The following is a 203,407-nucleotide window of genomic DNA, read 5'->3' as shown; positions in this document are numbered from 1 at the left end:
GAGCTACAAGCCTTTACCTTCAAAATCCATTTCATATGCGACATCTATTAGTCAATCTGTGTGGACACACCATATACTTATCATTTTTATTTTAAGGAGGTGATCCAACCGCAGGTTCCCCTACGGTTACCTTGTTACGACTTCACCCCAGTCATGAATCACAAAGTGGTAAATACCCTCCTTTTGACAGGTTAAGTAACCTACTTCTTTTGCAATTCACTCCCATGGTGTGACGGGCGGTGTGTACAAGGCCCGGGAACGTATTCACCGTGACATTCTGATCCACGATTACTAGCGATTCCGACTTCATAGAGTCGAGTTGCAGACTCCAATCCGGACTACGACGCACTTTATAAGATTTGCTAATTCTTGCGAAGTTGCATCTTTTTGTATACGCCATTGTAGCACGTGTGTAGCCCTACTCGTAAGGGCCATGATGACTTGACGTCATCCTCACCTTCCTCCGGTTTATCGCCGGCAGTTTCCTTTGAGTTCCCGACCGAATCGTTGGCAACAAAGGATAAGGGTTGCGCTCGTTGCGGGACTTAACCCAACATTTCACAACACGAGCTGACGACAGCCATGCAGCACCTGTCTCAGAGTTCCCGAAGGCACCAAAGTATCTCTACTAAGTTCTCTGGATGTCAAGAGTAGGTAAGGTTCTTCGCGTTGCATCGAATTAAACCACATGCTCCACCGCTTGTGCGGGCCCCCGTCAATTCATTTGAGTTTTAACCTTGCGGTCGTACTTCCCAGGCGGTCGATTTAACGCGTTAGCTACGAAAGCCACAGCTCAAGGCTACAACCTTCAAATCGACATCGTTTACGGCGTGGACTACCAGGGTATCTAATCCTGTTTGCTCCCCACGCTTTCGTGCTTGAGCGTCAGTTTTCGTCCAAGGGGTCGCCTTCGCTACTGGTATTCCTCCAGATCTCTACGCATTTCACCGCTACACCTGGAATTCTTCCCCTCCCTACGAAACTCTAGCCTATCAGTTTCAAATGCAGTTCCCAGGTTGAGCCAGGGTATTTCACATCTGACTTAATAAGCCGCCTACGCACGCTTTACGCCCAGTAATTCCGATTAACGCTCGCACCCTCCGTATTACCGCGGCTGCTGGCACGGAGTTAGCCGGTGCTTCTTCTTTGGGTAACGTCAATCAATAGTGTTATTAGCACTTTTGCCTTCTTCCCCACTGAAAGTGCTTTACAACCCGAAGGCCTTCTTCACACACGCGGTATGGCTGCATCAGGGTTCCCCCCATTGTGCAATATTCCCCACTGCTGCCTCCCGTAGGAGTCTGGACCGTGTCTCAGTTCCAGTGTGGCTGGCCGTCCTCTCAGACCAGCTAGAGATCGTTGCCTAGGTGAGCCGTTACCTCACCTACTAGCTAATCTCATCTGGGTTCATCCAATGGCATGAGGCCGAAAAGGTCCCCCACTTTGGTCGATTTTAACGACATTATGCGGTATTAGCTATCGTTTCCAATAGTTGTCCCCCTCCATTAGGCAGATCCCCAGACATTACTCACCCGTCCGCCACTCGCCGGCAAAGAAGCGAACTTCTTCCCGTTGCCGTTCGACTTGCATGTGTTAGGCCTACCGCTAGCGTTCAATCTGAGCCATGATCAAACTCTTCAATTTTAAAACCTGTTCTTCAAAGAAGCGAATTCTTACTATTCTTTCATACTGAAAGATGAAAATACTTTCGCTTTGTTCTTTAAAGATTTTAGTATTTTTAAAAATATGATATTGTTCTATGGGTGTCCACACAGATCTATAACTAAGTTGTTAAAGAGCAAGATTTAGTTTCTTCCAAGGAAGGTAATGCTTTCTTACCGTGTTGTCAAGTGTTTATTTTTACATGTATCATTATGATCAATGAGAGTTAGTTAAAATAAATAAATTTTTTATTTAAAGCGCTCATATTTAAAATCTACTAGAATTTTAAAAAAATTAAGCAAGAAAATTTTCTTGTAAGAAGAAGATATTTTGATTTTTTTTAACTAAATTGAATGTCACGTATTTTTGTATTGTTTCCTTGTTAAAAGGAATGTTGGCTTTTATTAATTTTGTACAAATCTATATTTATCTATGTCTAACCAAGACGATTTACTGAGTATATAAATATAATGATGATATCTTTACAGCTTTAGTTTTTTGTTAGGATTAGCGCATATCATTCTTAACCTGCATTTTGATATAAAAAATACAACTACAATCTTTAATATCAAAAATCATGAATTTATCTTTTACAATAGATTTTGGAAGAGTCATTGCTATACTTTTGATTGTAAAAAGGTTCTTTGATATTTATGATGAATTTTAATTATCTATTGATTTCTCATGTAATTGAGTAATTAAAAAACTTTTAATTAATCTTAAATCTCATTAAGACTGTAAATCTGAATTGTTAAAGAATTAGACTATCCGGATAAAACTAACATTAAATATATAAATCTATTTATAGATAGATCTGGTTTTTAAGAAATTAACTTCTAAAATAATAAATTTTTATAAACCAAAAAAATTTTAGAATTTAATACGTTAAGAAAAACTTTTTAACTAAAATCAAACAATGGGGTTTAATTAATTAATTAAGCTATAATTACTATGCTACTTGTATTTTTAATTTTAAAAAAGCTCTTCTTTAAAAGAAATGAAATAAAATTTTTTGACATCGAATTACTATAATTTCAGTTATTATTTTTCAATAATCTATAAGTTGGATTAATTAAGGAACATCTTTAGTATCATCCAAATTTTTATTTCTGAAAATATATAAGAGAATTATACCATATTCTGAATCAGTTATTTATGGACGCATATATATGGTTGGTTCGAATTAATTATTATTATTTTCAATTACGAAATAAATACTATCAGTGTGTTACTTTTCTTTAATTTTAAAATTTTTATATCTGTAATGGCATTATTTTAATGAATATTCATATGTTTCTTTCAAAAAGGCTTAATCAAGCATTAATGATGGCAGGTGTAAGTTCTGTTTATAAAATACAAGTACATCAATCATCAAAAGTTCAGTTTGGAGATTACCAAGTTAATGGAATAATTGCAATTGCCAAACGAATTGGTATTCCGTCCTATCAGCTAGCAGAAAATATTGCAAAATTAATAAATTTAAAAGGTATTGCTAGAAAAATTGATATTGCAGAGCCTGGTTTTATTAATATTTTTCTTGAACCAAGTTGGTTAGAGAGCTGCCTCACTTTAGCTCTTTTTTCTCCAAGGTTAGATATTGCAAAAATGACTCCGAAAACTATTGTAATAGATTACTCTTCTCCAAATATTGCTAAGGAAATGCATGTCGGTCATATGCGTTCGACAATTATAGGCGATGCTACTGCACGAGTATTATCATTTTTGGGGCACAATGTTATTCGTGCTAACCATATTGGAGATTGGGGGATGCAATTTGGTATGTTAATTGCTTATTTGGAAAAAGCCAAAATTAACTACAATAATAACGATAAAAAGAGTAATGATATAGAAATACAATTATCAAATTTAGAAAGCTTTTATTGTGCTGCTAAACGTTATTACGATGAAAATCCAAATTTTGCCAAACGTGTTCGTGACTGTGTAGTAAAATTACAACAAGGAGATAAATACTGCCGACGCATATGGCAAAAGTTAGTGAATATTACTATATCGCAAAACCAAAAGATTTATGATCGGCTTAACGTGAAACTAACTAATAATGATATCATGGGAGAAAGTTTGTACAATAAAATGTTACCAAGCGTTGTAGCGGATTTAAAATCAAAAGGTTTAGCAATAGAAAGCGAGGGTGCAACGGTAGTATATCTGGATGAATTTAAAAGTAAAGAAGGAAAACCTAAAAAAATAATTATCCAAAAAAAAGATGGCGCTTATCTGTATACTACCATTGACATTGCTTGTGTAAAATACCGATGTGAAACATTAAAAGCGGATCGAATCATTTATTGTATTGATTCACGTCAACATCAGCACTTAATGCAGGTTTGGACTATTGCTCGAAAAGCTGGATACATCCATAAATCATTGTCGCTTGAACATCATTCATTAGGCATGATTCTAGGAAAAGATAAGAAACCTTTTAAAACACGTGATGGCGATACAACAAAATTAAATGAACTACTAAATGAGGCTTATGCTCGTGCATATCACTTAATAATTGCTAAGAATCCTTCTATGAAGAAGGACAAGTTAGAGAAACTAACCAGAGCAGTCAGTGTAGGGGCAGTAAAATACGCTGATTTGTCAAAAAATCGATCCACTGATTATGTATTTAACTGGGATAAGATGTTATGTTTTGAGGGAAACGCTTCACCATATTTGCAATATGCTTATGCTCGTATCATGTCGGTTATAAAACGAAACGGTCAGGATAAACAATTTATTACTGGTAATATTCGATTAAAATCAAAGCAAGAAACGCGGTTAGCTGTTTGTTTATTACAATTAGAAGAAGCCATCATAGATATGGCGAAAAATGGAACTCCGCATGTTCTTTGTACCTATCTTTATAACCTAACTGTTCTATTTTCATTATTTTATAAAAGTTGTCGTATTTTGGATGCAAGCAGCATGGAGTTACGTCAAAGTCGATTACAATTAGCTTTACTGACTGCGCGCACCATAAAACAAGGATTAGATCTACTAGGCATCGAAACAGTTGAACAAATGTAATTAACTATTTTGATTAAATAATGAAACTTTAACAAATGCTTTGTTTTTTTATGTTTTTAGATAAAATTACCAATTTTAAATCTCTGACAAAGGATACTAAGAAAGCTTATACTGGAAATAAAAATGATGTAATCGAAATCCAACCAATCGAAGCATGATCAAATAAACTATTCCTCCTGCTATAGTCAATGTCGTTAAGCGCGAAAGACGTAATAACATACTGCCTTGTTCCCAGTCAGGAAAAATGATTAGCGTTCCCGCGAGAAACAAAGCCATTACAGCAACAGATAGTAATAAACGAAAAAAAAAACTAAACCATCCAGGTTGTGGGAAAAAAAATTGTTGACGTCGCAATTGCCAGTACAAAAGTGCAGCATTAAGATATGCAGCTAGACTGATAGATAGCGATAGTCCAGCATGTTTTAACGGACCAACAAATATTAAATTCATTAGTTGAGTAGCAATGAGCGTAACAACCGCTATAATCGTTGGTGTTTTAATATTTTGACGAGAATAAAATCCAGATGCAAGAACTTTAATTAAAACTAAACCAACTAAACCTATCAAATAGGCGATTAAAGCTTGTTGCGTCATTAAAGCGTCGAAGGTAGAAAAATTTCCGTGTTGAAACAGTACTATCGTTAAAGGGTGTGCTAAGATTCCCAACCCTACAGCGCTAGGAAACGATAATATAAAACAAAGCCGTAACCCACAATCTAGTAAACGAGAATATTCTTCGTAATTACTGTAAGTGAAACTTCTTGATAGTAAAGGCAATAAAACTGTTCCCAAAGTTACTCCAAGCATTCCAGATGGAAGCTCCATTAAACGATCAGCATAGTACATCCAAGACACTGAACCAGAAGTCAGAAAGGAAGAAAAAGCTGTATTGATAAAGAGGGAAATTTGACTAACAGACGCCACGAAAATAACTGGTCCCATTTTTTGTAAAAAAAACCAAACATCAGCATCTCGAAACCCTATTTTAGGTAATACTAGCATATTAATTTTTTTTAAAAAGGGTAATTGATACCCTAATTGTAAGAGTCCACCAGCCCATACAGCCCATGCTAATGCCATAATAGGTGGATCGAATAATGTATTTATCACTAACAAAAAACTTATTATACTACAATTAAGAAAAATAGGTGAAAACGCTGGAACTAAGAAACAATTCCAAGTATTAAGAATAGCTCCAGCTAGCGAAGCTAAGGAAATAAATAAAATATAAGGAAATGTAACTCGTAATAGTGTCGTAGTAAGAAGAAGTTTATCAGGAATTTTAGAAAAACCAGGAGCAACAATCATAATAATCCAAGGAGCAAATAGTATGCCAGCACTTGTAATTAATGTTAGTATCAATGCAAGTAACCCAGCAGTATGAGCGACAAATGTACGTGTGCTTTTGCAGTTCTGCTGACTTTTTTTTTCTCCAACATAGGAACAAACATTTGCGAAAATACTCCTTCACCAAAAACTCGTCGAAGAAGATTAGGAATTTTAAAGGCAACAAAAAACGCATCAGTTGCCATATCTACACCAAAGATTCGTGCAATAGTAATATCTCTAACAAAACCTAAAATACGAGAAAGAAATGTTACGGAGCTAACTATAATTAAAGATTTTAGTAATTTCATATCATTTTTCTCTAGCGCTTCAGTTTCTTGCCTATCATTCAATATTTAAATTTCTTCAAAAATTAAAAATAAAAATGACGTCTTTTTTTAGAAAGTTAGTTCTTTTCCAAGTTTTTATAAATTAAAAATATAATATAAGGTATTCATATTGTATACTTATCCTATTGTAATGTTGGTAAGAGATCTTTTTGATTCTATGAATAGTTTTATTAAATTTAAATAAACATATTCTAGCAGTTTAGTTCCAAAAACATGAAAACCGTGCCTATTCTTATAAAGAATATATAAATTTATAGCTTAATATTTTTGTAAAATTGTTAAAGTATATTACGAGTATCTAATTCTAATATTAATAGTAAAAATCTAATCAAAGATAGCTTCAATTAGATTGGTTAATCAACAAAAATGAATAAGTTTGTTTAAAACTTATGATGTTAAGTATCATATTGTTCATTGCATAAATAAGTGTTGATAAAAACTGCGTGTTACTAAACATATGGTAAGTAGAAAAATTCTAATGAAAAAATTTTATTGATGCTTGTTTTTGATAAGTTAGCTATCATGGTTTTTATCATATTTACTGTAAAATTTACGTAAATCAGTATTTTGTTTTTCAATTAAACATTTTAAAAAAAATATTTTTTCTGTTAATAAATTTTCTGGAGAATTCCTCATGTTATAATTTTTAATCATAAATTTAGAATAAATAATTTTTTAACGCTCAATTTTCAAATTGCTAAAAAGTTTGCTTTGAACTAAATAAACAAGTTAAGTAAATTAACTTTCAAAATTATTAGGTTAAATGATATACTAAATTTTTCTTTCGTGTCTTATCTTAATTCAAATATTTTTGACTTTGTACTGATTTTCGTTGAGACAGTCTTCTACTGTAGCAGTAGCATAATAGTGAAATTATTAATTTCATACCATTCACAATCGTCCTCAAGCATACTATCGCTAAACAAGTATTCAAGTCAGAATAGACTGTTCTAATAATTTTTTATTTGCATCCTAAGGTGTAACATGTCGTCGGTCTCGCAAGTTCGTAGCTTGGGTAAATGTTTTTTATTGATAGATAATGTATTAGTAGTAATGGGTTTTTATGTTGTCTTTCCGCTTATTTCAATTCATTTTGTTGATCAGCTTGGTTGGGCCGCATTATTGGTAGGTATCGCATTAGGTTTGCGACAATTTATACAACAAGGATTTGGAGTTTTTGGCGGTGCCGTTGCTGATAGACTAGGCGCAAAACCGATGATTATCATTGGTTTATTAATGCGCGCCTTAGGATTTTTATCAATGGGAGTTGCAGACGAACCTTGGTTATTATGGTTGTCTTGCGCTCTTTCTGCTCTTGGAGGCACATTATTTGAACCACCTAGGACTGCTTTGTTAATTAAATTGACGCGCCCATGGGAACGCGGTCGATTTTATTCTTTACTCATGATGCAAGATAGTGCTTGCGCTGTTATTGGAGCGTTACTTGGAAGTTGGCTGTTATGTTACTACGATTTTAGACTGGTTTGTCTTGCTGGAGCGATGTTATTTATTTTTGCTACCATATTTAACGCTTGTCTATTACCATGCTATCGTACCTCTACCATTAGAGCTCCTATCTTGGAAGGAATACGCAGAGTAACACACGATCATCGTTTTGTTACTTATGTGCTAACATTAACTGGATATTATATGCTATCAGTACAAGTAATGTTAATGTTACCAATTCGAGTGAATGAAATTTCAGGACAACCGACACCAGTAAAGTGGATGTATGCCATTGAAGCGGTTCTATCGTTATCACTACTATATCCTATTGCTCGTTGGAGTGAAAAACGTTTCAGACTAGAAACTCGATTAATGATTGGATTAACTATCATGTTTTTAAGCTTATTTCCTATTGGATTAATTCAAGACTTACACGCACTTCTTATACTAATTGCTCTATTTTATATTGGCTCAATTGTTGCAGAACCAGCACGTGAAACATTAGATGCTACGTTGGCAGATAATCGTGCACGTGGTAGTTATATGGGTTTCAGTCGACTTGGTTTGGCATTGGGAGGTGCTATTGGATATAGTGGAGGTGGGTGGTTGTATGATGCCGGTAACAGGCTAGAAATGCCACAATTACCTTGGTTTATACTTGGATTGATAGGATTTATTACATTGATTGGTCTACATCATCAATTTCAAAAAAATCCTATTGAGCCTGCAATGCTTAATAATGAACAAAGAGGAGATTAAGATTTTTAAGGATAAAATAAGTTAAGATTCTTCAAAAGCGCCTGTTTATTCATTTCTAAACTTAAAGAATTGAAAAAATAATATAGTTTGTTCAGTTTGATAAATCTATTTTATAGAAAAATGTTTATTTAAATTAGCCAATAAAGATTAAGAAAACTTTTAATCAACATTAGCATAATTTCTTAAAATAAGAAGAATCGATATTGAAAGGTTTTAAATAAGTCAGATGTTTAAGATTCTCTTAAAATAATAAAGTAAGTGAATAAGTAACATTCATTGCTTAATGCTTGGTTTACATAATAGGCTAACAAACTTCTTACTTTCTTGTAAATTCTAATTATTTGATTATCTGATGGTGAATAAGTTCTCTACTTTTAGGAAATCAGATACTGGATAAATATTTTAATTTTACCCATTTTTATTTTTCATCATTAGTGAATATATCTGAATTTCAGGAATTATAGCTATAATAGCTTTCCTTTAAGTCGGAGATTAATATAATTTCTTTTTAAGAATTCATGTTAGTACCCCACTTTAATTATGGACCATGATTGATGTTTGAAAATTATTCCCTGAGCTTTTTTAATCAAAAAGAAGATTACTTTTTATCTTTAATACTTAGTTGGTATAAGATGATAATTTACTAAGAGTAGATTTTAAAAATAGTTTTTTTACTTCAGATCGTCTAATTAATTTTTGAAACACTTCAAGTTGAAAGCAATTTTTATTAAATTGAACAAATCGTTCAGTATGATATAAATAGTTTTTGTAATTATTTTGTAATAATAAGTTATTCATAACTATTACGGTGAGGTGTCCGAGCGGATGAAGGAGCATATCTGGAAAGTATGTATACGAAAAACGTATCAAGGGTTCGAATCCCTTCCTCACCGTAATAATTTTATCGAAAGTTGTTATGTGAGAGTTTTTTGTAAGACTTTTTGTTCTAATCATGGAAAAAGGAGCTGCAACGATTTTCATATATAAAGAAGTTCTTCTTATTAGAAGAAGCAATCTTCTTTAAACTAAGAGAAGTTTAAATTGCAGAAAATCAAAAATTTAATTAATAAAGTTTCTTTTTCTTCTTGAAACGAGGATTTTAATTAACATAAAAAGAAACCTTAAAAACTAAAAAATGATGAGTAATTTTATTAAATAGATAAAGTGAGTTCATTTTATGAAAATTGATTTTTTATCAACTTATTTCTAATGAACAACCTGCAAATACATAGAACATAAAATATATAAAATTTGTCAAAATCTAGGATTCTAAAAAACAGTAATCGTAGCAAAACTTCAACTCTCCTTGCGAAGGCTACTACTGAAAGATAATAAGATCAATAGATAAACATTTATAAGCTATGTTACATTCTTAATCAAACTTCTATTTTAATTGTTACGATGTTTCATTCATTGTAGAGGGTAGAATACCGCGATAGCTTATTTCAGCTTGATATAAATCGTGGGTGTTGATAACTCCGACTAACTTGCCTTTGGGATCTACTACTGGTGCAGTAGTTATTCTTTGCTTATGCATAATTTCAAGTGCGGAGGCAATGCACCAATCAGAAGAAAATAGATGACACGGATTGGTCATAACTGCGGTAATTGGTGCCGATAATTTTCTGCCATTTAGCAGCCAGCGACGCAGATCTCTATCTGTAAAGACTCCTGCTATTTGATTTTCAGATTCACAAATGATAGTTAATCCAAGTCCAGTTCTACTAAGTTCAAATATTGCATCCATCACTGTTTCCTGGTCGGTAATACGAGGGATCTGGTTTCCACGTCTCATTACGTGATGTACGCGATTAAGTAGTTTAGCACCAAGATATCCTCCTGGATGAGATCGAGCAAATTGTTCTAGGCTAAAACCACGATGACGCATTAATGCCATTGTTAAAGCATCTCCCATCATAAGCGTATTTACTGCACTAGAGGTTGGTGCCACACCCATTGGGCAAGCTTCTCGTTCAACATGAACGTTAAGTACGCAAGTAGCAGCTCGAGCCAGCGAAGAAGAAAGATTACCAGTTAAGGCAATTATTGGAATTTGGCTTTCCTCAAGAAGTGGTAGTAAAACATCTAACTCACGTGTTTTGCCGGAATAAGAAATAAGCATTATAACGTCACGAGTCTCAATTACCCCGAAATCCCCATGTAATGCTTCGCTAGGATGAAGAAAAAAAGCCGGTGTACCAGTGCTTGTTAGTGACGCGGCAATTTTTTTACCAATGTGGCCTGATTTTCCCATTCCAGCAACAATAACCTTTCCCTTGCAAGCTAATAATAGTTGACAAGCAGTAACAATGCTATTGTCTAATCGATCGTGCATCCTTTGCGCTTCAATGATCTCAATATTTAATGTTTCACGGGCAAAGGATAGTAGTTTTTCTGTTATCATTTTTAATTATTTTCATTTACAACGAATTAAATATAATACATAGTGTTTTTTCTATTTTTAGAACACAACTCTAGATAGATTTATAATTGTATTATGTTTAATTTTCTTACTATGTTTTATATTATTTGTACGATATTTGATTGGCTATGATTTTTTTATTTTTAATTAATTTTAATTATTAGTGGTTAATATTTTGACATTCAATCCCATTATCGGCTAATTTTTTTATTTTCTTTATGTAAATTGTATTTTGAAGTTATAGAAGAAATTGCCATAAGCAGGAAAGCATGTTCTGAAATTATTTTTGCATGTTTAAAGAATTTTTAAATTTTTGAAAACTTATAAAAATAAAATGAATCACTGAAATTAATCGATCCATAAAAAGCACCATTATGCATAAGCTTACCTTAATTAATCCTAAGTTTTAGGTTTAGGCGTTCTTAATCTCAGATTAGTCAGAGCAATTTTTTATATAGCTTAATCAATTATTCAGTATTGAAAACGGTTGATTTAGAAGGTCACTTATTCGATTTATTCAAGATGATTAAAAGTTTCAATTAAACTAATTATCTGAATAAGTCAAAACAGCTTTTTTGAAAACAAAACTATTTTAATTATGTTTATTTTGACAAGTGGATTAAAGGTCTACTTGCGATTATGATCGTTTAATCTTTTTCTTAAAAATCTGATATTCAGGTTAATTAACTGACTTTATTTTAAAATTTTCTAATTACGAGAACTCGTAAAAAATTAAAATACAGCTGCAATCAATATTGTTACAGAGCAATTAAAAATTGCACTGGATAGTTTGTTCTAATATGGGCGCTTCTAATGTTTAATCATATTTAGGATTAATTTAATATAATTTGCTTGATCTATGGATAACTGATTATTAAAGGATTCAAAAATGACTTAGCATAGTTATTATTCGTACAGTGATATCTTACGATTGTTGCGATCAATAATAATCCAGACTTAGAAACAAAATGCTCACTATTTCATAAAAACACATTCCATACACGTTTCTTCTGTTCATGTAGAATATAATACAATGCTTATGCATCATTTTCAAATTTTAAAAAGTAAACTTCTTATCACTCTGATTTTTATAATTTTTGAACAAACAGTTGTTATTGCTTAACAATAAGTTACTAAATTTTAAAGAAAAATTAGCATTCATAATTTTTTGTAACTCTATAATTAAATACTAAACACTAATCTATTAGAATTAGCTTTTAGTAAGCAAAATATCCTAAATAAGTTACGAATAACTAAATAGTATTTTTATAAAATTCGTTTAACATTATTAATCTAATTTAGCAAAATATTAATATAGTGAAAATAATTCGAAATACTGATAATGATGTTATCGTCTAATTTTTTAAGATCAATCAAGTTTCCTCTTAAGGAAAATTTCAATAAATTATTTTAAAATTTCACAAATTATAGAATTTTTTATACAGGTATTATTGTTTATGACTTTTAATACAATATTTGACATTAAAATAAAAATGTAAGTACAGCACAATTATCCTGTGAATTTATTCTAACCATTTTGTATGAAATGTTCCTTTTTTATCTGTACGTTTATAAGTATGAGCGCCAAAACAATCGCGTTGAGCTTGAATTAAATTAGCTGGTAAAACAGCGGAACGATAACTATCATAATAAGTAATAGCGGAAGAAAAAGCTGGTATTGGAGTGCCATATTGAACTGCGTAAGATACTATATCTCGTAATGCCTGTTGATAATTGGAAGCTATATTTCTAAAATATGGTGCTAACAATAAATTATTAATTGTTGGATGTATGTGATAAACATTAGAGATTTCTTGCAAAAATTTGGCACGAATAATACAACCAGCACGAAATATTTTAGCTATTTTATAAAAATTCAAATTCCATTTATTCTCTCTAGAAGCGGCTTTTAATTGGGAAAAGCCTTGTGCATAAGAAATAATCTTTCCTAAATAAAGAGCTTGTCGAATTTTTTCAATAAAGAGCAATTTGTTGTTTCCAACAATAAAATCTTTATTCCTTGGTCCAGAAAGTATCTTAGATGCTTCTATTCGTTGTTGTTTCAATAAAGATAGCGATCTAGCAAACACGGACTCAGTAGTTAAATTTAATGATTCATCAAGATCCAAAGCACTTTGACTAGCCCATTTTCCAGTTCCTTTACTAACTATCTCGTCTAAAATAAAATCAATAATATACTTTCCTTCTTGATCTTTTTTAATAAGAATATTTTTAGTTATATTAATCAAATAACTATTTAATTCTCCTTCATTCCACTTACCAAATATATCAGCCAGTTGTTCATTACTCATGCCTAAGCTTGTCTTTAATAATAAGTAAACTTCTGCAATCAACTGCATGTTGCTATATTCGATTCCATTATGAATCATTTTAACATAATGGCCAGCGCCATCTGATCCAACATAACTTGCACATACTTCATCGTTAGCTTTTGCAGCAATCTTCTCCAAAATAGGGGCTATAAATTTATAAGCATGTTCTTGTCCGCCAGCCATAATTGATGGACCATACAATGCCCCCTCTTCACCACCGGATATGCCTACTCCGATAAAGTTAAAACCGTTTTTAGAGAGTTCATAATTACGACGAATAGTATCTTTATAGAAGCTATTTCCACCATCTATAAGAATGTCACCTTTATCTAAAAAAGGTTTTATTAAATCAATGACTCTATCAGTAGACTTACCGGCTTCAATCATCAATAAAATTCGCCTTGGCTTCTCAAGAGAGTGAACAAATTTACTTATACTATAGTAAGGTACTAATTTTTTATTTGGATTCGCCGCAATCACCTTCTTAACTTTTTCAGCTGAACGATTAAAGATAGAAACACTAAAACCATGACTTTCAATGTTAAGTGCCAAATTGCGTCCCATGGTTGCCATACCAAAGACACCTATATGTTGCATTGTAGACATTTAAAAACTCCTTAGGAATGATCAAATTTATCATCGTCTGCAAGTATCATCTACGCTAATTGAAAACTTTTTCTTGTATGTAAGAATATTAATGTATGTACAATCTTCCGCTTTATTATTGTCTTGATTCAATCATTTTTATTTACTTGAAGTTTCATGCAAATTTAATAATTATTATTTAAAATAAACTGTTTTTAATTTTTTAAAAAAATGAATGTAGTTTAAATTTTTTTAAATTTTTAATGACGAACAGTATCAGTTTCTTAAATGAATAAAAATATCCTAATATCGGTTATTAAGAGTAACGCTTTTAATAAAATCCATTAACTTTGACTTAAGAATTAATTATTTGAAATTAAATTCAGTTTGATTATTAGGTTGTTTTAGCAAAACTATATGAAACACAAATTAAATGATGTTAGTTGACGCTGATAATTTAAAACAAGAAATGATCAAAATATTGTTTTAACATAATGTTATTATCAAAAAATAGAAATCAAAATATTGCGATGCTTATTTAAAACAGGTAACTCAAATGCATATTTAAGGTTGAAAAATTATTTCTTTTTTTAAAGAAGTATAGATAACTACACCGCCTTTTTATAGATCCGTCTTAAACTAGTTGCTATAATAATAATTATATAGATAGAAACTAATAATTGATTAAAACTTTTAAAAAAAATATTATATAAGCGATTTGATATTTCTATAAAATTTGTAAAAGCTCTAACCTAAGAGTGAATAAAAATACAAATGTTCTTTTTTGATAAAAATTTGTTTTTATAATAAAACAAGTAACAGTATTAAATTAGATCACATCGAGCATTTATAAAATAAATTTATATTTCTTCATTGTTACTTATTTTTTAATAATCTTGCAACAATAAGACACAACGAAACTTTTCATAAAAATCTCAAAATACATTTTTTTAAAGTTTAAATTTTCCTTCTAAGAAGAGGAATGGAGGCAAACTAACAATAAGATAAGTAATCAATATATCCTGCGTAATCAGAAATTTGCTTAATTTTAAGTATTGTCTTTAATAATTTGTAGCCTGGTAGCCATTATAAAAAATTTTTAAATTTTCAACAATTAATCTTAACTGTATCACAGTAAGAAGTTGAGTTAATCTGTCCGTATTTTAATACAGACAGAAATATTCCAAAAACTGAATTAAAAATAATTAACCATTATAAAATTATTTGTTCCTTACTAAACAGTGTTTTGAATTAAGATTCACCAACTACCGAAAAGGGTTTTTTTTATTTTATTTTTACTTTAAAAACAATTGATGACAGTTATTATTATTAATAATTCATTAAATTGGTGATTACCAATCAATAAAGCTTATTAATAGTATTATTATACTCACCAATTGTATTATATATCAATCAAGTTTCTTAGTAAGAAAGTTCTTTTTTTTATTTCTTAAAAAAAAAGAAACTCACAAGAATAATTATATTAGTTCTTTAAAAGATAAAAGTTTAGATTTTATGAAGGAGAGGCATAGGTACTTTTTTCAATTCTTGAGAGTTTGCTCACTGATTCCATTTAAGAAATATGTTACAATTTTCAGTTTGTTTTTTTAATTAATTTATCTATCAAATTAGTAATATTATTTTGCTTGCTACTTTTACTTGCAATTTTACGTTATTGACATAATTAAGAATTTACTATAGGTAAAATAGGTGGATCTTTCTTATTGAAGAGAAGAGAACATACTGCATAAGAAGAATTTGTCTAGTAATTATTCGCGGCTGTTTTCTCTTGAAATAGAAAACAGCCGCGAATAGTACCGTTTACCTATCAACCTTTTGCTTGTTAGCCATGATCTTTAAAAAAAACTACAAGGATTTCCAAAAAAAATGCGTACCATATATTGCGGACATTTGAATTTATCACATGTTGGACAGGAAGTAATATTATGTGGTTGGGTTGATCGTCGTCGAGATCTTGGAAATCTGATTTTTGTCGATGTTCGAGACCGAGAAGGTCTTGTGCAAGTATTTTTTGATCCCAATTTTGAGGATCTTTTTGCTCGTGCAGAAGAGCTTCGTAATGAATTCTGCTTGCAACTAACCGGAATCGTGCAATCTAGACCAAATAATCAAATTAATAGTAACTTGAAAACAGGTTTTGTTGAAGTAATGGCTACTAATTTAATTATTATTAACCGCTCTGATCCTCTTCCGCTAGATAGTAATCAAAATAATACAGAAGAACAAAAACTTAAATTTCGTTATCTTGATCTACGTCGTCCAGTTGCAATTAAACGCTTGAAAACGAGAGCTCATATTATCAGTTTCACGCGTCAATTTATGGAATCTGAGAATTTTATTGACATTGAAACACCTATACTAAGCAAAGTTTCCCAAGAAGGAGCCAGACCTTATCTTGTTCCTAGCCGAGTACACAAAGGAAAATTTTATTCTTTATCGCAGTCGCCACAGTTATTTAAACAACTACTAATGATATCAGGATTGGATCGCTGTTATCAGATTGTAAAATGTTTTCGTGATGAAGATCTACGATCTGATCGTCAACCAGAGTTCACTCAAATTGATGCAGAAACCTCATTCATGACTAAAAATCAAATTATGGAAATAATGGAAAGGTTTATAAAATCGTTGTGGTATGAAATTATTGGTGTTGACATTGGAACTTTTTCAAAAATAACTTACACTGATGCTATGCATCGCTTCGGATCAGATAAGCCAGATTTACGTAACCCAATAGAACTAGTGGATGTAACAGATTTAGTAAAAAATACAGGTTTCGAGAAATTTTCTTTGCCAGTTAATGATAACCAAAATCAAGTTACAGCACTTTGCGTGCCTAATGGTGCACAACTGCTAAGCCGTAAAAAAATTATTGAATACGATAAATATATCAAAATTTATGGTGCTAAAGAGCTAACATGGATAAAAGTAAATCAATGTAATTTTGATGCAAAAAGAAGTGTACAAGGACCAATAGTTAAGTTTTTAGAAAATCAAGTCATTGAAGAAATTTTGGCACGTACTAAAAGTATTAGTAATGATATTATTTTTTTTAGTTCTGGAAATAAGAATATCATTATGAATGCTATGGGATCTCTTCGATTAAAAATAGGTTTAGATTTATGTTTAACGACTTCTAAAAGTTGGGCTCCACTTTGGATAATTGATTTTCCAATGTTTCAAAAAAGTGGAAAAAAAATAACAGCCGTACATCATCCTTTTACTAGAGCAAAAAGCATTGATACTCAAACACTCATCGCATCACCTATGTTGGCCATATCTGATGCTTACGAAATGGTAATTAATGGTTATGAAGTAGGAAGTGGCTCAATGCGTATTCATCATAGTAACACACAAAAAGCGGTGTTCAGCATATTAGGAATTAGTGAACAAGAACAACAAGAAAAATTTGGGTTTTTACTAAATGCATTGCAGTATGGAGCTCCTCCACATGGAGGATTTGCTTTTGGTCTTGATAGATTAGTAATGTTATTAACTGGTACTGATAATATTCGCGATGTCATTGCGTTTCCAAAAACTAACTCAGCGATGGATTTAATGATGCAGGCACCTAACTATTGTGAAGCTACTATATTAGCAGATTTATCGATTTTACCTTCAAAAAAATGAAAGTTAAGTAAAAAAGGGATGGTGGATATATATTTCTTTAGTAAAATTAGAATGGTAATCATTTAAAATTGAACTACATTAATCCTATCCCAGGATATTCTGTTTATAGAATAAAGTCCTTTCATTTAAAAAATTAAAATCTAAAGAAATTTGCCAAAGTTGCCAAACTTATTTATTACTAATATATATAGACAATTTTGCTCTCAATAATTTATTGACATAGTAATATTAAGCTATTTAAAGATTTTTTGTCTGAAAAACCTTTTTAAAAGGCTCCGATTAGATTCCTTAAAAGGAAAATTATCTAAATGATGATGAGTTAATCAGTAATAATTAAATTTTTGAAAGAAGCATTTTACAAACAAAGAATTCGTTTAAATATTTAGAATAATATTCGTTCGAGTGATTTTTTTAGGAAAAATATAATTAGAAATAATTTGAGAAAATACAAAAAATCACGACATAGCGCATTTATATCAAATACCCATTTAGATGGAATTAGATATAAACAATTTATATTGAAATTCTAATTAAAAAGATTAAATTTACTATGTAAATAGTAGTATTTACTAGCAAATTTATTTAAATAAATAATAAAAAGTCATAATCAATCCTAGAATATTAGGGTCAGAAATCTTAGAATAAACAGACCACATAAGCTGATAAAGCTTAATTCTTTCAAAAAAAGAAAATTACATCTTCTACTAAGATAAATCATATTTCTTTTATCAAGAAAAGAAAACTTAATTAAGTAAAATGTTTTAAAAACATTTTTTCTTCACAAAAAAAAGAACGTTTTTAGTTTAAATAACAATTTATTAGATTCTTTTGCTTGTTTAAGATATCTTTTAATTTTTCGTAAAAATTTTTCTAAAATTTTTAGTAAAAACATTAATTTTTAATTGGTCATCTTGACTTATCGTTTTTTCTGTTTTGGGTAGAAATATAACATGTCAATAATTCTTGGAATTGATCCTGGTTTACACATCATTGGTTACGGTATTCTTCGTCAAGATCAACATAAATTGGTTCATGTGAACAGTGGATCCATTCGTATTAAGATTGGTAACCTACCAACACGACTTAAGTCAATTTACACTAATATTAATAAAATTATTAAAGAATTTCGACCTAATTGTTTAGCAATAGAGCAGGTTTTTATGGCTAAATATTCAGGTGCGGTATTAAAATTAGGTCAAGCAAGAGGTGCAATTATTACAGCTGGAACAAATTTGGATTTGCCAATTTTTGAATATGCAGCAAGACAAATTAAAAAAACTGTAGTCGGTAATGGTGCAGCAAAAAAAAACCAGATACAAAATATGGTACGTATCCTTTTAACATTATCGGAAAATCCACAGGAAGATGCCGCTGATGCATTAGCTATTGCTATTACCCATTGCTATATTAGAAGAAACAATCTATTCCAGAAAGAAGCGCAAAATTTTTGGCTTAGACGAAGAAGAATATGGTATTAGTTTACTGTTTCTTTTTTTCTTCTTTTAGAAAAGAAATCTCTAGGTTTTTCAAAAAAATTATTTTAAATGGTTACAATTAAGGCCAGAGGAGAATTCATTGAGATGATTGGACGTCTCAAGGGTGTTATTTTAGAAAAACAGCCGAAGCAGATATTACTAGAAACTTGTGGAGTAGGATATGAGATTCTTATTCCAATGAGTTGTTTCTACGCTCTTCCAAAAGAAGGAGAAGAGGTAGTAATATTCACTCATTTTATAGCACGTCAAGATTCCCAATTACTTTTTGGTTTCGTTGATAAGCAAGAACAAGTTTTTTTTCGTGAACTTATTAAGATTAATGGAATTGGACCGCAATTAGCGCTTTCAATTTTATCAAAAATATCCATGAAGCAACTGTTCAGTATCATCGTACAACAAGAAATTAGTACACTAATAAAATTGCCAGGCGTTGGTAAAAAGATAGCAAAACGATTAATAACGGAAATGAAAGATAAATATCAAAATCTAAATAATAAAAACCTATTCCTACCGTTTCCTTTAGAAACAAATAAAACACATTCAACCTCTAAACAAAAAATAACTGCACTTTCTGATAAAACTTTATCTGTTAGTCCAGAAGGCGAAGCTATCTCCGTATTAGTAGCATTAGGGTACAAATTGCAAGAAGCAATTCAAATGGTAAATAGAGTTTCTTCTATCGAAGATAGTTGCGAATCGATTATTCGAAACGCATTACGTAACCAACATTTTTATGTAAAAACATGATACATTCCAATCGACTGACGAGCAATTTTCCTATACAAGGGGATGAAACTATTGATCGATCTCTTCGACCAAAAAAATTATCTGATTACATTGGACAACCACATATATGTGAACAAATGAAAATCTTTATTCAGGCAGCAAAAACACGTGGTGAAGCAATGGATCATTTATTAGTTTCAGGTCATGCTGGTCTTGGGAAGACCACGTTGGCTCATATTGTCGCTAATGAGATCGGCAGTAATTTTCGATCTACTTCAGGTCCAATTTTAGAAAAAGCTGGAGATTTAGCAGCTATTTTGGCTAATCTTGAACCTTATGATGTTCTTTTTATTGATGAAATTCACCGTATACCGACAACAGTAGAAGAAATACTATATCCAGCTATGGAAGATTATAAGCTAGATATTATGATCGGGGAAGGTCCAACTGCCCGTTCCATTAAAATTGGATTACCTCCATTTACTCTAATTGGAGCTACTACTCGACTTGGTTTATTAACGTCGTCACTACGAGATCGTTTTGGAATTGTACAAAGATTGGATTTTTACCATACAAAAGATTTGCAACACATTATTAATCGTAATGCCTTTTACTTAAAAATGAATATTACTGAAGTTGCTACATATGAGATTGCACAACGATCGCGAGGTACACCACGTATTGCTAATCGATTACTGCGTCGAATACGCGACTTTGCTGAAGTAAAATCTGTAAGTGATATCACGGAAAATATAGCAATAGATGCTTTGAATATGTTGGATGTCGATACTAAAGGATTTGACTTCATGGATCGTAAATTATTAACAACGATTATCAATAAATTTGTTGGAGGTCCAGTGGGATTAGATAATTTAGCGGCAGCTATTGGTGAAGAACGCAGGACAATTGAAGACGTACTAGAACCGTTTTTAATTCAACAAGGATTCATACAACGAACTCCACGAGGACGGATTGCTAGTGTACATGCTTATAATCACTTTGGGATTAAATTGAATAATGATCGTAAAAACTTTAAAAAAGAAAGAAAAAACTAAAAACAGCAACGTTAATTAATAGAAATATTATATTATGTTTAATAACAATACGCTCATCCAAATTAAATTTGGCGTTTGTCTTTAATTACAATAAACAAAATCGATTGTCTTAAAAAGATATAATACAGTAATTACATATAAACTTTTCCTTTATTAAGAAAAAGAAATTTTACTCCAACAGTTAATTCATATACTAACTAGGTTAGCTTAAAAAGACAGTACTAAGTAATTTAGCCAACTATAATGGTTTTAATCAATATTTAGTTTTGATTTTATAAGGAATTTTTTTAAAAACAATGTAACGCATAAAAAAATACGCTACGTAAGGAATAATCTTTCCAACTTAAAGATAGTTATTATTTGAAGCTGATAATTTGTTTTCTATTTTAAAAAAAATTTATTTAGTGTATAAAATCCTAGTGTTTAATCGTTTATCGTATTTTCGCTCTTTCATATATGGAAGTATAATTATATTAATTATCTCTGTTCTTCTATTCTATTTTTCTAGAATGCAGCCCATAGGTCAGACAAAAAAAATAAGGCCCTGCATTCATTTAATTCAAGATAGTATCAACATAGATAAGTTAATATTTAAAATCGATGGACCTTCTAATAGAGTTGTCCCAGATAACTACAAAGCAATGTTGAAGAATTTCCTATGTGAACATAAAAATGGTATTTTGCATAAATATAATATTTCCGCTAAACATGATCAAACAACTTTCTTTAAAATGCACAATAACACCAATATTGTTGTTACTCATGCTCTTTCGATTCAAGAAAAAAAAACAGTATTATTCCGTCATGTGGAAATAATCAAATCTATAAAAAAATGGAGTATAGCGGCTTTAAATAATTTAAAGCGTTTAATATATGGACGTTTTGCTAAACAAAATAATACAGTATGCACCAATAATAGTTTCTTAATTGATAACTATAGAGAAAACATTGTTAATGTTCGAGGCCAATGGTGTAATTCAACTTTAAATAATTGTCGACGATTCGATGATAACTTTATTACTGCTGCTTATGTTGCTGGTCTAACTGGCAGCGACATTAATTCGATAATTGAAGCATTACAATGGCAATTAGATCTTCATAAACTACATAGGAACGCTCAATTTTCAATTCTTATATTGCGAGACATGATGACTAAAAGTAAGTTGCTTGTTGGAGTACGACTTCACAGCAGTGGCAAAGATTATTACGCTTTTCGTGCAAATAATGGCAATTTTTATAACTTACAGGCTGTTAGTCTTACTCGGAACTTTATGCGATTTCCGACTTTAAAACGATTTCGTGCTTCTTCTAATTTCAATCTATATCGCTTTAATCCGATCACTAGACGCATTACTCCACATCAAGGAGTTGATTTTGCAGTGCCGATTGGAACTCCGGTTTTAGCTGTAGGTGATGGTGAAGTTATAGTAAGTAAACGTGGAGGTGCTGCTGGAAATTATGTTTCTATTCGTCATGATCGTCAGTATACAACACGTTATATGCACCTAAAGAAAATGTTTGTAAAACCTGGACAAAAAGTAAGGCGCGGTGACCGTATCGCTTTGTCTGGAAATACTGGACGATCAACTGCTCCTCATTTACACTACGAAATGTGGATTAATCAAAGAGCAGTAAACCCACTAACAGCCATTTTACCTCGTACAAAAGACCTTACCGGCCTTGATCGAGTTCAATATTTGGCTCAAGTAAACAAAATGCTTCCTCATTTACAACTTGATTTAAATAATTCAACGTCTTAAGAATCGAATAACAATAGTTTTTTTGAATTAAATGTATATGAACTTTAAATAATATTCTTCCTATTCTCAACAGAAGAAAAGTGCAGCTTCCTTCTTAAGAAAGGAAAATGATCGATTCTTGGCTTCTAAAGAAGAAAAAATCGGTAAGTATTTACTATTATTTTTTTAACTAAAAAAGTCTATTTTTAATGATAATTAAGAAACGTGATCAAAGTAATGTCTATGCTTTTTTATATTTAGTTAAAAACATTTCCATATGGGAATTCAATGCATTTTCGTTTTATGATAATTAGACATTCAAATTGAAGGTCGTTATCCTGGAATAGTTCCATTCATAAATAGAATTAATTATTCTTGTTACTCATTAAGAAATTGAAATTAGGTATTCAGTTCTTTTAAGAATTTCTAATTATAGAACAAAAAATAATTATTAAAAATGGTCTTTTTTTAGTAGCTTTAAGTCTTATTATTTACCGGTAATCTTTTTTTTACATGTCATGTTCAAAAATATTTATCAGGCCACACATAAAAATCCTTTTAATCAGAAAGAGGTGATGTTAAGCAAATGTGAATATCTTAATTTTTATTATAAAATTTATAATGACGTTATCCTTAATTAAAATTTTCTCTATAAAAAGATGGAGCAGCCCTTTTAAAGAAAAATCAACTCGTTATTGTTCTTAATTAAATAACATCTGTATAGTTTCACTAATTAGTTGGATATTTAATATTACTAGTATTGTGATAGCTAACCAACCTAAAATAATAGATGGAACACAATTGACAAATTTTCCCATTCGTTTTTTAGAAGAAGTCAAATATAAAAGCGGAACCATTGAAATAGGCAAAGCAATGCTTAAGAAGACCTGAGTATAAATTAACAATTTCTCAACCATATCTCCTTTGTCGCCTAACAAATAAATGCAGCCTATAACAGGCATAATAGCAATTAATCGAGTAATTATTCTTCTTTGCCACAAAGGCAATCGAAAGTTAATAAACCCCTCCATGACAATTTGGCCCGTCAAAGTTCCTGTAATTGCGGCATTTTGACCTGATGCAAGTAATGCAACTGTAAATAATGTAGATAAAGTAGAACTAGCAATAGCACCAACCATAGTATGATCTTGTAGAGCTGTATATAACTGAGCAAAACGACCAATATCGTCTGGATTCTTTCCAAAAAATAAAGAAGCACCGAGAATAAGGAGCAGACAATTAATAATAAACGAAAATCCTAATTGCAGATTAGAGTCAATTGTTGCGTAGCGAATCGCTTCCTTTAAAGCTGTCTCATCACTACGATCATACTTTCTTGACTGAACAATGGAAGAATGTAAATATAAGTTGTGCGGCATTACGGTAGCACCAACGATCCCAAGTCCTATAAAAAAAGCAGAATCGCCTCCTTCTACCTGTGCTGTAAGTATATCATACTGTGGAATGAACGAACGAAAAATCTTGCCTAAATCTGGATTAGCTAATGCCACCTCGTAAGCAAAAATAACAAAAATAGTAGTAATTAAAGTAAAGACTAATGCCTCAATCTTTCTAATATTAAACTTCATTAAAACTAAAAGTAAAAAAACGTCCAATACTGTAACTACTACTCCAAGCAGTACTGGGATTTTAAAAAGTAAATTCATAGCAATAGCGCTACCAATAACCTCGGCAATTTCTGTAGCAATAATTGCTAATTCAGCAGCAACCCACAACACAAAGGCAGCTTTTTTTCCAACCAAACATTTTGTAGCTTGCGCTAAATCCATTCCTGTAACAATACCTAATTTTGCACACATAACTTGCAACAACATACCAATAAGACTGGAAATTAAAATTACGGATAAAAGTAGATAGCTGTAAAGAGAACCTCCTTGAATAGAAGTAATCCAATTTCCAGGATCCATGTAGCCTACCGCAACTAATGCACCAGGTCCCGAAAAAGCAAATAATTTTTTAAAAATTCCACCTGTCCCTTTCGGAACTGGAATAGTAGCATTTATTTCTTCCAAACTATTTTTTCTCACTATTTCCATTTTTTTTTCCAATTTTTGACCAAGAAATCGCAATAAATGATATTATCATGAAATGTAAGCTTATTAAGTTTGTGTTCTCTAACTAAATATACATAAACATTTATTATGTACTAGTTATTAATTCAGTCAGCACAAAGAGTATTTATGAAGATAAACTTTCTTTCTCAAAAAGAGCAATAAATAGAAGATTTATAATGTACAATTTTTGAATTAATGAGTAGCGACTTCCATTTAAAGAAATCATCCAAAAGTGGATTTATTCGTTATTGAACATAAACTTCACTACTAGTTCTTACAGAAATTAAACTTTGGATCTATTGCTCAAGCAATAGCTGACAGGAATTATAGACACTACTAATATTGAATTCATAACACTAAACGTACTTTTGATATGCTTTTAGCATTAAATTAATAATTTTATTTAATTTATGCAACTAAATTTAAAAAGAATGAAATTTTCTATGTTCTTCTTTTTATAAGGGGGAGAAGAAGTTAGTAAGTGATTCTTATTTGCAATGAAAAAGAAAAGAAAAAGATTGTTGCAGTAAACTTGCAATAATATCCGAAATCATTAATTTAGTAGATAAATTTAAAAACGAAAATGAACTAGCCAGCAACTAATTTCTTTTATTAGCAACAGTGCTATTAAAATTCTTGACTAAAGAAATGCTTCTTTCTTAAGAAGAACAAACCTTTAAATAAAATTATCAATGCATTAATGATGTCTAATCAAAATCGATTTTTCCAACAAAATCAACAAAAACCGAACAACTAACAATAAAAAATAAAGAAAAAAAGAACACAAATGGATTCAATTTTATTGAGGAGTGTTTTAATCTTTTAAGTTATTTAGAGTTTTTGTTAAAATTTCATTGTATAATTACTTTATTTAATTAATGGACAAATCGTTATTTGTTTTTATATAAACTTTGTTAACTTAATTGGTGATTACAAGCGTTTTGAACATTTTTAATAGGGGTACCGAGTACTAAATAAAAAAATATTTAATTTGATTAATTTTCCGGTCATGTTTAATTATGTGATGTTTTACATAACTGGAATTAACTAATGTTCATTGTTTACACGGTTGAAGTTGATAACTGACATCTTTTATCGTACGTAGTATTATACGACAATTATCGATTCTTTATTATACAAATACTATATATAAATATATTGAAAATTTGAGATAGACGTTCTAATAGAACGTAAACTAAACTAACTATACTTTCTTAAATAATTTTTTTATTTTAAATAAATTTTGCGTCTGTCTTTGTGCCCTAAAAAGTTACAATAGATCTATATATTGTAACTATTGATATTTTTTTTCTTCTCTATTTTTATTTTTATTCAAAGATACAACTATTCTACACGTAAGATGCGACTAGTATTAGTATTACCTGCTTTACCTATATCTCCGTACGTGATGATAACAAGATCCCCTGAAACAAAGAAACCCTTATCACGCAAAAAACTAACGATATTAGTTGCTAATAATGCTTGCTCGCTATTTTCATTGAAATAGACCGGTATAACTCCGCGATAAAGAGTAGTTAAATTTAAGGTGTTTTTGTGACGAGAAAGAGCAAAAATTGGTAAATCAGAACTAATGCGAGACATCATAAGAGCAGTATGACCAGATTCTGTCATTGATACAATAGCGGTAATTCCTTTCAGGTGATTAGCAACATACATTGCCGACATAGCAGTAGCTTCTTCAATATTATCGAATTGTTTGTCTAAACGATATTCAGATGAAGCATTAATACTTTGCGGAACTTTTTCTGCTCCGAGACAAACATTAGCTACTACAGAGACAGTTTCAACAGGAAACTGACCTGTGGCGGTTTCGGCTGATAACATAACCGCATCAGTGCCATCAAGAATCGCATTAGCAACATCCATAACCTCAGCACGAGTAGGTGTTGGATTAGTGATCATTGACTCCATCATTTGTGTAGCAGTAATCACGGGACGATTTAATGTGCAAGCGCGTTTAATCAATTTTTTTTGAATACCTATCAATTCGGAGTCTCCAACTTCAACACCTAAATCGCCTCGCGCAACCATTACTACATCTGAAGCAAGAATAATATCATCTATCGTTTCTTCCGTTGCTACAGCTTCAGCTCGTTCTACTTTCGAAATAATTTTTGCATGACTGCCTGCATCGTTAGCCAAACGACGCGCATAGTGTAAGTCTTTCCCTGCTCTAGGAAAAGACACTGCTAAATAATCAACACCAATTCTGGCAGCAATAGCAATATCAGCCTTATCTTTTTCAGTTAGTGTCTTAACAGATAAACCTCCCCCAAGTTTATTGATACCTTTATTATTGGATAAAAAACCGTCTACCATCGCCTCAGTGTAAACTCGAATGCCTTCAACTTTAATTACCTTAAGTTGCATACGCCCATCATCAACTAAAAGAATATCACCAGGAGCTACATCACTTGATAACTCCTTGTAATCAATTCCTACTTGTTTACAGTTTCCTTGTCCATGACTAAGTGAAGCATCCAATAAGAATTTATCGCCAATTTTTAAAAAAATTTTTCCTTCACTAAACGTTGAGATACGAATTTTTGGTCCTTGTAAATCACCTAGTATTGCCACATACTGATTTAGTCTAGATGAAATTTCACGTACTCTCTTGGCGCGTATAAGGTGATCTTCTAAATTTCCATGTGAAAAATTCAGACGTACAACATTAGCACCTGCAATAATAATTTTCTCAAGATTATTGCCACGATCAGTAGCAGGACCAAGAGTTGCAACAATTTTTGTTCTTCTCAACCATCTACGCATAGGTAATTCTCCGTTAACTTAACAATACGCTAGTAGGTATAGTCCATATGAGGAAGCTTTAATAAAGAAGTAAAAACACAATCTATTTTCAATTTCTATTTTAAATAATGATATTCATGAAAAACTTGATACTAAAAATAAAGTTAGTTACTATTTTTAATAGAATCTAAACTTTACTTAATTTGATTAAAATGTAATGTAACTAGTCTTAAAACTACTGAAAAATTTTTTCATTTATTATGTACATTTATAGATATATGATTCCGTATCTAAGGACAGATAGAATTCTATAAGTCGTTTTTCAGTTCACTAATGCATTTAATAAATCTTAAACTAATTATTTTCTTACTAAAGAAAGGTACAAAAAACCTATTAATATATCCGCAAAAGAAATCTGAAAGTTATTTACTTAACATGCTTACTTTCAATTTTTCTTTTTCGTAGGCAAGCAATTTTTTTTAAAAAATGCTTCTAGAAAATCAAAAAATATTTTTTTTTGTTATAGTTATCTCACATAAAAACATTTTAGAACCTAACTAATAAATTAATTACTTCTCTAAGATAGAAGTAAAACTTTGATTGTTAAAATAATTTAGATCAATTCTAATTCACTATTGGATTATTTGATTCACTACTGTAAGCTTGTTGATAACAATTGAGAATGTATTGTATTATTAATTTAGTAGCTAAGAGCGCGTGATATATTTACAAATTTTCTTAGAAAATGATAAAATCCACTTTTAGTCTATTGTTCAATTGTAAATTGATTCATTGGTAATTTGGTAGAGGAATCTCAATTTGAGAATTGATAAATGTTAACTTGCAAAAATAAAATAAAATTTTCTCCTTATAAAAGGAGAAAGAGTTTCCCACTAAATTAAAATATCAAAATTTACCAACCTATAGATGATAGGTTGATAAAGCATCTCTTTCGAGTCAAATAGTCGCTTTAAACAAAAAGATTATTAAAATCATCTGGTTTTGTAACTAAAAAAAGATTCAGGATCGTTTTTTTAATTAGCCTATCCTTTTTGACAGATACATTTATAAGGTAAAGAAAAAAACAGAAAGAATAATCGCTATCTTACTAGAATAAGGACTTTCTCTTTTCTATTTTTAATAGAAAAATATAGCAAATTAATCATAATTGTAGTGCCTAAGAATTAAACAAATTTAATGAAAAACAAGCAAAAACAAATAAAAAAAATTGTTAATGAATATCAATCTCAATGAATTAATATCAATGATTAGTCATCTAAAGATTCTTTCTTTAAAGAAAGACCAATGAAAATATTTAGTTTCTTCTCTTCCAGAGGAGGAAGATATGGCAGTTGCTTCAACGCAAGCTTGCGATTTAGTTATTTTTGGTGCCAAAGGCGATTTATCACGGCGAAAATTATTACCTTCATTGTATCAGTTGGAAAAAACTGGCTCGATTCATCCAAAGACGAGAATTATCGGTGTTGGTCGCGCAGATTGGGATGCTAAATCTTATACTAAGGTTGTACGCAAAGCATTAGAGGTCTTTTTGAAAGAACCAATTAATGATAAATTATGGAAAATATTAAGCTCTCGGTTAGATTTTTGTAATTTAGATGTAAGAGAGACAAAACATTTTGATCAGCTAGCTAAAAAATTAGATCAACAAAACAGAATAACAATAAGTTATTTAGCTATGCCGCCTACGACATTTAGCAATATTTGTAAAGGACTTGGTGAAGCAAAGTTAAACAATGAACCTAGCCGTGTTGTTATGGAAAAACCACTTGGTAATGACTTAGCTTCTTCACAAATAATAAATGACCAAGTCTCGCGGTATTTTAATGAAAATCAGATTTATCGTGTCGATCATTATTTAGGAAAAGAGACAATATTAAACTTATTATCACTTCGTTTTGCTAATTCGCTTTTCGTCTCTAATTGGGACAATCGTATCGTTGATCATGTTCAAATTACAGTAGCTGAAGAGGTCGGAATCGAAGGTCGTTGGGCCTATTTTGATAGGGTTGGTCAAACGCGCGATATGATTCAAAGTCATTTATTGCAAATATTAGCAATGATTGCTATGTCCCCTCCTTCTGATCTAAGCACTGATCGTATTCGCGATGAAAAAGTTAAAGTTTTACGTTCATTACGTCCTATTGATCATAGGAATATACGTGATACTACAGTGCGCGGACAATATATTAGTGGTTTTGTTCGAGGAAGAAAGGTACCCGGTTATTTAGAGGAAGAAGGCGCTAATAAAAATAGTCGCACAGAAACTTTTGTTTCTATTCGTGTTGATATTGATAATTGGCGTTGGGCTGGGGTACCATTTTACCTACGAACTGGCAAACGATTACCAACAAAATGTTCAGAAGTAGTGATTTATTTTAAAAATCCAACACTAAATCTTTTCAAGGACTCTTATCAAAAGTTGCCTCAAAATAAATTGACTATCCGCTTGCAACCAGATGAAGGAATGGATATTCAAATTTTGAATAAAATGCCAGGCTTAGATCATAAGCATCGTGTACAAACTACTAAATTAGATTTGAGTTTTGCAGAAACTTTTAATCAAAAACATTTAGCTGATGCATATGAACGATTATTACTAGAAACTATGCGGGGAATTCAAGCATTATTTGTTCGACGTGATGAAGTTGAAGAAGCATGGAAGTGGATCGATTCAATTTTAAAAGCTTGGAAAGTAGATAACGACATCCCAAAACCATATCAAGCAGGAACATGGGGTCCAATTGCCTCTGTTGCAATGATTGCCCGTAATGGAGGCGTATGGAGTGAACTTAGATAAACGCTATTATAATAAAAAACTATAAATAAATAAAAATACTTACTTTCCAGTTTTACTAAAGGCTTTAGTATTTTTTCTTTTTTTATCCGTAGATGAGTTTTTTAATTGTTGTCAATTTCTTTTTGATTCTTTTAATAAGGAACAAAATTTTAAATATGTTTCACTTTACGATAAAATTTTTAGATTTGAATAATTAAAAAATTAAATTTGAACTATCTTATTAATTTCGCGTTTCTTAGTAAGAAAAAACCTCTTTATAGAAAAACTATTCTTCTGAAAGTGGTGGAATAAATCCTATCCCCATATCCCAAGGTTGTTCAATCCAAGTATTTTGCGGAACATCGATAACATAATCATCCACTAATTGTCGACCAGCGGGTTTAGCAAAAATAGTTACAAAGTATGCTTTTGGATATATCTCACGAATAACTTTAGCCGTATTACCGGTATCTACTAAGTCATCAATTACGATTAATTTTTTACTATCCCCTTTTGCTTGTTTTAAAATATTCAAATCATGTTGACGATCATGATCATAGCTAGCAATACATACGGTATCTACATGACGAATCCCAAGTTCACGAGCTAGTAAGGCGCCAGGAACTAAACCACCACGACTAACCGCAATAATGCTTTTCCATCGTGTTGCAGGTAATAAACGACTAGCCATAGTGCGCGTGTAAATCTGCAGAGTATCCCATGTAACGAGGTATTTTGCGTTCATAAATGTATGAATTAAAGTTGATTGGATTATACCAGGTTAAAGAAAGGAAATTTCTTTAAAAATTTAGAGATCTAATCAATTTAGATATTATATCGTTACAACCTGTTTCATTGAATTTTTAGTATTATGATCTAATGTTTATTTAGATATTGTTAATAACCTTAAATCGTTTTGAATATAAGAGCTTTTATAAAAAATTCAGACAAACCTGGTATTTAAAGTAGATTTTAGGTAGACTTTTATTAAAAAACGATAATTACTCATTATTTATAAATAGTATTTTTGTTGAGTAAACGGTCAATCATTTATGCTTATTGAAATGCGTAGCCTGTTTCATACGGGAAATATCCAAAATTTATTTCAAGTTTTTATTTGAAGCAGTTTCTAAAAAAAAGCTTGAAATTATACACTGTCTTTAATGAAGATTAACTTGATAACAGAAAATTACAAATATTTATTTTCATAAATAAGTTAGTTTAGCCGGTCTACAATAATTTCTATTTTTAAATAGAAAACGTACTTTGCGTATTATATGAAATTTAGCATCTTAACTAATTATTCAGTTAAAAAAATTAAATTCATTTAAATGAAAATTTAGAATAACTAATTATTTTCTATTTTTCTAATTTTAGAAATTAAAATGTTTTTGATTTGTAGATGATAAAAATAAACTCACTTAAGTTTTTAATATCAAACATATATTCTTAATAAAAAATACTAAAAAAATAGTTAATCATTAATCTTGTAATAGCGCTATATAAAAAGTAGCCTTATCAGTTTAGATGCACTTTAATAACTAGATTAAAGTTAATTTTATTAAAAAATTGTTTGAGTTTATTGTTTTTAATTTACACCAGCTACATAAATGATTCTAAAAAACTTAATTCACATTTTTATAAATTTTAATATATTGATTTGTCTTAATTAAAAAACAATGCATCTTATTACCAATATAAGATTAGTTTTGAAACAAATATGAACAATCATTATTGAAACGATAAAAAACGCTGGCAGCCAGTTAAATTTTTATCTATTCAAATCTATTTTTTATTTTAATCCTTTATTAAGAGAAGTTAGAAAAAGCTTTTTAAACTTAAAAAGTTAGTAAAAAATCTATTTATTCTTCAAACTTAAAGAACAACTTAATTTTCTTCTAAAAAAAGAAGCAGGTGTTTTTTACTGTTTTTTCCTTATTAAACAAATTCAGAGTCATATTTTGCCATTTTCTATCAAAATCAGTGAATCATCTTCTGTGTTATGTCTGATTAAATTATTCTTTAGACACAACTTCTCTCTATGAGAAGAACTAAGATATGAATAACTTTTATATGAATTTCCTGAATGCGATCACTATATCCAAAATATGGGACACAAATTTCTACATTTACGCGATTGGATATTTTTCCTCCTTCTCTACCAGTAAATGCGATAATTTGCATTCCTTTATTATTTGCAGCGTCAATAGCACGGATGATATTCTCCGAATTTCCTGAAGTAGAAATTCCTACTAATATATCCCCTTTTCTTCCTACAGCTTCGATGTATCTTGAAAATACATATTCATAACCAAAGTCATTGCTAACACAAGATAAATAACTAGGATCAGAGATAGCTATAACAGGAAAACCTGGTCGGTTATCTCGATAGCGGCCAGTCAACTCTTCAGCAAAATGCATTGCGTCACAATGTGATCCACCATTACCGCAAGATAAAATTTTTCCACCTATTTTAAAAGTATTAGCAATAAGCTTAGCCGCTTTTTCAATAGATTGCATCTGACGTTCATTTTTAAGAAATTTTTGCAGTACTTGTAATGCCTCATTAAGTTCATTTCGAATTAAATCGCGATAACACATAGATCTTTATTTTATTTAATTAAAAAAGAAAAATTATTAATGTTAATTAATGCTCAAGTTAACTTCATAAATTAAAGTACAATTAATTTTATCACTGAAATAAATATCTAAGATATATTGTATACCATTTCGCGATAGTATAGTGAATAACTTCATAATTAGGTTTTTAAAAAAAAACAAAAAAGGCAGGTGTTAAAAAATTTTTTAGAAAAACTGAGCGTACTATGGCTGATAGAAATAAATCTAATATTTATTGAACACAGTCTATTCTATAATGAAAAATAAATATGTGTTTAAATTATACATATAAGATCGGAATCATATCTTATACAAAAAAATGCTTAAATTTATATAATTAACTACTGATTTTATTCAGGAATATTTTATGTACATAAATTTTTAAAAAATTTCAAAAAAATTATAAATAGTCGAGATTTTTAATCTAAACAGTTTTAACGAGTTTAAAAATCACCAAAAATTTTTTTCAAAAAACTAGAAATATCAATGTGATTGATATTCTAGTCAGCAATTAATTTAAACCTTTTAAGCAAAATATTTAAAACAACTAACAATAACATCGGTTATCTTATTTTAATTTTTAATAAACTTTATAGTAAATTTTGAATGTTAAATTAGAATAATTAAAGCAAATAAATTTTTTACGTTAATATCTATAAAATAGAATTAAGTCTTTCTCAGAAAAGAGAATTAAAGACGTTGTTTATAAAAACAAATAAGTATATTCAGCGTTATCCGAATAGTTGGCGGTGCGGACGGGGCTCGAACCCGCGACCCCCGGCGTGACAGGCCGGTATTCTTACCTACTGAACTACCGCACCTTTATTTTATTACTTTAAAATAAGTAAAAAGAAATAATAATATTACATCTACTCAAACGTCAATAATTTTCATAATGGATATTTATTTCTTAGTAATGTCATTTGAAAATTAGATTCACTTTTTTGAATTTACTAAACTACTCTTTTTCTTCAGGAAAATTTTTGCGCCACATGCAATTGCGGTTTCTTTGGTATATTAAATCCAAATACTTTTCATGGGACGAAGCCTCTTCATTCTTTGCATGAATCACCTTCAGTAATAAATTTTTATTAGCATCTTTTTGAAGAGGATAAGTTTGGAAGAGATTTACAATCTTTTTATTATATTGTTTTTCTTTTTCTTCTTCGGAAAAGTTCATCACAGACTGGTTACTAGTCATCAATAAAAAAATATCTGCTAGAATTTCTGCGTCAATTAGAGCACTATGAAAAGTTCGTCTACGACTATCAATCAAATATCGATCACATAACGCATCTAAGCTATTCCGTTTTCCTGGAAAAAGTTTACGTGCCAGAAGTAAACTATCGATTACTTTGCAAAAAGTAGTAATTTTACCAATACCAAGATTTAACATTTCAAATTCATAATTTATAAAGCCAACATCGAATGAAGCGTTATGAATAATTAATTCACTACCATAAATAAAGTGCAGGAATGCGTTTGCGATATCAACAAATTTTGGTTTATCTTCAAGAAACTTATTATCAATACCATGCAAGCTGAATGCTTCTGGATCAACAGGTCGATTAGGATTTATATAGACATGAAAACGCCGTCCAGAAAGACGTCGATTAATAATTTCTATAGCACCTATTTCAATAATTCGATGTCCTGTATAATGAACACCTAATTTGTTCATACCTGTAGTTTCAGTATCCAAAACAATCTGTCTTGTAACATTAATATTCATAAAATTTTTATGTCAAATTTAACGTTTATAAAGTAAAACTAATTATATCAAAAAATGCAAAAACAAATTGCAATTTTTACTGATGGTTCATGTTTAGAAAATCCTGGTCGTGGAGGATATGGCGCTATACTTCGTTATAAACAATATGAGAAGATTTTCAGCGCAGGTTATTATTTAACTACTAATAACCGAATGGAATTAATGGCAGTTATTGTAGCACTAGAAGCGTTAACGGATTCTTGTAAAGTAATTCTTAGCTCTGATAGTCAATATGTTCGCCTTGGTATCACCAATTGGATAAGTAGGTGGAAAGTATGTGGTTGGAAAACTACTAATAAAAATCCTGTAAAAAATATTGATTTGTGGCAAAGACTGGATGCAACCATACAACCACATATTTTATTTTGGAATTGGATAAAGGGACACTCTGGTCATCCAGAGAATGAATATTGCGATGAATTAGCCCGTTTGGCAGCTAATAATCCAAGTTTGGAAGATAATGGTTATCAAATGCAAAAATTAAGTCAAGATAATAAATATATAATATCTGAATAAGAACATTATTCACTAGAAATAATGTCTATTATTATAGATTTCTAGTTATAGTTAGTAATGCTATTAGTTTTCGCGTTCCTAAGTGAAGCTTTAATTTTTTCAGTTGCATCAGATTAGCCGAGACAGTAAGCTTTCGTGCAATGATTATACTTAAATAACCAACGGTTGAGAAATTAACACCGAAAAGTTTCCATATAAGAAATTTCAAAGGAACCTTATTTTTTAATAAGCGTGGTATAAAACTTCGAAATTAAGAATTTTTAACCAAACTAATAAACAACTCTTTTTATACATAGAATTTTTGTAAAAGCAGACAATGAAAAAATTCGAAAATATTGACGTAATCTAGATATGTTAATTGATTTAAACATTGTAATAATTACCCAATCATCTTCAACGAGAACACAATCAACTTCCTTTAATAACCGATAAGGGATCACTTATGTAAGAAAAGATATGAATGAGCAAACAAGCATCAGTTGATTTATTAGCAAAAGGTAGTTGGTATGGGTCACCGATCACTTGTAAACATTCACCGTTAAGATCGAAATTAATTTAATGAGAAATAGAGCAGTTGTCGGTATTTAAGTGTATACTTAGTGACCCAATCTTAAGAAAATGGGTTCCGAATAATTTTGGCTACCAAGATTTTAAATTTTTTTCTAACATTTGACGATGATAGGTTCCAAAAGAAATATTTTCCCATGAAGTTGGTTCCTCCTCCTATCTTTTGCTTTTCAGTAATTTCATAGTGGTTCTTTTTTTCATAATCATGAAAAGTATGAGGTTGGTAATGAATCTCGTTTGTATTCCTACATTAACAAACAACTACACTTGGATATTAAAAAATGATAATAAGCAATGTTTAATAATAGATCCTGGTGAAGCACCTCCTGTACTAAAAATATTATCCCATCAAAAGTTGAAGCCTATTGCTTTTTTATTGACCCATCATCATTGGGATCACATTAATGGTGTTAATGAACTTTTACAATATTTTTCATCAGTACCCGTTTACGGTCCAGAGGAAACTCGACATAAAGGAGCAACACAAATAGTTAATGAAAATGATTGTTTAATATTACTTGGTCATACGTTTATTGTAATAGCATTGCCTGGACATACGCTTGGACATATTGGGTTTTATTGTAATCCTTGGTTTTTTTGTGGCGATACAATTTTTTCTGCTGGATGCGGAAGAATTTATGAAGGTACATCAAGTCAAATGTATGAGTCACTGCAAAAAATTAATCGATTGCCATCCACTACTATAATTTGTCCAGCACATGAGAATACATTAGAAAATTTGAATTTTGCTGTTTCTATACTACCAAAAGATAAAAATATTGTTGCTTACCAAAGCAAAGTTAAAAGTTTACAAATAAAAAATCAGCCTAGTTTACCAACTAACCTAAGTTTAGAAAGAAAAGTTAATCTTTTTTTGCGCTGTAATGATCTATCTGTTCAAAAAGGGTTAGACGTTCAACCCTCTTTTAGAGAAGAGAAACTCATTTTTTCTATGTTACGTAATAAAAAAGATTACTTTTAAGTTTTAATGAAATGCTTGTTCAAGCCAAATAAAGAAAAGATTCAAAAAAAAGAAATAAAATAAAAAATCCTAACAGAAACATCCGTATTAAATTTTTCTTCTTGTAAAGAAAAATTTTTAGATTCATACTCTTATTTCTTTTTTAATTTTTTATTTGCTTTACTTGGCAAGTAAAAATTTGTTTTACTTCGACATTAATATAAAGTTCTAATAAAGAAGTTGATTTTTAATCAACCTTAAATATTATAATTGCGATCATGATATCTAATGATTTTAGAAAATTATTTTTTTTTACTATTTAAATTTAAAACTTCTAATGAAGAAAATCCATAACGTTTTAATGTAGGAGCAAGTGTTATCGTCTTTGATGTAATGGCTGAACAGTAAACCTTGTTTGGTCCTTCTGCTATTATTTTACTCCTCATATTGAGATTAATATCTTGTTTTACTGTCCATAACACACGCTGAGCAACAGCTAATCCAGAATCAATAAAGTTTGTTCTTCTTGGAAGAATTTTTCGAAGTTCAAAATTTAGTAATGGAAAATGAGTACAGCCTAAAACGATGGTATCGGGTGAATCTATTGTTCCTAACCATGGACTCAGAATATTAAATAACGCTGACATTGATACTAATTTACCGTGTAATTTAGCCTCTGTTATACTTACGAGATTAGCTGCTTTTAAATGCAAAATACGACAGTTTCTAGCGAATTGATTAATCAAATTATGAGTATAGTTACTTTCTAGAGTACCACGTGTTGCGAGTAGTCCAACGACTTTGTTACGAGTAGATTTAGCTGCTAGTTTAATCGCGGGCACTACACCAATAATTGGAAAAGGAAAGAGAGCTCGAAGCATTGACATAGAAACAGTAGTGCTAACTGTATTACAAGCAATAATAATTAGATCAAATTGATGTAATCTCGACATTATAGAAATAATAGTAATGACTCTATCAGTAATGAATTGCTTTGATTTTTCTCCGTAAGGAAAAGCCTGATTATCAAACATATATAAATAACGAGCATTTGGTAATATTTGTTTTACTTTACTAAAAATCGATAAGCCTCCAACTCCAGAATCAAAGATGAGAATAGTAAGTTGCTTGGTATTTTTATGGGAAAATGTTTGCTGTAAAGTGAGATTGAAATTACTTAACGTAAAAATCAATTTTTTTTTCATGGTCTTTATAAAAAGACAGTCATCATCATTGGTTAATGATTTAGTCTTTAAATGTTAGGAAGTTCAGTTTTTTGAATTAAGAAAGAAATCAATTATACTATATTTGCTTAAATAACATTAATCTATATCAGAATATGCAATATCAAAATATAGTCAATTTTAAAAAAGTCAGACAACCTTTATCTGCAGTTTTTCTAGATAGAGATGGAACAATTAATATTGATTACGGTTATGTTCACGAAGTTAGTAATTTTCACTTTATTGACGGTTCCATTAATGCAATGCAGGAATTGCAAAACATGAAATTTATTCTAGTAATTATCACCAATCAGTCTGGTTTAGCTCGCGGTTTCTTCAGAAAGGATCAATTTTTTTATTTGACAAAATGGATAAATCGATCGTTAAAAAATTATGGAATTAATTTAAAGGGTACTTATTTTTGCCCTCATTATCCACCAATAAATGTTGGAACATTCCATCAAGGGTGTAGTTGTCGTAAACCAAAACCAAAAATGTTGCTTGAAGCGCAACGCCATCTATGTATTGACATGTCATCTTCTTATATGGTTGGGGATAAAGAGGAAGATATGTTAGCAGCTAAAGCAGCAGGAGTTGGCACACGAGTGCTGGTACGTAGTGGAAAAAATATAACTGAAAAAGCTAATAAAATAGCAGATTTAGTTATCGATAGTTTGGCTTTACTACCTTTTGAAATTAAACAATATCATAGAGTTTCATGGTGACAAAATTTCATAACGGCAGCTTTTAATAACAAGCTCTAGTAAGAAACTAAAACGCTTATCTTTAGCTAAATTCTTATCCTTAAGAAGGAATAAGATTATTACTTAGTAGTGTAGAACTCTTCTTTTTATAAAAAGAGGATCTATTTATCATTGGTTAAACTTTGAGTTTTTATAAAAATCTAAACTCTAATACCTTCACCAAGGCGCTATCGATAATGTTTTTTACTTTAAAAAAGTTCCAGATGATTCCCCCCTTCTAAAGGAAAAAGGATAAATTGAGATGATAAAAAACGGAACATTAAAGTTTTTGAACAGTTTTGCAATTGATGTCTGTGCGCAATGTATTGTTGCTGCGAATACAAAAATTGAGTTATTCAAATTTTGGCAAAAGGCTAAAGAGTATTCTATGCCAGTAATAGTGCTAGGGAGCGGAAGCAATGTTTTATTTTTAGAGAATTACGATGGAACCGTGCTACTTAATCGAATAACAGGTATAACGATCGAAGAACGATCTAATGCTTGGTACCTACATGTAGGGGCAGGTGAAATTTGGCACAACTTGGTAAATATCTGTCTTAAAAAACGTATTCCAGGTTTAGAAAATTTAGCTTTGATACCTGGTCGTGTTGGTTCTGCTCCAATTCAAAATATTGGCGCTTATGGAGTCGAACTGCAACGGTTTTGTAATTATGTTGATGTACTTCAATTAACAACTGGCAAAACATTTCGTTTAAGTGTAGATGAATGCCAATTCGATTATCGTGATAGTATCTTTAAACATTCACTTCGTGAAGAATATGCAATTATTTCGATTGGATTGCAACTTTCCAAGTTTTGGGAGCCAGTACTAACACACAGTGATTTATCACATCTTAAAAAACAAAAAATTACCCAAAAAACAGTTTATGATATAGTTTGCATGTTGCGACGTAAAAAATTACCAGACCCTACATTTTATGGTAATGCAGGAAGTTTTTTTAAGAATCCAACTATAAATATTTCAAATGCAGCAACATTACTTAATTGCTATCCTGATACCCCTTACTATCCACAGCTAGATAAGGGGAAAGTAAAACTATCAGCAGGTTGGCTCATCGATGCCTGTGGATTAAAAGGTTATCAATTAGGTGGTGCGGCAATTCATAAAAGACAAGCATTAATTTTAATCAATATTAATTGTGCGACAGGCAAAGACGTTGCTAAATTGGCCCATCATGTACGTCAAAAAGTGGCAGAAAAGTTTTCTGTTTGCTTGGAGCCAGAGGTGCGTTTTATTGGTGCACGTGGTGAAATAGACGCATTAAGAGCAATAACATGAAAAATGTGACCATTCCGATTAAGCTGATTAGTTTGTTATCCGATGGGAATTTTCATTCTGAAGAGAAATTCAGTAGATTATTAAGATTAAGTGCCGCTACTATTAAAAAGGAATATATTCCAATAGTACGTGACTGGGGTGTAAACGTATTGACGGTTCATAATAAAAAAGGTTATCGACTGTGCTCCCCTTTACATTTACTAAACAAAAGTATAATTCAAGCATATTTATCGTCTGGTCGATTGTCGGTTGTATCAGTAATTGACTCTACCAATCAATACTTAATTGACCGCATTGGGATAATACAATCTGGCGATGCTTGTATAGCAGAGTATCAAATACAAGGTAGAGGTAGACGTGGTCGGAAATGGATATCATCATTTGGAAATGATTTGTATTTGTCCCTTTACTGGCGTTTTCAAGCGGGTTTAATTGCTACAGAAGGTCTTAGCTTAATGGTTGGCATTGTTATGGCAAAAGAACTCCAACGTTTAGGTGTAAAAGATATTCGTATTAAATGGCCGAATGATCTTTATTTAAATAATCGTAAATTAGCTGGAATTCTAGTAGAAATTTTTGGCACAATTGGGGATGTTGCACACATTGTAATTGGCATAGGGATTAATCTCGAAATGCGTAGCAAAATCTCCTTAGAAAAAATTAATCAAAAATGTGTTAGTTTGATAGAAATAGGGATTGTTATCAATCGCAATACTTTAGCTGCAAAATTAATTAATATACTACGAAAAGCATTAAAGCAGTTCGAACACGACGGATTTGCACCGTTTGTCTCTGCTTGGTGCAATATGGACAATTTTTTTGAAAAACCGGTAAAGTTATTTATTGGTAAAAAGGAAATTAGAGGTGTAGCTCGTGGAGTCGATAACCGAGGTAACCTATTGCTGGAACAGGATGGTCAAATTTATTCTTATTTTAGTGAAGAAACATCGCTTCGCGGTTTGTGAATATAGAACTGTTACTTTAAAATGTCCTAGAAAAATAAAGAACATCAAATATAAACTATAAAGAAGAAAAAATCTTACTCGAACGCACTTTCCTTTGAGTAGTGCGTCTCTAGGAAAATAGCCTAATTAGTTTCTACTAATTTTATCTCTATTTAATGGTCTGTTACCAATACCTAAATTTGTATGTTTGCTTCTAAAAAGCACCTAAACACTCCTTAGTTACAACTTATTTAAATTTTTGGAAAGAAATCTTGAAATTCCTTCCTTAGAAGGAAAAATTCCCTCTTGCCCCTTTTTCCACTGAGCTGGGCAAACATCGCCGTGTGCTTCGTAAAACTGTAATGCGTTAACCATTCGTATTATTTCATCAATATTGCGACCAAATGGGAGATCATTAACAACTTGATGACGAACAATTCCATTTTTATCTGTTAAAAATGAACCGCGTAAAGCAACACCAAACTCTGGATGCTCGATACCATAAGCTTTAATAATTTCCCGTTTGACATCTGCTACTATAGGATATTGAATTGACCCAATACCTCCTTGCTCAATTGGAATTTGTCTCCAAGCACTATGCACAAACTCAGAATCAAAGGACACACCGACAACTTCTACGCCGAGTTTTTTGAACTCTATATAACGTTTGTCAAAAGCAATCAGCTCAGATGGACATACAAATGTAAAGTCCATTGGCCAGAAAAAAATCACTGCCATTTTGTCTTGAATAAACGATTTTAAGTTGAAATTATTAATAATTTCACCATCGCTAAGCACAGCAGCAGCCGTAAAATCAGGGGCTGGACGAGAAACTAGCATCACAATAATTCTCCAATCTATATTTTATATTCATTACTTTAAATAATAAATTTAACTAAATCAAATAAAGCACACCATTCTATTATATATTCTCTCATTTTTAAAATAATTTCTTTAAATTTTAAAAATTGCATTTTTTGATTATGTTTCATTTAAAACTGATTTATAGTATAATCTGCTTAAAAAACAAATTGTTGATATCGTTCAGATTATTAGAAACCTTTACGAAAAAGCAAACATGCAAAATTTTTTCACCAAACCACTTGTACTATTATACTAATTTTTGGGTCAAAAAAAAACGGCAAAATCTTTTCACTTACATCTCATGATTGTTTAAATTTCTTAAACTAGATAAGAAGTAAAAGATAACTGCCAATACAAGATGATATTGCATGTCACAAATACTACATATATAAAAAAGTTTTTCAAGAAGAATTTAATTTATAAACTAAAACAGTAGAAATAATCTCTGATAGTATATCTATCTGTAAGATAGAATTGGTTTTAATAGATTTCTATAAATATCTACTATTATTTATTTTATTTCTTTGCTTAGAAAGCAGAATCTCTTTGCCGATTAGCGAGAAGAGGATGTTAATCGTTTTGCTAGAATAATTTTGGAAAAATGTATCTAATTTATTAGAGAAAATAGAAATGTGTACATGGTACGCAAGTTATTTTTTTTATTTATAAAGTTAAAGATAACCTCTCTAAATTTAGGAGTAAAATTAATAATGAAGTTTCAACTACTAAAGACCAATGGTCAGGCACGTCACGGAAAAATGATCTTTGACCGAGGCATAGTCGAAACTCCAGCGTTTATGCCAGTAGGCACGTATGGTGCTGTCAGGGGAATGACACCAGAAGAAATTAAAGAAACCGGAACACAGATATTAATTAGTAATGCTTTCCATTTATGTTTGCACCCAGGAAAAGCGATAGTGAAATTACATGGTGACTTACATAATTTTATGCGCTGGAATGGTCCAATAATAACTGATTCTGGTGGTTTTCAAACGTTTAGCTTAGGCAATTTTCGAAAATTAACAGAAGAAGGCGCTTATTTCCATAATCCAGTTGATAGAAATTTGATGTTTCTGAGTCCTGAACGATCAATGGAAATTCAATATGACTTTGGTACAGACGTTGTTATGGTTTTTGATGAATGTATAGCTTATCCATCTGATTGGACTCAAACAAAAAAATCAATGGAAATGTCACTACGCTGGGCGCAACGTAGTCGAAAAAGATTTAATGAACTAAAAAATCCAAATTCGATATTCGGTATCATTCATGGTGGCATTTACGAAGATTTACGCGATTTATCAATAAAAAAACTTATAGAAATTGGTTTTGATGGCTATGCTATAGGTGGACTGGCAGTAGGAGAGCCAAAAGAAGACATGCATCGCATACTGGCACATACCTGTCCAAAAATTCCAATTGATAAGCCTCGTTATTTAATGGGAGTCGGCAAACCAGAAGATTTAGTGGAAAGTGTTCGCTTGGGAGTTGATTTGTTTGATTGCATTATTCCGACACGCAATGCTCGTCATAGTCATATTTTTTTTACCAATGGAACTTTAAAAATTCGTAATTCTTGCTATAAAGATGATCTATTACCGATAGATACGAAATGTGATTGCTATGCTTGTCTTAATTATAGCCGTTCATACTTGCACCATCTTGACCGATGTAATGAAATATTGGGTATTCGCTTAAATACTATTCATAATCTACGTTATTATCAGCGCTTAATGGAAGGTTTACGACAAGCTATTGATAGAGGTAATTTAGATGAATTTGTAAATTGGTTTTATCAAAAAATAAAGAAATAGCCTCCTGTTCATATTATTTATAATGACAGAACTTATCATCACTACAAAGGAAATTAAAAATGAGCTTTTTCGTTTCTAACGCTGTTGCCGCTACTGACTCTCCTTCTCAATCTAGTCCTTATTCTTTAGCAATAATATTACTTATTTTTGGATTAATTTTTTATTTCATGATACTACGTCCACAACAGAAACGTGCTAAAGCGCATAAGAAATTAATGAATTCTATTTCCAAAGGAGATGAAATTTTAACCACCGGAGGTTTAGTTGGTCGTGTTACAAAAGTGACGAGTCCTGACTATATTTCTATCGCACTTAATGAAACCAATGAAGTGGTAATTAAACGCGACTTTGTCGCTGCTATCCTACCAAAGGGTACAATAAAAGCATTATAGTAACTTAATTTCATGTCATTGTTTTTCAAAAATCTTCTTAAATTTAAGCAATCTTGTGTTAAATCATTATCCTTTATGGAAAAATATAGCACTGGTATTATCACTTGTTGTTAGTACATTGTATGCACTTCCTAATCTATATGGTGAAGACTTGTCTATACAAGTTATTAATCTACAAGGTAATAGCGCTAATGAGTCAGTATTAACTCAAGTTCGTAAAGTGTTAGAGCAAGAATCTATTCCTAGTAAATCTATTGCTATAGAAAATAAAACTATTATAGCTCGTTTTACTAACTCTAATGCACAATTTCACGCTCAAGAGGTTTTAATAAAAGTCTTAGGTGAAAACTATGTTGCAGCTCTTAATTTAACTCCAGCAGTGCCAAATTGGTTAACTAAATTTGGAGCTTCACCAATGAAGTTAGGATTAGACTTACGGGGAGGTATTTACTTTTTAATAGAAGTAGATACTAACCCTGCAGTTGAAAAGTTACAGGAACAAATAATTGAAACTTTGCGTCTTGAATTGCATGATAATGCGATTTCCTATGAAGCGATACTTAAAAAGGCGAATTACGAAAATGAAATTCAATTCAATAATACTAAGAATCGAAACCAAGCAGCTCTATGGCTCGTTTCACGATATAATGATATAACGGTTAATAATTATGGAAAATATACTGTACGAATAGCACCCACGAGTGATCGTCAACGTCAAGCACGTGAATCTGCAGTGTTACAGAATATAAATATATTACGTAATCGCATTAATCAATTGGGTATTTCAGAACCCTTAGTACAACGACATGGCTTCAATCATATCGCAATAGAACTACCAGGTATCCAAGACATTGCTCTTGCTAAGAAAATTCTTGGAGCAACCGCTACTCTAGAATTTCGTTTGGTGAATAATGATTTGAATCTAGATACCATTTTTTCTAGAAATCTTCCAGAAAATTTAGAGATTAAGATGACTAGTGATGGAAAACCAATTGTTTTATATAAAAAAGTTATTTTAACGGGAGAACATATTATAGACGCTGTATCTAGCACAGATGCATATAATCGTCCTCAAGTAAACATATTGCTTGACGATATCGGTGGATTAACTATGTTTCATTTCACTAAAGATAATATTGGAAAATTAATGGCTACTTTATTTGTAGAGTACAAAGATGGAGGAAGAAAAAACCCTAATGGGCGTCCAATTTTGATAAAAAAAGAAGAAATTATTAACATTGCAACAATTCAATCTAGATTTGGTAATAATTTTCGAGTAACTGGTATCAATAGTCTTAGCGAAGCTCGACTTCTTTCTCTGTTATTAAAAGCAGGAACATTAACCACACCGATTCAAATTGTAGAGGAACGTACTATTGGTCCAACTCTTGGATCAAAAAATATTACTAGAGGATTAAAGGCTTGCTTTTCAGGATTGATAACATCTATTTTATTTATGGTGATTTGGTACAAAAAATCTGGCTTGATTGCTGCTGCAGCACTTATAGTCAATTTAATTTTAATTATTGCCATCATGTCTTTGTTACCAGGTGCCACCTTAACCATGCCAGGTATTGCGGGTATTATATTAGCATTAGCGGTATCAGTCGATGCCAATGTGCTTATCAATGAACGAATTAAAGAAGAACTGTGTAGCGGACGTCAAGTTCAGCAAGCTATTCATGAAGGTTATCGATGTGCACTTCCAAGCATTATTGACGCCAACCTTACCACGTTAATTACTACTATTATTCTATACTGTTTAGGAACAGGACCAATTAAAGGGTTTGCAATCACCACTTCTATTGGAACTATTACCTCAATGCTTACAGTAATTATAGGAACGCGAGCTATCACTAATCTGCTTTACGGCGGAAAGAATATCGATAATTTTTCTATCTAACAGAGGAGTTTATTATTGAAAATTTCTTTAATCAGCAAAAAGCGAGATTATTCAAAAGAAATAAATTCTAATCAAACAATCTATGATTTTATGCGCTGGAGTTTCATATCATTCAGTTTTTCTTTATTCTTTCTCGTTATTTCTATTGGTATTATAGCAATACAAGGTTTTAATTGGGGTATAGATTTTACCGGTGGAATAATGATAGAGCTTAATTTAACAGAAGCTGCCAATCTCGAAAAGATTCGCGATGGACTTAGAAATGCAGGTTTCATCGATTCATTTGTACAAAATTTTGGAAGCTGTCATGATATCATACTTCGTCTTCCGCTTTTAGAAGATAAATGTTTTGATCAAGAATTTAAGAAAAAAATTCTTGATGTGATTGCTTATTCTACAGGCTGTAAAGTCACTCTGAATAGAGCAGAATTTATTGGACCAAATATTGGGAGTAATCTATTACAAGATGGTGGAATAGCATTATTTATTGCGTTAATTGCTATTTTTATATATGTTTGGTGTCGATTTGAATGGCGAATAGCAATTGGCGCAGTTATATCTCTATTACACGATATAATTGTTACGCTTGGTGTTCTATCTTTATTAAAAATAGAAATTGATCTTACAATTATTGCGTCTTTAATGTCAGTAATTGGATATTCATTAAATGACAGCATCGTAGTATCAGATCGTATTCGTGAAAATTTCCAAGTAATTAACTTCTACAGTGCTTATGATATAATCAATATTTCGTTAACACAGATTTTTAATCGAACAATAATAACATCAACTACTATACTGGTAGCTATGGTGATTTTATTGATTTTCGGAGGGACGGCATTACGTGGTTTTTCTATCGTATTATTTACTGGCGTACTTATTGGTACTATCAGCTCCATTTATGTGTCTTCGGCTCTTTCACTTAAGCTTGGTATAAAACGACAATTCTTTTTAAAAGAAGAAATAGAGAAAGAATGTGCCGATCGGAAATGGCTCATTCCTTAAATTTAGTTTTTTTGAGGCAACTTTATCGAGATTAATATAAAAAAGCTATTAATATTTTTTACTTTTGTTTTTTTTTATTAATTTAACTAAAAGTTAAATCAAAGATCAGAACTGATATAATATTACTCTAATTTATTTATCGATCAATAAACTATTTAGTGTAATGATGTGGCATGAGTAATGCTATCCTATAAAAAGGAACATCTTTATGTTTTAAATTTTTAGAAAAGCAAGTTTATCTAATAAAAGGTTTTTATTTTTCTGTACAACAGGACTCATTTAAAAAATATAACTCACACATGCATTTTTTTCTTACTTAAGAGCTTGCATGAGTAAGCAACTTTAAAAAACTATAGACGCCAATACTAATTAATTTTCTTTTTGTTAAGAAAAAAAGATGATGGATGATGATGAATTTTTTCTTAAACGTGCATTCAAACTAGCAAATCGAGGTCGTTTTACAGCTGCACCGAACCCCAATGTTGGGTGTGTTATTGTTCAAAAAGGACGTATTGTCGGCGAAGGAAATCATCAATATTTCGGTGAACAACATGCTGAGATATGTGCATTGCATAACGCAGGTAGCAAGGCATACGGCGCTACCGCATATGTTACACTTGAGCCATGTAGCCACCATGGAAAAACACCTCCTTGTACTGAAGCGCTGATACAGGCTGGTATAGCACGAGTAGTGTCTACTATTTCTGATCCAAACCCTCAGATAGCAGGGCGTGGATTTTTCCGATTGCAACAAGCTGGAATTAAGGTACGTTATGGCTTGATGATTTCTGATGCAGAAACCATAAATAGAGGCTTCCTTAAGCGTATGCGAACTGGTTTTCCATGGGTTAGACTTAAGCTCGCTTCATCATTGGATGGTCGTACGGCTATGGCGTCTGGAGAAAGTCAATGGATCACTTCTCTCCAATCAAGACAAGATGTACAATGCTGGAGGGCTGAAAGTGACGCTATTTTATCTACCGCTACTACGGTACTAGCAGATAATCCTACTTTAACAGTACGCTGGTCATCTTTACCAAAAGATGTACAGGCAATTTATCCGTTGGAACGATTTCGTCAACCAATACGAGTTATTATTGATAGCAATAATTGTGTCAGACCATTGCATCGAATTATAATGAGCGAAGGTTTAACTTGGTTAGCCCGTAAATTTCCTGATGATTTAGTATGGCCTAGTTCTGTTGAGCAGATTCAAATACCAATGAATGAAGGAAATAAATCAAAACACCTTGACCTAATAGAACTAATGATTCGTTTAGGATGCCGCCAGATTAATAATTTATGGGTTGAAGCAGGTGCAAGGTTAGCTGGAGCACTATTAAGTAGTAATCTAGTAGATGAATTAATACTCTATCAAGCGCCGAAATTACTTGGTTCTGATGCCCGTCCATTGTGTTTTTTAAAAGGATTAGAAAAGCTTAGTACAGTACCTAGTTTTGTTCTACTTGATGTTCAGCAAGTTGGTCCTGATGTTCGGCTACGTTTAACGCCTGATCGATAGAATTTCATTTAATTTATGTTATTGATGAAAATTTTGTTAGGATTGTAATGTTAGATCAAAATGATCTGTTTAACGTAAATAATAAAAAAGAGGATATATTAATTGAATATTATTGAAGGTGCTTTTTTAACTTCTAATGCATATATCGCCATTGTTGTGTCACGTTTTAATTATTTTATAAATGAGAAACTTCTTAGTGGCGCGATCGAAACTTTAAAACGTGTTGGTCAAGTTAAGGATAAAAATATTACTGTAATTTGGGTCCCTGGAGCTTATGAACTACCATTAGTAGCTAATATGCTAGCAAACAGCAAAAATTATAATGCAATTGTAGCGTTAGGGACAATTATTCGCGGAAGTACTTCCCATTTCGATCTTATTTCAAGTGAATGTATCTCTAGTCTATCTGCAGTTTCTATTCGAACTATGATACCAGTAACATGTGGAGTATTAACTACTGAAAATGTTGAACAAGCTATTGAGCGCGCTGGAACAAAAGCCGGAAATAAAGGTACAGAAGCTGCGCTAGCTGCTCTTGAGATGATTAACGTACTCAAGCTATTAAATGAATAAGCTTTTTATGATAAATTCAATCAGCAATAATGAGAAATTTTATAAAAATAACTTTGCTTCCCGTCGAAGTCGGGCTCGACAGTGTGCAGTTCAAGCACTTTATTCTTGGCAATTATCGAATAACAGAGCTACCGACGTTGAAATTCAATTTTTATTGAATCAAAGCGTAGCAGATATAGATATCAATTATTTCTATGAACTGTATACTGGAGTCATAAATAATAGCAAAGAGTTAGATGGATTAATGGAACCTTATCTTTCACGTCGTTTGAAAAGAGTGGATCAGGTTGAACGTGCAGTGTTGCGCATTGCTTTGTTTGAATTGAACAATTGTCGGGATATACCCTATAAGGTTGCTATTAATGAAGCTATTGAATTAACTAAACTATTTGGTGCAGAAAAAAGTCATAAATTTATTAATGGTGTTTTAAATAGAATTGCTTTTCAAATGCGCTCTGAATAAAAGTATCATACCGATTGTTCCCATTGTGAGTCACTAACCGCTGATTGTTGAAATAAGCATAAATGATAAACTAGAGTGACGGAAAAAGCATGTCATGCAAAGAAATTGATCTTATTGATCGTTTTTTTAATAAAATGCAAAAAACACGGCAAGACGTAATCATGGGAGTTGGTGATGACTGCGCGCTGCTATCAACAAATAAAGAAGAGTTGATTGCAGTCAGTACGGATACATTGATAGCTGGAAAACATTTTATGCCGGATATTCATCCAACAGACTTGGGATATAAATCACTTGCGGTTAATTTAAGTGACTTGGCTTCTATGGGAGCTGATCCAGCTTGGCTCTCTCTCGCAATAACTCTTCCTTCGATAAATGAAGATTGGCTGGCCTCTTTTAGCAAGAGTCTTTTTCGAGAGTTAAATTATCATAATATGCAACTTATTGGTGGAGATATCACTTGTGGTCCGTTAAGCTTAACCATGACCATTCAAGGAAAAGTACCCTTTGGGTGTGCCTTAACACGACATGGAGCTTGCGTTGGTGATCGGATTTATGTTACTGGCACTCTTGGAGATAGCGCGGCTGGCTTAGCAATATTGCAAAAACGTTTGCGAATTTTTAATTTACAAGATAGACAATATTTGTTATCGCGCCATTTGCGTCCACAACCACGTATTTTACAAGGAAAAGCACTTCGAAATATTGCAAGCGCTGCGATTGATATTTCAGATGGTGCAATAATGGATTTGAATCATATTCTTGTTCGTAGCAATTGTGGAGCTTGCATTAATTTGGACAGTATTCCCTATTCACTAGCACTTCTTCGACACAGTAATCAAGATCAAGCGTTACATTGGGCGCTCAGTGGGGGTGAAGATTACGAGTTATGCTTTACAGTTTCTCCTATCAATGATCGCCTCTTAGGAAATATAGTAGCAGATCTAAATTGTACCAACACATCTTTTACTTGCATCGGTTACATCATACCAAAAAATGAAGGAATTCAGTTTATGCGAAATAATAAAAAAGTAGAATATAGCTGGAGTGGATATACTCACTTCAAATAAAGATTATCTAAATAATAAGAACACCTCTTCTTCAAAGAAGAGAAGAACTTTCTTTTATCAAGAAAAACTAACAAAAAAGATTTTATGATAAAAATAAACAAGATCGATTTACTATAAAATGTCTAGTAAATTTTGTTAGTCTAGATGAAAATAACAGATTAAAAAATTAATCTAGTAATTATTTTAGAGTCAAAAATTACTTTAAAGTAACCAATTTTCAATTTGACGTTGAATTCCTTCACCATCGAGACCTAAATCTGAACGAATTTCCTCTTGACTTCCATGTGGAATAAAATAATCCGGTAAGCCAATATTTAATACCGGTATTTGCAATCGATGATATAGTACATAATTATTTACACCGCTACCAGCTCCACCTATAATAGTATTTTCTTCGATTGTTACTAATGCTCGATGAGTGTCAGCCAATTGGTTTATTAAAAATTCGTCAAGAGGCTTAACAAATCGCATGTCCACAAGAGTTGCGCCTATTGATTCTGCAGCTTCTTTAGCAAAAGGTAATAAAGCTCCAAAATTAAGAATCGCTACAGTGATTCCGTGTCGATGGATAATTCCTTTCCCTATAGATAATTTATATAAATTACTAAATGCTGCACCAGTACCCATACCTCGTGGATAGCGAACCACGCTAGGTCCTTTCTGATAAGAATAACCAGTATACAACATTAATCGGCACTCATTTTCATCGCTTGGTGTCATAATAACCATATTGGGAATACATCGCAGATATGATAGATCAAAAGCTCCTTGATGGGTTGCTCCATCAGTACCAACAATACCGCCACGATCAATAGCAAATAATATCGGCAAATTTTGAAGCGCTATATCATGAATAATCTGATCATAAGCTCTTTGTAAAAAAGTAGAATAAATAGCAACTACAGGTCGATAACCGCTAATAGCTAGTCCAGCAGAAAAAGTAACCGCATGTTGTTCAGCGATAGCTACATCAAAGTATTGACGTGGATAACGCTGAGAGAATGCAAACATGCCAGATCCTTCTCCCATAGCTGGAGTAATTGCCATTAACTTATTATCTTGCGCAGCAGTAGCGCATAGCCATTCACCAAACACTTCTGAGTAAGAAGGGATATTTTTATTTTTACTATTTGGAATTGATCCATTGTTAAGATTAAATTTTGGTACTGCATGCCAACGAATAGGATCTTGTTCAGCTGGCACATAACCATAACCTTTTTTAGTTATAGCATGAAGAATCTGTGGCCCTTTTTTAACCTGTATATTCTTTAGTGTTTTTATTAATCCTTGAACATCATGTCCATTTACTGGACCAGTGTAATTAAATCCAAGTTCTTCAAACCATGAACTAGGTGTTATCATATTTTTGATGTACTTTTCTATACGCTTCATAAATGTTTGAGGCATACCAGAAAGTACCTTTTTACTGCCATTACGAATAGTATAAAAAATCTTTCCAGAGAACATACGTGCTAAGTGAGTATTTAATGCCCCAACATTTCTAGAGATAGACATTTCATTATCATTTAATATGATTAATAAATCAGATTTAATATCTCCAGCATGATTTATTGCTTCAAATGCCATGCCAGCAGTAATGGCACCATCACCAATAACGCAAACTATACGACGATCTGACCCTTCATAAGCTGCTGCAATTGCCATTCCAAGCCCAGCGCTAATAGAAGTAGAAGAATGCCCTACTGAGAGATGATCATATTCACTCTCTTCTCGCCAAGGGAATGGATGTAGTCCGTTACGCTGACGTATAGTAGCAATGCGGTTTCGTCGTCCAGTTAAAATTTTGTGTGGATAAGCTTGATGACCAACATCCCAAATTAATCGATCAAACGGTGTATTATACACATAGTGCAAAGCTACTGTCAGTTCTATTGTTCCTAATCCTGAGGCAAGGTGACCACTTGAACGACTTACGGTATCTAGCAAAAATTGTCGTAATTCATTGCATAATATTGTTAAAGCTTTTTTAGGCAGTTGACGTAACTTTATAGGATTATCAGCCAAGGCTAACGTTGGATATTTACTTGCATCAAAACTCATACAGCTCTCACATTTTGACATGCAACAATTAATTGTTTGTTGCGTTTAGTAACGTACATAGTTTGCTAAAAATATTTAAGATAGCAATATCGTATCTAAATGTAGTAACATATTTCAAATGTATTAAGCGGAATTCTCGAAATAATTCTACGTCATTGGATTGCGTTACACTCATTACAATATCACTGGCAAATTTTTTTAGGAAAAAATTATTTCTTTTGAGATTTGCTCTCTTTGATTAGAGTAAATTACTTTCACTTACGTCAATTAAAACATCAAGAAAATTGTCTTGTTTTTAACAGCTCATCTGATAATAGCATTAGCAAAGCTCTATCAAACGATCAAGACTTTAATTAAAAAAATTTTTCTTTGTTTGCTGTTTATCCAGCTAAAAGGACAGGTATTACTGAATGACTTTGCAAGAAAAACAAGCGCATCAACAATACTATCCAAAAAGCAAGTTTCGTTTCTTGCATTTCTGACAAAAAATCAATATCAACTTTATACCAATATCTTTGTTATCTCTGCTTGGTTAATTCATGCATGAAGCATGTTCCTCTAGTGGGAAAGTTTAATCAAGTTTAAAAAAATAATTTAACGTATTCTTGTGCTTGTCTGAATTGAATCAACGTTTCATTTACTTCCAGTAAATTTACAGAAAATTTTCAAAGACGTTGATATAGTTAGCTATAAAGGCTCTTTTCATTGGAAACAATCAAGAAATCGATTATAGATTCTAATTTTAGAAATGAATAAAAGATTGTTGGAAAGGTTTATTTTTAATATAACCTATATATTTTTTTATTTAACGGTTCGCCGTATTGTAGATTCTTATCAGAAAGTAGTTTTAATAATTTAAAGTTAAATGGCACAAAAAGTTGTCTTTTCGGTTAACTCGATTTTTAATCTCTATTAAATTCTTAATAACCTTTAGAAGTAGAGTTTGATTTTTTTATTTATTCCATTGGGTTAAAAAGCTTCTTATATTTTAAGCGTTAATTTTTCATAAAAATTTGGTTCTTGATGAAAGAGATGTTAGTTTCATTTCAGTAATTTTAAAAAACGACACCAAGCATTAAGGAATTAATTTGTTCATTAAATTTCTTTATTATCTGTTGAGCAAACATCAAAGTTCAGGACGTCCTTTGGAAGGACTAATTGCGACGCTACCTCGGTTGCTTTAAGCTTTCCACAAAGCAATGAAATAATATTCAAAGAAAAATCTATAGCTGTTCCAGGACCTTGACTAGTAAGTAAATGGTAATGTGCATCATATACAACACGCTGATCTATCCAACGATGTTTAGGAATACAGTTTTTAAATGCCGGAAAACTAGTCATATAAGCTTCTTTAAATATTTGATAGTTTTGTAATACTAAAACTGGAGCAGCACATATAGCCGCTACTAGCTTACCAAGGAGGTGCATTTGATTAATATACTCCATCAACAGTGAACTTCGCTGAAAACATTCTGAACCTCTCTGTCCTCCAGGTAGGATGATGACATCAAAAAACTGTTCTTTTAAATCAACCAGCCGGGCATCAGAAAATAGTCGTAGTCCATATGAACAAATGACCATCAATGTATGATCATCACCGTTAACATTGGCCATTTTTACCTGGATATTGGCTCTTTTTAATAGATCAAATATAGTAACAACTTCAATTTCCTCAGTGCCATTAGCGACGCAAAGAAGAGCTGATTTATACATAATTAAATCTCTCCTTTTTTTTTATTTGATCAAATATCCGTTGATTTTTTGGTAAACTTATTCCATGTAAATGTGCGCGACGAAGAGCATAACCTGTAATATAATCTATTTCTGATTTTCGATTAGCCCGGATATCTTGCAACATGGAAGAGAAATTATTTTCGGTGCAATGAATAATTTGTTTAATGTAAATAAGAAGACTTTCATGATGGAAATGAAACCCTTCTCTATTCATTAATAGAGTTATTTCGCGACAAACAGTTTCAACTTCTTTTGAATAACGCTCTAATAAACCATTTCGACAATTATAAATTGCGGTAAGAGGATTTATTATGCAGTTAGCAGCAAATTTAATCCAACTTATCGCGGTAATATTATCATGCCAAATTACTTCTGGCAAAGATGAGTTTAATAGTTGTGTTGTTATTATTCTTAATGATTTCGCTTTGACGTTTCCAGGTCCAATAAAAGTTATACCGTTATTAACATGATAAATTTTATTGTCTTCACGATAAACAGCATGAGTAGTAATGCCGATAACTAATGGCTGAACTAAAATAGGTAATAGTTCTTCATATGCGCCAAGTCCATTATGCAATAACAAGATAATACAATCAGTACGTAGTTTCGGCAATAACTTCTTTACTGATTTAGATATTTGCCAGGCCTTTAATGCTACTAATAACAAGTTGCTTTCAGATAAATGTTTTTCATTATTAGCTAAAAATTGTAAACGATCTTCTTTCTTTTCTTTTACATTAATAACTTTTACATCACAAGTTGATCGAGGCACTTTTAGCCATCCTTGGATGTAATGACCTTGACGATTTAACGCTACTAGCCAAAGCATTCCTAATGCCCCGCAACCTAAAATAGTAATTTTCATTATTTAATTATCTTATTAGCTTTTGATTAAAAATTTATTTTTAAAATATCTTGCAATATATATATTCCTTATCATTTATTGCACTTATTTACAATTTTTATTTAAAACAAATCACCATTCAACTTACCTTCACTTGAATAAGTTATTTCTTTTTTTTGCTTTTTTTAAGGTTTAACTTTAAGTTTGAGAAGAAATAATTATTTTTTTTAAATCTTCATATGCAATTCTTCGAATATCTCCCTTAATATACGCGCTTTGTTCATCAGGAATTACTATTACTTCAATTATTCCTGGATACACTTTGAGATTTTGAATTAACAATTTTTCATTAATTTTTTTATAATCAGATAAGGCAATACGTAAGCTGTTCATATGTGACGGTTCACATAATACTATACTTACCAACAAGCAAATCAGTACTACTAGTAACCCCACTAAAAATACTAACTGAGTTCCTTTAAGTTGAAATAAAAGGCCACCGCATGCTCCTCCAAATGCACCACCAAGAAATTGACTAGTAAAGTAGACACCCATTGCTGTGCCTTTATAGCCAATTGGCGAATCTTGACTTATAAACGATGGAAGCAGAATTTCCATAATATTAAATGCTAGAAAAAAAAGTTGAATACCCGCGATTACCATCCAGGGATGATTGCTTGCTATAAGCAGCATCATCTCTGATATTAATAATAATGTTGTGTAACAGAAAAATGTGCGCTTCATGCATCGCTTAGCTTCAGTATAAATAAAGGTCGGCCAACCTATAGCGAATGAGATTAACATAATGATGGAATATACCTTCCATTGACAATTTTCCAAAAATCCAGCATGAACCATTGTGGATGGAATTACAATAAAGTTAGATATCAGTATAAAATGTAGACAGAAGATGCCAATGTTTAACTTAAGTAATTGTGAATTAGTTAAAATCTTATATATACCATCGCGTACAATGCCAGATTCTCGATTAAGTACATGATAATTTGCTGTGGGCACTATCAGTATCATTAGAGTACCTATTATCGTAAGTACACTAATACTAAAAAATAAGCCACTAAGACCAATGGCATGAGCTACAATTGGACCGACTACTACAGCTGTCATAAAAGTTAAACCGAAGCTAACACCAATAAGGGTTATTGCCTTAATTCGATTTTGTTCACGAACCAGATCTGATAGTAAAGCCATAACAGGTGCTGTAATTGTTCCTATCCCTTGAATAGCGCGGCCAAGGATAACACCCCATATATTATTAATTAATGCAGCAACGATGCTTCCAAAAACAAAGATCAACGAACTAAAAATAATAAGAAATTTGCGATTTAAATGATCAGAAGCCAATCCAAAAGGAATATGAAATATTGCTTGTGTTATTCCATAAACGCTGATAGCAAAACCTATAAATAATTCATTAGCACCTTGCAAAGACAAGCCATAAGTAGCTAGTGCTGGCAACATCATAAACATACCGAGCATCCGTAAAGAAAATATCACCCCTAAACCCCAAATAGCTCGTAGCTCTATATTAGTCATTTCTTGTCGTCCATTTTCCTACATATCTTAATTCCACTTAAGATATTGGATTTCTATAACAATTTTTATATTTATTATTCAACTAATCAATGGAGATAAAAAGTGGGTACATTTTAAGTTTGTTTTTATGAGTTATTTTGAATTTTTTAAAGGTCAGTGTAACAAATAACATAAAATTCATTTTTAAGTAATTAATAGTTATTAGCGCTTAGTAAAGAAGTAGCGAAGTTATATTTACAAAATAAAAAACTGTCTTGAAACGTTTTCAGCATCCAAATATAATGTTAGAGATGGATTTTTAACAAAATCTATTGACATCATTATGCTTAATGAAGAAACAACAACAATTGAAAACATAAATACTTTTCGCGCCCAATCTTTATCATTATTAATTGGTTCATAACCACGCAATGCTATTCCTAGCCACCATAAGCTAACTAAAACAGTAACAATCAAATATTTATGTCCAGTATATCCATTAAATGTTAGCATTAACGCGGCTAACATAAATCCAATTATATACAAAGTTATATGAAATTTTGTAACTAAAATGCTATGTTTTGCAGGAAATACTGGGATAGATGCTGCCAAATAATCATTGAGCCGAAAAATAGCAATGGCATATGAGTGTGGTATTTGCCATAAGCTAAAGATTAAAAGAAGAATTAATGCACAAGTATCAAATTGATTACTAATGGAACAATAACCAATAACTGGTGGAGTGGCACCAGATACGCTTCCGATTAGAGTACTATAGATAGATCTTCTCTTCATATATAAGCTATAGATGCCAACATAAATAATGAACCCTGCGATTGCTAGCCACATAACTAAAAAATTTTTCATAAAATACAATAGTGAAAAACCGGTAATGCCTAAAGACATAGCATAAGCTATGCAGATTTTTGGAGAGATAAATCCATTTGGAATAGCTCGATGTTTTGTTCTTTCCATTTTTAGATCTATGTCACGATCAATATAGTTATTAAAAACACAACCTGAAGCAATTATTAATGACATTCCTGTCAATGTAATTAGAAGCCGATTGCAATTAATCTGACCCTGCGATGCCAAGAAAAACCCGCCCATGGCAGAAATTAAATTACTAAGAACTATTCCTAATTTTATTACTTGAATATATGGCTTAATAAACATCAGTAACAGCCATTAGATTATGATCAAGGTGTCCCATGATCCACAAGGAACCAGTTACTAATATAGATATCACTAACACTGCGAATATAAATGCTATCAAATTCCATCTTTGTTCTGGCATCGAACTCAGATGGAGAAAATATTTTAGGTGAATTAGAACTTGAAAAATTGCACATATAATTAACACTGCAACAAGAATGCGTTCGTCGATAGATATTCTTTGGAGCACCACTGCAAACGAAATTATAGTTAAAAGAACAGAAGTTAAAAAACCAATTAAGTAGGACTTACAATAATTCTTAAAAAGATCAGAATCACGTAATATATTACTAGCCATAAATCACCATTATAAAACTTCGTATTAAAGTTAAATACATTTAATCAAATAAACTAATGTAAAGACACAAATCCACACTATATCTAAAAAATGCCAGAATAAACCCAAGCATTCTAGACGAACTTGATTGACTAAAGTTAAATTACGAATAGAAATTTGCGCTATCATAACTAAAATCCAAACAAGTCCAGATACAACGTGCAAACCGTGAGTTCCCACTAATGCAAAAAAACTAGAAAGAAAAGCGCTGCGATCTGGACCGTATCCCTTTGCAATAAGATAATGGAATTCATGAAGTTCCATGCAAACAAAAATAAGGCCAAGTAAAAAAGTCACGATTAGCCAAGTGTTAACTAAACCTTTTTTTCTTTGAAGCATAGCCAATATTACTGCACCGTAGGAAAGGCTACTTAATAATAAAAAAAAAGTTTCTAATAATATAAAAGGTAACTTGAATATTTCTTTACCAATTGGTCCATCCGCTACGTTATTGCTTAATACCGAATATGTAGAAAATAAAGTAGCAAATATGATACAGTCACTCATTAAGTAAATCCAAAATCCAAATAGTTTAATACTTCTCTTTTCATAGAGCTCGTACTCAGAATGAATGACATTACAATTAGATGTAGTTTTACTTAACATTTTCTTATGCCTTTATCGTTTCTGATAAAGCGAATATTCTCAATATGCGCGATTTCTTCTACCGGAACATAATAATCGGTATTTTCGTTAAAACTATGAACTATCCAGGTAACAATTACACCAATAAACCCAACAATTGCTAACCACCAAATATACCATACGATAGAAAATCCAAATATCAAGCTAAAACAAGCAATAACAACACCAGTTCCAGTATTTTTAGGCATATGAATTGGCTCATACTGTTTTGGTTGCTTATAATGAACGAATCCATTTTTTTTCCATTGCCAAAATATATCACGTTGATCGTCCACTATTGGAACAGTAGCAAAATTATAAAATGGAGGAGGAGAAGAAGTAGCCCATTCCAAAGTCCGTCCATTCCATGGATCACCAGTTAAATCAAGATTTTTTTCTCGATCTCGTATACTTACTATAATTTGAATGATTTGGCATAAAATACCTAATGCAATAAGTAGAACACCAAAAGCAGCTATCGTTAATAATGAATGGAAACTTGGATCAATACCTTGACTAAGTCGACGTGTCATTCCCATCAAACCAAGTGCATATAAGGGGATAAAAGCAATATAAAAACCGATCATCCAAAACCAGAAAGCTCGTTTTCCCCAAATCTCGTTTAGAGTATAACCAAATGCTTTCGGAAACCAATAAGTTAATCCAGCAAAACAACCAAATACTACTCCTCCTATAATAACATTGTGAAAATGGGCAATTAAAAATAAACTATTATGTAATACAAAATCAGCACCTGGTATTGCCATTAATACACCGGTCATACCACCGATAGAAAAAGTAACGATAAATCCTATTGTCCATAACATAGCTGAATTGAACGTAACACGGCCTTGATAAATAGTGAATAACCAATTAAAAATCTTCACCCCAGTTGGGATAGCAATAATCATCGTCGTAATTCCAAAAAATGCGTTAACATTAGCACCGGATCCCATAGTAAAGAAATGATGTAACCAGACACAAAAGGAAAGTAAGGTGATAGCAATAGTGGCCCACACTAGTGAATTATAACCAAATAACGATTTTTTTGAAAAAGTAGCAACCACTTCTGAAAAAACGCCAAATGCTGGTAACACTAATATATACACTTCTGGATGACCCCAAGCCCAAAAAAGATTGATGTACATCATCATATTGCCCCCCATATCGTTAGTAAAAAAGTGAGTATCCATGTAACGATCTAAGGTTAATAGCATTATAGTCACTGTCAAAATTGGGAACGCAGCAATAATAAGAATGTTAGTACATAAAGCAGTCCATGTAAAAACTGGCATACGCATCATTGACATACCTAATGTACGCATTTTCAAAATTGTGGTAAAAAAGTTAACCCCGGTTAGTGTTGTTCCAATACCAGATATCTGGATACTCCATATCCAGTAGTCAACGCCTACACTTGGGCTGTATTCTTTGCTCGACAATGGCGGATAAGCAGCCCAACCAGTTTGAGCGAACTCACCAATGCTTAGAGAAATATTCATTAAAACAACACCAACAATAAAAAGCCAGAAACTTACTGAATTCAAAAGAGGAAAAGCAACATCACGGGCACCAATTTGTAATGGAACAATTAGATTCATTAAACCAATAATGAACGGCATTGCCATGAAGATAATCATAATTACACCGTGTGCTGTTACTATCTGATCGTAGTGATGCGCTGGAAGGAAACCAATTCCATCTTCAGAAGAAGAAGCCAAAGCTTGCTGTAAACGCATCATGACGGCATCAGCAAAACCGCGCAGCCACATTATTAGCGAAGTAATTATGTACATAATTCCAATTCTTTTATGATCTACCGAAGTGAACCAACTATACCAAAGGTATTTCCACTTACCAAGATAAGTGACAAGAGTTACTATCCCTAAACCTATCAAGCTAATAGTGAAAACAGTGACCATAATAATCGGTTCATGATATGGAATTGAATTAATCGTCAATTTTCCGAGCATTTATTCCGCCTCTTTGGAGATTTTTTTTGGAAGCTTTTTCTAATAAAAAGAACAATTGATGATGATTGTTATTATCGCGATTTGATAGATTTTTTTTGATACATGATTTATTAATCACTTCTTGAAATAAGCATGGTTTTACATTGGAGAAATATTGCACCGAATCGAATTCGCTTGGAGCGGCCAATTGTGCATAAGATTCTGTAGTACAGAGTACCGCTGGCGATGCTTGAACCTTTCTCACCCAGTTATTAAAACCAACTTGGTCCAGTGTAGCAATAACAGTAAATTTCATTCCAGAAAACCCCAATCCACTGAAATTAGCTGAAATACCCTTATAATAACCTGGTTCATTAGCAATGAGATGAAGAGTAGAATTCATACCAGCCATAGCATAAATTTGACCGCCAAGTTGAGGAATAAAAAATGAGTTCATGACGGAATTTGAGGTAATTTCAAATTTTATGGGTACATTAACAGGAAACGCAATTTCATTAACTGTGGCAATTTTTTGTTCTGGATAAATAAATAACCATTTCCAATCTAAGGCAACGACTTGAATATTGATGGACTTGACATCTGAAGAAAGAGGCTTGCTTGGATCTAGCATATGTGTTGATCTCCAGGTCAGGATAGCCAAAAATATAATAATAAGAATAGGCACTGTCCATACCGCTAATTCTATTTTATGAGAATTAATCCAATTTGGATTGTATATTGCTTTAGCATTAGTGGCACGATATTTAAAAATAAACAAAAAAGTCATAACAATTACAGGTATTACAATAGTTAGCATTAATCCAAGTGCTGTTAAGATTAGTGAACGTTGCTCTAATCCAATCTGTCCTTTAGGATGCATCAGTACCATCTCACTACAACCGCTTGTCAGGGTAACTATGTTAATAAGCAATACAATTTCTAAAATTTTAGTGATGGTATATTTTAGTTTCATCTAACATTGAACAATCTCTGTAGAGTTGATATAAGCGTCATTCATAATTACGATAATAACTGGATATATTTTTTGCAATTGAGTAAATAATCAGTAAGGGTATTCTAAAAGTAGATCAAGGCGCTGTAAATACTCTTTCTTGTTAGATCTAACATTTTTTAGAGAAATATTGACCACACTTAAATTCATTTTTGCGTTTTTTAGATTTTAGTCAAACTGACATTTGATTTTAAATAATCTCTTTTTTTTGAGAAAGATTGAAAATACTTATAGCGCTTTACACTAAAAAAATTGCGTTAATAAGAACTCCGAATATTATTTACTTCGCAAGTAAATTGGAACCATACATTAATTTTATTAATAATGAATTCCTTAGTGAGTGAATATTTTTCCGTAAAATTTTTATTTTTTGGTGAATTTTTATTTATTTGTTGTTAACAACGCTCTTGCTGAAGCAAAGTAAACATAGATAAGCTTCTATTTATAAATTTCTAGACAATTAAGTTCGATATTAAACACGGCTTTAGGTATATAAAGTTAAATCCAACAGTAGAGATAAATTCAAAAAAACGTTTACATAGAGTAACCAATTCTAATATACTAGGCCTTTAAGCAGTTTTATAAAAATTTTTATTCAACTTATCTGTGAAATAATACATCGTCATGTGCAGATTTAAAGTTAAACTATAAAGAAATCCATCATAAAGATAAACTTCATTTGCAGTGAACTTGCGCTAAAGGTCGTACCTACCAGTTATTTAGAATAAAATCTGATAATTGCTAAATAAATTCTCCGAATTAGCTTTGAAACCTTTCAATTATTAATATTTTTTAACTTAAAAAACAAATCACTTTTTCAAAGTCAAGGAAACTCTAAATAAATAGAAGACACAAAAGTTTTCTAAACGTTTGTCTGGAAAGAAAAATTGTTTTAATTTCTTCTACTTGTGCCGCTTAAATTACCAACCTAAAAAACTTAAAAAGAATGAAATTGTCAGTTAAGGATAATCAAACTTGTTGCTGAATTCTTAGAATTCTTTGTAGAAAAAAACTTAGGATTAAACTATTTTTTTATTAGCGCTGTTTTTCCGGAAATTGTCTAAAAAAATTATATATCTATCAATGTTGTTATGATAATAATAACAAAAATATTATAATTCTTCTTTATTAAGGACTGACTTGGAAAGCGCAAAGGCCAATCTCTAAGAAAAACTAGAGAATGCCAATCTAAACTAGAAAGACTATGACACTATATCTTAATAACATACATCTTTGTGCTAGTTGTCTAAATGATCTTAAATAATAGTAGATGAACTTCAAGTAGTAACACTTGCTAGTTTCATCATTGAATGATTTTCTTTCAATTCAGTTTCGAAAACTGAATTTTGCAAAATATTGCAATTATTCTTTTTTACTTTCCGCACACTATATTCGTTGGAGAATTAAAAAAAACCATGGAGATCAATGGCAATTCAGATTCAAAATGAAAAGAAACAACTTCAATGCAACGATTTAGCTATATTTTTAGTGAATCATAATTCATCTGATGATAGATGGTTAGGCAATATCATCAATGAACAACCAAAAATTGGAAGGATTTATACTCTGGACATATGAAGAGATTTTTTCATTAAAAAGACAAGCACTACGATAATTCGATTACCTGGACTAGAAACAATTATGAAAATTTGTAAAAAACAATTGATCAAGAAATAAACATTTAGTTTTAAAAAGCTTGCATAAAGGTTTCTTTGTATAAACTTCTTTTGCAGTTGTTCTTTTTCTGTCAAACTTTAAGACGCTAATTACTAGTAACTAAAAACAACAAGAAAGTAAATACTACTATTAATCAACTTAAACGGATTACATACTAGTAACTAACTCTATAATGTAGATTTCATAATGCCACAAAAATATTGCTTTCAAATTTCAGGTATATGTAATACAAATCACACTCTTATTTTCCATGAAATCCTGCAAAAAAAATGAAGAGCAATCTGCAGCTAATTAAGAAATAATAGACCTAAGTTAAGTTAGCATAAAGCATAGTGCGGGCGCTGTGAGTCTTGAAAGTTTACTTAAATTCATCAAAAAAATTTGGAAGCAGTTTACAATTAGGAATTTATTTCTGCATTTAATATAGAAAGATTATTCGTGTATGATAAACCTTTTGAAACTCTTCTGCTCTCCGTAGAAAAAGTTTATAATCAGATAAATAATCATACGTATAATATTTAGATAAATGACATATCTTTTTCATAATCAATGTTAATAAATAACGAAAAAACACATGTATACACGAAGCGTCAAGGATAATTTTAGCATTCGACTAGACTCTTATTGCTACGGACAATTTTAGAGAATTGAAATGCCTAACTAACAAACAAGATGGTTTTTCAATCTCAATTGGCCTAAAAAAATTGTAACAGAATAAAACGGTACTAAGTTCAGACATCAAAAAATCAAAAAAAGAAAAGAAAAAAACAAACACGCAACCCCAATAGTAATATAACTAGAATAGGATAGCCATAAAGCACCGAAAAAACTGAGAAATAGTAAAGAAATTACTATGTTTTTCTAATTTTTACTATTTTCATATAATCGAATATATTTCACTCACGTCGCTTCTAGAATGTCTGTTCTGAACAAATTTTAGATCCTTTTATACTATTAAATGCCTTCCATTGCAAAATAGAAATATAGAGCTAAGAATGAAAAACAAGGTGCGATCCTGTAAATCCCTTCAAAGTTAATCAGATGACTCTAATCTTTAGAACTGTTTTCTTACTTGCATACAATTATGATTTTGCTATAAAAAGTAACTTCCTTTAAAGAAGGCGTTAAAGTGCGTTAAAAACAATGAAAAAATCTTGTGATCTTTCCAAATCTATATTGATAGATTATTGTGGCACCATGATTTTCCTCTTTTGAGGAAGGTTAAAATAATTTTGTTAAGCTATACCGATCACTTAAAATTCTCAATGAATGTACCTCTATATTTTCTATAGATAGATTATTTTAGGAGAATGAATAATGTTACAAAATATTAATAATAATTTTAATTGTTTGCAAAACATTGCATTTTTAATACCAATGGTCATAGAGAAGGCTACGCATGGAGAACGCTCGTATGATATTTTTTCACGTTTGCTAAAAGAACGTATCATTTTTATGACTGGACAAATTGAAGATCATATGGCAAATCTGATAGTAGCACAGATGATGTTTTTAGAAGCCGAAAATCCAGAGAGAGATATCCATTTATATATTAACTCACCAGGGGGAACATTTACAGCTGGAATGTCAATTTACGATACTATGCAGTTTGTTAAACCTGAAATCAGTACGTTTTGTATTGGGCAAGCTTCCTCAATGGCAGCATTTCTATTAGCCGCTGGAACTAAGAAAAAACGTTTTTGCTTACCCAATGCGCGAGTGATGATTCATCAACCTTTAGGTAGTTGCCAAGGACAAGCGACTGATATCGAAATTCATGCTCGTGAAATCTTAAAAACCAAAACACGAATGAACGAATTAATGGCAAAACATACAGGAAAAACTATTGAGGAAATAAAAAGAGATACCGAGCGTGACTGCTTTCTTTCTGCTTTTGAGGCTGTAGGTTATGGATTAGCAGATTTCATATTGAGTCAACGCACTTAAAATTTTCTAAAAATAAACTTGAGTAAAAATTATAGCTTTGCCAACAGAATACTATCGTGTAAGAATGTTTCTTTTCGTGTTCGAAAATCAATATTTATTTTTACAAATACTGTATATCCTGAGGTTCACATGAAAGATAAACGCAAGGATGACGATTTAAAAAAATGGTTACAATGTTCTTTCTGTGGTAAAAGCCAGAACGAGATAAAAAAATTAATTGCTGGACCGTCTGTATATATTTGCGATGAATGTGTTGATTTATGCAATAATATCATTCGCGAAGAAATGAGAGAAATTTCTTCGCATTATCAGAATAATATAATTCCAACGCCCCACAAGATCAGACAACACTTAGATGATTATGTTATTGGTCAAGAAAGGGCAAAAAAAGTGCTCTCTGTAGCAGTTTACAACCACTATAAGTGCTTAAAAAGCAATCACGTTAATAACGGTGTTGAATTAGGAAAAAGCAACATATTACTAATTGGACCTACAGGAAGTGGAAAAACTTTGCTAGCAGAAACAATGGCTCGTTTTTTAGAGGTACCGTTTGCTATGACGGATGCTACTACCTTGACTGAAGCTGGATATGTAGGTGAGGATGTAGAAAACATTATTCAAAAACTACTGCAAAAATGCGATTTTAATGTAAAGAAAGCTCAGTGCGGAATCATATACATCGATGAAATTGATAAAATTTCCCGTAAATCAGATAATCCATCTATTACTCGAGATGTTTCTGGAGAAGGGGTGCAGCAAGCTCTTCTGAAACTCATTGAAGGAACTGTGGCTGCAGTACCACCTCAAGGAGGTCGTAAGCATCCTCAACAAGAATTTTTACAAGTAGACTCTACAAGAATTCTTTTTATTTGCGGTGGGGCTTTTGATGGTCTTGATAAAGTAATTGAACAACGTATTGAAAAAAACAAAAGTATTGGTTTTGGCGCTAATTTAGAAAAAATTTCTGAAAAAATAAATAGTAATGAGCTTTTCGCACGAGTCGAACCAGAAGACTTAATTAAGTTTGGTTTGATTCCTGAGTTCGTTGGAAGATTACCAATTGTCATCACTTTAGATAAATTAAGCGAGAAGGAGCTTATTCAAATTTTACGAGAACCAAGAAACGCATTAACAAAGCAATATCAGGCACTATTTAATCTTGAAGGTGTAGAATTAGAATTTCACAACGAAGCTTTGCAAGCTATCGCTAAAAAAGCTATAGCTCGGGAAACAGGTGCGCGTGGCCTTCGTTCAATTATAGAAAACGCGTTACTAGAAACCATGTATGAACTTCCTTCCAAGGATAAAGTAGAAAAAGTAGTAATTGATGAAGCAGTTATTTCTAATCAATCGACACCATTACTTATTTACGGTAAATGCCGTAAAACACAACAAGCAACCAAAGAGTAAAAACAATAAACAATTAAAAATATCTATTTCCTATCGTTGTAATCTAAGGTCTCCAAAGATGGAGTTCTATTAATAAACACTGTTGAATGTGAACAAATTAGCCCCATATTTCTAGTCTGAGATGATGCAAAATCTTGCATAAGTTATGTTTCATATTTTTATGAAATTTGTCTGGCTAAATTGAGTTTTACAGATTCTACAAATCTATTGACTAAGAGAGAACTCTATGAACCCGGAGTCTTCCGAACGCGTTGAAATTCCTGTATTGCCTTTACGTGATGTGGTGGTTTATCCACACATGGTTATTCCCCTATTTGTTGGACGAGGAAGATCAATTCGATGTCTTGAAGCAGCCATGGATAATGATAAAAAAATTATGTTAGTAGCTCAAAAGGAGGCGTCGACTGATGAACCCAGCGTTAATGATCTCTTTTCAGTTGGAACTGTATCATCTATTTTACAAATGCTTAAACTACCTGACGGAACAGTAAAAGTATTAGTGGAAGGATTGGCTCGAGCTCGAATTAAACAGCTATCGGACAGTGGTGATTATTTTAGCGCTGAAACGGATTATTTTGATACTCCAGCCCTCGATGAACGTGAGCAGGAAGTTTTAGTACGCACTGCTATTAGTCAATTTGAAAGTTATATTAAATTAAACAAAAAAATTCCTCCCGAGGTACTTACCTCATTAAACAGCATTGATGATGCGGCTAGCTTGGCCGATACTATCGCTGCCCACATGCCTTTAAAATTAGCTGATAAACAGTCAGTACTAGAGATGGCTAATGTAATGGATCGACTTGAATATCTAATGGCAGTGATGGAATCAGAGATTGATCTTTTACAAGTAGAGAAACGAATTCGCAATCGCGTGAAAAAACAGATGGAAAAAAGTCAGCGCGAATATTATTTAAACGAACAAATGAAAGCAATCCAAAAAGAACTAGGTGAAATGGATGATGTACCAGATGAAAATGAAGCGTTAAAACAAAAAATGGATGCAGCAAGATTACCGAAAGAAGCTAGAGGAAAGGTTGAGGCGGAGTTGCAAAAACTGAGAATGATGTCCCCAATGTCAGCTGAAGCAACTGTAGTAAGAAGCTATATTGATTGGATGTTATCAGTACCTTGGCGCTCACGTAGCAAGGTAAAGAAAGATTTGATTCAAGCAAAAAACACTTTAGATAAAGATCACTATGGACTTGATCGGGTTAAAGATCGAATTCTAGAGTATTTAGCAGTACAAAGTCGAATTAAAAAAATTAAAGGACCTATTTTGTGCTTAGTGGGGCCGCCTGGTGTAGGAAAAACTTCTCTTGGGCAGTCCATCGCTAAAGCTACCGGTCGGCGATATGTACGTATGGCACTTGGTGGTATGCGTGACGAAGCAGAAATTCGTGGACATCGTCGTACTTATATTGGTTCGATGCCGGGTAAGTTAATACAAAAAATGTCCAAGATTGGAGTAAAAAATCCTCTTTTTCTTCTTGATGAAATTGATAAAATATCTTCTGATATGCGTGGCGATCCAGCTTCAGCTTTATTAGAAGTGTTAGATCCAGAACAAAATTCTGCTTTCAATGATCATTATTTGGAAGTGGACTATGATCTTTCTGAAGTAATGTTCGTTGCTACTTCAAATTCAATAAATATCCCAGCTCCATTGCTCGATCGTATGGAGATAATTCGCTTATCAGGTTACACAGAAGATGAAAAAATTAATATTGCAAAGCAACATCTGTTGCCAAAGCAATTTAAGCAAAATGCTCTAAAAAAGAACGAGTTAACCATAGACGACAGCGCACTAGAAGGAATAATTCGGTATTATACTCGCGAAGCTGGGGTTCGCGGTTTGGAACGCGAAATTTCTAAAATATGTCGAAAGGTAGTTAAAATTTTGCTCATGTATGGCAATAAAAGTATTAAAGAACACACGTTTATTAACGTGGATAACTTAAAGGAATTCTTAGGGGTTCAACTTTTCGATTATGGACGCGCGGAGAAAAAAAATCGTATTGGACAAGTTGTTGGTTTAGCATGGACTGAAGTTGGAGGAGATTTACTAACTATCGAAACCGCATGCGTTCCTGGAAAGGGAAAGTTGACCTATACAGGTTCACTAGGAGAAATAATGCAGGAATCCATTCAAGCAGCATTAACTGTGGTTCGAGCTTGTGCTGGAAAATTAGGTATCAATCCTGACTTTTATGAAAAAAGCGATATTCATGTTCATGTTCCTGAAGGGGCGACGCCCAAAGATGGTCCAAGTGCCGGAATCGCAATGTGTACTGCATTGGTTTCTTGTTTGACAAAAAATCCAGTCAAAGCTAATTTGGCAATGACCGGTGAAATTACACTATGCGGTCAGGTATTGCCTATCGGTGGTTTAAAAGAAAAACTGCTAGCAGCTCGTCGTGGTGGCATAAAAACAGTGCTGATTCCATTCGAAAATAAACGAAATTTAGAAGAACTGCCAGTAAATTTAATCAACGATCTGGATATTCATCCAGTACAGCATATTGATGAAGTGCTGCGTCTTTCTCTACAAAGTTTTCCTTTAATCTCAAAGGGAATATCTCAATCTAACTTTTGACACAATCAACTGAAAGAGGCGTACGAAATAAATATTTACGTACCGCAATAAAATTTTTTAACTAAACTATCAACTAATATATTGATATCAAGCAGATTAATATTTATCTGGAAGACTATCTAATTAAAGAAAATAATCGAAATAAGTGTTTTACCTCCATAAAAAAATTGCTTTTACCGAACTACACTCAATTAGAATCTTTCATGAAGAAGAATTCACAAAACAAACTTAGAACATTTAATTTCAAGGGAAGCCAATAATTTTTAATAAGGATAAACATTACACTAATTAATGCATGATAAAAATGCAATCGTAAGCAACCTTCGGTGGAGAAAAATCAAAGCTGTAAATGTGAATATTTAAAATTAATTCTCCAATCAATAATTGTGTAACATTGTAATAAATGACAGTAAAAATTCCAATAATTATTGAAAACGAATACAGCCGATTCTGATTTTTAACACCAAAAAAATTTTAATTTTTTCTTACTCTTTCAGAGAGAAAAGTTAACATTGGTTAATTTAGTGAAACTCTTTAAAGAAATTAAATAAGCCGATTGGATAGAGTGTAATTGAGTAGAAATCATCTTCTTCTCAAAGAGAAAGATGAAGCTTTGATTTTTATAAGAACTATTTTGATTATTTTTTTCTTTTTCAAGGAAAACTAATGTATCTAAAACGATAATGTATACTTTTTCGATAAAGTGCTTTACCAAAAGAAACAAACTAAAAAATTAGTTCAGTTGAAAATACAGTCTTAAATAACCAAATGAGAATGTGATTGGATAATCTTCAGCGATAGTATATTTATTAGATAATAATGAAATGCAGGAACTACTCTTTATACTATCAAAATAACAACTTTTTTGCTCTGGTAGATTTTTTGATTATGCATTCAAATGGATAGCTACTACTTTTTTTTAATTCTTATTAAGGCGCTATGCTGATTATTATCAATAATACTATCCATGCGCGACTAGCAATAAAATAAAAACAACTTATAGATTAATTAAACTAAAGTATGATCGATGGTGCTTTTGATCTATTAGTAGGCGCCTTGTTCGCACATTTTTTAAAAAACCTAAGTTTAAACTTAACACTGAAAGAAAACTTGCATTCAAAATTTCATCATAAAGTATTATCTTATAAAGATTCTCTTGAAAAAGAAAATAAAAATAAAACGTTATGAAATTCCGGTTATCTTTTTATCGAAAAAAAATTGTCCTTGTTAATTTGTAAAATTATTTTGCAGCTTTGATCAGACAAAACAAAGATCCAGAAGGAGTTTTAGATAGATGAAGAAAGAAAAAATAGAAGGTTTGGTAAGATGCGAAAAACTACTTTCCCTATTTAAGGGATAAGGATTCATAATCTAATCTTGTTTTTTTAGAAAAAACTATGGGATTAAAAAATTAAATCGAATACTATTGATTTTCGTGATTAATTTAGCTTCTCTCTTTTGAGAGAGAGTTTTTAAAATTGAATTTTTTTAAATGTTGATACCAATTTTTTATTCAAAAATTCATTTGAAATATTTCAATAAATAATAACCTAATAAAAGTTATCTACTCGATAAAAGAAACATAAAAGAATTAATCTCTTTGTAAAGATTGAAAATCCTTTTTAGAGAACCAAAAACAAACACTAATAAAAAATATAAATTAAATTGATAAAATCTTTCTTCGACGGAAATTTAGAAAGTTAAAAAGAAAAAAGTGAAAATAATTTTTTTTAAGTAGAAATTTTCCTTTTAAAGGTTTTGCAGTTTATATAATTACTTAAATAGTATTTATTGTTCAAATAATGGTTTTTAATTTAAAAATACCTCTAATAGAGAGAGTGTGGATTATTTATTTTTAGTGAAATGTATTTTTTTCGAAAAAGTTTTGATCGCTTAAACGAAAATATGATACCTAATATTATTAAATTTTAATTGTTCTATTTTGAACTAATTAAAACTATGGTGCTTTTTAAAAAATTTACTTAACAGATCAAGAAGTTAACGCGTTTAAAACGTTTCAATTTGATTGAAAATTAATTCTTTATGAAAGGTATAAAAAATCATGCAAAACATTATTACTCAGTGTAACTGATCTCACTTGTATGCCATGGAATAACATTTCGTGAGATTATTTGCACAGTTAAGTTGGTTTTTTCGTCGCGAATGGCAACAGTATCTAGGCGCCATAACACTATTAATAATTATCGCGTTATTACAGCTAGTACCTCCCTATCTAGTCGGCATCATTATTGATAATGTAGTGACTGGCCAAGCTACTAGACGTCAATTAGCACTCTGGCTTGGAATTATGGCCGCAACAGCAACATTAGTATATATATTACGTTACATCTGGCGTATCTTGTTGTTTGGCGCTGCTTATAGATTAGCAGTAGAATTGCGAGACCGATTATATCACCTGTTATGCAGACAATTGTCTAGCTTTTATCTCCGCTACCGAACCGGAGATTTGATAGCACGTGCTACTAATGACGTTGATCGTGTAGTTTTTGCAGCTGGAGAAGGTGTACTAACGCTAGTTGATTCATTAGTAATGGGATGTTCAGTTTTACTTATTATGGCTCTTCAAATCAATTATCAATTAACTTTATTTGCTTTGCTTCCAATGCCTATTATGGCTTTAATTATTAAACGTGATGGGCAACTGTTGCATCAACGCTTTCGCGTAGCACAGGAAGCTTTTTCTTCGCTGAACAACCAGACTCAAGAAAATTTATCTAGTATCCGTATGATTAAATCTTTTGGGCTAGAACAATATCAGTCAATTCGTTTTACTACTACTGCTTTAAAAGCTAGTGAAAAAAATATGTATGTAGCTAGAATTGATGCACGTTTTGATCCTACTATTTATCTATCGATTGGACTATCCAATTTATTAGCAGTCGGAGGAGGAAGTTGGATGGTAATCCGTGGCGTTATGACACTTGGTCAGTTAACTAGTTTTATTATGTATCTTGGTTTAATGATCTGGCCAATGCTTGCTTTGGCTTGGATGTTTAACATTGTTGAACGTGGTAGTGCCGCTTATAGCCGTATCCGTCAAACCTTAGAAGAAAAATCAGAAGTCGTGGATGGTACCTTATCTCCTCCAAAAGGGCAAGGATCTCTAAATATAGCAATAGAAGAATTCTACTATCCACATACTTATAATAATCCTGCATTACAGAACATTTATCTCACTTTAGCTCCAGGTAATATGCTTGGAATTTGTGGTCCTACTGGCGCCGGCAAAAGCACACTGCTTGCGCTTATCCTGCGACAATTTAATATTAGCAAGGGGGAGATACGTTTTCATAATTTACCATTGACTACTTTAACTCTTGATAAATGGCGAGATAGACTTGCAGTGGTGAGTCAAACTCCTTTTTTATTTTCTGATACTGTTGCCAGTAATATTGCTCTCGGCCGTCCGACCGCAACAATTCAACAAATCGAAAAAGCGGCTCAATTGGCGTGTGTTCATGAAGATATTTTGCTTCTTCCAAAAGGATACCAAACAAAAGTTGGTGAACGTGGTATCACTCTTTCTGGTGGTCAGAAACAAAGATTAGCTATTGCTCGAGCGCTATTATTAGAAGCAGAAATTCTTGTCTTGGATGATGCTCTTTCAGCTGTTGATAGTCGCACAGAACACTGTATATTAAAAAATCTACGAAGTTTCATCAATCATCGTACAGTAATTATTACCGCTCATAGGTTATCTGCCCTACAAGGAGCAAACGAGATTCTTGTACTTAAACAAGGCCGAATTAGACAGCGAGGTGATCATTTCTCTCTGCTACAACAACCAGGATGGTACCAGGATATGTACCATTATCAACAACTAGAAACTGTATTAGAAGAAACTTTTTACCATAAAAATGGAGCTATATAATGCAGAATTGGATTAGCTTATGGCCAACTCTAAAGCGATTATTAACTTATCTTCAGCCACATCAAAAATCTTTAATATTAGCAATCCTACTTTTATGGATTGCTTCGGTTGCAGAAGTCACTGGTCCGATAGTGATTAGTTATTTTATTGATTACATTTTGCCAGAAAAAAAAATTTCACTCAAGATAATAACAGAATTAGTTGTCGTTTTTGTTATGCTTCAAATACTTTCAGCCGCTTTATGTTATAACCATGCATTATTATTTAATCGCACCGCGCTACGTGTTATTCAACAATTACGAATTGAAGCCATGGACGCTGCCCTACGCCAACCACTCAGCGTATTTGATGAACAACCTGTTGGACAACTTATTTCTAGAGTTACTAATGATACAGAAGTAGTAAAAGATTTATACATTATGGTAATTACTTCAATTCTTCGTAGTATGGTATTAATAGGCACAATGTTAATCTCAATGTTTTTGTTAGAATGGCGACTTGCATGTATTTCATTAGCTTTATTTCCTATTGTCATTATAGTAATGTGGCTTTATCAACACTATAGCACTCCTATTGTACGACAACAAAGATCTTACATTGCTGACATCAACGATAGTTTCGTAGAAGCTATCAATGGTATGGAAGTTATTCAACAATTTCGTCAGCAGCGTCGTTTTGGCGATAAACTTCAACTTGCAAGTTACGCTCATCTTCAGGCTCGTATGGCAACTCTTCGATTAGAAGGTTATTTATTACGTCCAATGCTCAGCTTGCTCTTTTCGCTTATTTTATGCGGAATATTATTGTTATTTAGCCTTAGTTCTGTAGGATCAATTGGTGTTGGTATTCTCTATGCGTTTATCAACTACCTTGGTCGATTAAATGAACCCCTTATTGAGCTTACGTCTAGACAGACTATTATGCAACAAGCTGCGGCAGCTGGTGAACGTATTTTTGAGTTAATAGATAGACCTGAACAACATTATGGATCAGATGACCGACTGCTTAGAAGAGGGTCTATTACATTAAATAATCTTAAATTTTCTTATAGTTATAATGGAACACCTGTTCTGCGTCAAGTTTCTCTGACAATACCTTCAAAAAGCTTTTTCGCTTTAGTAGGGCACACTGGTAGTGGAAAAAGTACTTTAGCTAGTCTTATAATGGGGCATTATCCAGTAGAAAAAGGAATGTTGTTTTTAGATGAAAGACCAATTGAAACGCTTACCCATCGGGTATTACGACAAGGAATAGCAATGGTTCAACAAGATCCAATCGTAATAGCTGATACCGTTTATGCTAATATAACACTTGGAAGAAAAATTAGTGAAAGTCAAGTATGGAATGCGCTTGAGCAAGTAAAATTAGCAAAGTTAGTGCATACATTGCCTGGAGGTCTTTATGCTGAGCTTGGTGAACAAGGCAACACACTGTCGGTCGGTCAAAAACAACTTTTATCCTTAGCACGAGTTCTCGTATTTACGCCAGTAATACTAATTTTAGATGAAGCTACCGCTAATATTGATTCTGGCACTGAAAAGGCAATCGCTAGTACCTTACAAGCGGTAAGACAACATACGACACTTTTAGTGATCGCCCACCGATTATCCACAATAGTCGATGCAGATCAGATTCTTGTTTTACATCGAGGAGAAGCAGTAGAACAAGGTACTCATGCATCCTTATTAGAATCCAGAGGACATTATTATCAAATGTACCAATTACAGCAAGTTGGGCAAACATTACATATTTAATAGTTAAACTTTATATTCTTTCTTTTCAAAGAAATAATTATAAAACATGTAAATTTTCTTCACGTTCTTATTTTTCTTTTCAAGATTTTTTGTTTCTAAATTGCTTTGTTTAAGAAAAAAGAGAAATTTTTTCGGGAAGCTTAATTTTGATTTAGAGAAGAAACAACTTATAAAAAAGAGGAAATAGTCTATTAATTGCCGTTTAAATTTGGTTAAAAGGTTAATCAATTTTAAATTAAAATTAAAAAGAAATTATATTCAGATCATCGCTTCATCATACATACTTCCAATTCTAGAAAAGAATTTTGCAATTTTTGCAAACTATCATTTTTAATGAGAACAACTAAAAAATTACCTATTTTAATTTTTTTGCTTAGTATCACTGACTGAATAATAGATTTTACTTACCAGATGATACTTACAGTTATCTATTTAAGATTCTTAACTTCTAAGTTAGATTCACTTGTCATAATGAAATTTTTAAATAAAAATTTCAATTATTAGCCTGCTAAAATAGCGATTTACTCTAAATTCTAAAAAAAGATAGAGATTTCTTTCAATAAAAAAAGAATATAAATATTAAGGCTCAAAATAATTTTATATATTTTTTCAATTAATGAAATTTTTCAAAAAAAATAAACCGACTGTTGTTAATTTAGAGTACATATAAACCAAGTTTAATAAAAATCAATAATCCACATACAGAGATGATAAGGTGTAGTTAAAATACATCTAATAATATTAGAATTTTTTAAAAAAAAATTGTATGTAATCTTATTGAGTAATAAAATTTCAAAGTATTTTTATCGAAAAAATTAATTCTAAATTGACATCTAGATTGCTCATTGTTATCTAACATAACAAAAAACTTATTAAGCAATTAAATTGTATTTTTATACTGTTAGCTTTGACAAGATTATTAACCCCTGTTATTATACGCCTAGAGTTCCTCTGTAGTTCAGTTGGTAGAACGGCGGACTGTTAATCCGTATGTCACTGGTTCGAATCCAGTCAGAGGAGCCACCTTAAAAGTTCTTTCTTTTATAAAGACGGAATTTTTTCTAAAAATTTATTTTAATAGAGTTTCTTATCTTCATACTTATGAAGTATCCATTGAATTTTAAAATTCAAGTTACTCTGGCTTAAAATATTTTAAGTGCTAACAAAATTTGTTTTGCTTTTATCTTTTTGAAAGACAATCAACTCCTATAAAAGGATAATAAACAAATAGTTAATTGAGTAAAAACCCAGTAAAATAATACAATTAAGGATGAATTAAATCTTGAAATATGTAAAAAATACTTTTTAACATCTAATTAAATCAAATAGATTGATAGTTAATCAGTGATATTGATCTCAACTAAATCAGTAATTACACAATAATTTTTTTAAAAAGTTTTTTCTTATAGTTATCTAGAAAACCAGGTTCCAGTTTGAATTCAAATAAGTCATGGCTGTTAGCAGATAAGTATAATGTCATCTTCGCTTGGAGTGATAGTGCAAAATTTAGCACTACGATGGAAAAATCAAGTTATCTTTGATAATTTAAGTTTTTCTTTATCAACTGGTAGATGTACTGTTGTACTAGGAGCTAGTGGGGTAGGAAAAACCAGTTTGCTAAAAATTATTGCAGGCTTGATAAAACCTGATTCAGGAATTATAAGCGGAACTGATGGTTTGCCACTTCTCGGTCGATGTTCCTACATGAGTCAAAACGACTTACTTTATCCTTGGTTGACAGTAAAACAAAATATTACAATTGGAGCACGCCTTCGTAGGGAAAAATGTGAAGATGATTGGGCTGGTTATCTACTCAATAAAGTAGGTCTAGATAAATTTGGAAAAAGTTTTCCTTCCACACTATCTGGAGGAATGCGTCAACGAGCAGCACTCGCTAGAACAATTTACGAACGTCGTCCAGTGGTTTTAATGGATGAGCCATTTTCATCTCTTGATGCACTAACTCGTTTAAAAATTCAAATACTCTCTGCAAAGCTTCTTTCTAAAAGAACTGTTTTTCTTATCACTCATGATCCTCAAGAAGCTTATATTTTAGGACATTGTTTAAGGTTCTTAGTTGGAAATCCTGCAAGATTTAATTCTGATCTTTTTCTCGATGGAGAACCGCCACGAATTTCAGACGATCTTTTGATGTATGATAAAAAAAGAATAATTATGCATTGGTTAATAGAGAAATTGAATGATGGTGAAGAATAATGTTTATTACGGTATTATCCGCTTTGGATATCAAAATATAGTAGTAGCTATTGTTTTATTGTTCTTATGGTGGCTTATTACTTTGAGCGATATCCCTTCATTTCTTTTACCTACTCCAAAATCAGTACTGCTGGCACTGTGGCACGAACGTTATACGCTGGCTCATCATGGCCTTATTACAGTATTGGAAATGATAGCAGGGCTATTAATTGGTATCTTACTAGGAAGCTTACTAGCAATAGGAATGATCTTTTTTCCTGTTTTAGAACATTGGTTAGTTCCAGTTGTGTTAATCAGCCAAATAATTCCAGCTCTTTCTTTAGCTCCTTTGCTAGTGTTGTGGTTTGGGTACGGCATGAGCGCTAAAATAGCGATGACGTCCCTTATTATTTTTTTTCCGGTAACATCTTCTTTCTTTGATGGATTACGTCGTGTGAACAGTGATTACTTAGACTTAGCGATTACTCTAGGAGCATCGTCTTATACGCAGTTTCGTCACGTTCGCCTCATGGCTGCACTTCCAGCTTTTAGTTCTGGAATTCGTATGGCTGTTGCTTCCGCACCTACTGGGGCTATTATTGGAGAATGGGTCGGGTCGGCAAAAGGGCTTGGCTATATTATGCTTAACGCTAATGCGCGCATGCAAACCGATTTATGTTTTGCTGCTATTTTTATTCTTATTTTAATAACACTGTTTTTATGGAATCTATTTAATAGATTAATAAAACATTTCATTTTTTGGGAAAAAACATAAATAAACAATTTTATATGCACTATAATCCCGAAAAAATCAACAATGATTACAATAATCAAAAACACAATAATAATTTTATTTTTTACAGTTTTTGATGTACGTGCTATAGATCGAATTACATTAGTTTTAGACTGGCATATTAATCCAAATCATGCGCCAATAGTAATTGCACAACAAATTGGTGCTTTTAAAGCGGTAAATCTTGATATTGAGATCATTTCTCCATCTGATCCATCCTTGTCAATGAAATTAGTAGCTGCCGAAAAAGCTGATCTAGCTATCACCTATCAACCGCAATTACATTTCTATATTGATCAAGGATTTCCCTTGATACACGTAGGAACTCTCATAGATACCCCGCTCAATACAATAATAACTTTAGATAAAAAAATTCGCTCCCTGTCTGATTTAAAAGGGAAAAAAATTGGATTTTCAGTTAGTGGTTTAGAAGAAACGATATTAGACACCATGTTGCGCCACAATCGTTTGAGTATAAAAGATGTTAAAATGGTCAATGTCAATTTTCAATTAATTCATGCGCTAATAGCAAAAAAAGTGGATGCAATAATTGGCGGATATCGTAACATTGAGGTTTTAGCCCTAAAACAATGTGGTGAAAATCCAATATTATTCAACGTTGAAGATTACGGTGTACCAGTTTATGATGAACTGATTATTGTTGCAAACAAAAGAACATTAAAAAAACAAAACATTGACCGTTTTTTTATTGCTCTTGAAAATGGCATTAATTATCTATTATCTAATCCAAATGATAGTTGGCAGCTCTTTGCAAAAAAGTACCCTAGTTTAGATAGTACGTTTTTTCGACTTGCATGGAATGAGACAATTCCACTTTTTAGACGCGATCCAATGCGCTTTGATTTAAAGCGATATCAAGCTTATCATGAGTTTCTTGCTAAGAATCACTTGATCTCTAAAAGACAAACTATTGCAAACTATATCTACAAACAAAATAAATAAGACCTTAAAAGGAAAGGAGGAAAAACTTTTTCTGAATATTTGACTGTAAAGATTTAGGAAACTTATTTGAATTGAAAAATAATAAGGATGAATTGTTTAAATTAACTATTATCTATAGAGTAATAAAAAGAAAGAAATCGATATAAAATGAACGACATGTCCCGATGATTTAATTTAGAAAAAACTAAATCAGTTAAGCAAAAGATCATTTAAAAATTAAATTTCTACATTCAGAGTACTGAATTTCTGAAAGAATTCATTAATTTTAATAATTAATACTTACTTAAGTTCACCTTAATTTTCAGTTTAATTGAAATTAATTTAAGATACGTATGATGCTTGTTTGATTTAGTTAAGTGCCGACAATAGGGATTGAACCTATAACCTTCGCGTTACGAATGCGCTGCTCTACCAACTGAGCTATGTCGGCCGTGATAAAATCATATCAGCAGTAGCAGTGAATAAACTACACATCAATCTTATAAAAAACCAAATAACTAATCAACTAAAAAATCTTCGCAAGCGTCTAATAAATCAAAAAGAATCTTAATGATCTACTACTAATGCTGACATTGTACTACAATCTATTCTTGTGTCAAAATTAAGAAACTTTTTGAAATTTTGAAAGAGAAGAAAATAAAAAGAATAACAAAATATTGATAGATGTTTTTAAATTTTAATTATGTGTCTCTTTTAACTCTATACATCATAATTAATATATTTCCAGATCTTATTAGATTTTCTTTGAATTAATTCTTTAGCTAGAGAAATTCTAAAAAACTTAGATGAATTGCTAAAAAGTGTTTAGCTAAGCCTTAAGTTAAGGAAAAAGCTATGAGAATTAACATGTTTTATAAAACAATAGACACAATAGAGAAAAATTCATATATTGATTTAAGGATCAGAACTTTATATTAAAAAATGCTAATGTACAATTGTTTTTTTTGATAACTTAAGACACAAAATCTCAATGGTGGCAACTACTGTTTTTAATTAGTTTTATCAAAACTATAACATAATAGTACTTCTTTCTTAAGAAATCCTTAGCAATTCGGTAAAATTTTCATATTTTACTGATCTGAAGTTATTCATTTGACTAGAGAAACCTTCTAAAAGTGAATACTAATTTATAAACTATAAATAGTGCCATAAACTTCTTTTATTCATTTTATTCAAAAAATTTTTTAAACACATTCCAATAGAAAATTATCAGCAATGCATAAACACTCATGCATCTAAAACTAAATATATTTAGTGATATAAACTAACTAATTTACTGATAATTTATTTTTCTATCATAGAACATTATAATATGTTCTTATGTTATCACGGTAGTCAAAATCAATTATTATATATTTACTATAAATAGATCTTTTTATCTTTCTTTGTTATTATCAACTTAACATAACGTAAAACGACAGAATTCCTGACAAGGAGACAACTAATGATTCAAAAAGAAATGACCGATAAACTTAACAAACAACTAAATATTGAGTTATTTTCTTCCAATCTCTATCTTCAAATAAGCGCTTGGTGCAAAGGGAAAGGACTAAATGGTGTCAGTCAATTTTTTAAAACACACTCTAATGAAGAAATGAATCATATGCGACGATTTTTCGATTATTTGAGTGATTCTGGAAGTATGCCAGAATTAGAAGCGGTCGCAAAGCCATTGATTTTAGCTTCTTCTTTAACTGAACTAGTTAAATTTTCTTATGAACACGAAAAAATGATTTCTGAAAAAATTAACAGATTGGTTCATATGGCAATATCTCTTCAAGATTATTCAACATTTCATTTTCTTCAATGGTTTGTTTCTGAACAACACGAAGAAGAAAAAGTATTTAAGTCTATTCTTGATAAGATTTCTTTGGTCAATATTGAAGCAAATGGTTTGTTTTTCATTGATCGAGATCTAAAAAACGTAACAAAATAATAATTGCATTAATTTTATAGAAAAAATTCGATTTTTTAAATCAACTTAAAAAAACAACCTCAATTTTGGTAAAATTTTTAATCAACGAATAGTCAATCCTTATTTTAATAAGGACTTATCTAAAAATAAGGTATAATTCTTCAATCTTTCAAAGATTTTGGATTTAATTGCTTACTCAAAATAAAGTTATTACCAATAAATTTTTCTTTTGTATTTGAACTATATATTGAATGATCAACTAAAAATTTCTCTATAAAACTAACTGATATTGGTTGCTGTGAATTTGTTGACAAATATTATTTATAATAACGTAAACTATCTTGAAATTTGAATATATGCCTTAGGTTAATTTTTCTGGACATCTTAGAATAAATTTTTAGAGGACTTGAAATCTATGATGCGCATGGCTTTATTTTTGCTTACTAACTTGGCTGTTATGACAGTATTTGGTATTATATTGAGTTTCACTCAGTTTCAACCTTCTAGTATAATTGGAATGATGATTATAGCTGGATTGTTTGGCTTTGGTGGATCCTTTTTTTCATTGTTAATTTCAAAATCTACAGCTTTGCGTTTAGTTAATGGAAAAATAATTAAGAAACCTCAAAATGAAATTGAAAGCTGGATAATTAGTACTGTAAATCAAAATGCTAAAAAAGCACATATCTCTACACCAAAGGTCGCTTTATATCAAGCAGATGATATTAATGCATTTGCTACAGGTCCATGTCGTAATGCTTCCTTAGTAGCTATCAGCACCGGTCTTATAAAAAATATGCATCATGATGAAATTGAAGCAGTAATTGCACACGAAATTAGTCACATTGCTAATGGTGATATGGTTACAATGACTCTAATTCAAGGAATAGTAAATACGTTTGTTATTTTTTTGTCTCGCGCACTAGCGCAACTTGCATCAGGATTTGCATCTTCGAGTCGTAATGAAAAAGAGAATAATAATGGAAGTCAAATGGTGTATTTTTTCGTTTCTACAGTTTTGGAAATAACATTTGGTATATTAGCGAATATTATTACATTATGGTTTTCACGTTATCGAGAATTCTATGCTGATTCTGGTTCAGCTAAACTAGTTGGCCGTAAAAAGATGATCGCAGCTCTAGAACGATTAAAAACTAGTCTTGAACCACAAGAAGCTGAAAGTTTAATGGCCCTATGCATTAATGGAAAAAGAAATAAAACGTTTATTGGTGAATTGTTCATGTCCCACCCACCGCTAGATAAACGCATTGAAGCACTTCGCTCTGGGATTTATTTAAAATAATTCTCAAAAATTTTTTAGTTTTTGAAAAAATTTTCAATATGAGCAAATCCCTACCAATCTTTCTTTTTTTATCTGTACGACTAACTGGCAGGGATTTAGCGATTAACGGTTTAAGTAAAAAACCGCATTTGTTTTACTAAGTTTTCTTTCTTTTAAGAAAAGAACGAATAATACGGTCGTCTTATAAAGTTATTACATTAACTGCTGAAGGCCCTTTTTGCCCATCTTGAACTTCAAACTCAACCTCTTGGCCTTCAGTTAGAGTTTTAAATCCATTTCCTTGAATAGCAGAAAAATGAACGAATACATCTTTACTTCCATCAATAGGAGTAATAAAACCAAAACCCTTAGATTCGTTGAACCACTTTACCTGACCTTTGATCTTTGTCATCTTTTTAGTTTCCTTTGAAATGTTTAATTGATGATATAGAGCCAAATGGAGTTGTCACTGTTTGAGACGCTAAGATAGTGATCGGCAAAGAAGTGGTCTGCAACGTAATTTCTTACATGCGAAACTTCCTTTACTAAAAAGGCTACTCATAACTAAAAATGCCACTCATATTACAGAACTCTATTTCGTTTTTCTTAGCTTTTTACTGCTGTTACATACTCTATAAATAATGGCAAATCATTTTTATAGAGTCAATCTTAATCAAATCAAAATTTAATTTGTTTTCTAAATAAAATTTTATTAAATACAAATATCGTAAATTTCTTATTCAAGAGGTCAATATGTGAGCAGTTTCTTGAATAAACATTCTCGATAAATAGCTTAACAAATAGTTTTTTATTTTCTTTTTTTAAAGAAAGAAAAAACTATAATTTTTCGAAATTAGTATGCAATTTTATAATAAATTATTTGTATGATATGAACGTTTTTATAAAAAGTCATTTTTACGTGCAATAATTAACTTCATTGGCTATTTTCATCATATCTATTTGAAATATAGAAAAAAGAGCGACTAAGGCAATTTAGTTAAGGATCTTTTTCTTTATAAAAGAAAGTTAAATATTTTTAATTACTTGTTTTATAAACTCAAAAATCCCGTCCAATAACCAAAAATTCCTACTATAAAAAAACCTGTAATAATCCATAAAGCGTTAATTTTACGTCGTAATATCCACATGCATCCAAAGGTAAGAAGTAATGGCACTATACCTGGCATCAGTTGATCAAGAATAGACTGGATAGTTGTAATGTTAATTTGTCCATTTGCATCAGTAGTACGAGATACTGTAATCGGAATGTTGATATGAGTCCACTTATTGACTAATGCTCCCATTACGAATAAACCTAGAATAGACGCTCCTTCTGTTAGTTTTCGAAGAAAACCACTACCCATATCTTTTATTATATTGATACCTTTATAATATCCGTATGTTAAACCATAATAACGAACAATAAGACGAACCGTATTGAAGGAAATAAAAAATAATATTGGACCTAATAAACTACCACTGCTCATTGCAATTCCTGCACCAAGAGCAGCAAAAACTGGCCGCATTGTTCCCCAAAATATTGGATCGCCAACACCTGCTAATGGACCCATTAAGCCAACTTTCAAACTATTAATAGCAGCATTATCAATATCATCACCATTAGCACGCTTTTCTTCCATAGCTATGGTAACACCTAAAATTGGCGCTGCCACATAAGGATGTGTATTAAAAAACTCTAAATGGCGTTTAATTGCCTGTTTTCGTTCTTTGTTATTTTCTGGATACAAACGACGAATCGCTGGAAGTATAGAAAAACAAAAACCAAGCGCTTGCATACGTTCGAAATTCCAAGAGCCTTGAAAAAGATTAGAACGAATAAAAACATTTCTTATGTCACTGGATGTTATTTTTTTTCTATTTAAAGTTGTTGTAAAACTAGTTTTTTTTTTCACGTTCTTGTCCAGATTAATCCAATTCATTATCAATATTATTATTTAGATTGTTTTTAACACTTATTTTTGAATTTTTACTCTCGTTTAATTGAAAATAATACGGATTAAGTTGAATGTAAAGAATAGCCATAATCACACCAACGATTCCTAACGCTACCAGATTCAAGCTACTAAAAGCAGCTACAACGAAACCAAGATAAAAAAATGGCATCAAGTAACCTGCACGCATCATGTTAATTACCATGGCATACCCAACAACTACAATTATTCCTCCAGCTATATTTAATCCATTAGCAATAACTGGTGGAATTGAATTGAGAGCGTTATGAACCGTTTCTGTACCAATTGATACACCAACAATCGATGCTGGAATAGCAATACGCATAGCCTGGAGTAATAGCGCTAAAATATGAATCCAACTTAGTGCTGTCAAGTTTCCACGTTCAGCTATACTATCTGCAATATGCTGAAAGGCAACAGTTATAGTACGAACGATAATAGTCAAAACTTGACCGGCAGCAGCTAATGGTATTGCAAGAGCAATGCCGGCTCCAATACTTTGATTACCTATAATAACAAGGATCGTGGAAATGATAGATGCTAGAGCAGCGTCTGGTGCTACTGCAGCACCAATGTTCATCCAACCTAACGCAATCATTTCCAATGTTCCGCCTACAATGATACCAGTTTTTATATCCCCAAGCACTAAGCCAACCAAGGTACAAGCTACAAGTGGACGGTGAAATTGAAATTCATCAAGAATTGATTCTATACCAATGATGCATGCAATAAAAAATATTAGCGTAATCTGAAGTGTAGTAATCTCCATATACTTCCTCTTTAAATATGCAATTCCTCTAAGCGCTTCTAAAGCTATCTATGGGACTGTGAAAAAATTTGAGAAACTATACTAGTTATCTAATTTTTTTAATTAAATCCATCAATTTTAATGGAGAATCGCTAGGAACTTTGCGAACTTCCAGTTCAATTCCCAAAGCGTCAAGTTTTTTGAATGCTTCAATGTCTTTTTCGTTTACAGAAATAGCATTATTAATTTGAATTTTACCTTGATAAAAGGCCATACCACCAATATTAATTGAATTAATAGTAACACCTCCTTCTATAAAATGTAAAACATCTTCCGGTTTAGTGAACAAAAACATAATACGTTCATTGGCATATTTTGGATTTTCGTAAACACGAATCGCTTTTTCTATGGAAACCACATGGGCTTTAATATCAAGAGGTGATGCCTGTTTAATCAAATTACTACGTAACAAGTCTAGAGCAATTTCATTATTAACAACAATAATACGTTTAACATTGCTTTCTTTTGCCCAACGAGTAACTACTTGACCGTGAATCAAACGATCGTCAATGCGAACTAAAACAATATTCATATGACCTTCATGATTGTTTTCAGTCAAATCTTTAATCTGTTTATCTGACGTTAATGTTGTGGAAACAACAGAAGATTCATTTTTAAACTGAGAAGTTGTTTCTAGCGCTTTGATTTCAGAACGTCCAGCTGCTACTGCAATTTTCATAAGCTCATGAAAAGTTGAATGATCGTCACGAGTTATAAAAATTTCTATTAACATAGGAATATTTACACCAGTAATAATTCCGTAATTCTTTTTATTAAAGATGACTTGACTTGCAGCATTAAACGGAGTTCCACCCCAAATATCTACAAGAAATAATACTCCTTCTTTAGTATCAAGATTTTCTAGCTCAGCAAAATATTTTTTAGCTAAAATTTCGGTATTTTCTTCTGAAAAGAAGTCAACACAAGAAAAATTATTTTGTACTCCCAAAATCATTTCGGTTGTTTTTAGCAGTTGTGTAGCTACTGATCCGTGAGTACTAACAACAATAGCAATACTCACCTAAACACCTCCTTTAAAAAATGCATCCAAATATCTAAGAAATTGGATTAAGTAACCAAAATGAAGCTAACTTTTCTTATGAAAACGAATAAAAAATATCTAAAAATGATATTTATTTTTTATTCCAAGTGCTTTTTGGGTCGTTAATTTCAACCATAAACAGAAACAAAAATTATTCTTTAATAAGAAGAGAAAACTTCTTTATTCAACAAAGAAAGAACTTTAAAAAAATTTTTTTAAAAGTGACAAATAAAACAATCTTCTTCTTAAGAAGAAGTTAATTTCATGCTATATAACAACAAAAATGAGGTTACGTGGGTACCTCCTTATGCAGTAAATTTTTTGACAAAATGTATTGTTTGTTTACTAAATGATACTGTTTATATGATTGTTTCTTAACAACCATTATCAGTAATTATATATATTAAAAATCCTTCTCCTTAAGAAGGAAGACATGATTTTTAACTTTATAAAAAATAATTTATGATACACATATTTATATAGATATGTGGAGCACATTAAAAAATAAATTATTATTGCGTTTGTGATCCTATTTGATAGGTCCAAATGGACAGAAATTACAATATCAAATCAATTAAAAAACAACATGAGCACTTAAATATCTTTAGTACATTAAGTGTATTGTATAAGCTAGACATGATTCAACCTCTTTAAGAGAGGTAGCAATGACGCAGCTTTTGCTAATATCTCCTGATACTCTTTTTTTTCGTTACTGTCAGCAACAAGACCGCTTCCAACAGAACAGTAAACATGTTGATCTAAAACTAATAGTGTTCTGATAGCAATATTAGTATCCATTGTTCCGCAATAACTAATATAACCAATACTTCCGCTCCAGACACTTCTTCTTTGTGGTTCTAATCTTTCGATGGTTTTCATTGCTTCTATCTTAGGTACACCTGTAATAGATCCACCAGGAAAACAAGCGCGTAGAAGATCGCAAGGAGTACGATTTTTAGGTAAGACAGCACTAATAGTGCTAACCATATGGTGTACTGTTGCATACGTTTCTATTTTAAATAAAGATGGTACATGTACACTTCCTGGCTTAGCTACACGACCAATATCATTTCTTAATAGATCTACTATCATAAGATTTTCTGCTTGATCTTTAGCAGAATTAACTAAATGAAAAACTTGCTGATGATCCTCATCAATGTCTTTAAGACGGGGTAGTGTTCCTTTGATCGGACAAGTCTGAATCTTTCCATGCTGAACATGCAAGAAACGCTCCGGCGAGAAACTAATAACTATATGTTCCTTTAAACGAATAAACGCTGAAAAAGGCGCTTGATTGTAAGTTAACAAATGAAGAAATGCTGTCCATTCATCTCCACTATAAGGAGCACTAAAACGTTGAGACAAACACACTTGGTAACAATCTCCCGCTAGCAAATGTCTTTGTACTTGAAAAAATTTATCGCTATACTCACTGCGGCTCATATTGAGCTTCCAATTATCAAGAATATTAAATGGCATTGGCGATAGAAATATTTCAGCAGTTAATTGAGTTAATAAAGAAGATGTTATCCTTTTATCGTAGCTAACTAAAGTTACTAAACGACGGAAGTGATCAACTATTACTGCCCATTTATAAATTCCAATCGCCATTTCCGGTAGAGAAAGATCGTTTTTTGCAAGCGCAGGTAAAATTTCAATACTACGGATAAGATCGTAACTAAAAAATCCAAGCGCTCCTCCTTGAAACGGTAACTCATTGTTAACAGGTACTATCCCGTGCATTTTTTCTAATTGCTTTTGTACTAATAAGAAAGGGTCATCTTTACTCCACTTACATTCGTTTCCAGAACAAATCCTAGTAACTCCATTATATGTTATAAGAGTAACTTCTGGTAAAGCCACAAAAATATCGTAGCGGCTACTGGAATGACCGCTATAACCGGAATGCAATAACATTGACCAGGGTTTATTAGCGAAAGATGCAAAATAGCGTAAAGCGGCATCTTGTTGATATGGTAATGTTGTTAATTGAGGATACATGATACGATTATAAAATTATTTATTTTGAATACCAAGTTGTATTTTCTTTCATTGTTAGATTGTAATTTTCCTTTGCTGCAAAAGCAACCTTGCCTTTTGTAAAGATTTGATAAATTTAATTAAAAATTAGATGTAACACCATTTAAGTAAAAAATGTGTATTCTTAAACTTCATTTATTACGATGGTTAGATGAAATGAAGAACTATTTATACTTATGCTACCGTCTATAAAAATGCGACTTGTGATAGAAAGCTAATAATAAATGGGTTAAAAGCGTAAGATAATAAAACAATGCAAAAATGAGAAATGAATGTTTTTTTATTTAGAACTGATATAGAAAGATGATAATGTATGTTTTATATAGTAAATAAATAGATTCTCTCTCCTTAACAAGGAATGGCTAATTTTTAGTATTCTGTTGAGATTCATGTCTTTGCATGTTTAAGTTAAAATAATTTAATTTTTTAAAGTGAGTGATTATCCGAGTTAGTTATTTTCGATAAATATATTTTTTTAATTTTTATTAAACTGTTAAGCAAAGTCAATTTGAACTACGGTAAATTTAAATGTCGATCCGAATTTTATCTTTTGACACAGCAACTGATGCTTGTTCTGCTGCATTAAAGATCAATAAGGATATTTTAATAAAACGATTTACTCTTTCACCACGTCAACATACAAAACACATTCTTTCTATGGTAAATAGCTTATTAACAGAAGCTGGTATCAAACTTAACAATCTTAACGCATTAGCATTTAGTCGTGGTCCAGGAAACTTTACCGGTATGCGCATAGGTATCAGTGTTGCAAAGGGACTTGCTATGGGAGCCGATCTTCCACTAATTGGTATATCTACGCTTGCTACTTTAGCAGAAGGCGCTTGGCGTCAAACTGGTGCTTGTCAAGTACTTGTTGCAATGAATACTTACATCAACGATAAGGTTTATTGGGCTTCATATCAGCGACAAGAAAATACTTGGATTGAGAAAGAAAACGAATCAATAGTACCATGGAAGAAAACTGTAGAATCTCTTAGAGAGAGATTAACTGGTTGTTGGGCAACTGCTGGAACAGCTTGGCAATCTTATTCGAATCTTTTTTATTGTAAAAAATTAAATCAATCATTTAATAAGTGTACTTTAATTTCAGGAAAATCGTTATTTCCAAACGCAATAGACATGCTACCTTTAGCAATTAGTGATTATCGTCATGGTAAAATTAAAACAGCATGGTGTGCGGAATTGTCTTATTTGTTTCAACAAGAAATAACATAAAAAATTGAGCAAGAGCATTAATGCAAAAAGAATAATCCACTTAGTAGATTTTTTATTTTTTTTTGAATGTTGCAACGGAAAAATTTATTTTTTTTATGATAAAGTCTAACTACTTAAAAATAAGGGAAAAATGAAACTTCATACGATATTGAAGTATTGTTTCCTTCATATTTTTCGTTTCACAAAGTGTTCTTATCATTAAGATAATCAAAAATTTGAATTATAACTTTATAGATTCGATTTTTATATAATTGTTATTTAACAGAAAAACTTCTTTATTTGCGTTTCTATCTTGAAAAAAATCCATAATATACATATGCATTTATTGATTTTGAAAAAAAGTTCTAAATCTAACTAAAAATCACAAACTAAAATTCTCTAAAAGGGAAAGAGATAAAGATTCAGAGAAATAATTGCAGTACTAGATTTTATTGGAAAGCACTAAAACTAACCTAAGTATCAAAATTTGTTAGCCGTTAAAGTTTTTGCCACCTAAATTTAGCTTATTAAACATTTCAACGTTAATTAATCTTTTACTAACCTATATAATAATAAGATCGACAATTTTTTTTTTATTTTCAAATAAACAAAAAAAAACACTAAACATATATGTTTATTTTATGGTTGAAAATTTCATGATGATGCTAATAACGATAATACACATATTAATATTACTTGATGGTCTTCCATTAATGATTATAACATAGAATTAGACTATAATATTTTGTAAGATAATTGTATATGCCAGAATATTCTTCTAGCTTGTGCAAACTGCAACTTGAAAAATATATAACATCAATTTATTATTGCACATCTATAGGATAGAGAATTCTTCTTACTAAAGAAGTGCATCTAACCAAAATAACTTAGAGTGCATAAATTTGAAAGTACGTTTAATAAAATTTCTTCTACAATTTGATAAAAAACTAAATTTTTTAAAAAAAAGTATCCATCAATGCAAAATTCATTCATCATTCACACTTTCTTTATGTCTTCTTTCCTAACATACTAAAAGATTTAGTCTATAACTCTTTATAAAAGGAAAATGAACCTTTCATTATATCGTTATATAAAAATAATTAATTAGTATAACACTCGAAACGACATTTTTTCTGAGAAATCTTAATTTGACAATTAATTAACAAAATTGCTTTTAAAAAAGATAAAAATCCGAATTAAAATAAGCAGTAATAGAAAAGTTAATTGAGTACAAAAATGTATTGAAATAAAATGTTCTTACCAATCCCATTCAAGAGGAATTATCCAAACATATAACAAAAAAAATAACTATATTAATTTTGACGATTTATTAGTTTTTTAAAACAAATTATCGAATCGCTACTTTTTTACTTGCTTTTATATGAAAGCAAAAGAATCTTTCTCTTTTAAGATTTTTTCGTTTTAAGCAAAGTAAGGTTTAATGCAATAATTAAAGTATCTTTATCCTTTCTTTCTATTTGTAAGAAAGAAAGTTTCGAATTGATTTGTACAGACTTTTCGATTGCTGTGATAATTTCATGTTTTAATTGCCTCAAATAAGGTATTTCATTATCAATTCTCCGTTGTTCAGCTACTATGGTTTGCAGTCGTTTTTTAGCTAAATGAGCCGTCATTCTTTTACGAGAAAGAAAAAAGTTAAGCAGTGTCATTAAATATAATATCCTCTATCTCTTATCTTCTAAAGAGGCGTTTTAGAAAACCTCTTTTTTCCTCTCCGATAAAACGGAATGGTAAATTTTCACCCAACAAACGATTAATCACGTCTAAATAAGCTTGACCAGCTTGGGACTTTCGATCAAGAATTACTGGTTCTCCTTGATTGGATGCTTTCAGTACTGCTTGGTCTTCGGGAATTACACCCACTAATGGAATGCGCAAAATATCAATTACATCTGCAATACTTAACATATCACCTTTAATGACCCGTTCAAGATCATAGCGAGTTAATAATAAGTGTTCTTTAACTGGTTCTAAATAATTCTCTGCTCGTCTTGACTTAGATGAAAGAATGCCTAGAATTCTATCAGAGTCTCGTACCGAGGAGACCTCTGGATTGGTAATAACAATAGCTTCATCTGCAAAGTATAATGCCATTAATGCGCCGGTTTCAATACCGGCTGGTGAGTCGCATATAATGAAATCAAATTTCATTGAACATAAATTATTTAGTACTTTTTCTACATTATCTCGAGTCAAAATATCTTTATCTTTTGTTTGTGATGCAGGAAGAATAAATAAATTTTCTGTTCTTTTGTCTTTTATTAACGCTTGATTAAGCAGAGCATCTCCTTGAATAACATTAATGAAATCAAAAACAACTCGACGTTCACATCCCATAATTAAATCAAGGTTTCTTAATCCAATATCAAAATCAATTACTACTGTTTTTTTTTCTTTACAAGCTAAACCAAAAGCAATAGCTGCGCTTGATGTTGTCTTACCAACACCTCCTTTGCCTGAGGTTACAACTATAATACGTGTCATAGACTGATTTCCTTTATTTAAAATAACTCTTTCTAAATAAGAGGATAGATATCAAATACGTTACCGTGTCGTAGACATAAACGTGCTGCTTTACCTAAAAAGGTAGTTGGAATCTGATCACCTAACCAATATTGCCCAGCAATAGATACAAGTTCAGGAAAGAGGTGAGTGCAAAAAATCTGGCAATCTTGATCACCTAATGCTCCAGCAAGAGCACGACCTCGCATTATACCATAAATATGTATGTTACCATCAGCAATCAGTTCTGCACCTACACTTACATTATTAGTAACTATTAAATCGCTATCTTTTGCATAAATTTGTTGACCAGAACGAATTGGCGTGCTAATGAATCTTGTTTTTTTTAATGTAGAATTCATAGAAATAAAATTAGCATTAGCGCTAGTATCAGCGTTATTGTGCACTTTTAGTGCTTTTTTTTCTGTTAACAACGCTAATCCACTACAAATAACCAACTGTTTAAGCTTATTATTATTGCATCCGCTAATTCCTATAATACGTAAATTAGTATTTAACATTACTTGCAATAATACTTTCTTTGAAAAATCTCCATCAAGATCAGAAATATTAATGACTACTGGCGCATTTTTGAAAAAATTAGGTGCTTGTTTAATTTTTTTTTCTATAGCCTGACAGATTTCATCTAATTGTGCTTTATATATATGAATTACTAATAAAGTAAAATTGCCGTCTCTTAACTTAATTGGCATTTTTAAAATAATGTCCTGTTTTGATGTGAATTAAATATAGATATTTAATTTCATTAAATAATTTGTATATTACAACATCATGAGAATGTTTTGATCAGTACACTTATAATATATAAATAAATTTTTTAGAAAGTATAAATAAGAAACGCATTCCTTGAATAGGGGAATGAATATTTTTTTATTAAAAATTCATATTTTGCATTCTATTTTTTTGATAGTTAGACATATAAATTTTCTGTTTAGAAATTTTTATATAAAAATATTATTTGAGTTCTCTCTAAAAAAGAGCTGTTCTCTCTCAAGAGAGAATTTATCAATGGATTAATTTTATTAATTTTGATAGTTATTTATTTAGTTTAAATAAATACACTAATTTAACTAGTGAACTGTTTTCATTTTCCAGAGAAAAATAAGGCGGTACGTTCGATCTTTCTAATTGTAACTAGAATTACTATGATCTGCCTTTTAAATAAGAAAAACTTAATAGAAAGAATTTTTATTTTTCTTTATTATAGGCCGTTTGGTATAAACATTTATCGAATAATTTTTATAACAAAATATTTTTTTGACATATTATTAAATAATATATTCTTAAAAGTTTATTAAATTACTTAATTTTATTAAGCTGATTAATCTTATCTGAGGATAAAAACAAATTGTAGTTGGTTATTTTTTAATAATAAAACAATTCATCGAGTTAAAATAAAAAGTATTATTAATTTTTAATTAAACAAATTTAATTATTGCTAGGATACCTAACATCATTCAAATAGCAATAATTTCTTAAAAGGTTAATCCTTAATTATTTTTTGATTAATGAGGACCACTAAAAATAAACAAAATAATTTCTGCGTAAAATTTTTTAAAAAATTATGAAATTAATTATAAAGTTTATTAATTGCAGTGATTAATACTTTTAATAGGTAATTTCTTATAAAGAAAATATAAACATAAAAATATTCAATTAATAATTTCAATCACTAATAACAATATTTTGCTTTCTAACAAAAAGAGTTTTTTTACAAAAAGAAAATTTATTTCTTTTCAAAATTTAAAAAATTAAAATACCACATAGAAATCTGTCAAACAGGACAGACAGAGAAAAAACCCTCTATTAAAAATAAAATCGAATAGACTCTTGCATCTGCTATCTATCTTTCAATAAGAGTGAATATTTCGATTGATGCGAGAAAATTGTGCAAATATAAAAAATATTGCAACTATTAAGTAAATACTGAAAATAATTATCATCCACTGAGGCATTTCTAAAAATAGAAAACGCCATTGGGAAATGGAACAATCCTCACTAGCACTAAAAAAAGAAGGTAACCAATGATCTAACGGCAACCATGATGGAAAACTAACAAAAAGATCGCAAGTAAAGAAAGGTGAACTATTCAGTTGGACATTAACATGCTTTATTGCTAATTGAAGCCCACGCCAAGCACTATACAGCCATGTTATTAAACCAAAAAAACGTAATAACAAGATTCTAGGTAAAATCGCACCTATTAATCCAGAAAAAAAGATTCCATACAAGGCGCAACGTTGATATATACACAAAACACAAGGTTTAATGAGCAAAACATGTTGCAAATAAAGTGAAATCGACTCCAGTATAAAAGCAGTAGAAGCTAATAACAGCCATGTTATGCGTTTTTTTGATAAAAAATTTAGCAATTGTATCATAATTAAACAGAGACTGAACCAACAAGTTTTTGCAACGTAAATTGTAACTTACATCATATAGAAATCAACATCTTTTATCTTAAAATCAACACAAGTGAATTCTATAATTTATTTTTTTTATGTGTAAAACTAATCTCTAATCTAATAATCCTCTTAAGAAGATCTATCATTATTTATCTAATGGATAATATAGTTTCTCGCACAAAGAATAAAGATTAATTAATTTGATTAATAAACAGAAATAGAGATGCTTTCCATTATTACTCTCACATCCTATATAATTTTTATAAAATGAATATTTTACTTTTAAAAGTCATATAAACAAAATATTAATCTATTTAAAAAATTAAACCTAGATATAGAGTGAATAACTAAAACTAATTAGTAATATTGGCAGATCAAAAAGATATAAATGTTAAGTATTACTAGATTCATGAAATGAATTATTTATTCTTTTTCTGACTAATTTAAGAAAAAAATTTTTGAACAAATGTAACTTGCTGGTTAAAAATTTATTTTTTAAATAAAAGTTATTGTGTTCTTTTTCAAGAAAATCCTTATTAACTTGAAGCAAGTTGCATACATGATCTTGTGATTAAAAATTATAATCAAAAGAAAATACGCTAAAGATTATATTATTTTGATTTTTGAAATCATTTCATCATTTAAGCTGAACAAAATAGATAAATTTAAAAAAAATAATTAAAGATGATTCCTAATCATCTTAATAATGATACTAATTATAAATAATTATTCAATTTCTTCTTCTAAAAAGCAGATGTATAATTTACTTAATAAATTAATTAAAGTTCTTTTTTGCTTTTTAAAAAATCAAAAAAATGATAAACAGTAAAATAAAACAATAATATTTTTTATTTATTTATATCGTAAGAAGTCTATTCTATTTAATTTAGCTCAGTCTAGACTTAATTTTACTAAAAAGAAAAAGTTGCATATCTCTCATAATTCTTTCTATTTCTTAGATTAAATAACTTATGCAAATAGTTTGAAAATTTAACTAATAAGAAGCTCAATAGATTTTTCAAAACTAAAATATTTACGTATTTATAATAAATTTTTATTTAAAATTTTTTAAGTTAAGTTAGTTTCAATAATAACAATTGATTGTCAATCAGAATTTAATTCTGTTTTCACTATTTTTCTTCCTGGAAGGAAAATTATGATTTTTATTAACTTTTTTATCAGAATCACAACCACTGACAATTAAGCAGTCAATTAAGTCAAATCATTAGCAATCTTAATGCCAATTTTGCTAACTTGATGTTCATCTTTTTCTGCAACAGTTAACATAATTCCTTCGGTGATAACATTATCACCAATCACTGGTTCACCTCCTCCGAGCAAAGATACGACGAACTGACCAAGAGTCAGTTCTTCGTCAATTTCACTAGTAAATTTTAATCCATAGATAGAAGAAATGTCACGTAGTCGAGAGGTGGCTTCTAAAATAAAATCTCCAAAGAACCGTTGATCTAACGCAATTGGTGGTGATTGACTAAATAATCTTCCAAGAGAAGGAAGATCTCGTTCACGACCGATTACACAAAGCACGTCTCCTTCGCATAACTTTGTATTAGCAGTAGGATGAAGTAACATGTTTGCACGAAATAAACCAGCAATACGCGTATGACGAGGCATTTTCAAATCACGTAATGTTGCGCCTACACACCAATTTTCTTTTCCTAATTGATAAATAAACTGTTCCCATGGATTTTCTGGATGAATATCCATTCCTATTCGAGAAATTGGTGATGCAGTTGGAGGTACTACAACCTTTGCCATTTTGGCAGCAAAACTAAGAGAAGTGCCCTGTAAAAGCAAGGAAATTAGGACAATAAAAAATGCAACATTAAAATATAAACGTGCATTATTTAAACCCGCCATCATTGGAAAAACAGCTAAAATAATCGGCACCGCCCCACGAAGACCAACCCAAGAGAGAAAGATTCGTTCACGAGTTGTATAATTTCGAAATGGAAGTAAACCAATAAAAATTGATAATGGACGAGCAAATAACATTAACCAGAATGATAAGACTAATGCTGGAATGGCAATTATCCATAGATCACTTGGTGTAACTAGCAATCCAAGCACTAAAAACATACAAATCTGGCTAAGCCAGGCCATACCATCAAAAGTTTGCAGTATTCCATATCGATTGCGTATTGGTCTATTACCAAGCACAAAGCCACATAGATAAACAGCTAAAATACCACTTCCCTCCAAGGCGGTAGTTAAAGCAAAAATCATAATACCACCACTGACTGCTAACAAAGGATATAACGCGCTAGTCAATGTAATATGATTGATTATTTGTTGTAATAGCCAACCCCCTCCTAAACCAATTACCATTCCTAATCCAAATTCTTGGATAAGATGTACTAAAAAAAGCAAGTCAAGACTAGTTTTTTCATTTTGAATCATAGTAATAAGTGTCGTTGTAAGAAATACTGCCATTGGGTCATTACTGCCTGATTCAATTTCAAGTGTAGCAGTAACACGTTCATTTAATCCTTTATTACCTAACAATGAAAATACTGCTGCAGCGTCAGTAGAACCAATAATGGCACCAATAAGTATCCCTTCAATTTTATCTAAACTAAACAGCCAAGCTGCAACCATGCCGGTTAAACCAGCAGTAATGATAACTCCAACCGTAGCTAACGATAGTGATGGCCACAGTGCAACTCGAAATGCATTGCCACGAGTTCGCATACCACCATCTAATAAAATTATTGCAAGCGAAAGATTACTAATGAGATACGCTACAGGGTAATTATCAAATGCGATGCCCCCAAGACCATCAATTCCTGCTAACATACCAATAGCTAAAAAAATCACCAATATAGGAATACCAAGTCGAGAAGAGAAAGAGCTGAGTAGAATACTTCCTCCTACTAGCATTGAACCTATAATAAACAAACTTATCATGGTGCTACTGTTCAAACATGATCTCCTTAAGTTTTAAGTCTTTTAATCTGCACCTTACAATACAGATATCGCAATCTTATAACTTTTATTGGTATTTAATTAAATTTGGTTGCGGTGGCTTATCTGAAAAAAGGAGAATTTAGTTATATTATTTTGATACATTATCTTTTAAAATTCTCGAAAGAAATCGTCATGAAAATAGAGGCGAGAAACCAAAACTGGTTCACTACTTGCTTGATCTGTATCAAACATAAAATCAAAGTTCCCTTCGTAAGGGATTATTGTTAGTTCCTACTAAAAAGTGTTTTTTCGTCTTAATTACCATGAAAAAATTGGATATATCAAAAATCGTTTCCATTATTCTCAAATAATTTATTTACTTACATAATTTATAATATTATTCCTTTTTATTTTGGATTATTGCAAATGAACAATTATCAGTGATTTTACTCAAAAAGCCTCAACTACTTAAATATGGTTCCAAAATAGGATAGATGTAATATCCAAATACATTTATTTAGCTATCAAAATTAATATCAATTCATAAAATGAATTTTTTTGTTGGGATTTTGACGAGTAGAAAAAAAAGTAATTGAGATATAAAATCCTTTTAGGACTTGTGAGTTGAATTGCTCTTGTTCATTTTTTGTTCAGAATTTATGGTATGTTGTATGGAAGTAGGATAAGTTCCTTAACACAATACTCTATTAGTTTTTTTTTGATTAGAACCGTCATATTAATTAGTTATTAGACAATCAATTGACTACAAGAATTCCAACGAAATTAGAACTAAACATAAATCCATAATAGATATAAAATATGATAAATTGATATCTATCACTTCGTGTTAAATAGTACAACTTGATTTTAAGAAAATAAAACCAATAAAAAAGAAAGATCCAAGGCAGACCCGCTGTTGCTATTCTCGAATATTAAATACATACAAACATTATTCACGCTTTTACGATTCAAGAATAGAGAAAAGCGGACCACCTAATCGCTCGTTTTTTTATAAACATTGTCCTCTGTGATGTTCTTTAAAAGATCTAGCCTTTCATAATTGAAGAACTGCTTAATAAGAAGCGACAGAGATATTCTTATAATTTCCCTATTCGTTGCATTTAATTATTCATAATGTAAGAAATAAGATCTAAAACTTTATGGGAATAACCTACTTCATTATCGTACCATGCAACTAGTTTGTAAAACTTATCGTTTAATGCAATACCGGCCTTTACATCAAATACAGAAGTGCATGTTTCACCGTTAAAATCACTAGACACCATAGCTTCTTCGGTATAACCAATTATTCCCTTTAATTTACCTTCTGCAACTTTTCTTATAATAGAACAAATATCTTCATAGGAAGTGGATTTTTCTAGACGCACAGTTAAGTCAACTACTGAAACATTTGGAGTAGGTACCCGAAAAGACATGCCATTTAATTTACCATCCAATTCAGGGATAACTCTTCCTACAGCTTTGGCTGCCCCAGTAGAGAACGGAATAATATTTTGAGATGCGCCACGACCTGCTCGCCAATCTTTACTAGATGGACTGTCAATAATTTTTTGAGTTGCTGTGGCAGCATGCACAGTAGTCATTAAAGCTTCCACAATACCAAAATTATCATGAATAACTTTTGCTAATGGAGCTAAACAGTTAGTTGTACAAGAAGCATTAGAGATTATATTCTGCCCACTATATGTATTTTGATTAACGCCAATGACGAACATTGGTGTATCATCTTTTGATGGACCAGTTAATACTACTTTTTTAGCTCCAGAGAAAATGTGTTTCTGCGCTAAATCTCTTGTTAAGAAGATTCCAGTAGCTTCAGCAACAACTTCCACTCCGACTTTATTCCATTTCAAATTACCAGGATCCTTTTCAGAAAAACAATAAACATTTTTGTTGTTAATTATCAAAGTATCCCCTTTAATGGATATATTTCCATTAAAATGACCGTGAGTCGAGTCATATTTTAACATATAAGCTATATAATTCACACTAAGCAAATCATTAATCGCAACAATCTCAATATCATTACGTTTTTGTGCAGCACGAAAAATCATCCGACCGATACGTCCGAAACCGTTGATACCTACTCTAGTAGTCATATTTAACCAACCATATTTAAAATGTAATAAAGGATTATAAGTTTAAAAAACACCACTCTTCGTCAAGAAGAAGTTATCTCGTTTGTTTGTTTTCTATAAATTCTAACATATTAGTTTAATTAAACTAAATGATTGTTATGTTAATATAGTTTTTGCCACACAAATAGGTAATTTTTTAATTAGAAATTTAAAAAACCTTTAAAGTTAAGCAATTACATATTAATACTCTAAGTTAGACTTTCTTAATAAGGAAAGCTATTTCTTTGTCAATTGACTTTTCTTTAAACTAATCAATAAAAAAAATTACCTAGAATTAATTAGGAAATAGATCTAAAAATAATTGTGAATTATAATATTTATTCGAAAAATAAATTTGTTTTATTTTTTTTGCGTTGTTTTCTAGACTTAGAATGTCTCTAACCCTGTTGCTATTTTTAGAAAAAACTTATAATGCTTTTTTTTCAGGTAGATATGTTATTTTTTTGAGCTTAAATTATTGATTTGTTCAAACTGTGAGAACAATGGTTATATTCTAATATTAGAAATAGGAAACGCGCTTCTATTTAAGAAATAATTTTTTTAAAAGGATTGAATTAATCAACATAACAGCATTCGTTTTTTTAGATATGATTTGAAAATTTTTTAAAAAAAATTAAAATAACCAGAACTAAGAATCACTCTCCACTAGAATAAATATTCTAGCAAATTATCTTGATTTTTAAGAAAGCTTTGCTAGCAAGAACTGTTATGTACATATTAAATATTCTGTATTTTCTTGCTTTGCTAACATAAAAATTATTGATTTTGCTTTATTTAATTGCTAAGAAATGTATCTTATAATCTTAAATAAGATCGTGTCTTGTTAAGAACAAGATGGTTTCCGCAATGAAAAATTGTTAAAGAGCTTTTTATAAAAATTGTTTACATGAAAAGCAAATAGCATAGCGATGCTCCGGATCATTCCAGTTGTAGTTTAACTTATCGCGAACATTTAATTCGTCCATTATTTCTATAATGGATGTTGGTAAAAACAATCGGACAAGATTTAATGCTAGAGCGTTAGTCCACGGGGGCAATAATTCCAAAAAGTGAAAATCATCGAGATACCAGTACAACTGATATTGTTTAAGTTGTGCCAAGTTGGCGGCTTTATTTACGGCGTCATCAAAATCACCTAGTTGATCAACCAATCCATTTTGAACAGCATCAGTACCAATCCAGACACGGCCTTGTGCAATTTGATCAACTTCTTTAAAAGTTTTATTTCTAGATTGAGAAACCATAGCGATGAAATCGCGATAACTGTTTTTAATGCTTAGTTGAATCATTTGCGAGAATTCTTTAGGCAAGGCTTTTGTGAAAGACACATTAGCAAGTGGCGAAGTAGAAACACCATCAGCATGTATTCCAATAATGTCAAGAGATTTTTCTAATGTATTAACAATCCAAAAAACACCAATTGATCCAGTTAAAGTGCTAGCACTAGCTATGATATAGTCAGCTGGAGTGGACACCCAATATCCACCTGAAGCTGCCACACCACCCATTGAAATTACTATTGGTTTACCTTCAGCATGTGCAGCAGCTAGTTCAGAACGAATCATCTCGGCAGCATTGAGGCTGCCTCCAGGACTATTTATTCGAAATATAATAGCTTTTATATTAGGATCCAAGCGTGCAAATCGAATTTGATTAAGAATCGCATTACTTTCAACTGATCTAGAATTTTTTTTCGATCCGTTAATAATTGTCCCGTTAGCAAATATCACAGCAATTTGATTGTTTTGTTTTTTTGATGTTGAGGTTATTGGTGGATAATCATAAATACTAATCCCATTAAATGTCTTTTCTTGCTTATTCCATCCAAATTTTTGAACTAACGCTGCGTCAATTTTTCCTCGATATGCAACCTCATCCACCCATTTGTTATTAAGTGCAAACTGTGCGGTGTTACCTCCCACTTTTCGTAAGTTATTGAGCATGATCTGAATATCTGGAAAAAATTTTTCTATTGTTGTTTTCCGATTAGCTGCTACAACAGTTAGATAGTTTTTCCAAAGTTGGTGTACCCAACGAGTATCAGCTTTTCGAGCATTATCAGACATATTATCACGGAGAAATGGCTCTACCGCAGATTTATAGGTACCAACACGAAAAACATGGGTGCTTATCCCTAACTTTTTAAGCAAAGTTTTGTAGTAAAAATTATTTGTTGTTATACCATGTATATCTACTCCTCCGAGAGGAGTAAGATATATTTTATTTGCATAACTAGCAAGATAATACTGTGCTTGACTGTAACTATCCCCTACAGCGTAAATGGGCTTTCCATTGTCACGAAATTCGCGAAGTGCTTTGCCTATATATTCCAGCGAGCTTAAGCTTCCTCCTGAAAAGTCTTTTAACAGAAGAACCAATCCTTGAATATTCATGTCTTCTTTTGCTTGTCGTATGGAACTCACAATATCAAACAATGAATTCTCTTGTAATCGATTGGTAGAATTACCAAATAATTTTCGATTAAGTCGGTAAACTTTTTGGTTCGTTATTGGTTTGTCTATTATAGAACCAACTAAATCAACTATTAATGCACCTTTTATTGGAGTTGCTTGATACGTTTGTGAGTAAATAAAAAGAATAATAAAAATTAAAAAAAGTGCATTAAAAATAAATTTTCGAAGAAAATTTAGTAAACACCATAACCATATAAACGGAGCAGAAATAATTCGCAATATTCTGCATATAAAATCTCTAATTAGAATAAAAGAATTTAAAATCATATAAGGTATATCACTCGTTTTACTTCAGGTATATTTTTTTACAGTCTTTATTGTAAAATTTGCTCCTCCAATTATGAGTGTAATATTTACACAAAAAAAATAGGAGATGCTGTCTCCAATGCACAAAAAAAACTACATTTAATCCAAATAAAAAGTCGATATTCTATATCGCAGAATGTATTTTTTAAATGTTTCCATTATCTGCTCTTCTTTGAAAGATTTTACTTATCATATAATTTTATAAAGTTCTTATAAAGAAATATTAAAAAGTGGTATTACAAGTATGTAATTTTTGAGTACTTATATATTAATTAATAAAGAATTTTTTTATTTTTAAAAAAACAAATTATAGACAAATAAAAGTAGGTAAGGAACTTTTTAAGTTCGTTAATTTTGACCAGGATATTTTATCAGAGAGCAGTTTATTTGACAAATGCAATAAAGTTCCTTCTAAAGAAAAAGTTTTGGTCCAAAAATTACTGTATTTCACTATTTGTGTAATTCAGAGTTTTCGTTTTAAGTTTTACTTGCTTGAACCTTTATAGTTAATAAAAAAAATGATGTTTTTAATTTTAAAGCATTTAATTCCAGATCCTATTTTTAGAATAGTCAAAATTAAAAATTTACTGCAAGATCTTAATCTTGAGAAATATTATCGATTTTTAGGTAAAGTTAGAAATCATAAACTAATTAAATCTTAATGCAAAGGATGTTATTAATTAATGATCTCGTCTTTTATAAGAAAGAATGTTAGTTAACTTAATTGCAGAATATAAATAAACTTATTTTTGGACTATAAACCTATGACCAGCGGTTCCAATTTGATCAATACAGACATCAAAAAAATCCACTTAAAAATTTAATGGCATTTTATGCAAAAATTACTCTCTTCTAACTCTCAAGTTAGGAAAGCTATCTTAGTGTAGTTGGCAAGCAAATATAGTTCCAAAACACTGTTCTTCCTTGCAGGAAAGAGAGAAATGCAGGGAGAGAGATATAATGATTGATCAAAATCAAATTCATAACGCTAAGATTTTCTAGAACAATGAGGGTGTAGTATACAAATGCTAATATATATTTAATTTTTGGGAAACGTTTAATTTTTTGCTCCATGCAAAAAAAAGAAATCTTGTATGTAAATACATTTGTTCTTCTTTTTATGATTTTTAGAAGGTTTTTCTAAATGGGACGTTTAGTTTGACAATTCACTGTAAAAGCTAAAAAATAATTAATTTAACTTTTTATTTTTTTCAGTGACTTATTATTAATACTTTCATATAAATAAAAACTGTCTAAATATTGATTATTTAGTCTCTATTTTCTAAAAGCTATTGATTATTTAAAAGATAGAATTACTTCATATCAAAATGATTTTTCATACTTATTAAGTAATATTATTTCTCATCAAACAGCTATTCTGTGTCAAGAAAAATAACTCTATTGCACTTTTGAACTTTCGATATACTTTTATCTATCAGATAAATAAACATTTATTGTTAGTTGTCCACTAACGTCAAGGTTTAATAAAACATGATAGTAAAAAGATGATTCTCAATAAAGATTATCCTCAATTGAAAATTGAGAATTTTTACTAAAAAAGGTCAAATAGTTAAAAAAGTATTTTTGAAATTAATTTCAAAAATGATTGAGCGCGTTTCTATAAAGCTAGAATTTTGTCTATAAACAATAAAATAAAACTTGTTCAACAAGTAAGTTAGTAGTCAATATTATAAGTCGTAAAGAAATTAATATTCTTCTTTTAAGAAGATTTTCGAATACTCATAAAAAGTATCAATTTATTCTAAATAATAACACAAATATACAAATTTAGAATAAAATCTATTATAAATACTCATCGTAATTAATTAGTTAACTTAAAAAGTATACTGTAGGGTTTTTAAAAAAGTTCTTAAAAGGAAAATTGATTAAAAAAATTCTGTTTTTAGCAGTATCATCTGAATAGGTCGAATCTGTTGGTAATACAAATTTTTTCTTACTGTGTTAAAAGTAAAGTTGTAAGTTTATACTGTTTAAATAAAATAAACATTTATCTTTATTAGAAATTTTAATTAAATATCTTACTGCTTAGTAAGTACTAATACGTAGTAAGCGTAACAAATAAGTTTTGGTTAGTTTCGGCTGATAACGCAGAATTTTAATATTATTAATTTAGAGTTGTTAATTATTAAGCAATAAAAATACTTCTAAATCAAATTTATTTAAAAAATCAATACCCGTTTGGTATAAACGCTAAATGATTTGTTTAAAATAAATAGCCTTAATGGAGTGTGGGAATCTTCCATCAAAAAGGGTAAGTTGTTGTTCTAACATTAGCTTTAATTTTTTGATTATTTTGCTTTTCATATTTAAACAACTGCATTAAAGTTGTGTCGATCAATGTCTAGAATCCAATTGAAAAATAAAATTTCTATTTAATTAGTTCAACTGGAAATCATTAAAAATATATAAAACAATTGATCTATCTTACCTAGTTAATTAATCAATTAAGCTTGTCTAAATTTTTACTTTTAAAAAATTAAAATAAAAAATCCTCTAACACTTTACCATCTTCATCTATTGCTTTTTTTATTATTGTTGGAGTTCGTCCTTGACCAGTCCATGTTTTAAGATTTCCACTTTCATCAACGTATCGATATTTAGCTGGACGAGCAGTGCGTTTTGCCTTTCCTGAAGCCTTAGAAGAACTCATCGATTGGAGCAGTTCATTTGGATCGATACCATCTGCGATCAACATCTCACGATACTGAAGCAGTTTGCGTGTACGTTCTTTAATTTCCGCTTGAACCTGACTATTTTCTTCTCGTCGTTCGTTAACAACAACTTCAAGCTTTTCTAGCACTTCTTCAAGAGTTTCTAAACTGCATTCTTTTGCTTGTGCACGCAGAATACGAATATTATTAAGAGTTTTTAGTGCCTCGCTCATTACGTTTTCTCGAAAAAAATAAAATATTTCGAATCATAAATTGCTAATTTCTTTTCTGCAATACCTAAACTAGGATAATTAAAAAATTATATCTTTAATACATCTTCTAAATTTTTAGAATACAGTATCAGAAATAAAGTTTATTAATTTAGTGTTATTTTTAGATGGTTATCATTTTGTAGAAAGAATTTACTGTTCTTTTTAAATTTTAAAAACATATAAATTCTTTTTTTATTGACAATAAAGCATTATTTATTTTCAAAATTAAAAATTTTTAATGTGTAAAAATCTAAATAAGAATTCCTAGATGTTTCCTTTTTTTTACAATTTAGGATGTCTGTAAATATTAAGATATATTTATTTTATTAATCATAACGATGAGCAAACCGATTAATAAAGAACGTTTTAATTATTAGATTATTAAATAATTAAAATTTTCACAAAGAGTTTCAATTTCATTGAAAAGTTAATTAATTAACTTAAAGTTATTAAGCTGAAGAAATTTTATTTCCTCGGAAATATGTTAAAATGCAGTAAACTAGATCAAATTAACTAACTAACCATTTTAAGGAAAAGTTTTAAATATGGCACAACTCTATTTTTACTATTCTGCAATGAACGCTGGCAAAACGACTTCATTACTTCAATCTTCTTATAACTATCGAGAACGCGGCATGCATACTATCGTATTTGCAGCTAAATTGGAAGGTCAAAATGGACATGGACAGATATCTTCACGTATTGGATTAACTACTTTTGTGAGAACCTTTTCTTCACGCACCAACATATATTCAATTATAGAATCTGAACATAATCAAAAAGCCGTGCATTGTATTCTAGTAGACGAATGTCACTTTTTAAGTCAAAAACAAGTTGCTGAACTTTGCTCCATTGTAGATAATTTAGCCATACCAGTTTTATGTTATGGATTACGTACTGACTTTCGCGCTGAACCGTTTACAGGTAGTTTATATTTACTAATCTGGGCAGATAAATTAATAGAATTAAAAACTATTTGTCATTGTGGTCGTAAAGCCAATCATGTGCTTCGACTTGATGATCAAGGAAGAGTTGTTCAAGACGGAGAACAAATTATGATTGGTAATCATGATCACTATGTTTCAGTTTGTCGAAAACATTTTATTGAAGCAAAAAAATATTTAACTTTTGTGCCAAAAGTAAGTACACCTCATTTTTATGAGTAATAACAATGCAGATTGTTACTCTAGAATTTCTAATATTTATAGTGAAGCTGAATTTTTTTCAAAAACTAAGCAAACAGATTTTTCTTCCTCTATAGTTTGGATTAATTTTTAAAAAAACTAGCAGTTTCAACATTTTTATGCTAAGTTCCAGATAGTTTTTACATTAAAGAATTTTAATCTTAATGAGAGCATATTCTCGATGCGAAAGATTTATATCTCTCAGGTGCCATGTTTTGGGCGTATAATCTATGTCTTCTTCTACCGAAGAAGATTTTTCTATCTTTGTTTTGAATAAACAATAGGCTTAATTTTAAAGATAGCAAACAAAATCAATTATTTTAGATCATTAGATGATAAATAAAAAATTATTCAAGGGTAGCTTTCTCATAGAATTCTTTCTCTAAGAGAATGGTCGTTTTTGAAAAACTTAATTGCACCTAATCTAAAATTAAGTCGCTATTATCAATAGTTAAGTATAAAAAACTAAACTTCTTTAAAAGATTAAAATATATAAATTTTATGCATAAATACGAAAACAAATACTTGAGAAAAACGCCTATGAGATGCGGTACATAATAATGTTATAAGCAAATTGCTTTAAGAACTGTTCATTGCTAGAATTTATATAAAACATGACTATAGTCATCCCTTTCCAACATCTCGTTTCGTGCATCCACGCAGAAACTTACATTTGTGGATGTTTTTTTGGCCTTTTGCTTTCAATAAATGTTTTGATTAAAATCAATATATTGTATAAGATTTTAGTCAGCTCATTTGGTTCAATTTGAAAACTAATCCTCTACTATGATGCATACAGTACTGATTTAACTATCAGTCTATAAATAAAATTTGCATTGTTTAAAAGCTTTTGTTTTATATTAAAGATAATATATGAATATAGGTCAATTTTAATTAATTGCGTAGATAGGCTGCATTCATTCTTTGAGATTTGGAGCGTAGGTTGTTATTTTAATTATTCAAATTGATGAGTATTTTTTCTTCCCAATCGCTTTAATATAATGGTTTTTTGAGAAAACATTCTTAAATGAAACCATATTGGTTACACTGTTAATTTCTTTCTAAGACCCGCTTTTTAATTTTAAGTTAAAAACAAAGTAACTAACTATAATGAATATTTCGTTATAATTAACATGACATTTCATAGATTAATAGGTTGCCGATTTTTAAAGAACAATACTATATTGTCTTCTCCTTAAAAAGGAGCTGAGTGAAATTTTCTAGTAAATACTGTTATAATATGGTTAGTAAATGTCTGTTTACTATTAAAAAGTTGTCTAATCTAGAAAAACTGCTCTCTAAATAAAAAATTGACTCAATTCGAGTCTATTGGTAAATAGCGATAAGCATATCAAATTTTTTCTTAAGGATTTTAAGTTGTATGGAATAGATCATTTTGACTAATATCAAAAAAAAAATTTTTTCTTTAATCGTAGTGACTGCTTTAAATACAACTGTTGTTACTAAGCGAACTTTTTCAGCAGATGTTCCGTTAAATATACAATTAAGCAACAGGCAAGAGTTAGTGCGAGGTAATGGAGCTGAGCTACAGTCATTGGATCCGCACAAGATAGAGGGGATGCCCGAGTGGAATGTTAATCGCGATATATTCGAAGGCCTCGTTATTTATAACTTACAGGGAGATATTCAACCTGGTGTAGCGAAAAGTTGGGAAAATAAAGATTTTAGGATTTGGACTTTTCATCTAAGGAAAAATATCAAGTGGTCCAATGGAGACCCAATTACTGCGCAAGATTTTGTATATAGCTGGCAACGGTTAGCTGATCCAAAAACTGCCTCTCCTTATGAGAGCTATCTGCAATATGCTAGGATTGTTAATATTGACGATATCATTAATGGAAAAAAAAATCCGGACACTTTAGGGATTAAGGCGCTAGACGAATGTACTTTGGAAATCTCCCTAGCTGAACCAGTAAGTTATTTAATTAAAATTTTAGCTCATCCTTCCTTATCACCACTACCAAAAAAAGTCGTAGAAAAATTTGGCGACAGATGGACAAGACCTAAAAATTTGGTAAGTAACGGCGCTTATACTGTTAAAGATTGGATTATTAATGAACAAATTATCTTAGAAAGAAATCAAAAATATTGGAACAACGATAAAACTGTCATTAATAAAGTTGTTTATCTTCCGATTTCTTCCGAAATTTCTGACGTAAACCGCTATCGCTCCGGCAATAATGATATGACTTATAATAGCTTACCAATCGAACTTTTCCAGAAACTTAAAAAAAAAATTCCTGAAGAAATTCATACGAGTCCTTATCTTTGTACGTATTATTATGAAATTAATAATCAAAGAAAACCATTTACTGATATTCGTGTACGTACTGCGTTAAAACTTGGATTAGATCGTGATCTTATTATTAATAGAGTAAAAGCTCAGGGCGACCTAGCAGCTTACAGTCTCACACCACCTTATACCGAAGGAGCTAAATTGAATGCACCTGAATGGTTCGGTTGGTCGCAAGAAAGACGAAATAAGGAAGGACGTAGATTGCTGGCTGCAGCGGGTTTTACTAAAGAAAAACCATTGACATTTAATTTATTATACAACACTTCTGATTTACATAAAAAACTAGCTATCGCTGTGGCTTCTATTTGGAGAAAGAATTTAGGCATTAATGTTCAACTTGAAAATAAAGAATGGAAAACTTTCCTAGATACTAGGCATCAAGGCAATTTTGATATTGCCCGTGCTGGATGGTGTGCAGATTATAATGAACCGACTTCTTTCTTGAACATTATGCAATCTAATAGTAGCAATAATAGTGCACATTACAAGAGCCGGATTTTTGATGAATTATTAACCCAGGCACTAAAAATCTACTCCGAAGATATGCGAGCTAACTTTTATCAAAAAGCAGAACAACAATTAGATGAAGATTCAGCAATTATTCCAGTATACCATTACGTTAGTACTCGTCTGGTAAAACCTTATGTAGGGGGCTATACCGATAACCTACTTAATAACATATATGTAAAAGATCTTTACATCAAATGCGAAAATTAATTCAATTGGATAAATTTACTTTTGTAAAAGAAATTTTCTTTTCAAGTGCTTTTAGAAGCATCACTGTACTTTTTATTAGAAATTAGATCTAAACACAGGTTCTACTAGAATATTATACGAGTCCGGTAATAATGCTAAAATTTATTCTTCAAAGGTTTCTGGAAGCAATTCCAACATTGTTTATATTAATCACTATTTCTTTTTTTATGATGCGTTTAGCACCTGGTAGTCCATTTACTAATGAGAAAAATCTACCACAAGTAGTAATAGAAAATATCAAAGCTAAATATCATTTGAATGACCCTATAATTATTCAATATGAAAATTATTTATTGCAACTTGCGCATGGAGATTTTGGTCTATCATTTAGATATAAAGACTATTCAGTTAATGATTTACTTATTAGTTCATTCTCAGTTTCAGCAACACTAGGATCAATAGCGTTCTTATTAGCAATTATAACCGGTGTTTCTATTGGTATTGCAACTTCATTAAAACCACATAGTAAATGTACTTATATTTCTATGGGGTTAATGATGATTGGGGCAGTCACTCCCAGTTTTTTAATAGCTCCAATTTTGGTATTGATTTTTTCTGTTACGCTAACCTGGCTACCAGGTGGAGGCTGGAACGGAGGTGAGCCTAGATTTATTATTTTGCCTATGATTTCGCTTTCACTTACTTATATTACCAGTATTGCTCGTATCACTCGATCTTCTATGATTGAGGTATTATGCTCTAATTTTATACGAACAGCGCGTGCTAAGGGATTGCCAATGCAAAAAATCATTCTTAATCATGCTCTAAAGCCAGCTTTACTGCCTGTTGTTTCTTATATGGGACCTGCATTTGTTGGAATCATTACTGGATCAATGACGATAGAAACAATCTATGGATTACCCGGAATCGGTCAATTATTTGTCAACGGAGCACTTAATCGAGATTATTCTTTAATATTAAGTCTAACAATATTAATGGGTAGTCTTACTGTTTTTTTTAATGCTATCGTTGATATTCTTTATGCAACCATTAATCCAAAAATTCGCTATTAGTAAATTTAAAGCATCTAACTTTTTATAAAATAAAATCTATAAGTGCTAGAGAAATCTAAGGTGATAAGAAAAACCCGTAGTCTCTTAGAAAGAACTGGAAAGCGTTTTATTCAAAATAAAATTTCATTAACAAGCTTACTGATCTTATTATTGATAATTTTGTTTGTCATATTGGTTCCAATGTTTTCCATGTTTCGTTATGACGACACTGATTGGTGTATGACATCTAACGCGCCAAGCATTGTTTCTCAGCATTACTTTGGCACTGATTTGTTTGGACGAGATTTATTAGTACGAATTGCAATTGGTGGACGTATTTCTATTTTAATTGGAATTTTTTCTGCAGTAATAGCGGTAATAGTAGGCACATTCTACGGAGCTTTATCTGGTTATCTCGGTGGTAGAATTGATTCTATGATGATGCGATTTCTAGAAATTTTAAACTCGTTTCCTTTCATAATTTTTGTTATTTTGCTAATAACTTTTCTTGGGAAGAATATTCTTTTAATTTTTTTGGCTATTGGGTTAGTTTCTTGGCTAGATATGGCTCGTATTGTGCGAGGCCAAACATTAAGTTTGAAGCGTAAAGAATTCGTTGAGGCAGCTATTATCAATGGTGTATCTACTAGAAATATTCTCCTACGCTATATTGTGCCAAATTTACTTGGTCTAGTGATAGTGCAGGCCTCACTCTTAGCTCCTAACATGATTTTATTTGAGTCTTTTTTAAGTTTTTTAGGTTTAGGTGTTCAGGAACCACTTCCAAGTTGGGGATCATTACTTAGCGATGGTGTAAATTCTATGGAAGAATTTCCATGGTTGTTAATCTTTCCAACTATTTTTTTAGTAACAACATTACTTTGTTTTAATTTCATTGGTGAAGGATTACGCAACGCGATTAATCTAAAAGAAGAAGATATCTTAATAAAAATGAGTGAAACTTTTAGAAAAAACATAAAAATACCAGCAGATATCGCTCCTCCGATACTGCTAGATGTAAATAATTTACATGTTACATTTTTCATTCAAAATAAAATATTAACTGCGGTTAATAACTTAAGTTTTTCTATTAATGCTGGTGAAACTATCGGAATAGTCGGCGAATCTGGTTCTGGAAAATCTCAAATAGCTTTTGCTTTGATGGGATTATTGGCAACTAATGGCTGTATTAGTGGTAGTGCTAAGTTTGATGGTCATGAAATTCTTAATTTACCGGAAAAATATTTAAATAAAATTCGTTCCAAAAAAATTTCAATGATTTTTCAAGACCCTATGACCTCCTTAAATCCATATATGCGTATAGGCGATCAGTTAATAGAGGTGCTGCGGTTGCATAAACAAATCAATAAACATGAAGCTTTTGATGAATCTGTACGTATGCTAAACGCGGTAAAAATATCTGAATCAAATAAACGAATGTATATGTATCCTCATGAGCTATCAGGAGGCATGCGCCAACGTATAATGATCGCCATGGCATTATTATGTCGTCCAAAATTACTTATTGCTGACGAACCTACCACAGCGTTAGATGTAACAGTACAAGCTCAAATTATGAGTTTACTCAAAGAAATTAAATCTAAATTTAATACTACCATTATAATGATTACTCACGATCTCGGTATCGTAGCCGGCATTTGTGATCGATTACTGGTAATGTATGCCGGACACATTATGGAATACGGAAAAGCACGCGACGTATTTTATCATCCAAGTCATCCCTACTCCATTGGTTTATTATCAGCAGTACCGCGTCTAGATGTAGAAAATAATATTAATTTAACTACTATTCCTGGTGACCCACCTAATTTATTTCATTTACCTAAAGGCTGTCCTTTTCAACCGCGATGTCGTTACTCAATGAATATTTGTACCATTACATTTCCTCCGATAGATCACTTTGGTGATCAACGCTTACGCGCTTGTTATAAGCCGATGAAGGAACTCTAATATGAAAAATATATTAACTAGAAAGAAAATTATTCTAAATGTCGAAAATTTAAAGGTTTATTTTCATATAAAAGTAAAAGATCGATGGTTCTGGAAATCTACTAGAAGTTTAAAAGCAATAGACGGTTTGTCTATGTGGCTTTACGAAGGTGAAACTTTAGGAATAGTCGGTGAATCTGGCTGTGGTAAATCGACTTTTGCTCGAGCATTAATTGGTTTAGTCAAAATCACTAGTGGACGTATCACTTGGTTTGGAAAAGAATTGCAGAATATAAGTGCGAAACAATGGCGTATTATACGTAATGATATTCAAATGATCTTTCAAGATCCAGTAGCTTCTCTTAATCCATGTATGACAATTGGCGATATCATTGCTGAACCATTACGCGCCTATTTTCCAAAAATGATCCATCAAAGCGTAAAAGAAAAAGTAGGAAATATAATGAAAAAAGTTGGGCTACTGCCAAACTTAATGAATCATTATCCTTATGAACTTTCTGGCGGACAATGCCAGCGTGTTGGGATTGCTAGAGCATTAATTCTTGAGCCAAAGTTAGTCATTTGTGATGAACCGGTTTCAGCACTAGATGTATCTGTTCAAGCGCAAGTAGTAAACTTATTAAAGCAATTACAACGAGATATGAAAATTTCTTTGATTTTTATCGCGCACGATTTAGCAATTATTAAGCATATTTCTGATCGAATTTTAGTTATGTATCTCGGTCATATTATGGAAATTGGTACTTATGACCGCATTTACCACAATCCACAACATCCTTATACACGTGCGCTAATATCTGCAGTACCAATTCCAGATCCAGATAGTGAGTACAATAAAATTACTCATTTACTAGAAGGAGACTTACCTTCTCCAATCAATCCGCCATCAGGATGCGTTTTTCGTACCCGTTGTTATCTTTCTGATGAAATTTGTAAAAAAACAAAACCAATTCTACAAGGAAATTTACTTCACTCTTGTTCATGTATCAAGATAAATACATCAAAGCTTACTCAGTAATAAAAGAAATTAATTAGCATAAAAAAGTAATAAACTTAAATTTGCCTGTAAAAATCGTATAAATCTACAAAGATTATAGTTATAATGGTTATTCAATTAAGTTTGATTAACTGTAAACAATTAAACGCTAAAAAAATAAGTAACCTTACATACAGTGAAAAAGGTTTTTTCTTTCTTAAAAAAGACAAGTACATTTTTGTCACTTTTTATCTTGTCAAAATGTTTCTTTTTTTTTAATCATTAGGTTGTTTGCTGATATAAAAATTCTTTTTGTTATTACTAGATAATAGCTAATTTAAAAAAAGAGATAAAAAGTACTTTTTCTTCCTCATAGGAATGGACTAAAAAAATAAAAAAATCTTTCTAGAATACGTTGCCAATAAGGTCGGTTTGACCAGGATTTAGCTTCAATAAGATGCGAATTAGCAATATACTCTTCTTGTACTTTGGCCAAGTTCCTACCGAAATCGTCATCATCAATAACTAATGTTATTTCAAAATTTAGCCATAGACTTCTCATATCTAGGTTCACTGTTCCCAATAAACTTAACTGGTCATCAACTAGTATGCTTTTAGTGTGTAATAATCCACCTTTGAACTGATGAATCAATACGCCAGCCTTTAAAAGTTCGGAAAAAAAAGCTCGACTAGCCCAATCTACTAGTATTGAATCATTATTTCTTGGAAGAATAATATGAACTTTTACTCCACGATACGCTGCAATACAAATGGCATGAAGCAAATCATCGCTTGGAACTAAATACGGTGTTGTCATTACCAATTTTTTACGCGCTGCATAAATTGAAGTAAGTAACGCTTGATGGATGACGCCTTCAGGAAAACCTGGACCTGAGGCAATTACCTGAATGATATGACTGTATTTCTTTTCAAATGATACAATATCATTAATATTTACTGGAGGAAGAATACGTTCTCCAGTTTCTATCTCCCAATCGCAGGAAAAAATTACTCCCATAGCAGTTGCTACAGGTCCCTCCATTCGTACCATAATATCAATCCATTGACCAACACCAGAATTCTTCTTAAAGAATCGTGGATCTACCATATTCATACTGCCAGTATAGGCAATATAGTTGTCGATGAGTACCATTTTTCGATGTTGACGTAAATCCATACGACGTAAAAAACTTCGTAAAAAACTTACATGCAAAACTTCTACAACATTAATGCCAGCGGCACGCATTAGCGTAGGATGGGAACTACGAAAAAAATCTATGCTTCCAACAGAGTCAAGCATTAATCTACAATATACGCCACGCCACGCCGCTTCCACTAATGATTCTATTATCCGGTCTACTAATCCACCTGCTTGCCAGATATAAAATACCATCTCAATATTATTTTTAGCTAAACCAATATCTTGAATTAATGTATGTAAAACATCTTCACTTTTAGACAACAATTTTACTTGATTACCTTTTAGCCCACGTATGCCTTGGCGATGTTCACAAAGTTGAAATAAAGCTCGAGCTACTTCGCTATTTTTATCGGAAAAAATTTGTTGATATCTTTTAAGATTTTTAATCCATCTGACAGTTGATGGCCAAAGAGCTTTACTGCGTTTAATACGACGTTTTCCTAGATTAGGTTCACCAAAAAGAATGTAAGTAATAACTCCTAATAAAGGGAGAATATAAATTATCAATAACCATGCCATGGAGGATGGAACTGATCGGCGTTTCATCATTATTCTTAAAGTAATTCCTGAAATTAATGACCAATAACTAAATAATAGTAACCAATTAATTATCACATAAAGCGTTGTCATAATCGCGAAAATCCCGTTCACGGAACCTTAGCTTGCCTAATGTTTTGAAACATTTTCTTTTAAAAGAAAGAAGTATAGATTATTCATTTCTGATGTTGTATGTAGTAAAACGTTACACATGTATTTCGATTAAGCTATAACTACAACAAATACATGATAAGAAAGGACAGTTAAAATAAGATAACTGTACGTGAATTTTAAAAAAATTGATTAATATTTAATAATATGTTTTTACTTTTGGATTTTTAATGTAGGTTTCTCTTTGTGAAAAATAGCATCAGAGGAAAAATTATGGTAATCGTACGATAGTGACGATTTTATTTATATGCTTTTCTTTAAATCAGAAGAAAAAATCTTTCTAACCTAGAAGGGTCATTACATAAACCAAAATTTCCATTTTTTCTTATCAAAGAATTTGATGCAGATTATAAATTAATTAATCATTGTGGAAGACAAAAAAATCCCTTTTTAAGGTAAGACTCAAAATAGCTAGTTTTTAAAATGGATGAGTTAATGCGATCATGATTCTACCAATTTAGTAAATTTCAATTTAGCTAGAATTTTTAAACACTTTAACTATGTACCAATTTAACGATAGCTGTAATAGATAGAGACATTAACCATATGCTTTTTTTAAAAAGATTACCGACTTTAATAAAGTATTAACTTTCATTTCAGAACTTTCTTGTAAGATTGATTCTAATCAGTTAGATTTCATTAAATTTGTCGATTAAAAAACCTAAAGAATACATGGTTTTAATAACTTACTTAATAACCAAGTTGTCTCCTAATTATTATTAATAACAGAAGTTTCTCCAACTAAATTTAAGTTTAGATATTAAATCAAATCAGTTGAAATTTGAATTTCAATTCGCCTTCCTGTTCCAGGAAAGCTTTTTTACTAAAAAATTAAATCTTTTTAAGACAGTTAATCTACACGTTTAGACAAGCCTAACAGATATCGAGCACTTTAAATCAAAATTTACTTTTAAGATCCCTTTGAAAAAGGCATTAAGCGTTTGTTATAATTTAACACTAAAATAAAATTAGTGATAAATGTTATCCATTTTTATTTTTCTTCATTTGAATATAAATATAACCTCCGCTGATCAATGAAAATAATAGTGTTAATCCAGAGATACCAAAAACTTTAAAATTAACCCATACATTCTGTGAAAAATAAAATGCAACATAGGCATTTATTGCACCACAAATAAAAAAGAATATCGCCCAAAGAATACTTAAATTAGTCCAGATATAAATCGGTAGATGGATTTCCTTATTTAATTTAAATTGAATAAATGGCTTCTTAAATATAAACTGATTAATTAATAAAATTATAGATAGAAAAAAACAAACTACTGTTCCCTTCCATTTAATAAAATCTTCATTATGGTAATACAGCGTTAGCAAACTTGAAATTATCACTATTAAAAATACGACTAAAGCCGTTTTTTTTATTTTTTGATAGCGAAAACTCATATATATTAATTTCATCAAAGAAGTAATAGCTAATGAGCCAGTTGCATAATAGATGCCGTAAAACTTATAAATAAGGAAAAAACATCCTAAAAATAAAAAATCAAAAAGCTGCTGCATAAAATAAATATAATCCAACTAAATATGTACTAGTTTTTACTTTGCTGGACATAATAGCATATATAAACGATATAAGTAGATTAATAGTAAAGAAGAAACTAAATTGCTGAGTCCAGTTAATAAAAAGAGGCCTGTTAATGATTGCGATAAAGTAAATTGCATAGCAAAAATTAATACTATAATTTTTGCTAATAACCAAAATAAAATCGCCGGTGACAACAGTCGAAAATTGTTAATTACTAAATAAAAACTCAAATGCATTGATTTAATAATACCTAAACTATCCCTGATAGAAATGATTGGCGCTAAACTAAAAACAATAGCTAAAAAGATACCTGGTACAATAATTAGCAAAAGACCAAATTGGACCAACAAAGTAATAAGAAAAATAAGCAATACTAGTCGAGGGATTATTTTTACTGATAGAATAATAACTCTGCGTATATCGAAGATATGATAATTAGATATTTGATGTATCACTGTCAATAATCCGCCTATCAATAAAGCACTCCCAACTAAATTTGAAAAAAAACTAGCTAAAGATGCCTTTAGGAGTATCAATTGTTGTTCCAACGACAATTGTCGTACGGACTGTATAAAACTAATGTTAATAACGTTAACATTAACCGCAGACGATTGTATGTCTATATTTACTAACTGTTCGTATAATGGAGAAAAAATATATCTTAATGCAGTGCTCGCCAGTGATGTTAGTAGAACGCATGAAAAAACGTACGTAAATTGGTTACGAAAGAAATTTAACATATCGTAACACAAAATTTTCGCTGTAATTAGCAAATAAAATTCCTCAAAAAAAATAATTTTTTTAATTTAACAAGCAATAAGTTTATAACTTAATTTAAGTTAAAATTTTAATTATTGAAAATAAACTTATTGCTTTTGAGCTAGTAAAAGTACTGTTAATCCAATTTTCAATTCAATTTAACTAAATTTATAAAACAGCTTAAAAAATTTAATTTAACGCTGATAATATATATCATTTATGCTGATACATCATTCCCTTAGTGATTTTTCAGATTAAATAAAACATAAAAGTCAGATTTTAGAAAAAATAATCTCTCCGCTAAGAGCGCGTAATGTAAATTACGAGCTGTTTTTAAAATTTTTCGTAGAAAAAAACAACTCTTAATTAAATTAAATCTTATTTAGTTACAAACAATTTAGCCAATTGATTTATTTTCTTTCTTTATAAAAAGAAAACACATTTGTAATTGCAAAATAATTAATTTAATTTGTTTATCGAGATTTCTTCTTTTAGTGAAGAACTCTCTCGCTGCAGCTGCCTTTATTTGTTGTTTACTTTTAAAGGCAGCTATTTTATTCTCTGCTAACATTAAGAGTTATTGTTTCCTAAAAAAAGAACGGGATCATATAGATTTCGAAAAGTTAAATCAGGTATAATACGTTTTTGATTTTTTTAATTAATTTATCAAGCTAACCAAAATAAAAAAATAAAGTATTCACTGACTCAATCGTCAAAACTAAATTCTTTTTAAGAAAGTAAAACATTAGTCCAATGTAAAAATAAGTACCTATCAATGCTCAAGATTATTTAAGTCTAGTCTTACTAAACTTAAGTTAAAGTTTGATTTTCATGAAGATGTGCAACGTCAAAAACCAAATCATCTTAATATTTAAATAAGATTGAAAATCATTAAGCTAAAAAATAATGAATTTTAAATGCATCAGTTTTATTAAAAAAAAGTCTCTTTATAGAGAAGAACTATGGCTTATTAGAAATAATAAGCAGTTTAACTAAATAAATTTGCTTAAATCACAGTCGAAAGACTGTGCATCAAAGCTGATTCCAGTTTTTGATTGGCTATCATCTCCCATTAAATAGAGATAAATAGACATAATATCAGCTGGGTTTTTCAGTTGACTACTTTTCTCCGTAGGACAAGCACTAGCACGCATATTGGTTTGAGTTCTTCCAGGATTAACGCAATTAACTCGTAGTGTATGTGCACAGTATTCTTCTGCAAAGACTTGCATCATACCCTCAGTAGCAAATTTGGATACTGAATAAGCCCCCCAATGTCCACGACCTTTTCGACCTACGCTAGAAGTGGTAAAAATTATCGATGACCCTTTATTGCTATTAAGCAATAAAGGTAAAAGCGCCTGTGTTAGCATGAAGGTTCCATTAACATTTACTGCTATAACTTCTAACCAACGGGAAGGGGTCTGTTTAGACATTGGAGCAATTTCTCCCAATAGAGCAGCATTGTTTAACAAACCATCTAAATACGAATGACTATTGAATAAATCTTCAGCAAGAAATTGATAAGACTCTGGATTATTACAAGATAAGTCAAAGACTAATACATGTGCTTCGTTGCCTCCCATTTTAGCAATTTTTCTTTTTACTTCATTTAATTTATTTTCTGTTCTACCAAGAAGAAGAACAGTTGCACCATAAAAAGCATAAGTCAAAGCAGCTTCGCGACCAATACCAGCTCCTGCACCGGTTACTAGAATGTTTTTATTTTTTAAAAAATTATGTTTTGGATAGTAACCCATAATATTGTATGTTTTCTTATTAATTATTATTAGTTTCAGTAATATTTTTTTATAATTAAAACTTATTTCTTGAAACCTATTTCAGTCTTCGTTTACGGTTAATCGCGCAAAAGATAAACTTTTTTAAAAAATTAAGCAAAAAATCGCTATATAACTTGCATCAAACAGTTGTTAACAATAATTTTTAGTCAAAAACAAACAAAACACAGTTTGTGTTTCAAAAAAAACAATTAATAGAAAAACTGTTTATTATTTAATTGATATGTAACTGAATATATTTAACTAATTAAAAATTTAAAATGTTCAATGCATAAAACATCTTACTAGGAAATTCAAGCTAAGTCTATCTTAAACAAAGAGGTTCGTTAATTTTTTAACTAATTAAAATTTAATATTCTGAAATTTATTAATTCTAAAAATTTACTTATAACCAGTAAGCATGTTTATCCTGTAAACTTTATTTACATAAAAAGCTTTGCTGTTAGAAAATTTTATTATCTAGATGTTAGTATTAAAAATATTAGTTGTTAAATTTATATTTAAAAATATGTAAAAATTTGAACCAGTTAAATTGTAACTTAATAAAGCATATGACGTACTACGTATAAACTTAGTTTTACTGAAAAATTTCAGCATTGACAATATAGTCGATACTAAAGTAGATAGCCTTTTTACTTGAAAAGCTTATTTCACTAGTTAAAAATCAAAGCTTTTGTTTTATCCAAACAAATTAAACAATTAGATTAATAGTACTGATTTATCGTCATTTTTAATTTTAATAAAAAATAAAAAAGAAATCTTGTTAGTATAGAAGATGAAAATTACTAATTGTTGTTTTGTATATCTTCTTGGTTAAGAAAAAAGATTCTATCTTAAAAACTAAGTTTTTGTGAAGTGTTTCTTTATTTTAAAAGTGATTAAAGATGGTTAATAATTGCCACTTTCCTTTTGTTCTTAAAAGGAATTTATTTTTTCTAGATGTTATAATTATGAAATTAATTTATATGTTTTTAGGAAATGTTAATAATAGATAAGAACTTAGAAAAATTCTTTTTCTCTGTTTGTGAGAATGATATTTCTGATTTTTTCTCTTTCTAAAGAAAAAATAAAATTTTGCATTGTACACTATGTGATAAAATATTGCTTCATAAGCTATTTCTAAATAGTTTATCTTACTTATATAAGTTGTTAAAGAATCTTTAATTCTTTAAAACGTATTTATTACCATAAATAAATATTTTAACTTAATCTAATTTGCTCAATGCACATGTAGATTTCTTATAAATATTGTACCAATGTCGTTATTTTTATACTTTGTTTTAACTTTTTGTTCCTTTCTTATTGTAATATTGATGTGACCAATGATATAAGTAGTTTACAAAATGAACTTCTTATTATAAAAACTAACTATGTCCTTTGCATTTTTAGTGTCTAAATTATCACGTGGGTTTTTTGTTTTTTAATTAAAATAAAAGGTTTTTTCTCATTAGTTATGCATAATCAGCGCTTCTATTTTTTCTTATTTACAGATTAATAGGAAGCGTTCAATATCTTTTTTGGATAAAATTTCTGATTTTCTGCTCGTGTTATTACTTTTAATAAAACAAAAACTAATTACACTCTTTTGATGAAAAGTTATAAGAAATTCTTCTTTGCAGAATAGAAAGTATCATGTCTTGCCATACGTACTTGGTGGATCGCTTAGCTTATTGATTATCAACTTGATTAATATTAAATTTACTCAGTTGTTTAAAAAACTTGAATGATCACACTATACGTAATTTCACTACTCAATCAGGCTGAGATGATTTTAATCATCTTAGCAATCTATTTTTTTTAAACGCAAGTCAATATCTTTTCTTCCTAACCATAATCCTTTGCAAGATAGATATAATTTACTTGCTTTACTAAAATTTTAGATCAAAAATTATTTTTCTGGTGAAATCTTATAATAAACTTCCAATCATAAAAAAGATTAATTCTGATTTAGTTTACAATTGTATATTAAAGGATAGATTTAATTTGTTTGTTAACATCAATTTTTTTATGATTCTTATGCTGCTCAGTTGAAAAATTTTTAATATAGTCTCTTAAACCTGACAATATAAAATTTTTTTAATTATCTTAATTTAAAAATTTATCGATTTTTCTACTTCATCAGATGATCAACAGTGACGAGCATTTTATTTATCTTCGTTCAAGTGCAGATATTTTAATTATTTGTTATTAGGTACTCTAAAATAGAAGCTACTTTATTTAGAAGTATTATAAAGATCAATTTAACTTATTTATTAGACAGGTTAATTGAATTATTTTTATTTAAAAATTGTTTTAATTGAATTAAATATATGAATCATAGCGAAAAATTATTCTCTCTCAAAAAAAGATCTTTTACTTTGAAAGCAAAAAGTTCCTTATGAAAGAACTAAAAATAAAATTTAGTAAATAGGTTTAATGCTTGAAAAATTTAAACCCTAATATTTATGGATATTTATTAATTGATTGATTACTAACTTATTAAATATAAAAATACCTTCATTAAGAAGGACACCAAAAGAGAGTATTTACTGCATAAATGGCCCATATATTTTAATAATATAAAAATAAATTTAGTTTCATCAGTTGATAAAGATAAAAATTAAGGCCTGTTTATCTATTTAACCATTTGATAGTCTTAATTCTAATTAGAACTGGAAGTATTTTTAGTTAAAATTTTTAATATTTGATAATTGTTACTTTTCCCTTACAAAAAAGAGAGATTTGCCATAAAATGGTTGCAAAGAAATCTTTAATAAAATCTCTTCACTAGAGAATTGCTGTTAATAACAATAAATTTTAATTAATTTAAAAATTTAAAAGTTTTGAATACTTGCTTTGTTATTTTCATTAGAAATAACCTAAATTATAGGCGAGACCGATAACTGTCGACAAAAATTCTACCACGGTACATTGAAAAAATATGAAAGATCTAAATTTTTAGCTCTTTGAGTAATAATTCAATTAAGAAGTTCAAAAAAAAGTACGCAATCTACAACAATTTTTATAATTTTTGTTGTTTAAGCATTTATTTAGTTATAAAAATTAAAAATTACTTAATCATAGTAAAAATGAAATAACTAAATTTTTTCATTAAAACTATTTCTGTTTATATCTTATTTAGACAAAAAATTCTTTTTGGAAAATCGATATACTTTAATATAAAAAAAGAAAATAAATCTTTTTATCAGAATTAGAGATTTTTAAATTCATTATAGATTTTCAATATATTGAAATCCCTTAACAGGAGATTTTACTTAATTTAAATGTCCCTTTTTAAACAAGGAGTTGCTAGAAACTAAAAAATCAATTTCCCCTCTCAGGGAAAGAGAATAAATTTATTTCGCTATGAAAGTAATGTTATTATTTTTTCTATACAATTATATAAATTTTAATTAGTGAACAATAAATTTTCTATTTATTTAATAGGAGGAATATTAAATAAATGTCCCATCTTGGTGGCTTTTGCATCTAAATAACGAGTATTTTTCGAGTTTCGACCGACTACCAAAGGCAGTCGCTCACTAATATTAATTCCAGCTTTAGCTAATACCTCAATTTTTTTCGGATTATTTGTTAACAATTGTATCGTTTCAATATTTAACAATTTAAACATATCCGCACATAAAGTGAAATCTCTCTCGTCTGCAGCAAAACCAAGCTGCTGGTTTGCCTCGACTGTATCAGCTCCTCTATCCTGCAAAGCATACGCTCGAATTTTATTTAATAAACCAATATTACGACCTTCTTGACGATGATATAATAAAACTCCTCTTCCTACTTTAGTAATGTAATTAAACGCTGCTTCTAATTGGAAACCACAATCACATCGCAAACTAAATAAAGCGTCTCCAGTAAGACATTCAGAATGAATACGAGCTAATACAGGAGATGAACCACTAATATCACCATAAAGAAGCGCTAAATGATTATTTCCGGTAGCAATTTCCTCAAATCCAATCATCAAAAAATCACCCCAAGATGTTGGTAGTTTCGCTTCTGCTAAACGTTTAAGTTGCATGTTACTCTCCATCATCAAAAACAATATTTTTAAATTGACTTAATTCGCTATTAGTTGAAATAATAACGAATAGAAAACAAATCTAATGTCTCTTATTAGCTATATCTTGCCACAAGATCCTTTAATAAAGAGGAATTTTGTATGGCTACTTGATACAATCAATAAACTTTTATGTAATTTAGAAGGTGATTTTTAACTATGTTATTAAGTAATTTTTATTAAAAAAACAGAGAATTCTATGTTGGTTGATAGTTACTTTAGTGAAAGAATTTTGATTAATAAATTTTAACAGTCAAATAAATAAGTCTAATTATTCTTAATATGAAATTCTTCCGCAAATCAGAAGAATTACTAAATGCTGAATTTTTGCTATCTAATTGACGACAAAGTTTTTATAAAAAATTTTTTAATTAAAAAACTAAATAAAAAAACTAACCCTTAAAGCGATGAATACTTATTTGTACATTCAAGAATAAATAAATTGTCGAGAAACAATTTATAATTGTTTTAAATCAATGATTGAATTATTTTAGTTTTTATTATAGGATAATAAGTCTTTTTTCTTCGTCTATTAATCAAGAAAATGTTTAGAAACACATTTCTGATGGTTAGCTTATTTTATTAAGAGGTTTTTTATATTTCTATTTCTGACTTTAAAAAAGCTAATCCTTTTCTTTTCTTTAAAAGAGATGTTGTTAGTATCAACCTATAGTCAAATTCTTACGAATTGCTATATATAATTTGATAAAAAATCAATGACAGTAAAGATTTTTAATAGAAAAAATATAGAGAAAATAATTAATTCTTAATGAAATAAATTAATTTAAAACAAATAAATACTTTATTTTTAGTACTTAAAAAGTTGATAGATCTAAAAGAATTAGGTTGCATTTACAGTATCTTTTTTTTTCGCCATGTATACAAATTAAAAAATTAACAATTGCTTTAGATTATTTTTAACTAATTGGAAAAACAGAAATGATTTAAAAATCAATATGTTAGATTTACCATTGTAGACTCATCTAATAATAAAAAAATAACTAAGTACAATAGGCTTTAAAAAAAGCTAGCTCTTCATTAAAGAGAAGTAAAGATGAGTGAGATTCTTTCATTTTACTTGAAAAAGTAATAAATCTCTGTTATCACGGAGGAGATCCAGTTTTATTCCAAGCTTTCTTTGAAAGAAGAAGTTATAGATGAGAATTTTGCATTGCGTAAAAACTTTTTTATTTACGTTCACGTTTTTCTTTTTAAGAAAGAAATTTTAAAACTCTCAGGTTACCTTTTTGATCAAACGTAAATTTTACAATAGGATTTTTCATGATTAAATGAAAGTTACAATACTAAAAATCTAACCTAACTTATCAAAATAATAGTATATCTACTTCGGTAAGATTTTAAGGACCTACATTCTTAAATAAGTAAATAAAAAATTAAATAAAAAATCGTTTCCTAGCAAATTCATTGAACAAAGTGAAACTTTCAAATATTATTTATACATTATTGACAAATACTTTTTCTAAAAAATTGTTAAGTTATTTACTCTGTAAAAACAGTTTTTATCAACAATAAATGTTATTTAATTCCTTTTATGAACACCTTAATATTACTTTTTGTAAAAAAGCTGAGACTGTTTGAGGTTGTAAAAAATCTTGAAATAAATAAAATTATTGAAAATAAAACTATTTTATAAAAAATTCCAACAATACACTAATTGCCGTTATCTAATTAAAAATTAGATTAGAGGATTTCTTTCTGAAAGAAAGATATTTTTATTTGCAAGTCCTACCAAACAAAATACGCTATCTTCAATTTAAAATATGTCATCATCATTGTAACGATTTTATCTTACTACTGTAGAAGTAAGAGCATTTATTTGAATAAATACTCAATAAAAAAGATAGAGAAAAGTCATTTGGCTATGTTTTGAAGAACTGTCTTTTCCCAGTAAAAGAGGATATTTTTCTGATTATAAAATATAGATGCATGTTAATACGATTAACTTATGAACAGTTTAATTCCTAATAAGGAAGTTTGTTTTTTGTAATATCCCTATACTATTATGTTAATAACCAATGAATGAATGATACAATTTATTAGTAGTATAATACAAGTGTATACGTGCAGATTATATTTAAAACGTAAGATCATATCTTCCTTCAATATAAGAAATCATAACAATCATTATTTATATAGCAAATTACACTAATAATATTTTTTTTTGAAATCTATCCTTAAAGTGATAAATTTTGATTTTGAAAATAAAAGATCTTTTGACTTCATAAACTTTAATAAAAAATCAATAAAATTTAATTAAACAAATTATAATTTAACAAGCATCGCTTTCAATATTTATGCGCGAAGTGAAACCTCTATTAGAAATAATAGTAGCTATTAAAAATATAAATTTTCTTATTTATTTTTGTTATAAAAACTTTTGTTTTTGTTAATTTGAGAAAGATTCGTTCATAACGGTAATATTAAAGCCACCGTCTACATGAATTATCTCCCCTGTAATACCCGCAGACAGGTCAGAACATAAAAAAGCAGCAACATTGCCAATATCTATAATATTTACGGTACGCTGGATAGGAGCAACAGATTCGCAATGGGATAACATTTTCTTGAAATTTTTAATTCCGGAAGCTGCTAAGGTTCGAATGGGGCCTGAAGAAATAGCATTTACCCGAACACCTTTTGGCCCCATAGAGCTAGCCATATATCGAGTATTAGCTTCTAAGGAAGCTTTAGCTGGACCCATAACATTATAATTAGGAACGACGCGCTTACTTCCAAGATATGTCAAAGTGACTAGAGAGGACTTCGCACTAAGCATTTTTTGACTTTCTTTGGCCATGGCAACAAAACTATAGGCACTGATTTCGTGTGCGATAGAGAAACCCTCTCGAGTTACTGTTTTAACGTAGTCGCCGCATAATTGTTCGCTAGGTGCAAAAGCGATAGCATGTATAAAACCATCAAAAGTCGGCCAAACTTCAGCTAAACAAATAAATAAATTGCTGATACTAATATCTTTGGTCACATCACACAATAATACTATTTTGGACCCAAAACTAGCAGCAACTTCTTCTACTCTGGATTTTAATTTCTCATGCTGATAAGTAAAAGCTAATTGTGCACCTTCTCGATGCATAGCTTGAGCAACGCCATACGCAATCGAACGGTGACTAGCAATACCAGTTATTAGAATGTGTTTACCAGTGAGAAAACCCATTTTATTATCTCGATAGCATTTTATTCAAAATGCAATTTTTAAAAAAATTACCTTAAGTTCGACTGAAATCTTAATAAAGTAAATTCGTTTTTAGAAGAAAGGATGCATACACATTCTTTTATTCTAACAGTTAAAGTTATTTTTGTACATAAATTAAGATGTTAAATTTTACCTATTTAACTATCTGCATAGAAAAATTAATGAACAAAAAAAGTGAAGGAAGAGGTAATAAAATTTATCAAATAAGTATTACTCTTATTAAGAAATAAATAGTTAATATCAACTAAAACAATTATGCATATTTTTTTTAATTAAAAACTAATAATTCTATTTTTCATAGCAGAACGACTTGTGCAATAAAATACATGAAACGTAGTTTGATTTTGGCGACCTTTCAAAATTAGTTAGGGATCCTTTTTCTATGCAGAAAAACACAATCTTAAAGACAAAGCTTTATTTCGATGATCTTAAACTCTTTTATGATAAAAAGTGATAAAATATTGAATATAAATTCATTGAAAGTTTATACAGTAAACAATTATTATTAACAATGTTACTTATTTTATGCTAATTTTTCTAGAAAAATTTTTAAATCTAAAAACATCCTTTAATGCTTTACTTTATTTATTTTGTATTTGCAAATTTTTATTCAAATTAAATTTATATGAATCTTACTATTAGTACAATGTAAGCAAATTCAACTAAATTTTTCACACTACTGAATATATAATTCTTAATGATTTTTCTTTTAGAAAGTAATTTTACTTGTTACTCAATTATTTACAATAAGATATTCTATTCTAATTTCTTTTTTTTAATTTGCATATATTTTTCGTGACTAACAAAAATTAGCCTTAACGCATAGAAAATTAAAATTTATTTTCTATTTATAGAAATAAACCTTTCAGTTTTGTTGGAAAAAAGGATAAGTAATCAAACTAACATTTATTTAAATTCTTAATTGATAATGGTATTTCTTCTTTTTAAGAAAACAGATTTTCGTTATAAACTAAATTTTACGAACTTTGAATGTACATTTTTACATAAAAATTATTACTGAAATATTCTAATATTTTCCAGTTAGAATTTAGAAAAATGCAGGTATAGAATATGCATTAATGAGATTTTATTAATTTCAGTTTGATTGCTTTTTGTTCAAAAATCCACAGTTAGAAGGTTTGTTTCAAAAAAAATTTCGTGTGACTATGACATAACTATTGTCCAAACATACACTTTAATCAAAAAACACATCTACAGTTTATGTTATTCTTTATTGAACCGTTTCGATTCGAAAAATTGTTAATAAAATTATTTATTTATGAATGTATGAAAAAACTTATCATAAATAAAACATCACTAGTTCTTTATGCAAAGAAAAACATTCGTCAAAAATTCTATTTTTGATTAGCACTTTTTTTATTGTAAAGACAATTTGTACTATTCTTTTTATTTATTACAATAAACTCTTCTTAAGAAGAAGTCTGGTTTATAGTTATTATTAGTTACATTTTAATATGCTTATATGTAACTCTTAAGAAGCGATTTTTCTAAAATTATTAGAAGAATGTTTATTGCTAGCCAGATTTTTTATCTGTAACGCTCTTCTCTTACAAGTTTTGTACTATGTACAAACTTAAGAACTTAGATGAACAACTATATATGACAATATAGAAATTGAGTTAATAATTATGGGTGGTAGTATTTTTACTTGCAATAAGGAAAAAGCATAAAACTCTTATGTAGCAAAAAAAAGGATAGAATCATATAAGTTTTTACAGTTTTTAAAACATTGATAATAAATTAACTCCTTTTTCTCTAAAGAAGAAGGAGTTAGTGTTTCTATTCAAATTCTTTCTAATAAAGATTGTTATTAACAGGATTTATAGTCACTACCAAACAGTATAAACAGTATCCACGTTAGATTATTTTATTGGTAATATTTTTCCGTTTATAGTTCAATTATGATGTTATCATACTGTTGGTAATACCTAAATTTTTCGACAAGCTTCAATTCAAATGCAGTAAATCTACTTCAATTTTTTTATCTGTCAAATTTTGATGAAGATTAACAATTCAGTCGTATTGTTGACTTGATATTTTTATCGTGCTAGTATAAAGACTTCAGTTAGAATGACATTAAACTTACAAATAATCGTTATAATGATCCCTTCTTAAAAAGAAAATACAATAAATGCGTACAGTCTACCTAGTGTGATGATTTTAAACTTTAAAATAAAATATAAAAATGATTATATGAAAGTCCAAAGAAGCAACTTATTTCACTAAATTTTTTAATAAAAAGCTAGTAAGATAGAAAACAAGACTGACACTTTCTTAAAAAGACCACTATTATTTAATGAATAATGATTGAGTATGCATCTTTGTTACGTGTTTTTATTGTCCAAAAAATAATAATTACGCTTTAACAGTCTCTAAAATACGGTTAACTTTAGAAGTTGATATTTAAGCAGTGTATTTTTAATAGATTGTGAACTCATCAGAGTACTAGTATTTGTGAGGAATAAAAGTGCAAAAAATAAATAATGAAAAAATCAAAATATTTTCTTCTAAAAAAAGCAGCTGGTGTGGTTTAAAAATGACTCATTCAGCTGCTCATCAAATTAAAAAATTAATAAAAAATGAACCAAATGTATTAGGATTAAGACTTAACGTTAAAAAATCTGGATGTGCAGGTTTTAGTTACAAAATAGAAAAAGTGATTAATATTGATAAAAATGATCAAATTTATGAATACGATGGCGCTAAGTTGTATGTACCGATAGAAGCAATGTTTTTTGTTGATGGTACAGAATTAGATTATGTAAAAGAAGGATTGAACCATATGTTCAAATTTAATAATCCAAAAGCTAAACACGCTTGTGGTTGCGGAGAGAGTTTTGCTCTTTAAGCAAGGGGTTTTTATGTCAAAAAAAAACGATGTGAAAATTCAAGAAATAATTAATTTAACACGATCTGTAGCGAAAGGGAGTTCTCCTTCTTATAAAGAAGGTTTCTATACTCGGTTAGCTACTGATAAATTATCATGTGGTATTAATGAAAAAGTAATAAAAACAATTTCAGAAAAACGTGACGAACCAACATGGATGTTAGAGTTTCGTCTTAATGCATATCGATCTTGGTTAAATATGAAAGAACCGCATTGGTTAAAAGCAAAGTACAAACCAATAGATTATAATAACTACAGCTATTACTCGGCACCACTGTGTAAAGATGTTTGTAATGACACTCCTGATTTACAGTCGGACGCTGCAACACAAGAAGATGTCAAGTATAAGACAAAGCAAGTAAAACAGTATCTTACTACAGAAGTAGAAAAAACGTTCGATCAACTTGGTATACCAGTACGAGAAGGTAGTAAAGTAGCGGTAGATGCAATATTTGACTCAGTATCGGTCTCCACTACTTATCGTAACAAATTAGCAAAACACGGGATTATTTTTTGTTCATTTAACGAAGCTATCCGTACGCATCCCGAATTAGTTCGTAAATATCTTGGAAGTGTAGTACCCTCCAATGATAATTTTTTTGCTGCACTTAACGCGGCAGTTGCTTCTGATGGGACATTTGTTTATGTTCCAAAGGGTGTTCGTTGTCCAATGGAATTATCTACTTATTTTCGAATTAACGCCACTGAAACTGGTCAATTTGAACGAACAATCTTAATTGCTGACGAAGACAGCTTTGTTAGTTATATTGAAGGGTGTTCAGCACCAATTCGTAATAGTTATCAGTTGCATGCAGCAGTGGTGGAAGTCATTCTCCTAAGAAACGCTGAGGTAAGATATTCTACGGTACAAAATTGGTTTGCTGGAAATGTTGAAGAAGCAGGAGGTATCTTAAATTTTGTAACCAAGCGCGCCTTATGCAAAGGAGAAAATTCTAAGATGTCTTGGACTCAATCTGAAACTGGCTCAGCTATTACTTGGAAATATCCGAGTGTAATTCTTCTTGGAAATAATTCGATTGGAAAATTTTTTTCAGTTGCACTTACAAATGGTAAGCAACAAGCCGATACCGGAACTAAGATGGTCCATATTGGAAATAATACTCATTCTACTATTATTTCTAAAGGGATTTCGTCTGGATGTAGTGAAAATACCTATCGCGGATTAGTAAAAATTACTCCAACTGCTACTAACGCACGTAATTTTACTCAGTGTGATTCAATGCTAATTGGCAGCAAGTGTAGTGCACATACATTTCCATATATAGAAGTACATGGAAATACTGCTCAATTAGAACATGAAGCGACTACTTCTCGCATTAGCGATGATCAACTTTTTTACTGCCGACAGCGTGGAATTAGTAATGACGATGCAATTTTGATGATTGTTAATGGATTTTGCAAAGATGTATTTACTAATCTTCCACTAGAATTCGCCATAGAGGCGCAAAAATTATTGGCTATTAATTTAGAACAAAGTATAGGTTAAAAAAGCTTCGAATTTACCATACTAAAAACACTTGATATCGCTAAATCTCAATTAACAAATCTTAATGGATCTAGTATAAGGAAAATGCATGTTGTTGGTCGAAAATTTAAATGTCAACGTGGAAGATAGCGTTATCTTGAAACAATTAAATTTAGAAGTTAAACCTGGAGAGGTTCATGCTATTATGGGACCAAATGGATCAGGAAAGAGTACTTTTTCTGCAACATTAGCAGGGTATGAAAATTATAAAGTTTCTTTTAAAAATTTTCTATTTAAAAGACGTAATCTAATGATGTTGACACCAGAAGAGCGTGCAGGAGAAGGTATATTCGTGGCATTTCAATATCCAGTGGAAATTCCAGGTATTAGTAACCAACTGTTTTTACAAACAGCTGTTAATGCTGTTCGCAAGTATCGAAATCTACCTTTGCTAGACCGTTTTGATTTCGCTAATTTTATTGAAAAAAAAATTGAACTATTAAAAATGCCAGCTGATCTTTTGACTAGATCAGTCAATGTTGGTTTCTCTGGGGGAGAAAAAAAACGTAATGATGTTTTACAAATGGCAGCACTAGAACCAGACTTATGTGTATTGGATGAAACTGATTCCGGCTTAGATATAGACGCATTAAAAATTGTTACTCATGGTGTCAACGCACTTTACGATGGTCATCGATCTTTTATTGTCATCACTCATTATCAACGAATTTTAAATTATATCCGACCAGATTTTGTCCATGTATTACATCGTGGAAGTATTATAAAAACCGGTGACTTATCTTTAGCAAATCAAATTGAGGAGCGAGGTTATGGTTGGCTTACTGGAGAGTAAAATTTCTCAACGTAAAATACTGAAACAATGGGCTCGTTTATTTTTTGATCCAAGCATTAGACGTTCCAAAGAAGCTTATAATCACTGGAATAATTTAAAAAAAATCGGTTTGCCTACCAGAAGAGATGAACATTGGAAATATACACCCCTAGATAAACTGCTATCGCACAGATTTTTGTCAGCAATGCATCGAGAGATTTCTCCCGACATTCGGGATGGTTTTAGCTTGAATTTAGATTCCTATCGAATAGTTTTTGTTAACGGTCTTTTTTCTCCTGTATTGAGCGACAGCAATACTGGATTTTGGCAGATAAAAATAGATAAAGAAACTGTGCATCAACCTTTACCATCTCCAATTCAATCGGAAGTATTTTTACATTTGACCGAAAGCTTAAGTCGAGAAATTATCTATATTATACTTCCTGAAAAAAATATAGAACAACGTCCTCTTTATTTATTACATATTGACTATGGAAACGAAGATAAAGAAGCTCTAAATACAATAAACTATCGCCATCATATTAAAATGGAACCTAGTTCGCAGGGTCAAGTCATTGAACATTTTGTTAGTGCAGATAGTCTAGGCCATTTTACTGGTACACGTACTAGTATAGAAGTATCTGGTGATGTTCATTTAAATCACATGAAGCTGATTTTTGAAAATCATTCAAGTTATCACGTTAGCCACAATGATATTGTTATTAAACATAATGCAATAGTTCATAGTAATACTTTTATTCTTGATACAGGATTTACTCGACAACAGATTAGCTCTCAACTAAACGGAGAAAAGTCCAATTTAGTAATTAACAGTTTGCTTTTTTCAACAAAAAAAAATATTAATGATATTTGCACTTATCTTGAACATAATAAGAAACATTGTTTAAGTCGCCAATTACACAAAATCATTGTACGTGACCAAGGAAAAGGTGTTTTTAGCGGACTCATTAAGGTAGCTCAATATGCAACAAAATCTGATGGACAGATGAATAATCGTAATTTATTACTTGATCATCTATCAGAAATAAATACTAGGCCACAACTAGAAATTTATGCTGATGATGTAAAATGTAGTCATGGAAGCACAATAGGAAAAATTGACGAAGAGCAAGTTTTTTATCTACGTTCTCGCGGAATTGTCTACAAAGATGCTCAAAAAATGATAATCCGTGCTTTTGCGGAAGAAATAACGGAAACAGTCTTTTACAAAGAGATACGTGATATTATACTCTCACGTATTACTGAAGTATTGTAACGGGAGTGTGGAGTGACTTATCCTATCATTCAGATTCGATCTGACTTCCCAATTCTAACGCAACAAATAAATAAAAAACCGTTAATTTATCTTGACAACGCATCAAGCACGCAAAAACCTAATGTTGTTATTAATCGTGAAAGAGATTTTTATCGTAAAGAATATGCTACGGTACATCGAGGTGTGCATACATTAAGCAACACAGCTACAGCTCATATGGAAAATGTGCGTCAGAAAGTTGCGAATTTTATTCATGCTACTTCATCCAAGGAAATCGTATTTACAAAAGGAGCTACTGAATCTATTAATTTAGTAGCTAATAGTTGGGGACGACATTATCTTAAATCAGGAGATAATGTCATTATTTCACAAATGGAGCATCATGCTAATATTGTTCCATGGCAAATCCTGGCTAAAGAAAAAAAACTAAATTTACGTTTTTTGCCATTATTACCAGACGGTACACTTAATATCAGTTTACTGCCAACATTAATTGATGAACGGACTCGTTTATTTGCTGTTACTCAGGCTTCTAATGTACTTGGTACTGTTAACCCTCTACTAGAGTTGATTGACCAAATACGTAAATCCTGTAATGCAATGGTGTTAGTTGATGGTGCTCAAGCCATTACGCACAAAAAAGTAGACGTACAAGCACTTGATTGTGATTTTTATGTGTTTTCAGGTCATAAGATTTACGGTCCTACCGGTATTGGAATACTCTATGCAAAAGAAGCAATTTTAGAATCCATGCCGCCATGGGAAGGTGGTGGTTCAATGATCCGTATTGTAAGTTTTACTGAAGAAACTACCTTCAATGAAGTTCCTTGGCGTTTTGAAGCAGGCACTCCACACATTGCTGGAATAATGGGATTAGGATCTGCGATCACATATATTGAAAAAACTGGACTAGAAAATATTCAGATTTATGAGAAACAAATAACGGAATATATGCTCGAAATGTTGCAGCAAATTCCAAACATGGTCATATATGGACCATGTAATTCTGATAACCGCATTGGCATTGTAGCATTTAATTTAGGAAAACACCATGCGTATGACGTAGGTAGCTTTCTTGACCAAAGCGGTATTGCTATTCGAACTGGACATCATTGTGCTATGCCGTTAATAACCTACTTTCAAGTAACAAATATGTGTCGCGCTTCTATTGCAATGTATTCTGATCATAATGATATTGATCAATTAGCAATTGGTCTAAATCGAGTTCAGCAGTTATTAGGATAATAAATAAAAAGCTCACAAAAAAATTGTATAAAAATGAAACAGTTACCAAGCAAAGAAAGACTTTTGTTGAATTTTTCTCATTGCAACAGTTGGGAAGAAAAATATCTCTATATTATAGAACTTGGCAAATGCTTGTTACCTTTTCAAGAAAGCATGCGAAACTCAAAAAACTTAATATCTGGCTGCCAAAGTCAGACATGGATTGTTGTAAAAATAGAAAAGAATGGTAAAGTAAAATTATATGGTGACAGCAATGCTTCTATTACAAAAGGATTAATCGCTATAGTATTTTCCATTTATCATGATCTTACGTCAGAAGAAATCATTTCTTATAATGTAAAACCTTTTTTTGATTCACTAAAGCTGACGCAACATTTAACTCCGTCTCGCTCGCAAGGATTAGGAGCTATAGTAGAAAGCATTCGCAGCATGATTTCTACTCATCAGAGTTGATTTTCTTTTCACTGACTTATGAAAACAAGGAAACGAGCACTCACTTCGCGCCCGTTTCCAAAAAAGCAAAGCAAAACTTCTTATTTTCTATTCTATTTTCGATAAGATGCTACCTGGTTGTCCAAACGTTGATTAGCTCGAGTAGCGTGATCTTTGGCAGATTGTACATCTGAACGAAGAGCATTTATATCATTATTCATTTGATCAGTTTTAGCATTCAAAGTCTGAACGTCAGAGAATAGTTGATCAACTTTAGAACTATTGGAACAACCAATCAGCAGAATCGAGCAAAGCGTTACTACTGTTCCTAGTGCTAATTTAGTGTGATTCATTAATTAAGTACCTCTTCAATAAATTAATTTCTAAAATTATATTAGAAAATTTCCTTTTCAATGATTTTATAATGATTTGATAATAAAAATCAAGCTTGCTAGGTTGTTTTACATTAAATCCTTACGTATATATACATTTCATAAATTATGAATATAATTTATAAAAATAAACTAAAGGATGACTTAATTTTTAAGGAAAATTAATTCTTTTTAGTTAATTTACTTCACTAAATAGAATACCAATATTTCTCTTTATTAGGTAATGCTGAAATTGAATTTTTAGATAAAAAATCTATAATTTTTTGACTGAAAATTTGGACTACTTTAAAATAGAAAATAGAAGACTGATGCGTCCGAGTGGATTCGAACCACTGACCACCGCCACGTCAAGGCGGTGCTCTAACCAACTGAGCTACGGACGCAAAAACAATAATTTCTACCCTTAATTGTATGATCGATAAAAATTTTGTTTGCAAAATACATTTTTTCTATTTCTTAGTAGCGATAAAAATTTTTTGTGGATGAATACAATATAGAATTTTAATGAACTAGGTTAATTTTTGCAAGATAAATGTATCTTTTCAAGGACAATTTTCATTAAAAATTAAATTAATCTTTGTTCGTGCGTATATCAATCAAAGTTTGTTGCTAACAAACACCTTATGTAAAATTTTTAAGAATATTTATTATTTGATTGATAATTTGTATTATGTATTCCATTTCGCTTGGGAAGCATTATTCATTGAGAAATATAAATATATAATTTGGCACATTTTAATTCTATTGGATTAAAATAATTTATTTTTCGTGAGCTTAACTAACTTTTATAAAAAATTAAAGATAAAACAATCCTTATATAGGCTTTACTACAAAAAGATGATAAATTTAAATTTAAGCAATACTTTTGAACAATACTATAAACCCATAAGATAGATGTTTAGTTTCTTGTTCGCAAGAACTATCGATTTAATGCAAAATTGAGTAAAGAAAAGAGAAATTAAAATAGGAAAATCCCGATTTTGATTAAAAATGATGAATAAAAAGATTGTCATATCGTTATGATAATTTTAATTATTTGAATTTAAAAAATTTTAAATATGATTTTTACCAAAAATATCCGTAAAAAATTTCTTTAAAGGTATTTTTAAACTTTTTTAAATAAAATGATAAGATGTATAATATAAAAAAGTTAATGAAATTACCTCTTATTTTAATAATTTAGATAAAATAAAATGTTTACAGGAATCGTTCAGGCCATTGCACCTATCGTCTTTATTGATAAAAAAAATCATTATCAAACGCATTTTGTTAAATTTCCGAGATCGTTACTATCGAATTTGATCGTCGGTGCTTCAGTAGCTCATAACGGTTGTTGTTTAACGGTAACTAAAATTTCAGATAATATTATCTGCTTTGATTTAATACAGGAAACAATTAATTTAACTAATCTAGGGGAACTTTCTATTGGAGATGAAGTAAATATAGAACGAGCAGTTAGTTTACAAACAGAAGTTGGTGGTCATCTTATGTCTGGACATATTACATGTACAGCGAAAATAAATAAGATCTTGCATTTAGAAACATGTTGCCAAATGTTGTTTTCTATAACAGATCAAGCATTAATGAAATATATTTTATATAAAGGTTATATCGGAGTTGATGGTATTAGCCTCACTGTTGGAAGTGTGTTTAGTAATTCTTTTCTTGTACACGTAATACCTGAAACGTTATCACGTACTACACTTGGAAAAAGGAAAATTAACGATAAAGTAAATATCGAGATTGACGCGCAAACAAAAGCAATTGTTGATACTACAGAAAGAATTCTGACATCACATACTTTTACTTAGAAAGAAATTTATCCTGTTGCCTATGTTGCTTACAAGTAACAAGTTAGTTAATCGTAATTAATTTACATAATTTGATATAAATCAAGTAAATTTAAAATATAATGCCGTCTATATTTTGCGCTTTATTTAAAATTTTTTAATTTTTAAAAAAATGTAATAAAATTTTTCTGCATAAAGAATACGATTCTGCCTTTCGCTTTCTTCTTTGCTATTTAAATAGAATAAGTTGACAACAATTAATATATTCAAATTCAATTTTTAATTAAAAAAAAGAGATTAATTATTTTTTTTCAACTCACTTTATTTTTTTTAACTAATCAACTTTATGCAATAAATAATGTTATTGCTATATTAAAGTTTAAAAACAATAAAATTATTTTTCTAGAAAACTTTTTAAATATTAAACGTTCTAAAACGAAGAAATTTTTCTACTAAATTTCATTTTATATTCATAAATATATTTCTTGGTTAATTAGCGATACAGCATAAAAAAATTCTTTTAATTTTCTTAGAAATTTTTTTTAGAAAGATTATGAAGTATATCAGTTAGCCACGATTCAATGAATAATTAAGGAGATTCTTTTTAAGAAAGAAAAAAATTCTATTTTACTACAAATAGGATATTTTTTATACTTGTGTGTTCATTTTCAATGAACCATTATTTTTTTATTTGCTTATTATTCCGAATAATAAATCGTTAATTATGATATTGCTATAATAAAAATAGTTTGGATCTTTGATTTAAAGTATTAAAGCTCAAACATTATTATCAGAATTCTTTTAGAAAGAAATTATTGCTTGCTAGCAAGCAAGTTTCAATATATTACTTTTTTCGTTTTATTTTTTTGAAAGCTATTGATTTATTAAATTAAAAAGCACATCACATGCTTTGTGGTAGAAAAATAAATAATTTTAAAAATGCTCATTTTTCAGGTTTATTTTCTTTTTGAAGAAAAGCTAAATTGATATAATGGAAATTCAGACCACTTTTTTTTCCTCAACTGCTGAAGTAGCATGGATAGATGAGGACAATTGTATTGGATGCGCTAAATGTTCTCAAGTTTGTCCAGTAGATGCAATTATTGGAAGTAAACATACAGTACATACTGTAGTGAGCAGTTTATGTACTGGTTGTAAGCTTTGCATAACTCCTTGTCCTACCGACTGTATTAAAATAAATTCATCAACTTTAGCTTCACGGGGTTGCTTATCAAAAGATTACAGGTAAATTTATACTCTATAAATATTTTCATGAAATTATTATAAATGTTCATTTATGTAATGTATTTATTAATTTCTTCTATGAAGAAAATAATTTTTTGTTTTTATTGAAAAATTATCATTATCTTATAGGTAATCAATTAGAAATAAAATCTTTAATTTCTGCTTTAAAACAACTTTTTAAAAAGTTTTTAATTAAAAATTTGAATTATGTTTTTAATTCTTCATCTTAAAAGAAACTATTATTTAATAATAATTATATTACCGATCTTATTCATAATAAGCCATAAAAAAATATCTAACTATTTTTAATGATTGAATTTAAAATCTATCTATATTCTATTTAGAATAGCGAACATTACATATTTTTAATATTAAGTTTGTCCTATCACTAGCAATTTTATTACAGAATTAAATTAACTTACTAAAATAAATTAGATCTTAATTATATTCTACTTAAATAGCTGTAGTTCAATTAATAATAATTATTGATATCACATAATTTTTATAGGATCGTGTATGAGTTTCTTTAAATAAGAATTTAATTAATGAATTTATTTATTAATAAAGATTAAACTGAATTGATTTTAATCAAGTATAATGAATTCTTTCTTAAAAGAAGTAAGTAACATTATCTGTGATATTCATAATGAAATTATTTTTTACTGTTAAAACTTCATTAAAAATTAGAAAATTTTTATAGTTAAAAATAAGTTATAATTTGGAAATAGAAGATGGCGCTCTTGCTTATTTATAATAAAAGTAACGTTATTCCAAATCAAAATTTTAATTTTTAATAAACTCTAAAGATTAGGAAAATAAAAATTATAATTATACAACTTTTTTTATAAAAAATTGCTTGAGTTAAAGTTCTTTATTTTTATTTGATTAAGTATCAATTAATTTAGTTTTTAATAGAAAATTACTTCTAATAAAATATATACAAGTTAGACTATCAATTTTTTATTGATATGAATATAGAAAATTGTAATAACTACAATCAGTAGCAGCTAGTTCTTCATTATCATAAAGTATTATTAATAGTTCTTTATGAAAATTTACTTGTTTAATATTAGAATAAAATATTTTTGATGTTATCCGTATCGACATTGATTTTTAGATAGAAATTAAATGGTAAGTTAGATGTTGATTTGATAAAACACTTAAACAGATTATGTCTTTTTATTAAATTTTGGCATGTGTCTTCTTGGTAAAGAAGAACTAAAAATAGTCAAACAGTAATGATTATAACGTTTTTACTTTTTTAAAAGTCAGATTAATATTTTTATTTCGTATTAATTTGATTATGTCATCATAAGCTGCATATTGAAAATAACTTCTAAATTTAGAATTAATTTAAACTCAAAGTGAGCTTATTTTTTTAGTTTCTAAAAAAACAAGTGTAAAATATAAAAAGTTTTTGAATGGAGTACAATTCCTTATACGACAAGTTATCCATTGAATTGAAAATAATTACTATCAAATTTAGTGTAAGCTTGCATTTTTTTAATTATATTCATCATAATCCTAGATGAAATCTAGAAGGACCATTCTATAATTTAGAATTTAAATAAGTACTATTTATTTTGATTTTCTTTTTGAAAACTTCGCATTAAGTAATTTTTTAATGAAAAACACTAAAATTAATTTAATAAAAGAATTAAAAAACCGTGAGATAATTGTTCAAATTTCCAACGAAAAACTTTTATCTGAAAGATTAGCAGTTAAACCAATTAAATTGTATTGTGGTTTTGATCCTACTGCAGATAGTTTGCACTTGGGACATTTGATGCCGTTATTATGTTTGAAACGTTTTCAATTATCTGGGCATCAACCAATTATATTAATTGGAGGTGCAACCGGTCTTATTGGAGACCCTAGTTTTAAAATTGGCAAACGTAAAACTAATAGTATCGAAATTATTCAAGAATGGACAGAAAAAATTGAGCGTCAGATATTGACGTTTTTTGATTTTAGCTGCAATAAAAAAAACGTTATGATAATCAATAATTATAATTGGTTCAGATCGATAAATGTTATCTCATTTTTACGAGAGGTTGGTAAACATTTTTCTGTTAACCAAATGATTAATAAAGATGTAATAAAAAATCGGCTTAATCGCGATGGTATAGGAATTTCATTTACTGAATTTTCATACAACCTTCTGCAGAGTTACGATTTTGCTTATTTAAACAAATATTATGGAGTGAGACTACAAATTGGTGGTTCTGATCAATGGGGAAACATTACTTCTGGAATTAATTTAACGCGTCGATTATGCCATAAAAAAGTCTTTGGCTTAACGATTCCTCTGATCACCAAATCGAATGGTATTAAATTTGGAAAAACTGAAAATGATACTATTTGGCTAGATTCAACTAAAACCAGTCCTTATAAATTTTATCAGTTTTGGGTTAATGTTGCTGATAGTGACGTATTCCGCTTTTTAAGATTTTTTACTTTTCTTCACCCTGATGAAATCAATGAATTTTTGCAAAAAAATTATAATAAAGATACACCGTTATTTGCTCAACGTCTTCTTGCAGAAGAAGTAACTCGTATTGTGCATGGTGATCATGGATTGACAACGGCGAAGCGTATTACTAAAAGTTTATTTTTAGGAACATTAAAAGATCTAACTGAAAACGATTTCATTCAACTAGCAAAAGACGGAATACCGACAGTTAAACTTAAACACGATATGAATTTACAGCTTGCACTGGTAGCGGCAAAGCTTGCGCCTTCACAAAAACAAGCACGTACCTTAATAAGGTCTAACGCTATCTCGGTTAACGAAAAAAAACAAATCTCAGAAAATTATATATTCGAAGAATCTGATAGACTTTACAAAAAATATACACTGATACGTCGTGGAAAAAAGCATTTTTGTCTTCTTAATTGGGTTTAAGAAGGTTTAGATAGACAAAATTCCAACTTTAATCAAAAACAATAAAAGTAGATTTAAGCATGTACCATCTCTCTCAGAGTGAGATTTTTTAAATAAAAAAATGTATTATTGATACGTTAAATAGTTGACCTTCTTAAATCTAAGAAAATTAATTAGCAAATTTGCTAAAACTCATCTTTTTTATTGTTTTTTTGATTATATTCACATAAATCTTCAATTAAGCAAGAATCGCAACGCGGTTTGTAGGCCCTACAAGTATAGCGTCCATGCAAAACAAACCAATGATGACAGCTTATCTTGAATTCATTTGGAACAAAAATTAACATTTTTCTTTCTACTGCTTCCACTGTTTTTCCTATTGCAAAGTTAGTTCGATTTGCAACACGAAAAACATGTCTGTCCACCGCAATAGTAGGCCAGCTAAAAGCAACATTTAGTACTACATTTGCAGTTTTTCTACCGATACCTGGTAACGCCTCTAATGCTGCAGGATCTTGCGGCACTTCCCCAGAGTATTTCTCCAATAATATTTGACAAATTTTAATAATGTTTCCTGCTTTTTTATTAAACATTCCTATTGGCTTAATATATTTCTTAATCGACTCAAGACCTAGCTCTAACATACTATGTGGTGAGTTGGCTAGTGAAAAAAGTGGTCCAGTAACACTATTAACTTTTTTATCGGTAGTCTGCGCTGATAGCATTACTGCAATAAGAAGTTCAAATGGCGAACGATATGTTAACTCAGTAGTAGAAGAAAAACTTTCATTTTGCAATCGATATAATATTTCGTATCGTTTATTTTGATCCATTGTTGAATTTAATAATTGTATTAGTAATCTTCTTTTGAAGAAAATTTTTATATGTAAATAGATTATATCAAAAGATATTTTTGATAAACTAATAAAAATTTTGCTCTAATTAAAGTCATTTATAATAGAGTTTTATTCTTTACAAGCTTTAAATGGAAAAATTCAATAACAAACGTATGTATAAACAAAACACATGTTTATAATTTATTTCCTATGAAATAAAAAATAATAGTAGCTATCTTCGTTACGAAATACAAAAAACCTAGCCGTTTCTCTTTTTTAAAGAGGGTCAAGGTTGTAAGTTAGAAATTAATTTTTCTCAAAAATAAAACAACAGTAAAGATCATTCTTTAATAAGAAGAGATTATTTTTAGTATGACTTTTTACAGAAAATTTCTTAGAAATTTTAATCAATTTAATTAAGTTGTTAATGTTTATCTATAAAAACAATCTATCTGTCTAAGAAGGAGATAATTATTTAATAAACAATTTCATTTTATTTATCAGAGGGGTTTATTCTTTCTTAAGAAGAAAAGTCTGTTTGTTATAGTTCCTGTCTTGGAGATAATTTTTATTTTTTTTGGTAACTTTTTAAATTTAAGAATAAGAAGACATAAATTTCTTCTTATTCTTAAATTGAAGAATGATAATTTTTATTCGCATTTTTTTAAAACAAAAAAAATAGTTTATAAGTATTTTTTTGAAATTAAACTTTATTGTTCTTTTTAATACAAAATCATGAAAATTAAATAATTTTTTTACTTAAAAGGTTTTTTATCTTTATTTAATAAAGAAGATTACTAATTAGTTTCAGAAAAAAAATATTATTGCATATTATTAAATAGTCTGAATGTTGAAAATATTCAGCTTTGTTTTATTAGACTAAAGTTTTTCATATTAAAATTCCTAATAAAATTTCCATGTTGAATGTCATGAAGAACATTTAAGTTATTTTTCCTTTTTAATGGAAATTAGAAATAAAAATAAATTCAACTATTTAAATCAAAATAAATAAGTGATTTTATAAGAGATAAAATTTTAATTTCTTAGAGCTTTAATTTAAAAGACCTGATAAATATCTTCTACTTTATCAATAAATACTGTCTTTAATAGACAAATTTTACTTCTTGTTAAGAATATAATTCTATGTTAGAGTAATTAATTAATTTTTTTTAAAAATCATGGTTGAACAAAATGAGTTTTGCTCCTTAAAAGCCCGGTTTCGCGGATTTTATCCTGTTGTCATTGATGTTGAAACTGCAGGATTTAATTCTGAAACAGATGCTCTTTTAGAAATTGCTGCTATGACGTTGAAAATGGATAATAGTGGCTGGTTACAAGCGGACTCTTCTCTGCATTTTCATATTAATCCTTTTCCAGGAGCGAAATTACAACCAGAAGCGTTATCTTTTAACGGTATCGACCCAAAAAATCCTTTGCGTGGTGCAATTAACGAATATGACGCACTGCGCAAGATTTTTGAAATGATTGATATAGGTATTAAAAGCTGCAATTGTAACCGTGCTATTATGGTTGCTCATAATGCTGCATTTGACCACAGTTTTTTAATGGCTGCAGTTGCTCGAACTTCCTTAAAACGTAATCCTTTTCATCCGTTTGTCACTTTTGATACAGCTGCTCTTAGCGGTTTAGTATTAGGTCAAACTGTTCTAGCTAAGGCTTGTGCTGTCGCTGGAATTTCTTTCGATAGCAACGAAGCTCATTCTGCATTATACGATACTGAACGAACTGCAGTATTGTTTTGTGAGTTAGTTAATCGTTGGAAACGTCTTGGTGGTTGGCCGATTATAGAATCGTTATAACATACGTCTCACAAAATTTATTTTTTATACTATTAAAAATAGAATTTTTAAAATCGTATTTCATTTATTTTTGTAGGTTGTGCTTTTCTATGGAAGCTTTGATAAGCGATTGCAATTCACCACATCGATACATTTCGATGATAATATCACATCCACCGATTAGTTTTCCATTTATCCACAATTGTGGAAAAGTAGGCCAGTTAGCAAATTTTGGTAATTCAGCACGAATATCAGCGTTTGATAATACATCAATGTAAGCAAAACGTTCACCACAAGAAGAAAGTATGCGTACCGCTTTGGCAGAAAATCCACAGTTTGGTAATGTTGGTGAACCTTTCATATACAAAATAACTGGATTATCATTGATTTGTTTTTTTATTTTTTCAAGTACTGTAGACATGATAAGTTCCTTAATTTAAGGTATATTTTTTATTAGATTAGAATTTTTTATAGAAAAAATCAAATTATGAATAATATTAAGCATTAAAATTAATATCAATAATTTCTTTTTCACAAATAAAGAATTTTTTTCTTTTTTAAAATGATGAGAGCTAATTATAATTAGGCAGTTAAATGTCGTTAACAGTATTGACTAACTGAATTAGCTTTAAAGATAAATTTCATCAATGAATATAGTTTTTCTGTTGTACAAGAAGTAGTAATTATATTTATATATAAAATATAATTATAACTATTTATAAATTGGTGATACTGCAATTCTTATCAGTTTTTATCTATATTTGACTACTCTTCCTTAAGAGGAAATATATTTATAGTAAAGATTACTAGCAATTTCTTATTTTTTATAAGTTCTCGTAAAGAAGTTTTTTATTCTCAAATAGCGAAAGTCAACTATAATGAGTCCGGTGAGTGATTAATAATAATATCGTTAAAAAGATCATTATTTAATAAATAAACTTAATCTTTTATTAAGAATAGAGAAAATTTTCTTTTTAATTTTTATTAACTAAATCGAAATAATTTTTGATAAAAACTAATAAAAATAGATATATTTCTAAACTATTTATCTATTACTTTTAACAAAAACTGATTTTTGTTAATTGATACTTTATATCAACTTAATTAAACAAATGCATTTAAAATTTTGTATATTATAATTCTTTCAAATATTTTGAAAATTATACGATGTATAAAATATTTTATTCTCAATTTAATGATTAAATTAGATAAATGAAATAATTAAAAATACTTGTTTAGTTATAATTTTAATATATTATCATGAGTCCTTTTACTTTGAGGAAGCTTAATTAAACTCTTTTAGAGAGATATTTTTTGAAAATTTTCATAAAATCATTATAAATAAAAATGGTTATACAACTAAAGAATCCAGGATTGCATCTACTAATGAATTTCATTTTTTAATAAAAAATAAGTTGAATATTTTTTCTTTTGAGAAAGATCATTCTCACTAAGTATCAATATGATTTGTCTTATAAAAATTAAATTGGAATTTATTATTCATTAAATAATAAACATTTTTTATTTAGTATCTCTCTAAGAGAGAGCGTTATTTAAGTTGAGAGTTCAAAAATGACAGATGAATTGTGCGCCAAACAAATCAGTCAATTAATTACCCCTAATATGCTTATCTCTTCCTTTCCGTTAAGCGCAGTAATGAAAGAAAATATATTAAAGGCCCGTCAACGTATCGGAAATATTTTATGCGGTAATGATCCTCGATTACTAGTTATCATAGGCCCTTGTTCTATTCATGATGTTGATGCTGCATTAGATTATGCACGTCGTTTGAATTTGTTACGTATTAAGTATCAAAGTCGATTAGAAATTGTCATGCGTACATATTTTGAAAAACCACGCTCTATAGCAGGTTGGAGAGGGTTAATTGCAGATCCTGGAATAGATAATAGTTTTCGTATAAATGATGGATTAAAAATCGCAAGACAATTACTACTTGCAATTAATACTTTAGGTCTGCCAAGTGCAACTGAATTTTTAGACATTATAATAGGTCAATATATTATCGATTTAATTAGTTGGGGAGCAATTGGAGCACGTACTGCCGAAAGCCAAGTTCATCGGGCAATGGCATCTGCAATGCCTTGCCCGATTGGTTTCAAAAATAATACAGATGGAAACATTCAAATTGCTATTAATGCTATACGTGCAGCGCGTTCTTCTCATTTTTTTTTATCTCAAAATAAAAAAGGTCAAATTACAGCTTATCGAACTAAAGGCAATAAACACGGACATATTATTATGCGTGGTGGGGCAGTGCCTAATTATCAAAAACAAGACATCACAAACGCCTGTATACAATTAGCATCGTTTGGGTTACCTTCTCATTTGTTAGTAGATTTCAGTCACGGTAACTGTCAGAAACAATATCTTCATCAGTTAAAAGTTGCACACTCCTTATGTGAGCAGCTTCAAAGCAATCATCGTCAAATAGTGGGCGTAATGATCGAAAGTAACCTAGTTGAAGGAAATCAAAAACCTTTTTCTGATTTACCTTTAATTTACGGTCAATCAGTTACAGATGCTTGTCTTGGCTGGGATGATACTGAACAACTGATAATCTTATTAAATAAAATGGTTAGTTGTCGTTTTAACAGATAAATATTATTCTCAGATAGGTCTAAAAATCATAAATATTTATTTTACAACCGATCAGATTATATACAATCATTAAAAACTACTTTTTTAAAATGAAAAACGAGTATTCCCTTTCTTTTTCGTTTTCCTGACATTACTACCATGAATTGATTTTTGTAATCAATAATATTTTATTTTAATTATCAGAAGAAAACTATGCGAGGTGACAAATAGCGCGTGTACTTTAAACGATCTGCTTTTTTCAAAAAGCTAAGTAAATTGAATTATTTCAATTTCAATGATCAAATATAAGTTTGTTGCAAAAAAATTAAAAAAAGGATCGTAAGAGTAAAATTTTACTAGCATCCAAATGCTATATCTACACAATCTGAAATTTTTTCATTTGTTAACATATGTTTAATCTTTAGTCTGAACGATCTTTTTTTTCGAAAGAAAATTTATTTCTATTTTAAATCAGAAAAATATTGCATAATTCTCATGAAAACAACACAGATAATTGTAGTCTTTAAGAATTTCGTCCACTTTTACACGAAAGGAAAAAGTTACAAAAAATTTAATGAAAAAACTTGCAATTAATACTCGTTTTTTTATATATAAAAACGTATTTTTTTAGTGAATTAAAAAAATTAGTCTGATGTTTATTGCTTAATAGCCGTTAATATTAACTTTTTTACGATTTAATTAGTAATCAACTCTCGCATAAACAAAAAACGAATGTTTCGTTATGTCAATGAACATCTAAGGTACATGACTAATTAAAAATTACTAATAAAGCTATTTATAGCGTTCCAATTGATTATCGACCTCTAAAAATAATACGACCTTTACTTAGATCATATGGAGTCATTTCTATAGTAACTTTATCTCCAGTTAAGATACGAATATAGTTTTTTCGCATTTTACCAGAGATATGTGCAGTGACCGTGTGTCCATTTTCTAACTCTACTCGAAACATAGTGTTAGGCAGTGTATCTAACACAACTCCTTGCATTTCGATGTTGTCTTCTTTAGCCATTTCTTCCTCAAACGTAAACGCAATCTAGCATTGGCATAGCATTTTACTAAATAACTTAAATAATTTCAATGTAATAAAAAATAATTGCATTATTATTTTTTTAACTCTATGATGAAAATAAAACTAGCAATCGAAAAACTATTCAGTTAAATTAAATCAAAAACAAACAGTAAAACACTATAACACGGGTTATTTCTTTTTTAAAATTTACTTGCTTAGATGGTGCAATGCACATGATTTCTTTGTTAGAAGAAATCTAGTAATCAATAAATAAATTTATTAAATATTTATTTATTGAATTTGAATTTAAAAAAATAACATACCATCTTTACTAACTTTTTGAACAGATCACACACCCACCATATTAAACCTTTTTATACGAACAAAAAGCTTTTTTCTTCGAAAAGTTTTATGCAACTAATAACTTTACAGCTTGCAATACTGTAAATAAGTTTTTTTTAATCGGGCTTCGATCTTTACTTTAGAGAATAAACTAAAGATAAATCTTTCCGATACTTAAGATCGGCTATCGAGATATTTTTCTGCGTCAATTGCTGCCATACAACCGCTTCCAGCGGAAGTAACCGCCTGACGATAATGCCAATCGGTTACATCACCCGCTGCAAAGACACCTGAAACTGAAGTAGCAGTTACATTTCCGTTAATGCCAGAATGTATGCATAAATAACCATTTTTCATTACTAATTGATTTTTAAAAATCTTACTATTTGGACTGTGTCCAATGGCAATAAATATTCCAGCAACTTCCAATCTTGTATAAATGTTTTTAGCTCCTCCTTTAAGGAGGACTCCAGTAACATTTTTTTTGTTTCCTAACACTTCTTCCACAGTAGAATTAGTATGCAAGATAATTTTGCCACTATTAACTTTATCCATCATTCTTCTAATAAGGATTTTTTCTGAACGAAAAGTACTACGACGATGAATTAAATGCACTTCTTTAGCTATATTAGCCAAATATAACGCTTCTTCAACTGCAGTATTTCCGCCACCAACTACTGCAACTTTTTCGCTATGATAAAATAGCCCATCACAAGTTGCACAAACCGAAATCCCTTTTCCTTTATAAGCTTCCTCAGATGGAAGCCCAAGATAACGTGCTGAGGCACCAGTAGCAATAATTAGAGCATCGCAAGTATATGTGCCAATTTCACCAACAAGACGAAACGGATAAACTCGAAGATTAGCTTGAATAATCTGATCAGAAATAATCTTCGTATTAAACTTTTTGGCATGAGTCAACATGCGGTCCATTAGTAATGGACCACTTAATCCATCTGGATCGCCTGGCCAGTTTTCTACTTTATCAGTCATTGTTAATTGACCACCTTTTACTACGCCAGTAATTAATACCGGATTCAAATTTGCACGTGCAGCGTAAATTGCAGCAGTACAACCAGCTGGGCCCGATCCAAGTATCAACAGCTTACTATGTTGATTCATTTTTAGTATGTATCCGTTTTTTTGTTTGTTCTGATATATGTTTTATGATCAAAAGATTGACTCAAAAACTGAAATGTTTAGCAAAATTGTAAATGTGCGAAAAATTTTTAATTAAATAATTTAATTACCTTCAATACGCCAAGAAATAAAATGTGCTACGTATTTTTTATATATATTTGAAATGGAGCTTTCTAAGCTACGCAGCGAAAAAATTTGAAGTTAAATCATATTATTTCATTTGACTATTTAGATATTTAGTACTATTTTTCAATTTGCTTCTTCCAATGGGGGATCTTATTAAGATATATGAAATATATCATAATATAAAATATTTGTGGAAACCCTTTTAAAAGAGGAGAACTTTGTAAGAATCGCACGATATGTATTTGCTTGAAAGCTTGTACTTATAAGCTAATCATGATATATCGAAAAAACAATAATTTATTGATAAATATAAATAATTCGGACTTTTTAAAACAACCTCAAACTGAAAAATATTTATAACAAGCAGTTCAGAAGGTTTTATCACAACGAACTGAGCTCTTTCTTAATTAGGAAACTTGGAAGCTAATCGAAGGCTAATAATTATACAATTAAGGACCAAAGTGGTATCTTTTGGCTAATTTAGCTTATACTTAAAGAAATTAATGCAATGCTAAATTTTAAAATTAACGTGTTTCAGAATTTGGGTCAATCATAAAAGCATATAGTAAAGTTCACTACATAGGTTCGCTTTTTTTAGTCATGTGCTATTATTTCTTCTCTTTAAGAAAGAATTTTTCTGAAAATTTATGTATTGTTAAAGATCAAAATACCATTAAATATATAAAGTAGTCGCATGGCTATAAAATCAACAACATAACTTCTGTCAAACAGAATGACATATTCTTATAAGTTATTCGTTATAACTGCAATATAGAGAAACTTTTGAATCGTAAAGACAACTTTTACAAAGTACTTAGTAATAGATTTTTTGTGGTCGTATTGATTTTTTTAAGTGTATTTTCAATTTGTTTGATGATAGCTTTGATTAATTCTATTACTATTTCTGATCAGAAAAGTCCACCAAACATTTATCTTTATAATCATAATAATTCTGTCCTCAATTTTTACATTGAAATAGGAACAGTTATTGCCAAATCTTTATTTTTTTATTTTGGGACTTTGTCCTACATGATACCGCTTATTGCGATATTTTTCTTTTGGAATGTTTTTATTATGAAAATAAATAGAAATTTTGCATATCTATTTAGTAGATGTGTACTCCAATTACTTGGAAGTATAATGTTACTGTTTAGTTCTTGTGGGATATTTGCATTGCATGTTAATAATCCTTTTTTTTTCAGTGGAGGATTAATTGGAAGCTTATTAAGCAATACTATGCTTTTAAAACATAATAACGCTGAGGCTACCACAGTTTTTTTATGTATCTGGGTATTTGGACTAATTCTCTTCTCTAAGAGAGTGTGGTTAATAATTAAAAGAACAGCTGGAATAATTGCAATTAATTGCATAACTTTTTTCTTTAGTCATAAGCGAAAAAATTCTTTACGATGCTCTATAGTTAATAGGGCTGTGATATATAATCAAAATCTTCTAAAGACCTATCAACAAAAACATATAAGTTCATCGTCCTTTTTCTTCAAAAATACCAATTATATTAATCATAGTTTGTTCAGAATTCATCCAACAAAGGTATTTAACGATAAAAATACTTTTTCAGATAATGCAGCTTCTTCCTTGAAGATATATACTCTTCCGCGTCAGAAATGGTTACCCTCCTTGACAAGAAAAGGTTTTGTGAAAAATAATCAACATATAAATAACGCTGCGAACTTAATAACTTTTTGTGGTCTCAATAAAATACAAGAAAGCATTAGAGCTAAAAAAACTACTAGACAAATGGCATCTAATACTAAGAGTTACATTCAAACAATAAAAAATTTTATGCGATTTTTTTTTTCTAGGAAAGACTATCCCAATCTAGCAATTAAAATAGATTCTAAATTAGAAGAAACTTCTTCCAAACAGGGGTTCATTTTTACCAGAATAAAATTCAGGGCCATTTCGTGTAAAGTTAAAATTTATCCACGACTATGGTACCTAAAAAACGATAATGACGATCAATATAATGTAGACTTTCCTCCGATTGGTTCCTTATCAAAATCTATGCACTCTCCGCTAAGCAAGAAAATAAAACAACAAGATAAATCATTTACTATAATAGAAAAAATTTCTAGTCAAGAGGAATTTCCACAACAGAACATTTCTAATGAAAGTGACGCTGCTTTATATACAAAAAAAAAATTACCAATGTATAATCGTTCTTTTCTAATTCCTTACCAAAGGAAAAGAAAACCTATCAAAAGATCTTCACAAGAACTACCATCCGTGGATCTTCTTCTGAAACCGAAGAAGAAAGAAAAGGAATCGCTTAACACGGCATTACTGACACAAATAACGCATCTTATAGAAACTCGACTAGCTGATTATCGTATTAAGGCAAAAGTTGTTAATGTTTCTGTAGGGCCAGTTGTTACTCGATTTGAATTAGATCCAGCTCCTGGCATAAAAGCCGTGCAGATTTCTAATTTGTCCGTTGATTTAGCACGCGCTTTATCAGTTGCATCGGTTCGAGTGATAGAAGCGATTCCTGGTAAGCCTTACATAGGTTTAGAATTACCTAATGAAAAACGACAAATAGTTTATTTACGTGAGGTAATTGAATGTGACGTTTTTCGTAAAAATAGATCTCCACTAACTTTAGTTCTTGGTAAAGATATTAGTGGCCAACCTGTAATAGCTGATTTGGAAAAAATGCCACATTTATTAATAGCAGGAACAACTGGATCTGGAAAATCAGTAGGAATTAATGCTATGCTTATGAGCATACTCTATAAAGCAACTCCAAAAGAAGTACGTCTTGTCATGATCGATCCAAAAATGTTGGAGTTATCTCTATATAAAGGAATTCCTCATTTGTTAACAGAAGTTATCACCAATACAAAGTGTGCTGTTGATGTATTACATTGGTGCATTATTGAAATGGAACGGCGCTATAAATTAATGTCAGCACTTGGAGTACGGAATTTAGTTAATTTTAATGAATACATCCAACATGCAAAAATAGAAAAAAAATCATTATCAAATTCTTTCTGGAAAAAAAATGACAATACAACAGAAATGTATCCTCTTTTGGAAAGACTACCTTATATCGTGGTGATAATAGATGAGTTTTCAGATTTAGTTATGGTGATTAAAAAAAAAGTAGAAGAACTAATTGTTCGTTTAGCACAAAAAGCAAGAGCAGCGGGCATTCATTTAGTGCTTGCAACCCAGCGTCCTTCAGTAAATGTTATCACTGGACTTATCAAGGCTAATATCCCAACACGAATTTCTTTTACCGTTTCTAGCAAAATTGATTCTCGTACTATTCTTGATCAAATTGGTGCTGAGTCATTACTTGGTGAGGGAGATATGCTTTATTTAGCCTCTAACTCTTCATTACCTTTGCGTGTACATGGTGCGTTTGTACATGATGAAGAAGTACTTGCAGTTGTACAAGACTGGAAGTCCCGTAAAACTTCATAATTTAATATTAGATGATTAATGATATTTCAATATTAAAATAAAACAATTCAATTTGCTGATTAAAAAATAAAACTAATTTCCTTCTTTTATAAGAAGGAGATTTTCTAATTGTACTTAGTTACATATTTTTCTCTTTTAAGAAAAAATTATTGAGCCAATAAAACTGCATAATTAATTCTCTTAAAAACTTTTTGGTGAATATTTTAGTTAGATTTAGTAATACATGGGTTTATTTTCTTCTTTAAGAGAAGAGTTTTTCTTTCTTCTTAAAGAAGAATCAATTAACTTAAATTTAGTTTTTAGAATTCTTTGAGAAAGTTTTTAATGTTATCTATTCCATAATAGTTCTCTTTAAGTAGAACATTGCAATAATTTGTAAGTTCGCTATTAGGAGGAATAGAGATGAAAAAACAATTAAAAATTATTTTTTCATTCATTTTTGTATTTATTTCGTTTTTGTCGAAAACATTGGCGTATACCAATGATGCTAAAATTTTTCAAAGTCGTCTAAATCAAATTCATAGTTTTCGTGCCGAATTCACTCAAAAAATAATTGATACTGAAGGGAATTGTTTACAAAAGAGTGTAGGAGTTTTAACGATAAAACGACCTAATTTATTTATTTGGCATACAACTATTCCTGATGAAACTATATTAATATCTGATGGTAAAACTCTTTGGTTTTATAATCCATTTATTGAACAAGTAACAGCTAATTGGTTAGAGGATGTTTCCGTTCATGTACCATACTTATTAATAATAGGTGACACTACTAACTTGTATCAGTACAATATAAAAAAAAAAGATGATAATTTTTATTTGATCCCAAAATCTAACCGTATAGATTTAAAAAAAATTAAAATCACAATCTCTATTAGAGGAATCATTACTAATTTTTCTCTCATAGAAAAAAACGGACAGCAAAACATTATTGAAATAATAAATCAAAAAAACAGCCAGATTAAAGACACAGAATTTCATTTTATTATACCTAAAGGTGTAATATTAGACGATCAACGCTGAATAGCGATTAAAAACTGGCTCAAAAATCTCCAAGGAGAAACTAAAAAATAATTATCATATCGCTTTGTATACAAGGACATTATATGCTTGATCCAAATTTACTGCGTAATGCACTTGAAATGGTTGCAAAAAAATTGGCTAGAAGAAAATTTAATTTAGATATAAAAACTTTTCGCCAAAAAGAAGAGCGTCGTAAGGTTCTTCAATCAAAAACTGAAATTTTACAAGCAGAACGAAACGCTCGTTCTAAAATAATAGGTGTTGCAAAATTTCGAGGAGAAAATATTGAGTCACTCCGACAGGAAGTTAAGCAATTATGCAAACGTTTAAAGTCTATAAAAATAGAAGCTTCCACTTTGCAACACGAAATTATTGACTATATGCTTTCGTTGCCTAATATTCCAGACGATGAAGTACCCAACGGACAAGATGAAAAAGACAATTTAGAAGTAATGCGTTGGGGAGATACAAATAAACAAAACTTTCCCGTCCGTGATCATCTAGAGATAGGAGAAATTGCTGGAGAAATTGATTTTCCTTCTGCGGCAAAATTAACCGGTACTCGATTTGTAGTAATACGTGGTCAAATAGCCCATTTACATCGTGCTTTAATTCAATTTATGCTGGATCTTCACACTGAGAAGCATGGTTATGAAGAACACTATTTACCTTATTTGGTTAATAAAAATTCACTCTATGGAACTGGACAATTACCGAGATTTTCTGAAGAATTATTCTTTACTTCGTCATTTAACCACAAAGAAGAAAAAATAAATAAAAATTTATATGCACTGATTCCAACTGCAGAAGTACCATTGGTTAATCTGATGCGCAACAAAATAATCGAAGAAGATGCATTACCTATAAAAATGACTGCTCATACTCCATGTTTTCGTTCTGAAGCTGGTTCTTATGGAAGAGACACCAAAGGTCTAATTCGGCTACATCAATTTGAAAAAGTTGAAATGGTCCAGATAGTAACACCACAACAATCAATGCAAGCTCTAGAAGAAATGACCAATCATGCTGAAAAAGTCCTACAGATTTTACAACTTCCATATCGAAAAATACTACTATGTGCTGGTGATATGAGTTTTTCGTCATGCAAAACATATGATTTAGAAGTTTGGTTTCCAGCTCAAAATACCTATCGCGAAGTTTCTTCATGTTCTAATATTGGTAATTTTCAGGCTAGAAGAATTCATGCTCGTTATCGAAGTAAAAAAGACAAAAAACTAAGACTAATACATACATTAAATGGATCTGGACTTGCAATTAGTCGTACATTAGCAGCGATTCTAGAAAATCAGCAACTAGCTGATGGACGTGTTGTTGTACCAGTAGCGCTTCGTTCGTATATGAAAGGAATGACATATATTTGTTGTGAAAAATTATTTTAACACAATAAAAAGCCTTTCTATCTTTTTTCTCATATAGGTTATAAATCTGTATTTCACTATTACTTTAATAAATTTCAAGTAGTAAAGTTTAAGAGACATTAAAAGTTAATCTTCTATATACTGAAGCAAAAATAAGTGGTTACTTTGTAAAAAGTACAACAATTAGTAGCTGGAGTGGAATAATTATTTTTTATTAGTCAGTAGTCACTGAATGCTCATCAAATCTTCTAAAACATTTCACCTTATTAAACACATTAAGAAGAATCTTAAAAAAAAGAAAGAAGCTTTACATATTCACTCTATTCTATAGAAATAGAAATTTCCAAATAAAAATAATTATCAAATTCTTTATTTAGAATATACATTACTAATGTTTTAGGTTCTTAAATTTAGGGAAATTAGTTATCATTGATCTAATCAATTAGAATCTAATTGATTAGATCAATGATATATTGCGATAAAATATCAATTGTCTACTTAAAAAGGTTTCAACTTACTATTGAAAGTATTCCAATAAATTTTGATACAAGATTGTAAATCGAAGCTGAAATGTTATTTAGTCCATCATATAACTATTGACTATCTTCTGTTTTTAAATAAAAATTTTCGCCTCTAACAAAAATTTGATTTTTTCTAATTATTAAATAATCAAAACAATAAATTTAAAACTGGTACAACGAATATAGCTTCAAACTTATCTAACAATTGGAAGTTTTTGAGCTACGTTTTCTGCATTTATCGTTAAAATATAATAGTTTTATTTCGATTCGAGTACTATTACGATAATACACCAGATAATATTACTATCAATAGTAGTTAAGTTTTCTCAGTTAAGATTTTTTAATGCAAATTTTATTTTTGTATAAGATTATTATCTTTCATAATTTTTGATTATCTTTAATACAGGTCATGGTGGAACTTTAATGAATCCAGTATTTAATTTTAGTTCAGGTCCAGCGATGATTCCTACTGAAGTATTACATAAGGCAAAACAAGAATTATGTAATTGGCATGGTCTTGGTGCATCAGTTATGGAAATAAGTCATCGTAGTGAAGAGTTTCTTGAAGTAGCTCAGTCTTCTGAGCAGGATCTACGAGAATTGCTAACAATTCCTGATAATTATGAAGTTTTATTTTGCCAAGGCGGTGCACGTGCGCAGTTCTCTGCAGTGCCGATGAATTTATTAGGCCAATTTACTTGTGCTGATTATATTAGTGGAGGTTATTGGTCACGTAGTGCAATAAAAGAGGCTCAAAAATATTGCTATCCTCAAGTAACTGATATTACCACCGAGATAGATGGTTGTCGCGCGGTTAAATCAATGGATGAATGGACATTGTCATCAAATAGCGCTTACGTACACTACTGTCCGAATGAAACAATTGATGGTTTGTCCATTGATGAATTACCACATTTCAAAGATCGAGTAGTGGTAGCAGATTTTTCTTCCGCAATTTTATCACGCCCACTGAATGTTAATCATTTTGGCGTAATCTACGCTAGTGCACAAAAAAATATTGGACCATCTGGTCTTACATTAGTTATTATACGCAAAGATTTACTTGATCGTTCAATGAAACAACTTCCGTCTGTGTTTAATTATGATATTTTAACTAAAAATAAATCTATGTTTAATACGCCTCCAACATTTGCTTGGTACTTATCTGGACTAGTGTTCAAATGGTTAAAATCTCAAGGCGGTTTAGTGGAGATGGAGAAACGAAATCGAGCTAAAGCTGCTTTATTATATCGTAGTATCGATGAAAATGATTTCTATCGTAATACCATTGCACATTCAAACCGTTCCTGCATGAATGTTCCATTTCAATTGAAAGATAGTAGATTAAACAAGCTCTTTTTAAAAGAGTCACTAGCATCTGGATTGCGAGCACTAAATGGACACCGAGTGGTAGGGGGCATGCGTGCTTCTTTGTATAACGCTATGCCGATCAAAGGTGTGCAAGCGTTGGTAAATTTTATGCTTAGATTTTCTCGTCGCTATGGTTAAATACTAGGATAATTTTAGATCTTAGAATGCATTGTTGAAATAACAAAAAATAAAAGGAAGCCAATAAATAGTATGCGCTATTTCATACACATATGAAGAGCACTTTAACCTTAAATGCAATTAAATTCGTTAATGGTGCCATTGATTTGCCTGGTTCTAAGAGTATATCTAATCGTGCTTTATTATTGGCGGCACAGGCACAAGGTACTACGTGTCTGAAAAATCTTTCCAATAGCGATGACATTCGTTATATGTTAAAGGCGCTTAGTCAACTTGGTGTAAACTATCGCTTATCAAAAAATCATCGTAATTGTGAAATTGATGGCTTAGGTGGTCCTTTATTTTCAAAATCAAAGCCTACTTTATTTCTTGGTAATGCAGGCACTGCTATGCGTTCGTTAACTGCCGCGCTTTCACTACGAAAGCAAGATATCATTTTGACAGGAGAACCTCGCATGAAAGAGCGTCCTATTGGACATTTAATTGATGCATTACGTCAGGGAATGGCTCGTATTGAGTATATTAAAAAAAATCATTATCCTCCAATCCGTTTGTTAGGAGGGTATCAAGGTGGAGATATTACTATCGATGGCAGCATTTCCAGTCAATTCCTTACCGCACTACTAATGATGGCTCCAATGGCAAAAAAAAGCGGACGTATCTTCGTTTTAGGAAAATTAGTTTCTCGTCCTTATGTCGATATTACTCTTTCATTAATGAGAAATTTTGGTGTTGAAATACCACACGATAATCATAAGATATATTATATCCCCGGTGGGAAAATATATCAGTCTCCTGGCAATTATTTAATAGAAGGAGATGCCTCCAGTGCTTCATATTTTTTGGCAGCCGCGGCAATTCGTGGTGGTACTGTACGTGTGATAGGAGTAGATCAATCTAGTATACAAGGTGATATTTACTTTGCTAAAATCTTAGAAAAAATGGGTGCAATAATCCGTTTTGGAAAAAATTACATTGAATGTAGTCGATCTGAGTTGAACGCGATTAATATGGATATGAACCATATACCTGATGCAGCTATGACTGTTGCAGTTACTGCTTTATTTGCTAAAGGTGGAACTACTATGATACGTAACATTGCTAACTGGCGAGTAAAAGAAACAAATCGATTAACAGCGATGGCTAAAGAGCTAAGAAAAGTAGGTGCAATCGTATACGAAGGAAGGGATTATATATCAGTAACGCCTCCTGCTAAATTAGTCACTGCTCGTATTCAAACATATAATGATCATCGCATGGCAATGTCTTTTTCACTAATAGCAATGTCCGATATTCCCGTAACCATTCTTAATCCGCAATGTACACATAAAACCTTTCCGGATTTTTTTGTTAAGTTAGCAACATTAACTACATCAATCGCAACTACTCAAATTGAACTTGATTCTTAAATATAAAAAATCTAAGTTTTACTTTCAAGGTAAAAATAATGATCTTTATAACTCCAGTAGTCACTGTTGACGGGCCAAGTGGTTCAGGAAAAGGAACTCTTTCTAAAGCGTTAGCAGCAGAATTACAATGGAATTTTTTGGATTCAGGCGCGATTTATCGGACATTAGCACTAATTACTATACGTCATCAAGTAGATATAACTGTAAATAATGAAGCAAGAATAGCTTCTCTTGCTGCATATCTTAACGTTCATTTCAAAAATGAACAAGGAAAATTCAGCATCCTTTTAGAAGGAAAAAAGATTGATAAAATCATTTATAATGAAGCTGTTGGAAATATTGCGTCAAAAATAGCTGTATTTCCACGAGTGCGAAAAGCGCTATTACAATACCAAAAAAAATTCCGTATTATACCAGGATTAATTGCTGATGGAAGGGACATGGGTACTATTGTGTTTCCAGATGCATCATTAAAAATTTTTCTTGATGCTTCATTAGAAGATAGAGCAAAGCGTCGTACGCAACAGTTGCAAAAAAAAGGCTTTAATGTTAATTTTAACGATGTTCTATTTGAAATAGAAAAACGAGATTATCGAGATAGTAAGCGCACTATAGCACCATTAATTCCAGCAGTTGATGCTGTAGTTCTTGATTCTACTAATCTAACTATTGATGAAGTAACAAAAAAAGCGCTAGAATACATTAGCCAGGCTCTGGACTTATATGATGAAAAATAAACAGGATCACCAATAAACCAATGCTAAAAATATAATCAAATTATCGAAAATTTACTATAAGAAAAATAACCTTTCTTTTGAAAAGAAAGGATCCATTTTCAACAAAAAGTCACTGAATATCCATTTCAGATAAAATATTGAAGACTATTAAAAATGAAAGAATCTTTTGCCCTTCTCTTTGAAGAATCTTTAAAAGAAGTAGAAATATGTCCTGGTTCTATTATTCGCGGAACCATTGTATCCATTGCAAAAGACTTAGTTTTAGTTGATGCAGGACTAAAATCTGAGTCTGCTATTCCGATAGAGCAGTTTCGTAATGCTCGTGGAGAACTTGAAATTGAAATAGGTGATCAAATTGACGTTGCATTAGACACGATTGAAGATGGTTTTGGCGAAACAATACTTTCTCGTGAAAAAGCTAAACGCTATGAAACTTGGATCATGCTTGAAAAGGCATATGAAAAATCATCCATTGTTAGTGGAACTATTAGCGGAAAAGTAAAAGGCGGATTTACCGTTGAATTAAGTGGCATTCGTGCATTTCTCCCAGGTTCTCTTGTTGATACACGACCTATTAAAGATGCTCTTCATTTAGAAGGAAAAGAGCTTGATTTTAAGGTAATTAAACTAGATCAAAAGCGCAACAATGTTGTGGTTTCTCGTCGCGCTATTATTGAATCTGAAAGTAGTGTTGAACGCGATCTTCTATTAAAGAATTTACAGGAAGGTATAGAAGTTAAAGGAATTGTTAAGAATCTTACTGATTATGGTGCGTTTATTGATTTAGGTGGTATTGATGGGTTACTTCACATTACGGATATGGCTTGGAAGCGTGTAAAACACCCAAAAGAAATTGTAGATATTGGAAAGGAAATTACTGTTAAGGTACTAAAATTTGATCGTGAACGAACTCGAGTTTCACTAGGTCTAAAACAGTTGGGAGAAGATCCATGGATCGCAATTGCTAAACGTTTTCCAGAAGGAACACGTTTGATTGGTCAAGTTACAAATCTAACAGAATACGGATGTTTTGTTGAAATCGAAGAAGGTGTTGAGGGTTTAGTGCATGTTTCTGAGATGGACTGGACTAATAAAAACATTCATCCTACTAAAGTGGTTAACTTAGGTGATAAAGTAGAAGTTATGGTTTTAGATATCGATGAGGAACGCCGTCGTATTTCTCTTGGATTGAAACAATGCAAAACAAATCCATGGAAAAAATTTTCTGAAGCTTATAATAAAGGTGACTGTGTCAAAGGAAAAATTAAGTCAATAACTGACTTTGGAATTTTCATTGGACTAGAAGGAGGCATAGATGGTTTAATTCATTTATCTGATATTTCCTGGGATTCAATTGATGAAAAAGCTGTAAAAGAGTATAAAAAAGGTGACGAAGTCAAAGCAATAGTATTGCAAGTTGACCCAGAAAGAGAACGTATTTCTTTAAGTATAAAACAATTAAATGAAGATCCTTTTAACAACTATCTTTCTTTATATAAAAAAGGAGATATTGTTACTGGACTTGTAAAGTCAATTGAAGAAAAAAGTGCTATAATTGAGTTAGAAAATAATATTAAAGGATGTTTGCGTGCATCAGAAGCTTCAAATGAATGTATTGAGAATGTTATGAAAGGTATAAATGTTGGGGATAGATTAGAAGCAAAATTTATTAGTATTGATCGAAAAAATAGGATAATCAATTTATCCAAGTTACCAACTAATGCTTCGAACGACATCTCTAACACTATGGAAGAAGAAAAAGACAGTATTTTTAATACAATGGTGAAAGCTTTTAAAGCTGCAACTAAAGACGATAACAACCAATAATAAATAAATTAAATAGAGAGAAAAAAATAGTATCTAAAAAAAAGTAGTCGTTAATGTTTTTATATTTCTACCTGAAAGTATTTGCAGATTGAAAAAACGAAAATTTTTAGAAAAGTTTTTAATTTCACATAGAAAAATTACTTCAACATGAAAGATAAATTCCATTCAGCTAACGTTATAAATTTTAGGTTTTGGTCCAATTTCTTATTTTGTTGAATTCTATAAAAGATAGGTTATTTTATAAATTTGTAAACGGTTATGAAATTTTATCTGAACTGACTTAGATTATTCAATTAGCGTTCCATATATGAAGTTATTCATTTATATCAAAAAATCGCTACCTACTTAATGTCAGCAAAGTTTGTTTCTGTCTTAAAACTATTCGCTTTCACGCACACTAGTCAATGAATGCTAAACAACAAAGTTCCTCCATTTTCTACTTGGCATACTTTTCTCCGTCTTTGGCCAATGATCTCACCATTCAAATTAGGTTTGATTATTGCGTCAGTTGCCTTAATGCTAAATGCTATTAGTGACGCTTTTATGTTATCGTTACTGCAACCTCTTTTAGATGATGGATTTAACAAAAAATCTAACGGAAAAAATAGTGGTGTTTTAGCTTGGATGTCACTAATAGTAGTAGGATTAATGATAATGAGGACAATCAGCAGTTTTGTATCTGGATATTTCGTTTCCTGGGTTTCTGGAAATGTAGTTATGAATATGCGTCGCCGATTGTTTAATCATATGATGAATATGCCAATGTCCTTCTTTGATCAACAATCTACTGGGAAACTGCTTTCTCGCATTACTTACGATGCTGAACAAGTGGCCCTATCTTCTTCCGGAACCTTAATTATTCTTATTCGTGAGGGCGTATCAATCGTTGGTTTATCATCAATGATGTTTTATTATAGTTGGCAACTTTCTTTGGTTTTAATCATAACTATACCTATAGTTTCGCTCTCAATTCAACAAGTATCGAAACGATTTCGAAAAATCAGCAAAAAAATGCAAAACGTTATGGGACAACTAACCGCTAGTGCTGAACAAATGCTTAAGGGACATAAAGAGGTACTAATTTTCGGTGGCCAAAAAATGGAACGAAAACGTTTCAACGATGTCAGTAATCGCATGCGTCAACAAGGTATGAAAATGGCAGCAGCTTCTTCGATTTCTGATCCATTAATTCAATTCATTGCTTCGCTTGCTTTAGCGTTTGTATTATACACTGCTAGTTTACCATCAGTAATCGAAACATTAACTGCTGGAACAATTACTGTTATTTTTTCTTCAATGATCGCTTTGATGCGTCCGTTAAAATCATTAACCAGCGTTAATGCCAGATTTCAATGTGGTATGGCCGCTTGTCGAACTTTATTTTCCATTCTTGACATGGAAACTGAAAAAGACGAGGGTTATTTAGAAATAAAACGTGGAAATGGAGATATTACTTTTCACCGTGTTACTTTTTCATATCCAGGTAAAAAAACACCTTCTCTTCATAATATTAATTTAAAAATTCCTGCAGGTCATACAGTGGCTCTAGTTGGGCGATCTGGTGCTGGAAAGTCAACGATCGCTAATTTATTAACTCGATTTTATGATGTCCAGCAAGGTCAGATATTATTAGACGGTAATGATGTACGTGCTTATAAACTTTCTTCATTACGGAATCAAGTAGCATTAGTTTCTCAGACTGTGCACTTATTCAATGACACTATTGCAAACAATATTGCTTACGCTAGCCAATCTATTTACTCACGTAAACAAATTGAAAGTGCTGCATCTATGGCTTATGCTATGGATTTCATTGAAAAAATGGACCAAGGTTTAGACACAATAATTGGAGAAAATGGCATCCTATTATCTGGTGGACAACGTCAACGAATCGCAATTGCACGAGCCCTTCTGCGTGACTGTCCAATCCTTATTTTAGATGAAGCTACTTCAGCACTTGATATTGAGTCCGAACAAGCAATTCAAAAAGCGCTAGATTCATTACAGAAGAATCGCACTTCAGTAATTATTGCTCATCGTCTTTCTACCATCGAAAAAGCTGATGAAATTTTCGTGATAGTAGATGGACGAATTGTTGAACGCGGAAGTCATAAGGAACTAATATCATGCCAGGGGGTTTACGCTCAAATTCATCATCTGCAGTTCGGTCAATAATATTTTATATTTGGTTCAGAGCCTCGCGACTATATTGGATACTTTTACCATTTTCTTGGTTGTATGGATTAACTACAGCATTCATTCGTTATAGTTACCAATTTAATTGGCTTAAAGTGCATCGTTTTCCTACAAAAATTGTGGTAGTAGGTAACTTGACAGTTGGCGGAAATGGTAAAACGCCAGTTGTACTATGGTTAGTAGACAAATTACAAAAAAAAGGATATCGAGTTGGAGTTGTAGCACGAGGTTATGGTGGAAAGGCAAAACGTTATCCGCTGTTATTAAACGCATCTACCACTAGTGATCAATGTGGGGATGAGCCGCTTCTTATTTGGCGACGTACTGGAGTACCAATTGCAGTAGCGCCAAAACGTGTTGAAGCAGTAAAAGCATTACTGCAAACTTATCCGTTAGATGTAATAATAACCGATGATGGATTACAACATTATGCTTTAGGAAGAGATATTGAATGGATAGTAGTTGATGGAGATCGTCGGTTTGGTAACGGCTGGTGGTTACCAGCAGGTCCTATGCGTGAACGAACATGGCGATTAGAAACAGTGCAAGCCATCATTACTAATGGAAATAATAACATTCAATTTAATGAAGTTTCCATGACTTTTACTATTGGTAATGCTATCAATATATTAAATGGAGAACAACGCGCTCTTACTAGTTTAAAGTTAATAGTTGCAATGGCCGGTATTAGTTATCCTCCTCGATTTTTTTCTATCCTTCGTAAAGAAGGTATAACACCTCTAAGAGAGGTAACATTTAAAGATCACCAAGTTTATCGACAATGTATGTTAGATGAATTAGTTTCCCCGGAAGAGCAACTTTTGATGACAGAAAAAGATGCAGTTAAGTGTTTTGATTTTGCTCGTATAAACTGGTGGTATTTGCCGATTAATGTTCAAATACCACTTGATGTAGAAAAAAAGTTATTGAAACCAATCCTGCAGGCAATTAAAGATTCTTCTCTTCTTTCGCTCAAATCAAAATATTAAAAAGAAATAGAAATAAATTTAGCGACATATTTTAATATTATTAATAATTTAAAAGGCCTGAGTAAAGTTTTTATAAAAACACCATTTTCGGTCTGATTAATGCAACTCTCTAATTATTTCTTTAAAGCCAGTTTTCTGGATGTGCTACTTGTAGGACATGTTTAATCATTTCTCAATAGCAGCTATTAGTAGAGCATTCAACTGTAATAATGCAAAATTGTGTAATATACATGTTATACTCTAAATATATCTGCAATATTTTATATCATGAACTTTTCGGAGACATTATGGATTATCGCTTATTGGAAATTATTGCTTGTCCAGTGTGTACTGGACAACTTTATTATGATAAAGAACATCAAGAGTTAATTTGTAAATCAGATGCACTAGCTTACCCATTTCGTAATGGCATTCCTGTTCTTTTAAAGAACAAGGCACGATCTATCGATATAAAAACTGCTGATTTAATTACTAAAACTATTAATCATGAATCATCAATAGAATAAGGTTAAAACAATGAGTTTTATAGTGATCATTCCCGCTCGATTTGCAGCAATTCGATTGCCAGGTAAGCCGTTAATTGATATTAATGGGAAACCTATGGTAGTACGTGTAATGGAACAGGCACAGGCTTCTGGTGCTGATCGAGTTATTGTCGCTACTGACCATATGAAAGTAATAGAAGCTGTCCACACTGCTGGTGGTGAGGCATGTCTTACTAGTAAGGAACATCTATCCGGCACTGAACGTCTAAGAGAAGTAATTGACCAGCGTAACTTTCCTGATAATCAAATCATTGTCAACGTACAAGGTGATGAGCCTTTCATATCACCAAAATTTATCCGCCGAGTAGCAAATGATCTAATAGAAGACCCGCAAAGAAAAATTACAACATTAGCAGTGCCGATTACAACTTTAAAAGAAGCATCTAACCCAAATATAGTTAAAGTGGTTGTAAATTCGTATAATTATGCAATATATTTTTCCCGCTCCTCCATTCCATGGAGCCAAAAAAAATTTTCTCGTCAATCTAAATCTTCCATCCATAGATTATTGTTATTGCGTCATATAGGAATATATTCCTATCGTGTAGATTTTATACGTCGTTATGTTAATTGGTCAACTAGTCCATTAGAAAAAATTGAAAAGCTTGAACAATTACGAATTTTATGGTATGGCGAAAAGATTTATGTCGCAATAGAAAAGAAAATATCTGGAGTAAGTGTGAATACTGCATCAGAATTAGAAAAAGCTCGTTTGTTAAAAACTTAGATACCTTTACTTTTAAGTATGTTTGTACTTAAAAGCTGCTTATTATAAGCTTTTAATTAATTTTGAAAAAAGATCTGTTTAGTCTTATTGGTTCCAAGATAAAAAAGCTTTTTTTCAGCTTAAATAGTCTGTGGTTCGTTTTTTATTTATTTGCCATTCTCGTTCTTTTATTTTTATTCGTTTATCATACTTTTTTTTTCCCATGGCTACACCAATTTTCATTTTTGCCCAAGAACTCTTCCAAAAAAGAGACAGAGCTATTGCTGTATAACGTTTACGATTTATACAGTTAAATAAGAAATTTATTTCATGCTTTTTAAGCAAAATCTTTCGAGTTCGAGCGGGATCAAAAACTTCGTGGGAAGTAGATACTATTAGTGGCTGAAAGACAGCGCCAAAAAGATAGACTTCTCTATGTTTAATTAATACGTAACTATTGCTAATATTTACTTGACCAGATCGAAGTGACTTAACCTCCCATCCTAATAGGACGAGTCCTGCTTCAAGTTCTTTTTCTATATAAAACTCATGCTTAGCTCTTTTATTTTGAGTAATAATAATCTCTGTCGATTTTTTTTTCTTTTTCATAACAAACGTTATTTAATATGTCTGACTTTAAAATAGAAAAATAAATGCTATTTAGCAAATAGCAGTTTTTATTTTGAGCAAGTGTCAACTTATTAAGTATCAATAAATGTCGTTTATATAGGATTTAATAAATATAAATTGAATTTATCAGTTTATATTTTTCGTCTTGATCATCATAAAAATTAATTTTTAATATTTAATTGCTTTAATAAGATATATTATACTTATTTATCATAAATTTTAATCTATAAAATTTCTTTTGTAGAAAGAAAATTCATTTTTTATCTTTAAAAGATTGTTGTTCAAAATAGAATTCTCTTCTTAAGAAGAAGAAATGCTAAATATTTAAAAATCGTTAGAAATTTAAAAAAAGTTTTAGTTCTACCAAAAAATTTGTAGTTTGTTGAGATTAACATAAACATTATCTTTTAGTGACAGACAATAAAATTATCACTAAAAAAGAAACTTTTTAAAATTAAAAAATTTATTATGCCAAAAGTTCGAGTTACAGTTGTTTACGCTTTACCAGAAAAACAATATGTACATCAATTAGTTTTAAAAAAAGGGAGCACTGTTGAAGAGGCAATTCACGCTTCTGGACTTTTATTAATAAGATCGGATATTAATCTTTCCGTTAATAAAGTTGGCATTTTTGGAAGACTTACTCAGTTAAAAGATAAATTAAATGATGGAGATAGAGTTGAAATCTATCGACCATTAAGAATTAGTGCAAAAGACCTACGCCGTCAGCATATAAATCATAAAAAAAAGAAGTAACGTTCTCTTATGTTAAATTTTTCATTTAATGAATAGAATCTTTTCCTCGAAAAGAAATATCGATTTATTAAATAATTATTATAGATATTTTTTATTATTCCAAATTAAAATTTTTACTAAAAAGATTTTTTTTAATCCTCACTTAAGATTTGAATAAGTATTAGTGTCTAAATATGGCATTACCTCTTAGATTTCTATTTCAGAATAGAATGGGGATTTTACTTAAATCGAATAAAGCTATATAGATTTTTTTTAAATTATTGTTGAATAGGCCGCTCTTTCTATAAATAAGCATTGATCCACTGAGATTCGTCAGAACTTCTTACAAAGAATTTCAATTTTCTTAGTTTATATTTATTTTTAGACATCAAATTTGAATTGATCGCTATCAATATCAAAATAAAAGAAGTTGATCTATATAAATTTCTTTAGCCAGCCTAACTTGCTACTTAAGATACTAAAATAATTGTAATCGTTTGGATGAATTAAATCGAGATAGTAGTCACTTCGACGAATAAAAACTTCTTCTCCATCTTGAACTAACAAGCCAATTTGACTGTCACAGCTAATTTCTAAGTTCGATGTGAGTTTTGGGAATTTCAATTGTATTAAACTGTTACCGTTAATAACTAACGGTCTTGAAGAGAGAGTATGTGGAAACATCGCTATTAGAGCAATAGCATCTACTAATGGAGTAAGTATCGGACCGCCAGCAGAAAGAGAATAAGCTGTAGATCCTGTTGGGGTAGAAATAATAAGACCATCAGACCGTTGAGAAAAAGCAAAAACATTATCAATATAAACTTCAAATTCAATCATATGAGCTATTTTTCTAGAATGTAAAACAACTTCATTAATAGCGCTACTCCATCGGGTACATACATTTTTTCGAAAGATTTTAACTTCTAACAAAAAACGTTTTTCACTATAAAAATGACCGTCCAATATATTATTCAACTTTAATAAAGATGAATCCTTTAAATCAAGGTCAGTTAAAAAGCCAAGAGTTCCGTGATTAATACCTATTACTTTAATATCATAATGCGCTAGCACACGAGCTGCACCTAACATATTACCATTTCCACCAATCACAATCGCTAAATCAGCTTGCCGACCAATTTCAGCTAAACTACCAGTGTCAGCCACTTTATGTAAAGCTAAATTGTTTGCAATTTGATGTTCTATTATTACACGATGCCCTTTTTTATTTAGCCAATAAAATAGCATTTCATGTGTAATTAAGGCATGAGAATGACGTGGATAACCGACTATTCCGACAGTATGAAAAAATTTGGTCATTAATTGTTAATTTAATTATTGATTTCAAATGTAATTTTACGAGCTTTGTTATAGATTGTCCTTCCTCTTGAATCACTGCTATTTATCCTTATAATATAAGAATTAGCGAGAACTATTTCTGAATCGCGGAGAAGACTTATGTCAAGCAATAAAGAACAAAGTAACAATGATGAACAAATTGAACAAGAAAATAAAAATGAAAAAAAACAGCAAGTAAAAACAGAACTTGAGTCGGCTGATTTTACAGATTCACAAAACGCCTCCGATACACATGCTTCCAAAATGGCAACTGCTTTAGACTCAAGAGACGAACGTATTATTGAATTAGAAGCAATGCTAATCCAAGCAAAAAAACGCGAACGTGATATCGTATTGCGGTCTAAAGCGGAAATTGAAAATGTGCGTCGTCGTAGCGAACAGGATATTGAAAAAGCACATAAATTTTCATTAGAACGTTTCATTATTGAGCTATTACCCGTTATAGATAATCTAGAACGAGCATTAGATATGTCGGATAAATCTCAAATCGAATTGGCATCCACAATTGAAGGAATTGAACTAACACTTAAGTCTTTATTAAATGTAGTACAAAAATTTGGTCTTAATGTAATAAAAGATGCGAATGTACCATTCAATCCGGAAATTCATCAAGCAATGACAATACTAGAATCTAGTGAACATGAACCTAATCAGGTAACAATGGTAATCCAAAAAGGATATATTCTTAATGGTCGTCTTGTTCGTCCAGCAATGGTTGTCGTTTCAAAAGCTAAAAACTGCTAATCTTTCTTCTTTGAAAATATAGAAAAAGAAGAAAAAAGCAGTTTACTACCGAACCGTCATACTGACATAGGCGGCTAGTGAGTAGCTTTTCTATAGATTTAGCATTGAATTATTTTCATTCCCATTCTTTAATCTCTACCAGAGCATTAGTGGTTAAAATTACAAAAAAAAATAAAAGTTCAAATTTTTTTAAAAGTCTATATCATATAGTGGATACATCTATATAAATATCAAAAGATATGTTTTTCTTCTTTTAAAGAAAACTTTTTATAAGAAATCGTGATAGGTAAGTATCGGAATTGGTATCCAATTAATTTCTTTTTCTCCTTGTTGTTTTAACAGTAAATTAACTTTAGAAAAATGACGACATCCAAAAAATCCTCGATGAGCAGACAATGGTGACGGATGAGGTGCAGTAAGCACATAATGACGTTTTGAATCTATGAAGATTTTCTTTTTTTGGGCATGTGCACCCCATAATAAAAAAATGATACCTTTACGGTTTGCATTAAGGATTTTGATAACTTTATCGGTGAATATTTCCCAACCTATATTACCATGAGAATAGGCTTTTCCAGCCTCAACTGTTAGTATTGTATTAAGTAGCATTACACCTTGGTTTGCCCAGCTTTGCAAACAGCCGTGATTGGGAATGATAAAATTAGGAATATCTTTAGAAAGTTCTCGATATATATTGTATAAAGAAGGAGGGATAGGTGCTCCTGGCTTAACAGAAAAAGAAAAACCATGAGCTTGATTCGGACCGTGATACGGATCTTGTCCTAGAATAACTACTTTTATTTTGTTTAATTCTGTAAATCGAAAAGCGTTAAAAATATCCTTGGCTGACGGATAAACAATTATTCCTGATGCGCGCCTTCTGAATAAAAACAACAGAATTTTTTGAAAATAAGGAAGGTTTTTTTCTTTTGCAAGAACATCCTGCCAAGTAATTTTCTTATTCATTTAAAAAATTGCATTTTATAAAAAAATAAATAGTAGGTTAAACTGTATAGTCTGTTAGGTTTATTTAAGAATAGCATGCATGATGTATGATTAAAAATTTTTCTTAAAGAGAATTATTTTTTTTCAAAAAATTGGAAAGTTAATCCATTAAGTGTTGATTTTTAAGTGTATATTCTAAATGTGATCTCTTTTTGAAATTTATATAAGTTATTGAAAATTAGTTTTAGTTTGAAAAGTTCATTATTAATTATATCTAACTATTAGCACTCTTTAGCAAGAAGATTTTGATGAAAATACCACATATAATTTAATATTATTGAATATGAATATTTGAAGTAGACACTGCTTGCTTATCTCCTCTTACGAGGAGGAGATGACTGTACAATTTTTTTTACTAAAAAGTTGAGCTAATTTAAGTAAAAAATCTAGTCATGCATACTTAATCCAATGACGATAACTTTACTCTAGCAAAATTTGTTAAACTCTAACAATAAAAAATTTACAATTTTTATTACAAAAGTATTATTTTTAACATAAAAAAATCACTAGTTCATAATTTAAATAAAAGTTTTTAGAAACAAACTATTGTTAGCCATTTATAAAATAAATAGTTAAATTTTTTAACTTAGATAAATATTTAAATAAATTAAAAGGTTGCATTTGGCATTTACTCTTTATCTAAAAGCATTTAAAATTTTTTTCTAAAGTTAAGAAAAAGCTTCCTATATTTTATTTTTTTAACATATTAATATTAATACTGTTTATTGATAACTAGTGTTTAGTGTACGTAAAATACATTGATTATTCAGCCTAAAAATAATTGTTATGAACTTCTATTTCTAGAATAGATTAATTTTTCAAAACATTAAAAACCTTTAATTATTTACTTATAAAGAATAAAGTTTATTCATGAATATAGTATATGTAACCGATATTTTACGAGGATCCATTTCGTCCGATCAGGAAATAATCCTAAGAGGTTGGGTACGGACTCGTCGAGATTCAAATATTGGAATTTCTTTCCTTACTATTTATGACGGTTCTTGTTTCGATGCAGTACAAACTGTTATCAGCAGTACTCTTCCTAATTATAAAAAAGATGTTTTGCGATTGACGACAGGTTGCTCTGTATCAGTAGTAGGTCGAGTAATTAGGTCTTTCGGAAGAAAGCAAAATTATGAAATACAGGTGAAAACAATCACAGTGATCGGTTGGGTAGAGAGTCCAGATACATATCCCATAGCAACTAAGCGCCATAGCGTGGAATATTTAAGAGAAGTGGCCCACTTACGTCCACGCACCAATCTTATTGGTGCAATAACTAGAGTGCGAAACACTTTGGCACAAGCTATCCATCGTTTTATGGAGAAACAAGGGTTTTTATGGATATCAACGCCATTAATAACCACTTCTAATACAGAAGGCAGTGGAGAAATGTTTCATGTGACTGCTTTCGATCTTGAAAATTTACCATATTTATCAGATGGTAAAGTAGATTACCGCAAAGATTTTTTTGGAAAAAAAACTTTCCTAACAGTCTCAGGACAATTGAATTGTGAAAGTTATGCTTGTGCTCTGTCAAAAGTTTATACTTTTGGCCCAACGTTTCGTGCAGAAAATTCTAATACTAGTCGTCACCTTGCTGAGTTTTGGATGGTAGAACCAGAAATAGCATTCTCCACTTTAGATGATGCAATAAATTTAGCAGAAAAAATGCTGAAATACCTGTTTCGAACAATTTTGCAGGAAAGAGAGGACGATATGCAATTTTTTGCAAAACAAATTTATAAAGAAGCAATCAGTCATCTTGTTTATTGTATCAATACAGATTTTGCCAAAATTAATTATACTGAAGCAATAACAATTCTTCAAAAACATAACCAAAAGTTTGAAAAACCAATTTTCTGGGGCCATAATCTATCTTTAGAACACGAGCGTTTTTTGGTTGAAAAATATTTCAAATCACCGTTAGTGATAAAAAATTATCCAAAGGATATTAAAGCATTTTACATGCGAATGAATGACGATCAAAGAACAGTTGCAGCCATGGATATTTTAATGCCTAATATTGGCGAAATTATTGGTGGTTCGCAGCGCGAAGAAAGATTAAATCTATTAGATCAACGACTAACAGAAACAGGACTTAATAAAGAAAATTACTGGTGGTATCGTGACTTACGTCGATATGGAAGTGTTCCTCATGCAGGTTTCGGATTAGGCTTTGAACGATTAATAGCATACATTACTGGAATGAAAAATATTCGTGATACAATACCGTTTCCACGAAGTTCACGTAATGCAAATTTTTAAAATCCATTTAAAACTAATTAAGGCTGATTTGTATAAATTCTCTGCGAGTAAGAAAAAAAAAGAATGTTAGCTGTTATTTCTTCTTAATGCGCTAACTTCTGAAAATAAAACCTAAAAAAATAGAAACTTGAGAGATACTTTTGCAGGTTATTAAGTTATAATATTTGTTTCTTAACAGTTTATTGCGACTGTTGATAAAACAATGATACTTTATTTTTAATTCAATCTGATTGAAATTTTTTACTTCTGTTATTTCAAAAAAGGATTAGTTTTCCTTTCATTACCTAATGTTGATTCTAAACCATGCCCCGGTAAAAAAACAGTGCTGTCTTCTAATGGAAGAATTTGACGATGAATTGATTCTAGTAGGGTAGATATATTACCTCCAGGAAGATTAGTACAACCAATTCTACCATTAAACAAAACATCACCCATTAAAATAAATTTTTTTTCTTTATTCCAAAAAACCACATGTCCAGGAGAGTGGCCAGGACAGTGTAAGACATGAAACGATGTTTTTCCAATTTTTAAAATCTCGCCATTTTGCAACCAACGATCTGGAAGTAAGGGTTGAATAATTTTCATACCAAAGATTTGACATTGCCAAGGTAAACTTGTCATTAAAATTTTCTCATTATGATGTGGTCCTATAATAGGAACCTTATAAAATTTAGCTAATTCGCTTGCGGCACCAACATGATCTAAATGACCGTGAGTCAGCCATATCTCCTTAACTACTATTTCAAGCATTGCTATTTTTTTTTGTAAACGTTTTGCTTCTCCACCGGGATCCACTATTACAGCATTGCCTGTTTCCTTGCACCAAACTAGAGAGCAATTTTGATTAAATGCCGTTACAGGTATAACAAAATATTCCATGTGTCTATTTTTTACATTAGTAACAGTGATTATCTTAAATTGAATTATTTATGGCAATTTTTGCTAGTTTACTTTTAGTATGCAACTTAATTTTTTTAAAAAATGTCACTGAACAACATAATATATTGTGCTATTTGCCATAGATAATTATCGCTAATTTAAAAAAATTAAATATTAAATATTTCTTCCATTGAATTTTATAATAAAAAAGCAATCCCCTTTCAAAGGGAAATTATATAATTTATTAAAATTAATCAAGTATTTACAAATGATTAGTTGATTAATTAATTACTATTAGTTATAAATATAAGCGTTTATTTGTCTCCATTTCAGAAGTACATAAATAAACAATATCAATCTTAAGTAAACTTTTTAGTAAATTTAAGATAATCATTCTAAATGAATTTACCTTGATAATTACGGGGCTGATTTTTTGGATTTGACGAGGTTTATGAAATTCAAAGCGCATGTCGAGGTGAGGTAATCCTCGTAAAAAACCTCAAAAAAAATAGTTGCAAATAACTCTCGACTTGAACCTGCTGCGTTAGCAGCTTAATTAGTCCAATAAACTAAAGGTTCCCTCTTTCTCTATATCTTTTCTCTTTGAGAAAGAGAAAAGAGGTCTTTTTAATTAAAGAGATCGCGTAAAAGTTCCTCCTGAGAACAAAACGTTAAAAAATTAATCAGGATAACTTGATAGTAGCATGTCTATCTGAGACTAACGAGTGAATAAATTTTAAAGATATGACTAAGCATGTAGTGCAGAGAACGTAGAGATTTCGGACGCGGGTTCAAATCCCGCCAGCTCCACTATATTTCTACGCCTTTACTGAAAAAGGTAAAACCTTTTAATTTATTTTCTTTAGCCTTCAAAATTACTTTGAATAAAATCGGATAAAACTTGACAAAATAACTCTGAATGAGAAATAAATGGAACATGCCCTGCATTGGAAAACACGACTTTCTGACTAGAAAGGTTTAATCTATCGATTAACGGTATTACATTATTTGGAACGATATTATCAAGAAGTCCATATAGATGAAGTAATGGCATATTTAATCGACTAAGTATCGCACGCAAATCGCTTTTGTATAAAAGGTCTATTCCACTGATTAAAACCTCGTTTTTGACAGGACTAGAAGAGTATATATTTTTCAGTTTACGGGCATCTTGTTTTGACGACGCCGTTCCTTTCGTTTGTAAACTAAAAAATCGATTAACAGTATGATGAGAATTTTTATTTAACCTAGATAAAAAATTTTTTAGCACTTCTGGTTTTACCCCTGGCCAGAAGTCATTACTTGCACAAAAACGTGGAGAAAAAGAAACAGTTATTAGTCCTGAAACTATATTAGGATACTTATATGCCACTTTGGTTGCAATAAGCCCTCCAAGCGACCAACCTAACCAGAAAGCATTTTGAGGAAATTGCAATGCAATTTTTTCTGACATATCATCAAGGGTTAATGAACCATAGCTGTAGCTTTTTCCGTATCCTGGTAGATCTACTAAATGAAGTCGAAAGCGAGAGGATAGATATGGAATAATACAAGTCCACACTGAAGAATTTAGCGCCCAACCATGCAACATAATGAGGTCATTATTTCCATTACCAATAGTTTTCCAAAAAATTGACGCTATATTTTTTGACATATTAAAAGTTAGTTATTAATTAATAAATTAGTATTATCTATAGTTAGGTTAATTTAGTAAAAAGTAAGATTATTGGCTAATTAATTCAAAATCTTGGAATCTTTATTAAAAGCAAATATTTATTTTATTAATAAATTAAGTGTGTATAAATTTATTATATTAAATTTTGTTATTAATTAAATATGGCTTTATAATGAATTTTTAATTTAAAAATTCGCTAACTAGATATTATGATTCAAATTACAGAAGTTGCTAAAGAACATTTTATAAAATTATTAGTTAATCAGCAACCAGGTACTCATATTCGTGTTTTTGTTATTAATCCTGAAACACCTAATGCAGAATGTGGAATTTCTTATTGCCCTTCAGGTACAGTAGAAAATACTGATATAGAGCTAAAATTTGGTAAGTTTTCTGTTTATATTGACAAACTATCTGTTCCTTATTTACAAGATGCTAAAATTGATTTAATTAAAGAAAATTTAGAATCTCAATTAACCATCAAAGCTCCTAACATCAAATTAATGAATAAAGCAGATACTAATCTCTCGCTTGCTGATCGAGTAGAATACTTTATTCATTCACAGATTAATCCGAAATTAGCTTTTCATGGAGGTCAAATAACATTAGTAGAAATTAATAACGATATGTTGGCTGTTCTAAAATTTAGTGGTGGTTGCAATGGATGTTTAATGGCTGGCTACACTCTTAAAGAAGGAATTGAAAAAAAACTATTAGCTCGATTCCCTGAACTAAAAGGGGTATCTGATTTTACTGAACACCAACGAGGAGAGCATTCTTATTACAAGTAATTAAATCTAACTGCTTTTATCCCGGTTGCTTTAACTGAAATAGTTTTTCTACCTAGTACGATTATATCTTTAGATATAGTTTAAAATTATATGATTTTTAGTTAAAAATCTTACTGAGAAAATTAATACTTATTTACTCAGTTATTTTTAAACTTTTAAAACTTAACGAGTTAGTTGACGTATCATTCGAAGAATAGGCTCTGCTGCGCCCCACAATAATTGATCACCGACAGTAAAAGCTGAAAGATATTTTGGCCCCATATTCAATTTTTTTAAACGACCAATAGGCGTTCTTAACGTGCCAGTTACTGCTGTTGGTGTTAGTTCTCGAATAGATAATTCGAATTCGTTAGGAATTACAGTGACCCAGTTATTATGAGATGAAAGAAGTTGTTCAATTTCTGCTATTGGAATATTTTTTTTTAATTTTAGCGTTAGTGCCTGACTATGACAACGAAGAGAGCCTATACGTACACATAGACCATCCACGAATACCAATTCATGATGCGAAGAATTAAGAATTTTATTTGTTTCAGCTTGACCCTTCCATTCTTCTCTGCTCTGACCATTTTTTAGATTTTCTCCAATCCAAGGAATTAAACTACCAGCTAAAGGAACACCAAAATTTTCTGTTGACAAATCGCGACTTTGTACCAAACTGGTGATTTGGCGCTCAATGTCCAAAATAGATGATGCTGGATCTTGCAGTAATTTATTTGCCTTGCCATATATTTGGCCCATTTGTACTAGCAATTCACGCATACAACGTGAGCCACAACCAGATGCTGCTTGATAGGTGGCTACTGATATCCATTCTATCAGCCTTTGCTCAAACAAACCGCCTAACGGAATCAGCATGAGGCTTACAGTGCAGTTTGCTCCCACAAAAGTTTTAATACCGCGATCTATTCCTTTCTGAATTGCAGTTTGATTGATAGGATCTAAAATAATGATTACATCGTCTTTCATTCGTAAAGATGAAGAGGAGTCAATCCAGTAACCTTGCCATCCTATTTTCCGAAGCTTTGGGTAAATTTCATTAGTGTAACTATTTCCTTGACAAGTAACTAAGATATCTAAACTGCTCAATGCTGATAAATTTCGCGCGTTTTGCAATACACTTCGGCGACCTTTCATTAAAAATGGAGTTAATCGACCGTATTGAGAAGTAGAAAAAAACATGGGGAAAATAGTATCAAAATCATTTTCCTCAATCATACGTTGTATTAGTACTGAACCAACCATACCGCGCCAACCGATAAAGCCAACTTTTTTCATGTTAATACTTTATTAAAAAATAAACTTTTTCTTCAAACTTTTTAATGTTATATGAAAGACAGTCTTTTAATTAAAAAATTTTTAGAAGTAATAACTTTATAATTTTTTCCTATTTATTATTATTATATCACAAGCTAATGTTAATAGCAGAGAAAGTAGATGAGTGAAATGATGTCAACTTCTATTTTACTATTTTTAGTAATAGACCCTTTTGGGAATTTACCGATTTTTATATCAATACTAAAACACTTTAGTCCAATTCGACGTCGAGTTATTATTATTCGAGAAATGTTAGTAGCATTGTTACTAATGATAGCTTTTTTACTTATTGGAGAACAAGTACTTTCATTTTTAAATTTGCGCACTGAAGTCGTATCAATTTCTGGCGGAATTATCTTATTTTTAATCGCTATAAAAATGGTTTTCATAACGCAGCAAGATCATAATAAATTTGATTTCTCAACAAAGGAAGAAGAACCATTTTTAGTACCTTTGGCAACTCCGTTAGTAGCTGGACCATCTGTCCTCGCAACATTGTTATTACTATCGCGTCAGTATCCTCACCAAATTAAACAATTAACATTGGCGCTATTGGCGGCTTGGGGAATATCCTTTTTTATATTAATGTTATCTAACATTTTTTTACATTTCTTAGGAAAGAAAGGTGTCATTATTTTCGAACGGTTGATGGGGCTATTATTATTAATGATTGCTATACAAATGTTTTTAGATGGTGTTCATTCTTATTTTCGTTTCTGGAATTCATTTTAATTATCAATTTCTTTTAAACAAGAGAAATTCAAAAGGAAGAATTACAACATTTTTTATTTTTTTGAAAAAAATCACATTAAATACATGATATGTTCATTATATAATGTCAATTATTTCTTAATAGAAAATCTTATGATTCATAGTAAAGAGAACTTGCATAAAATTCTTGAGTAATGGTAGAGTTTAATGATAACAAGAGTGTAAAACGGTATCGTTTTAATCTTTAGTTAAAGAGAATACATCTTATCTGAATTTGAATTTAGATCCAAAGATCTTATCTTATATTATCTCTAATTTCTATTTAATAGAAGTTAAGTGGCGAATTATTTTTTTTAATACTTTCCCTCCTCTTAACAAGAAGATTTTCCTTCAAAAGGGTGGTTGCTTTCAATGAAAATCCTTATTTGAAGGGATTACCGAAGTACATGTCGTAAAGATAACGAGGTACTGCCTCTTCTTCATTGCTTCCAATAACTTCTAAGTTCGGTAATATTTTCTTAAGGCGATTCTGCGCATTTTGCATAATGCAACCTTTTCCAGTCATTGATAGCATTTCTTGATCATTCATTCCGTCTCCGAAAGAAATACAGTCTTGTAATTGATAGCCCAGTAAACTAGCTACTTGTTGTAATGCATGCCCCTTAGAAACACCTCCAGCCATAACTTCTAAACATCCAGGTAATGAAAAACTAACATTGATCCGATCACCCCATCTAGCATTAAGCGTCTTTTCGAGTATTAAGAGTCGTTGATAATCCTCGCAAGTAAAGTAAACTTTACAAATACCATCCGTAGGTAATGTTCCTTGTTGATATACTTGGTATTTAAAAGAAGATTCAAGAAAAAAGTCCTTTTGGTCAGAACGATTTCGATTCATAAACCATTCATCGTTGCGAAAAACGTTCGTGAGGATTCTTTGATCCCGATCTACCATACTTAACAATTCTGCAGCAATATCTTTATCTAAATTGTAAGAAAAGATCGGTTCACTAGCAATGTTGTGTATACGTGCTCCGTTAGAAGTTATCATATAAGCATTGATTTCTAAGTTAGACCGCATTTTTGCAACATCAACATGATGCCTTCCAGTAGCAAAAACAAAATGAATTCCTTTCGAAGTTAACATCTGCAGGATTTTTTTAGTATAAGGAGTTAATCTTCTGGCTGGAGAAAGTAATGTACCATCCAAATCAGACGCAACAATATGAAACATAGAAAAAACCTCTATTGCGCAAAATTTTTACAGAAAGAAATTAATTGAAGTTAACGTAAATTTCTATAAAGAAATTTCTTAAGACTTACTACTTACGAAATCACTATTTTCAAATATGTGATAAAAAGCCATGTAAATCTATAATCTTATCATATTCATAAATGAAATTATTATAATTTTAATTAAGCAAAAAGAACATGAAACAAATAAGAAAATTTAATCAGCGATTTATATGTTTGGAATATTCTTATTTCTTGATAAGAAATTTTCATAATTAAGTAAAACTCAACGAACTTTAGAGGGTAGGTTAGATCTATAATTATTAACTGATTAATAATTTTTATATTTAAAATAAAATTATTATTTAGTTGTAGTTATATAAAATTTAATTTATCTAACATTAATAATTTTTTATAAAATTTATACTGTTGCAGTGTTTATAGCCAGTTTTTTCTCTTAAAATATAAGTAAGGTAATAATCCAGCAAGGATCATTAGTAAAATAGTACTAGGATAACCAAAAGACCATTTGAGCTCAGGCATGAATTCAAAATTCATTCCATAACTAGATGCAACAAGGGTAGGTGGAAGAAAAATAACTGAAACTACCGAAAATATTTTGATAATTCGATTTTGTTCAATGTTTATAAAACCCATAGCTGCTTGCATCAAAAAATTTACTTTTTGAAAGAGAGATTCATTGTGAGGGAGAAGTGATTCAATATCACGTAAAATTCCACGAGCTTGTTCTAATCTACCAGATGGCAATTTTGCTTTACGAACTAAAAAATTTATAGCTCGCTGTGTATCCATTAAACATAGTCTAACCTTCCAACCTATATCCTCAAGTGTAGAGAGAATAGAAAGAGCTTTGTCATACTCATTTTCTTGTCTTGCGTCCATAATCACCAGACTAAGTGATTCTAGATCGCTGTAAATATTTTCAATTTCATCTGCTAATTGTTCGATTTTTGTTTCAAATAAATCCAACAATAACTCATAAGCATCACCGTCAGTTAGAATTTGATTACGAGTCCTCATTCGATATAAGCGAAAAGCCGGAAGTTCTCGTTTACGCAAAGTGTAAAGTCTACTGTTACGAATAGTAAACGCTACTGTAGCATTGCCAGTATGATCTTCAGTGTCAGCGTAAAAGAAAAAAGAATGAATATGTAGTCCATCTTCATCCTCAAAAAAACGAGCAGAAGCTTCAATATCTTCCAATTCAAGACGCGTAGCTAGCTTTTGTCCTAATTCATATTGGACTCGTTCTCGTTCATCATTGCTAGGTTCAACCAAGTCAATCCAAACTGCCTTTGGCAGTGTTCCTAACTCTTCGATATCAAGGCGCAACAAACGATGGTTTTTCAATTGAAATGCATTTAGCATAAGCCTTGCTTCTTTATTGTCTGATAGTAAACGGAAAATATATCTGATTATAGAAACATAAAGAAAAGGGTGATATTGCATCCGCTCTAAGCGTATCAAAAAATTAGGATTATGTAAATCTAATAAAGGCTATTGAGGTCTTTCTTAACTTTCCTAAGTTTTTAGGAAAAATTTATTTAAAGAAGAGTAGGAAAAACATTACTTATATAATTTTCAGTAATTTATTCGTCCTTTTTAAAAATTAAAATAATGCTTAATACTAATAGTTCATTATTTATTTTCTTTATCTTGAAAGTGGTTTTTAAATATCTTTCTTTTCCTTTATTTTTTATAAACTATTATTCGTTCACAAAATTTTGAATGTCATACGTTTAACCGAAAGAAACTTTCTGATTTTATCTTTTACTATTTTTTCGGTAGGTTTCTGATTAATTAGTTAAACATGGGTTGTATAATTAATGTTTTTTGAGATAATTCTTTCTATACATTCTATTGGTAATTCATTAATGAAACGAGATAGTCGACGATAGGATTTTTCTCCATACAATCGACGATTTTTTGTATAAGTAATAGTTAACTTATCCATTGCTCGAGTAATACCAACATACGCTAAGCGACGCTCTTCTTCAAGAAGTCTAGGCTCATTTAATGATATTTGACTTGGAAAAATTCCTTCTTCCATACCAACCATAAATACTTGATGAAATTCAAGTCCTTTAGAAGAATGGAAAGTCATTAATTGTACCGCATCTTGATTTAAATCAGCTCTATTACTTACATCTTGCAAAGTAGTAACAATTAAAAAAGATTGTAGCGGAGATAAATTTTGATCTTCATCAGAAAGATACCTAAATTGACAAGCAGCTGAAACTAGTTCTTTCAGATTGTTTATGCGCGATTGTCCTTTTTCTCCTTTTTCCTGTTTGTACATATTCCATAATCCTGAATTTTTAATTACCAAGTCAATCTGGACATTCAGAGGGAATTTTTCTATTTTTTTTGATAGAACATCAATTAAGCTTAAAAACTTTTGTAAAGCAGAAATAGATTTTTTTATTAAAAGTTTTTCTTTAAGTAAGAATAAACTTGATTGCCACAGTGTTATTTTTCTGCTATGAGCAATTTGACGTATAATATTTATAGTGCGTTCACCGAGACCTCGAGAGGGTCTATTGGCGATGCGCTCGTAAGCAACGTCATCGTTTCGATTAACAATAAGACGTAAATAGGAAAGTACATCCTTTATTTCTTGTCTTTCAAAAAAACGTGTTCCGCCGTAAATCCTATAAGGAATTCTCATTCGAAGCATTGACTCTTCGAATATACGTGATTGATAATTATTTCGATAAAGAATAGCATAATCCTTAAGTGATCTACCGTTTTCTTGAGCTTCTTTAATGCACTTTGTAACGAAATATGCTTCATCGAATTCATTAAAAGCACAATAAAGGGAAATTGGTTCTCCTTTGGCACTATTGGTCCATAATGTTTTCCCGAGTCGGCTATTATTATTAGCGATTAGAATATTAGCCGCTCGTAAAATATTTCCAGTAGAGCGATAATTTTGTTCCAATCGTATAACTCTAGCTTTTGGAAAATCTTTTAAAAAAAGCTGGATATTTTCTACTTGCGCTCCACGCCAACTGTAAATTGACTGATCATCATCACCAGTGATTATTATATTATGCTCTTTACTTTTTAGTATACGAATCCAGTCATACTGAAGTCGATTTATATCCTGAAACTCATCAACCAAAATATTGGTAAAACGTTTTTGATAATGAAGTAAAAGATTTGGTTTGCTTAACCATAACTCACGTATGCATAGTAACAATTCCGTAAAATCTAACAATCCAGTACGATTACACACCTCTTGGTAAGAGTGATAGATGCGATTCCAAACAACATCAGTTAAATTTAATTTATTTTGTTCTATTTTTTGCGGACGAAGTCCTTGATCTTTTTTTTTCTCGATATACCATATTGCTCGGTATGGAGACCATTTTTTTTCATCTAAATTTAAAGAAAGAATCAAACGTTTTAATAAACGAAGCTGATCATCTCTATCAATAACTTGAAAATCTTTAGGAAGATTGGCATCTTTATAGTGTATCCTTAAAATACGATAAGCTAATCCATGAAAGGTACCAATCCAAATAGAATTCGGATTGGTGATAGCAGTACCGATTAAACCTTCTACACGATTTCGCATTTCCATTGCTGCTTTGTTAGTAAAAGTCACTGCCATTATTGAATAAGATGGACAAAGTTTTACTGAAAGTAACCAGGCAATGCGATGCACAAGAACTCGCGTTTTTCCACTACCAGCACCTGCTAAAACTAGCAAATTACAACTTGATTCTTCTACAGCCTCCCGTTGTTTATCATTTAAATTTTTGAATAAATTAGGAGTGATCATAATAATCTTAATGTAAAGAAAAGTATTTGAATGGTTTTTTTTGATAAAAGGAGTAAAATTATTTACAATAAATGTACATTATTCACAAGCATATAATAGTTATAAAAAAAGGTTTTCTTTTAAAGAAAAGATTTCTGAAACAATTAAATACAAATTTTTTAAATGAAAAAATTTAATGAGCAATAGATTAAAAAATACATATCAAATATTCAGATACATGAAATTATCCAATTTAAGAAACTTAATTGTTTTTCGATTTTTAATAACTATTGGTACTATTTCAACTATTTTATTATTAATACTTTTTGGTTCAATCGAATAAAATTAGTTGTTGTTTTATTTATTTGAAAAAATAATAAAAGCAATGTTTTTACTGTGTAATACTAGTTTTACAATAGCCTCTTTATCTTAAAAAAAAGAGTTGTTAGTTAAAATAAATTAAATGTGTACCCTTGTTTTAAACAAATCCATCATAAACATGAGTAGCCGAGCCAGTCATGTAAAGTGGATAACCAGGTCCAAGCCAATTAATAAGAAGTTTTCCACCAATCAACTCTACTTCTACTTCTTTTTCTAACTTTCCTTGCTGAATACCAACCGCAACTGCAGCGCAAGCACCGCTACCACAAGCTTTGGTTTCTCCAACACCGCGTTCATATACTCGCAACCTAATATGTTTTCTATCTAATATTTGCGTAAACCCAATGTTTGCTCGTTCTGGAAATCGTTTATGTTTCTCTAGTACTGGAGCAAGCTTTTTAAGCAAAGTGTTGCTTATTTTATCTACAACGATAACGCAATGTGGATTTCCTAGAGAAACCATTCCAAAAGGAACTATGCGTCCTTCTGTTGTACGTATAACATATGTTTTTTTAATTTTTTCTGAAAAAAATGGTATCATCTGTGGATTGAAATTTGGTTCGCCCATATTAACACGAATTAAATTATCCTTGATAAAGGCTAATACCAATATTTTTCCATTTACGGTGCTAACGCAAATACTTTTTTTATTAGTTAAATGTTTCATTCGAACGAAATAAGCAAAACAACGAAGCCCATTACCGCATTGCGCCACTTCACTTCCATCAGCATTAAAAATACGATAATGAAAGTCAGCTGTTATGTTTTTAGATCGTTCCACAATCAATAACTGATCAAATCCAATACCACAATTTCTATCTGAAAGATAACGAATTTTTTCCGGTGAAAAAAATACGCTTTGCGTTACAGCATCTACGACCATAAAATCGTTACCTAATCCATGCATTTTAGAAAACCACATGCTACACCTGTCTAAAAAATAGAATCATCAAAAACATTTAGACTCTATAAATATTATAATTAATTTTATTTATCTTTTGATAAAAGTCTAACGAGACTAATTAATTAACTTGTTTAAATCAAGTTAAGAAATTTTAATTTCAATTTTAATTTATTTTATTTGTTTCCTTTTCTGGAGGAAAATACAAAAGACCTTTTAAACCACAACCATACAGTCCAATTGTTAGTATTAACAATATTAATTTCAGTTTATGTAACATAATTATTATTCGGATGTACCAGTTTAACACTAGGCTAATAAACAAGTATTTCGTGCGAAATTATAGTACATATTCAGACATTTTATAACTGACATTAAAAAGAAATAATTACTATCTCTTTACTTATGTAAAGTAAAAATTTAGAACATATACAAAGTCTTGCGTAGAAAAAATCTACCAAGTAATATAGAAACTACCCTTTTATAAAAGGAAGCTAATCATTCTTAGAATGACTTTTAGTGCAGAAAAAATAAACAATTTAAATTGTTAAAAATATCCGTATAAATCATTTACTGATAAAAAGGTTGTATGAGTTCACGCATAATCTGAAATCAAAATCTGAAAAACTCTCTTCAGAAAGAAAGAAAACTCGTCGTATATTAATTATTGAGTTGCTTATCCTTAGAGTTAGATCAATTATTAATGCAACTAAGAATTAAATTTGATTAGTTAACTTTAGTTAAATAAAAAATATTATTATACTTAATATAATAATTTATTTTCTATTCTAACTTTGAATGGAAATGTAATTGTTTTTCCATTTCAATATTAAAACTGTAATTACAACAGATGTTTTATTTAAAAACTTAAAGGCTGAAACTGAAACGTTTTTTCAAATTTAGATATTTATCAAATTTAACATATGAATTTATATATTCAAAATATATACCTAATTATCATCAAACAGTAATAATTAAGTTAATTTAATCTAAAAATTATCTCAAATAAGAATCGCATTCTTTAAATAAAAAGAATAAAAATATTAAAAATGATGAGATTACTTAATTTTTTTAAAAAATCTTTATAGAAAATTTCTTAAAAAAGTTATTTACAACAAAAAATTTAGCTTTATTGAAAGTTTTCAGTGAATATAAAGAGAAGTACTTTCTTAGTTGCACGTTGATTAAAAATTTCTATCGGCGAGAGAGGATTTGAACCTCCGACCTACTGGTCCCAAACCAGTTGCGCTACCAGACTGCGCTACTCGCCGATGGAAATTGTTAAAATAAAATCAAAAGATAATGCGAAGAGAGGGACTCGAACCCTCATGCCATAAAGAGACACTAGCACCTGAAGCTAGCGCGCCTACCAATTTCGCCATCTTCGCTTTCTTCGTTACAAATAGGAGGAAGTGTGGGTGATTGGTGGGATTCGAACCCACGACAACTGGAACCACAATCCAGGGCTCTGCCGTCTGAGCTACAATCACCATGTAAACTTTCTTGTTTTGTTATATATTAAAGCTATTAAGTGCGTAATACAAATGTTATTTATAATTTCTTGGTAAGAAAAGAGACGCGCCTGACAGGATTCGAACCTGAAACCTCTGCCTTCGGAGGGCAGTGCTCTATCCAACTGAGCTACAGACGCGAAATCGAAATAAAAACAAAATATAACCCTTGCTTCAAAAGCTTAAGTAAGAATTAAATCTCTAGAAATTTTTGAAAAAATTTTTTATTAATGATTAATTGAGTGATTAGTTCTATTTCTGCGTCAGAGAATATAGTAGTTGAATTAATAATTTCAGTTATTTATCTTTACTCGCAGTATTTACATCATATTATATGAACTTATGAAATAAATAGTTGATAAATATAGTATCAAAATAACTGATTATATGTAGTTTTTTTAATGTAAAAGCATAACTTTTCTTCTCTAGAGCGCTAGAATAGAATCTTGGTGCTGAATTAAAATATTTAATTTGTCTATAATTTACGATCTCTTCATTAAATTAAAGAATTCATTATTTGTTTTTGTCATTGACAACTTATTCATTAGAAATTCCATAACATCAACTTCAGCCATAGGGTGGATAATTTTACGTAAAATCCACATTTTCTGTAGCTCTTCTTGAGTAGTAAGCAGTTCTTCTTTTCTAGTTCCTGACCTATTATAATCAATGGCTGGAAATACTCGTTTTTCAGCAATTTTTCGAGATAAGTGCAATTCCATATTTCCAGTTCCTTTAAATTCTTCATAAATTACTTCATCCATTTTTGAACCGGTATCAATAAGCGCAGTTGCAATTATAGTTAAACTACCTCCTTCTTCCATATTTCTTGCAGCGCCGAAGAAACGCTTTGGACGATGAAGTGCATTAGCATCTACACCACCAGTTAGAACTTTTCCGGAAGCAGGCACAACAGTATTATAAGCTCGCGCTAAACGCGTGATGGAATCTAATAAAATAATGACATCTTTTTTATGTTCAACTAAACGTTTAGCTTTTTCGATTACCATTTCAGCAACTTGTACATGACGAGAAGCCGGTTCGTCAAAGGTTGAGGCAATCACTTCGCCTTTTACTAAACGATGCATTTCAGTTACTTCTTCTGGGCGCTCATCAATTAATAATACTATTAAGACACAATCTGGATGATTACATGCAATACTTTGAGTAATATTTTGTAATAACATGGTCTTTCCAGCTTTCGGAGGTGCTACAATTAGCCCTCTCTGCCCTCTTCCAATAGGAGAAGCTAAGTCTAAAACGCGTACAGTCAAATCTTCTGTAGAGCCATTGCCTCTTTCCATGCGTAAACGAGAATTGGCGTGTAATGGAGTTAAATTTTCGAATAGAATTTTATTACGAACGTTTTCTGGCTTATCATAATTAACTTCATTAACTTTCAATAGAGCAAAGTAACGTTCTCCTTCCTTTGGAGGGCGGATTTTTCCAGAAATGGTATCGCCAGTACGAAGATTAAAACGGCGGATCTGACTAGGAGAAACATAAATATCATCTGGACCAGCAAGATAAGAACTGTCACTAGAACGTAAAAATCCAAATCCATCTTGTAAAATCTCTAACACTCCATCTCCAAAAATATCCTCGCCGCTCTTAGCGTGTTGTTTGAGAATAGTAAAGATAATATCTTGTTTACGCATTCGAGCTAGGTTTTCTAATCCCATTCCTTCGCCAAGAATTACTAATTCTGGAACCGGCATATTTTTTAATTCGGTAAGATTCATAATGTGGTTCTTAAACTTAAACTCGAAATTTATTTTAGGATATTACTCGGCTCAATTGAACTTGCGAGTGGACCAGTGTTTAAAATTAAAAACGTATTTGTGTTCTATCTTCAAGCAGAGGCGAATAGGCAGAGGATAAAATGCATGGATTAAAACATAAATGAATTCCAATTGAATAAATGCATTTTAATTATCATACCTTAGTATGATCCTGTCTTGACCCTGATAGGGATATATCAGACGAAGTTGTATTATCTATTAGACAATAATTTATTAAGAAATGTTTAAAATAGCTTTTATCTAACAGAATAGCGAAAAGGAGAAAGAAATCTTCATAATACTATTTAAGATTCTTGTTAAGAAAGTCTTCTAATTGTTTTTTTGTTAGAGAGCCAGTTTTAGTGTCTACTAATACTCCATCTTGAAATAATAATAAAGTTGGAATACTGCGAATGTTATATTTTGATGTAATAATTGGGTTCTCGTCAACATTTACTTTAAAGAAAGTTACCTTTTCTTCAAACTCATCGGCTATTTTTGTTAAAATAGGAGTTAACATTTTACAAGGACCGCACCATTGAGCCCAAAAATCGACTAGAAAAAATCCCCTGCCGTGCAATATATTTTTTTCGAAGTTTTTGTCATCAGAATGCAAAACTTTATCATTCATGCTTTTCTCCATAAATATAGTAATTGAAACTACTCGTATATATGACCAATTTTATTTAGGCATATATTTTTGCAAACTCAATTGCAATGTTTAATTACTTGCAAATGTAATTTTATCATAATTCATGAAAAAGATGTAAATCTATAAATGCTTCTTTTAGACTTTAACATTATCAAAAACGATTACAATTAACATTTTATTAAATACTTTTTATTTAGTATAATCAAAGGAGGTCATACAGACATCTAAATCTGGAAGTAAATTACTAAGTTAATCGTGATTAGAAACGTAAGTTACATAAATACTTTGCTTGTGGTCTCATTTTTTAATAAAAAGTTTTAAGATATAAATCTATTGTATATACTGACTCAGTTTTTAAAAAAATACTTATTAAAATTTTTGAAAAACGTCTCTTCAACTGTATTTTCCTTTTTATAAAACTTTATATTAAGTTGAATAGCATAAATATGTTACTTTCTTTCGAATCGAATTTGTTATTAATCCCTTTTTGATTAATGAAATTTATAAACGATTATTAATATTTCTTAGTTTTTTTATTTAACAGCTTCTTTTAAGATTTTTCCAGAAATGAAAGTTGGTACATTAACTGCTGCAATTCTAATTTCTTTTCCAGTTTGTGGATTACGTCCGATGCGTTCGCTACGACGATTAATTTTAAAAGTACCAAAACCAACTAATTGTACTATATCACCTTCTTTAAGAGATTCAATAATTGCTGCTAAGGCAGAGTCTAACGCTGATTTAGCCTGTGTTTTAGACAAATTTGCTTTATTTGCAATAACATCAATTAATTGAGTTTTATTCATATTACTTTATCCTTTTTAAGATATTCATTCGCGCTGATTTTTACTTTTAACTTAAATGAAATAGCATTTCACCAGTGTTTTTAGTAATTTTTGTCGAATTTTTAGTAAATATCACTAACATTAAGTAATCGTTTTGCAAGTTAATTGTTCTTTTATATTATAAAAATATTCTTAATCTTCTTATGAAGAATACTGCTAAGTTTAATGAATAGTTAACAAGCTATATTTAAATTTTTTACTTTATTTTTTAATGAGAATGATTTAGATCAGATATTAGCTCTCTATAATAAATTTAGTTAGATTTTATAATCACATATCAGTCAAATCTAGGTAAGTAGACTTGTTGGTTTAGTATGTCTTAATCAATGTATACATAATAGCTAATTTTTTTTATTATTTAAACCCACACCGAGTAATTCAGTAAAATTGTCGCAAATTGTTTCAGGAATAATTTGTGATGATTTAGTAGTTACTTCATTTTTATTTCGGTAACGCTTTCGTTCATGATGGTATGCATAACCAGTTCCAGAAGGAATTAATCGTCCGACAATGACATTCTCTTTCAGACCTCTAAGTTCATCTTGCTTTCCAGCAACAGCAGCTTCAGTCAGAACTCGCGTGGTTTCTTGAAATGATGCTGAAGAGATGAATGATTCTGTTGTCAGTGATGCTTTAGTAATACCAAGTAAATTTCGCACATAATTAATTTTTTCTTTTCCCTGATCTTTCAACTGACGATTAGCAATTTTAATACGTGAATATTCTACCTGTTCGCCTTCTAAAAATTCTGAACTTCCACTTTTTACTATTGTTGCTTTACGTAACATTTGGCGAATAATAACTTCAATATGCTTATCATTAATTTTTACACCTTGCAAACGATATATATCTTGAACTTCATTAACAATGAAACGAGTAACCGCATGTACACCACGCAATCGTAAAATATCATGTGGGGACTCTGGACCATCTGAAATTACATCTCCTTTTTCTACATATTCTCCTTCAAATACATTCAATTGACGCCATTTCGGAATCATCTCTTCATGAATAATTTTTTCGTCTTGAGAAATAAGTAGTCGATGCTTCCCCTTGGTTTCTTTTCCAAAAGAAATAACACCACTAACTTCTGCTAGAATTGCTGGTTCTTTCGGACGACGCGCTTCGAATAAATCAGCAACTCTTGGTAAGCCACCAGTAATATCCTTAGTTCCGCTTGTTTCTTGCGGCAAACGAGCAAGCGTATCACCTTTAGTAATTCTAGATCCATCTTCTAATTGAAGAATTGCTTTTCCAGGCAGAAAATACTGCGCTGGTGTATCTGTACCTGGCAAAAATATATCTTCACCATTAGCATCTGTGATGCGAAGGACTGGACGAAGATCTTTACCAGCACTGGTACGTTCAGAAGTATCTAGTAGAACAATAGAAGACAGTCCGGTCAACTCGTCAGTCTGACGAGTAACTGATTGTCCTTCAATCATATCGATAAAATGAACGAAACCACTTACTTCAGAAATTATCGGCATGGTATGTGGATCCCAATTAGCAATAGTTTCGCCACTCATGATCTCTTCATCGTTACCTTTTTCCATTATAGCCCCATAAGGAACCTTATAACTTTCTTTGATACGACCAAACTCATCAATTAATTGCAGTTCAGTATTGCGTGAAGTTATTACTAATTTTCCATTACTATTCATCACGAATTTGGCATTATTGAGACGAACAATTCCTTTATTTTTAACCTGAATACTGGACTCAGCGACAACACGAGATACAGCTCCCCCAATATGAAAGGTGCGCATAGTAAGTTGTGTGCCTGGTTCTCCAATTGACTGAGCAGCAATAACACCAATTGCCTCACCTTTATTAACCAAATGTCCACGCGCTAAGTCGCGTCCATAGCAGTTGGCGCATACACCAAAATTGGTATCGCAAGTTACAACTGAACGTACTTTAACAGTATCGACAGACTTTTCTTCTAAAGTATCACATAACTGTTCATTTAATAATGTGTTACGTTTAATTAACACATCTAAAGTTCCTGGTTTTAAAACATCCTCTGCAGTTAAACGACCTAAAACTCTTTCGCGTAGTGGTTCTTTAACATCACCTCCTTCGATAATTGGCGTCATAATAATACCAGAAAAAGTACCACAGTCATCCTCAGTAATCACCAAATCCTGTGCTACGTCAACTAAACGACGAGTCAAATAGCCAGAGTTCGCAGTTTTTAATGCGGTATCTGCTAAACCTTTACGCGCACCATGTGTGGAAATAAAATACTGAAGTACATTCAATCCTTCTCGAAAATTTGCAGTAATTGGTGTTTCAATGATTGAACCATCTGGTTTAGCCATGAGACCACGCATACCGGCTAGTTGACGAATTTGCGCTGCCGAACCACGTGCGCCAGAATCAGCCATCATAAAAATACTATTAAACGAAACTTGACGTTCCATTTGTCCTGTACGGTTTATCACAGTTTCAGTAGAAAGATTATCCATCATTGCTTTAGCTATTCGTTCATTAGCAGCAGCCCAAATATCAATAACTTTATTATAACGCTCACTAGAAGTTACTAAACCTGATTGAAATTGTTCTTGGATTTCAGAAACTTCATCTTCGGCTTCATGAATAATTTCGATCTTTTTAGTTGGAATAACCATATCATCAATACCAACTGATGAACCAGAACGAGCGGCATAGAAAAAACCTGTATACATAATTTGATCAGCGAAAATTACAGTTGCTTTCAAACCCAATACCCGATAACAAGTGTTAAGCATGTTAGAAATAGCTTTTTTACCTAATGTTTGATTTACAAGTGAAAAAGGCAATCCTTTTGGAACAATCATCCAAAGAATAGTTCGACCAACCGTGGTGTCCACCAAATGAGTATGTTTTACCCATTCTTTACTATTATGTTTTTCATATTCGGTAATACGAACTTTAATTCTAGCATGCAAATCAGCTATTCCTAAGCTGTAGACGTGTTCTGCTTCTTTCGGTCCAGACAAAACCATCCCTTCTCCTTTACTATTTATCCGTTCACGAGTCATATAATATATTCCTAATACAACATCTTGGGATGGTACAATAATCGGCTCTCCACTAGCAGGAGAAAGAATATTATTAGTTGACATCATCAATGCACGAGCCTCTAATTGGGCCTCTAATGTCAATGGAACATGTACTGCCATTTGATCGCCATCAAAATCAGCATTATAAGCCGCGCATACTAAAGGATGCAATTGAATTGCTTTACCTTCAATTAATATTGGTTCAAATGCTTGAATTCCTAGACGATGCAAAGTTGGTGCACGATTTAGCATAACTGGATGTTCCCGAATAACTTCATCAAGAACATCCCAAACAACTGCCTCTTCGCGTTCAACCATTTTTTTTGCTGCTTTAATAGTCGTTGCAAAATTGCGTAATTCTAGCTTGCCGTAAATAAAAGGCTTAAAAAGTTCTAGTGCCATTCGTTTTGGAAGACCGCACTGATGCAAACGTAAATAAGGACCAACAGTAATAACTGATCGGCCAGAATAGTCGACTCGTTTACCAAGTAAATTTTGACGAAAACGTCCTTGTTTTCCTTTGATCATATCAGCTAACGATTTTAGTGCGCGTTTATTAGCTCCAGTAATGGCACGACCTCTTCGACCATTGTCTAATAACGCATCCACTGCTTCCTGTAACATACGTTTTTCGTTACGGACAATTATGTCTGGAGCTGCTAGATCCAACAGACGTTTTAATCTATTGTTACGGTTTATTACCCGACGATATAAATCATTTAAATCTGAAGTTGCAAATCGTCCTCCATCTAACGGTACCAGAGGACGAAGATCTGGAGGCAGTACTGGTAAAACAGTTAAAATCATCCACTCTGGTTTATTTTCAGAATAAATAAAAGATTCTAACAATTTAATACGTTTAGTAAATTTTCTTCGTTTAGTTTCAGAGTTGGTTTCTTCCAATTCTTCGCGTAATTGGTTGCATTCTTGTTTTAGCGCCAAGTTTTTTAGTAAAATCTGAATTGCTTCAGCACCCATTTTCGCTTCAAACTCATCACCAAACTCTTGCAAAGCTTCAAGATATTGCTCTTCAGTCAAAATTTGACGATTCTCAAGATTGGTCATTCCACTGTCAATTACAACGTAAGACTCAAAATATAATACACGTTCAATATCACGTAAAGGCATATCTAATAATAGACCAATACGAGAAGGTAAGGATTTTAAAAACCAAATATGAGCAGTAGGCGAAGCTAGTTCAATGTGACCCATACGATCACGGCGTACTTTGGTCTGGGTGACTTCAACTCCGCATTTCTCACAGATAACACCGCGATGCTTTAGGCGCTTATATTTCCCGCATAAGCATTCATAATCTTTAACGGGTCCAAAAATGCGAGCGCAGAATAATCCATCTCGTTCTGGTTTAAAAGTTCGATAATTAATTGTTTCAGGTTTTTTTACTTCACCGAATGACCAAGAACGAATCATATCTGGTGAAGCTAAAGAAATTTTAATTGTATTAAATTCTTCAATTTTAGTTTGTTCCTTCAAAAATTTAAGTAAGTGTTTCACAAATTCGTTCCTATCGGGATTAGACTTATAGTAAGTGCTTGAACATACAAATATTTTTATTACCAAAAATGAATTTTACTATGAATTTTTTCCAGATGAGAATTAACCTTCCAAATCAATATTAATACCAAGTGAACGAATTTCTTTTAATAGGACATTAAAAGATTCTGGCATACCAGGTTCCATTGTATGGTTGCCATCTACAATATTTTTATACATCTTAGTTCGACCACTAACATCATCAGACTTAACCGTTAGCATTTCTTGTAGTGTATAAGCTGCTCCATAAGCTTCAAGAGCCCATACTTCCATTTCTCCAAATCGTTGACCACCAAATTGAGCTTTACCACCAAGCGGTTGTTGAGTGACCAAGCTATAAGAGCCTGTAGAACGTGCATGCATTTTATCATCAACCAAGTGGTTAAGTTTTAACATATACATGTAACCTACCGTAACTGGACGTTCAAATTTTTCACCAGTACGTCCGTCAAATAGAACAATCTGGCCAGAAATCGGTAATCCACTAAATTGCAATAGATCCTTAATTTCTTTTTCTGTAGCACCGTCAAACACTGGTGTTGCAATAGGCATCCCTTTTTTCAGATTGCTTGCTAAGCAAAGTATCTCCTCATCAGATAAGATATCTAAATTTACTTTTTGTTGTACATCATCACCTAAGTTATATGCTTCTTGAATAAATTCGCGTAGCTTTCTTACTTGTTCATTTTGAACTATCATAGTGTTAATTTTTTCTCCGATTCCTTTTGCTGCCATACCTAAGTGAGTTTCGAGAATTTGACCAATATTCATCCTTGATGGAACACCAAGTGGATTTAGGACAATATCTATTGGAATACCTTTTTCATCGTAAGGCATATCTTCTACTGGATTTATTTTAGAAATAACGCCTTTATTTCCATGGCGTCCCGCCATTTTATCACCAGGTTGAATCTGTCGTTTTACGGCTAAGTAAATCTTAACTATTTTTAGTATTCCTGGAGCTAAGTCATCTCCCTGTATGATTTTTCGACGTTTAGCTTCCAATTTCTTTTCAAATTCCAGCTGAAGTTCTTTATGCTTTTTAAAAAGTTGTTTAAGCTGTTTTTTTTTATTTTTATCAATGAGCTCTAGTTTTAACCAATGTTCATAATCCATTGCATCAAGTTTTTCTGCTTTAATTCCATCAGAAATCAACATGCTACGGATCCTGGAAAGTAAACTATTTTCAAAAATGTTTAATTCTTCAGTTAAGTCTCTTTTAGCTTGCTGTAGTTGTATCTCTTCAATTTCTAATGTACGCTTATCTTTTTTCACTCCATCGCGTGTAAATATTTGAACGTCGATAACCGTGCCAGATACACCATTTGGTACACGTAACGATGAATCTTTCACGTCAGAAGCTTTTTCACCAAAAATAGCACGAAGCAACTTTTCTTCTGGAGTAAGCTGAGTTTCACCTTTTGGCGTTACCTTTCCTACTAAAATATCGTTACCAGTTACTTCTGCGCCAATATAGACGATACCAGACTCATCTAATTTAGAAAGTGCTGCTTCGCCAACATTTGGAATATCTGCAGTGATTTCTTCGGGACCAAGCTTGGTATCACGAGATATGCAAGCTAATTCCTGAATATGAATTGTAGTGAATCGATCTTCCTGTACTACACGCTCTGAAATTAGCATTGAGTCTTCAAAGTTAAAACCGTTCCATGGCATAAACGCAATACGCATATTTTGACCAAGTGCCAATTCGCCTAAATCAGTAGAAGGACCGTCAGCAAGTGTATCTCCACGTTGAACTCTCTCGTTAAGAGAGACGCAAGGTTTTTGACTAATACATGTATTTTGATTAGAACGGACAAATTTTATTAAATTATAAATATCGATACCCGATTCTTCTATACTTATTTCATCTAAATTAACCTTAATTACAATACGGGAAGAATCTACATATTGTACTATTCCACTTCTTTTGGCTACCACGGCAACACCAGAGTCAACCGCAACTGATCGTTCCATACCAGTGCCTATTAATGGCTTATCAGTACGTAATGTTGGGACAGCTTGACGTTGCATATTCGCACCCATTAAAGCACGATTAGCGTCGTCATGTTCTAAAAACGGAATTAATGAAGCTCCTACAGAAACTATTTGCTGAGTAGAAACATCCATATAATTAATTTGATCTTGACAAAATAAACTTGATTCGCCTCTGCTTCGACAGATAACTAAATCATCAATAAATCGACCGCTATCAAGCAATTTTGTATTAGCTTGCGCAATGACGAAATTTCCTTCCTCAATTGCTGAAAGATAGTGTATTTCATCAGTAACTATACCATCCTTAACAAGTCGATAAGGAGTTTCTAAAAAGCCGTACTCATTTATTTGTGCGTATACAGACAAAGAATTAATAAGGCCTATATTTGGTCCTTCTGGAGTTTCAATAGGACATACGCGTCCATAGTGAGTTGGATGTACGTCTCTTACTTCAAAACCTGCCCGTTCTCGAGTTAATCCACCAGGACCTAATGCTGAAATACGACGCTTATGAGTAATCTCAGAAAGAGGGTTGTTTTGATCCATGAACTGAGAAAGTTGACTTGAACTGAAGAATTCTTTTAATGCTGCTGAAATTGGTTTTGCATTAATTATATCTTGTGGCATCAATTCATCTAAATCACCTAAAGATAATCGCTCTTTTACCGCACGTTCTACGCGAGTTAAACCAATACGAAATTGATTTTCAGCCATTTCACCTACAGAACGAACACGACGATTTCCTAGATGATCAATATCATCCACTTCTCCTTTTCCATTACGGATATCAATGAGTTTCTTCATTACATCAATAATATCATTTTTGCTTAGAGTGCTAGGACCTTTGATTTCTTTACGCGATAATGAACGATTGAATTTCATTCTGCCTACTACGGACAGATCATAGCGTTCTTCTGAAAAGAACAAATTCTCAAATAAGTTCTCAGACGCTTCTCGAGTTGGCGGTTCTCCTGGACGCATCATACGATAAATTTCTGTTAGGGCCTTTAACCGATCGTTACTAGAATCAATGCGAAGTGTATTAGAAATATATGCACCGTGATCTAAATCATTAGTAAATAATGTTTCAATACGTTTATTATCTGTTTGTTTGAGTTTTTTTAAGGATTCTAATGTAAGCTCTGTATTAGCAAATACAATAACTTCTCCGGTATGTTTATTGATATAATCTTTTGCAACCACTTTGCCAACAATATATTCAACAGGAACCTCAATTTTTGAGATATTATCCTTTTCTAATTGACGAATATGGCGTGTGATAATTCGCCTTCCCTTCTTGACATAAGTTACACCATTGGCATTTATATCAAATGAAGCAGTTTCTCCCCGTAATCGATTAGGAATTAACTCCATTTGTAATTTTTCGCTTTGAATATCAAAAACTGTTTTTTCGAAAAATTCATCTAAAATTTGACTGGTATTATAACTCAACGCATACAAAATAATAGTTGCTGGTAATTTACGACGTCTATCAATGCGAACAAATAAGTGATCTTTTGGATCAAATTCAAAATCTAGCCAAGATCCCCTGTAAGGGATAATACGCGCATTGTACAATACTTTCCCAGATGAATGAGTTTTTCCTCTGTCACTATCGAAAAAAACACCAGGACTGCGATGTAACTGAGAAACAACTACCCGCTCAATTCCATTAATAATGAAAGTGCCATTATCAGTCATAAGCGGTATTTCACCCATATAGATTTCTTGTTCTTTAATGTTTTTTATTACTTCGGGTGCTTCGCGATCATATACAATAAGGCGAAGCTGAACTCGTAAAGGTACAGAAAACGTTACTCCATGAGTCTGACATTCTTTAACGTCAAAAATTGGATCACCTAAATGGTAATCAATATATTGTAATTCAGAATTTCCGCTATAACTCTTTATAGGAAATACAGAGCGAAATGCTGCTTCTAATCCACATTGCCCTTTTTGGTCTTTTTTAATAAATTTCTGAAAAGAAGCAAGTTGAATAGATAGAAGATATGGAACGTCTAAAACTTTTGGACGTTTTCCAAAATCTTTACGAATTCGTTTTCTCTCGGTATAGGAAAACAACACAGCGAGCTCCTCATCTTTAATAAGACTCTTCTAACAAAGAAGATCATTCTGTTTCGAATTTATTACCAATTATGGATTGACATATAAGGATTTGCGTTATCATTTTTTTGAATAAAACCAAATGATCAATAGCATTATTAGTAGATTTACTCATCGAATAATATACTTCTAACCGCCAAGTGAGAAGGCCTCTTCCTTTTGCGGCTTAAAAGACTGGTAACTACTACTAAAAGTTGCCAGCCATTACAGCAAGAGTCAACTTTATAATTTGAGGTTTTAATTTATTTAATTTCAACAGAAGCACCTATCTCTTCCAAAGTCTTTTTAAGTGTCATAGCCTCTTCTTTACTAGCACCTTCTTTTAAAGAGACTGGTGCAGACTCAACTAAATCTTTAGCTTCTTTTAAACCTAAATTCATGGCATTTCGTACTGCTTTAATAACAGAAATTTTGTTTTCTCCTATTGCGCTAAGAACAACATTAAACTCAGTCTGTTCTTCTTTAACTTCTTCTTTTATGGAAGCTGGACTTGCTTGTATAGAAGCAACAGAAGAAGCAGAAATACCAAATTTTTTTTCCATCATGGAAATAAGTTCGACTATATCTACAACGGACATTTTAGCAATTGTGTCTAGAACTTCTTCTTTAGTAAGGGACATAATAACAGACCTTATCCTGCATATTAAAATGTTTATGTACGCACTTCGATAAATTCAGAAACCAATATAATTGATCTATTTTTCCTTCTGTTTTCTTAAAACAGTTAGCATTCGAATCAATCTTCCTATAGATGCTTCTTTTAAAGCAAAAATTAAGAACGAAATTGCTTCTTTAAAATCTGATACCGTAGCCAAACGATCGAATAATAGTTCTTTAATAATTTGACCTTCAAAAGCTACAGTCTTGATGTTCAAAGTAATGTTTATTTCCCTATTATTAGCAATAAATTTGAATAAACGAGCAATAACTCCTGGATGATCCTTAGAAAATAGGATAAGGATGGATCCTGGAAAATCACCTTTCAAACATTCGAAATTCGTTCCTTCAATAATACGATTTATAAGAGTATTTCGAATAACTTTTACGTATATTCCATAAGTTCGACTTATTCTACGAAGTTCATTCATTTTGTTTGCTGTAATGCCGTAAAAGTTTGTAATAACAGCGGATAATGCAACCTTAGCAATTTTATTGATTTCAAAAACAATTAATTTTTTATCTTGAAGATTTAAAGCCATTAACTTATTAATCCTTCTAAAATTAATTAGCTGAAAGATGGTTAATAACACTGTTTAAGTTAATTTAGAAAATCTTTCTTTTGCGAGTTAAAAATACATAAAATAGTATTGTACACTAACTAACTTACTTAAAGTGATTCTTCTTCACGAAAAAAGACCAAACATTATGCTATGCTTCATAGCTGTATGATTACTTAAAGCAAGAACTTTAAGGCACGATTGAAAACTAGATTAATAATTAACTTCTTTTTACCACTTATATAGAAAACTTCGAGTGGTATCAGTATTTTCCAGTATTTTAACAAAAAATATATTCAAGTAAAGGAATATTAAGTAATTGTCGCTGACAAACTATTTTGACTTATAACGAGACCTACACTCATCGTAGTAGATAAAGTGATTTTTTGAATAAAACTTCCTTTGAACTGTATTGGTTTAGATTTTTTCAGTGTAGATAAGAAAGTTTCTAGATTTTCTTTTAATCTATTAGGAGGAAAGTTTATCTTACCAATGGCAGCATGAATTATACCATTTTTCTCACTACGATAATGTATCTGACCAGATTTAGCGTTTTTAACTGCTTCAGCAATATTCGAATTTACAGTTCCGAACTTTGGATTTGGCATTAGCCCACGCGGACCCAACAATTGTCCTAACTGATAAACGATATGCATCGTATTAGGAGTAGCGAGAAGCAAATCAAAATTAAATTTCTTTTTTTTAATCTCATCAGCCAGATCCTCCATACCAACTAAATCTGCTCCGGCCGCTTTTGCTTCTTCTGCTTGTATTCCATGAGCAAATACAGCAACTAATATATTACGTCCAGTACCGTGCGGTAATACAACAGTGCCACGGATAATTTGGTCGGCCTTACGAGGATCAATACCTAAATTAATAGCAACGTCAACACTCTCAATAAAGTTAGTAACAGTGATCTCTTTCAACAGTAAAATTGCTTCAGTGAGATCATATTGTTTGGTAACATCAATCTTATCGAACATCACTCGCATACGCTTAGTTAATTTAGTCATTTCAGTTTTCTACCATTAAACCAATAGAGTGCGCGGTACCAACAATGGAACGAGACATTGCTTCTAAATTACTACCAGTCATGTCCATCGCTTTAATTTCTGCGATTTCACGAATCTGCGCATGAGTCACCTTCCCAATATTTTCCTTGCTTGCTTTTGAAGACCCAGACTTAATACCTGCAGCCTTTTTTAGCAAAATTGCAGCTGGTGGAGTTTTAATGAGAAAAGTAAAGGAACGGTCAGAATAAACAGTAACAACAACTGGAATTGGCAATCCCTTTTCAATATTTTCGGTTTTATTGTTGAAAGCTTTACAAAATTCTATGATATTAATACCTTTTTGTCCTAAAACAGGACCTACTGGTGGACTGGGACTTGCCATTCCTGCAGCAATTTGTAGCTTAACATAGTCTTGTATTTTTTTAATCATAAGCATAACCTCTCAAGAGAGAATTTTTCTTTCAGTTTAAAAAACTCAAAGAAATTTAATAAAAAAAATACTAAATATAGTTTCTTAAACAATTCTAAGCTAGCTTTTTTCAACTTGATTAAAATTTAACTCTACAGGTGTAGCGCGACCAAATATTAGCACTGACACTTTCAGTCGACTTTTTTCATAGTCAACTTCCTCTACAACACCGTTAAAATCAGCAAAAGGACCATCAGTAACGCGTACTGATTCTCCAGGATCAAAAATAGTTTTAGGGCGCGGCTTATCTCCAACCTTTTGCAAACTATTCATAATTGCATCTACTTCTTTATCGCTGACAGGAGAAGGTCGATCCCCAGCACCGCCAATAAAACTCATAACGCGTGGTACGTTACGAACTAAGTGCCAGCTAGCATCATTCATTGTCATCTGTATTAAAACATAACCAGGAAAAAACTTCCTTTCACTTTTTCGGCGATGACCACCACGAATTTCAACTATTTCTTCCTTTGGCACTAAAATTTTTCCAAAAAACTTTTCCATATTCTTAAATTTGATATGTTCACAAAGTGATTTTACCACACTACTTTCTAAACCAGAAAATGTTTGAATAACGTACCAACGCTTTTTTACGTCAGACATCTTTAGGACCCCAGGTCTAGATTAGTAATAAAAGATACCGCTTGGACTAAAATAGTATCTAACCCCCACAAAAGCATCGCCGTTATAATGGTTACAACAGCGATGATGAGAGTAGTATGAAAAGCTTCTTGACGGGATGGCCAAATTACTTTACGTACTTCAATATGTGCCTCATTTATAAATGAAATAATAGACTTTCCTTTAGTTGTCATTGAAATTAAACTGCCAGCAATAACAATGATAATTGTAGTCAATACTATTCGTAATAGCAAATTATGGTCACAGTAAAAATGATTGCCAATAATAGCTGTCGTCAATAACATTATAATGATAGACCATTTAATAAAATCTGAAATTCGCAACATTCCTTTAAACTCATACTGTAAAAATTTTAATAAACTAGAAACAAAACAGTATTTTCAAAAATGCCTTAGTAAACTAAAAAGTTTACCTCTTTAAAAAAGCTTAAAACCATTACTCCTCCTCTTCTTAAGAGATTGATTTTCAGTTTTTAAACAGAAAAATTTAACTTCAGTTGATATTTTTATTAGCATTTGTTAGTGTGTTAATTAATAATTTTTGAAACGATACCAGCTCCGACTGTGCGACCTCCTTCTCTGATAGCAAAACGCAATCCATCATCCATAGCAATTGGAGCAATCAAATTAACCAGTATTTTAATACTATCTCCAGGCATAACCATTTCAACATCCTTTGGTAATTCGATGGTGCCAGTTACGTCAGTTGTACGAAAATAAAACTGGGGTCGATAACCATTAAAAAATGGCGTATGTCTTCCTCCCTCTTCTTTATTTAAGACATAAACCTCTGACTCAAATTTAGTATGCGGCTTAATAGAGCCTGGTTTTGCCAAAACTTGACCACGTTCAACGTCTTCACGTTTAATTCCACGTAAAAGTATACCTACATTTTCTCCGGCTCGCCCTTCATCTAGCAACTTACGGAACATCTCAATACCGGTACAGATTGTCTTAGAAGTATTTTTTATACCAATAATTTCTACTTCTTCACCTACATTAATAATGCCACGTTCTATTCGACCAGTTACCACTGTGCCACGACCAGAAATAGAAAATACGTCTTCGATAGGAAGAAGAAATGGTTTATCGACAGCACGTTTCGGCTCTGGAATATAATTATCTAAAGCTTCTGCCAGCTCAATTATTTTATTAGTCCAATTATCGTCGTAATCTAACGCTTTTAGTGCCGAACCGCGAATTACTGGAACTTTATCTCCTGGAAAGTCATATTGTGAAAGTAATTCACGCACTTCCATTTCAACTAGCTCCAATAATTCCTCATCATCAACCATGTCACATTTGTTTATGAATACAACAATATGTGGCACTCCAACTTGCCGACCTAGAAGGATATGCTCTCTGGTTTGCGGCATTGGGCCATCAGTGGCAGCTACTACTAAAATAGCACCATCCATTTGTGCGGCACCAGTAATCATATTTTTTACATAATCAGCATGTCCTGGACAGTCTACATGTGCATAGTGACGAACTGGAGTATCATATTCAACATGTGAGGTATTAATAGTAATTCCCCGAGCTTTTTCTTCTGGTGCATTGTCAATTTGTTCAAAAGAATAAGCGCTACCACCATAAGATTTAGCTAAGACGCTAGTAATAGCGGCAGTCAAAGTAGTTTTACCGTGATCCACGTGCCCAATGGTACCAACATTAATATGAGGTTTAGTTCGTTGAAATTTTTCTTTAGACATGAATTACTCCTTTATCATAATGTGAGTACGCTGTAACGTTGTTATGTGAAAACAATTAAAAAACGCTCAGCTTTGGTTTGAATGGAAACGGAAGAGCACTAAACTACAAGTGCTGATAGGCAGTTTCGAACTGCCGACCTTACCCTTACCAAGGGTATGCTCTACCGACTGAGCTATATCAGCCCATTGGAGCGGACAGTGGGAATCGAACCCACTTCATCAGCTTGGAAGGCTGAGGTAATACCATTATACGACGCCCGCCTTTTGACTATTTTTTAACATTTCTATTTGAGAAATAGAAGTATTAAAATTTGGAGTTCTGCATTAGCTGTTTTTTGAATTTTTTTAAATTTGATTTCAGTTAGTAATAGAAATTTTTTCGATAATTATAAATTCAAGTTAAACTGAAATGGTGGAGGAAGGATTCGAACCTTCGAAGTCTACGACGGCAGATTTACAGTCTGCTCCCTTTAGCCACTCGGGAACTCCACCAAATTGTTAATGCCGGCAGAAGGATTCGAACCTTCGATCTACTAATTACAAGTCAGTTGCTCTACCAATTAAGCTATGCCGGCCTTCACATCTTTTACATTTTTTTGAATACAGAGCAAATTGCTTGAATAAAATCTAATGATCTATTTTCCATCATACCGCGACCCATTCAAGCATAAATTATTGCATTTTGCAATAGTTTGTTGCGATTTTCTAAAGAAAATAGTTAAACTTTTAAGCTTAAAAGCTATTATTAAAATATATACAAGATTCTAGAAAATTTTATTATTTAAAATGTTTCTTGATTATAAGGTCAATTTTGATAAGTTTTGTAATATTAGTGAGCTAATTATCAAAAATCGAATTTTTTGGGGAAGAATTTACTTATTTGAATGTTAGATATACTTTGGTATTCGTATTTTTATTTTTACAAAATAGAATTTTATTTTTCCAACAAGTACCTTTTTGAAAGGCTTAGTACTTATTTTGATTAATTAAATTATAAACTTAAGAAGTGACTATTTTATTTATGCGAGCAAATTAACTATAAGTAAATTTGAAATTATACTAATTCTCGAGTTTTTTAAAAATTTTTGTTTAAACTAAAATCAGTTGGCTTACAAACCAGTGCAATTAGTTTAAAACTATAAGAAATTTACTAAAATTCCTTTAAATTTTTGTTTAAAAACCTCCTTCAGAACTTAAAAAACATATTTTTCCCTCT

128 protein-coding genes, 13 tRNA genes, 1 rRNA gene, 1 other RNA gene and 6 pseudogenes are annotated in these 203,407 nt (G+C 30.9%); 70 read left to right on the top strand and 79 right to left on the bottom strand.

Annotated features, from left to right (window positions below; genetic code table 11):
* Window positions 1-92: 92 nt before the first annotated feature.
* Window positions 93-1,644 (bottom strand): 16S ribosomal RNA (locus JK145_RS02995).
* Window positions 1,645-2,940: 1,296 nt separating this feature from the next.
* Here JK145_RS02995 and argS point away from each other — a divergent pair.
* A complete protein-coding gene (gene argS / locus JK145_RS02990) occupies window positions 2,941-4,695 on the top strand; it encodes an arginine--tRNA ligase (RefSeq protein WP_220665388.1) in 1,755 nt (584 codons plus the stop codon).
* A 96-nt stretch (window positions 4,696-4,791) separates the two neighbouring features.
* Here the strand turns inward: argS and murJ are convergent.
* Window positions 4,792-6,332 (bottom strand): annotated as a pseudogene (gene murJ, locus JK145_RS02985) (murein biosynthesis integral membrane protein MurJ).
* A 1,023-nt stretch (window positions 6,333-7,355) separates the two neighbouring features.
* Here murJ and mdtH point away from each other — a divergent pair.
* A complete protein-coding gene (mdtH, locus tag JK145_RS02980) occupies window positions 7,356-8,576 on the top strand; it encodes a multidrug efflux MFS transporter MdtH (protein WP_220665387.1) in 1,221 nt (406 codons plus the stop codon).
* A 618-nt stretch (window positions 8,577-9,194) separates the two neighbouring features.
* On the opposite strand, the gene JK145_RS02975 is transcribed toward mdtH, so the two are convergent.
* The gene (locus JK145_RS02975; RefSeq protein WP_220665386.1) at window positions 9,195-9,413 is read right to left on the bottom strand and encodes a hypothetical protein; all 219 of its coding nucleotides are present in this window, start codon (window positions 9,411-9,413) and stop codon (window positions 9,195-9,197) included.
* Between JK145_RS02975 and JK145_RS02970 the strand changes: the two genes are divergently transcribed.
* Window positions 9,384-9,469 (top strand) — tRNA-Ser (locus JK145_RS02970). The two genes, JK145_RS02975 and JK145_RS02970, sit on opposite strands and share 30 nt — an antisense overlap.
* Window positions 9,470-9,972: 503 nt before the next feature.
* On the opposite strand, the gene gutQ is transcribed toward JK145_RS02970, so the two are convergent.
* Together gutQ and gndA are read right to left on the bottom strand one after the other, a co-directional pair.
* Entirely contained in the window at window positions 9,973-10,980 is a 1,008-nt protein-coding gene (gene gutQ, locus JK145_RS02965; RefSeq protein ID WP_220665385.1) for an arabinose-5-phosphate isomerase GutQ, read from the bottom strand.
* A gap of 1,541 nt (window positions 10,981-12,521) precedes the next feature.
* Complete coding sequence (gene gndA, locus JK145_RS02960) at window positions 12,522-13,937, bottom strand: NADP-dependent phosphogluconate dehydrogenase (RefSeq protein WP_220665384.1); 1,416 nt, start codon at window positions 13,935-13,937, stop codon at window positions 12,522-12,524.
* Window positions 13,938-15,803: 1,866 nt separating this feature from the next.
* On the opposite strand from gndA, the gene aspS reads away from it, so the two are divergent.
* The 5 genes from aspS (at window position 15,804) to mepM (ending at window position 22,604) form a co-directional block, all read left to right on the top strand.
* Entirely contained in the window at window positions 15,804-17,567 is a 1,764-nt protein-coding gene (aspS, locus tag JK145_RS02955) for an aspartate--tRNA ligase (RefSeq protein ID WP_220665383.1), read from the top strand.
* Between the two features lie 950 nt (window positions 17,568-18,517).
* Complete coding sequence (gene ruvC, locus JK145_RS02950) at window positions 18,518-19,045, top strand: crossover junction endodeoxyribonuclease RuvC (protein WP_220665382.1); 528 nt, start codon at window positions 18,518-18,520, stop codon at window positions 19,043-19,045.
* 102 nt (window positions 19,046-19,147) lie between these two features.
* Window positions 19,148-19,810, top strand: a complete 663-nt coding sequence (gene ruvA / locus JK145_RS02945) for a Holliday junction branch migration protein RuvA (RefSeq protein ID WP_220665402.1) — start codon at window positions 19,148-19,150, stop codon at window positions 19,808-19,810.
* Complete coding sequence (ruvB, locus tag JK145_RS02940) at window positions 19,807-20,844, top strand: Holliday junction branch migration DNA helicase RuvB (protein ID WP_220665381.1); 1,038 nt, start codon at window positions 19,807-19,809, stop codon at window positions 20,842-20,844. Before ruvA ends, ruvB begins: the two co-directional genes overlap by 4 nt.
* 404 nt (window positions 20,845-21,248) lie before the next feature.
* A complete protein-coding gene (gene mepM / locus JK145_RS02935) occupies window positions 21,249-22,604 on the top strand; it encodes a murein DD-endopeptidase MepM (RefSeq protein ID WP_370627591.1) in 1,356 nt (451 codons plus the stop codon).
* 680 nt (window positions 22,605-23,284) lie between these two features.
* Here mepM and JK145_RS02930 read toward each other — a convergent pair.
* Entirely contained in the window at window positions 23,285-24,640 is a 1,356-nt protein-coding gene (locus JK145_RS02930; RefSeq protein WP_220665379.1) for an Nramp family divalent metal transporter, read from the bottom strand.
* Between the two features lie 1,362 nt (window positions 24,641-26,002).
* Window positions 26,003-27,448: a pyruvate kinase gene (pyk, locus tag JK145_RS02925; protein ID WP_220665378.1), complete on the bottom strand. Its 1,446-nt coding sequence runs from the start codon at window positions 27,446-27,448 to the stop codon at window positions 26,003-26,005.
* Between the two features lie 1,324 nt (window positions 27,449-28,772).
* On the opposite strand from pyk, the gene zwf reads away from it, so the two are divergent.
* Window positions 28,773-30,245, top strand: coding sequence for a glucose-6-phosphate dehydrogenase (zwf, locus tag JK145_RS02920; RefSeq protein ID WP_220665377.1), 1,473 nt, complete (start codon window positions 28,773-28,775; stop codon window positions 30,243-30,245).
* 265 nt (window positions 30,246-30,510) lie between these two features.
* Here zwf and gpt read toward each other — a convergent pair whose 3' ends face one another.
* The 4 genes from gpt to dnaQ form a co-directional block, all read right to left on the bottom strand.
* On the bottom strand, window positions 30,511-30,969 hold the full coding sequence (gene gpt, locus JK145_RS02915; protein ID WP_220665376.1) for a xanthine phosphoribosyltransferase: 459 nt from the start codon (window positions 30,967-30,969) through the stop codon (window positions 30,511-30,513).
* A 1,277-nt stretch (window positions 30,970-32,246) separates the two neighbouring features.
* Window positions 32,247-32,825 (bottom strand): D-sedoheptulose 7-phosphate isomerase, encoded by a 579-nt coding sequence (gene lpcA / locus JK145_RS02910; protein WP_220665375.1) that lies wholly within the window; start codon window positions 32,823-32,825, stop codon window positions 32,247-32,249.
* A gap of 762 nt (window positions 32,826-33,587) precedes the next feature.
* Window positions 33,588-33,664 (bottom strand) — tRNA-Asp (locus JK145_RS02905).
* A gap of 137 nt (window positions 33,665-33,801) precedes the next feature.
* The gene (dnaQ, locus tag JK145_RS02900; protein WP_220665374.1) at window positions 33,802-34,575 is read right to left on the bottom strand and encodes a DNA polymerase III subunit epsilon; all 774 of its coding nucleotides are present in this window, start codon (window positions 34,573-34,575) and stop codon (window positions 33,802-33,804) included.
* Between the two features lie 54 nt (window positions 34,576-34,629).
* Between dnaQ and rnhA the strand changes: the two genes are divergently transcribed.
* Window positions 34,630-35,130, top strand: a complete 501-nt coding sequence (rnhA, locus tag JK145_RS02895) for a ribonuclease HI (protein WP_220665373.1) — start codon at window positions 34,630-34,632, stop codon at window positions 35,128-35,130.
* 793 nt (window positions 35,131-35,923) lie between these two features.
* Window positions 35,924-36,679, top strand: coding sequence for a hydroxyacylglutathione hydrolase (gene gloB / locus JK145_RS02890; RefSeq protein ID WP_220665372.1), 756 nt, complete (start codon window positions 35,924-35,926; stop codon window positions 36,677-36,679).
* A gap of 281 nt (window positions 36,680-36,960) precedes the next feature.
* On the opposite strand, the gene murI is transcribed toward gloB, so the two are convergent.
* A complete protein-coding gene (gene murI, locus JK145_RS02885) occupies window positions 36,961-37,863 on the bottom strand; it encodes a glutamate racemase (protein WP_220665371.1) in 903 nt (300 codons plus the stop codon).
* Between the two features lie 134 nt (window positions 37,864-37,997).
* Here murI and gmhB point away from each other — a divergent pair, with 134 nt between their 5' ends.
* From gmhB to birA, 3 genes are all read left to right on the top strand, one after another.
* Window positions 37,998-38,606 (top strand): D-glycero-beta-D-manno-heptose 1,7-bisphosphate 7-phosphatase, encoded by a 609-nt coding sequence (gene gmhB, locus JK145_RS02880; RefSeq protein WP_220665370.1) that lies wholly within the window; start codon window positions 37,998-38,000, stop codon window positions 38,604-38,606.
* A 280-nt stretch (window positions 38,607-38,886) separates the two neighbouring features.
* Window positions 38,887-39,924, top strand: coding sequence for a UDP-N-acetylmuramate dehydrogenase (gene murB, locus JK145_RS02875; protein ID WP_220665369.1), 1,038 nt, complete (start codon window positions 38,887-38,889; stop codon window positions 39,922-39,924).
* Window positions 39,921-40,889 carry a bifunctional biotin--[acetyl-CoA-carboxylase] ligase/biotin operon repressor BirA gene (gene birA, locus JK145_RS02870; protein WP_220665368.1) on the top strand — a complete coding sequence of 323 codons (969 nt, stop codon included), beginning with the start codon at window positions 39,921-39,923 and terminating at the stop codon, window positions 40,887-40,889. The genes murB and birA overlap by 4 nt, the downstream gene beginning before the upstream one ends.
* Window positions 40,890-41,108: 219 nt before the next feature.
* Here birA and JK145_RS02865 read toward each other — a convergent pair whose 3' ends face one another.
* On the bottom strand, window positions 41,109-41,711 hold the full coding sequence (locus JK145_RS02865) for a peroxiredoxin C (RefSeq protein ID WP_220665367.1): 603 nt from the start codon (window positions 41,709-41,711) through the stop codon (window positions 41,109-41,111).
* Window positions 41,712-42,442: 731 nt separating this feature from the next.
* Between JK145_RS02865 and tgt the strand changes: the two genes are divergently transcribed.
* The 8 genes from tgt (at window position 42,443) to thiL (ending at window position 50,474) form a co-directional block, all read left to right on the top strand.
* On the top strand, window positions 42,443-43,546 hold the full coding sequence (tgt, locus tag JK145_RS02860; protein ID WP_220665366.1) for a tRNA guanosine(34) transglycosylase Tgt: 1,104 nt from the start codon (window positions 42,443-42,445) through the stop codon (window positions 43,544-43,546).
* Window positions 43,547-43,605: 59 nt separating this feature from the next.
* On the top strand, window positions 43,606-43,938 hold the full coding sequence (yajC, locus tag JK145_RS02855; RefSeq protein ID WP_220665365.1) for a preprotein translocase subunit YajC: 333 nt from the start codon (window positions 43,606-43,608) through the stop codon (window positions 43,936-43,938).
* Between the two features lie 55 nt (window positions 43,939-43,993).
* Window positions 43,994-45,841: a protein translocase subunit SecD gene (gene secD, locus JK145_RS02850; protein ID WP_220665364.1), complete on the top strand. Its 1,848-nt coding sequence runs from the start codon at window positions 43,994-43,996 to the stop codon at window positions 45,839-45,841.
* A 90-nt stretch (window positions 45,842-45,931) separates the two neighbouring features.
* The gene (gene secF, locus JK145_RS02845; RefSeq protein ID WP_220665401.1) at window positions 45,932-46,846 is read left to right on the top strand and encodes a protein translocase subunit SecF; all 915 of its coding nucleotides are present in this window, start codon (window positions 45,932-45,934) and stop codon (window positions 46,844-46,846) included.
* 400 nt (window positions 46,847-47,246) lie between these two features.
* Window positions 47,247-48,368: a bifunctional diaminohydroxyphosphoribosylaminopyrimidine deaminase/5-amino-6-(5-phosphoribosylamino)uracil reductase RibD gene (gene ribD, locus JK145_RS02840; protein WP_220665400.1), complete on the top strand. Its 1,122-nt coding sequence runs from the start codon at window positions 47,247-47,249 to the stop codon at window positions 48,366-48,368.
* A gap of 102 nt (window positions 48,369-48,470) precedes the next feature.
* Window positions 48,471-48,941: a 6,7-dimethyl-8-ribityllumazine synthase gene (ribE, locus tag JK145_RS02835; RefSeq protein WP_220665363.1), complete on the top strand. Its 471-nt coding sequence runs from the start codon at window positions 48,471-48,473 to the stop codon at window positions 48,939-48,941.
* A gap of 7 nt (window positions 48,942-48,948) precedes the next feature.
* Window positions 48,949-49,404 (top strand): transcription antitermination factor NusB, encoded by a 456-nt coding sequence (nusB, locus tag JK145_RS02830; RefSeq protein WP_220665362.1) that lies wholly within the window; start codon window positions 48,949-48,951, stop codon window positions 49,402-49,404.
* 89 nt (window positions 49,405-49,493) lie between these two features.
* Entirely contained in the window at window positions 49,494-50,474 is a 981-nt protein-coding gene (gene thiL, locus JK145_RS02825) for a thiamine-phosphate kinase (RefSeq protein WP_220665361.1), read from the top strand.
* Between the two features lie 201 nt (window positions 50,475-50,675).
* On the opposite strand, the gene dxs is transcribed toward thiL, so the two are convergent.
* From dxs to cyoA, 9 genes are all read right to left on the bottom strand, one after another.
* Window positions 50,676-52,535: a 1-deoxy-D-xylulose-5-phosphate synthase gene (gene dxs, locus JK145_RS02820; RefSeq protein WP_220665399.1), complete on the bottom strand. Its 1,860-nt coding sequence runs from the start codon at window positions 52,533-52,535 to the stop codon at window positions 50,676-50,678.
* Between the two features lie 1,095 nt (window positions 52,536-53,630).
* A complete protein-coding gene (locus tag JK145_RS02815) occupies window positions 53,631-54,248 on the bottom strand; it encodes a DJ-1 family glyoxalase III (RefSeq protein ID WP_220665360.1) in 618 nt (205 codons plus the stop codon).
* Window positions 54,241-55,134, bottom strand: coding sequence for a 2-dehydropantoate 2-reductase (gene panE / locus JK145_RS02810; protein ID WP_220665359.1), 894 nt, complete (start codon window positions 55,132-55,134; stop codon window positions 54,241-54,243). The genes JK145_RS02815 and panE overlap by 8 nt, the downstream gene beginning before the upstream one ends.
* Window positions 55,135-55,311: 177 nt before the next feature.
* Window positions 55,312-56,667 carry an MFS transporter gene (locus JK145_RS02805; protein WP_220665358.1) on the bottom strand — a complete coding sequence of 452 codons (1,356 nt, stop codon included), beginning with the start codon at window positions 56,665-56,667 and terminating at the stop codon, window positions 55,312-55,314.
* 234 nt (window positions 56,668-56,901) lie between these two features.
* A complete protein-coding gene (cyoE, locus tag JK145_RS02800) occupies window positions 56,902-57,822 on the bottom strand; it encodes a heme o synthase (protein WP_220665357.1) in 921 nt (306 codons plus the stop codon).
* Window positions 57,812-58,159, bottom strand: a complete 348-nt coding sequence (cyoD, locus tag JK145_RS02795) for a cytochrome o ubiquinol oxidase subunit IV (protein ID WP_220665356.1) — start codon at window positions 58,157-58,159, stop codon at window positions 57,812-57,814. Before cyoD ends, cyoE begins: the two co-directional genes overlap by 11 nt.
* A gap of 30 nt (window positions 58,160-58,189) precedes the next feature.
* Window positions 58,190-58,804 carry a cytochrome o ubiquinol oxidase subunit III gene (gene cyoC / locus JK145_RS02790; RefSeq protein WP_220665355.1) on the bottom strand — a complete coding sequence of 205 codons (615 nt, stop codon included), beginning with the start codon at window positions 58,802-58,804 and terminating at the stop codon, window positions 58,190-58,192.
* The gene (cyoB, locus tag JK145_RS02785) at window positions 58,798-60,795 is read right to left on the bottom strand and encodes a cytochrome o ubiquinol oxidase subunit I (protein WP_220665354.1); all 1,998 of its coding nucleotides are present in this window, start codon (window positions 60,793-60,795) and stop codon (window positions 58,798-58,800) included. The genes cyoC and cyoB overlap by 7 nt, the downstream gene beginning before the upstream one ends.
* Window positions 60,773-61,747, bottom strand: a complete 975-nt coding sequence (gene cyoA, locus JK145_RS02780; protein WP_220665353.1) for a ubiquinol oxidase subunit II — start codon at window positions 61,745-61,747, stop codon at window positions 60,773-60,775. Before cyoA ends, cyoB begins: the two co-directional genes overlap by 23 nt.
* 1,464 nt (window positions 61,748-63,211) lie before the next feature.
* On the opposite strand from cyoA, the gene JK145_RS02775 reads away from it, so the two are divergent.
* The 10 genes from JK145_RS02775 (at window position 63,212) to JK145_RS02730 (ending at window position 79,014) form a co-directional block, all read left to right on the top strand.
* On the top strand, window positions 63,212-63,364 hold the full coding sequence (locus JK145_RS02775; protein WP_220665352.1) for a hypothetical protein: 153 nt from the start codon (window positions 63,212-63,214) through the stop codon (window positions 63,362-63,364).
* A gap of 1,416 nt (window positions 63,365-64,780) precedes the next feature.
* Window positions 64,781-65,410, top strand: coding sequence for an ATP-dependent Clp endopeptidase proteolytic subunit ClpP (gene clpP / locus JK145_RS02770; RefSeq protein WP_220665351.1), 630 nt, complete (start codon window positions 64,781-64,783; stop codon window positions 65,408-65,410).
* Window positions 65,411-65,539: 129 nt separating this feature from the next.
* Window positions 65,540-66,820 (top strand): ATP-dependent protease ATP-binding subunit ClpX, encoded by a 1,281-nt coding sequence (gene clpX, locus JK145_RS02765; protein ID WP_220665350.1) that lies wholly within the window; start codon window positions 65,540-65,542, stop codon window positions 66,818-66,820.
* Window positions 66,821-67,046: 226 nt separating this feature from the next.
* The gene (gene lon, locus JK145_RS02760) at window positions 67,047-69,416 is read left to right on the top strand and encodes an endopeptidase La (protein ID WP_220665349.1); all 2,370 of its coding nucleotides are present in this window, start codon (window positions 67,047-67,049) and stop codon (window positions 69,414-69,416) included.
* Between the two features lie 2,122 nt (window positions 69,417-71,538).
* On the top strand, window positions 71,539-73,308 hold the full coding sequence (locus tag JK145_RS02755) for a SmdA family multidrug ABC transporter permease/ATP-binding protein (RefSeq protein WP_220665348.1): 1,770 nt from the start codon (window positions 71,539-71,541) through the stop codon (window positions 73,306-73,308).
* On the top strand, window positions 73,308-75,062 hold the full coding sequence (locus JK145_RS02750; protein ID WP_220665347.1) for a SmdB family multidrug efflux ABC transporter permease/ATP-binding protein: 1,755 nt from the start codon (window positions 73,308-73,310) through the stop codon (window positions 75,060-75,062). The genes JK145_RS02755 and JK145_RS02750 overlap by 1 nt, the downstream gene beginning before the upstream one ends.
* Before the next feature lie 947 nt (window positions 75,063-76,009).
* A tRNA-Asn gene (locus JK145_RS02745) sits at window positions 76,010-76,085 on the top strand.
* A 450-nt stretch (window positions 76,086-76,535) separates the two neighbouring features.
* Window positions 76,536-77,279: an ABC transporter ATP-binding protein gene (locus tag JK145_RS02740; RefSeq protein WP_220665346.1), complete on the top strand. Its 744-nt coding sequence runs from the start codon at window positions 76,536-76,538 to the stop codon at window positions 77,277-77,279.
* On the top strand, window positions 77,263-78,033 hold the full coding sequence (locus JK145_RS02735; protein ID WP_255555812.1) for an ABC transporter permease: 771 nt from the start codon (window positions 77,263-77,265) through the stop codon (window positions 78,031-78,033). Before JK145_RS02740 ends, JK145_RS02735 begins: the two co-directional genes overlap by 17 nt.
* A 42-nt stretch (window positions 78,034-78,075) precedes the next feature.
* Entirely contained in the window at window positions 78,076-79,014 is a 939-nt protein-coding gene (locus JK145_RS02730; protein WP_220665345.1) for an ABC transporter substrate-binding protein, read from the top strand.
* A 357-nt stretch (window positions 79,015-79,371) separates the two neighbouring features.
* On the opposite strand, the gene JK145_RS02725 is transcribed toward JK145_RS02730, so the two are convergent.
* Window positions 79,372-79,444: transfer RNA gene (locus tag JK145_RS02725), tRNA-Thr, on the bottom strand.
* A 1,014-nt stretch (window positions 79,445-80,458) separates the two neighbouring features.
* Here JK145_RS02725 and ftnA point away from each other — a divergent pair.
* Together ftnA and htpX are read left to right on the top strand one after the other, a co-directional pair.
* A complete protein-coding gene (ftnA, locus tag JK145_RS02720; protein ID WP_220665344.1) occupies window positions 80,459-80,950 on the top strand; it encodes a non-heme ferritin in 492 nt (163 codons plus the stop codon).
* 394 nt (window positions 80,951-81,344) lie between these two features.
* Complete coding sequence (htpX, locus tag JK145_RS02715; RefSeq protein WP_220665343.1) at window positions 81,345-82,232, top strand: protease HtpX; 888 nt, start codon at window positions 81,345-81,347, stop codon at window positions 82,230-82,232.
* A gap of 181 nt (window positions 82,233-82,413) precedes the next feature.
* Here the strand turns inward: htpX and cspE are convergent, their stop codons facing one another.
* From cspE to pabB, 5 genes are all read right to left on the bottom strand, one after another.
* Entirely contained in the window at window positions 82,414-82,623 is a 210-nt protein-coding gene (gene cspE, locus JK145_RS02710) for a transcription antiterminator/RNA stability regulator CspE (protein ID WP_220665342.1), read from the bottom strand.
* Between the two features lie 637 nt (window positions 82,624-83,260).
* A complete protein-coding gene (locus JK145_RS02705) occupies window positions 83,261-84,124 on the bottom strand; it encodes a PTS mannose transporter subunit IID (RefSeq protein WP_370627589.1) in 864 nt (287 codons plus the stop codon).
* A 13-nt stretch (window positions 84,125-84,137) separates the two neighbouring features.
* Window positions 84,138-84,953, bottom strand: coding sequence for a PTS mannose/fructose/sorbose transporter subunit IIC (locus JK145_RS02700; RefSeq protein WP_220665340.1), 816 nt, complete (start codon window positions 84,951-84,953; stop codon window positions 84,138-84,140).
* Window positions 84,954-85,038: 85 nt separating this feature from the next.
* Entirely contained in the window at window positions 85,039-86,013 is a 975-nt protein-coding gene (gene manX / locus JK145_RS02695; RefSeq protein WP_220665339.1) for a PTS mannose transporter subunit IIAB, read from the bottom strand.
* 651 nt (window positions 86,014-86,664) lie between these two features.
* On the bottom strand, window positions 86,665-88,035 hold the full coding sequence (gene pabB / locus JK145_RS02690) for an aminodeoxychorismate synthase component I (protein WP_220665338.1): 1,371 nt from the start codon (window positions 88,033-88,035) through the stop codon (window positions 86,665-86,667).
* Window positions 88,036-88,608: 573 nt separating this feature from the next.
* Here pabB and tsaB point away from each other — a divergent pair.
* Complete coding sequence (gene tsaB, locus JK145_RS02685; RefSeq protein WP_370627594.1) at window positions 88,609-89,310, top strand: tRNA (adenosine(37)-N6)-threonylcarbamoyltransferase complex dimerization subunit type 1 TsaB; 702 nt, start codon at window positions 88,609-88,611, stop codon at window positions 89,308-89,310.
* A gap of 1,385 nt (window positions 89,311-90,695) precedes the next feature.
* Here the strand turns inward: tsaB and minE are convergent.
* The 8 genes from minE to hns form a co-directional block, all read right to left on the bottom strand.
* Window positions 90,696-90,959 (bottom strand): cell division topological specificity factor MinE, encoded by a 264-nt coding sequence (gene minE / locus JK145_RS02680; protein ID WP_220665336.1) that lies wholly within the window; start codon window positions 90,957-90,959, stop codon window positions 90,696-90,698.
* A gap of 22 nt (window positions 90,960-90,981) precedes the next feature.
* Window positions 90,982-91,794, bottom strand: a complete 813-nt coding sequence (minD, locus tag JK145_RS02675; protein ID WP_220665335.1) for a septum site-determining protein MinD — start codon at window positions 91,792-91,794, stop codon at window positions 90,982-90,984.
* A gap of 32 nt (window positions 91,795-91,826) precedes the next feature.
* Window positions 91,827-92,525 (bottom strand): septum site-determining protein MinC, encoded by a 699-nt coding sequence (gene minC / locus JK145_RS02670; RefSeq protein ID WP_255555810.1) that lies wholly within the window; start codon window positions 92,523-92,525, stop codon window positions 91,827-91,829.
* Between the two features lie 1,158 nt (window positions 92,526-93,683).
* A complete protein-coding gene (gene dsbB / locus JK145_RS02665) occupies window positions 93,684-94,214 on the bottom strand; it encodes a disulfide bond formation protein DsbB (protein ID WP_220665334.1) in 531 nt (176 codons plus the stop codon).
* Between the two features lie 1,236 nt (window positions 94,215-95,450).
* Window positions 95,451-97,181: a potassium/proton antiporter gene (locus JK145_RS02660; protein ID WP_220665333.1), complete on the bottom strand. Its 1,731-nt coding sequence runs from the start codon at window positions 97,179-97,181 to the stop codon at window positions 95,451-95,453.
* Window positions 97,182-98,287: 1,106 nt separating this feature from the next.
* Complete coding sequence (gene gap, locus JK145_RS02655) at window positions 98,288-99,286, bottom strand: type I glyceraldehyde-3-phosphate dehydrogenase (RefSeq protein ID WP_220665332.1); 999 nt, start codon at window positions 99,284-99,286, stop codon at window positions 98,288-98,290.
* A gap of 908 nt (window positions 99,287-100,194) precedes the next feature.
* Window positions 100,195-102,066 (bottom strand): signal peptide peptidase SppA, encoded by a 1,872-nt coding sequence (gene sppA / locus JK145_RS02650; protein ID WP_255555809.1) that lies wholly within the window; start codon window positions 102,064-102,066, stop codon window positions 100,195-100,197.
* A gap of 2,536 nt (window positions 102,067-104,602) precedes the next feature.
* Window positions 104,603-105,010: a histone-like nucleoid-structuring protein H-NS gene (gene hns / locus JK145_RS02645; protein ID WP_220665331.1), complete on the bottom strand. Its 408-nt coding sequence runs from the start codon at window positions 105,008-105,010 to the stop codon at window positions 104,603-104,605.
* A 584-nt stretch (window positions 105,011-105,594) separates the two neighbouring features.
* Here hns and JK145_RS02640 point away from each other — a divergent pair.
* The 6 genes and pseudogenes from JK145_RS02640 to oppF all read left to right on the top strand — a co-directional run bounded on the left by JK145_RS02640 (window position 105,595) and on the right by oppF (window position 113,287).
* Window positions 105,595-106,215: a thymidine kinase gene (locus tag JK145_RS02640; RefSeq protein ID WP_220665330.1), complete on the top strand. Its 621-nt coding sequence runs from the start codon at window positions 105,595-105,597 to the stop codon at window positions 106,213-106,215.
* A gap of 1,414 nt (window positions 106,216-107,629) precedes the next feature.
* Window positions 107,630-109,267, top strand: a complete 1,638-nt coding sequence (oppA, locus tag JK145_RS02635; protein WP_220665329.1) for an oligopeptide ABC transporter substrate-binding protein OppA — start codon at window positions 107,630-107,632, stop codon at window positions 109,265-109,267.
* Window positions 109,268-109,398: 131 nt separating this feature from the next.
* A complete protein-coding gene (gene oppB / locus JK145_RS02630; RefSeq protein WP_220665328.1) occupies window positions 109,399-110,319 on the top strand; it encodes an oligopeptide ABC transporter permease OppB in 921 nt (306 codons plus the stop codon).
* Between the two features lie 42 nt (window positions 110,320-110,361).
* Window positions 110,362-111,219, top strand: a pseudogene (gene oppC / locus JK145_RS03020) (oligopeptide ABC transporter permease OppC); the annotation flags it as partial.
* A 30-nt stretch (window positions 111,220-111,249) separates the two neighbouring features.
* Window positions 111,250-112,269, top strand: a complete 1,020-nt coding sequence (oppD, locus tag JK145_RS03015; protein ID WP_255555817.1) for an oligopeptide ABC transporter ATP-binding protein OppD — start codon at window positions 111,250-111,252, stop codon at window positions 112,267-112,269.
* A gap of 1 nt (window position 112,270) precedes the next feature.
* Window positions 112,271-113,287 (top strand): murein tripeptide/oligopeptide ABC transporter ATP binding protein OppF, encoded by a 1,017-nt coding sequence (gene oppF, locus JK145_RS02620; RefSeq protein WP_220665326.1) that lies wholly within the window; start codon window positions 112,271-112,273, stop codon window positions 113,285-113,287.
* A gap of 328 nt (window positions 113,288-113,615) precedes the next feature.
* Here the strand turns inward: oppF and cls are convergent, their stop codons facing one another.
* From cls to JK145_RS02585, 7 genes are all read right to left on the bottom strand, one after another.
* The gene (gene cls / locus JK145_RS02615) at window positions 113,616-115,076 is read right to left on the bottom strand and encodes a cardiolipin synthase (protein WP_220665395.1); all 1,461 of its coding nucleotides are present in this window, start codon (window positions 115,074-115,076) and stop codon (window positions 113,616-113,618) included.
* 1,059 nt (window positions 115,077-116,135) lie between these two features.
* Complete coding sequence (locus tag JK145_RS02610) at window positions 116,136-116,675, bottom strand: inner membrane-spanning protein YciB (RefSeq protein ID WP_220665394.1); 540 nt, start codon at window positions 116,673-116,675, stop codon at window positions 116,136-116,138.
* A 36-nt stretch (window positions 116,676-116,711) separates the two neighbouring features.
* Complete coding sequence (locus JK145_RS02605; protein WP_255555808.1) at window positions 116,712-117,473, bottom strand: YciC family protein; 762 nt, start codon at window positions 117,471-117,473, stop codon at window positions 116,712-116,714.
* A gap of 383 nt (window positions 117,474-117,856) precedes the next feature.
* Window positions 117,857-118,030 (bottom strand): hypothetical protein, encoded by a 174-nt coding sequence (locus JK145_RS02600; RefSeq protein ID WP_220665325.1) that lies wholly within the window; start codon window positions 118,028-118,030, stop codon window positions 117,857-117,859.
* Between the two features lie 421 nt (window positions 118,031-118,451).
* Complete coding sequence (locus JK145_RS02595) at window positions 118,452-119,219, bottom strand: YciK family oxidoreductase (protein ID WP_220665324.1); 768 nt, start codon at window positions 119,217-119,219, stop codon at window positions 118,452-118,454.
* 3,454 nt (window positions 119,220-122,673) lie between these two features.
* Entirely contained in the window at window positions 122,674-123,276 is a 603-nt protein-coding gene (gene ribA / locus JK145_RS02590) for a GTP cyclohydrolase II (RefSeq protein ID WP_220665323.1), read from the bottom strand.
* 2,446 nt (window positions 123,277-125,722) lie between these two features.
* On the bottom strand, window positions 125,723-126,511 hold the full coding sequence (locus tag JK145_RS02585) for an SDR family oxidoreductase (protein WP_220665322.1): 789 nt from the start codon (window positions 126,509-126,511) through the stop codon (window positions 125,723-125,725).
* Window positions 126,512-129,047: 2,536 nt separating this feature from the next.
* Here JK145_RS02585 and sufA point away from each other — a divergent pair.
* The 6 genes from sufA to sufE all read left to right on the top strand — a co-directional run bounded on the left by sufA (window position 129,048) and on the right by sufE (window position 134,750).
* Window positions 129,048-129,419, top strand: coding sequence for a Fe-S cluster assembly scaffold SufA (gene sufA / locus JK145_RS02580; RefSeq protein WP_370627593.1), 372 nt, complete (start codon window positions 129,048-129,050; stop codon window positions 129,417-129,419).
* A 13-nt stretch (window positions 129,420-129,432) separates the two neighbouring features.
* Entirely contained in the window at window positions 129,433-130,965 is a 1,533-nt protein-coding gene (gene sufB, locus JK145_RS02575; protein ID WP_220665320.1) for a Fe-S cluster assembly protein SufB, read from the top strand.
* A gap of 88 nt (window positions 130,966-131,053) precedes the next feature.
* A complete protein-coding gene (gene sufC, locus JK145_RS02570) occupies window positions 131,054-131,797 on the top strand; it encodes a Fe-S cluster assembly ATPase SufC (protein WP_220665319.1) in 744 nt (247 codons plus the stop codon).
* A complete protein-coding gene (sufD, locus tag JK145_RS02565) occupies window positions 131,775-133,052 on the top strand; it encodes a Fe-S cluster assembly protein SufD (protein WP_220665318.1) in 1,278 nt (425 codons plus the stop codon). The genes sufC and sufD overlap by 23 nt, the downstream gene beginning before the upstream one ends.
* Window positions 133,053-133,064: 12 nt before the next feature.
* Complete coding sequence (gene sufS, locus JK145_RS02560) at window positions 133,065-134,297, top strand: cysteine desulfurase SufS (protein ID WP_220665317.1); 1,233 nt, start codon at window positions 133,065-133,067, stop codon at window positions 134,295-134,297.
* Window positions 134,298-134,330: 33 nt separating this feature from the next.
* Window positions 134,331-134,750 (top strand): cysteine desulfuration protein SufE, encoded by a 420-nt coding sequence (sufE, locus tag JK145_RS02555; RefSeq protein ID WP_220665316.1) that lies wholly within the window; start codon window positions 134,331-134,333, stop codon window positions 134,748-134,750.
* 92 nt (window positions 134,751-134,842) lie between these two features.
* On the opposite strand, the gene JK145_RS02550 is transcribed toward sufE, so the two are convergent.
* Window positions 134,843-135,082 carry a major outer membrane lipoprotein gene (locus JK145_RS02550; protein WP_220665315.1) on the bottom strand — a complete coding sequence of 80 codons (240 nt, stop codon included), beginning with the start codon at window positions 135,080-135,082 and terminating at the stop codon, window positions 134,843-134,845.
* A 348-nt stretch (window positions 135,083-135,430) separates the two neighbouring features.
* Window positions 135,431-135,504: transfer RNA gene (locus JK145_RS02545), tRNA-Val, on the bottom strand.
* Between the two features lie 810 nt (window positions 135,505-136,314).
* On the opposite strand from JK145_RS02545, the gene JK145_RS02540 reads away from it, so the two are divergent.
* From JK145_RS02540 to tyrS, 3 genes and pseudogenes are all read left to right on the top strand, one after another.
* Window positions 136,315-136,932: a riboflavin synthase subunit alpha gene (locus JK145_RS02540; RefSeq protein WP_220665314.1), complete on the top strand. Its 618-nt coding sequence runs from the start codon at window positions 136,315-136,317 to the stop codon at window positions 136,930-136,932.
* 1,006 nt (window positions 136,933-137,938) lie between these two features.
* Window positions 137,939-138,109, top strand: a pseudogene (locus JK145_RS02535) (RnfABCDGE type electron transport complex subunit B); the annotation flags it as partial.
* Window positions 138,110-139,780: 1,671 nt separating this feature from the next.
* Window positions 139,781-141,061 (top strand): tyrosine--tRNA ligase, encoded by a 1,281-nt coding sequence (tyrS, locus tag JK145_RS02530; RefSeq protein WP_220665312.1) that lies wholly within the window; start codon window positions 139,781-139,783, stop codon window positions 141,059-141,061.
* Between the two features lie 164 nt (window positions 141,062-141,225).
* Here the strand turns inward: tyrS and nth are convergent, their stop codons facing one another.
* Window positions 141,226-141,873 carry an endonuclease III gene (nth, locus tag JK145_RS02525; RefSeq protein ID WP_220665311.1) on the bottom strand — a complete coding sequence of 216 codons (648 nt, stop codon included), beginning with the start codon at window positions 141,871-141,873 and terminating at the stop codon, window positions 141,226-141,228.
* Between the two features lie 1,181 nt (window positions 141,874-143,054).
* Here nth and rnt point away from each other — a divergent pair.
* A complete protein-coding gene (gene rnt / locus JK145_RS02520; RefSeq protein WP_220665310.1) occupies window positions 143,055-143,696 on the top strand; it encodes a ribonuclease T in 642 nt (213 codons plus the stop codon).
* A gap of 64 nt (window positions 143,697-143,760) precedes the next feature.
* On the opposite strand, the gene grxD is transcribed toward rnt, so the two are convergent.
* Entirely contained in the window at window positions 143,761-144,096 is a 336-nt protein-coding gene (gene grxD / locus JK145_RS02515) for a Grx4 family monothiol glutaredoxin (RefSeq protein WP_220665309.1), read from the bottom strand.
* Between the two features lie 1,151 nt (window positions 144,097-145,247).
* Between grxD and JK145_RS02510 the strand changes: the two genes are divergently transcribed.
* On the top strand, window positions 145,248-146,294 hold the full coding sequence (locus tag JK145_RS02510; protein WP_220665308.1) for a 3-deoxy-7-phosphoheptulonate synthase: 1,047 nt from the start codon (window positions 145,248-145,250) through the stop codon (window positions 146,292-146,294).
* 793 nt (window positions 146,295-147,087) lie between these two features.
* On the opposite strand, the gene infA is transcribed toward JK145_RS02510, so the two are convergent.
* Together infA and trxB are read right to left on the bottom strand one after the other, a co-directional pair.
* Window positions 147,088-147,306, bottom strand: a complete 219-nt coding sequence (gene infA, locus JK145_RS02505) for a translation initiation factor IF-1 (protein WP_220665307.1) — start codon at window positions 147,304-147,306, stop codon at window positions 147,088-147,090.
* A 516-nt stretch (window positions 147,307-147,822) separates the two neighbouring features.
* Window positions 147,823-148,770 carry a thioredoxin-disulfide reductase gene (gene trxB / locus JK145_RS02500; RefSeq protein ID WP_220665306.1) on the bottom strand — a complete coding sequence of 316 codons (948 nt, stop codon included), beginning with the start codon at window positions 148,768-148,770 and terminating at the stop codon, window positions 147,823-147,825.
* 975 nt (window positions 148,771-149,745) lie between these two features.
* Here trxB and JK145_RS03010 point away from each other — a divergent pair.
* The 12 genes and pseudogenes from JK145_RS03010 to kdsB all read left to right on the top strand — a co-directional run.
* A pseudogene (locus JK145_RS03010) lies at window positions 149,746-150,237 on the top strand (DNA translocase FtsK 4TM domain-containing protein); the annotation flags it as partial.
* Window positions 150,238-151,152: 915 nt separating this feature from the next.
* Window positions 151,153-152,349, top strand: a pseudogene (locus tag JK145_RS03005) (DNA translocase FtsK); the annotation flags it as partial.
* Between the two features lie 414 nt (window positions 152,350-152,763).
* The gene (gene lolA, locus JK145_RS02490; RefSeq protein WP_220665305.1) at window positions 152,764-153,384 is read left to right on the top strand and encodes an outer membrane lipoprotein chaperone LolA; all 621 of its coding nucleotides are present in this window, start codon (window positions 152,764-152,766) and stop codon (window positions 153,382-153,384) included.
* Between the two features lie 83 nt (window positions 153,385-153,467).
* Window positions 153,468-154,784 carry a serine--tRNA ligase gene (serS, locus tag JK145_RS02485; RefSeq protein WP_220665304.1) on the top strand — a complete coding sequence of 439 codons (1,317 nt, stop codon included), beginning with the start codon at window positions 153,468-153,470 and terminating at the stop codon, window positions 154,782-154,784.
* Window positions 154,785-155,707: 923 nt separating this feature from the next.
* Complete coding sequence (serC, locus tag JK145_RS02480; protein ID WP_220665303.1) at window positions 155,708-156,793, top strand: 3-phosphoserine/phosphohydroxythreonine transaminase; 1,086 nt, start codon at window positions 155,708-155,710, stop codon at window positions 156,791-156,793.
* Window positions 156,794-156,885: 92 nt separating this feature from the next.
* Complete coding sequence (aroA, locus tag JK145_RS02475) at window positions 156,886-158,202, top strand: 3-phosphoshikimate 1-carboxyvinyltransferase (RefSeq protein WP_220665302.1); 1,317 nt, start codon at window positions 156,886-156,888, stop codon at window positions 158,200-158,202.
* A gap of 38 nt (window positions 158,203-158,240) precedes the next feature.
* The gene (gene cmk, locus JK145_RS02470) at window positions 158,241-158,939 is read left to right on the top strand and encodes a (d)CMP kinase (RefSeq protein WP_220665301.1); all 699 of its coding nucleotides are present in this window, start codon (window positions 158,241-158,243) and stop codon (window positions 158,937-158,939) included.
* A 153-nt stretch (window positions 158,940-159,092) separates the two neighbouring features.
* Complete coding sequence (rpsA, locus tag JK145_RS02465; protein ID WP_220665300.1) at window positions 159,093-160,766, top strand: 30S ribosomal protein S1; 1,674 nt, start codon at window positions 159,093-159,095, stop codon at window positions 160,764-160,766.
* A gap of 408 nt (window positions 160,767-161,174) precedes the next feature.
* Complete coding sequence (gene msbA, locus JK145_RS02460) at window positions 161,175-162,941, top strand: lipid A ABC transporter ATP-binding protein/permease MsbA (protein ID WP_220665299.1); 1,767 nt, start codon at window positions 161,175-161,177, stop codon at window positions 162,939-162,941.
* Window positions 162,938-163,951 (top strand): tetraacyldisaccharide 4'-kinase, encoded by a 1,014-nt coding sequence (gene lpxK, locus JK145_RS02455; RefSeq protein WP_370627592.1) that lies wholly within the window; start codon window positions 162,938-162,940, stop codon window positions 163,949-163,951. The genes msbA and lpxK overlap by 4 nt, the downstream gene beginning before the upstream one ends.
* 287 nt (window positions 163,952-164,238) lie before the next feature.
* The gene (locus JK145_RS02450) at window positions 164,239-164,457 is read left to right on the top strand and encodes a Trm112 family protein (protein WP_220665297.1); all 219 of its coding nucleotides are present in this window, start codon (window positions 164,239-164,241) and stop codon (window positions 164,455-164,457) included.
* A 10-nt stretch (window positions 164,458-164,467) separates the two neighbouring features.
* The gene (gene kdsB, locus JK145_RS02445; protein ID WP_220665296.1) at window positions 164,468-165,223 is read left to right on the top strand and encodes a 3-deoxy-manno-octulosonate cytidylyltransferase; all 756 of its coding nucleotides are present in this window, start codon (window positions 164,468-164,470) and stop codon (window positions 165,221-165,223) included.
* Window positions 165,224-165,337: 114 nt separating this feature from the next.
* Here the strand turns inward: kdsB and smpB are convergent, their stop codons facing one another.
* Window positions 165,338-165,811 (bottom strand): SsrA-binding protein SmpB, encoded by a 474-nt coding sequence (smpB, locus tag JK145_RS02440; RefSeq protein WP_220665295.1) that lies wholly within the window; start codon window positions 165,809-165,811, stop codon window positions 165,338-165,340.
* Window positions 165,812-166,300: 489 nt separating this feature from the next.
* Between smpB and JK145_RS02435 the strand changes: the two genes are divergently transcribed.
* Entirely contained in the window at window positions 166,301-166,588 is a 288-nt protein-coding gene (locus tag JK145_RS02435) for an RnfH family protein (protein WP_220665294.1), read from the top strand.
* Window positions 166,589-167,002: 414 nt separating this feature from the next.
* On the opposite strand, the gene nadK is transcribed toward JK145_RS02435, so the two are convergent.
* On the bottom strand, window positions 167,003-167,887 hold the full coding sequence (gene nadK / locus JK145_RS02430; RefSeq protein WP_220665293.1) for an NAD(+) kinase: 885 nt from the start codon (window positions 167,885-167,887) through the stop codon (window positions 167,003-167,005).
* Window positions 167,888-168,025: 138 nt separating this feature from the next.
* Between nadK and grpE the strand changes: the two genes are divergently transcribed.
* Window positions 168,026-168,670: a nucleotide exchange factor GrpE gene (gene grpE, locus JK145_RS02425; protein WP_220665292.1), complete on the top strand. Its 645-nt coding sequence runs from the start codon at window positions 168,026-168,028 to the stop codon at window positions 168,668-168,670.
* A gap of 267 nt (window positions 168,671-168,937) precedes the next feature.
* Here grpE and ung read toward each other — a convergent pair whose 3' ends face one another.
* Window positions 168,938-169,636 carry a uracil-DNA glycosylase gene (gene ung, locus JK145_RS02420; protein ID WP_220665291.1) on the bottom strand — a complete coding sequence of 233 codons (699 nt, stop codon included), beginning with the start codon at window positions 169,634-169,636 and terminating at the stop codon, window positions 168,938-168,940.
* A gap of 909 nt (window positions 169,637-170,545) precedes the next feature.
* On the opposite strand from ung, the gene asnS reads away from it, so the two are divergent.
* On the top strand, window positions 170,546-171,946 hold the full coding sequence (gene asnS, locus JK145_RS02415; RefSeq protein WP_220665290.1) for an asparagine--tRNA ligase: 1,401 nt from the start codon (window positions 170,546-170,548) through the stop codon (window positions 171,944-171,946).
* Between the two features lie 249 nt (window positions 171,947-172,195).
* On the opposite strand, the gene JK145_RS02410 is transcribed toward asnS, so the two are convergent.
* Window positions 172,196-172,825: an MBL fold metallo-hydrolase gene (locus JK145_RS02410; RefSeq protein WP_220665289.1), complete on the bottom strand. Its 630-nt coding sequence runs from the start codon at window positions 172,823-172,825 to the stop codon at window positions 172,196-172,198.
* Between the two features lie 421 nt (window positions 172,826-173,246).
* On the opposite strand from JK145_RS02410, the gene ssrA reads away from it, so the two are divergent.
* Window positions 173,247-173,638, top strand: a transfer-messenger RNA (tmRNA) gene (gene ssrA / locus JK145_RS02405).
* 49 nt (window positions 173,639-173,687) lie between these two features.
* On the opposite strand, the gene bioH is transcribed toward ssrA, so the two are convergent.
* Window positions 173,688-174,479 carry a pimeloyl-ACP methyl ester esterase BioH gene (gene bioH, locus JK145_RS02400; protein WP_255555807.1) on the bottom strand — a complete coding sequence of 264 codons (792 nt, stop codon included), beginning with the start codon at window positions 174,477-174,479 and terminating at the stop codon, window positions 173,688-173,690.
* Between the two features lie 230 nt (window positions 174,480-174,709).
* Between bioH and nfuA the strand changes: the two genes are divergently transcribed.
* Window positions 174,710-175,291, top strand: coding sequence for a Fe-S biogenesis protein NfuA (nfuA, locus tag JK145_RS02395; protein ID WP_220665288.1), 582 nt, complete (start codon window positions 174,710-174,712; stop codon window positions 175,289-175,291).
* 162 nt (window positions 175,292-175,453) lie between these two features.
* Here nfuA and asd read toward each other — a convergent pair whose 3' ends face one another.
* Window positions 175,454-176,569: an aspartate-semialdehyde dehydrogenase gene (gene asd, locus JK145_RS02390; protein ID WP_220665287.1), complete on the bottom strand. Its 1,116-nt coding sequence runs from the start codon at window positions 176,567-176,569 to the stop codon at window positions 175,454-175,456.
* 159 nt (window positions 176,570-176,728) lie between these two features.
* Here asd and JK145_RS02385 point away from each other — a divergent pair, with 159 nt between their 5' ends.
* Window positions 176,729-177,340, top strand: coding sequence for a YhgN family NAAT transporter (locus JK145_RS02385; protein WP_220665286.1), 612 nt, complete (start codon window positions 176,729-176,731; stop codon window positions 177,338-177,340).
* A 400-nt stretch (window positions 177,341-177,740) separates the two neighbouring features.
* Here the strand turns inward: JK145_RS02385 and yigL are convergent, their stop codons facing one another.
* The 24 genes and pseudogenes from yigL to JK145_RS02265 form a co-directional block, all read right to left on the bottom strand.
* Window positions 177,741-178,553: a sugar/pyridoxal phosphate phosphatase YigL gene (yigL, locus tag JK145_RS02380; RefSeq protein WP_220665285.1), complete on the bottom strand. Its 813-nt coding sequence runs from the start codon at window positions 178,551-178,553 to the stop codon at window positions 177,741-177,743.
* 437 nt (window positions 178,554-178,990) lie between these two features.
* A complete protein-coding gene (corA, locus tag JK145_RS02375; protein WP_220665390.1) occupies window positions 178,991-179,941 on the bottom strand; it encodes a magnesium/cobalt transporter CorA in 951 nt (316 codons plus the stop codon).
* A gap of 451 nt (window positions 179,942-180,392) precedes the next feature.
* Window positions 180,393-182,360, bottom strand: a pseudogene (gene uvrD / locus JK145_RS02370) (DNA helicase II); the annotation flags it as partial.
* A 457-nt stretch (window positions 182,361-182,817) separates the two neighbouring features.
* Window positions 182,818-183,642 (bottom strand): diaminopimelate epimerase, encoded by an 825-nt coding sequence (gene dapF, locus JK145_RS02365; RefSeq protein WP_220665283.1) that lies wholly within the window; start codon window positions 183,640-183,642, stop codon window positions 182,818-182,820.
* Between the two features lie 1,176 nt (window positions 183,643-184,818).
* Window positions 184,819-184,892: transfer RNA gene (locus JK145_RS02360), tRNA-Pro, on the bottom strand.
* A 32-nt stretch (window positions 184,893-184,924) separates the two neighbouring features.
* Window positions 184,925-185,009, bottom strand: a tRNA-Leu gene (locus tag JK145_RS02355).
* Window positions 185,010-185,038: 29 nt separating this feature from the next.
* Window positions 185,039-185,111: transfer RNA gene (locus JK145_RS02350), tRNA-His, on the bottom strand.
* Window positions 185,112-185,198: 87 nt separating this feature from the next.
* A tRNA-Arg gene (locus JK145_RS02345) sits at window positions 185,199-185,272 on the bottom strand.
* 342 nt (window positions 185,273-185,614) lie between these two features.
* Window positions 185,615-186,874, bottom strand: a complete 1,260-nt coding sequence (gene rho / locus JK145_RS02340) for a transcription termination factor Rho (RefSeq protein WP_220665282.1) — start codon at window positions 186,872-186,874, stop codon at window positions 185,615-185,617.
* A 340-nt stretch (window positions 186,875-187,214) separates the two neighbouring features.
* Window positions 187,215-187,544: a thioredoxin gene (trxA, locus tag JK145_RS02335; protein WP_220665389.1), complete on the bottom strand. Its 330-nt coding sequence runs from the start codon at window positions 187,542-187,544 to the stop codon at window positions 187,215-187,217.
* Between the two features lie 554 nt (window positions 187,545-188,098).
* Window positions 188,099-188,371 carry a nucleoid-associated protein HU-alpha gene (gene hupA / locus JK145_RS02330; RefSeq protein ID WP_220665281.1) on the bottom strand — a complete coding sequence of 91 codons (273 nt, stop codon included), beginning with the start codon at window positions 188,369-188,371 and terminating at the stop codon, window positions 188,099-188,101.
* 380 nt (window positions 188,372-188,751) lie between these two features.
* Window positions 188,752-192,972 carry a DNA-directed RNA polymerase subunit beta' gene (gene rpoC, locus JK145_RS02325; RefSeq protein WP_220665280.1) on the bottom strand — a complete coding sequence of 1,407 codons (4,221 nt, stop codon included), beginning with the start codon at window positions 192,970-192,972 and terminating at the stop codon, window positions 188,752-188,754.
* 102 nt (window positions 192,973-193,074) lie between these two features.
* Window positions 193,075-197,097, bottom strand: coding sequence for a DNA-directed RNA polymerase subunit beta (gene rpoB, locus JK145_RS02320; protein WP_220665279.1), 4,023 nt, complete (start codon window positions 197,095-197,097; stop codon window positions 193,075-193,077).
* A 281-nt stretch (window positions 197,098-197,378) separates the two neighbouring features.
* On the bottom strand, window positions 197,379-197,756 hold the full coding sequence (gene rplL / locus JK145_RS02315) for a 50S ribosomal protein L7/L12 (protein ID WP_220665278.1): 378 nt from the start codon (window positions 197,754-197,756) through the stop codon (window positions 197,379-197,381).
* A gap of 75 nt (window positions 197,757-197,831) precedes the next feature.
* Entirely contained in the window at window positions 197,832-198,335 is a 504-nt protein-coding gene (gene rplJ, locus JK145_RS02310; RefSeq protein ID WP_220665277.1) for a 50S ribosomal protein L10, read from the bottom strand.
* A 329-nt stretch (window positions 198,336-198,664) separates the two neighbouring features.
* Complete coding sequence (gene rplA, locus JK145_RS02305) at window positions 198,665-199,369, bottom strand: 50S ribosomal protein L1 (RefSeq protein WP_220665276.1); 705 nt, start codon at window positions 199,367-199,369, stop codon at window positions 198,665-198,667.
* 1 nt (window position 199,370) lies between these two features.
* On the bottom strand, window positions 199,371-199,799 hold the full coding sequence (gene rplK / locus JK145_RS02300; RefSeq protein ID WP_220665275.1) for a 50S ribosomal protein L11: 429 nt from the start codon (window positions 199,797-199,799) through the stop codon (window positions 199,371-199,373).
* Between the two features lie 99 nt (window positions 199,800-199,898).
* A complete protein-coding gene (gene nusG / locus JK145_RS02295) occupies window positions 199,899-200,441 on the bottom strand; it encodes a transcription termination/antitermination protein NusG (RefSeq protein ID WP_220665274.1) in 543 nt (180 codons plus the stop codon).
* Window positions 200,442-200,443: 2 nt separating this feature from the next.
* On the bottom strand, window positions 200,444-200,806 hold the full coding sequence (secE, locus tag JK145_RS02290) for a preprotein translocase subunit SecE (RefSeq protein ID WP_220665273.1): 363 nt from the start codon (window positions 200,804-200,806) through the stop codon (window positions 200,444-200,446).
* 200 nt (window positions 200,807-201,006) lie between these two features.
* A complete protein-coding gene (gene tuf / locus JK145_RS02285; RefSeq protein WP_220665272.1) occupies window positions 201,007-202,191 on the bottom strand; it encodes an elongation factor Tu in 1,185 nt (394 codons plus the stop codon).
* A gap of 110 nt (window positions 202,192-202,301) precedes the next feature.
* Window positions 202,302-202,374 (bottom strand) — tRNA-Thr (locus tag JK145_RS02280).
* Between the two features lie 4 nt (window positions 202,375-202,378).
* Window positions 202,379-202,452, bottom strand: a tRNA-Gly gene (locus JK145_RS02275).
* Window positions 202,453-202,601: 149 nt separating this feature from the next.
* Window positions 202,602-202,683 (bottom strand) — tRNA-Tyr (locus tag JK145_RS02270).
* 10 nt (window positions 202,684-202,693) lie between these two features.
* A tRNA-Thr gene (locus tag JK145_RS02265) sits at window positions 202,694-202,766 on the bottom strand.
* Window positions 202,767-203,407: the final 641 nt, after the last annotated feature.

The organism is Sodalis sp. CWE (assembly GCF_019646055.1).
Taxonomy (GTDB): domain Bacteria; phylum Pseudomonadota; class Gammaproteobacteria; order Enterobacterales; family Enterobacteriaceae; genus CWE.
This window is presented reverse-complemented; position numbering and strand designations above follow the sequence as displayed.

Bases quoted from the DNA above. Each gene is read 5' to 3' on its own strand.
- argS (WP_220665388.1), top strand. From the start codon at position 2,941: ATGAATATTCATATGTTTCTTTCAAAAAGGCTTAATCAAGCATTAATG.
- mdtH (WP_220665387.1), top strand. From the start codon at position 7,356: ATGTCGTCGGTCTCGCAAGTTCGTAGCTTGGGTAAATGTTTTTTATTG.
- JK145_RS02975 (WP_220665386.1), bottom strand. From the start codon at position 9,413: ATGCTCCTTCATCCGCTCGGACACCTCACCGTAATAGTTATGAATAAC.
- gutQ (WP_220665385.1), bottom strand. From the start codon at position 10,980: ATGATAACAGAAAAACTACTATCCTTTGCCCGTGAAACATTAAATATT.
- gndA (WP_220665384.1), bottom strand. From the start codon at position 13,937: ATGTCTACAATGCAACATATAGGTGTCTTTGGTATGGCAACCATGGGA.
- aspS (WP_220665383.1), top strand. From the start codon at position 15,804: ATGCGTACCATATATTGCGGACATTTGAATTTATCACATGTTGGACAG.
- ruvC (WP_220665382.1), top strand. From the start codon at position 18,518: ATGTCAATAATTCTTGGAATTGATCCTGGTTTACACATCATTGGTTAC.
- ruvA (WP_220665402.1), top strand. From the start codon at position 19,148: ATGATTGGACGTCTCAAGGGTGTTATTTTAGAAAAACAGCCGAAGCAG.
- ruvB (WP_220665381.1), top strand. From the start codon at position 19,807: ATGATACATTCCAATCGACTGACGAGCAATTTTCCTATACAAGGGGAT.
- JK145_RS02930 (WP_220665379.1), bottom strand. From the start codon at position 24,640: ATGGAAATAGTGAGAAAAAATAGTTTGGAAGAAATAAATGCTACTATT.
- pyk (WP_220665378.1), bottom strand. From the start codon at position 27,448: ATGCGTAGATGGTTGAGAAGAACAAAAATTGTTGCAACTCTTGGTCCT.
- zwf (WP_220665377.1), top strand. From the start codon at position 28,773: ATGGCAGTTGCTTCAACGCAAGCTTGCGATTTAGTTATTTTTGGTGCC.
- gpt (WP_220665376.1), bottom strand. From the start codon at position 30,969: ATGAACGCAAAATACCTCGTTACATGGGATACTCTGCAGATTTACACG.
- lpcA (WP_220665375.1), bottom strand. From the start codon at position 32,825: ATGTGTTATCGCGATTTAATTCGAAATGAACTTAATGAGGCATTACAA.
- dnaQ (WP_220665374.1), bottom strand. From the start codon at position 34,575: ATGAATATTAATGTTACAAGACAGATTGTTTTGGATACTGAAACTACA.
- rnhA (WP_220665373.1), top strand. From the start codon at position 34,630: ATGCAAAAACAAATTGCAATTTTTACTGATGGTTCATGTTTAGAAAAT.
- gloB (WP_220665372.1), top strand. From the start codon at position 35,924: ATGAATCTCGTTTGTATTCCTACATTAACAAACAACTACACTTGGATA.
- murI (WP_220665371.1), bottom strand. From the start codon at position 37,863: ATGAAAAAAAAATTGATTTTTACGTTAAGTAATTTCAATCTCACTTTA.
- gmhB (WP_220665370.1), top strand. From the start codon at position 37,998: ATGCAATATCAAAATATAGTCAATTTTAAAAAAGTCAGACAACCTTTA.
- murB (WP_220665369.1), top strand. From the start codon at position 38,887: ATGATAAAAAACGGAACATTAAAGTTTTTGAACAGTTTTGCAATTGAT.
- birA (WP_220665368.1), top strand. From the start codon at position 39,921: ATGAAAAATGTGACCATTCCGATTAAGCTGATTAGTTTGTTATCCGAT.
- tgt (WP_220665366.1), top strand. From the start codon at position 42,443: ATGAAGTTTCAACTACTAAAGACCAATGGTCAGGCACGTCACGGAAAA.
- yajC (WP_220665365.1), top strand. From the start codon at position 43,606: ATGAGCTTTTTCGTTTCTAACGCTGTTGCCGCTACTGACTCTCCTTCT.
- secF (WP_220665401.1), top strand. From the start codon at position 45,932: ATGCGCTGGAGTTTCATATCATTCAGTTTTTCTTTATTCTTTCTCGTT.
- ribD (WP_220665400.1), top strand. From the start codon at position 47,247: ATGGATGATGATGAATTTTTTCTTAAACGTGCATTCAAACTAGCAAAT.
- nusB (WP_220665362.1), top strand. From the start codon at position 48,949: ATGATAAATTCAATCAGCAATAATGAGAAATTTTATAAAAATAACTTT.
- thiL (WP_220665361.1), top strand. From the start codon at position 49,494: ATGTCATGCAAAGAAATTGATCTTATTGATCGTTTTTTTAATAAAATG.
- dxs (WP_220665399.1), bottom strand. From the start codon at position 52,535: ATGAGTTTTGATGCAAGTAAATATCCAACGTTAGCCTTGGCTGATAAT.
- JK145_RS02815 (WP_220665360.1), bottom strand. From the start codon at position 54,248: ATGTATAAATCAGCTCTTCTTTGCGTCGCTAATGGCACTGAGGAAATT.
- panE (WP_220665359.1), bottom strand. From the start codon at position 55,134: ATGAAAATTACTATTTTAGGTTGCGGGGCATTAGGAATGCTTTGGCTA.
- JK145_RS02805 (WP_220665358.1), bottom strand. From the start codon at position 56,667: ATGACTAATATAGAGCTACGAGCTATTTGGGGTTTAGGGGTGATATTT.
- cyoE (WP_220665357.1), bottom strand. From the start codon at position 57,822: ATGTTTATTAAGCCATATATTCAAGTAATAAAATTAGGAATAGTTCTT.
- cyoD (WP_220665356.1), bottom strand. From the start codon at position 58,159: ATGGCTAGTAATATATTACGTGATTCTGATCTTTTTAAGAATTATTGT.
- cyoC (WP_220665355.1), bottom strand. From the start codon at position 58,804: ATGTTAAGTAAAACTACATCTAATTGTAATGTCATTCATTCTGAGTAC.
- cyoB (WP_220665354.1), bottom strand. From the start codon at position 60,795: ATGCTCGGAAAATTGACGATTAATTCAATTCCATATCATGAACCGATT.
- cyoA (WP_220665353.1), bottom strand. From the start codon at position 61,747: ATGAAACTAAAATATACCATCACTAAAATTTTAGAAATTGTATTGCTT.
- JK145_RS02775 (WP_220665352.1), top strand. From the start codon at position 63,212: ATGGCAATTCAGATTCAAAATGAAAAGAAACAACTTCAATGCAACGAT.
- clpP (WP_220665351.1), top strand. From the start codon at position 64,781: ATGTTACAAAATATTAATAATAATTTTAATTGTTTGCAAAACATTGCA.
- clpX (WP_220665350.1), top strand. From the start codon at position 65,540: ATGAAAGATAAACGCAAGGATGACGATTTAAAAAAATGGTTACAATGT.
- lon (WP_220665349.1), top strand. From the start codon at position 67,047: ATGAACCCGGAGTCTTCCGAACGCGTTGAAATTCCTGTATTGCCTTTA.
- JK145_RS02750 (WP_220665347.1), top strand. From the start codon at position 73,308: ATGCAGAATTGGATTAGCTTATGGCCAACTCTAAAGCGATTATTAACT.
- JK145_RS02740 (WP_220665346.1), top strand. From the start codon at position 76,536: ATGTCATCTTCGCTTGGAGTGATAGTGCAAAATTTAGCACTACGATGG.
- JK145_RS02735 (WP_255555812.1), top strand. From the start codon at position 77,263: ATGATGGTGAAGAATAATGTTTATTACGGTATTATCCGCTTTGGATAT.
- JK145_RS02730 (WP_220665345.1), top strand. From the start codon at position 78,076: ATGATTACAATAATCAAAAACACAATAATAATTTTATTTTTTACAGTT.
- ftnA (WP_220665344.1), top strand. From the start codon at position 80,459: ATGATTCAAAAAGAAATGACCGATAAACTTAACAAACAACTAAATATT.
- htpX (WP_220665343.1), top strand. From the start codon at position 81,345: ATGATGCGCATGGCTTTATTTTTGCTTACTAACTTGGCTGTTATGACA.
- cspE (WP_220665342.1), bottom strand. From the start codon at position 82,623: ATGACAAAGATCAAAGGTCAGGTAAAGTGGTTCAACGAATCTAAGGGT.
- JK145_RS02700 (WP_220665340.1), bottom strand. From the start codon at position 84,953: ATGGAGATTACTACACTTCAGATTACGCTAATATTTTTTATTGCATGC.
- pabB (WP_220665338.1), bottom strand. From the start codon at position 88,035: ATGTATCCTCAATTAACAACATTACCATATCAACAAGATGCCGCTTTA.
- minE (WP_220665336.1), bottom strand. From the start codon at position 90,959: ATGACACTGCTTAACTTTTTTCTTTCTCGTAAAAGAATGACGGCTCAT.
- minD (WP_220665335.1), bottom strand. From the start codon at position 91,794: ATGACACGTATTATAGTTGTAACCTCAGGCAAAGGAGGTGTTGGTAAG.
- minC (WP_255555810.1), bottom strand. From the start codon at position 92,525: ATGCCAATTAAGTTAAGAGACGGCAATTTTACTTTATTAGTAATTCAT.
- dsbB (WP_220665334.1), bottom strand. From the start codon at position 94,214: ATGATACAATTGCTAAATTTTTTATCAAAAAAACGCATAACATGGCTG.
- gap (WP_220665332.1), bottom strand. From the start codon at position 99,286: ATGACTACTAGAGTAGGTATCAACGGTTTCGGACGTATCGGTCGGATG.
- sppA (WP_255555809.1), bottom strand. From the start codon at position 102,066: ATGATTTTAAATTCTTTTATTCTAATTAGAGATTTTATATGCAGAATA.
- hns (WP_220665331.1), bottom strand. From the start codon at position 105,010: ATGAGCGAGGCACTAAAAACTCTTAATAATATTCGTATTCTGCGTGCA.
- JK145_RS02640 (WP_220665330.1), top strand. From the start codon at position 105,595: ATGGCACAACTCTATTTTTACTATTCTGCAATGAACGCTGGCAAAACG.
- oppB (WP_220665328.1), top strand. From the start codon at position 109,399: ATGCTAAAATTTATTCTTCAAAGGTTTCTGGAAGCAATTCCAACATTG.
- oppD (WP_255555817.1), top strand. From the start codon at position 111,250: ATGAGTGAAACTTTTAGAAAAAACATAAAAATACCAGCAGATATCGCT.
- oppF (WP_220665326.1), top strand. From the start codon at position 112,271: ATGAAAAATATATTAACTAGAAAGAAAATTATTCTAAATGTCGAAAAT.
- cls (WP_220665395.1), bottom strand. From the start codon at position 115,076: ATGACAACGCTTTATGTGATAATTAATTGGTTACTATTATTTAGTTAT.
- JK145_RS02610 (WP_220665394.1), bottom strand. From the start codon at position 116,675: ATGCAGCAGCTTTTTGATTTTTTATTTTTAGGATGTTTTTTCCTTATT.
- JK145_RS02600 (WP_220665325.1), bottom strand. From the start codon at position 118,030: ATGTTAGCAGAGAATAAAATAGCTGCCTTTAAAAGTAAACAACAAATA.
- JK145_RS02595 (WP_220665324.1), bottom strand. From the start codon at position 119,219: ATGGGTTACTATCCAAAACATAATTTTTTAAAAAATAAAAACATTCTA.
- ribA (WP_220665323.1), bottom strand. From the start codon at position 123,276: ATGCAACTTAAACGTTTAGCAGAAGCGAAACTACCAACATCTTGGGGT.
- JK145_RS02585 (WP_220665322.1), bottom strand. From the start codon at position 126,511: ATGGGTTTTCTCACTGGTAAACACATTCTAATAACTGGTATTGCTAGT.
- sufB (WP_220665320.1), top strand. From the start codon at position 129,433: ATGTCAAAAAAAAACGATGTGAAAATTCAAGAAATAATTAATTTAACA.
- sufC (WP_220665319.1), top strand. From the start codon at position 131,054: ATGTTGTTGGTCGAAAATTTAAATGTCAACGTGGAAGATAGCGTTATC.
- sufD (WP_220665318.1), top strand. From the start codon at position 131,775: ATGGTTGGCTTACTGGAGAGTAAAATTTCTCAACGTAAAATACTGAAA.
- sufE (WP_220665316.1), top strand. From the start codon at position 134,331: ATGAAACAGTTACCAAGCAAAGAAAGACTTTTGTTGAATTTTTCTCAT.
- JK145_RS02550 (WP_220665315.1), bottom strand. From the start codon at position 135,082: ATGAATCACACTAAATTAGCACTAGGAACAGTAGTAACGCTTTGCTCG.
- JK145_RS02540 (WP_220665314.1), top strand. From the start codon at position 136,315: ATGTTTACAGGAATCGTTCAGGCCATTGCACCTATCGTCTTTATTGAT.
- tyrS (WP_220665312.1), top strand. From the start codon at position 139,781: ATGAAAAACACTAAAATTAATTTAATAAAAGAATTAAAAAACCGTGAG.
- nth (WP_220665311.1), bottom strand. From the start codon at position 141,873: ATGGATCAAAATAAACGATACGAAATATTATATCGATTGCAAAATGAA.
- rnt (WP_220665310.1), top strand. From the start codon at position 143,055: ATGGTTGAACAAAATGAGTTTTGCTCCTTAAAAGCCCGGTTTCGCGGA.
- grxD (WP_220665309.1), bottom strand. From the start codon at position 144,096: ATGTCTACAGTACTTGAAAAAATAAAAAAACAAATCAATGATAATCCA.
- JK145_RS02510 (WP_220665308.1), top strand. From the start codon at position 145,248: ATGACAGATGAATTGTGCGCCAAACAAATCAGTCAATTAATTACCCCT.
- infA (WP_220665307.1), bottom strand. From the start codon at position 147,306: ATGGCTAAAGAAGACAACATCGAAATGCAAGGAGTTGTGTTAGATACA.
- trxB (WP_220665306.1), bottom strand. From the start codon at position 148,770: ATGAATCAACATAGTAAGCTGTTGATACTTGGATCGGGCCCAGCTGGT.
- lolA (WP_220665305.1), top strand. From the start codon at position 152,764: ATGAAAAAACAATTAAAAATTATTTTTTCATTCATTTTTGTATTTATT.
- serS (WP_220665304.1), top strand. From the start codon at position 153,468: ATGCTTGATCCAAATTTACTGCGTAATGCACTTGAAATGGTTGCAAAA.
- serC (WP_220665303.1), top strand. From the start codon at position 155,708: ATGAATCCAGTATTTAATTTTAGTTCAGGTCCAGCGATGATTCCTACT.
- aroA (WP_220665302.1), top strand. From the start codon at position 156,886: ATGAAGAGCACTTTAACCTTAAATGCAATTAAATTCGTTAATGGTGCC.
- cmk (WP_220665301.1), top strand. From the start codon at position 158,241: ATGATCTTTATAACTCCAGTAGTCACTGTTGACGGGCCAAGTGGTTCA.
- rpsA (WP_220665300.1), top strand. From the start codon at position 159,093: ATGAAAGAATCTTTTGCCCTTCTCTTTGAAGAATCTTTAAAAGAAGTA.
- msbA (WP_220665299.1), top strand. From the start codon at position 161,175: ATGCTAAACAACAAAGTTCCTCCATTTTCTACTTGGCATACTTTTCTC.
- JK145_RS02450 (WP_220665297.1), top strand. From the start codon at position 164,239: ATGGATTATCGCTTATTGGAAATTATTGCTTGTCCAGTGTGTACTGGA.
- kdsB (WP_220665296.1), top strand. From the start codon at position 164,468: ATGAGTTTTATAGTGATCATTCCCGCTCGATTTGCAGCAATTCGATTG.
- smpB (WP_220665295.1), bottom strand. From the start codon at position 165,811: ATGAAAAAGAAAAAAAAATCGACAGAGATTATTATTACTCAAAATAAA.
- JK145_RS02435 (WP_220665294.1), top strand. From the start codon at position 166,301: ATGCCAAAAGTTCGAGTTACAGTTGTTTACGCTTTACCAGAAAAACAA.
- nadK (WP_220665293.1), bottom strand. From the start codon at position 167,887: ATGACCAAATTTTTTCATACTGTCGGAATAGTCGGTTATCCACGTCAT.
- grpE (WP_220665292.1), top strand. From the start codon at position 168,026: ATGTCAAGCAATAAAGAACAAAGTAACAATGATGAACAAATTGAACAA.
- ung (WP_220665291.1), bottom strand. From the start codon at position 169,636: ATGAATAAGAAAATTACTTGGCAGGATGTTCTTGCAAAAGAAAAAAAC.
- asnS (WP_220665290.1), top strand. From the start codon at position 170,546: ATGAATATAGTATATGTAACCGATATTTTACGAGGATCCATTTCGTCC.
- JK145_RS02410 (WP_220665289.1), bottom strand. From the start codon at position 172,825: ATGGAATATTTTGTTATACCTGTAACGGCATTTAATCAAAATTGCTCT.
- bioH (WP_255555807.1), bottom strand. From the start codon at position 174,479: ATGTCAAAAAATATAGCGTCAATTTTTTGGAAAACTATTGGTAATGGA.
- nfuA (WP_220665288.1), top strand. From the start codon at position 174,710: ATGATTCAAATTACAGAAGTTGCTAAAGAACATTTTATAAAATTATTA.
- asd (WP_220665287.1), bottom strand. From the start codon at position 176,569: ATGAAAAAAGTTGGCTTTATCGGTTGGCGCGGTATGGTTGGTTCAGTA.
- JK145_RS02385 (WP_220665286.1), top strand. From the start codon at position 176,729: ATGAGTGAAATGATGTCAACTTCTATTTTACTATTTTTAGTAATAGAC.
- yigL (WP_220665285.1), bottom strand. From the start codon at position 178,553: ATGTTTCATATTGTTGCGTCTGATTTGGATGGTACATTACTTTCTCCA.
- corA (WP_220665390.1), bottom strand. From the start codon at position 179,941: ATGCTAAATGCATTTCAATTGAAAAACCATCGTTTGTTGCGCCTTGAT.
- dapF (WP_220665283.1), bottom strand. From the start codon at position 183,642: ATGTGGTTTTCTAAAATGCATGGATTAGGTAACGATTTTATGGTCGTA.
- rho (WP_220665282.1), bottom strand. From the start codon at position 186,874: ATGAATCTTACCGAATTAAAAAATATGCCGGTTCCAGAATTAGTAATT.
- trxA (WP_220665389.1), bottom strand. From the start codon at position 187,544: ATGAATGATAAAGTTTTGCATTCTGATGACAAAAACTTCGAAAAAAAT.
- hupA (WP_220665281.1), bottom strand. From the start codon at position 188,371: ATGAATAAAACTCAATTAATTGATGTTATTGCAAATAAAGCAAATTTG.
- rplL (WP_220665278.1), bottom strand. From the start codon at position 197,756: ATGTCCCTTACTAAAGAAGAAGTTCTAGACACAATTGCTAAAATGTCC.
- rplJ (WP_220665277.1), bottom strand. From the start codon at position 198,335: ATGGCTTTAAATCTTCAAGATAAAAAATTAATTGTTTTTGAAATCAAT.
- rplA (WP_220665276.1), bottom strand. From the start codon at position 199,369: ATGACTAAATTAACTAAGCGTATGCGAGTGATGTTCGATAAGATTGAT.
- rplK (WP_220665275.1), bottom strand. From the start codon at position 199,799: ATGATTAAAAAAATACAAGACTATGTTAAGCTACAAATTGCTGCAGGA.
- nusG (WP_220665274.1), bottom strand. From the start codon at position 200,441: ATGTCTGACGTAAAAAAGCGTTGGTACGTTATTCAAACATTTTCTGGT.
- secE (WP_220665273.1), bottom strand. From the start codon at position 200,806: ATGTTGCGAATTTCAGATTTTATTAAATGGTCTATCATTATAATGTTA.
- tuf (WP_220665272.1), bottom strand. From the start codon at position 202,191: ATGTCTAAAGAAAAATTTCAACGAACTAAACCTCATATTAATGTTGGT.